The organism is Vibrio sp. 1727 (assembly GCF_033344415.1).
Taxonomy (GTDB): Bacteria; Pseudomonadota; Gammaproteobacteria; order Enterobacterales; family Vibrionaceae; genus Vibrio; species Vibrio alginolyticus.
In genome coordinates, this window is sequence record NZ_JAWPOT010000001.1 from 57,672 (window position 1) to 288,357 (window position 230,686).

The window sequence follows — 230,686 nt, forward strand, 5'->3', positions numbered from 1 at the left end:
GGCGGAAAATGGGAGGAAAACGAACAGCACTTGATTCGTGAACTAACCAAAAAATATCGCTTGAGTATTCATCAAACCACCACAAACCTCAGCGCCGAGCAGCTAACACAACAGGCAAAAGAAAATGGAGCTAAGCAAATCATCGTAGCTGGTGGCGATGGCACAGTAACAGAGGTGGCGAGCCAATTGGTGGATACCGACCTAAAACTCGGTATTGTTCCGCTCGGAACTGCCAATGCGTTATGTCATGTGCTCTATGGCGTTGGCGCAAAATTCTCACCGGTCGAAAAAGCGTGTGAAGCGTTGCTTGGCGGACACTGCCAACGTATTGATACTGCGGAATGTAATCAGCGGCTTATTTTATTGGTCTTAGGCATTGGGCTAGAACAGAAAATGATCGAGCACGCTCAGCGAGAAGAGAAAAATGTTTTTGGACAACTAGCTTACCTCACCGGCTTTTTTAATGCTGTAGTGGCGGAAGAAACGCAAGCTTTAACCGTTTCGTTAGACGATCCAACTGAAGATGGAAACCACGACAATAATACACAAACGCTTGAAGTCCATAGTTTTGTCGTTGCGAATATCGCTCCATTTAGTACGTTGCTTGCCCAAGGTGGTGATGCGCCGCAGCCTGATGATGGCAAGCTGCATATCACATATTTAGATAACACCGAGTCTTTAGGCGGACGTCTTATCGCATTGTCGGATCTGACATTAACGAGCGTAGGCGCACAGGAAGAATCGACACATTTTCAATACGCGACGGCTCAGAGCGTCACTATTTCTGCGAATAAACCGATTGAGTATGTGATTGATGGTGAACTGTATTCTGATGAGCAACTGGCAATCAAGCTGCGTCCAAAGTCATTGAACGTATTTGTTCCAAGCCAGAGACGTAAATCAGCTTCGCTTTAACACAGATAATCCGCGGATAACGCGCCATTTGCTTCGTATTCTACATGGCGCTTTTTCTGTGTTGTTTGATGATTTGGTGTGCGTCGTAAAAAGGCTATCAAGGTCGCTGCGTAGTAGATGCAGCGGCTTTTTTCTATCTGCACCTTTTACTAGGTTGATTGGGGATGAGGGTTAAACAAAGTGAAAGAAAGAAGGGCGAGTATAATTACTCACCCTGAGGTAAGTGCTTTTCAATTTCATCGTTTTCAACTTGTAAAGCAGCTAACCAATAAGAAACAAGTGCGGTTAAGTTGGTGTCGTCAATGGCTCTAAGCAGGGCTTTTAAATCATCTAACAGTAATTTATTCATAAAATGCATTTCTTTGTAATTGCCTAACTCGGCAACACCGTATTCGGTGGCATTTTCTGCAATGAATTGTTCACCATCTTGATCGAAGAACAGCTTCGCCATCTTTTTGATCATCACTTTTTCTATTTTCACGAATCGATATGCCGCTCTTGCGAGTGTCATATGTGATTGCGGGTTAACGAGAGGCAAACACGTTTGGCGATGGTGTGTCATTTTTACGAGTAGCTCCCTTACTCGATTGTTATCCAATGTCATAGTGACCTCTTTATTTATGACTATTGTCGTGGGACATTTCTCGTGATGGTTATGTTAATGCGCCTGTGGGCTTGTCAGAAATGGCCAAAGCAAGTTGGCCATTTCTTTGATCAATACCGAGCTTTATTGCAAAGGCGACCACCAAGTTTTAGCTAATAAGGCTGATGCTGCTGAGTTTTTCTTTGCAGCTTTTTATATCGCTACGAACTTTCAGCAGAACCGAGTTATCCGCCTGCTCTGGGTGGGAAGTAATCAAATTCTCAATCTCTTTGAGTACCTTGCTTTCGACACCTTCAAGCTGTTCTAAATACATAGACTCTTTGTCAGAGGACACTTCCTTCATCACGTCGCTGTAGACCTCACGCGCCTTGATGGTGTAGGAAACCGGAGTGTCGTCGGCAGATTCTTCATTGTTACTTGCTAGAGAGTAGGGAGTGAGCTCAATGACTGCACGCTCACGTACTCTGAGCAGTTCTACCAACACATTATTCAAAGAAGTGTTGTCGATGTTCTCGATGGCCTTGTTGTAAATTTCATTTCCGCTTTCGATAAGCTCAATGATTGAGGCGATGTTTTCATTTTTCATATGCCACTCCTTATTTACTGGTGATAGGGGTGTTTGAGCGTATGGAATACAAACACGATGTTCATCTTCAATTGCAGGTTGTATGCCAATGAGTTTTAAGTCTTATTAATCAGTGACTTAATGTCTTGTTTTGCAATAAATTGCTAACAGTCGGTAAGGCGCTAAGAAAAAATTACAAGAATGGCGGGGAAAGCCTGGAAAGAATTACACGTACAGATACGGCTTTTTATCGAAATAAAAATAAAATCAATAAAAAACAACAGCTTAAAATTCTGGCATGGATATGGCTTTGTAGGGAGTAAGTGAGGTCAAACATTGTTTCACTTGATTCACTATTCAACTCATTAATGGAGGCTAGTTATGGCTACTACAAAAGAAAGCACAGTAAAACCTCAAGAGCAGTTAGAAGAAGCATATCACTTAGCGGAACAAGCCACGACGGAAGCCGTTGGCGCGATGAAAGATCAAGCCAAAGAGAAGCTGGATGTCGGTGCACAGCAAGTTCAGCAGGCGACTAAGTCGGCAGAAAATGTAATCAAGGAGCGCCCATTGCTGAGCATAGGCTGTGCCTTCCTTGCTGGTTGGGCGGTTTCGAAGCTGATCAAATAATAGTGGTCACCAAGGATTAAGCCACACAACAGAAAGGCGAGGCTTCACATGAATAACTCAGGGCGAGTTACCAATCAGCAATCAGGCTCGGCGGCTTCAGACAGCGGCCGAGCCCCTGATGGGGCAGAAGAACAGGATATCCAACAAACCATTAATGGTTTGAGCAGCATTCTTGCGCAATTGGACCAACTGACGAAATCGCTAAAAGCATGGTCAGGTTCAACGTTGGATTTGTTCCTCTTGGAGATGAAAGTTAACGTGTCCGCAGTGCGTCAGATTTTGCTGTGTACCGTTGTTTTTACCCTATTGTCGGTATTGTTCGTATTCAGTTTGTGCCTTGCCTCTGGGGTGGTGGCTTATCAGTTAACTGCCAACGTATATGTTGCCGTGGGTGTATTTATCACATCATTAGGCTTGGCATTATTTGCTTTAGCCTGGTGGCAGAAGCGTTTAGTTGGATTTCTTGGATTCAAAAATACGACAGAACAATTACAGGAGGGGTGGGATGCGCTCGCTACAAAAGCTCAATCGAGCCATGCGGATCAAGCGGATGGAAGGTAAAGCATCTCTAGAGCAATGTTGTTTGTCGATGGAAATGTTCACGTTTACCACCAAGAAGTTTGTGAGAGAAAACCCTTGGACGACATTAGGCATTAGTGCTGTCGTTGCCGTTACCGCAGCAAAAGCAGGTCGATTGTCTCGACTGACTTCTTCTATTTCGTCAATGGGGCTATTGGTTAGCAGCGTGTCTGATATTACCGATTCGCTCACAAAGCCGGTCGCGGCAGCTTCTCTGGATGAGTCAGATGCGGAGCAAAATGGAAATGCAGCAACACAAGTAAGCAACGCTGCGACGACAGAGGGCGAACCACTCTAATAGCGGATTTCACCGCAAAATTTTCTTACCGATTCTGAGCTTATTATGACAGCGAAATTGAACATTCCTGCCAACACTGCGATTGGTGCAACGCTTCTCGTCCTGTTACTCGTCCCAGGGCTGTATTTTGCCAAGCCAATATTGTTACCTATTGTGCTTAGCACCTTTATTTCTCTGCTGTGCAGCCCTTTCATTAATTATCTTGAAGACAAAGGTTTACCACGTGCTATTACCGTCGTGTTGACGCTGTCATTCCTCGTTGGCGCCTCAATTATTGGTCTTGCCGCCATGTCGGAGCCCGCCAAGCAATGGTGGTCTGAGCTGCCCAGTATCGTGAAAAATGTGTCGCAAGAAGTAAGCGAAGTTACTAAAGCTTCGGCTGATCACCTTAATACTCCATTGAATATCGCCAACGATATGAGTATGGATGAGGTCGGGAACAACACCGTATTTTCTTTGGTAAAAACGCTCGCGACCACTACGCCGACGATTTTGACACAAGCGATGATCGTGCTGTTTATGGTTTACTTTATGCTCAATCATGGACGAAGCTTATTTCGAAAGTCAGTGTCTTACTTACATGGGTTCGCCAAACAGCGCCAAGCGATTGAGTTGGTCAAAGCGCTACAGAAAGACCTATCTCGATACATTGGCACCATCACTTTAGTGAATGCTGGGCTGGGGTTGAGTGTCGGGGCCGTGTTTTTTGTTCTAGGCCTTGAAGATCCATTTCTATGGGGCGCATTTGCAGGCGTGATGAATTTTGCGCCGTACCTCGGCCCTGTCATATCCATGGTGAGCTTTGGCTTTGTTGCTTATCTTCAGTTGGAGTCGGTCAGTTTTATGCTGACGGTGGTGTCTATCTATTTACTGCTCAATTTGATTGAAAGTCAGTTTGTTACACCAACACTATTGGGGAAAAGGTTTAACTTAAACCCGTTAGTGATTTTTGTTTGGCTTGTTTTTTGGGGCTGGCTTTGGGGCGGAATGGGACTATTGATCGGTGTGCCGTTACTGGTTTGTATCAATATTTTGGTTGATCGCCTAGAGCTATGCCAATCAACCCAAAATCAAGCAAAGCAAATCACCTCCGCGGACGTGGCACCGCGAGAGTGACTTGAGGGTCAAGCTGGTTCAACGAAACAGTTTTTCAGCGCTCACTGGCTGACTAAATAAATATCCCTGACCATAAATACAGCCTTTTTCGAATAAATAATCGGCTTGTTCCCGAGTTTCTATCCCTTCCGCGACGACTTTCAACGACAGCGTTTTTCCCATGGCAATAATGGCATTCACAATCGCGTTGCTGTCGCTATTACTTGGCACATCACTGACAAATGAGCGGTCAATTTTCAGTTTGTTGATTGGCAAACCTTTCAAGTAAGACAAAGACGAATAGCCAGTTCCAAAGTCATCCAGAGAAATCTCAATACCCAGTTCTCGTAATTGATTTAACGATGCAATGGCTTGTTGAGGGTCGATCAGTAAAAAGCTCTCTGTGATCTCCAAATCTAACCGTTGGGCAGGGTATCCGGTGTTATCGAGGATGGTACTTAATCGCTGAATGAAATTTGACTGCTGAAGCTGCAACGCAGAAACATTGACGGCGATTTTGCCAAACTCGATGCCCTGGTCCAGCCAAGCATTACCTTGCAAACAAGCTTGTTGTAACACCCACTCACCAATGCTTTGAATCAGCCCTGTTTTTTCTGCAATTGGAATAAAGTCTGCTGGTGGTACAAGGCCAAATTCTGGATGCTGCCAGCGTAATAAAGCTTCCACGCCGACAATCGTATTTCGTTCCAAGTTGTATTGCGGTTGGAATTCTAACCGGAGTTGTTGTTTTTCTATTGCTTGATGCAAAGCGGATTGAATGCGTACATGGGATACGGATTTATCGGTCAAATCCGGTGAGTAAAACGCGTAGCCGTTGCGTCCATTTTTCTTCGCTAAGTACATCGCGGTGTCTGCGTTTTTCAGTAAGGTTTCACTGTCTTGACCGTCTCTTGGGTACAAGGCAATACCAATACTGGTCGAGACACGAAGTGAGTCGTGATTTGCCAAGTCGAATGGTTGCTGGAATACGCTTAGAATATCGCCGACGGTTTCCAATAAGGCAACATCACTATGGATGTCTGGCAAAATAATCACAAATTCATCGCCGCCAATGCGAGCCACATGCGCATTGAGGTGAAGAACATCTTGCAGACGAATCGCTAACTTAGACAGCAATTGGTCACCACAGAAGTGGCCCATGCTATCGTTGATGTGTTTGAAATGGTCGATATCTAAGAATAGGGTGGCAAACGTCTGCTGGTTTTTGTGTCCGGTTTCGATGTGTTGCTCAAGTAAGCTGAGTAAATGGGTTCGATTAGGTAGATTGGTTAATGGATCGTAAAAAGCCATGCGCTGCAGCTTTTCTTCGTGTGCCTTACGCACAGAGATATCTTCAAACACACAAATGTAGTTAATAAGGTGGTTTTTATCGTCCATTACGGCGCTAATGGTCGCTAATTGCGGATAAATGCTGCCATCTTTCTTTCTGTTGATGAATTCGCCTTTCCATTGGCCTTTGTTTTCGAGTTGATGCCACAACTGTTGATAGAAACCTTGATCATGATGGCCTGAGCGCAGAATTCGTGGGTTTTTTCCTATCACCTCTTCAGAGCGGTAACCTGTAATTTGGGTAAAAGCCGTGTTTACATCAATGATGTTGGCATTGCGGTCTGTAATGACCATGCCTTCTTGCGAATTGTTGAAAATTTGGGACGCTAAGGAGAGCTGCGTTTCTACCATTTTTCGGCGGGTGATGTTACGTGTCATCCCCAGAATGCCGATTAAGTTTCCCGCATGATCACGGACAGGAGACTTAATGGTTTCTAGCCAAGTGGGGTTATTGTTTTCATCAATTTGACGGCATTCTTCAACAATATTTTGCGTGCCAGTGGCTACCACCAATTTATCGGCATCAATGAATTTTTCCGCACGTTCATGGCTAAACAGGGCAAAATCGTCTTTTCCAATGATTTCACTGTTGGTTTTTTGCCACGCGTTTTCTACGCTTCGGTTGGTCATCGAATAAAGGCCATCCATGCCTTTTATCCATACGTGGTCTTCAAGGCAGTCGATAAACTCTTGTAGTGTTGGTGTTGGCTTTATTTCGGCGCTTTGATGTCGCGTTTGTTCTTGCTGACAGTGCAAGTTGATATCAAAGCTGATCCGCCCCGCGATTGCGCTTAGCCATGCCGAAACAACCGTTGATTGATCATTAGTGTGAGTCAGTGTCAGTACGGCAATCAATTCGCCATTAGGTAGCCAAATCGGTCCAATGCTCAAGGTTTGCTCTTCAAAGGGGGTATGGCTAACTGTAAAATCTGTCGGCGTAAAGTGATCGACAACTTGCGTTATCACATCGACGATAGCACGATGATTTTGGGTTGAGGTGGACACCTCAGTCGATAGCCACTGCTGAGTATCGCTCAGAGTATAAAGCTGTCCCTGAGCTTGAGTTACATTACAGCATTGTCGCAGAACGTGTTGCCAGTCTGCCATCAAAGGCGAAGGAATAGCGAAGCGAAACATAATTAATAACGAGTCCTAAATCGCCCAAAGGTAATTATATTAGAATCTAGCGTAAGCTATTGGGCTTTGTGAGTATCGTATCCAACGCGTAGCTAAATCCTAGCAGCGTAAAGTGCTTTCTATCATTAAAATGTTATCTATATCTCTTTTTTATCCAACTTATTGCATCGTTTTTTAGGGCTTTTGATAGGTGATTAAGAAGCGTTTACCGCTTTGGTTTTCTTGCCCCATGAGACTTGCTGAATGACTAAGCCACTGATGATCAATACCAGGCCAATCAAGGTTGAAGGATGAATTTCTTCGCCGATGATGGTAGCTAACAACATGAGTGAGATAAATGGAGAAGCAAAGATCAGATTACTGATACGCGCGGTGTTTTGCGTTGATTTGAGTGCGCTCAGCCACAAAACGAAAGTGATCCCCATTTCAAACAGTCCGACATACGTCACCGCTGCCCAGCCTTTAACTGAGATCATCTGCCAGCCAGCACCTTCATAAAGACTTAAACCAATGGCGAATGGAATAGCGACCAAAAAGCCGAGCAGAACGCCAACCACAGGGTCGGCCTTATTTTTGGTATTTAAAATCCAGTAACCGGCCCACAGCAGCGTTGATAGCAGCGCAAGACCAACACCCAACGGGCTCTCAAATTCCATGCCTAAAAGATTGCCTTGTGTGGCAATCACTATCACGCCGACATAACTAAAACCGCAAGCCAGCCAGTCCTTACCACGGATCTTTTGTCCTAAGAAAACAGCGGCCATTAGCGTTAAGGTGATGGCCCAGCTGTAGTTGATCGCTTGAGCCTGAGATGCGGGCAGCAAGTCATATGCTTTGAACAGAATAACGTAATACGCCAAAGGGTTAATCAACCCAAGCAGTAGGTAATACCAAGGGTTTGAGAAAAATGTAGCGCTTAACTGGCCCAGTTTACCTTGCACACCACAGATTACTGTTAACGCAATCGCAGAGACGATGCTGGCAATGCATAGCATTTGAATCGGCGTAAATTCTGCCAACGTGAGTTTAAATGCGGTTGCAACGGTAGACCAAAGTAATACTGCTGAGAGCCCAAATCCTAGGGCGCGACGCTCGTTCATGATGCCTCTGCGTGATGATGTGCCGCTCGGTTTGGATAATTTGAGCGGAAGAAAGAATATTATAGGAAGGCCTAGTGTATGCGAGGATTTTTCATCCAACAAACTGGACATTTATCCAGTGTCTAAATACCATTGTTATAGATACAAAACACAGGCTAACTCGCTATTATGCAATGGATTCTTGAGTACCAATCTCTCATTCTCTCTTCTCTTTGTGCTGCCACGCTTAGTGGTGTCGCTGCCGGTTGGTGGGTGAAACAGCGTTTTATCACCCAAACTCAGCTTCTCGAGCAACAACTTTTTTCAGAAAAACAGCTTCATCAACAGCAACTTGAACAGGTCAAGCAAAGCCTTGCCGATGCCCAGCAAGAGTTGGATGAATTAGATGATGAGCGCGATAAAGCCGCGTTTGAAGTACGCCAAACACATGGAAAGCTGATGGCAGCAATGGAAAAACTGCGTTACTTCGAGGCTGTAAAGCAAGAGCGCCAGCAATACTTTGATGAGCTTGGTCAAATGCGTGAACACAAATCACGTCTAGAAACGCAGCTGCGTGAACAGCAAGCTCGCCATGAGCAAATTAACCAAGCTAATGCCGAAAAACTGCAAATTTTAGAACAAGCGGAAGCACGCTTGAAACAACAATTTGAGCACTTGGCCAACCAATTGTTTGAAGAAAAAACCGCGAAGGTCGATTTGCAAAACCGTCAGAGTTTAGAAGGCTTGTTGTCACCGCTTAGAGAACAGTTAGAAGGGTTCAAAAAGCACGTTAATGACAGCTTTAGCCAAGAAGCTAAAGAGCGCCATACCCTAGTGCATGAGCTGAAAAACCTGCAACGTTTGAACGAGCAAATGACGCGTGAAGCGGTTAATTTGACCCAAGCGTTGAAAGGGGACAACAAACAGCAAGGTAACTGGGGCGAAGTGGTGCTCGCTAGGGTACTTGCCGAATCTGGCTTGCGTGAAGGGCACGAATATCAGACTCAGGTGAACTTACAAAATGAAGCAGGCAAGCGTTACCAACCTGATGTCATTGTGCATCTCCCACAAAACAAACAAGTGGTTGTGGATTCTAAAATGGCGCTGGTTGCCTATGAGCGCTACTTCAACGCCGAAACTGATGCTGAGCGCGATCAGGCTTTGAATGCGCACTTAGCTGCTCTACGTGCACATATCAAAGGGTTAAGCATGAAGGACTACCACAAACTCAAAGGTATTCAGAGTTTGGACTATGTTCTGATGTTTATCCCGGTTGAGTCGGCGTTCCAAGTCGCGATTCAAGCCGATCCAAGTTTGATCAAAGACGCGATGGAGCAAAACATCATTTTGGTGAGCCCAACAACGTTGCTGGTGGCATTGCGCACCATTGATAATCTATGGCGCAATGAACGCCAAAATGAAAACGCCAAAATGATTGCGCAGCGTGCGACAAAACTCTACGACAAATTACGATTGTTTGTAGACGACATGGAGGGGCTCGGTGGTGCGCTGGATAAGGCGAATCAAAGCTATCAAGGTGCGATGAACAAGCTTGCCACAGGGCGCGGAAATGTGATTCGCCAAGCCGAAAGCTTTAAACACTTGGGAGTTGAAATTAAACGACCGATTTCTTCCGACCTCGCGCAGTTAGCGCAGAGTGATGCATTTTCAGAAAATGACCCGTTAGTAGAAAGACATCCGGCTGAGGATAAAGTAAACTAATCGCCCGCAGTGCAGTGGGCGATTTTATTTGTCAACAAACGCCCCGTAGAGGAAAGCGCTGCCTAAGAGGAATTAGAATGACGGACACAAGTTTGCAATCCAATACAGCGTTAGAGAATGAAACCACTCACTTTGGTTTCTCTACAGTGGCAAAAGACGAAAAAGTGACTAAGGTTGCCGAAGTATTCCACTCCGTGGCAACAAAATACGACATCATGAATGACCTGATGTCAGGTGGTATTCACCGCCTTTGGAAGCGCTTCACTATCGATTGTAGTGGCGCTCGCCCTGGCCAGCGTATTCTTGACCTAGGTGGTGGTACGGGGGATTTGACGGCGAAATTCTCGCGTATTGTTGGCGATGAAGGCCATGTCATCCTTGCCGATATCAATAACTCAATGCTTAACGTTGGTCGCGATAAACTGCGTGACAACGGTATTGTGGGTAACGTGCATTACGTTCAAGCCAACGCAGAAGAACTGCCGTTCCCAGATGATTATTTTGATGCCATCACCATCAGTTTTTGTTTGCGTAATGTGACTGACAAAGACAAAGCGCTTCGTTCAATGTTCCGCGTACTGAAGCCAGGCGGCCGTCTATTGGTGTTGGAATTTTCAAAACCAGTGCTAGAGCCGTTATCGAAAGTATACGACGCATATTCATTCCACTTGTTGCCGAGAATCGGTGAGCTAGTTGCGAATGACTCAGAGAGTTACCGCTACCTAGCGGAGTCAATCCGTATGCATCCAGACCAAGAAACGCTGGAAGGCATGATGCAAGAAGCAGGTTTTGAAAACACCAAATACTACAACTTAACTGGTGGTATTGTGGCTTTGCATCGCGGTTATAAATTCTAAGGGTTAACGGCATGCCATTTGAACCACTTATCACCGCTGTGATTGAAACGTCACTGAATACACTGATCAAAGACGACCCTGCATTGGGCCGTCGTTTAGCGCGTCTAAAAGGTCAAGTTATTCAAGTTCACCTGAAAGAGATCAATAAAACACTGACATTCGTTTTTAGTCAGCAAATTGATGTGCTCGGTCATTACGAAGGGCAGCCTAACTGCTATCTATCGCTCAACTTGAGTGTGTTACCAGAGCTGCGCGATCAGGCCAACATCACTCGTCTTATTAAACAAGATAAACTTGAACTCGAAGGCGATATTCAATTGGCGCAGAAATTCTCTCAGTTGATGGTGGATTGCAAACCAGATGTTGAAGAGTGGTTGTCTCGCGTGACTGGCGATGTCGCCGCACATACCTTTGTGCAAGGTTCAAAAAACATCGGCAACTTTCTTGCGTCTCAAGCAGAAAAACACCAGCGTCATCTTGCGCAAGTAGTGACTGAAGAATGGAAACTGGCTCCCGCTCCGTTAGAAGTGGCCTATTTCTGCGACCAAGTTGATGAGGTTCGCAGCCAGGCTTCTCGCATTGAAGCTCGTTTAACGGCTTTGCTGAATAAGCTGGATGCAGATAAGCCTGCATTGGAGAAACCATGACGCCAGCAGAACTAAAGCGCTTATACCACATCGCCAAAGTACAACTGGAATACGGCTTAGATGAGTTGCTTCCCGATCACCAACTGACCAAAGCGCCGCTTTTACTGCGCAAAAGCTTGTTTTGGATTAAGAACAAGCACCCAGAAAAACCACTCGGTGAACGTCTGCGTTTAGCACTGCAAGAGCTGGGGCCGGTTTGGATTAAGTTCGGTCAGATGATGTCGACGCGCCGTGACTTATTTCCTCCGCATATCGCTGATCCCCTAGCTTTACTTCAAGACCAAGTCGCTCCTTTTGATGGCGAGTTGGCAAAAAAGCAGATGGAGCAAGCATTAGGTGGTCCGTTAGAAAAATGGTTTACCGAGTTTGATATCAAACCACTGGCGTCTGCGTCGATTGCTCAGGTACATACTGCGCGCATAAAAGACACTAACCAAGAAGTGGTATTAAAGGTTATCCGCCCAGATATTCGCCCAGTCATTGATTCAGATCTAAAACTGATGCACCGAATGGCGCGTATAGTCGCCGGAGCGATGCCTGAAGCACGTCGTTTAAAACCAGTTGAAGTCGTGCGTGAGTACGAGAAAACCCTGCTTGATGAACTCGACTTGCGACGTGAGGCGGCGAATGCCATTCAGTTGCGCCGCAACTTTGAAGGCAGCGAAGAATTATATGTTCCTGAAGTTTTTCCCGACTTCAGTAATGAAACTGTCATGGTTTCTGAGCGAATATATGGCATTCAAGTCTCTGATATTGAAGGCTTGAAAGCAAATGGCACCAATATGAAATTGCTCGCGGAACGCGGTGTGAGTGTGTTCTTCACTCAGGTGTTCCGAGACAGCTTTTTCCATGCCGATATGCATCCGGGTAATGTGTTCGTCAAACCCGAACATCCAGAGAACCCAATGTGGATAGGGCTAGATTGCGGAATCGTTGGTACACTTAATAGCGAAGACAAGCGTTATCTGGCGGAAAACTTCCTGGCGTTTTTCAATCGTGACTACCGCCGAGTGGCGGAGTTACATGTGGATTCAGGATGGGTGCCTGCGGATACCAATGTCGATGAGTTTGAGTTCGCGATTCGCATTGTGTGTGAGCCTATTTTTGCTAAGCCATTGTGCGAAATCTCCTTTGGTCATGTGTTGTTGAATTTGTTCAATACGGCACGTCGATTCAATATGGAGGTTCAGCCACAGCTTGTACTGTTGCAAAAAACGCTGTTGTACGTGGAAGGGCTTGGTAGGCAGCTATATCCTCAACTTGATTTGTGGGAGACCGCAAAACCATTCCTGGAAGAATGGATGATGAATCAAGTTGGGCCGCAAGCTCTAGTGAATGCGATTAAAGACCGCGCACCATTTTGGGCAGAGAAATTACCTGAACTGCCAGAGCTGCTTTACGATAGCCTGAAACAAGGTAAAGCGATGAATCAACGTATGGATCAGCTTTATCAAGGGTATCGCCAGAGCAAGCGCCAGCAGGCGACAGGAAAGTTTTTGTTTGGCGTTGGCGCGACTTTAGTCGTATGCTCGGCAATATTGGTGAACGATGCTTTTGAGCAGCTTTCGTTGGCCTGCGGTATCGCAGGTGTCACATTTTGGCTGCTTAGTTGGCGAGCTTATCGTCAATAGACGTTAAACTCTTGAAATATTTTTGTTTGTTTAAAGACCCGAGGTAAAGAGAATGGGTGGTATCAGTGTTTGGCAACTTCTAATCATTGCTGTAATTGTTGTATTGCTATTCGGAACAAAGAAACTACGCGGTATCGGTGGCGATCTGGGTGGTGCCGTTAAGGGCTTCAAAAAAGCGATGAGCGAAGATGAACCTGCGAAAAATGACAAAGACGCAGACTTCGAACCAAAAAGTCTAGAAGAGCAGCAGAAAAAAGAAGCTGCTCCTGAAACGAAAAAAGACAAAGAGCAGGCGTAAAACGTGTTTGATATCGGTTTTTGGGAACTGGTATTAATATCTGTTGTTGGTCTGGTCGTTCTTGGGCCGGAGCGTTTGCCTCATGCTATTCGCAGCGTGTCTCGCTTTATCGGTGCCGCTAAGAGTATGGCAAATAGCGTCAAAGACGAATTGTCACACGAGCTGAAAGTCCAAGAGCTGCAAGAAAACTTGCGCAAAGCAGAACAAATGGGGATGGATGATTTGTCCCCTGAGTTGAAATCTTCAGTTGAAGAGTTGAAGAAGGCAGCGCAATCTGTAAATCGTCCTTACGCAAAGAACACCGATTCAGAGGCTGAGCCTGTAAAAACAGAGCTAGCAGCAGAAAAGGTAGAGAAAGCGCAAGAGAGCAAGGTTACAGCGGCAGATAAGAAAGCCGAATAGTCTCATTAGGAGGAGCTACTAGTGATTGGTAGCTCCTTTTTGATCTGGTTTTTAATAAGAGGTTTGCCATGTCTACCGTCGAGCAGACACAACCTTTAATTAGTCATTTGTTGGAGCTTCGCAACCGACTACTGCGCTCAATCCTCGCAGTGTTGGTCGTGTTTGTCGGACTAATTTATTTCTCTAACCACATTTACGAGTTTGTTTCCGCACCTTTAGTAGAACGTCTACCTGAAGGCGCGACCATGATTGCTACGGATGTAGCGTCACCTTTTTTTACGCCACTTAAGCTGACGTTAATTGCTTCGGTATTTATTGCGGTGCCGTTTATTTTGTATCAAGTTTGGGCCTTTGTAGCGCCAGGTTTGTACAAGCATGAACGTCGATTGATCATGCCACTGCTGTTCTCTAGTTCGCTATTGTTCTACTGTGGAGTGGCATTTGCCTACTTCGTGGTATTTCCATTGGTGTTTGGCTTCTTTACCGCCATCTCTCTTGGTGGAGTAGAGTTTGCAACTGATATCTCGAGTTATCTCGACTTTGTGCTGGCGCTATTTATGGCGTTTGGTATCGCATTTGAGGTGCCTGTTGCGATTATTTTGTTGTGTTGGACTGGGGCCACTACACCAGAAGATTTAAGACAGAAACGTCCTTATATTATAGTGGCTGCGTTTGTCGTAGGTATGGTGTTAACGCCACCAGACATGATCTCGCAAACCTTACTCGCTATTCCGATGTGTTTACTGTTTGAAGTCGGTTTGTTCTTCGCGCGTTTTTATACTCGTCGAAGCGAAGAAGTAGAAGCGGAAACCGAAGAATAAGGCTAATCTAGATGTGAAAAGCGGCTCAATTGAGCCGCTTTTTTTGCGGTTGGTTTTTTCTTGGGCTAATTACTTAACTTTCATGACGTAACCACATTTTGTGCATACGTATACTTCCTTGATGCCCAGCAGCTTTTGAAAAAAACTGCGCGGTACGCGTTGTAAGTAAGCACCATGTGTACACACTTCAACTTCCATATTCATGCTGTTTTACATTTGTGCTAATTAATGGGCGTAAATCAGTATAGAAAAATAATGTGTCGAGTTGTCGACAGTTTTGCAAAGCGGACGAAGTAAAGTGACGATATGAGAAGTAAGTAGAGTTGCTAGTTAATTATTATGTTTATCAATAATTTTGTATGGATTGTTCTACTATTTCAACGGGTTGAATCGTTCATTCAATAGTTTAGGTGATAAAAAAGCGACGTTGATTTCGTCGCTTTTTCAATTCTCGTGAATTAAATATTAAACAGCTTTTTGGCATTCTCAGTCGTTATGGCATCGATGGTTGCGATGTCGACATCACGCAAGTCGGCAACACGTTGTGCAACGAGAGAAGTGTAGGCTGGTTCATTACGTTTACCACGGTGTGGCACCGGCGCTAAATATGGACAGTCGGTTTCTAAAATGACCCACTGCATATCCAAATGTGGAATGACTTTATCCATCCCGCCATTCTTAAAGGTTGATACGCCACCCAAGCCTAAGTGGAAGCCTAGCTCATTGATTGCTTGTGCTTCTTCTAAGCTGCCTCCAAAACAGTGGAATACACCACGCAGACGACCATCTTGCTCTTGTCGTAGCAAAGTGAGTGTTTCTTCAATCGAATCACGAGTGTGGATAACGACCGGTAAATCCATCTCTTTTGCCCAGTTAAGTTGAGCTACGAACGCCATTTCTTGCTCAGCACGATAGGTTTTGTCCCAATACAGGTCGATACCGATTTCGCCCACCGCAATAAACTTGTGTTTCTCAAACCAGCCGCGGATGATCTCCAACGTTTGCTCAACGTTGTTATCCACATAGCAAGGGTGCAGCCCCATCATTGAGTGGCATACGTCAGGATATGCCGCTTCGGTTTTTAGCATGGGCTCAATTGAGTCCAGATCGATGTTTGGCAACAGGATTTTATTAATGCCTTGCGTTAAGGCGCGTTGTACTACTTCATCGCGGTCGTTATCAAATTCGCTAGCATAGATGTGCGCGTGGGTATCGATCATCGTTACTCTCTGTGCTTCATGGTTGGTTTCGTATTCGAAGTATACTTGAGTGTGAGTGCTGGGTCATTTTCAGTTTTTTTCATTACCTTTTTCCAGATTGTCACTCGCAACATGCATCAAGAGTGATATGATTTTGTTCACCAGATGATTTGATCATCATAACCGTCCAGACAAGGAGAAAATGGTGTCTGTATCAATTCAAGGTCCATTCCCTGCACGCCGTATGCGTCGTTTACGTAAGCACGATTTTAGTCGTCGTTTGATGGCTGAGAACCAACTTTTTGTTAATGATCTGATTTACCCAATGTTCATTCTTATGGGTAAAGATCGTCGTGAGAGCGTGGAGTCCATGCCGGGTGTAGAGCGTTTGTCGATTGATTTAATGCTAGAAGAAGCACAATACCTTGCAAATCTAGGCGTTCCAGCAATCGCGCTTTTCCCTGTCGTAAACCAAGACGCTAAAAGCTTATGTGCTACTGAAGCCTACAACCCAGAAGGTTTGGTTCAGCGAGCAGTACGAGCGCTTAAAGAACACATTCCTCAAATTGGTGTAATCACAGACGTGGCACTCGACCCATTCACGACACATGGCCAAGACGGCATCATCGATGAAGATGGCTACGTAATGAATGATGAAACCACAGAAGTATTGGTTAAGCAGGCTTTGTCTCATGCAGAAGCGGGTTCTGACGTAGTCGCGCCTTCAGACATGATGGATGGCCGAATTGGTAAGATCCGCGAAGCATTAGAAAACGCGGGCTACATTCATACTCAAATCATGGCTTACTCGGCTAAGTACGCATCGAACTACTACGGACCATTCCGTGATGCGGTTGGCTCTTCTTCAAATCTAAAAGGCGGCAACAAGAAAAACTACCAAATGGACCCAGCAAACATTGATGAAGCGATTCACGAAGTGGCGCTAGACATCAATGAAGGTGCGGACATGGTGATGGTTAAACCTGGTATGCCATACTTAGATGTAGTTCGCCGAGTAAAAACTGAACTTCAAGTACCGACATTTGCTTATCAAGTCTCTGGCGAGTACGCGATGCATAAAGCGGCGATCATGAATGGCTGGCTCAAAGAGCGTGAAATTGTGATGGAATCACTATTGTGCTTCAAACGTGCAGGTGCAGATGGCATCTTAACGTACTTTGCGAAAGACGTTGCTGAGTGGTTGGCAGAAGAGAATGCACAAACTGCTCAACACCTAAATCGTACTCCGGAAGCGACAGAAGAGTAATTATCGCTCAGTGAGAAATACCAGACCAACAAGAGTTGTTCGTCTGTATATACCCAAGTAACCTCAGGCGGATTACAACAGTAACAATCCAAGGTGCTTGGGTATTTTTATTTTGGAGAAGAGAACAATGACAATGCTGATTCGTGAAGGCACATTGGAAGAAGCACTTCAAGTTGTGGCGCGTGTTACCGAGTTTTCGAAAGGAGAAACGGTAGACTCCATGACTCAACGTTTAGAAGAGAAAAACAGTTTAATCCTCGTTGCAGAAAAAAATGGCACGATTGTCGGCTTCAAAATAGGTTACGAATTAGAGGATGGTGTTTTCTATAGCTGGTTAGGTGGTGTTGTCCCTGAAGCTCGAAATGAAGGCGTGGCACAGCTGCTTTTGGAAGCTCAAGAGGATTGGGTGGCAGAACAAGGCTACAACACATTAAAAGTGAAATCTCGAAACCAGTTTCCGGCTATGCTTCGCTTGTTATTGAGAAATGGCTATATCATTGAAAAATTTGAAGAAAAAGTAAATCTTCGAGAGTCTCGAGTGCATTTCATTAAAGCAATGTGAAAATAAATGAGATTTTTTCTCATTTAACTGTTGACTACGAAATGAGAATCATTATTATTAAACCTGTCTTAGGGAATGAGGAAAGTTCACAAGGACGTTGAGTGACTTATTAACAGAAGTTAATTAACTGAAAGTTGAGAAGTGATGAAACATTTTTCCGAGAACTTGCACGAATTCTTTTTGACACGACATTGCTCACATTGCTTCCAGTGTAATTTATAGCTTCTTGGTTAAGCTGCTCTATTTACAGAATTTGCTTTACCACTTCTGCTAGGCGACCCCATTCGGGTCGCTTTTTTCTTTTCTACGATTTCTATTTGACGTCACTATTAATATCTTTTCCACATGCGATGATCATTTTAGGATCGTTGATCTTCTCGCCGTTATGCGGATTTATTTTTATAAATCAATGGCTTGAGTTGGTGTTTTCTTGTGTTTTTTGTTATTGGATAACCAGTGGATAATTTCTATAAACAGAGTTATCCACAGGAGGTGGTGTTTTCGTGAATAAAGTCGGAAAAATTTACGCGACCTAGATCGAGCGAACAAGATAGATTCAGATCAGCAGTCATGGCATCCTAGGCAGATCTCTCAAGTACTGAATTGGATACAGACAATTATGGCAAGTATTCCTGAAAATCCGTTGATCCTTATCGACGGCTCTTCTTACCTATATCGCGCTTTTCACGCCTACCCGGGCACCATGAGCAATGGTGAAATTCCAACTAATGCCGTTTACGGCGTCGTGAACATGTTACGCAGCATGATGCGTCAGTTTGCGTCTGAGCGCATCGCGGTGGTTTTCGATGCAAAGGGAAAAACCTTTCGTGATGATATGTATGCAGAATACAAAGCGAATCGTCCGCCAATGCCGGATGACCTGCGTTGTCAAATTGAACCATTACACAATGTTATTCGTGCAATGGGTTTGCCGCTGATCTGTGTTCCTGGCGTCGAGGCGGATGACGTCATCGGTACGTTAGCATACCAAGCATCACAAAAGGGCATGCCTGTATTGATCAGTACTGGTGATAAAGACATGGCGCAGCTAGTGGATGATAACATTACCTTGATCAACACCATGACGAACGTCGTAATGGATCGTGAAGGTGTGGTTGAAAAGTTTGGCATTCCACCTGAGTTGATCATCGACTACTTAGCACTGATGGGCGATAAAGTAGATAACATTCCTGGTGTACCGGGTGTCGGTGATAAAACAGCGACCGCACTACTGCAAGGTATTGGTGGTCTGACGAAGTTGTATGAAAACCTCGATGATATTGCAGGGCTTGGTTTCCGTGGTTCTAAAACCATGGCGAAAAAGCTCATCGACAACAAAGAAAATGCCATGCTTTCGTATGAGCTCGCGACCATCAAATTGGATGTTGAGCTTGAGGAAACGCCAGAATCATTGCTGAAAGCGGAACCAAATAAAGACGAATTAGTGAAGCTGTATGGCCAACTGACGTTTAAATCTTGGTTGAATGAACTACTTGAAGGCGGTTCTGGATCTGTGGAGGCCGCAGAGCTTGCAGGATCTTCACAAGCTTCTTCTTCTCAAGCCGAGATGGAAACTTCTGCGGTAACAATCGATCGCAGCCAATATGAAACAATTCTGGATAAAGAAACCTTCAATGCTTGGCTAGATAAACTTCAAACGGCTGAGCTGTTTGCATTTGATACGGAGACCGATAACCTAGATTACATGCTAGCGAATCTAGTTGGTTTGTCATTCGCTGTCGATGAAGGTATTGCGGCTTATGTGCCAGTTGCACATGACTATTTAGATGCGCCTGAACAGCTTGATCGTGATTGGGTACTAGAACAGCTGAAGCCAATTCTTGAAGATGCAGCGAAAGCAAAAGTCGGTCAAAACTTAAAGTATGATGCGTCTGTACTCGCTCGTTACGACATTGAGCTAAAAGGTATTAAGCACGACACGATGTTGGAATCGTATATCTACAACAGTGTCGGCGGTAAACACGATATGGACAGCTTGGCGCTTCGCTTCCTACAGCACAGCTGCATTTCTTTTGAGCAAATTGCAGGTAAAGGCAAAAATCAGCTTACGTTTAACCAAATCGAACTGGAACAAGCATCGCCATACGCGGCAGAAGATGCGGATGTGACCCTTCGTCTGCACAATCGCTTGTTTGCTAATATCGAGCAGGATGAAAGCCTGAAGACAGTTTACGAAGAGATTGAAATGCCGTTAGTGCCAGTTCTTTCACACATTGAACGCACTGGGGTCTTTATTGATGAAATGAAGCTAAGTGCGCAGTCGGTCGAGATTACCGCTCGCCTTGATGAGCTTGAAAAGAAAGCGTACGAAATTGCTGAGCAAGAGTTTAATATGAACTCGCCAAAGCAATTACAAGCCATCCTATTTGAAAAAATGGGTTTACCGGTTGTGAAGAAAACGCCATCAGGCACACCATCGACGAATGAAGAAGTTCTGCAAGAACTCGCGCTAGACTACCCACTACCAAAGCTGATTTTGGAATACCGTGGTCTGGCGAAGTTAAAATCAACTTACACCGACAAACTGCCGAAGATGATCAACCCATCAACGGGACGCGTGCATACTTCTTACCACCAAGCAGTGACTGCAACGGGTCGTCTATCTTCTACTGATCCGAACTTACAGAACATTCCAATTCGTAACGAAGCTGGCCGTCGTATTCGTCAAGCGTTTGTCGCGCCATCAGGGCATAAAATCTTAGCGGTCGACTACTCGCAAATCGAACTGCGCATCATGGCGCACCTTTCTGGCGACCAAGCTTTATTGAATGCATTCCGTGATGGCAAAGATATCCACGCGGCAACCGCAGCAGAAATCATGGGTGTTTCTATTGAGGATGTTTCAAGTGAGCAACGTCGTCGTGCGAAAGCGGTTAATTTCGGTCTTATTTACGGCATGAGTGCGTTTGGTTTGGCGAAGCAATTAGGCATTCCTCGTGGTGAGGCTCAAGCGTACATGGATACATACTTTGAACGTTACCCAGGCGTGATGCAGTACATGGAAGACACACGCAGCACAGCAGCAGATAAAGGGTATGTTGAAACGATTTTTGGTCGACGTTTGCATTTGCCAGAAATCAAATCGCGCAACGGGATGCGTCGTAAAGCTGCTGAACGTGCGGCAATCAACGCACCAATGCAAGGTACGGCAGCGGACATCATTAAGAAAGCGATGCTGTTGGTTGATCAGTGGATTCAGGAAGAAGGCAATGGTCGTGTGAAGTTATTAATGCAAGTACACGATGAATTGGTCTTTGAAGTTGAAGAGTCATCATTGTCCGAAATTGAAAGTAAAGTACAGAAATTGATGGAATCTGCAGCAGAGCTAAAAGTACCGTTGGTTGCAGAAGCAGGTCACGGTGATAACTGGGATCAAGCTCATTAGTCACTTTTAGACCAAAATAACCAATTAATTATGAGCCAGCGCACAAACGCTGGCTTTTTTTTGAGATTAAAAAAGCTAGCGCAAAGTTAACTTTGATGTTGCTTAATAAAAATTTCATGAAAAAAAACTACAAAAATTCTTTGCAATTCTGACCAATTGTTGTACATTAATACTCGTAGGGTACAGAGGTAAGATGTTCTATCTTTCAGACCTTTTGTTTCACGTTATTGGATTAGGCTGATTCAGCCGCCCCAGTCAGTTTTTGACTGGGGCGTTTTTTATTGGGCGAAAGAAAATTATTCTTTTGGATCAGCAGCTTAAAGTTAGCCTTCAAAAACCTTCTTTTTTGACCTTTCTAAGTTACTGCAAAATCTCGATTTTTCCTTCAAATTTATTGCGTTATTCATCCTGTAAATTTACGCCAGTCACACTATTATTTTTTCTTGAAAGAAACTAAGTTACATCTTTTTGAAGATTTGCTTGGCTTAACTGTCTGAATTGTAACGCTATTGGGTGTTTTTGGAGTGAATGTTTGGTGATACACAGGAAACAAGAGCGCTTTTTAACCTATTGAAATCGAATCTCAGTTCAGCAATGCTTCGTCACATAACAATAATTACCAATTTTTCTCTCCCGTTATCCCTGCCAGGAAGGCGGGGATTTTTATTGCCTGTTATTTAGTTCAGATAAACAAAAGCCCCACCAAATGGCAGGGCCGTGTCGAAGAAATTTAACAAATATTGTTAATTATTCTTCATCGCTCGCTGGTATCTCTTGTTCGTCTTCTTCTATCAGGTGTGCTAGTGCTGGTGCAAACCAGGTATCCAGTTTTGCACGTAGCTGATCGACACCTAATCCTTTAAGTGAGGAGAACACATCAACAGAAACGTCACCACCGAAAGTTTCTACTTGCTTACGAACTTTCAGTAGAGTTTGTTTGCGTGCACCACTTTTTAGTTTATCTGCTTTGGTTAGCAAAACTTGCACAGGAATGTGGCTATCGATGGCCCAGAAAATCATTTGTTGGTCGAGATCTTTCATTGGATGACGAATGTCCATTAGAACCACTAAGCCTTTTAGGCACTCGCGTTTCTGTAGGTATTCACCCAAAGATTTCTGCCATTTGTTTTTCATTTCTACCGGTACTTGAGCAAAACCGTATCCAGGTAGATCGACAATGTGACAACCTTCTTCTACTTTGAAAAGGTTGATTAATTGCGTACGACCAGGTGTCTTTGATGTCTTGGCTAAGCTTTTTTGATTAGTTAGACGGTTAAGTGCACTCGATTTACCAGCGTTTGAGCGTCCTGCAAACGCAATTTCGACACCTTCGTCTTCCGGCAGGTGACGAATATCGGGTGCGCTGGTGATGAAATGCGTATTTTGGTAATGAATTTTTACGCTCACTGTTAACTCCATCTCGACTTTGTGTAGTCGATTGATTACTTTTTTGTGAAAATGTGTAAAATAACCGTGCTCGGCATAAGGTCGCCTATTGTACCATGAGTGTACGCGGTATGTTCACATTCCGTGGTACTGGAAGCTTGATAATTATAATGGAATGTCATGAAGAAATTAGCGCTAATTTTGAGTCTTTTAGCCAGTTGCTCAGTATGGGCCCAAGGTAATATTGAGGCTGGTAAAGCAAAATCACAAACCTGTGTCGCCTGTCACGGAGCAGATGGCAACAGTGCAATAACAACGTACCCGAAACTCGCAGGCCAACACGCTAAGTATCTTGAGAAGCAGTTAAAAGAACTTAAGCTAGGCATGACAAGTGGTGGTAAACAAGGTCGTTACGATCCTGTAATGAGTGGTATGGCAATGCCACTGAGCGATGAAGATATCGCAGACCTATCTGCTTACTACGCTTCGCTACCAGTTTCAGAAAACTCAACACCTGAAGATGTAGTAGCAAAAGGCAAAACGCTTTATACCGCTGGTGATGCCGAGCGTGGCCTAACCGCATGTATTGCATGTCATGGTCCTCGTGGCAATGGTACTGAGCTTTCAGGTTTCCCGAAAATTTCTGGTCAGCATGCTGACTACATCAAAGCTCAGCTAGAAAAATTCCGTGATGGCGACCGTGGCAATGATATGAATGCCATGATGCGCGACATCGCGAAGAAAATGACAGACGAAGATATCGAAGTGCTGTCTAAATACGTTGGCGGTCTGCACTAATATACCTAAATCGCTCAAGATCCTGCATCTTGAGCTGGTTGGGTAGATGTCCCTACATCGTTCGAGCAACTTGTACAAAAATGCCCTAGTGAATCCACTAGGGCATTTTTGTTCGTGACAGATATCACAGTCGAGTTTGGATACGAAAGCGATAGTTGGCTCGGCAGTTTGTGAGACATTTGCCATACTTGATGTTGGCTTTTTCTTGTTAGTGTTTTTAAGTTTTTGATTAAATGATAATTTTGATTTTTTAGAAAAATAGGCGGATTTTTTTTCAACCCATTACTTGTGAGCATAACGGGATGGCGTAAAGTAGAAGTCGTTCACAGGGGGGTGAATGTAAGGATTGAAGACCACGGTTTAGGTCTCCAAGGATGTAGCTCGGATGCTTGGTGATTTAGAAAGGGATTTAGATAGGTAGGGAGCCTATCAGATAAGGATGGTCATCTCGTCTGACGGTTAAGACAGTGAAACGGATCAGGCACAGGAAGTTGCTCAGTAGACAGGAAGTAAACGGATAGCCAAAACTCATCAGGAAGATGAAAAACAACTCTTTTTGGCAGGGAAAGCTCTAAAAACAAAGGGATCATTGGTGCACCAAATGTGTGCAACACAGTTTCGCCAATTGATGGCACTTAGAAAGCGACAGTCTGACTGTCGCTTTTTTTATATCCGTTGACTTGCTCAGTCGTAACTTGAATTGAGATTACAGCACTTACTTTAGCTTTATAGGTTGTAAACAAAGTTTTTTAACAAAAATTGCTGAAAAAATACTCAACAACACTCCAATCCGAGTTCACTTTCTGGTATGTTTCGCATCCCTGTTTGAGGAAGTCAGCATGCATACCTGTCCTTTATGCCAAAATCAGCGCACTCACCATTATTTTGAAGATAAGCGTCGTGAATATCTTCAATGTGAGCAGTGCAGCTTGGTATTCGTAAATCCAGACCAACGTTTGGATGCGGAAAGCGAAAAAGCTCACTATGATTTGCATGAGAACAACCCCGATGATTTGGGTTACCGACGCTTTTTGTCGCGTATTGCTGACCCGATCACAGAGCGAATTTCTCCACAATCAAATGGTATCGACTTTGGTTGTGGTCCTGGCCCAACGCTCTCCTTGATGCTGGAAGAGGCGGGGCACAACATGGCGTTGTACGATCTCTACTACCACCCTGATACGTCGGTTTTAGAAAAAACGTACGACTTCATGACAGCAACAGAGGTGATAGAGCACCTCTACCACCCAGATTTGGTGTGGAAGCAATGGTTGAATTTAGTTAAGCCAGGGGGCTGGATAGGCCTGATGACGAAAATGGTCATCGACGTGGAGGCTTTCAAATCATGGCATTATAAGAACGATCTCACTCACGTAGTGTTCTTTAGTCGTGACACGTTCCAGTTCCTAGCAGAGCGGGATAAGCTCGAACTCGAATTTATTGGTAATGATGTAATTTTACTGAGGAAACCCCAGTAATGAGCCGTAGTAAAAAATCTAGAAAACCAGGTGCCGCTGGTGCACCTGAGTTTGTTGTAACTCGTAACCGTACAGAATCTGATGTGGAAGGCCGCTTACGCAAGCGTGCTAAAAAGCGTAAAGGTCTGAAAACGGGTAACCGTAACTCAGAAGTTAACGAGCAGAAAAAGCAAGCTGCTGCACAAAATCGCGACCCGCGCTTAGGCAGCAAAAAGAAAATACCTCTGATTGTTGAACCTGCGAAGAAAATGACGAAGCAAGAGCGTCGTTTGTCGGCAGAGCAAGAACTAGAGATGCTAGAAAATGACGCGCAATTGAACGTGTTGCTAGACCGTATTGAAGCGGGTGAAAACCTGGGCACAGGTCTACAGAAATTCGTCGATGAGAAACTCGATCGCATTGAGAAGCTAATGGACCAACTAGGTTTGTTGGAACCTGAAGAAGAGGAAGACTTCACTGCACCTGCTGAGAAAAGCACGCGCAACGATGATGACTTGCTGGCAGATTTCGACGACATTAATTTCGACGACTATAAAGGATAATTAAGCTATGAATGTAACCTTATTAGCTATTGCTGGTGTTGTGATTATCATCGCACTCGCTTCTTATGCAGGTTACCTTCTGCTTCAATTGAAAAAGCAAAAGGAATTGCAGCTGAAGCATCAAAAATTGGCGATAGACAAACGTAACGCCAACATTTTTGAGAATGTGCATACCTTGTGTCAGGCGGGCATTCAAGGGCAGTGCGATTTATCTGAAATCAGTATCCGTGTGTATAACATCATGGATTATGTACAAGGTGAAGACCGCGTTGATTTCGATAAAACGTACCCTGCGATTTCTGAGCTTTACCACATAGTGAAAGATATGGCGCGTGGCGAAGAACGCCAACAACTTGCCAAGAAAGAGCGTATGCAACAGAACTTGACGCGTCATAAAGCGGAAAGCCGCCTCACTGATGCGATTATTGAGGAGCTCAAAGTGTTGCAGAAAAACGTCCAGCCACTGAATAATCAAATCAATATTCAGATGATTTAAGCGCGACCCCCAATAGTCTCCTTATGACTAATGGGGGTATCGTGATCACGCTAGCACTTCTTTAGTTTTATACTTAAAAAGCCAGTCGGCGTTGCCACGCTTGTCATCGTCGTATGGCAAAATAGCGGCTCTGAATATCGGGTGACGGCTTTCGTTGCCCTAGCATTTAACGGAAAGTACCACCATGTCGAATCAACACACTGAATCGAAACAGCAAATCGTCTGGGATCAAGCGGTATTGGATAAGTACAACTATTCCGGGCCTCGTTATACGTCGTACCCAACGGCGCTGGAGTTTCATGAAGCGTTCACCATTTCTGATTATGATATGGCATGCACTCAATACCCAGAACGCCCATTATCGCTGTACGTACACATTCCGTTCTGTCACAAGCTTTGTTACTACTGTGGATGTAATAAAGTCATTACGCGCCACTCGCACAAAGCGGATGAATACCTCGACGTGCTTGAACACGAAATTCGTCAACGTGCTGCATTACTTGTTGGTCGCACCGTGACGCAATTGCATTTTGGTGGTGGTACACCGACGTTTCTCTCTGAAAAGCAAATCACGCGTGTAATGAGCCTGCTACGCCAAGAGTTTACTTTTAGTAGCGATGCTGAAATCAGTATCGAGGTTGACCCGCGTGAAATCGAGCTGACCATGCTGGATCATCTGCGTAGTGAAGGCTTCAATCGCTTGAGCATCGGTGTGCAGGACTTCAACAAAGAAGTGCAAAAACTGGTGAATCGTGAGCAAGATGAAGAGTTCATCGTTGCGATGGTTGCGCGCGCAAAAGAGTTAGGCTTTCGTTCGACGAACCTAGATTTGATTTACGGTTTACCGAAGCAGACCAAAGAATCTTTTGCCAAGACTCTAGAACAAGTGCTAGAGATGCAGCCGGGCCGTCTATCCGTGTTTAACTACGCGCACATGCCACAGCTATTTGCAGCGCAGCGTAAGATTAAAGACGAAGACCTGCCAAAAGCAGAGGAGAAGATGGCGATTCTGCAAGACACCATCGCGACACTGACTGGTGCTGGCTACCAATTTATCGGTATGGACCACTTTGCTTTGCCGGACGATGAACTTGCTGTTGCCCAGCGCGAAGGTATTTTGCATCGCAATTTCCAAGGCTACACCACACAAGGTGAATGTGACTTGGTTGGCTTTGGTGTTTCTGCAATCTCGATGATCGGCGATGCGTACGCGCAAAACCAGAAAGAGCTGAAGAAATACTACGCTCAAGTCAACGAACTTCGTCACGCTCTATGGAAAGGGGTCTCGCTGGACTCTGATGATTTGCTCCGTCGTGAAGTGATTAAGCAGCTGATTTGTAACTTCAAGTTAGACAAGAAAGCCATTGAGTCTGAGTTTAAAGTGAAGTTTGATCAGTACTTTAAAGAAGACTTACAGCTACTTCAGACCTTCATCAACGATGAGCTGGTGGAAGTGGATGACAATGAAATTCGTGTGACGCTGCGAGGTCGTTTGCTGATCCGTAATATTTGTATGAGCTTCGATAAGTACCTGCGAGCGAAGGCGCGTCAGCAACAATTCTCTCGTGTTATTTAATCCGAGATACAGATTCAAGATATAAAAAATGCCAGCAGATGCTGGCATTTTTTTATGTTTTCGCTGGATTTAAGCGCGATCTTTTACTTTTTCTTTCAGTTCCGCTTTTTCTGCTTCTGAAAGGAACGCAATCTCAAGGCCATTGATTTGCGCTTGGCGAATCTGGTCTTGGCTCAGACCAGCGGCTGGTGCCGCTACTTCGTATTCGTATGGCAGTTCGATACCTTCAACCGCTGGATCGTCAGTGTTAAGACACGCAAGAACGCCATGCTCTAGGAACTGCTTGAGAGGGTGGTTTTCTAGCGTTTCTACCGTACTTGTTTGGTAGTTTGACGTCAGGCAAGATTCAATACCAATGCGGTTTTCTGCTAGGTAATCCATCAGTTTTGGATCGTGAATCGCTTTTACGCCGTGACCGATACGAGTTGCGCCTAGCTCATTGATTGCTTGCCACATGCTCTCTGCACCTGCTGCTTCACCAGCATGGACCGTTACCCCAAGGCCAGCATCGCGTACTTGCTTGAAGTGAGACACAAAGCGATCACCCGGTTGGCCTAGCTCGTCACCCGCAAGGTCGACGGCAACGATGTGATCTTTCTGGCTCAGAATGCCGTCCAGTTCTTGTTGACATGCGTCAGTACCAAATGTACGACTCATGATACCGATCAGGTTGGCTTTCACGCCAAAATCGCGCATACCCGCTTGCACACCGTCCACGACGGCTTCAACAACCCCCGCTACTGGTAGTTTGTGTTTCATCGCCATGTAGTAAGGAGAGAAACGCAGCTCTGCGTAATCGATTTGTGCGTTTAGCGCGTCTTCTACGTTTTCGTACGCGACACGACGACACGCATCTAGATCGCCCAGTACAGCAACACCCCAGTCGAGCTTAGAAAGGAAAGCAACAAGAGAGGGTTCCGCTTCGACAATTTGAACGTGAGGAGTGAGAGACTCAATATCGTACGCTGGTAGGGCAATGCCAAACTTTTGGCCTAGCTCAAGAATCGTTTTAGTACGAATGTTACCGTCGAGGTGACGGTGCAAATCAGTAAGAGGAAGGTTCTTCGTTATCATTTTGTCGATCCGGATAGTTATGAACTGGAACAGGGCCCAAACATCATCTGTGACAATACATGGGTAAGATTTGCAGTTAAGTATAAATAACAGTTGGGTAGATTGTCAGTAGAGGATGACTAGGAAATCAACGATTCTCGCTCTTTTCTACTTCATGTTCACCAAATGTGTTGGCCATTCTTCTAGTGGCATAGGGCGGCTGTAGTAGAAGCCTTGCACCTGATTACAGCCTAAAGAGCGCAGTAATTGTGCTTGATTGCTATCCTCGACACCTTCCGCGACGACATTAGTTTTGAGACCTGCTGTGATATTGATGACGGCAGCGACGACTGAACTGTTTAAGTTTTCTTGTGTGAGTTGATTGATGAAGGTGCGATCAATCTTCAAGCAGGTAAACGGCAGAGAGTGGAGGTAACCCAGTGATGAGTAGCCGGTGCCAAAGTCATCTATCGCGATACCAATACCCATTTCACGCAGTTTAGTCATATTTTCTAGTGTGGTCGGTGCGCTATCAATGATACGTGATTCTGTGATCTCTAGTGTGAGGTTACTTGCTGGTAATTTCGTGATATCCAATACGCTTGTCACCGTATCAACAAAACTTGGGCAAGATAGTTGATTAACGGAGATATTCACATGCAGTTGGAAGTCCGACGGCCACTGTTTGCTTTCGATCGCTTGGTAAGTGTCGCGACAAGCTTGTAACAGAATCTGTTGGCCGATGGCTTTGATCATGCCGCTTTCTTCCGCGATTGGGATAAAATCTAATGGTGACACCATACCTGAGTCGCTATGCCAACGCGCAAGTGCTTCGGCGCCACACACTGTGCCACTGACGAGATCCACAATCGGTTGGTAATGAGGAATAAACTCTCGGTTTTCAATGCCAGTTTGGATCTTGGTCAGCATTTGTGTACGAAACTTTGAAGCGCTCGCTAGTTCTGGGCTGTAGTGACAAACACCAGTCAGTGAGTCTTGTTTGGCGTAACTTAATGCGATGCTGGCGTTGCGTAACCATAAAGGCATGGTTTCGTTTGGCTGGGTTTGTACAATACCAAGTGAAATCTTCATCACTACATTCTCGCCTTCCACCATAAATGGGGTGGAAAAGAGTTGCTGTAATCGACGCTCGGTTTGTTTAATTTTGGTTTCCGTGTCGACATTTGAGAGAAACACCGCGAATTCGTCACCACCAATCCGAGCCAATAATGCGTTGTCACGAAACTGCTGTTTTAACCTTTTAGCGATGCTGACCAACAACTGGTCGCCGTTGTGATGACCCACACTGTCGTTGATATCTCTAAATTTGTTGATGCCAAGTAAAAATAAACTGCCGTGACAAAGATGAGACTGATTTTCACAGATTTCGACCAAACCCTGACGACTATATAAGCGTGTCAGAGAGTCATAAACCAACTGTTCACGCAATGCTTTGAATGAAGCTCTTAGATTGTTCGCCATTTCATTAAAAGCATGGACCAGTACGGTTGTCTCATACACATAACCAGGCTTTGGCATGCCGCTATCCCAATCCCCATTTGCCAGGTGCTGAGCGGCGGCGGCCGTCGCGTTAATTGGTCTGGTAACTCGGTTGAAAATGATCCAACTGATGGCGATACCAAATAGGCTTACAATAATGCCAACGAGCCAGCTCTCTTGCTGGCTTTTTGGTAACAGGCCGAGAAGCTCAGACTCCGAAATGGAGGTGCCGATAAACCATGTTAAGCCGTCTTGGTCTCGATACGGGGTTAGCCGACTGAAAATACGTTGGCCATCATGTTCAAATGAAAAAGTATAAGGTTGCTTGGTGTTGTTGAGATCGAAAGACCGGACTCGGCTCGCACTGATTTTGATGATCGGGTCTGCGTTTTCAGCGGCAAGCAAACGCTGCCCTTTATCCGAAAATTTTGTGCCCCATGAGATGACGCTTCCCGGGCCTGAGTGAGCGATTAAACGATGATCTGGGTCCATGATGTAGACCGACGCTTTAGTGTTGTATTTTAACTCGCGCAGGAATTCGTTGAATGTATTGATACGAATGTCTGTCACCAAAACACCAGCAAATTGGTCGTGTTTGTACACCGGCGTCATGGCTGATAGCGTAATATCCTGGCGTTCATCAGCATTGGTATAAATTTCAGACCAAGTGGCGTTTTGGCTCTCTGCAACGGGCTTATACCATGGGCGAGTGCGAGGATCGTATTGGGAGATAACCGTTCGAATGTTGTTACTCACATGGTTGGTTCCATAAATAACCAGATCACCATCGGTGTGGCGATCTTGCACCATTAAGGTGTAATCGTCGGAAAGTTCGCGGCGAAAGCCTGCAAAGTCGCCGTTTTCTGAACCAAATGCGATTACATCCAACTGCGGTATCGATTGGTAAAGATTTTTGAATGCACTTAGCAGGTAGTTTTGAATGTCTGAGGTATCGTGAGGGCGATAAAGGTTGTGATAGCTGACGTTGTGCGCGAGAGCCATAACCGCAGTAAAAGGCTTACGTAGATAGCTATTGAGGTGGTCGTGGACACTTTCGGTTAACACGGAAAGTTGCTTGTCACTGATATCCGTGACCACTTCTTCGTAACTTTGTTTTTGGACGTAGACAATGACACCGATCGCCAGTAAGAAGATCATGACAAATGGAATCAGAACAGCAGTACGCAGTGTAATTTGAGTCGTAGCAGTAGACATCGCCTAATCACATAGATGGTGGTGCGCCACAATTGTACTGATGTTTTTATTAATATCGAGTGACAAACGACGCTCGTTGTTAACGCACCACGTAAGTGATTGTCAGTACAATTCTTTTAATTTTCTGGTGAGTGTATTTCGCCCCCAGCCTAATACTTTAGCGGCATCTTGCTTATGACCTTTAGTGTGCTCTAAGGCTGCTTCTAATAAAATGCGTTCAAATTCTGGTAAAGCGTAAGAAAGTAGTTCTTTATCTCCTGCTGCGAGTGAATGCCGTGCCCAATCCGCCAATTGTTCTTGCCAACTACCATGTGCAGAGTCTGAAATGGATTTTTTCTCTTCTAGTAGTTCGCTTGGCAAGTCATTTGGTAACACCTCGCTACCACTGGCCATAACGGTTAACCAACGGCAAATATTCTCTAATTGACGCACGTTGCCAGGCCAATCAAGGCGGTTAAGAATCTCTACAGTCGACGGGTGGAGAGTTTTTGTTTCCACACCAAGCTCATCAGCCGCACGGATAAGAAAATGCTGTGTAAGCTTTTCAATGTCTTGCTTACGCTCACGCAGTGCCGGGATCTGAACGCGAATCACGTTTAAGCGATGAAATAGGTCCTCACGAAAGTCACCTTCGTGCACCAGCTTTTCTAAGTTCTGGTGTGTTGCCGCGACAATTCGTACATCGACACTGATCGGAGAGTGACCGCCCACTCGATAAAACTGCCCGTCAGCTAGAACGCGTAGTAAACGAGTTTGAATGTCCAATGGCATGTCGCCGATTTCGTCTAAAAATAGAGTGCCGCCATTGGCTTGTTCGAATCGTCCTTGACGAACATTGTTTGCCCCCGTAAACGCGCCTTTTTCGTGGCCAAACAGTTCTGATTCAATCAAGTCTTTGGGAATCGCCGCCATATTGAGCGCAATGAAAGGTTTGTTAGCACGTGGACTGTGACGGTGCAGTGCATGAGCAACGAGTTCTTTACCCGTGCCCGATTCACCGTTAATCAAGACTGAAATAGAGGAGCGAGAAAGACGACCAATGGCGCGAAACACCTCTTGCATCGCTGGTGCTTCACCGATAATTTCAGGCGTTTCTGCTGGAATGTCTTCTGGAGAGAGCTGCTCGCGTTTGTTTTCGTGGCTGTGTGCAATGGCTCGTTCAACCAGAGTTAAAGTTTCATCAATATCAAAAGGTTTTGGTAAATATTCAAAAGCACCTTTTTGGTACGCATTCACTGCCGCATCTAAATCTGAATGCGCGGTCATGATAATCACGGGAAGGTCTGGGTAATCGCGCTGTACTTGCTTTAGTAGCTCCAACCCATCAATACCTGGCATGCGAATGTCTGATACTAGAACATCCGGCACTTCGCGTTCGAGCGCCATTAACACGCTTTCTCCATCGGCATAGGTTTCACATTTGATGTTGGCAGAGGAGAGCGTTTTCTCCATTACCCAGCGAATTGAACTGTCGTCATCAACGACCCAAACATATCCTTTACTCATGTAGTAATCCTTGCAGCAAACCGAAAAACTGACGCGACTTGAAGTCCATTAGCGCACTCAGATCGGCAGATAAATAGTAAATGTTGTGTGACCAGGCCAGCTTTCTACGTCTATTTTTCCATTGTGCTGGTCGATCAAATTTTGCGAAATAGATAGCCCTAATCCAGTTCCTCCCTCGCGGCCACTGACCATGGGATAGAACAGCGTGTCTTGTAGTTCCGGTGGAATACCTGGGCCGTTGTCTGTGATTTCGACACGAGCAGCGAGTTTACAGCGTTTGCCGTGAATATTGGCTTGATGCACCGTTCTGGTGCGAATGGTTATTTTCCCGTGCTCTTGATGGCTAAGAATTTGTGCGGCGTTGCTGACGATATTAAGCATTGCCTGCTCGATTTGGTCTGTATCCATCAAAATCTCTGGCAAGCTTGGGTCATAATCTCGTTCAATGATGATTGAGCGTTGTGACTCTAATTCAACCAGTTGGCGAACCTTTTCAAGAATTTGGTGCAGATTCTCTTGTGTCTTCTTACCTGGCTTTTGCGGTCCTAGTAATCGATCCACGAGCGCCCTTAAACGGTCTGCTTGCTCAATGATGATGTGTGTATATTCGGTGAGAGAGGGCTCTGGCAGCATTTTTTCTAGCAATTGCGCCGCACCGCGTAAGCCGCCAAGCGGATTTTTAATCTCATGTGCAAGCCCTCGGACTAACAGCTTCGCTGCTTGTTGTTGGGCGTGTTGGTTCAGTTCTTGAGAGAGTCGGCGCTGCTGATCAATTTTGCGCATCTCGACCAGAAGCATCAACTGCTTTTGCCAAGTGATAGGGCTAACCGTCACCTCTAGCATTAAAGGGCGGCCATCAACAACGAAAGTGACGTCACTGTCGGTGATGCTTTGGCCACTTTGCAACGGTTGAGTGAGCAGCGCGAGATCCAGCGACGCATGCTGAATCAATTGAGAAAGTGATTGTTCAATAATTCGTTTGGCGCTTTGAGAAAACAGCAATTCGGCAGCCGGATTGGCATAACGGATGGCCAATCCATCATCAAGAATCAGCGTTGCTGTCACCATATTGTTGAGAATGGCACTAGGAAGACTGGTATCCACATTACGTCCTTGTTTTGCTTTAAGATTGTGCGATGCACAATAATGGTGCAATTGAACGTTAAGTATGGCGAATAAATCTTAGAAGAAAAAGTGAAAAGCATCGCTGTGATGTGATTTTTTTTCACCAGATATTCTATTTTGCCCCTTTTACGGTCGGCTTAACACTTGCTCTATGTAAATGCACCGTTATAGGGCTAGTAGATGCAATAAGCTTGCCGCTTCTTTTCGCGTGCACAGCAAGTGTGTGAGTGCCTCGGTCAATATTGTTTAACTGCCACACTATATGGTTTTGTGGTGCACCATAAGGTTTTCCATCGAGTAACAATTGCAATTGCTCACCGATACCGAGCTTGCGATTGGTTTCTAATTGAATATTGATGATGCCTCGATTGCTGCGGATGGTCTCGTTGTGCTTGGGGGTCTGCATTGAAAGTTCTAATGGAAGAGGCTTCTCGGTTGTTTTCTCTGGCTTGTTTTGTGATGCAGTAGATGGCGTAGTCTGAGGTGCGAGCGATTCAGTACTTTCTACCTCAGGAGCTGGTGCGCTGGCTTCAAGGTTTGGCAGTGCGATCGCTTTTGCTCCTTTGTTTGGCGTATCACTAAAGTGAACCACGCCATTTTCATCTACCCACGTATACGCGACCTGCGCGAAGGCGATAGAGGCGATTAACAATCCGCTGAGTGCACACAGTGATGGAATAAGCTGAACTTTCATTGCTCACCTTCTCTTGTTCGATGATTTCACGTTTCAATGGCTTAGCTCTTTGACCTGTAAGGAAAAATTCTAAGCGTATTTTTATTATCCCCTCATGTTAAACGTCGAAGCTTGAGTGGCGAATACAAAAAAGGCCCGCCTGCGAGGCGAGCCTAATATTTTATTGCTGTGTTTACATTTTACACAGTGTCGACCTTACACAGAGTAGTAAAGTTCGAACTCAACAGGGTGAGTTGTCATGTTTACACGCTCTACGTCCTGAGACTTAAGGTCGATGTATGAATCGATGAAGTCGTCAGAGAATACGCCGCCCGCTGTTAAGAACTCACGATCAGCATCTAGCTCTGCTAGCGCGTCTTTTAGTGAGTATGCAACAGTTGGGATTTCTGCTGCTTCTTCAGCTGGAAGATCGTAAAGGTCTTTATCCATCGCTTCGCCTGGGTGGATCTTATTCTTGATACCGTCAAGACCAGCCATAAGCATTGCTGCGAAACATAGGTATGGGTTCGCCGCTGGGTCACCGAAACGAACTTCGATACGACGTGCTTTCGGGCTTGGTACCACTGGGATACGGATTGAAGCAGAGCGGTTACGCGCTGAGTAAGCTAGCATTACTGGTGCTTCGAAGCCTGGTACAAGACGTTTGTACGAGTTTGTTGATGGGTTAGCGAATGCGTTGATTGCACGAGCGTGTTTGATGATACCACCGATGTAGTAAAGCGCCATTTCAGATAGACCGCCGTACTTGTCACCAGCAAATAGGTTTACGCCATCTTTTGCTAGAGACTGGTGAACGTGCATACCGCTGCCGTTGTCGCCAACAAGTGGTTTAGGCATAAACGTCGCTGTTTTACCAAACGCGTGAGCAACGTTGTGTACAACGTACTTGTAGATTTGGATTTCGTCAGCTTTGGTTGTTAGCGTGTTGAAACGAGTTGCGATTTCGTTTTGACCCGCCGTTGCCACTTCGTGGTGGTGCGCTTCAACAACAAGACCCATTTCTTCCATTACTAGACACATAGCAGAACGGATGTCTTGAGATGAATCTACTGGAGCTACTGGGAAGTAACCACCTTTAACGCCTGGACGGTGACCTTTGTTACCTTCTTCGTAGTCAGAACCTGTGTTCCATGCCGCTTCTACGTCGTCGATCTTGAAGAAAGAGCCTGACATGTCCGTCGAGAACTTCACGTCATCAAATAGGAAAAATTCTGGCTCAGGACCGATAAGTACAGTATCTGCAACACCTGTAGAACGCATGAAGTCTTCAGCGCGTTTTGCGATAGAGCGTGGGTCACGGTCATAGCCTTGCATTGTTGCAGGCTCTAAGATGTCACAACGGATATTTAGTGTTGCGTCTTCCGTGAATGGGTCAAGCACAGCAGAAGATGCGTCAGGCATCATTACCATGTCTGATTCGTTGATACCTTTCCAGCCAGCAACTGATGAACCATCGAACATTTTACCTTCTTCGAAGAAGTCTGCGTCGATTTGGTGAGCAGGGATCGAAATGTGCTGCTCTTTACCTTTTGTATCAGTGAAGCGTAGGTCAACAAACTTAACTTCGTTTTCTTGGATCAGCGATAGAACGTTTTCTACTGACATCTTGGATAACCTCCAGTGTTAATAAGCGGTAAAAGCTCGATTTATGAATTATTCATGAAACCTGGCATTGATTAATCAATTTGACTTTTCATTAATCGATGCTGTTTTAACTAAAGCCAAAACCGTGCCAAAAAAAATATTCCATTAATTTCAAGCAATTGTGTTTTTGAATGCTAGTTTGGTGCACTTGCTTGCACCAAAATGATCTTTGCTTGCACTATTATGGTGCCAAAAATCATTGTTGCACCATAATGTGACAGGTACATTGCGTATTCAGCCCAGTTTTTGAGCAAGAGTCAATTTGAATTATGCATCGATTAGAATAAAGTTGCGTTTAATCAATTCGTTCTGAGGAAGAAAATGGGCATTAAGCGTAAAAATCGCAGAAATGCTCGGGAGTAGATCACATATTTCTAGGCTTTTTGCTAAAATCTGGTACATTATGGCCGTTTTTTTAATCAGCAAATGTCGCCAGAGAGCACCCGTTCTCAGCGTGGGGGCATTTCATCTATCTAAGTGAATCAATATCCATGGCTACTCCACAGATTGATAAATTAAGAAATATCGCGATCATCGCGCACGTTGACCACGGTAAAACCACGTTGGTTGACAAGCTGCTACAACAATCAGGCACGCTTGAGTCTCGCGGTGAAGCTGAAGAGCGAGTCATGGACTCGAACGACATCGAGAAAGAGCGCGGTATTACCATTCTTGCTAAAAACACAGCAATCGACTGGAACGATTACCGTATCAACATCGTAGATACTCCGGGACACGCGGACTTCGGTGGTGAAGTTGAGCGTATCATGTCGATGGTAGACTCTGTACTACTTATCGTTGACGCAGTCGATGGTCCAATGCCTCAAACGCGTTTCGTAACACAAAAAGCGTTTGCTCACGGTCTAAAACCAATCGTTGTAATCAACAAGATTGACCGCCCTGGTGCACGTCCTGATTGGGTTATGGACCAAGTGTTCGACCTGTTCGACAACCTAGGTGCAACTGATGACCAGCTAGACTTTAAAGTAGTTTACGCATCAGCACTTAACGGCTGGGCTTCTCTAGAAGAAGGCGAAACTGGCGAGAACATGGAACCACTATTCCAAACTATCGTTGATGTTGTTGACGCGCCAAATGTTGACCTTGATGGTCCACTACAGATGCAAGTTTCTCAGCTAGACTACAGCTCTTACGTTGGTGTTATCGGCGTGGCTCGCGTAACTCGTGGTAGCGTTAAACCAAACCAGCAGGTAACCATTATTGGTGCTGACGGTAAAACTCGCAACGGTAAAGTGGGTACAGTAATGGGCTACCTTGGCCTAGAGCGTCACGAAGTGGAACAAGCTAACGCGGGTGATATCATCGCAATCACTGGTCTTGGCGAGCTGAAAATTTCTGACACTATCTGTGCACAAAACGCAGTAGAAGCATTACCACCATTGTCTGTTGATGAACCAACAGTAACAATGACGTTCCAAGTAAACACGTCTCCATTCGCGGGTAAAGAAGGTAAGTTCGTAACGTCACGTAACATCCTTGAGCGTCTTGAGAAGGAATTGGTACACAACGTTGCGCTACGCGTTGAGCAAACAGACGATCCAGATAAATTCCGCGTATCAGGTCGTGGTGAACTTCACCTTTCTATCCTGATCGAAAACATGCGTCGTGAAGGCTTTGAGCTAGCAGTATCTCGTCCAGAAGTAATCATCAAAGAAGAAGATGGTCAGTTGATGGAACCGTTCGAGACTGTAACGATCGACGTAATGGAAGAGCACCAAGGCGGCATCATGGAGAACATCGGCCTACGTAAAGGTGAGCTGAAAGACATGTCTCCAGACGGTAAAGGTCGTGTGCGTATGGACTTCGTTATGCCATCACGTGGTCTGATCGGTTTCCAAACGGAATTCATGACACTGACTTCAGGTTCAGGTCTTCTTTACCATACGTTTGATCACTACGGCCCTCACAAAGGCGGTAACATCGGTCAACGTGTAAACGGTGTACTAATCGCGAACGCGATGGGTAAAGCGCTAACTAACGCACTGTTCAACCTTCAAGAGCGTGGTCGTCTATTTATCGGTCACGGTGTTGAAGTTTACGAAGGTATGGTTATCGGTATTCACAGCCGTGACAACGACCTAACGGTAAACGCACTGAAAGGTAAGCAGCTAACCAACGTTCGTGCATCTGGTACCGATGACGCACAGGTTCTTACTCCGCCTATCAAGATGACTCTTGAGCAAGCACTAGAATTCATCGATGACGACGAGCTAGTAGAAGTAACGCCTGAAAGCATCCGTATCCGTAAGAAGTTCCTAACGGAAAGCGACCGTAAGCGTGCTTCTCGTGGCGCGAAATAATTTTCGTTAAGCGATTCAATTAAGAAGAAGCCTCGAGTTATGCTCGGGGCTTTTTGTTTTCTGGAGTTGAATATGAACCCGATTATTATCACCGGTGGGCCAGGTGCGGGAAAAACAACACTGCTGAATGCGCTAGACGCGTGTGGTTACGCCACGTTTCCTGAAGGTTCTCGCGACTTGATTGAGCAGCAAAGCCAGTTAGAAAATGGTGTTTTGCCGTGGACGAATTTACCTGAGTTTGCCAAGTTATGCCTTGGGTTGATGGACAAACAAAAGAGTGATGCGCGTTGTCATGATGTTGCGTTTGTTGATCGCGCCATCCCCGACATCATTGCATACCTACAAGTGGGCGGCTGTAAGGTTGACCAAGCTTTCTTAACCGAAAGCGCTGGGTACCATAGTCAGGTGTTTACTTGTCGACCTGAAGCATCCATTTACGTACAAGATGAAGTGCGTCCGCACAGCTTTGAAGAAGCATTGGAGATTCATCAGTCGTTAGTGAGTGTCTATACTGAGTTGGGTTATGAAGTGGTAGAAGTGCCATGGGGAACTGTACCAGAGAGGGTAGGCTTTGTTCGAAGAGTCATCGGTTTACTCGGTGAGGTCGCCGACTAAAACCTCCTCACTAGGAGGAGGTCTAAATCATTTACTTTTGATTGAGCTTTTGTAGGAATTTATCGGACTCTGCAATCGCTTCGTTCATTTGTTTGATCGCAAACTGAATGTCTTTCTCTAAGCTAGAGAACTCACCTTGCAAAGAACCAATCGCACTGGCGTTAAGGTTGTGTTTTAAGTACAACGTGTTGTCACGTAGCGTATCCAGTACCGGTGTCATCTTTTTCTCTGCACGCTTCATAGCGCTAAGCATGGTTTTGTACGAGGCTTTGGTTTCACGTAGTTTTTGCTCGCTTGAACGACGCAGTTTCGCACTCGAGTACAGCTCTAGCTCATCTTGCCACTCATCAAACAGTGCGCCGGATACGTCTTCAATCGCAGCAATACGGTCACGTACGTCTTGAGCCGCTTTTTCGCTATCTTCGTATTTGTCATTGATGTTGTTGTAGACATTTTCTAGCTCACCACCATCAAAGTTGGTGATCGCAGACAAGGCTTCAAGTGCACTGGTGAATTCTTCTTGTGCATCTTGTTGAGATTCTTTGGCATCTTCGACGCGGTCGACCATAATATCTCGTTTATGATACCCAACCTGCTCCATTGCTGAGTAATAAGCAGATTGACACCCTGTTAAAGTGAAAATTGATAGTACAATTGCTAATAAATAAGGCATTCTTATGTCCTCGGCGCTAATTATGGGATGAACTATGAACCAGTTATCAGAGAGTTACAAGGCGAGATTAATCAATCTACTGCCAAGTTGCGTCGCGTTTTTTAAGTATCTTCTTAAGCGATTAACGCATGACCGTGTGAATGTGAACGCGGGCTATCTTGCCTACATTACCTTGTTATCCATCGTGCCAATGCTGACGGTATTGTTATCAATATTGTCGAAATTTCCCGTTTTTGCGAACGTTGGTGAGGTGCTGCAAGGCTACATTATTGAGAATTTTGTGCCAGCTTCTGGAGAAGCTGTACATACGGCATTACAGGAATTTGTGGCGAATACGGGCAAAATGAGCGCGGTTGGCGGTGGGTTTTTATTCATCGCAGCGGTCATGCTGATTTCCAACATTGATAAGAACTTAAACTACATTTGGCGAGTTAAAGACAAGCGCCGTTTAGTCTTTTCATTCTCTATGTATTGGATGGTACTCACGTTAGGGCCGATCATGGTCGGTGCGAGTATTGCGGCGACGTCGTACGTGACTTCGCTGCAAATTTTAGAGAACGAGACATTATCTGGTGCGTTTAATTTATTTCTGCGTTGGCTACCGTTGTTGCTGTCCTTTTTTGCTTTTCTTGGCTTGTATATTCTAGTGCCGAATAAAAAAGTACACCTCGCTCATGGTGCCATGGGGGCAGCAGTCGCCGCGATACTGTTCGAGTTGAGTAAAAAAGGCTTTGCGCTTTACATCACTCAGTTTCCGTCTTATCAGCTCATCTACGGCGCGTTAGCGGCGATTCCTATCTTATTTGTTTGGGTGTATTTATGCTGGATGATCGTGTTATTGGGGGCGGAAGTTACGGCTGCGCTTGGTGAGCGAGAGCACTGGAGTGAAGATTTAGACATGATACACTCGACCGCTGAATCTCAGTTAACAGATGAAGGAAGCGAGAGTAGTGATAGCGCTAATTCAACGAGTCAGTGAAGCAGCCGTCCGCGTGGATGGTGAAGTCGTAGGAGAAATTGATCGTGGTCTGCTGGTCTTATTGGGCGTAGAGAAGGACGACGGTGAAGCTAAAGCAAAGCGTTTAATGGAGCGTGTTACAACCTACCGTGTGTTCGAAGATGACGAAGGCAAGATGAACCTGAACGTTAAACAGGTGGAAGGTAAAGTGCTGGTGGTTTCTCAATTTACGCTGCCTGCGGATACAAAAAAAGGCACGCGAGCTGGCTTTTCTCGCGGTGCGCATCCTGTTGATGCAGAGCGCTTGTATGATTACTTTTCTGACTTGTGTGAAGAAGTCTTACCCACACAGCGTGGCCGCTTCGCTGCCGATATGAAAGTGTCCTTGGTGAATGACGGTCCTGTGACGTTTTGGTTGCAGGTCTAATCTGGTAACACAGGCGCCATAGTCTAAGCTTTAACTCCAAGCTCATGGAATTGGCTTGGAGTAATTTTTCCGACACTGATTAGTGTTGTGCTTTCAAAGGATTGATATGTTCAAACTCATTACTCCCAAAACCGATAATCAGATAAACAAGTATTATCAGTTTCGCTGGCAACTGCTTCGTGAGCCATGGCGTATGCCGATCGGCTCAGAGCGCGATGAATACGACGAAATGAGTCATCACCGCATGATTGTTGATGGTCGAGGTCGTCCTATGGCGATTGGCCGTTTATACATTACGCCGGACAATGATGGCCAGATCCGCTATATGGCGGTTAAAAATAATCGCCGTAGCAAAGGGATGGGTTCGCTGGTTTTGGTTGCACTAGAGTCGTTAGCACGCCAAGAAGGAGCGAAACGCTTGGTGTGTAATGCCCGTGAAGATGCCATCGCCTTTTATGAAAAAAATGGCTTTGAGCGTCGAGGTGAGCTGACCGATGAGCGTGGCCCTGTGCGCCATCAGCAAATGGTGAAGCAACTGGATCCGATGGCCAATGTGTTACGTCGCCCTGAATGGTGTACTGAGCTTCAACAGCGCTGGGAGCAACAAATCCCAATTAGCGACAAAATGGGGATCAAAATTAACCAGTACACGGGTTACCAGTTTGAATGCTGTGCGCAGCTTAATCCTAACCTTAATCCGCATAACACCATGTTCGCCGGGTCAGCTTTTACCTTAGCAACCCTGACAGGGTGGGGGATGACGTGGCTGCTGCTTAAAGAGCGTGGGTTGCACGGTGATATTGTGTTGGCCGACAGCTCTATTCGTTATCGTCAACCAGTCGAACAAAACCCCGTGGCGAGTACTTCGTTGGATGGGATCAGTGGTGACCTAGACCGATTGGAGTCGGGACGCAAAGCACGCATCGTTATTCATGTAGTGATTTATAGTGGTGACACGCCAGCTGTGGATTTTGTCGGTACCTATATGTTGATACCGAATTACTCGCAGTTACTCAGTTGCTGATGGGTTAAGCGCCGACTGACCTGCTGGGCGCTTATCTGTTTCACCTTCTTGCTCTGTCGGTGAGAGGATTTGTTCTTCTGCTGCGGAATGCGTGTTGGGTACTTCATCTTCTTCGATAACTTCTTCGTAAAGCTCTTCCTCTTGAATCTCCAAGTTGATGTTATCAATCACGATAGGTTGCTCGATGGAAGGTTCATTTTTCTGTGGAGTCTCAATATCAGTAGGCTCGGCCAGTTTTGATGCGTTCACGCACTCATTACGGTGGGTTTCACCACTTAGTAGATCGCCTTCAATGTTTCCGCACGACTCTTCCAATTGATAAGTAATGCCACTTAGCGGGTTGTTGGCCATATCAAATGTTCCCCAAACCTTACCACTTATGGCTTTTCCTGAGATTGTGACCGGCTTTATGGCAACTTCCCCTCGTTGCGAGCTTAAACGCAGTGGACTTAAGGTAATGGCTTTGAACGAATGATCCGCTTGGGACTTCAAGCGGGTATCTCGGAGGTTGGCTTCCACTTCACCCGACAAGCTGTAGGCCAGCATGTTGCGATCACCTGACAACCCTTGTAGATCGAGGCTGAGATCGGAAAAACCATCAATAGCCAGTGTGTCGGGTAAAAAATAATCGTGGAAGAGCGATAAGGGAATACCATCAGCATTGACGTTGAGCGCCCAAGGTTGGCTCGGGGTACTCAAATCTATCTGTCCGATGCCTTCTACGTAGCCTTGCTCGAGTGGCGCAAAAAGGCGAGTCAATTGCCAAAAGCCATCTTTGCTTTGCATGGCAAGTGCTGCGTGAGACGTGAGTATTTGGTCATAGCTAGCGTTGACAACGCTGACTTCCAATTCGCCTTGCCAAAGGCCCCAACGTTGAGCCGACTGTTTAATATCAAGCTGTTGCCCTTCGATATTTAAACCGGAAAGTTGCCAATAAGGTTCGTGAGATAGCTGGATAATTTGGCTGCGCTCAATGTCGAGTCGTTCGATTGCAACATGCTCTAACTCGCTGGTGGCGGCGTGCCACCAATTTAGGTTGTCTTCTGGCTGTGTTGCCCACTTGAGGCCTCGAATAGAGGCTTCTTTGAGCTTCCATTGTGTTGGCGTGAACAATCCAGAAACTTGCACTCGACCTTGCTGCCAATCTAAGCTGAGCTCGTTGAGCTGGATTACTCCTGGCTCGATAGCGGCACTCAAACGTGGCTCTATTGCGGTTTGCTGCTGGAATCGAACGCTATCCGCCTGCAATGACACTTGAGCTTTTGTCTTCCAGAGAGACAGTGGCAGTGTGGCGTTTTCCACAGAAAGATCCAAGTTCTGCCAGTGCCAGTCGCCCCATTCAATATCGGCGTTAAGCAAATCTAAGCTATTAATATGATTAATGTTAAATGGTAGATCGTGCCAAGGTTTTGCAAGCAGTGATTGGCGCTGCGTATTACTCAGTTTCAGCTTGTTGATGGTCACATTTACTAAAGACCAACCTTGAGGATACTGCTCCCCTTGCCCAGATATTTGACTGTTACGCCAGTTAAAAGAGGTGCCATAAAGCGTACTGTCTTGCGGTTTGTAGTCTATATCGACTAAGACTTGATTAAAGGCTTCGCCATTCCAATAGAGTTGGTCGGCCGCAAGTTGAACTTCGCCATATGGTATTAATTGATCACTCCATTGTGGTGATTGAATTTGAAGATCAATGCCATTGGCAGAGAAATGCTCGTCGGCGTAATCAATATTTTTGAGCGCGATTTGATGGAATAAAACGTTGTCTAAAGGCGGGAGCTTTGGTACGCCATACTGCAAGCTCATACCATCAATCAATAAACTATCAACGATCCATTTACCATCGCGATAAACATCGGGATTCATCCATAAATCGACTTGCTCGATGTAAGACGCATCGTCTCCGCTGGTGTTCACGCGTTGTAAAGTTAGGTGATAGGGAAAGTCATAACGCACGCTTCCGGCCCGGAAGGGAAGAGAAAAGGTGTTTGACAGCAAGCGCCAGGTTGCGTCCGCGTAAGATGTTGTTAGCAGCGCAATCGTAGCGGCCGGAATGGCAACTAAGATAACCAGTAACAGAAGTAGAACTCGACGCGCTGTTTTCATCTTTGCTAGAACCTACGTGTGTTATTAAATAAAACTAGATAGGCTTTAGCTTGTATCAATATTCTGTGGTATTCAATAAAAAGCCCCTCAAAAGAGGGGCTTGAAGCAATTTTTGTAACTTGGCCTACGTAAAGGTGGTAAGTTAATGCCAACTTTTCACTGAGCTTACGCGACGTCGCTGTTACTCGATTTAATCAATCTGAGGACCAGCCGCAACCAGAGATTTACCTTCAGCGTTGTCTGTGTACTTATCAAAGTTATTGATAAAGCGCGCTGCTAAATCTTTCGCTTTGCTTTCCCACTGAAGTGGGTCAACGTACGTGTCGCGAGGGTCTAGAATGCTAGGATCCACACCTGGTAGTGACGTTGGTACTTCAAGGTTGAAGATTGGAATGTGCTTAGTTGGTGCTTCTTCAATCGAACCATCAAGAATGGCATCAATAATTCCGCGTGTATCTTGAATAGAGATACGTTTGCCAGTGCCGTTCCAACCAGTATTCACTAGGTAAGCCTCAGCGCCCGCTGCTTCCATGCGTTTTACCAGTACTTCCGCGTATTTTGTTGGGTGGAGCGTTAGGAACGCCGCGCCGAAACAAGCAGAGAAAGTTGGTGTTGGCTCAGTAATACCGCGCTCTGTTCCCGCTAGTTTGGCGGTAAAGCCAGACAGGAAGTGGTACTTAGTTTGCTCAGGTGTCAATTTAGATACTGGAGGCAGTACGCCAAATGCATCGGCTGATAGGAAGATCACTTTATTCGCGTGACCGCCTTTTGATACTGGCTTAACGATATTATCGATATGGTAGATAGGGTAAGAAACACGTGTGTTTTCTGTTTTCGAACCATCATCAAAATCGATAGAGCCATCGCCACGTACTGTTACGTTTTCTAGCAGTGCATCACGACGAATTGCGTTGTAGATGTCCGGCTCCGCTTCTTTCGAAAGTTTGATGGTTTTTGCGTAACAACCACCTTCGAAGTTGAAGACACCGTCATCATCCCAGCCGTGCTCATCATCACCAATTAGCGCACGTTTAGGATCAGTCGACAGGGTCGTTTTACCCGTACCAGATAGACCGAAGAATACCGCTACATCGCCATCTTTGCCCATGTTAGCGCTACAGTGCATTGATGCGATGTCTTTTAGTGGAAGGAAGTAGTTCATCATGGCGAACATACCTTTCTTCATTTCACCGCCGTACCAAGTACCACCGATAAGTTGCATGCGCTCGGTTAGGTTAAATACGGTGAAGTTTTCTGAGTTCAGGCCTTGCTCTTCCCATTTTGGATTAGTGCATTTTGCGCCATTCATTACTACGAAGTCTGGTTCAAATATCGCTAACTCTTCTTCCGTCGGGCGAATAAACATGTTTTTAACGAAGTGCGCTTGCCATGCGACTTCTGTGATAACACGAATGCTCAAACGTGTATCTGGGTTTGCACCACAGTAACCGTCAACAACAAACAAGCGTTTGTTAGAAAGCTGGTTTGTGACCAGTTCTTTTAGCTCGTCCCACACTTCAGGAGTGATTGGTTTGTTATCATTTTTCACTTGATCAGACGTCCACCACATATGTTCTTCTGTCGTAGCGTCTTTGACGATATATTTATCTTTTGGTGAGCGACCAGTAAAGATGCCAGTGTCAACGGCAACCGCACCTAGTTCAGTAACCACGCCGCGCTCATAACCGGTTAGGTCTTCACGCGTTTCTTCCTCAAACAACATTTCGTAGCTTGGGTTGCGAATAACCTCTTTTACGTTATGCAGTCCGTGCTTGGTTAGATCAAGTGTTGCAGCCTTAGTATGTTCCATAACGGTCATAGGTGCTCCTTATAAGGATTTTGTAGGGATTTTGTAAGAATGTTTTAATTTTAATCTGCTCACCATGCTAGCAACGGGGCGGGGAGAAAACAGGGAGATAGCTCAAAATTTACCCATGATTTCAATAAGGTTTTAGGTAACCCGTCACATATTGGTGGGAATAGTCTATCGTGCACGCAATCCTTTGCGCTAGGGCAAAATCATTATTAATTGTTTAAAATTAAGCAGTTGTTTTATTACGCTTGAGGCTAGTTATTACGAGGGGTTGATCACAAAAAGGCCAGCATTAAGCTGGCCTTTTGTAGGGTAAATTACGTGCTTGATAAGCTATGTAAATTAATGCAGGGTTTTCTTGTCTGTAGAAGCTTGTGCATACAGTTCAGTGACTTCAGATTCGTCGAACGTATAAGTTGTGCCACAGTAATCACAATGTAAAGAAACTGATCCAACTTCTGCCAAAATGTCATAAATTTCAGCTTTCTCAACGGTGATGATTGCTGCACCGCTACGCTCACGAGAACAGCCACAATGGAACTCGACAGGTTGCGGCTCGTACAGACGTACTTTGTCTTGGTTATATAGTCGATACAATAACTCGTTCGCTTCTAAACCAAACAATTCTTCATCTTTTACTGTATCAGTGAGCTGCTCTAGATGTTCGAAATCATCTGGAGAGCCAGTGCCGTCAGGGATCACTTGAATCAACATACCTGCTGCGTGTGCTTTGCCTTCATGCTCACCAGTGCGGATCCATAGGCGCGTTTTTAACTGCTCTGAGTTTGCAAAGTAGCCTTCTAGCACTTCTGCTAAAGTGTCACCTTCTAATCCAACGACGCCTTGGTAACGCTCGCCGTTTTTCGGTTCGATGGTGATCACAAGGTAGCCCTTACCCATTAGATCGTGAATGTTTGCGTCATCGGCAACATCGCCTTCCCAGCGAGCTACGCCACGAACACGTTGGTTATGGTCACCGTTGATAACGGCAAGAGACACAGGACCGTCGCCTTGTAGCTGGATGGTGATCGAACCTTCGAACTTAAGAGTGGCAGTTAAAAGAGTAGTTGAAACGAGTAGCTCACCCAGCAGTTTCTCTATTGCTGCCGGATATTCCTTGCTGGAGATAACACGTTGGTACGCTTCATCCAATTGTACCAACTCGCCACGTACTGAAAGATCTTCGAATAGGTAGCGGTTTAAAACATTATTTGCCATGGAGTGCTTTCCTCGTTGGTAATTCCGGCTTTTATTGGTGTTTGAACTTAATGATGTCTCTGCGCTGCTTTTTATCTGGGCGGCGTTCCGGACTTGGGTTGTGGGCATTAAGCTTACGTTGAGTCGCGTGTTCCTCACGTTTCGCGATACTCTCATTGGTTTCGCGATATAAGGTTTGTGCGATGGGAGCGCCTCGGCGTTGATCTGAGATTTGTTCGATGATCACGATTTTTTCTTCGTTGCCTTGACGAAGTCTGACTTCAGCGCCCACTTCAACGATTTTACTCGGCTTGCTTCGTTGGCCATTATAGTGGACTTTACCGCCATCGACCATGTTACGCGCGATGGAGCGGGTTTTGTAAAATCTTGCGGCCCATAGCCATTTATCTAGCCTAACGGCTTCATTTAGGGAACTCATAGAACACTACGCTATCTAATCACTGCCCGAATACGGCAATGAGTGATGGATTATCCACCTACAGATGGAGTCAAGGCGTATTTTTTTCAAGGGAGTTGGCAAAAACTGCATAAGAAAAAGGTATGAAAGACAACTTGTGATATAGTTCACTGCTCTTTGTTGAGTAATAATTTTATTGCAAATTTAGCAATTTAAAGTCGATAGCTATCGTTATAGCTTAAATGACGGACGTTAGAATAAAGGAATCCATTCAGTGAAACGTTTAGAGCTAAGTGCAGGATTATCAAGCAGACCGCTACTGGCTCAGATCAAGTCCAATCATTATACCATTCAAGCCAAACTTAGCTTGTTGCTTACCTGTCTGTTTATTGCGATAACCGGATGGATACTTGGCAAAATTGTGTGGTTAGCCATACCTCAATCGTCGGAAGTGCCGCAATGGCGTCCATCGGCGAGTAGCGTTGCTGCGAGCAATAAAGGCGACGCGATAGATTTTAATGCCCTTCAGAATGCCAACCTATTCGGTAAATACACTGAGCAAAAAGCGGCGGTTGTAGAACAGCCTATTGTTAAAGACGCCCCTAAGACGCGCCTTAACCTTACGCTGGTCGGTGCGGTTGCAAGTAGTGATGCCAACACCAGCCTTGCTGTTATTGCTAACCGAGGTAAGCAAGCTACGTACGGTTTGGGTGAAGAAATCGAAGGGACACGTGCGACACTAAAAGCGGTATTGGTGGATCGCGTCATCATTGATAACCAAGGTCGAGACGAGACCTTAATGATGGAAGGTATAGAATATAAGAAGCTATCTGAATCGCCGCAGGTAGCTAGGGCGCAAGCTCAGCGAGCAGAAGCAGCGACGTCTGACGTTGGAGAGAAATTAGAGCAAATCCGCGAGGAAATTGCGAAAGATCCACAAAGCGTTTTTAAATACATCACCATTTCACCCGTCAAAAAAGACGGAGACATTGTTGGTTATCGAGTATCACCTGGTCGTGATGCCGCATTATTTAATGATGTAGGACTACAACCTGGCGATATTGCGGTTCAACTGAACGGGATCGATTTAAGTGACCCGTCTTCTTCAGTACAACTGATGCAAGTGATGAGCGATCCGCAAGAATTAAATTTAACTGTTGAGCGAGACGGCCAACAGTACGATATCTATATCCAATTGTAAGACTTAGGCAACCGGCGTAAGTTCAGGGAGACATACGTGAAACATTGGTTCAGCAAAAGTGCTTGGCTACTAGCAGGAAGTTTACTCTGCGTACCAGGTGCAATGGCAAACGAATTTAGTGCGAGCTTTAAAGGCACTGATATTCAAGAATTCATCAACATAGTGGGTCGTAACCTCGAAAAGACCATCATTGTTGATCCTTCAGTACGCGGTAAAATCGATGTCCGCAGCTATGACGTTCTTAACGAAGAGCAATACTACAGCTTTTTCCTTAATGTCCTTGAAGTATACGGTTACGCAGTCGTAGAGATGGACAATGGGGTACTTAAGGTTATCAAAGCAAAAGACTCAAAAACCTCAGCAATCCCTGTGTTAGGTGATGGCAGCGCGCAAGGCGATAGTGTTATCACTCGAGTTGTCGCGGTGCGTAATGTGTCGGTTCGAGAGTTGTCTCCTCTACTTCGTCAGCTGATTGATAACGCCGGTGCCGGTAACGTGGTTCATTATGATCCAGCGAATATTATCTTGATCACAGGTCGTGCGGCAGTAGTGAATCGCTTAGCAGAGATCATCAAGCGTGTTGACCAAGCCGGTGATAAAGAAATTGAATTGGTAGAGCTGCGTAATGCATCTGCTGCTGAAATGGTACGCATTGTTGAAGCACTGAATAAAAGTGCGAATCAGAAAAGCACGCCAGAGTTCCTTGAACCTAAAATTGTGGCCGATGAACGTACTAACGCGATTTTAATTTCTGGTGATCCAAAAGTAAGAGCCCGCTTGAAACGTTTGATTCGTCAACTTGATGTTGAAATGGCGACAAAAGGTAACAACCGAGTTGTGTACCTGAAAAATGCGAAAGCTGAAGATTTGGTGGATGTATTGAAAGGTGTTTCCGATAACCTGCAAGCTGAAAAACAAGCCGGTCAGAAAACATCAGGTGCATCGCGTGGTGAGGTCGTCATTGCTGCTCACGCTGCAACTAACTCGTTAGTTTTAACAGCGCCACCAGATATTATGATGGCATTACAAGACGTCATTTCTCAACTCGATATTCGTCGTGCTCAGGTTCTTATTGAAGCGTTAATTGTCGAAATGTCTGAAGGTGATGGTATTAACCTAGGTGTTCAGTGGGGTTCATTAGAAACGGGTGCTGTAATTCAGTACGGTAACTCAGGAGCCCCGATTGGTCAGGTGATGGTTGGGCTAGAAGAAGCAAAAGATCAAACCCGAACTGAATACTATACCAACTCTAATGGCGAACGAACGCCATATGATGTTACTGAATCAGGTGACTACTCTACGCTAGCGTCAGCACTTAGCGGAGTAAATGGTGCGGCAATGAGTATTGTCATGGGTGACTGGACAGCGCTAATTAGTGCTGTTGCTTCTGACTCCAACTCAAACATTCTATCTTCTCCAAGTATCACTGTAATGGATAATGGTGAAGCATCATTTATTGTGGGTGAAGAGGTTCCGGTTATTACGGGCTCTACGGCTGGCTCAAACAACGACAACCCATTCCAAACGGTTGACCGTAAAGAAGTCGGTATCAAACTCAAAGTAGTGCCACAAATTAACGAAGGTGACTCTGTACAGTTAAACATTGAACAAGAAGTTTCCAACGTATTAGGCGCAAACGGTGCGGTTGACGTTCGCTTTGCTAAACGACAGTTAAACACCTCTGTCATGATCCAAGATGGTCAGATGTTGGTTCTTGGTGGTTTGGTCGATGAACGCGCACTTGAAAGTGAGTCTAAAGTGCCGCTATTGGGTGACATTCCGGTACTTGGCCATCTGTTCAAGTCAACTAGCACGCAAACAGAAAAACGTAACTTGATGGTGTTCATCAAGCCGACGATTATTCGCGATGGTGTGACGGCCGACGGTATTACGCAGCGTAAATACAACTTTATTCGCGCAGAACAGCTTTACAAAGCGGATCAAGGTTTGAAGTTGATGGCTGACGAGAAGATCCCGGTTATGCCAGCCTTTGGCCAGGAGCGTCAGCACCCAACAGAGATCCAAGCGTTTATTGATCAAATGGAAAACAACTAATGGTTGATATGTTAGACACAGCGCCAAGTATGCGTCGTCTGCCATTCAGTTTTGCCAACCGCTTTAAACTGGTGCTGGAGACAGAGCATCCTGAGCGTCCACCTATTCTTTACTATGTCGAGCCGCTTAACCCTGCGGCTCTGGTTGAAGTCCGTCGTGTATTAAAGAAAAGCTTCGTACCGCAACCTATCGATAAAGAAGCCTTTGATAAAAAGCTGACTGAAGCATATCAACGCGACTCGTCTGAAGCGCGTCAGTTGATGGAAGATATTGGTGCTGATAGCGATGATTTCTTCTCTTTGGCTGAAGAACTGCCGCATGATGAAGACTTATTAGAATCGGAAGACGATGCGCCAATCATCAAATTGATCAACGCCATGTTTGGTGAAGCGATCAAAGAAGGTGCGTCGGATATTCATATTGAGACGTTCGAGAAAACCCTTTCGATTCGTTTCCGTGTCGATGGCGTATTACGTGAAGTTCTGACCCCAAGTCGTAAGCTAGCGCCTTTGCTAGTTTCTCGTGTGAAGGTTATGGCTAAACTAGATATCGCAGAAAAGCGTGTGCCTCAAGATGGCCGTATTTCGTTGCGTATCGGTGGTCGTGCGGTGGACGTGCGTGTATCGACGATGCCGTCCTCTCATGGGGAGCGCGTGGTAATGCGTCTGTTGGATAAAAACGCGACTCGTCTTGATTTACATAGTTTGGGCATGACCCCTTCAGTGCATGACAACTTCCGTCACTTGATTGGCCGCCCTCACGGTATCATCTTGGTGACGGGCCCGACAGGTTCTGGTAAATCCACCACCTTGTACGCTGGCTTGCAAGAGATCAATAGCAACGAACGCAACATTCTAACGGTTGAAGACCCGATCGAATTTGATATTGATGGCATCGGTCAAACTCAGGTGAACCCAAAGGTCGACATGACGTTTGCGCGCGGCTTGCGTGCCATTCTGCGTCAGGACCCGGATGTGGTGATGGTCGGTGAGATCCGTGACTTAGAAACCGCACAAATTGCAGTGCAAGCGTCCTTAACGGGTCACTTGGTAATGTCGACTCTCCACACCAACACCGCAGTGGGTGCGATTACGCGTCTACGTGATATGGGTATTGAGCCATTCCTTATTTCTTCTTCGTTATTAGGGGTGCTAGCGCAGCGCTTAGTTCGAACGCTTTGTCCAAGCTGTAAAGAGCCGTATGAAGCCGATGCGGAACAGAAAAAACTGTTTGGTATGGAAGCGCATGAACCGTTAGAACTGCACCGAGCAAAAGGCTGTGAAGCGTGTAACCAAAAAGGCTACCGAGGTCGAACAGGTATCCACGAGCTCATTATGGTTGATGAGCAAGTACAAGAGTTGATTCACCGAGAGTCTGGTGAGCAAGAAATTGAGAGAGCCGTTCGCGCCCATACGCCAAGTATTCGCAGCGATGGTTTAAGCAAAGTGCGTCGTGGCATTACGTCACTTGAAGAAGTGATGCGAGTGACGAAGGAAACCTAATGGCGGCATTTGAGTACAAAGCGCTAGATGCAAAAGGCAAGCATAAAAAAGGCACGATAGAAGGGGACAACGCCCGACAAGTGCGCCAGCGACTCAAAGAGCAAGGGATGATCCCGATTGAAGTGGTTGAGACGAAAGCTAAATCGGCTAAGTCTTCAGGTTCAGTCAGCTTTAAGCGCGGCATCTCGACATCTGAGCTGGCACTCATCACACGGCAATTGTCTACGCTAGTCCAATCAGGAATGCCTTTGGAAGAGTGTTTGCGTGCGGTCTCTGAGCAGGCTGAAAAGCCGAGGATTCGTTCTATGTTGGCTGCGGTTCGCTCGAAAGTAACCGAGGGTTATCCGCTCGCCGACAGTTTTGCCGATTACCCACACGTGTTTGATGAACTGTACCGCTCTATGGTTGCGGCGGGCGAAAAATCAGGTCACCTCGATACCGTATTAGAGCGTTTGGCAGACTATGTCGAAAACCGCCAAAAGATGCGATCTAAATTGCTTCAAGCCATGATTTATCCTGTAGTTTTGGTGGTATTCGCGGTTGTCATCGTTTCGTTCTTATTGGCGACAGTGGTTCCTAAAATCATTGAACCCATCATTCAGATGGGCCAAGAGTTACCTCAATCGACGCAATTTTTACTGGCAGCCAGTGAGTTTGTGCAAGATTGGGGGCTGATTATTTTCGTTGTGCTGGTGGCGCTTTTCTATGGCCTCAAACTGGCGTTGCAAAAGCCAGACTTTCGCTTAGCTTGGGACAGAAAAATCTTGAGCTTACCGCTAATAGGTAAGATCTCTCGAGGTTTGAATACCGCACGATTCGCACGAACACTTTCGATCTGTACTTCCAGTGCGATTCCAATTCTCGAGGGTATGCGCGTTGCGGTAGATGTTATGTCTAACCGTTATGTGAAGCAGCAAGTCTTGCTTGCAGCGGATAACGTCCGAGAGGGCGCTAGTTTGCGTAAGGCGTTGGACCAAACTCGCTTGTTTCCACCAATGATGCTACACATGATCGCCAGTGGTGAGCAAAGTGGTGAATTAGAGAGCATGTTGACGCGGGCAGCCGATAACCAAGATCAAAACTTTGAATCAACAGTCAATATTGCTCTGGGTGTGTTTACTCCTGCGCTGATTGCATTAATGGCTGGATTAGTGTTGTTCATTGTGATGGCGACCTTGATGCCAATGCTAGAAATGAATAACTTGATGAGCGGATAATTTCGAATTAAGACGTGTCTACTAACGGCATGGCTTTAATCTAACTTTCGGAGAAAAAAATGAAGTTTAAGCGTAGTAAACAACAGGGTTTTACACTTTTAGAAGTGATGGTTGTTGTGGTTATCCTGGGTATTTTGGCAAGTTTTGTTGTTCCAAACCTATTGGGTAACAAAGAGAAGGCTGACCAACAAAAAGCGATTACGGATATCGTAGCGCTGGAAAATGCCCTAGATATGTACAAGTTGGATAACAGCGTTTACCCAACAACGGACCAAGGTCTAGAAGCATTGGTTAGCAAGCCATCTAACCCAGAGCCACGCAACTACCGTAATGGTGGTTACATCAAACGTCTTCCTAATGACCCTTGGGGCAACCAGTACCAATACTTAAGCCCAGGTGATAACGGTACAATCGATATCTTCACTCTAGGCGCAGATGGCCAAGAGGGTGGAGAAGGTCCAGCTGCAGATATTGGCAACTGGAACATGCAAGACTTCCAATAATTGAGCCTAAGCCAGCACTAATGAAACAAATGCGAAAACATAACGGTTTTACATTGATAGAAATTCTATTGGTGCTGGTTTTGCTATCTCTTACGGCTGTGGCCGTGATCTCGACGTTACCGACTAGCCAAAAAGATCTTTCCAAACAGTATGCTCAAAGCTTTTTTCAGCGTTTACAGCTGCTCAATGAAGAAGCGGTGCTGAGCGGTAAAGATTTTGGCGTTCGAGTGGATGATACCAAATCGACCTACGCTCTACTGAGTTTAACCTCAGAAGGTTGGCAGCCTCTGAAATTAAAGCAGATTCCGAGCAAAACCAAGCTAGAAGAAGATATTACGCTACAACTCGAGCTCGGAGGTGGTGCTTGGGATAATGATGAGCGCTTATTCAAACCAGGTTCTCTTTTTGATGAAGACATGTTCGCAGAAGAAGAGGACGAAAAGAAAATTCAGCCACCGCAAGTGTTTATCTTTTCCAGCGCCGAAGTCACGCCATTTACCCTGTCTTTTTTTCCGCAAAATGGTGATGCCTTTAATGACGGTTGGCGAGTCATTGGCAAAGAAAGTGGACAAATTTTGTTATTAGCTCCGGGCGAAGAAGTGAAAGAGGATGAGAATGCGCAATTTTAAGCAAGCTCGCCCAAATTTGAGTCATCGCCGGACGAGAGGCATGACCTTACTGGAAGTATTGGTCGCACTGGCAATTTTCGCTACCGCTGCCATCAGTGTCATTCGCTCTGTGAGCCAGCATATTAATACAATCAGTTATCTAGAAGAAAAAATGTTTGCAGCCATGGTTGTGGATAATCAGATGGCAAATGTGATGTTGAATACCGGAGAACTCAAAGCGAAAAACGGCACAGAAGAGCTGGCAGGACGCACTTGGTTCTGGAAAGTCACGCCAGTCGCCACGACGCAGCCATTGCTGAAAGCATTTGATGTGAGCGTCTCGGTAGAGAAAAGCGCGAGCCCTGTATTAACGGTACGAAGCTATGTGGCGCAATAATCATCCCCGCGCAAACACGCGCCAAAGGGTAAAAGGTTTTACACTTATTGAAGTGTTGGTATCGATTGCCATCTTTGCCAGTTTAAGTGTCGCAGCGTACCAAGTGGTATCGCAAGTACAGCGTAGCAATGCGCTATCACAAGAACGAACCCAACGCTTAAACGAAATTCAGCGTGCCATGGTTATGATGGATAACGATTTTCGTCAAATGGCGATGCGTCAAACGCGTACTAATGGTGAAGAGCCTTCTAGCCGGCTAATTTTTTGGTCCGATTACCTGTTGGACTCCGATACCAAAGGACTGATGTTTGCCCGTTTAGGTTGGCACAACCCTCAGCAGCAGTTCCCTCGTGGAGAAGTAACCAAGGTTGGCTATCGCTTAAAAGAAGAAACACTGCAGCGAGTATGGTGGCACTATCCTGATACGCCGGTTGGGCAACAAGGCACTGTTACTCCATTGCTAACCCAGGTCGAGTCATTTGATATGCGTTTTTATGATGGTAAGCAATGGAAAAAAGAGTGGGCTGAAGAAAAAGCGCTGCCGAAAGCGGTTTCTGTTGTTCTCACTCTCAAAGACTATGGAGAAATTGCCCGCACTTATCTCACTCCTGATGGCACATTGAGTCAGAAAGAGGAAAGTTCAGGAGACAGCAATAATGGTTAACCGTCAGCGCGGTGTTGCTTTGATTATAGTGTTGATGTTGCTGGCGATTATGGCGACGGTTGCCGCCAGCATGTCGGAACGTTTGTTCTTGCAGTTTCAGCGAGGCGCTAATCAAATCAATTACCAGCAAGCGTACTGGTACAGCCTTGGCGTCGAGGCGCTAGCAAAAGTGGGTATCGAACAAAGTTATAAAGACACCGACACGATTAATATGAGTCAACCGTGGGCGATAAAAGAGCAAGTCTATCCGTTAGATTATGGTCAAGCGGCGGGACGAATTAGAGACAAGCAAGCGTGCTTTAATCTAAATGTATTGAGTCGTGTGCAACCAACGGGTCAGCAAATTACAAGACCATATTTAGTGAATGTATTGCAGCGCCTATTAGAAGAGTTGGATGTCGAGCCATATCAAGCAGAAATCATTGCAGACTCTACTTGGGAATACATTGATGCTGATGACTCTGTCCGTTCGACTACTGGGGTTGAAGACAGCACATATGAAGCGATGAAGCCTTCCTATTTGGCATCAAATGGTTGGATGGCAGATGCTTCCGAGTTACGGGCTGTCTATCAGGTGAGTGGTGAAATTTTCCAAAAATTGGAGCCGTTGGTCTGTGCATTACCAAGTGATGACTGGCGTTTAAACGTGAATACGATTGATGTTGAGCAAGCTCCGATTTTGGTGGCAATGTTCTCACCAAACTTAAGCAGTAGTGATGCGATTCAGCTAATTGAAAAACGCCCATTTGATGGGTGGGATAGCATTGATGAATTTTTAGCAGAGTCAGAAATGGCTGGCTTAAGTGAAGATGTAAAGAAAAACGCCAAAGGCTATTTGGGTGTGGATAGCGCCTTTTTTGAATTGGATGCACAAGTGTTGGTGGATGAATCACGTGTACGTATCCGAAGCCTTTTGCAAAGTACAAATAGAGAAACGGTGACCGTAGTTCGCCGTCGTTTTGGAGGGATCAGTGAGCGAGTTTCTGACCGTTCGGCTGAGTAGCGAACAACAAAGTACCATTCCTTGGGTGGTGTGGTCGACAGATCAACAGGAAGTGATTGCTAGCGGTGAAATCGCCGGGTGGGAACACTTAGATGAGTTGGTCTCATATGCTGGTCAGCGCCAAGTTGTGGCGCTGTTGGCGAGTAATGATGTGGTCCTGACGCAAGTGGATATACCACCTGGTGCAACACGCCAATTCGAGGCGATGTTACCGTACTTAGTGGAAGACGAAGTTGCTCAGGACGTTGATGGCCTGCACTTTAGCGTGTTGGGTAAACAAGCGGATAAAGCGCAGATTTGCGCAGTTGAACGTGCTTGGATTCAGACTGTACTGCAACGTTTCTCAAGCCAAGGTATCGCTATTAAACGCATTTTACCCGATGTGCTTGCGTTACCGGTTCGTGGAGAGCACAGCTGTGCTGCAATGATTGGCGAGCAATGGCTAATTCGTCACTCTGCGACAGAGGGCGCGGTTGTCGACGCTTCTTGGTTAGACCTTTACCTCTCTTCTTATCTACAAAATCATGAAGGTTGGAAGCTCGATTGCTATAGCTCGGTCCCGGAATCTGCGTTACCTGAAATATGGGAGCCGCAACCAGAAGAAATGACGATGGCTTTACTGGCGAAGGGGGTGACAGAAAGCAAAGTCAATTTGCTGACTGGGATCTTCAAGCCGAAATCTTCTTGGGGTAAATACTGGAAGCTCTGGCAAAAAGCCACCATTGCTGCGGGGGTGCTTATCGTCGTCATGGTTGCGCAGCAGTTGCTCGTGGTCCACAAGTACGAAGCACAAGCTCAAGCGTATCGTGAGGAGAGTGAGCGTATTTTCCGCCAGGTGTTCCCAAATAAACGACGCATTCCTACCGTTAGTTACCTCAAACGACAAATGGATGATGAAGAGCGCCGCTTATCTGGTGGAAGTGGTCAGCAGGCAATGTTGTCATGGTTGGCGGCATTACCCGCGACGCTTGGTCAGGTCAGCGACTTGGAGATCACTAGCTTTAAATACGACGGACAACGTGGCGAAGTACGTATTCAGGCTCGTAGTTCAGACTTCCAACCTTTTGAGCAGGCTCGTGTGAAATTGGCAGAGAAGTTTAATGTTGAGCAAGGTCAGTTGAACCGTAGCGATAACGTTGTGGTTGGCAGCTTTGTTTTGAAGCGTTTGTGAGGTGATGATGAAAAACTTAATTTCTCAAGCTCAGGTTTGGTGGAGTAGCATCTCGCAGCGTGAGCAGCGTTTGGTCATGGGATGTGGCGCTATTGCCGTTATCGGTATTATTTATTGGGGTTTATTACAGCCAATGAGCCAACGTGCGGAGCTAGCTCAGTCACGTATTCAAAGCGAAAAACAGTTGCTAGCTTGGGTACAAGATAAAGCGGATGGCATCACTGCACTGCGAAAAAGCAGCGGTGTGAGCTACTCTAGTCAACCGTTGAATCAGTTGGTTTCTTCTTCAGCTCGTCGTTATAAAGTTGAGTTGATTCGCGTACAACCTCGTAATGAGAGCGTTCAAGTGTGGATCAAACCACTCGCGTTTAATCAACTAGTGGATTGGTTACGTTACTTGAAAGAGCAACAGGGTATTGAAGTCGAATTTTTAGATATCGACCGAACAGAGCAAGCGGGCATGATCGATGTAAACCGCCTTCAGTTTAAGCGAGGTTAAGGTGAAGCGAGCAGTACTTTACGTTGTTATCTTTATCGTCTTTTTTTCAGTCAGTCTTTTAATGGGATTACCAGTCTCTTGGGTGTTACAACAAGCACCAACAGTGAGAGGCCTGGACATTCAAGGAGCCAACGGTTCGGTATGGCAAGGTCAAGCTGCTAGTATTCGTTGGCAGCGCCAGAACCTTGGAGAAGTTAATTGGGATTTCCAATGGTCGAGTCTACTGACAGGTAAAGCTGAGTTTGCTGTGCGCTTTGGTCGTGGTAGTGAAATGGACGTTCGTGGGCGCGGTTTTGTCGGCTATAGCTTAAGTGATGGCCCTTATGCCAAAAACTTAGTTGCCTCAATTCCGGCGGTAAAAGTTGTTGAGCAAGCGCGCCTCCCTGTGCCTGTTGGTGTTGATGGGCAGCTTGAGCTGAATATTCGTCATGCGACTTATGCTGCGCCTTGGTGTAAGAACGGTGAAGGCACTTTAGTATGGAATGCCAGTGGTATTCAAAGCCCCGTTGGCAGCTTAGATCTCGGTCCTGTGATTGCCGATATAAACTGTCAGGATAGTGTATTGACGGCAACTGGTGAGCAGAGCAGCAAACAAGTCTCTGCGGCGTTTTCCGCTGAACTGATGCCTAATCAACGGTACTCAACCAAAGCGTGGTTCAAACCTGGTGCAGAGTTCCCATCCAGCATGGGGGAGCAACTAAAATGGTTGGGTAAGCCGAATGCTCAAGGTCAATATGAGTTTAACTACCAAGGGCGCTTCTAACCTATCGTGACAAAATCCAATATCTTAAAAGAGCTGCTATTGTGCAGCTCTTTTTGCTTTTGGATCATTGTAAGCTAAAACCTCTATTCGCTGTACATTGGGAATGAATGGAAATTTAAAACCATGATTTTTAATTGATTTGTTTTCTTTCGTTCAGCTTTACAGGCAATTGGAACATAGTAGGCCAAATACTCCAAGTGCTGTACAGAAGGTCAAAAAGAAAAGGCCACGAAGATATTCGTGGCCTTTCTATTGCTAGAATTTTGTGCTCTAAATTTTACCGATAGGGCGCTTAATCTTTGCGTTGTAAAATCTCATTCCAAGGTAAATCCGCATCACCAAGAACAATAAAATTCGGGTTTTCTAGTGTTTCCCGCTCGTTATATGACAGCGGTTCTAATTGCGTGCTGAGAATACGTCCGCCAGCTTCTTCAACAATGCATTGTGTCGCAGCGGTGTCCCACTCACCTGTTGGACCTAGTCGGAGATAGCAATCTACCGCCCCTTCCGCGACGAGGCATGCTTTCAATGCCGCAGAACCGAGCGGTATTAAGTCGTAATTCCAGGCGCTGCTCATACGGTTAGTAATACGATTGATGTCTTGGCGACGACTAATAGCAATTGCGATGCTTTGCTCTGGCTGTTCGTGTTTGTGTGTATGGATTTTGACGCTGTCCGACATGTCGGGAATTTTCCAGGCGCCTTTGCCATTATAAGCGTAGTAAGTCACGCCAGATACAGGACCGTAAACGACGCCCATGGTTGGTCGATTGTTGTCGACCAACGCGATAATAGTGGCAAAGTCACCACTGCGAGCGATGAATTCTTGAGTACCATCAAGAGGGTCGACTAACCAATAACGTTCCCACTGAGCGCGTTGCTCTAAGCTTATGTCTGCGTCTTCTTCTGACAACACGGGAATGTCAGGCGTCAGATCACTCAAGCGTTCAGTGATGAACTTGTGAGCTGCAATATCTGCACTTGTTACGGGAGTTTCGTCACTTTTGGTGTAGGCCTCGTATTGCTTCTTTTCATATATTTCGAGGATCATTTGCCCAGCACTGCGGGCAATCTCGATGACTTGAGGAAGTAGGTGAGATAGATCTTTTGTCATTGGCATAAGTGATAGTCCTTACTCACAGTGTTATTCGGTTCTAATGACCGTTATTGGTTATGCTTGTGAGTGGTGTTTGGTAAGTGTTTCAGTGCCAACATTAGCGCTGTGATGCTTCGTGCTTCACAGAAATCCATGTGAGTTAATAACTCTTCGGCTTGCGCAAGTGGCCAACGCACAATTTCCAGTGGTTCAGGCTCATCGCCTTCTTGCTTCTCTGGATAAAGCGCCTGTCCTAAAAATAGAGTCATTTTGCTCGAAAAGTAAGATGGCGCGAGGATAACTTGTTTCAACGGGGTTAACTGATTACAGCCAAAGCCGATTTCTTCTTTTAACTCACGATCCGCAGCTTGGTGTGGTGTTTCTCCTGGGTCAATCAGCCCTTTTGGGAAACCTAGCTCGTAACGTTCAGTTCCAGCGGCGTATTCACGCACCAGTAATAAATCGCCTTGTTCTGTTACAGGAACCACCATTACAGCATCTCGTCCACTTGGCTTCATACGCTCATAAGTACGATGCTCACCATTGGAAAAACGAAGGTCGAGCGCTTCCACAGCAAACAGTTTGGATTTTGCAACCGTCTGGCATGAGAGTATCTCTGGTGGGGTTCGTTTCGGCATGACGCTGGCTCCTTGGTGTCGTTGGCGTTTACGAGATGCGTAAGATTCTTAATATATGAGAACTCCGCCTGAGTTTCTAGCAGATTTTACGAGTCGAGCTAAGCATCTCAGCATCACCTCAGTATCGATACAAAAATGGGAGACCGAAGCCTCCCATTTTCTGACAGTGTTTACTCTTAGTAGTAAGAGTGATCACCACGGTCATGTTCTGTAGCATCACGAACTGCGGTTAGTTCACCAATGAACTGGTTTAGCAGCTCTTTCTCGATGCCTTCTTTTAGTGTTACGTCAACCATAGAACAGCCATTACAACCGCCACCAAATGCAACAATTGCAACACCGTCTTCAGTGATCTCAACCAAGTTTACGTGACCACCGTGGCCAGCAAGCTGTGGGTTGACTTGGGTTTGGATAACGTACTCAACGCGCTCAACCAGTGGTGCGTCGTCCGCAACTTTACGCATTTTAGCGTTAGGTGCTTTTAGCGTTAGCTGAGAGCCCATTTTATCGGTAACAAAATCGATTTCAGCGTCTTCAAGGAATGGCAGGCTCAGCTCATCCACGTAAGCTGAAAAACCGCTGTAAGAGAGTTCAGTGTCGGTCGATTCTACTGCTTCTGGTGGGCAGTAAGACACGCCACACTCAGCGTTTTGTGTACCTGGGTTCACAACGAAAATACGAATGTTAGTGCCTTCAGGTTGTTGACCTAAAAGGTTAGCGAAATGCGTTTGCGCAGTTTCTGTAATAGTAATATTTGACACGACGAATACCCGAGTAAATTTGTAGGTTACTGCTGCTATTCTACTCTTGTTGACGTATGGGTCTAGTCTTTTTGATGCTAAGGCATGGCGAAGCGATCTAGAGAGAACGAGGAGCAGGTGTTCTGCAGATGCAGTAAATATCGATGCTTTCTACGCCAACTTCAAGTAGTAAATGACATAATTGTCGGACGGTACTGCCTGTGGTGACTACATCATCGACGATGGCAACATGGGAAGAGTGAGGGCGCTTATTGAGAATAAACGCGCCTTTTAAGTTTTGTTCACGGCTTGTTTTGGTATTACCACGCTGTGATTGGGCGAGCCTTACTCGACGAAAGACCTTCGCATCAAAATTAGTCTGCAATTGCTTGGCGAGGTGTCGGGCTAAAACATCACTTTGATTAAAACCCCGGCGCAGGTAACGCTGCCAGTGCAATGGCACACTGGTAATGATTGGAGCTGGCGTGGTGATGCGCTGTGCCAGTTGCTCGGTTAATGCTTTTACATGCCAAGACTCTCCGTGATCTTTAAAGCGTTGTACTTCCCGTGAAAGGGGAAAGTCGTAATCGCCTAACGTGTATAGCCTTTGCCATGGCGGTGGCTTTGAAAGACATTCACCACAAATACTATCCGTACTCATTTCTTCTTTCTGTAATGATAAACCGCAGCGTTGACATCGTTTTACCGGAGTTAGGTATTTTAAACAGTGCTCGCACCAGCGCAGAGTATTTGTGTGGCTTGGTGTTTGAATAGGGAACCGACACAGGCCGCATTGACTGCTCAATACGCGATGCATGATGTTTTGCCAGTGATGAGATAACATAGCGTTTATTCATGGTGATATTTTACTCAGCCTAACGCTTGGCTGAAGCCGTAGGGAATAAAATAAGTGGGAGAGATTGAGAGCATGAGCACGAAATTACACTGGCAGTCATTTGGTCAGGGACCAGATTTGGTGTTACTGCATGGTTGGGGCATGAATGGTGCGGTATGGCAGCAGACAGTCGAGTCTCTTCAACCTTATTTCCGAGTTCATGTGGTTGACCTTCCGGGGTACGGACATAGCGCCGAATCTCATGCTGAAGATTTAGACCATATTGCTAACTTGGTGGTGCAAGGTGCGCCAGAGAAAGCGATTTGGCTTGGTTGGTCCCTCGGAGGTTTAGTGGCGACGCATGTGGCATTAAATATGCCCGAGCGCGTGGCTAAGTTGATTACGGTTGCCAGCTCACCTAAATTTGCCGCAGAAAAACCTTGGCGTGGCATTCAACCGAATGTACTGAGTGCGTTCACCTCTCAGTTGCTAGAAGATTTCTCACTGACCATTGAGCACTTTATGGCGTTGCAAGCGATGGGCAGCCCATCAGCGCGTAAAGACGTTAAACAGCTCAAGCAAGCGGTACTATCGCGCCCTCAGCCAAACCCTGAATCGCTGTTGGTTGGGCTAAACATCCTTGCTGATGTGGATCTGCGCGATGCGTTGACGTCTCTTTCTGTTCCAATGTTGCGTCTTTATGGCCGTTTAGATGGGTTGGTGCCAATTAAAGTAGCTAACGATTTAAGTGAACAGTTGCCTCATACCCAGCAGTTTGTTTTTAATCAGTCCTCTCACGCGCCTTTTATCACCGAACATGACGAATTTTGTGTTCAAATCCGAGAGTTTGCTCACGATTGAGCAAGTACGAGCGGAAATACCTCAAGTTGTTTAAAAAGTGGTCGATATAAAGGCTGGTGAGGTTTTATTAGCCAATAAAGCTAAGCCATATTGACGAGTTGGGCGACTCTGAGGAGGGTTCGCAATGATTGTGTCACCGACCAACGTAAGTGTGCCACTGATCGCCCCATCCGTGAATGTGCAGACGGAACAAGCAGCTCGCGACAATAAAGTCCGAGAGCCTGTAACGCCAACGGTCGCATTGGCCAAAACCAATGCAGAGCGAAAAGTAAAAGGTGATGACAAGCGCCGACGTCAGTCTTCTTGGGATCCTTCAGAGCATCCTGATTATGATATGGAAACGGAAGTCGACACGCGTTATCAAGAAGAGCCGGAAGATACACTAGAACGGCTTTTTAGTTTGCTTGCGCTCAAATCGTATAGTGAAGACCAGGGGAAAGGCTACGCGATCCGCTTTCGCTTACCAAAGCGCATTTTGGATGCTGCGATCAATGAAGGATTAATGGAAAAGCGCAGGAAGGTGATCAAGTTTCATTATGGTCATGCAGTCGCTCCCCATACCCCGTCAGAAGTGATAGCAGTATTATGACGACTCAATATCCTACTCAAACAAAAACGCTCCAAGCAGGTTGACTGATTGGAGCGTTTTCTTTTTAGTTATGAAAGCTCGTTAGCGGTGAAGCCTAGGTAAGATTACTTTTTCGCTTTAGCAAACGCTGCAGCAAATGCACCGCCCATCGCGCTGTTCGATGACGAATCATCACGGCGAGGCTGACGACGCTGCGGTTGGTCATTACGACGCGGCGCTGCTGATGAGCGTTGGCTACGGTTGTCTTGACCCGGTTCGTCGTTCATACGCATCGATAGACCAATACGTTTACGCTGCACGTCAACTTCCATCACTTTCACTTTGACGATGTCGCCCGCTTTCACCACTTCACGTGGGTCAGACACATAACGATCTGTCAGTGCAGAAATATGCACAAGACCATCTTGGTGAACGCCGATATCAACGAAGGCACCGAAGTTGGCTACGTTAGACACCACGCCTTCTAGAATCATGCCCGGTTCCAAGTCAGATACCGAGTTTACACCTTCTGCAAAGGTCGCCGTTTTGAATTCTGGACGTGGGTCACGACCCGGCTTGTCTAACTCTTTGATGATGTCTGTAATGGTTGGAACGCCGAAGTTATCGTCGGTGTAATCGACCGCATGCAGACCTTTAAGGAAGCTTGAATCACCAATCAGTGCTTTGATATCTTTGTTGTTCTTCTCAGAAATCGCTTTGACCACTGGGTACGCTTCTGGGTGAACCGCAGACGCATCAAGTGGGTTCTTACCATCCATAATACGCAGGAAGCCCGCACACTGCTCGAACGCCTTAGGACCTAAACGAGGTACTTTCTTCAAGGTTGTACGTGCTTCGAAGCGGCCGTTCTCATCGCGGAAGTCGACAATGTTCTGCGCGATGGTGCTTGATAAGCCTGCTACGCGCGTCAGTAGCGCCGCAGAAGCAGTGTTCACATCAACACCAACCGCGTTTACACAGTCTTCCACAATCGCATCTAGGCGTTTTGCCAACATAGATTGGCTTACATCGTGCTGGTATTGACCCACACCAATAGATTTAGGATCAATTTTCACGAGTTCAGCCAATGGATCTTGCAAACGACGTGCAATCGACACTGCACCACGCAGTGATACGTCCATATTCGGGAACTCTTTTGCTGCAAGCTCAGACGCTGAGTAAACCGATGCACCCGCTTCACTTACGATGATCTTCTGAACTTTCAGGTTGCCACGTTTGATGACGTCTGCGACAAAGCTGTCGGTTTCACGTGAAGCCGTACCGTTACCAATCGCAATCAAATCCACGTTGTACTTACGCACCAACTGCTCAACGATTTGTGCTGACTTGTCGTATTGTTTTTGTGGTGGGTGAGGGTAGATGGTTTCGGTTGCAAGCACTTTACCTGTTGAGTCGACAACCGCGATTTTTGAACCTGTACGCAGACCCGGATCGAGACCAAGTGTTGCACGAGGGCCAGCCGGTGCTGCCATCAACAAGTCTTTTAGGTTAGTGGCGAATACTTCAATCGCTTCGATTTCAGCGCGCTCTTTCATTGCGCCCATTAGCTCGGTTTCCATGTGCATCGATACTTTGATGCGCCATGCCCAGCTGATCACTTGCTTACGCCAGGTATCCGCCGGTGCGCTGCTTAGCGTCACGCCATAATGGTCGGCGATAATCGTTTCGCAGTAAGACTGACGAGCGCCTTCTTCCTGTTCTGGATCAGCATTCATTGCCAATGTCAGGAAGCCTTCGTTACGGCCGCGTAGCATCGCCAGTGCGCGGTGCGATGGCACTTTGCTTAGGGGCTCGTTGTGGTTGAAGTAATCTTTAAACTTCTCGCCTTCTTGCTCTTTGCCTTCAACGACTCGTGAAACCAGTTCCGCATTGCGATTTAAGTGGTTGCGAATTTTTTCCAGTAAGTTTGCGTCTTCTGCGATGCGCTCCATGATGATCGCGCGAGCGCCATCCAATGCAGCTTTGGTGTCTGCGATGCCTTTGTCTGCATCAAGGTATTTGCTTGCTTCGCTTTCTGGCTCGGTTTGTGGATGATTCCAAAGCTGATCTGCGAGTGGTTCAAGACCAGCTTCAATCGCGATCTGACCTTTCGTACGACGCTTGGGTTTGTAAGGTAGGTATAAGTCTTCAAGACGAGTTTTGCTGTCTGCCTGCGCGATCTCTTGTTCTAGCTCTGGCGTCAGTTTGCCTTGCTCTTGGATTGATTTGAGGATGGTTTGGCGGCGATCATCCATTTCACGAAGGTAAGACAGACGGCTGTCCAAAGTACGAAGCTGGGTATCATCAAGGCCCCCCGTCACCTCTTTGCGGTAACGTGCAATAAAAGGGACAGTGTTGCCATCATCAATTAGGGTGACAGCGGCGTTGACTTGCTCTGGGCGAACATTCAGTTCTTGAGCAATCATGCGACAGATAGCTTGGCTCATCCGTGTTTTCTCTTTTAATTCAGTTTTGGTTGTATAGAACATTGGGGTCGTTCGAAGAATTTGCAATGTTTTAAATTAACGAGGCAAAAATTTACCGGGCGCTGGTGGACATCAGTCATATTTATGTCAAAACTGTAATTAAATTGAGAACTTATATCCGCAGTTATCGACTAACCTAATTCCACGGTTGTTGATATCACTAAATGTACCTCGGCTTATACGGATAATCATGATGAAAAAAATGTCTTTGGCGTTAGCGCTTACGAGTGCCTTACTTGCCGCCCCGCTTAGTTGGGCGCAGTCTATCTCAGGAACCACACAAGCTCCCGTTTATCAGCTCGATAACAAATTGGTACTAGGGCGTGTGGAGAGCGTCTACTACAGTGACATTCCGGAACTAAAAGCGGTGCCATTTATTGGCAAGATTGATACTGGTGCAGATACGACATCGATGCATGCGGAGAATATCCATGTCAGTAGCTCACACCCAGATTACCAAGATTTGAAAGATAACGAGTTACTTTGGGCGATTGTCGATGACTTAGGTGGTACGAAGGCAAAGTGGGACGCCGACAGCTTTAAGCCATATCAAGTAAAGGTTAGCTTTACGGTTCCTCACCCTTATACAGGGAAGGAAATACAGATTACCGATGATCTGGAAAGAGTGAGCGCGATTCGCAGTCGAACAAGCAAAAAGCCCATCCTACGCCCGACAATAAAAATGCCGATGACAATCGCTGGTCACACCGTTGATACGGAAGTGAACCTGACCAAGCGTACGCAATTCTCTTCTCCTATCTTGATTGGTAAAACCTATCTCGATGATAACGCATGGGTCTTCGCTGGTTACGATTACCTTCAAGAACAGCCACGCGCAAAAATGATTGGCAAAAAAGAGACGGTTGAAGTCGAAGGTGTGCCATATAAGATCAGCATCTCAACTTCTAGCCGTTATACCAACGTCCATGCACTGGACATCAAGGTAGACAAAAAGCATAACGAAGTCTCTTTTATGTTAGAGGGCGAGAATGGCAAGCGTCATCCAATGACATTACCCTTGGTACGAATGCTGAAAACGACCAAAAGCGAGCGCCCTTTAGTCTATTTACCCGTCAAAGTCGGCGAAAATGAAACTCAACGTTGGTTGGTGTATCTGCGTGATCGCAGTAAGTTCAGTTCGCAAATTCGCTTAGGTCGGGACGTCGCGAGTCAGCACTTTGTTATTGATACGGACAGAGAAAATCTACTGGGTGGCGTAGAAAAAACGTTCAAAAGCGCACTCAAATCAAAACCTCTAGTCGTTTCACCAGAAGAACAGGTCACCATTGATGGTTATACCGTCCCTGCTTACCCCACTTTTACTGTGAAAACGCCATTACTGCGTGTAAATGGGTTTGAAGTAACAGAAAAAGGTAAGGATGAATCCGTCACGTTTTATTTAATGAACGATGAGGGGAAAGAAGAAAAAATCACCAAACCAGTGTTGAAAAAGCTCAAGGTTGGCAGCGCGGTTCGCCCTGTTGTCGAAGGAGACTTTCTTCTCGGTAGAAAAGACACATCAATGAAGTTTGCGCTCGATGTGCTTGATGAGGGTGACACTCAACCCTTTTTCGTCTTTGGTCATGACATAGCCAAGGGTGGTGTGTTGCTGAACACTCGCGCAGACCATCTACTAGATGCAAGGCCACTTTTCAAAGCTGGCCATATCGAAGTGGCTGAAGTTGAGGGGATGTCTTTCCCTGTGAAGTTAGACACGGGTGCAGATGTAAGCTCAATCAATGCTAAGAACATCAAGCAGTTTAAGAAAGACGGCAAAGACATGGTGAGCTTTACCTATGAGAACGATCTTGGCATGAAACAGGCGTTTACCAAGCCTGTTGTTGATGTCATGCGTATTAAAGCGAAGAAAGGCGAGAAAGCGAACGTACGCCCTGTGGTTGAAATGCATGTTAAGCTTGGCGAATTAGAGAAGAAGATCCGAGTCAACTTACAGGACCGAGGTCGCTTCCATTACAGCATGATTTTAGGTAAAAACTTCCTAAAACATGGCGCGGTTGTTTCGAGTGATACGAATTACATCGTGACGCAAAAACCGGATTACGAAAAGTAACACTCTGGCCGCCTTATCACCTTGATACCCAAAGCCTGAACAACATTGGATCTTTGGGTATATCATCTCCTTAATGCTGCCAAAGAGCAGCATTTTTTAGTTGAGATAGGAGTTAATTTGAAAACTAAGCTGATTACACGAGAAGGTTACAACAAACTCAAACAAGAGCATGATTACCTTTGGAATGAAAAGCGCCCGGAAATCACCAAGATCGTCACTTGGGCGGCGAGCCTGGGCGATCGCTCAGAAAATGCGGATTACACCTTCAATAAACGTTTACTCCGTCAGATCGACCGTCGTGTCCGCTTCCTTCGTAAATTCCTGCCAGAAGTCACGATCGTTGACTATTCTCCGCAACAAGAAGGCAAAGTCTTTTTTGGTGCATGGGTGGAAATAGAAAATGAGGCAGGAGAAGTGAAAAAGTTTCGTATTGTCGGGCCTGAAGAGATTTATGGCGATGCGAAAGACTACATCTCTATCGATTCACCTATGGCGCGAGCGATGTTGAAAAAACAAGTGGATGAAGAGTTCACGGTACGCACCCCAGAAGGTGAAAAAGAGTGGTTCATCAACTCAATTGAATATACTCAACCGGCCTCGGAAGACTGAGGCTTTATCACCGATTCAAGTCTCATGAAGTTCACTAGGAGTGACTTGGGTCTCAATGTCAGAATATTTGGTATAAAGGCATGGTGCCTTTCTCGGAGAAGTAAAATGAACAAAGCAGTCATGTGTAGTGCTGCACTAACAATAGGTTTCTCACTTTCAGTTTTTGCTCAAGATGAAGTGAAAGGCTGTGACGCTAAAGAGTTAGCGGTAGAGCAGCAGCTTGAGTATGCAAAAGCGCAAGGTAATGAGCATCGCATTAAAGGCTTGGAGCAAGCACTTTCCGCTATCCAGAATGAATGCTCGGAAGGTGAGCTGCGCCAAGAGCTGCAAACAGAAGTGGAAGAAAAGACTAAAGAAGTTGAGGAGCGAGAGGAAGAATTAGTCGAAGCTCAGCATTCAGGGAAAGCAGACAAAATTGAGAAAAAACGTCACAAGCTGGCTGAGGCACAGCAAGAGCTGCTTGAGGCCAAACGTGAACTGGAATGGAATTATGGTCAATAGTAGGTGCTGAAAATACCTGCTAGAGAGAGAATAAAGCGCTTAAGATAAAAAGAGTAACAATTTGCTTGAGCACGTTAGGAAAAACAGTGATACATTTTCGACAATAGACGCTTCTGAAAGGATGTTTCAATGCAAGAAAATCATAAAATTTTAGTGGTTGATGACGATGCTCGTTTACGTGCTCTATTGGAGCGTTACCTTTCTGAGCAAGGTTTTCAGGTACGAAGTGTCGCCAATGGCGAACAGATGGATCGCCTACTAACGCGCGAAAACTTTCACTTAATGGTGCTGGACCTAATGTTGCCAGGTGAAGACGGTTTGTCAATTTGTCGTCGTCTACGCCACGCGAACAATATGTTGCCAATCTTAATGCTCACCGCGAAAGGTGATGAAGTGGACCGCATCGTAGGTCTTGAGGTAGGGGCGGATGATTATTTGCCAAAACCGTTTAACCCACGCGAATTGTTGGCTCGCATCAAGGCAGTATTACGCCGCCAAACCGTAGAGTTGCCGGGTGCACCAAGCACGGAAGAAAAAGTGGTGGAGTTCGGGGAATTCCGACTCAATCTAGGCACTCGCGAGATGTTCCGCGGTGATGAGGCAATGCCACTCACCTCTGGAGAGTTTGCTGTTCTAAAGGCGCTCGTGATGAATGCACGTGAGCCAATGTCACGAGATAAATTGATGAACATGGCGCGTGGCCGTGAATATTCTGCAATGGAACGCTCTATTGACGTACAAATCTCACGCTTACGTCGCATGTTAGAAGACGATCCGAGCAAGCCGCGCTACATTCAAACCGTGTGGGGCCTAGGTTATGTTTTCGTCCCAGACGGCAAAGAGGTGTAATCTCTTCACTCCATAGCCAGCACTTGGCTATAGCAACTTCAGCCTTCATTACCTTCCCTTTGAAGGCTGAAATTTCGCGATTAGGACCACTAGGAACGTTCCATGCGCATCCGAAGTTCATTGACACAATCTATTCTGCTGTTCATCTCTTTGCTTCTCGCGAGCCAAGTTTTCTCTTACTACGCCGTTTTTAACTACGCGTTGATGCCGAGTTTGCAGCAGTTCAATAAAATTCTCGCCCATGAGCTCAATTTGGTGCTTGATGATGAAGGACCTTTAAAGTCTGATGCACCGTTAAGGCGTCAATTATTAGAAAGACTAGGGGTGACGGTTCACAGCCTTGACAGCGATAAGGCGATTGAATTTCATCACGCAATGTCGATTGATTTGATGTCTGAAGAAATGAGCCAAGAGCTGGGTTCGCCCACAGAAGTGCGCTTATTGCTTGGCGATGAAAGTTACATTTTGTGGATGCACATCGAAAAGTTGCCGAACTCCATCATTCGTATTCCGTTATCTGAGCTGCAAGAAGAAGATTTTGCCCCGCTGTTTCGTAACAGCTTGATTATGGCGCTGCTGATCATTGCAGGTGGTTGGTTGTTTATTCGTTTGCAAAACCGTCCACTTTTGGCTTTAGAGAGAGCCGCGAAAGACGTCGGTCGAGGTGAGATCCCGCCCCCCTTAGCAGAGAAAGGCGCATCGGAGATTCGCTCTGTAACTCGAGCCTTTAATCAAATGTCGAAAGGTATTCAAGAGCTAGAAGAAGACCGAGCCTTATTAATGGCGGGGATTAGCCATGACTTACGAACGCCTCTGACGCGTATTCGCCTAGCGACAGAAATGATGTCTCCTGAGGACAGCTATCTTGCGGAGGGGATCATTAGCGATACGGAAGAATGTAATGAGATCATCAGTCAATTTATGGATTACCTCAAACCGGTGAACCAAGAATCGTTTGAAGCGGTTGATATCAGTACGATTGCCAGTGACGTCGCCAGTTCTGAAGGTGGCTATGAGGTTGAAATTGAAACAGATCTTAATCTTAACTTGCCGCCAGCCAAAGGAAGCGCGATTGCGATTAAGCGGGCGATCAGTAACTTAGTTGTGAATGCGCTACGTTATGGCAATGGCTGGGTCAAAATCAGCACTGGTGTGACAGCAGATAAGCAGCTAGTGTGGATTTCAGTAGAGGACAACGGACCGGGTATCGAGCATTCTCAAATCGCGAGGTTATTTGAACCCTTTACGCGTGGTGACACCGCTCGCGGTAGTGAAGGCACTGGGCTAGGGTTGGCGATTGTGAAGCGCATAATCAGCCAGCATTCAGGCTCTGTGGTGATGCGTAATCGCAGTGAAGGCGGTTTAATCGCTCAAATCAGCTTTCCTACCAAGTAAGTCGATGGCCTGCACCCTTTAAACAAAAAGCCCAACCTAAATAGGTTGGGCTTTTCTTATTCTCAATAATCTTAAGACTCTTTCACTTCCTGAGGAAGTTCATCTTCGTCTTCCAGTTTCTCTGGCAGAAGTAGATTTAAAATGATCGCTGTGATGCCACCTGCTGCAACACCAGTTGAGAAAATACTCTTAATAAATTCTGGCATAAATTGCAGGATCTCTGGTTTTTGTGCGATACCAAGTCCCATTGAGAAGGATAAGGCCATGATCAGAATTGCGCGGCGATCGAGCTCAACACGAGAGATAATACGCACACCAGCGGCAGCAATCGTACCAAACATAACAATCGTTGCGCCGCCAAGTACTGGCTCAGGAATCAGCTGAACAAAGCTAGCGACGCCAGGAAACAAGCCAAGAATCACTAACATGCCAGAAATAAAGTAACCCACGTAGCGGCTCGCGACTCCTGTTAGCATGATGATGCCGTTATTCTGGCTAAACGTTGAGTTCGGGAAGCTGTTGAAAACGGCTGCGATTGCAGAGTTTAAGCCGTCTGCTAACACACCGCCCTTAATACGTTTCATGTACACTGGGCCTTTTACTGGCTCACCAGACACTTCAGATGTTGCGGTAATATCACCGATGGCCTCTAGTGCGGTAATAAAGAAAATCAGTACCAGCGGAATGAACAGAGACCAGTCAAACGATAAGCCATATTGCATTGGTACGGGCAGTGCTACGATCTCGGTTGCGCCTAGCTGAGAAGTATCTACCATCCCCATAAAATACGCCATGATGTAACCCACTAGCATCGCAATCACGATTGAAGCCACACGGATGTATGGGTTTTTCGAGCGGTTTAAAATCACAATTAATCCAAGTACCGTCCCAGCCAGAGCAAGTTTGTCTAAGCTGCCGAAGGTTCCTTCATTTAATGCTGCGTAGCCACCGCCCATTGATACTAAGCCGACTTGAATCAGTGTGAGACCGATAAGAGTGACGACGATGCCTGAAACGAGCGGAGTGATGATTCGGCGGGCATGCTCCAATACGCGAGATAGGAAAATTTCTGCAAATGATGCGACTAAAATCGTACCAAAAATGGCAGCCATCATGGTGCTGATGTCTGCTCCACCGGCTTTCAGCGATAGGCCTGCACCAATAATAGGACCTAAAAAGTTAAAGCTGGTGCCTTGAACAGAGAGCAAACCAGAGCCAATTGGGCCAACGGTGCGAATTTGAATAAACGAAGACACGCCTGACGCAAACAAAGACATGCTGATGATGGTATTCGTTTGGTCTGCTGGTACACCCAAAGACTGACAGATGATCAGTGACGGAGTGATAACCGCGACGAACATCGCCAATAAGTGCTGAAGTGCGGCAAAAATGGTTTGAGGCAAAGGTGGTCGATCGTTGAGTTGATAGACCAGTTCCGAAGATCGGTTTGAAGTTGTCATTGTTTGTCTCGCTAGTCGCAATATTTCCCTAGTTCTCGCTGAATGGGAGAGCAGGGTGGAGTTGACGTCGTTACCTGTGATTGCTGTTAATCAGAGTCAACTCAGGTTGGTGGAGTGTGATCTAACACACTTAAAAATTTGTGCGCGATTATAGAGAGATTTTCTCAAAAAGCAAACGTTTGCTTTTGGCGTATTAAAAAACGAGCCATTTGGCTCGCTTTCAATCATTACGCTTTGGAGTAAATATCCCGCTCACCCAACCAGCGATCGATAATCGCTGTTGCGTTAGTCGGGTAATTGTCATGAATATGACGCGCAATACGCTGAACTTCGGGAATCAGGCGTTGATCTCGAACTAAGTCTGCGATTTTGAAATCAGCAAGACCTGTCTGCTTTGTACCCAATAGTTCTCCAGGGCCGCGAATTTCTAGGTCTTTCTGCGCAATGACGAAGCCATCGTTACTTTCACGTAGTACTCCGAGACGTTTTTGCGCGGTTTTTGACAGCGGAGAGTGGTACAGCAGCACACAATGGCTAGCAACGGAACCTCGGCCCACGCGACCTCTTAACTGGTGTAATTGTGCCAAACCAAGACGTTCAGGGTTTTCTATGATCATCAAGCTAGAGTTTGGCACATCCACACCAACTTCAATCACTGTCGTTGCGACCAGCAAATGCAGTTTATTGTCTTTGAAATCTTGCATCACCGCTTGTTTCTCTGCCGGCTTCATTCGTCCGTGTACTAGACCAATTTTTACGTCCGGTAGCTTACGTTGAAGCTCTTCTGCGGTATCTGCCGCGGCTTGCGCTTCTAATACTTCCGACTCATCAATCAGGGTACACACCCAATATGCCTGCTTGCCTTCGTTTAAGCAGGCATTTCGGACACGTTCGACGATATCATTGCGTTTGGTATCTGGAATCGCGACAGTCTGGATTGGTGTTCGACCTGGCGGTAACTCATCAATCACCGACGTTTCTAAGTCAGCATAAGCAGTCATGGCTAACGTTCGCGGAATCGGCGTTGCTGTCATGATGAGCTGATGTGGATAGGCGCCTTGTTTTGCGCCTTTTTCACGCAATTCTAATCGCTGATGGACACCGAAGCGGTGCTGTTCATCAATGATGACCAAAGCAAGGTGATGAAATTCAACGTGCTCTTGGAATAGCGCGTGAGTACCCACTACCATTTGCGCTTCACCACTGGCAATACGAGCCAGCTCGGCTTCCTTTGCCTTACCTTTGAGTTTGCCCGCTAACCAACCGACTTGAATGCCCATTGTTTCAAACCAGTTTGCGAAGTTGATAGCGTGTTGCTCGGCCAATAGTTCGGTTGGCGCCATGAGTGCCACCTGATGGCCATGCTCAATGGCTCTAACAGCGGCCAAAGCGGCAACCAATGTTTTCCCCGAACCAACATCGCCTTGCACTAATCGCATCATTGGGTGCGGTTTTTCTAGATCGGCTTCAATCTCTTGTACTACTCGGGTTTGAGCGTTTGTAGGAGAGAAAGGCAGTTGGGCTAAAAGCTGCGTTTTTAGTTTATGACAAGGACCGAGAGGTAGCGCTGAATCCTTCTGACCTTTGCTACGCACCGCCAGCATCGATAAGTTTTGTGCGAGCAATTCTTCCATGATCAAGCGGATTTGGGCAGGATGTTTGCCTTCGTCAAACTCATCTAAATTAATGGTTGGTGGTGGGCGATGAATGGTGTGCAGCGCTTGCGACATCGTGATTTGATGGTCATACAACCCCGCTGGAAGTAATTCCTGCACTGCGGTTTTATCAAGCAGGGCTAAAGCTTGTTCGGTAAGGTTGCGTAATGTGATTTGGCGTAAACCATCGGTGGTGGGATAAACAGGGGTTAAGCTCTGTTCTACATCGGGCTTTTGCTCGCTGACGTAAAACTTGTAGTCAGGATGAACAATTTCCCAACCCATGCCACCGCGCTTAATTTCACCGTAAGCATGTACTAACTTACCTTGCGTGAAATTGTTCTTCATGGCTGCGGTAAAGTTGAAAAAGCGCAGCGTGATAGTGCCATTACCGTCGCTGATTTTTACCGTTAGCATTTTGCGCTTACCGAAGATGGTGTCGACTGCCATGACCTTACCTTGCACTGCCGCCCAAAGGCCAGCATGCAGTTTGGCAATAGGGTAAATACGAGTACGATCTTCGTAGCGTAACGGAAGGTGAAACAGCAAATCTTGAACGCTATGTAAGCCAACTTTGGCGAGTTTTTCTGCGACTTTCGCGCCAACTCCAGAAAGGGAGGTTAATGGGACGGCAGATAACATTTGGGCGGACATAGAGGGCTCAAGAAAATGGTTAACATAGCAGTATGTTAACCATGGAGCTGTGTTTTTGTACAGGAAAAAATAGTCATGCTTTAGTTAGTGTCATGATTTGACTGATAACCTATCATTCCGAGGAGCTTTAGCGACATCAGGATTCTATTTTCAACAAGTATGTCGCTGAAGTTAACACTATCAGCATCTGTATATTTGAGAATTAGATCCTGAACCACGCTCCTTTGCCGCCGTTCAGGATGACGAAAGTCTGTTACTTGCTTTGCATCTCTTGCCACCACGCGTCATCGGCGATGATTTGACCTTCTTCATCGAGTGGTGGGTAAACGAGCCCTTTTCGTTTCGCGACCTTTGCCAGCACTGGGTGACCACGTTCAAAGAGAATACGGTTGATTGTCTCTTTAGGCAGAGCGCTTTCTTCTCGGTCGTACATGCCTGCGGCTTCACGTTGACGTTGCGCTTCATACAAAATTACGGCACTGGCAACCGATACGTTTAGTGACTGCACCATGCCCACCATCGGGATAATAATGTCTTGATCTGCAAGCTGTTTGGCTTGCTCCGAAGCGCCAACTTTTTCACTGCCTAAAATGATTGCGGTTGGTCTGGTGTAGTCGATCTCGCGAAAATCGACGGCGGTGTCCGAAAGATTGGTCACCAAAACCTGCATACCTTGCGCTTTGAGTTCGGTAATCGCAGTTTCAATCGAATCGTGAGTATCCACTTCAACCCAGTTACGCGCGCCAGCTGAGGTATGGCTCAGCGTACGCATTTTGTCTGGCCAAATTGCGTGAACTTTGTGTAAGCCTGTCGCGTCAGCGGTGCGGATCACAGCAGAGACGTTGTTTGGCTTATGTACTTCTTCGAGACAAAGTGTCAGATCAGTTTGGCGAGTTTTTAGGACTTGGTGAATACGGTTGTAACGTTCTAGGTTCATATTTATTGAGGTATAAAAAATCGCCACCTAACAGAGTAGGTGGCGATAGAGGTTAGTTCTTTCTGCGTCTGACTCGGGTTGCTTGAGGCATTGCCTTAATCTTACGCATGATACCAGCAAGGTGGACACGATCTTTCGTCGTCAACAGCACAGTCACAGTGTATAGACGACCATCACGTTCTTCCGTTGAAAGGCCATGAATGTTTGATCCTGTTTTCGAGATCACGTTGGTCAGTTCTGCAAGAGCACCTTGGTTGTTAAGCATGTCGACTTTAAGTTCAGCAATGAACTCTTTATCGTAGTCTTCAGACCAAGCGACAGCCATATAACGGTCTGGCTCTTTCTGATAACCACGAACGTTCGGACATGTTTCTCGGTGAACAACCAAACCACGACCAGGCGATACGTGAGCAATAATGTGATCATCTGGGATAGGATGACAACAATTTGCAAACGTCAGCAATAAGCCTTCTGCGCCACGAATCGGAAGCTTCTTCTTCGAGTCCGTTGGGATTGAACTTGTTGTCGTGAGCTCTTCGGTGTCACCAAGGAGACGACGTGCAATCACAATGCTCATCAACTCACCCAATCCAATAGCAGCCAATAAATCATCGATGCTTTCTAGGCGAAGATCATTCAAGACTTCTTGGATATTTTCTGGATAAATTGAATCAATCGAGTGACGGCCAAGTGCGTGATTAAGTAGGCGACGACCTAAAGTAATCGACTCTTCACGACGCATCGTTTTCAGTACTTGTCGAATCTTAGTGCGGGCACGAGAAGTCACGACATAGTTTAGCCATGCCGCATTCGGACGCGCACCAGGGGCACTGATAATTTCCACCGTCTGACCGTTTTTCAATGCCTTACTCAATGGGTAAGGGTTACGGTCAACACGAGCACCAACACAAGAGTTGCCTACATCGGTATGTACGGCATAGGCAAAGTCGACAGCCGTTGCGCCTAAAGGTAGTTCAACGATACGACCTTTTGGTGTGAAGACGTAAATCTCATCTGGGAAAAGATCGGATTTTACGTTTTCAATGAATTCGAATGAGTTACCCGCGCTTTGTTGTAGCTCTAACAGGCTTTGCATCCAACGCTGAGCTTTCACTTGCGCAGTGGTACCAGACTTGTCGCCTTTGTCTTTGTAAGACCAGTGTGCCGCGACACCTTTGTCCGCCATTTGATCCATATCTTCAGTACGGATCTGAACTTCAACAGGTACGCCGTGTGGGCCAACCATGGAAGTGTGTAGCGATTGATAGCCGTTCGCCTTTGGTACCGCGATGTAATCTTTCATGCGACCAGGACGTGGCTTATACAAGCTGTGTACTTGGCCTAAAACGCGATAACAAGTATCAGCGGTATCAACAACGACTCGGAACGCATAGATATCCATGATGGTGTGAAAGCGCTGTTCTTTGGTTTTCATCTTGTTGTAGATAGAGAACAGGTTTTTCTCACGACCAACGACGCGAGCATTCAAGCCAAAATCTTGCAGACGGCCTTCTATTTCGCTGTGAATGCGTTGGATCATCTCTTTACGATTACCACGTGCGGCTTTAACCACTTCTTTCAGTACGCGGTAGCGGTTGGGATATAGCGCCTCAAAGCCCAACTCTTCGAGTTCGGTTTTGATATTGTGAATACCAAGACGATGAGCGAGGGGCGCGTAAATTTCTAACGTTTCACGAGCAATACGACGCTTTTTATCTGGTCGAAGCGCGCCAAGCGTACGCATGTTATGCGTGCGGTCAGCCAGTTTGATCAGAATGACGCGGATATCTTGCACCATGGCCAGAACCATCTTACGAAAGTTCTCAGCCTGAGCCTCTTTCCTATCGCGGAATTTGAGTTTGTCCAGTTTAGATACACCATCAACCAATTCTGCGACAGTGTTGCCGAATTTCTCTTCGAGATCTTCTTTAGTTACATCACAGTCTTCAATGACGTCATGCAGCAAAGCAGCTTGGAGGGTTTCGATATCAAGGCGCATTTCGGCCAAGATACGAGCCACAGCGACAGGGTGGATGATGTATGGTTCACCGCTAGAGCGGGTTTGCCCTTCATGGGCATCTCTCGCTACCACATAAGATTGACGCAGAGCCTCAATCTGAGGCTCTGTTAGGTATTCTTGGGCAACGTCTTTGAGGCTATCGAATAGATACAAATTATAGGCCCGGGAGGTTGTTGAATTCTAAAGTCAGAATTAACGGTTGTGAGCGATGCTGCTTACTGCCGCTAGCTCTGCCGCTTCTTGCTCTTGCTGTTCTTGACGTTCACGAGCGTCTAGAACTTCTTTAGTAATTAAACCTTCTTCGATTTCGCGTAGAGCGATAACCGTTGGCTTATCGTTCTCTTCTGGCACTAGTGCATCTTTACCGCCAGTTTGCATTTGACGAGCGCGGCGAGCCGCAATCAGTACTAGGTCGAAACGGTTGCCAACTTTTTCAACAGCGTCTTGAACAGTTACGCGTGCCATGAGGACTCCAAATAGTTAACTAAAATTTTAGAATGACGAGAAAGTATACAACCTAACTACTTTATTTACTAGCAATTAGACAAGCCACCGTTTGTGGACTTTCTCAGGTAGTTTATTGTGTTTTTCGCACTGGGCAAAAAACGGGAAATTCTTTATGTTTTACAGCGTGACTTTTTTGAAGTTACTCTGCTAACAACGCGTCAAGCATACCTTTATATTTAGCAGCTTGCTTTTCTTCCTTCAATCTTTCAGCACGCAAGATAGCTTTAAAATCCATCAAAGCGGTATCAAAATCGTCGTTTACGATCACGTAGTCGTACTCGTTGTAATGAGAGATTTCCGACTTGGCTTCAGCCATACGCTTTGCGATCACTTCATCGCTATCTTGACCACGAGTGTTCAAGCGACGCTCTAACTCACCGTTTGATGGTGGCAGGATGAAGATGCTTTTGGCTTCTGGCATTTGTTCACGGATTTGGCGTGCGCCTTGCCAGTCGATATCTAGAAAAACGTCGATACCTTTATTTAGTGTTTCTTCAATCCATACACGAGATGTGCCGTAATAATTACCAAACACTTCTGCGTATTCTAGGAAGTCACCTTTAGCGATCAGGGCTTCAAACTCATCTTTCGCTACAAAATGGTAGTGGACACCATTTTCTTCACCAGGTCGCATGTTGCGCGTGGTGTGAGACACAGACACTTTCATTGCGTAGGTTGGGTTGCGTTCCAACATCGCTGAGATCAAGCTAGATTTACCTGCGCCGCTAGGTGCAGATACGATATAGAGAGTACCTTTGCCCATTGTACTGTTCCACTTTTGATTGGATTGATTGAGTGCCGAAGGAAAGTTCGACATTCTTATAACGATAGCACTGGCATTGAGAAATCAACCACCAAAGGGGTGGATATTGGTGATAATCCCGCCAGAAAAATGGAGGCGAAGAGTATCATGATCTCTATTTTGTTACCAGTTGATCTTTCTGTCTGTGATCGTCCCAGATGAAATAGTTACTTACGCCAGAGTGTTCCTAAACAGCGAAGAAGGAGCGTGATACCAGGACTTACCATCCGCGCACTCTGTTATTAAAACCATTTCTACAACCGTTTAGTGTGCTGATTTTAGGTTTAGAGTCCCGATTTGGCTTGCGTGAGTGACTCTGGTTAAAAATAGGGGTTAATAAAGATAAAACGGAAAAAAGGGGAAGCTTTCACTTCCCCAGGCGTGCGACTGACTCACACTTAATCTTCGAATTATCCTTGAGACTCTAGGAAATTTATCCAAGGGCTAACGGTTGACCTGAATTTTGGCGATTGAGCAGCGCCTTTCATCGCCTGCAAGGCCTTTTGTGGCTGCTTAAGCTCGAAATAGGCCATCCCGCGAATGTATTCAAGTTCTGCCTTTTGCTCTTTAGAGGCACTGGATGCCGCGCTTTCTACAAAACGAGTTGCTTCAGAATACTGCTTGTCTTGTATCATTAAGCGAGCAATCTGAATTTGCGTTTTAGCAGAAGGAGCGAGGTTATATGACTTTTTATAAGCGAGAATTGATTTATCTAGCTCTTTAGCTTGCTGCCAGAAGCTGGCTAGGCGGTCATAGTTTTCCTTCGTCTTTTCAATGTTTCCAGCTGCCATTTCCTTTTCAAGAGTTTTGGCTGCTTTATATGGAATACCTTGATAAGCCAAGAAGTTTACAAAGCGTAAATATTCCTTCTCTCCTTCTAGTTTCCCCATTTTGTAAACCATTTCTAGGGTGGCTAGAGAGTTGCGCTCTTGACCTAGCTCCATGTAGACACCAGAAAGTTGCATCCAGTAACGCTTTTTCTGAGGGTACTTTGAAGTCAGAGTTTTGAGTACACTGGCAACGCTTTTCAGCTGGCCTAACTCGTAGTGAGATGCAACGAGAATTAAGTACCAAGACTCACTTGGGCTCTTGCTCATCGCGATGGCTTTTTTGGTTGGCGGGATTGCATTTCTGTAATCTTCCAACTGAACATAAGCGCTCGCTAACGTGATATAAGCATGAGCTTGAGGCTTCTCTTTGGTTGTTTCTGCAACCTTGAACCATTCCTTCATCGTTTTTACAGACAACGTATACTTTTCTTCAGCTAGGTAAAGCTGAGCCAAGCTGTAGCGAACTTGTTGAGCAACAGGAACGGGAAGTGCGTCGAGCTGTAATGCTTCGGCAAAGTATTTTGCTGCTTGCACATAATTGTCTTGTAGCGAATACAAAAAGCCAGTCTGCTGAAGTAAAACTGCTCGGTCGTATTTTTTCGAACTTGTGCTTTCTAAAGCGCTTGCTAGTTTTTCTTTCGCTGCTGAATATTTTTCAGTTGCGATCAACTCTTGCACTTTGTTAACGGTTCGAAATGTCCGATCTGATAACTGAGGAGCTTCTTTTGCCATCGTAGGAGCGGCCATTGCCACTCCTACGAAGAGAATTAAAGAAGCCACTTTGCTTTTCCATAAACTTTTCATCGTGACTCCTTAATTGGTTGAGAACTCTATTTCTTGCGATAGGCGCGAGCTAACAGGTTTCCCGTCAACCAATTTTGGTTTAAATGTCCATTTAGAGACTGTTTTTCTTGCCGCTCGACCGAGGCCTAAGCGTCGTGGTTGCTCTTTAAGAACTTTGATGTCCTCTACGGCACCACGTGCGTTGACAGTAAACTCTAATAAGACGACCCCTTTTTCTATTCCTGCTTTCGCAGCTTTCCTAGGCATTTGAGGTTGGAATGTCGCTAGAGGTGTTGGACCTCCGCTACCCGCGAGTTGCGCACCTCCACCCTGGCTATAATGTCCAAGCACCGAACCACCTGTAACATTTACGGGTAGGTCAAGCTTTGGCATATCCATTGGGGTCTGCTCCATCACCGGTTTTACTGTCGCTGTCACTTTCATTTCTGGCGGCGGCGGCGGACGCTTAGGCGGTGGTGGCTTTGGAAGTTCGCGTTTTTTCTCCTGTATTTTTTCGTCTGGTTTAATGCGAATAAACTCGACCATACGCAGGTCATCATTCGACACTAACTCGTGGCGCTCTTTGTTTACTAGCTTGTCCATCCCCCAGAACAACCCGAGGGAGACAATGAGCGCCAGTGCAATTGAGGCCAGATACCGCATAAGCTTAATCCTTATTGGTTGCGGCAATGGAGATGCTTTCTACACCTGCCATTTTGATCTGGTCCATAACCTTCACGACTACGCCAGCATTTGCTTCTGTGTCGGCTTGGATAACAACTGCGCCATCAGGGCTTTCTGCACGAAGACGTTCAATATTCGCGCGAACCGCGTCCACTTCGATGCGGCGTTTATCAACCCAAACATCACCCGCCGCACCAACTGCGACCATGATGTTACCTTTTTTCACGGTTTGCGCAGAGCTTGCCGTCGGGCGGTTTACTTCTAGACCAGCTTCTTTTACGAACGATGTTGTTACGATAAAGAAGATCAACATGATGAATACGATGTCGAGCATCGGTGTCATATCGATAGCGGTTTCATCACTGCTATCACTGCTATAGCGTCTTTTCATGACCTATACCTCTAATTCCATTTACTCAGGCAATATGCTTTAGCTTATCTTCCAGCTTTTGCGTTGTGACTTTGGCTAAATGATCAAGACGTGAACTAAAGAACAGTCCTGATAGAGAAGCCACCATCCCGGCTAACGTTGGGATTGTTGCCTTTGAGATCCCCGAGGCCATTGCTCGAGGGCTTCCTGTTCCTGTTACCGCTAAGATGTCGAATACTTGGATCATGCCAACAACGGTGCCGAGCAAACCCAGTAAGGGACAAAGCGCAATCAACACTTTCACGATTGGCAGGCCCTTTTTATTCTCAATGTCCTGACGAGAAACAATTTCTTGTCGGATCATCTTAGCGTTCCAGCTCTGGTGCTCTGATCGCCCCTGCCATGAGCCAACGGCTTTTTTCATGGCTTTTGGAGCGACGGCAGCAAAATAGAACCAACGTTCTAACAATACTGCCCAAAGCATAAAGCTGAGGATGAAGATGGCGACGAGTACATCGCCACCCATTCCCAAGAAGCGCCTAATTGATTCAAGTTCTCCAACTAACCACCACATAACGCCTCCTTAGCTTTCGGCTTTATGTAGTTTTTCCTGATAGCGAGCGATGAAGCCTGCACTCTGTTCTTCAAGAGTTTGAACCAAACGACGACCTTTACTGTGTACGATGGTGTACAGGAACAGTAGAGGAATTGCGACAACCAGACCAAGCATCGTAGTAACAAGTGCTTCAGAGATACCGCCAGCCATTAGCTTAGGATCACCTGTACCAAATAGTGTGATTGCTTGGAACGTACCGATCATACCCATTACCGTACCCAGTAGACCTAGAAGTGGTGCTACAGAAGCGAACAGTTTGATTGAGCTAATAAAGCGTTCAATGCTCGGTGCGTTACGTAGGATGATTTCGTCCAGTTTCGCTTCAAGATCTTCAAGGTTGTCACCTTTGTGTTCTTGGTAAGCTTGGATAACTTCACCCAGAGGGTTACCAGGAATCACGGTTTCTGATTTCGCTTGCTTACGCATTTTACCGCCAATCACTTGAAGGCGTAGGAAGCAAACTAGAGCAATGATAGCGCCAACTGCACCCATACCAAGGATGACGTAACCTACAATGCCACCTTGATCAATACGTTCTTGAACGGTAGGGCTTTGTACAAGTAGAGACAGAATTACACCACGGGATGGGTCAATAAACAGTGGCTCATAGCTGTTTGACGCTGACTCAAAGCCCGCAACATGACGTGTAATATTGGTGCGAGGTTGTCGAGAGAGTTCTTCGAACTTACCTGTTTGAGGTACATAAGTAACGTACTTACCATCGGCAATCGCGTTAAATTCACCGACAAGAGTAACATCGCGAACCGCTTCTTTACCTTCGCCATAAACAACCGTTGCTTGGGTTGTTGCTGTCTCGCCTGAGGCAACCACTTGTTGAAGAATGGTATGCCAGAATGCTTCTAGCTCTTGTGTTGATGGCAGTTCTTTGCTTTCAGCCAGTTTCGTTAGTAGCGCGTCACGCTCTGGGAACTGAACAGCGTTTTGAGAGGCTGCAAATAAGCCCTTAAACTCTCCCGCATACTGGCGGACCACACCAAACATTTCGCCCAAAGTACCAGAGCGAACACGTAGGGTTTCTGTTAGTTCAGTTAGCTGCTTATCGTTTTCATCAAATGTTGCTTTAAGTTGATCGCCCAGTGCTTGCTGCGCAGCTAACTCTTCGCGAGCTTGTTGCAATAATACCGCTTGCTTATCGCGATTGTTCTTGAACTCAGCTTCACGGGCTTTGTTCTCTTTCGACTCAACGATGCTTTCTGATTTTACGTTTTTAAGTAGTTCAGATAAGTTTTTAGGCGCTTCTGCTTGTACGCCAGAAACCATAAATAAGCTCGCTAGTAGGCCAGCGGCTAGAGTTTTGAATCCTTTCATCTCTTATTCCTCCCCAGCATATACAGGCAATTTGATTAGCGCTGGTGGCGCTTGCTTCTTCGCGATACGAAGGCCTTGCTGTACCGCTATGCGGTAGCTTTCCGGTAATGTTTCCCATTGACGTGTTTGTTGGTTCCACATACCTGTCTCACCACCGTCTGGAGATTGGAATAAAAGCGCCGTGCGACCAATACGTAGGAAGTCGTAAGTCACGGTTTCCCCATTTCTATCTAGGCTAGCTTTGTAAGATTCAATTGAGCGAGAGAAGCCTTCTTCAATTTGGTAGGCTTCCATCACTTTACGGAATTTCTCAGAAGTCGTTACGTCGGCGCGATCCATGAGACGACGCAGTTCTTGGACACGTTTATTACGTTCTTTTTTCTGGAAAGGCAGATCGAGAGTCACAAACTCATCGAGTGCATCGATCATTTTAAGTGTTAGTGGCACTACTTCTGTTGCCGTTTGATCGATCTGAGCAATTTGGTTATTTAATGAGTCCAATTCACCTTGCTGTGATTGAACCATACGGTTAATTTGCTCGTTGTAGACTTTCATGCTGTCGATTTGACGTAGTAAGCCTTTGTATTCTGCCAACATGCCTTCAGTACTTTCGGCATAATTGTCGATTTTTTGTTGCGAAGCTTCTGAAGATTGATTTGCTTTTGCTTGTGTGGAAACGACAGCACCAGAGCTGGCCGCTATAGAGCTACTACTGATAGTAAGCAATGCTGCAGCTATGGCACTGAGACCAAATTCCTTGAATTTCATGGTTGCATCCTTGTCAGTGTTTTAGTCAGTCGAAAAGGGCGCGGAAAACCCGCGCCAAATATTTTTTAGAAGTCGTATGATGCCTCGACGTATAGCTGACGTCCGATTGGATCGTCATACCCAGTTGCATAGAATGGAGAGGTATCGCTTAGAGGATCTGCAGGCGGTACTTTGTCAAACATGTTGATAGCACCAAGAGTTACACGACCACTCTCGTTGAATTGGTAAGAAGCCGTTAGGTTCCACGTTGTCATACTAGCGATTTCTGCTTTGTAACCCGCTTTTTTAGCAGAATCACAGTCATCAAAGTAGTAACGGTTTGCGTAGCTTGAACACATACGGTCGCGGTATTTACCAAATAGGTTGATAGCGACATCTTCATATGCCCAGCCAAGATTTAACGTTGCGGTGTATTCAGGCATGAAATCTCTTTCATCCGTTACAGGCTCGCTGTCGTTTTCTTGATATTCAGCAATCAAGATCTTCGTTACAGCAACACGCGTGTTAAATGAACCGAACTCATTAGTGTCGTATGCGTATTTGATCGCTAGGTCAATACCAGAACGCTCTTCATACGACTGGTTCACTGGACCATAGGATACCGACTTGATGGTGCCATCTGGGTTACGAACGACTTCAGTACCTGGGTATTTACCTGGATCGTTAATTACGTCTTGGTAAGTTGGTGCTGTTACGACGTCTTCCATCTTGATGTGGTACCAGTCAACAGTTACACCAAGATCATCCACAGGCTCCCACGCTAGGCCCAAGTTAATGTTTGTACTTGTTTCTTCTTTCAGCTCAGAGTTAGGGCCATTAAGCGTATCGAAGTACTGAGTATCACACTCTGGGTACTTATCTTTATCTTGTGGGCCGCTACCACCAGCGTTGGCACAAAGCACAGGGTCAAAACCAGAACCAAAGCCTCGAGTTTGATCACCAAATAGTCGCTTCAAGTCTGGAGCTCGGAAGCCTAGACCGTAGCTACCACGTAGCAATAGGGTGTCAGTAGGACGGTATGCTAGGGCTACTTTAGGAGTGAATGCGCCGCCAGTTGCCGAGTCGTCGAAGTAGTGGTCGTAACGACCAGCGACAGTCATTTCTAAATCTTCAATGATAGGAATAAGAGCTTCAACACCAAGACCAATCTGATCGCGGTCACCGCCGCCTGATGTTCCACCTAGACCAGAGAAACCACCAGCTGCTGTTGTAGCATCAATCGTCTCATTGTAGTCAGTACGGTTCCATTCACCATAAACAGCAAAGCCAGACATACCTGCAGGAAGTTCAACCAAATCACCAGCCAGTGAGCCGTTAACAGAGTAAAGCTTTGAGTAAGCTTCTTTGCTTGAAGTGCCGCTGTATTTGTCTACAACGTCTTGTGAGATAGGCCCTAGAAGATCGACATCACCATTTTGTACAGCTTGGTCGAGAGTTAGAAAGATTGCTGGGTTGCTTGTTTCAACGCTTTGCTCAGAGTAACCAGCGGATAGGTCCCAATCATACGTATCAGCAAGCAGGCCGTTCAAGCCTAAGGTTAAGCCAAAAGAATCGGCTTCAGTGTTACTTTCGCGTGGTCCAAATTCGACCATACGGCGAGTGTATTCGCCTTCGCCGCGGAAGTGAGTGGCATCAACTTCAACGCTGTAAGGGTTAGGTTCGAATTCAGATTCTGTAGACTTGTAGCCAAAACGGGCTTCTGCCATGGCAGTGACATTGTCGTTAATGTCCATTTCACCACGTAAAAGTAGGTCTACTTGTTTGTTTTCTGGTTTTAATGTTCGGTATGCAGAGCGGTTAACACCACACTTTCCATCCGCTCGTTCAATCGCGGCATCACCAACGACTTCTTTACATGAAGAACCAGCATCAGCTGGTGTTAGAAGTGTTCCGTTGGCGCCTTCAAAGTTTGCACCGTAGCTAGAGTAGCCACTTAGCTGAGAACGGCTAGAACCGTCATCGCCAGCCCAATCATCTCGGTCAGATTGCTTTAGCATTTCGTTGCCCGCAAATTGGCCAACGAAGAGAATACGTTTGTCGTCAAAGTTTTTGCCAGCTACAACGTCTAAACGACCATTTTGGTAACCACCATCCGTCGCGTCACCCGCGCGTACTTTTACAGAAACGCCATCAAAGTCTTTCTTTAAAATGAAGTTTACGACACCACCGATTGCGTCGGAGCCGTAGATAGCAGAACCTGAGTCGGTCATTACTTCAACACGCTCAATAGCGGCGACAGGGATTTGGCCGATATCTTGGAAGTTAGATGTACCATCTTGTGCTAGCGGGTATTGAGGAAGACGACGGCCATCAATAAGAATCAATGTGCGTGACGCGCCAAGGCCACGTAAGTTGACTGACTGCGCTGCTGGTGTAAACGAGAAAGAGTCTGTTTGAGCCATTACACCACCTGTGTTTTGGGTCAAACTGTTCAATACGTCTTGCGCGCTGTTAAAGCCTTTAGACTCAATGTCTTTACTATTAATAACAGTAACTGGTGAAGGACCTTCCATATCCGTCGTGGAGATACGCGAACCAGTAACTTTCATCTTTTGAAGTTTTTCAACTTGCTGCTCTTCTGCCAGTGCTGTTGCTGGGGCTGCAACTGCTGCTGTCCCCAAAGCAAGGCTTATCGCAACAGATAAAGCGGTTGTGTTTTTATACATCCTTGTTGCTCCGATTATTATTATTTCCTATGTCTGGCCGCATAGCGGCCAAATGTGACGTTAATATTTCGTTAACGTTCGGCCAATGTATAACCGAGATGAAAAAAGGAAGTCAAACCAGTGGTAAACGGGGATGCTTAAATGTAAAAAAGATGTAAATAACCAGACTTTATTTAAAAGGCGGAATAAAAAACCGAATAAGGTTTATGAATCGAGATTAAATTTCAATAAAACACCGTATTTTGTGTTTCTTATAAACTTTAATGACTTATCTTGCCTATGGTTTTTTAGTGGGTAATTGAATCTGGAAAAAGATATTTTTCCAGTGAATTGTTCTGAGATGAGTTTTATATCGAATCCATACTTTGTTAGCTCGAACTTATTAGGTGGTATCAAAATATGATACCCATTGCTGTTAAAGGGCTCACTCGTATTTTTAGGTCAAATATAACCTTGGATTATGTGTCTATTTATGTGTGTAGGGTGCATTTTTATGTAGGGTTTTGGCTCTAAACAGCCTAGATTGATATTCTGTATGAATTATTTTTGTGGTTTTTTATAATTTTTTACAAAAACATTTCTGTTTTTCGACATCGAAGGAAGTTTGTCATGTTTTGGTTTCAAACACTTGAAGCTGATGTGGATTCAAGATAAATATGACGCTGAAATTATTGCAGTAGTAGAAAAGTCTAGCTCTTGAGGCGCAGGGAGTGTGCTTCAACAGTTTTAGTTACTACGAGATAAATATGCACCATTTTGGGCGGAAAATATCCTCTTTCACTCCGTTTGAACTGGACAGTAGACAAGGAGCAAGTTGTATATGCTGTCGTACTTTTTACGCCGTTTGGCGTTGGTTATCCCAACGTTTCTCGGGATAACTATTCTCATCTTTGCTATCACTCGTTTCGTGCCTGGCGGACCTGTTGAACGCATGTTGTCACAAATGCAGTCCCAGGGGGACGGCGCCGCATCAATGACGTCTGCGGGTGGTAATACGGCCCTTTCTGACGATCAAATCGCGGAGCTGAATGCGTTTTATGGCCTGGATAAACCAGTAACGGAAGCGTACGTCGAATGGTTAAGTCGTTTGGTAATGCTAGATCTTGGCGAGTCGACGCGTTACTACGAGCCTGTCTCTGACATGATCGCAGAGCGTTTGCCAGTGTCGTTGTTTTATGGCGGCATGACCTTCTTTATTAGTTATTTTATCTCGATTCCTCTTGGTTACTATAAGGCGCTCAAGCACGGTTCTGTGTTTGATTCCGCCTCTTCAGTACTCATTTTCGTAGGCTACGCGCTACCAGGTTATGTGGTGGGTGTATTGCTGATCACGTTATTTAGTTATCACTTGGAATGGTTTCCGATGGGAGGCTTTGTCGGCGATGACTTCGACGATTACGAAACCTTCTTTGAACGCGCTAAAGACATTATGTGGCATGCGGTGTTGCCTTTGATCTGTTACCTCATTGGTGATTTTGCCACGCTGACGATGACAATGAAAAATAACCTGATGGAAAACCTTTCCTCAGATTACATCCGCACCGCAATTGCGAAAGGATTACCTTTCAAAAAAGCAGTTCGTAAGCACGCGTTGCGTAACAGCTTAATTCCGATCGCGAGTCACTTTGGTAACTCTTTGTTGTTCTTCATGACCGGTGCCTTCCTGATTGAAGTTATCTTCAATATTGATGGCATTGGCTTATTGGGTTACGAATCAATCATGGAGCGTGATTACCCTGTTGTTATGGGTATTGTCGCCATTAATGCGTTGTTACTGCTCATTGGTAACATCATTTCAGATATTTGTGTTGCTTTAGTCGACCCACGTGTGAAGTTTGGAGCGTAACATGATTAAAGTTAGTTCATTAACTCAAAAGAAAATTCGTCACTTTAAAGAGATCAAACGAGGCTATTGGTCGTTTGTTGCTCTTTCTATCATGTTGATCCTTTCTCTATTCGCCGAACTTTTGATCAACAGTAAAGCGCTAGTCGTCAAGTACGATGGTAGCTACTATTTTCCTGTTGTCAGTGACGTACGTTTAGGTAGCGAATTCGGCCAAGAGTCATCCAGTGAAGCCGATTATCGTGTACTGCAAAAAGCGTTTGAGGCTGAAGGGGGCGACAACTTTGTTATTTTGCCGCTTGTGCCGTGGAACCCATACGAACAAGATTTTAGTGGTGATTTCCCGCCAACAGCGCCTAGTGCCGAAAATAAGCATTATTTAGGTACAGATGTGATAGGTCGCGATATTTTGGCGCGACTCGTCTACGGATTCAGAACGGCGATGGGATTTGCGTTGCTTACGATGGCCATTTCCTACGCGATCGGTACTGCAGTCGGTTGTGCTATGGGTTTTTGGGGCGGTAAATTTGACTTGTTTGTACAGCGACTTATCGAAATCTGGTCAATGGTCCCGTTTTTGTACGTCATTATGATTCTTGTCTCAATCGTTCAGCCGACGTTCGCTCTCTTTGTCGCTATTAACGTGCTTTTCACTTGGATGGGGATGACATGGTACATGCGGACCATGACCTATAAAGAAGCGGCACGAGAATATGTAATGGCGGCTCGTGCTTTAGGGGCATCGACCGGACGTATCTTGTTTAATCACATCTTGCCAAATACGATGGTGATGATTGTAACCCTAGCGCCTTTCACTATTGCAGCTAACATCACAGCACTGACTGCTCTCGATTACCTAGGATTAGGCTTGATGCCACCAACGCCAAGTTGGGGTGAACTACTGCAACAAGGTAAGTCAAACTTAGATTCGCCATGGATTGTTGCGTCAGTAGTGACTTCTATTGTTCTGGTTCTGGTAATGGTGACCTTTATTGGTGAAGCCATTCGAGCGGCTTTCGACCCGAAAAAATTCACACGCTATGTTTAAGCGAGCATTGTGAGCAAAACATAAAAAGGGAAGTTTTATGAAGAAATTATTTTTAGCGTCCACGCTGAGCGCCCTGAGTTTTGGTGCAATGTCAGCAACGCTTCCGACTGACTTAAACTGGCAAACAAACTGGGATGAGCCTCAATATGGTTCGCCAGAAGCGAAACGTGGAGGGACTTATCGCACCTTTATGTCAAGTTTCCCGCAGACGTTACGTAGTGTTGGCCCAGACGCTAATGCAGGGCTACGTTCTTTTATCTTAGATGAAACACCAGGCTTGGTGGTCCGCCACCCAGATACTTTAGAGTTTATCCCTGAGCTTGCTAACGAGTGGGCGTTAGCAGGTGACAACAAAACGGTCTATTTCAAACTCAACCCTGAAGCCAAATGGTCGGACGGCAAACCTGTGACTGCCGACGATTTCGTGTTCATGCTGAAGTTTTATCGTTCCAAGGACATCTTGGAACCTTGGTACAACGATTACTACAACAAAACGATTGCGGATGTTATCAAGTACGACACTCATACGTTTGCTGTTAAGGCTGCGAAAGAGTTCAATCCGGAAGAGTTGCTGTTACGAATGGGGGCTCTGCGCCCACGCCCCGCACATTTTTATGCTAACCCTTCAAAAGATGAAAATGGTGACGGTATACATGACAACTTTGTCCGCTACTACAATTTTAAAAGTGAACCAACGACCAGTGCATACTACCTAGATGACATTAAAAAAGGTAAAAGTGTTACCTTCAAACATGTCGGTGAAGACTGGTGGGGTTACAGCAATAAGTATTATCAACATCGTTATAATGTCGACAAAATCCGCATCACAGTGATTCGCGACAGTGATATCGCGATGAAGCACTTTGAGAAAGGGAAGCTGGACGCATTTGGTCTTGTTTTACCAAGCTTATGGCATGATAAATCGAATACGGAACCTTACCAAAAGGGATACATTCAAAAGTTCTGGGGTTACAACCAATTCCCAGTTGGGGCTGGTGGTGTATGGATGAACACCGCGATGCCTTTGCTGGATGATTTAAACATTCGCAAGGGCATTACTTACGCGATTGACTTTGATGGCATGATAGAGAATGTCATGCGTGGCGACTACTCCCGTAAACCGAACCCGACCGGTTATGGTCATGGTAAATACACCCTACCAGATGCTAAGGCACCGAAGTTTGATCCCGCAAAAGCGGCCGAGGCATTCGAAGCCGCAGGCTTTAACAAAATTGGTTCTGATGGTATTCGTGTCAATGATAAAGGTGAGCGCTTAAGCTTCGAGCTGACCTACGGAACACCTGTTCATACTCCTCGTATTGCCTTTTTGCGTGAGCAAGCCAAGCTAGCTGGGCTGGATATTGAGCTCAAGTTAGTTGATGGCTCATCCATGTTCAAATACGTACGTGAGAAAAAGCACGATTTGGCTTTCTTAGATATGGGTACGTCTGAGATCCCAACGTATTGGGAGTATTTCCATTCAGTCAATGCGAACAAGCCGCAAACTAACTCTTTCACAAACTACAGCACGCCTGAACTGGATGAAAAGATCATCGAGTATCGTTTTGGCATGGATATGGATAAAAAGATCCAGCTAGGTCATGAGATTCAGCGTGACATCATTGATGCTCACGTTATCGTCCCAGGCTACATGGTTCCTTATGTCCGCTATGGTCACTGGCGCTGGTTAAAGTTTCCAGATAAGCCAATGAATCGCATGACAGAGGCGCTGTTCAGTGGTGCAATCATAGGCGATGGCACTTACTGGATTGATAGTGATATCAAAAAAGAAACGAAACAAGCGATGAAGTCAGGCAAAGCTTTTGAACCTGTTGTTGTCGTAGATGACACTTATAAGCTGTAAGGATTGGTTATGGAAAACGATGTAATCCTAAGTGTTAAAGATCTCGAAGTTGAATTTACCACCGATGATGGGCCAGTGAAGGTTCTGCATGGTGTGAACTTTGATGTGAGAGCTGGGCGTACACTCGGTCTGGTGGGAGAGTCAGGTAGTGGTAAGAGCGTAACCTCAATGTCGATCATGGGGCTATTACCTAAGCCATATGGCAACATCATTAAAGGTGAAGTGAATTATCGCGGCACCAACCTAGTTGATTTGCCTGCGGAAGAGATGTACGCCATGCGTGGCGATCGCATTTCGATCATCTTCCAAGACCCAATGACGGCGCTTAACCCAGTGCATACCATTGGTCGTCAAATATGTGAAGTGCTTGAGCTCCATCGACCTGAGCTCGACAAAAAGGAGCGGGAGGCGTACTCGATTGAAATGCTGGCAAAAGTAAAAATTCCAATGCCAGAGAAGCGATTGAATGAGTATCCCCATAACCTATCTGGTGGTATGCGCCAGCGTGTCATGATCGCGATGGCATTGGCCTGTAAGCCGGATATTCTGATTTGTGATGAACCGACTACAGCGTTGGATGTTACGGTTCAGGCGTCTATCCTTGAACTGATGAACGAGCTTCAGGAAGAAACGGGCATGGCGATGATCTTCATCACTCACGATCTCGGGGTTGTGGCAGAAGTGTGTGATGATGTTGCCGTGATGTATGGCGGACGTATTGTCGAAAAAGCAGAAATTTTTGAGTTGTTTGATAACCCGCAGCACCCATACACAGAGCGTTTAATGGGATTGATGCCGAGCTTAGATAATGAGCCGAAGCAGATGATCGATATCAAGCCTATTGATGCCAGTATGTTTGCCAGTTAACTGGGCAAAGTGAACCAGTCATAAAAGAGGATGTTATGGCAAAAGAAGTATTAAGAATTGAAAATCTTAAGCAGCACTTTGTTTCTGGTAAAGGGCTGTTCAAGAAAGGCTACACCATCAAAGCGGTAGACGGGGTTTCACTGTCTGTTTCTGAAGGTGAAACACTGGGGCTAGTTGGTGAGTCAGGTTGTGGTAAAAGCACCCTTGGTCGCACGATCTTAAAGTTATACGAGCCAACAGAAGGTAAGATTTTCTTTGAAGGTAAAGACATCACTAAATTGTCTGTGAAAGAGATGCGATCGCTGCGTAAAGACATGCAAATCGTCTTTCAAGACCCAATGGAGTCACTCAATCAGCGTCATACCATCGGTATGATTCTGGAAGAACCGTTTGTTATTCATAAAATTGGCACGCCAACAGAGCGTAAACAATGGGTAAAAGAGCTTTTAATCAAAGTGGGATTACCAGAAACGGCAGTAAACCGTTATCCACATGAATTTTCAGGCGGGCAACGGCAGCGTATCGGTATCGCTCGCGCGATTGCATTGAAGCCTAAACTGCTGATTTGTGATGAATCGGTATCTGCGTTAGATGTGTCGGTACAGGCGCAAATCTTGAACCTATTGCTACAACTGCAACAAGAAATGAACTTGGCGATCATATTTATCTCTCACGATCTCTCGGTGGTGAAACATGTTTCTGACAAAGTTGCCGTGATGTATTTTGGCAAAGTGGTAGAAGCAGGCAGTGCTAAAGAAATTTATGCAAACCCGCAAAACGAATACACCAAAAAACTCCTATCTGCGATTCCGATCACTCACCCTAAATATCGGAAGAAAAAGCGCGTAGCTGAAAAAAAGCAGCAAGTGGCGTAAGTGATGCCACAGGTCCTATAACACAAAAGCGCTCCGCCAAATAAGCGGAGCGTTTTTATAAGCAAATGCCAGGACTTGGAGTCGATTTACACTGATGTTTATTCTGATTGATTGAAGATCGTTGCATGCTAAACTCAAGGCCTATTTTCTTTGTTTGGATAATGGACCATGCCGTCGAATTTACCGAAATCCTTTAGTCGACCTTTCCTGAGAATCTTCCATATTTTGGAGGCGGTATTATTAGTCTCTATTACCTTGGCGACGTTGTACGCCATGATGCAAGAGTTTGTGCACGTATTTGTAGAGAAGCGTGTCTTACTCACAGATATTCTGTTGATGTTTATCTATCTGGAAGTGCTCGCCATGGTGCAGCAGTTCGTGATGAACGGTAAAATTCCGGTACGCTATCCTATCTACATCGCGATGATGGCGATCGCCCGCTATATCACTCTCGGAATGAAAGAGCTGGATGCGGTTTTGGTTGTGTGGTTATCTCTGGCTGCGTTTATTTTGGCTGCGGCTACTTTGCTGATCAGAATTGGACACCATTATTGGCCCTACGTTGATAACAGAACCTTGGAAAAAGATGAGTAAAAGAAAGCCCCGCACTAGCGGGGCTTTTTTGTTTCAATACTCGATGACTTTTAGATCATTCAATGTTTTGGATCTGCTCATTGAGTAGCGGCCTAGAACCTAACAAACTCAACGAGTTATCGAAAAGAAACCGTTCAAGAATGCCTGTTTGCCCACCAAACTGCCCACCACTTGCCTATGGCTTTTACTAAATCTTAGTGGTTAGCAATGGAAAAACAGTGCCGTTTTTATGCTGCTGTTAGAGCTAAAACATAGCAGTTTTGAAGGGCTTTATCGAGCACGATTTCCGTCAACATAGCTTTGCCATTTTTTCACTGGTTCTACGCGATAGTAATGAGTCAGCAGAAAGCTCACTTAGCCTGAAATGGACATTATGATGTCCATTTTAATAGAAATAAGCTCAATATGGATACTATGGTATCCAAGAGAGATAAGACTGAGTGTCGAATGGTAAGCATCAGGTCTACAAATTGTTATCCCTAAGGTAACTTTGTGTAGACCTTCGGGGCTAGGCAACGCGCTTTTACCACCTCTTTGGTAAATACTGCGTGAAATACAAAGGCATCACGATATTGGTTTGTTCTAACGCTGAAGAGCCTTGTGTACCCGTTAACTTAAAGGTTTTATTTGGAGTACATTTTTCAACGTAGGATGCCAACGATTTTGCTCTTGTACGTTTACCACTTTTGACTTCCACAGGGATGATATCGCCTTCATCGGTCGCCAAAATAAATTCGATTTCGGCGCGGGCGTCATTCCATGAATAGCTTGGGTCAACGCCAATAGCTGTGAGCTCTTGTTGCACAAAGTTTTCAGCCACATAGCCTTTGTATTCATAGTTTTGTTGCTTAATCTCTTTATAACTGCTGCCCAGCATATGATTGAGCAGGCCCACATCAAACAGAAATAGTTTAACCATATTGTCTTTTTTATAGGCCGCCAACGGAGATTTAGGTAATCCTTCAATAGGGTAGTTTGGCAAAGCTAAGCGGCAGCAGTTAAGCCAATGGATCGCGGTTTCAAAATCGCTATAACGAGATTTACGCTCATGCACATGCTTAAATTTAAAGCGTTTAACTGACTCATCGCTGACAAGTGATAGCTGGGCTGGAATGCTATTAAACACCGATTCAATCAGTGTGGCATCGACCTTGCCCGCGTACTTACCGAAATCGCGGCGATAACCTTCAACTAAATCGGCATGAATTTTTGTGACTTTTTCAACACGCTCTAGAATGCTTGAATCCTTAAACTGATACCAAGCAGAAACGGCTTCCGGCATACCACCGGTAAAAAAATAGTCGGTTAGTTTATCCATCAATTTAGTGTGCACCGCCGGTGTGCTTGCTTGACTATCAAATGCTTTGATCAGTGCTTGCTCGTTGGATGCGTAAATAAATTCTTGGAAGGTCAGTGGTCGTAAATTGTATTGCTCTACCTTGCCCACAGGGAAGGTGTTGAGCAAACCAATATTTGAACCGCTGGCTGCGACAAAATAGGACGGTGCTTTTTCGGCAAAATACTTCAGCGAAGTTACGGCTCGTTCACATTCGCCAATTTCATCTAATATCAGCAAGTCGGTGTCTGGATTGAACGCTTGGTTGGTTAACAACTCAATGTTCATTACTAGCTCGTCAGGTGACAACGAGCCATCGAACGCTTCTTTGTAAGCTGGGTTTTCAAGGAAGTCGATACGAAGGATGTTGGCAAAGGTATTCCCAAACAACTCTTGCAGTAGATAGGTTTTACCTGTTTGTCTTGCGCCATCGATCAATAATGGCTTGCGCACAGGTTGACTTTTCCATGCTATTAGGGCGTTGAGTAAGTTGCGCTGCATTGTCATTTCCCGCCAATTTAGACTGTTAACTGCCTGTAGTATAACTCAGTCTACACTTTTACGCGCAGAAAAGTGTGATATTTTACATTTTTATGCGCGTAAAAGTGTTGTGGCGTTCTAATTGAGCAAGACTCTCCCTTTTTGAAAAAGCTTTTGGCACTCATCCCTTGGGCTTTTGGGGCAGTCTGGGCAAAGCCTTAGTTCACGCCACTTAGGCACACACTAACCCTGCCCACAGGGTATTTATGACTTGGGGCATTATGTAAATTCTGGGGCAAGTAGCTACTTGTACCCTCAGAAAGCTGCACGATCCGGGCATTTATCTGCCTACTGCGTCCGTTTAGTACTGGCAAACTCCTAACTGAACTTAACAGATCAGTGAGGAAGCAAACGATGAACCCAACCACACAGTTACCCACAAACTCAGTGCACCTAGCGCGTCAGCAGCGGATTTTGCGCTTGCCCGAGGTAAAGGCCAAAACAGGCTTTGGCCGCAGCACCATTTATGCCCTGATGGCCAATGGTGAATTTCCGCGATCCATCCGGATTGGCGCGCGTGCCGTGGGCTGGTTAGAAAGCGATATCGACCAGTGGATTGAAACCCGCCGTATCGGTGCTGCTTATGGCCGTAGATAAACCATCAGCATCAACCGCGTTACCTGCCAATGAGTTGAATAACAACATGCCAACATTACCGGCTGGTTTTGCCTATAACGCGCAAAACTGGCTGGTGATGCAACCGGCTGGGCAAGATAGCCCAGTTAAAATCTGTTCTTGGTTGCAAGTGGCCGCCCGCACCCGCGATCCGCAAGGGGACAACTACGGCTATTTATTGCACTGGTTAGACGATGACAATCGCCATCGCTATTGGGCCATGCCAGCAGAACTATTGGCCGGAGACGGCAGCGAGTACCGCCGAATCCTACTCAGCCGAGGCATGCGGCTAAGCAACAGTGTCAAAGCGCGGCAGTTGCTCTCCCTGTTTATTCAACAAATGGGCGAACTGGCCACGCAAAAGGCCATCAGCGTGAACTGCATTGGCTGGCATCACCACGCTTATGTGCATCCGCGCCTCACCTTTTACCCAAGCGAACACAGTAACAACCTGCGCATGGTGCTGCAAACCATGCACCCGATAGAAGGCTTTATTCAACAAGGTAGTAGCGATAGTTGGCGGCAGCACGTTGGCCGTTATTGTCTGGATAACCCGCTATTAATTGTTGGTGTTTGTGCTGCTCTGGCTGCGCCTTTGTTGCATTTGTGCGGGGTGGATGGTTTTGGTTTACACCTCTACGGTGCCAGCAGTACTGGTAAAACCGCAGCGCTGTATCCAGCATTATCGGTGTGGGGCGAGCCTAATCAACTGCGCCACAGTTGGCGTGCCACGGCCAACGGTTTAGAAGGCACAGCATTAGCGCATAACGATGCCTTGCTGGCGCTCGATGAAATGGGCGAAGTTGATCCAAAAGAGGCGGGAGATGTCGCTTATATGCTTGCCAATGGCCAAGGTAAAACCCGTGCAGGCAAATACGGTGAAATGCGCTTACCCGCCCGTTGGCGTTTAGTGTTTTTATCTACTGGTGAAGTGACGCTCGAAAGCCATCTTGCCAGTATCGGCAAGCGCGTAAAAGCCGGCCAGCAAGTGCGCGTGATTGATCTCAGTGCCGATGCTGGAGCGCAAATGGGCGTGTTTAACCATAGCCATGACATGAACGCCGCTGATTTAGCCGATCACCTAAAACAGCAAAGTCGCCAACATTACGGCTGCTTGGCTTTGGACTGGTTACGGTATTTAACGCAGCACAGCGCGCAGGTGCGCCCCGTTTTCCAAAATGTACGCCAACGTTTTTTAGCCAGCTTACCACCCGAGGCGGACGGCCAAGTGCGTCGAGTTGCCGAAAAGTTTGCCTTACTGGCCAGCGCTGGGTTGTTAGCCATTCAAGCCAAAGTACTCGATTGGCCAACCCAAAGTGTCGAAGCCGCCTGTTTAAGCCAGCTTAACCAATGGATACTCGCCCGCGGTGGTGTGGCTGCCAATGAAGACCAACAAGCCATTCGCCAGGTGCGCAGCTTTATTGAGCAGCATGGCGAAAGCCGCTTTACGCCCAAACAAACCGGTTACAGCAGCCAAGTACGCCAACGCGCCGGTTGGCTTGACTCTACAGGCCCACAAACCCTCTACTTGTTTTACCCAACCGGCTGGCGTGAAGCCACCGAAGGCCTAAGCCCAGATCGCGCCGCCAAAGCACTGATGGCCGCAGGCTACCTAGTCCCTGATGGCAACCGACCGCAGCGAAAAGTCAGCCTGCCCGACAATACCCGCCCACGCATGTACTGCGTGAAAGGCAGCATATTGGATGACTAAAAAGGTGATGAGCCCTGTGAGGGCTTGTCGCCTTTTAGTGTACCGCCAGTCAACCTAAGGGCTGGGCGAGGATTAAAGGCTAAGGCAGACAATACCGCCAGTGTACTGGTTGTGTACTTGCTGAACACTGGGTTTGTAGTCGCCCTAAACGGAAAATATCCTTGCTCTATTATCAGTGGTTGATAAGATGTTCTGGTTATGTATAAGCGTACAGTCTTTTTATTGGCCAAGCGCTTTTTTATCTACTTGCTGGGAACCTAGTGAGCAAACGATTCGAGTAAGCTATGCGAGTAATGAAAAACGCAAAACAATCGCGCTGCGTGATTGGCATTAAAGGGCAAACGCCCGACCCCGATTTCCCCGTTGATATCTGGTTCGACTCACTGAAATCGGTGGCCAATCTGCTGTCGAAAGAAAACCAGCAGATGTTAAAAGTAATCGCCGAACAACAGCCGCAATCGGTCACTGAGCTGGCCATGCTCACAGGTCGAGCGGTCAGTAATGTGTCGAGAACACTGAAAACATTGGGCAAGTACAACTTGGTTGAAATGACAAAATCACAAAATGGACTGGCGGTAAAACTGCGATATCAATCGATGTTGTTATTGATCCAGCCATTAGAATAAAAGGAATATCATGCAACAAGTCGGAATTTATGAGCAGCTTATAACGCAGCTTATCGAGAGTCGTATTGACCGAGAGCGATTCTATGTCGGCGAACGTGAGCTCAATAGCAGTGAAGCATCAACATGGTTATCTCGCTTCCTCTCACACATTCTTGAGTATGCGATTGATGCGGTGCCAGCGGGTGATGATCGGCTGCAACAGCAAATTACTTTGTCCAACCAATTGTTATTGTGGTTAAAAACACAAATTCAGGATGATGATTTTATCGAAGACAACTTGCTTGCCAGTCAAGGTAAAATTCTAACTGCGCTCTATGAGCTCGAAAATCCTGTCTCAGCCGATTTAAAAAATTACATAAACGACATTTTCCCTTTAACAGGTCTAAGCCAAAGCGAGCTGTTTTGTGGCAGTAATGCAGGGTTGTCGCTCGAATCTGAATTAAAGCGGGAGATCTTGTCTGCGGATAAAATCTACTGGTTAGTGTCATTTATTAAGTGGGCAGGGATCCGAATTTTTCGCAAAGAGTTAGAAGAGTTTACTGCTAGCGGCCGCGAGCTAAAAATTATTACTACCTCATATATGGGGGCGACTGACGCGAAAGCGGTTGAGTATTTGGCGAACTTACCCAATACCGAGGTGAAGCTGAGTTATAACACTGAGCGTGAACGGTTACATGCAAAGAGCTATCTATTTTTACGCAACACGGGTTATCACACTGGTTATATCGGCTCTTCCAATCTTTCCCATTCAGCGCTAACCAATGGCTTAGAATGGAATTTAAAAATTACTTCGCAAGAAATCCCACACATTATCAATAAATCATTGAGCACTTTTGAAACCTATTGGGCTTCTCATGATTTTGAACACTTTAGTGGCGATGTAACAAGTAGCGAAAAGCTCAAAAAAGCCTTGAACCAGCAGCGCGGAGATTTTGAGGCTAGTCCTACGCATTTCTTTGATATTTCGCCGTTTCCGCATCAGAGTGACATATTGGAGCAATTGGCCGTTGAACGCAGTGTGCATCAGCGCTTTCGTAATTTAGTGGTGGCGGCAACGGGTACCGGAAAAACCCTTATTTCAGCTTTTGACTTTGCCCGTTTTATCAAAGAAAAACCGCAAGCTAAGTTCCTGTTTGTCGCGCACCGAGAAGAAATATTAAAACAAGCCAGAGCGGCATATCGTGGCGTATTGCGTAATAGTGCTTTTGGTGAGTTGTGGGTTGGCGGGCATACCCCAGAGCATTATCGGCAGCTGTTTGTTTCTATCCAAACCCTGAACAATCAGCTGGAACAGCTTAACCTAACGGCTGACTATTATGACTACATTGTGATTGATGAGGTGCATCATATTGCTGCGACTAGTTATCGCGCAGTGCTGGAGCATTTTTCCCCTGCTATATTACTCGGCCTTACAGCTACACCAGAGCGCCATGATGGTGGCGATATTCTAGCGGATTTTGGCGGTGTGATTGCGGCAGAGATCCGTTTGCCGGAAGCTATTAATCGTCGTCACCTTTGCCCATTTCAGTATTTTGGTATTGATGATGATACTGACCTTCGAACTATCCCGTGGAGTCGTGGGCGATACGATATCGCTCAGCTGACCCATCTTTACACCCACAACCAGGTTCGTTTTAATAAGATTTTGCTGAGTATGCAGGAGATCATCACCGATATTAGCAAAATGAAAGCTTTGGCCTTTTGTGTGAGCAAAGAACATGCACTGTACATGACAGAGCAACTCTTATTAAAAGGCGTTAAAGCGGATTTGTTGACTAGTGATAACAGCCAAGAGCGGCAACAAAAGCAGCAAGCGATTCGTTCTGGCAGCATTAACGTGCTTTGCGTGGTCGATATTTTTAACGAAGGTGTCGATATTCCCGAAGTTGATACCTTATTGTTTTTAAGGCCAACAGAAAGTTTGACTATTTTCTTGCAACAGCTTGGCCGAGGTTTGCGCTTAGCCGAAGGCAAAGAATGTTGTACCGTGATGGATTTTGTTGGTAATTCACGTCCTGAATACGACTTTGCCAATAAATTTAGAGCTTTAGTCGGTAAAAGTCATCGCGCGATCAGTGATGAAATCAAGCAAGGCTTCCCTCATGCGCCACTCGGTTGTCGCATTGAGTTAAGCAAGCGCACGCAAGAAATGGTACTGAGCAATATTCGTCAAGCTTCATTAACGTTGAAGCGCCTAGTCGCGATGATCCGCCAATATCCTCAGCATTCCACACTGCCGTTAACATTGTCGAATTTCTTAACTTTAAATCCTCACATCGACTTGAATGAGCTTTATAAGCGAGGGAGTTGGTCGCAGCTAGTTCAGCAAGCTAAAGATGAAATCAACGAAAAATCAGTTGAAGAAGAACTGTTGAAAATGCTCAGAAAGGCCATTCATAACCGAATTTTGACCTGTGATGATCATGCCTATTTGAGTTTCTTAAAACAGCTTTGTCAAAGTAACTTTGTTATTGAAGATGCTGACCATCGTTACGCCTTGATGTGTCATTACGATTTTTGGCAAAAAACAGGGCCAGAGTGCGGTTTTGATTCCATTGAACAGAGTTTAGCGAAACTGAATGCTTGCGAGTTAAAAGCAGAGTTACTGGATGTTGTGAATTGGCAACTCGCACAAACCAAGCATGAGCAACCAACAATGCAGGCTTTGCCAGAGGTCGCATTGAGGCTGCATGCACGTTATGCGCGTGAGCAAATATTGGTGGCATTTGGAGCGACCACTTTTGAGCGCAAACCTCCAGCACGCGAAGGGGTATTTGTGTTGAAAGATCAGAATATTGAACTGATGTTTGTCACCTTAGACAAAAATGAAAAGCAATTTTCGCCAACCACTATGTATCACGATTACGCGATCAACGAACATCTCTTTCACTGGCAGTCACAGAACAGTGCAAGGCCCGACAAAGGGCGCGGTTTGGAGTACATCCAGCATCAAAGAATGGGTAAGCGACTGTTTTTATTTGTTCGTGAACAAAGCAAAGATGAATACGGCCGCACTATGGGTTTTGTTAATTATGGTGAAGTGGAGTATGTATCGCATACGGGGTCACAGCCGATGAGTATTACTTGGCAGTTAAAAGAGCCTATGCCCCACTTTATGTGGCAACAAGCCGCGAAGTTGGCAGTGGGCTAGTCTAGATGACAGTGGCATTGGGTGGGCAACGCGGCCGTGATAATGGCTACTTTGAACAATTTGAGCAAGGTACAGCGCAGTGGTATCACCTGCCGCAAAGCACGTTTTTGCAGAAATTTAAGCAGCATATTGCCGAGGAAATTCGCTATTTAGCGTTGGCGTCTACCTCAGACACTCAAAGTTCATCCAAGCAAATTGACAAACTGTGGCCGGTTAAACGAGTCACCGTGTTACCACGCTACGCCATTACCGAAGATCAAGCGGGTAAGAAGTCAGGTTCTGCTGATTTGTATTATTTATTTGAGCTTGGCAAACCGCTATCACTGCAAACGCCAGTGACCAATGTGCCACATCGCCCAATGAAAAACTCGATGAAACTCACAACCTTAACTCGCCTAGAGAGCGTCACTAAGTTTACCGAGGTTGAAAAAGTGTACGAAGCGGCAATGGTGTGAGGCTAAATGTTCAACTTTAACTGGATTAAATTACCATTATGGTAAATAATGCGATAAATGTAAGCGCCTATATTGATGAGCAGCCACCTAATGAAGCTGGCAGTGACAGAATCTATATCGCAGACGGGCCTCTTTATTCATCAGAGTTGGTTAAGGCATTGCTCCCAACCGCTGGTGACAACACTAAGCTATTGACTGAACGTTGTAGAAAAGATGTTCAGACAATGGGATTCGATATTGATGATGTTAAACAGCTAGTTTGTGCCGCTCTGAGTTCAGGAAGTTACCTAAAATCAGAATGGTGCATAGTTGGTCAAACTGATAAGGCTATTTCTTGGGCTGCATGTGATAGTTATCGGCTGTTTAGAAATGAATGGGTGGAGTATGCGCATAAAGAAATGCGCTACGAATACTATGTGAAATTTGCGATAGGCAAGACAGGTAAATTGTTATTACTGGTTTCTTGTCATTTGTCGCGCTGAGGATATGTGATGAATAGTCAAACTTGTCCAATTTGTGAGATGGGCCAATTAACTCTCCATACCGAGAGGGTTACAGTTGAGCATTTAGGTCAGCAAGGCCAAATTGACAGCCAGTATGCAGTGTGTGATTGCTGCGGCAGTGAACAGGCTGGTACTGCTGAAGCTCGCTTTAACAAGCGTGCAATGATTGCTTTTAAAAAGCAGGTGCAAGGCTTGTTAACGGGTAATGAACTCCAGGTCTTGCGTAAACGCTGGGGCTTAAAACAGGCTGATGCTGCAAAAGTGTTTGGTGGTGGCCCTGTTGCGTTTTCCAAGTACGAATCAGACGATGTGATGCAATCAGACGCAATGGATAAACTGCTCCGTTTAGCGGCGGAAGTGCCAGCTGCTTTAGATAAGTTAATGTTGGATGCGGGTGTTGAGCGTAATATCCAGACCAGCTGGAAAAATGTAGCTGTAGTGGATTTTTCATCTACTGCTCGAAAGACGAGAATTGTTGCATCGCACGAACTCGAACTAGAGGCGTGTTATGGTTAAAAAAGTATCAAAATCGTTACAACAGGCTATTGATGCTTTAGTGATACAGGATGTATACGTTAAATCGTGCCAAGCTAAGTGTGTTGAAGACTTTGACCCAAAATCCACGGAACTTGAAGCGTTGTTAGTGCAACAAATGCATGTTGTTCTTCGAAGTGAATTGATCGATATTGATGGCGATGGCCATCTGGTACGCATTTATATCCGTTTGGGGACTCGTTGGGTGAATCCTAAGGAAAATGGCGATCCTGATATTAAAGCCTTTGTTGAAGCAGACTTTATTGCAGAATACCAAGTCGCAGCAGAACTAGAGCAGGAATCGATTGATGAATTTGCACTGAAAAATGCTAGCTACCATGTTTGGCCTTATTGGCGCGAGTTCTTAAGTACTCAATGTGAACGACTGCGTTTGCCAAGGGTTGTTTTACCAACTGTGCAATTTAGCAAACAGTAACTAAAAAGCGACATCAAATAATATCGAGCTATTTGGCGCTTTTGATATTAAAATCGCATCAACAACACCCCTCCCGCTACCCGTCAGAACAGCGCCCTGTGAGGGGTTACTCGTTTTTCAGGCTTCTAATTTTTGGTACCGTAATGAGTTATGGCACCAAAATTCGCTTTCAACCACACATCATTCTCCGGCCCACAAAGGTGGTGCAGTAGAGCTAGGTTTATCTGGTGGCTGATCACGTTGCCGTTTCGTTTTTGGCTCTCCTTTCTAAAACCTCTCAGTAATAACCCCGTACATGATTTGCCCATTTGCTCTGGCGAACTGGGCAGGCAAAAGGCGCGGTTTTGCTGTTTGGGGTGCAAGGTAGCGCGCTTTCCTGTTTTAGACAAAGGCGTGATGCACCAAAAAATACAGGCGTTGGCCGGTGTGTTTGCTTGTAATGTTCTGGTTTGGCTCGTGTAATCCAAATATACCGGTAACAAATGTGCCGGTAACAAAACCAAGCCGCCTTGCGGGTGGCCATCAACCTCAGGTAAAGGTAGCCAATAGAGGTTTGGCCATTGCTCGGGGCTTTGCCATTTTTCTACGATCACTTGTGCGCCAATGCTATTTAGCCATTGGTGAATCGGGCAGCCTAGGTGCGCTTGTTTAACGCGCGGTAACTGATAGGTCAGCCAGCGGGTTAGGCGTTCGGCTGCATTATCGCACTGGCTTAATGCTGGGTAGAGGGTAAATGCGCCATGCCCAACCAGTAAAGTGACCACCTGCTGTATCCATTCTCTATCCAAATCGTTAGCACTTGCCCATAACACGTCACTTATCACCTTGTTGGTTCGTCATGCCGTCTATTTTCAGTCGTCGGGTGAAGACTCAGTGGTGAATTAGATGAAAGAAATGGCCATCAAACTAACCAGTCAAATCGGTTTTTTATGATGACCCGTGCGCGGCTAACTGTTTGATATACATAGTCCAATACAGCGCTGTTTGGCTGCGTTCGCCAAGTGCAAAAAAATCGAGACGCCAAACGATCGTTTGCATTCTGGGTTAGAAAAAACAAACAGTTTGTACTTTGGATTCGAGGTTGGTTTAGGGTGCAAAAAGTGCCAAACCTTGCTTTGTGCCAGTACCGGCAAGGCTTAGCAGCGTTGGATTTTAATTGAGACGCCAAACAGTAAATGGGCTGATTTCCCTGTTTGGCGTTTCGATCCAAAAGCCAAACGGATAGTGGTTTTGGCGTATGGGGGGAAAGGCATGGGGAAGTGTTTAATGAAGTGCTGCTGTTTATTTTGGCTTGGTATTTGATGAAGGGACGTTTTCTAACTTCAGTGAAGGTTGCTTGTCACTGTTACCATCAATGTACTCAAGGGCGTACCCCATTGCCTTGTAGCTTTTCTCGCGTTTTTTAAACATGCGTTGCAGCATAGGGAGGGCGCAGTCTACATAGTCGTGAATGGTGACTTGTGTTTTTCCTTCCGATTCACGATGAATACGACCGGCATATTGGGCCAATGTACCTTTCCATGCGATTGGCATGGCCAAAAACAACGTATCCAGTCTTGGTAGGTCAAACCCTTCACCCACATATTTTCCTGTTGCGACGACAACTTGAGCCGATTGCAGATGATTGTCAGCATTCTTGCGTTCGGCAGCTTTCATGGCGCCTTTGAGTACGACAGTGCTTATACCCATCTCGGTAAGTCGTGAGTGTACGTACTCTGCGTGCTCTCTGCGCTCTGTAAGGACTAGCGGGTGTCCGCCATTTTGAACACATTGAGAGGCGTCTGAGACAATTTTTGAAGTGCGCTGTTGGTTATCGACGAGCCAGCGGTAGGCATCGCTTATTTTTGGGCGCACATCTGTTTTTATTAGCTCAGTTGGCGGTATATCGTAGAGCTGATGAATCATCACGGTTTGAGTAAATTGCTCATCAGGACTTTGTTTCACTTTATAGCGAATGGGCCCTGCCGCCATAAAAATGATCTTCTGATGGCCATCTTGTCGCTCTGGCGTTGCTGTTAGGCCCAATACATATTTTGCTCTTACCTCGTTGAGTACCATTTCAAACCTTGGCGCAGACAGATGGTGGCATTCATCAACAATAATGTGGCCGTAGTCTTGGATGAGAGGCGTGATGGAGTTGTCTTTTTTATTAACCAAGCTTTGGTAGGTGGCAATGTCGATAATGCCACTTGGCTTTCTTTTACCCCCGCCTATACTGCCAATGTTTACGTCGGGTAGGAACGTGCGTAATCGCTCTTGCCACTGTTCAAGCAGTTGTCGGCTATGAACCAGTATTAGGGTATTTACTTTGCGTTTTACGATCATGCCGATGGCAGTAACCGTTTTTCCAAATGCGGTCGGCGCATGCAAAATACCGAAGTCATGTTTAGATATTGCGGCCACTGCGTCACGCTGGTTCTTTCGCAAAGTGAACTCAGGGGTAAGTTTTAATAATGGTTTGCCGGTTTCACGCTTATCGTCAAACAGTGGCGAAATACTGTGCTCTTGTAGCAAAGCAATCGCGTCATCGAGACAGCCACGCGGTAGTGCAAGATAACCGTTTTCAATACGAGCACAGGAAATAAACCTTGGAATGCCATGGGTTGAAAAGCGTAACGCTTGTGTTTTAAAAAACACAGGATTAGAAAAACTCGCTAATCGCTTGAGTCCTGCCAGTAGTGGCCCAGGTAACTCGCTCATCAAAAAGTAGATATGGTTGGCCAAGGTAATGGTCACGGTTTTCGGCAAAGACTCTAATTTTATTGGTGCGGCTTTGGCTGTGATTTCCCAAGGAGGGCGGTTGTCTATTAGACCTTGTTCGGACAGTAATAGGGTATTGGGTGAAATGGTTGTTATGAGTTGAACAATACTCGATTGCGTGAGCGTTTTAAGCTCAGCAAGGTACTGCCATTGATCGTCAATCGAATTCAGGTCATTGTCAACAAAGCAGCTACGGCCTGAAAGGCGAGCCTCCTTTTGAAGTGGTAGCGCAATGAGATTGCTAAACCCTCCTTCAGGAAGGACATCTTGGTTAGGAAATAGCCTGTCATAGGAGTCAAACGATAGATTTGGAAATATTTCCATGGCCTTATCAAGCAAAGCGAAACCAAGTGCCCGAGCTTGGTTAGCTGGGATGTTGGTGTCAAAAAAGATCCATAAGTGCGCTCCGTTGCCAGAACGCGAGATTTCTATCGCGTGTGGAATATCAAACGCTTGGCACGCTTTAGACATTGCTTTGACTTCTTCTTGCCAACAGCCTTTGTCAAAATCGGCTGCCAACAAATAGCACGTATTATCTTTCAGTAAGGGATACAGCCCCACCACTTGATGACCGGCAAGGTGCCTGTAAATAATGCGCTCGTTTAGTTCGCTAAACTTTCGGTGTGAACAGTCTTGGCATTTAATGCGGGGCTTGTTACAAACCCCGTTTACCCATTCATTATCACAGGCTACGGAATAGCCACTGCGCCCCTGTTGATTTTGCCAACGATTGGCAAAGATATCCTCTCTTCCACGAAATCGTTGTCTGAATAGGGCGACTTTTTGTTCTGGCGTGAATGTCTGTACTGAACGCTCGTTTTGAGCGCTACGCAAAGCCTCTCTTAATGCGAGAAGCTGCTGCTTTTCGTTTTCAAGCTCAGCTAGCCTGTTATCAATAGCTGAAATATTTGGGTAGCGAGCGTCATTCATGACAACATAATTTTTATGCGCAGCGCTATGAAGCGCGAACTTGCGGCGGTTTGATGAGCGACTCTGCTGGAATACCTAGCCCTTCATGAAGTTTCCAAATCATTTTTAGCGTGAGTGATCGCTTATGGTTTAGGATTTCATAAACACGATTGCTTTTACCTATCATGGGTTCAAGATCTTTAACCGTTAAGCCTTTGCGCTCCATCTCAAACTTTATTGCCTCAACAGGGTCTGGCAAATCCATTGGAAAATGCTTTGCTTCGTAGGCTTCAACTAACGTAACCAAAATGTCCAGCTTTTCACCTTCGACGGCATCAGGCTCCGCCATCATTAGGTTTTCGATATCGTTTAATGCCGCGCGGTAGTCGGCATCTGTTTTAATAGGTCTGATGTCCATTATATTTACCTCTTGTTACTACCTTTTGGCTTCAAATCGTTTGCACATCAATTTTTTATTCGGCTCGTCCATGAGCCTCACCCTTCGGGCTCGCGTTGCTCATGAAAATTCGTTCCCGACGAATTTTTCGTATTGCGCATGGCTGCCGATAAACCGTATGTAAACCACTTTGTAGGCATAATTGATCCAAACAACTAACCGGTATTTATTACCGGCAATGTTAAACACGACACGCCCATCTCTGAGGATGCTGGCATTTCTAAAATCCTGTTTCACATCCGCCGGTGATCCCCAATTAGCGTTTAATACATGCCTATACCACGCTAAAGTAGGCTCTTTAGCGTCAATGTATTCTGGGCTGTCTTCCCAAAATGTTTTTAAGGTTGATAGTGCGATAATTCTCATAAACAGATGCTAGTCCCATATTGGGACTTTTGCAAATTTGTAGTTTGATTGACTGAAAGGAGTTGTTGGCACGACCCTCAATTGCCCCATTCCTTGGGGCAGTGTAATTTCCTCTTATTCACCCTCTAAAGCTCGGCATATCAAGTGTTGCCCCATTGTCCCAACTGCCCACGGTAAGTGAGCAAATGGGGGCTTGTTAGTTTCGCCTGATAGGCCTTTTCGGCATGCGGCTGCGTTTGCCATCGAAGAAGGCCAAGACTCTGAACCAATAGAGTGATTCTTCATACCCCAAGCTGTGCGTTGGACGTGGAGGCGGGATGAGCCCCAGTTTGCGTCCTAAACTGACAATCACGTAGAACATGAGTTTTAGCATTAGCCAAGGAGCGAGTACCACGAATACCATCAGGCAATGCCGAGTAAGTGCGTAGCCTATACCATGAGACTGTTCGAGTAGGGCAATGCCAATACACCAGCCAAGCCCTGCCAGCACGGCTATTGGAAAGGTAATGGGGCGAGTCGCATCATAAATTGCATGTTAATGCCCTCCTGCGTGCTGTTGCGAATGTGGCTCAAAGTTCACTAGCGGTTCAACCACATCAGCCACGGTTTGATGGGCAATACGGCGCTCTTCAAAGTAATCGTGGCGGTCGTAGATACCCTCAACGCCTTTTAGCTTATGGTTAAGACAGCGTTCGGCCACATTGCCTGCAATGCCCAAAGAGGCGGCAAGGCTGCGAAAGGTGCGGCGCAGATCGTGTACGGTGAAGTGTTCAAGTTTGCCCATTTTATTGGGAGGCTGTTTTTTGCGCCCTGGCTCGCGACCAAAGAGTTTAGAAATGGCGCGGTTCAGCGTATCTGGCCCCATATGTGGACGATGGCTTGCTCGTCTGGCTGGGAAAACATAAGGCGAGCCACAAGCGCGGATTTGCAGCTCGTTAAACCAGGCAATGGCTTGGCGCGGTAAGGGAATGCTTATCGGCACGCCAGTTTTGCTGCGTTCCTTGGGTAGGTCCCATACGCCCGTGGTTAAATCCATTTCACGCCACATGGCTTCGCACAGTTCGCTTTTACGCACGCCCAACACCAAAAACAGGCAGCAAGCGAGGTAGTTATCGCGGCCAAAGCTATTGATATGGGTATGAAACACGCTAAAGGCGTAGTGAATTTCCTCTTTGCTGAGCATCCTGTCTTTACTGGACTCCACGCCACCGGCATCGTCCACGGTAAACGCTGCGGCGGGGTTATTCAGCGTTAAATCGAGTTTAATCGCATGTCGAAACAACTGCTTCATGTACATCAAGGTGTCGTTGGCAATGGTAGGGCGGTTACTTTCTCGAATGCGTTCTAATACTTCGCGCACGTCTCGTGCGGTCACCTCAGCAATACACTTAATGCCAATGACAGGGCTTATGTCTTTGGTGTAAACCCGATACGGAATCTTGGGATGCTTTAGTCGTCTACTCAGATCGGTTCGATACCAGTCATGGAACAGTTGATCCACGGTTTCAATGTCAGGTAACTCGATTTTCTGTTTTTCTAGAAGAGGATCTATGCCGTCACGTACTTCCTTTCGAAAGTATGCGGCGGCAATTCTGGCGTCTGCCAACGACATTAAAGGAAATTGCCCCAAGGTTGCTTCTCGTCTTGCTTTGGCTGTGGTGTAGCGAATCATCCAATAAGGCGAGCCTTGTTTGCGGACGCAAAAGTATAGACCTTCACCATCTGAATATTTTTTTGGGTCGGCTTTGCTGTATGCAATAACCTGTTTTGCTGTGAGTTTTCCCATGTTTACTCCATAGTTGCTGAAATAATGGAGGGGGCAATAATGGCTGCCCACCACCGATTTGCTTATTGAATCAGCAGCTAACCTGTTGTGGTGGCGAGTTAAATGCGAAAATTGGGTAACTTACTGCCCACCAATTTGCTCACCGCAAAATGCTTATTGAGCAAAAATGAGGGGACTGCCCACCATTCTGCCCACCACTAAACAGGCAGTTGGTAACGGACGTCTGCAAACCGATTTGGGCGGGGGAAATAAAAAAGCCCTGTATTTACAAGCAAATAACAGGGCTTTTAAGACATTCTTGGACGGGTGAAAAAACTATTCGATATTTTGGATCTGCTCACGCATCTGTTCAATTAGAACTTTCAGTTCAACGCCCGATGCGGTGATGTCGGTGCTGATGGATTTCGACGCTAGCGTGTTTGATTCACGGTTGAACTCTTGCATCATAAAATCTAGACGGCGACCCACTGCGCCACCTTTTTTCAGAATGTTTGTGGTTTCTTTTACGTGAGAGTCCAAGCGATCGAGCTCTTCAGCAACATCCGATTTTTGCGCTAGCAAAATCAACTCTTGCTCGATACGAGATGGATCCAGTTCCACTTTAGCGTCTTCGAACTTCGAGAATAGTCGCTCACGTTGCCATTCTAAAATTTCTGGCATGCGGGCACGCACTTTTACGACTTCTGCAGAGATGGCGTCTAAACGCTGTTCAATCAGCGCTTTCATGTTCTCGCCTTCACGAGCGCGCGCTTCAATAAATTCATCCATTGCGCCATCAAACGCTTCTAGTAGCACTTTATTTACTGCATCCATGTCTTGCTCTGGCGTTTCCATTACCCCCGGCCATTGCATGACTTGAAATGGATTGATTCGGCTCAGTTCACCAGTCATGTGCATGACTTGTTCAGCGGCTTTAATTACCTGGCTAGCAAGCGCTTCATTGATGCTAAGCTCACCTTTTGCGGCAGGGTTTGCTTCAAAACGCAGATTACATTCTACTTTGCCTCGCGCTAAGCGCTTACGAAAGCGCTCACGTAAAACGGGCTCTAACCCGCGAAATTGCTCTGGCATGCGGAAGTATGTTTCTAAATAACGCTGGTTCACGCTGCGGATTTCCCATACCGCAGAGCCCCAATCGCCTTTTACTTCTTTGCGTGCATACGCTGTCATACTGTAAATCATCGAATTTTCCTGTCTTCATTTTTTGAAAATTACTTCAAGAGTGTATCATGCTGCGTCGATAGGTGCGCGGGATGTATGGATTGTTTATGTTGTGCCAGCGGCGTAACCTATGAATCCGGAATCGATTCCGTTATAATCTTCGCCCAACCAAATCGTCTTCTCCTCATATTTAAGGTAGATGCCCATGCGTCCAAACGATCGCAAGGCGGATCAAGTTCGCCCTATCAAAATTACTCGTAACTACACAGCTTACGCTGAAGGGTCAGTGCTAGTTGAGTTCGGTAACACCAAAGTGTTGTGTAATGCGACCGTCGAAGAATCTGTGCCACGTTGGCTAAAAGGTCAAGGTAAAGGCTGGGTTACAGCTGAATACGGCATGCTACCTCGAGCAACACATTCTCGTACTCGTCGTGAGGCGGCAAGTGGCAAACAAGGCGGCCGTACGATGGAAATTCAGCGTCTTATCGCGCGAAGCCTACGTGCTGTTGTCGATCTAAAAGCCATGGGTGAGTTCATGATCACCGTTGACTGTGACGTTATCCAAGCAGACGGCGGCACTCGCACTGCATCTATCAGCGGCGCAAGTGTTGCAATGGCCGATGCGTTCCAACACCTAGTAGATAGCGGCAAGCTAAAAGCAAACCCAATGAAAGGCCACGTAGCGGCAGTTTCTGTCGGCTTACTAGGCGACGAAGTATTGTGTGATCTTGAATACGTTGAAGATTCAGCGGCAGACACAGACATGAACGTAGTAATGACCGAAGAAGGCAAGATGATTGAAATTCAGGGCACCGCAGAAGGTGAACCGTTCAGTCACGAACAGCTGATGGCATTGCTCGAGTCGGCGAAAGTCGGCATTACGGAAATTGTCGCAGCGCAGAAGGCGGCGTTAGCCAATTGATTTAGATAGCTCCCATTATGGGGGCTATTTTTTTATCTCGACAATAGAGAAATGAATGATTGTCGAGAAGAGACACAAGAAACCAAGGACATAGAGAGAAAATAATGAAAGCATACCAGCGTGAATTTATTGAGTTTGCACTTGAGAAAGAAGTTCTTAAGTTTGGTGAGTTTACTTTGAAATCTGGCCGTAAAAGCCCGTACTTCTTTAACGCTGGTCTTTTCAATACTGGTCGTGACCTAGCGCGTCTTGGTCGTTTTTACGCAGCCGCGCTCGCTGATTCAGGCATTGAGTTTGATGTGCTGTTTGGCCCGGCGTACAAAGGTATCCCAATCGCGACGACAACAGCAGTCGCGCTGGCGGATCATCATGACGTCGACACGCCTTACTGCTTCAACCGTAAAGAAGCGAAAGATCACGGCGAAGGCGGTAACCTTGTAGGCTCTGCGCTTAAAGGCCGTATCATGCTAGTAGATGACGTAATCACAGCAGGTACTGCGATTCGTGAATCGATGGAAATCATTCAAGCAAATGGCGCAGACCTTGCTGGTGTGTTGGTTGCGATTGACCGCCAAGAAAAAGGCAAAGGTGAGTTGTCTGCGATCCAAGAAGTGGAGCGTGACTTTGGTTGTGCAATCATCTCAATCGTTAGCCTGACTGACCTTGTGACTTTCCTTGAAGAGAAAGGCACAGACAAAGAGCATCTAGAAGCAGTCAAAGCATACCGCGCAGAATACGGCATTTAATTGGTTACTTTTTCTGAAAAAGTAAAAAGGGCAGATGGATATTCATCTGCCCTTTTTTGTTTTTGGATTTATCGCCGTGACCACTTACTTATAGCGAATGCCTTTCTCGACATGCTCATCTTGCATGGTTTTATAGCGTTTATGGAGCCACATCCATTGCTCTGGAGCGCGTAGAATGACTTCTTCCACATACTTGTTCATATAAGCGGCAGCGGCGACTTCGTCTTTTTGTGGATAATCGGCTTCAATGCACTTATCGGCGATGATGTCGTATTTTCCTTCGTCATTGCGAAACCCTGAGCCTGGGATGATCGCACATTTTGAGGTATACGCCAGAATGCTCGTGCCTGTTGTCGTACACGCATCGTCTACGGCAAAGAAGGGCACAAATACTGATTTTTTGCGACCGTAATCGTGATCCGGTAAATAGAACAGACGCTCACCGCTGCGTAAAACACGAATCATCTTTTTTACATCTTTACGATCAATCAGTTTATTGCCGTTATGTGTCCGTCCCCAATACTGGATAAAGTTATAAGCAGGATTATTATGCGGACGAAACGCGCCGTACCCGGCCACGCCTAACACGGCGAAAGCACGCGCAGTGATCTCTAGATTAAGAGCATGGACACAACAAAGTAGGACGCCTTTACCTTCTTTGGCTTTTTCACGCAGTGCGCCGAGATCTTTCTCGACGATCAGGTTTTTAAAGCGCCAAGTCGGCCAGAACCAAGTGATTCCGGTTTCTATCAGTGCCATACCGGTATTTTTGAAGTTCTCTTCAACAATATGTTGAATCTCTTCAGGTGTTTTGTCTGGAAAGGCCAATTCTAAGTTACGCTGAGCAACGTGGACACGCTTTTTACCGTAGCGCATGCCAAGTTTGCCGAGTGAACGACCTAATGAAAGCAGCAGCCGATAAGGAAGAATATTGACGAGGATGGCCAACAGACCAAAACCAAGCCATACGCCCCAGTTACGAGGGTGAAGAAGTGAAAGAGAAAACTCGGGCTGCGTGTATTTGTCTTTACTCATAGTCTTTTACTTTATTTGTGCACTCAAAAGCGCCCAGTACTCGTCAAAGTTTGCAGTCGGCTGGTATTTAAAGTCGCTACGCACAAAGCGGTTTAGGCTCCCCTCAACTTGTCCCAGAATTTGCGCGGCTAGGATGCGCTCTTCGACAGGGAAAGACTTCCCTTCACGAATCTTACGTTCACGCAGGATTTGGCGCAATTGTGTTTCTATACGCTCAAAGAGTTGATTGATGCGTTCACGTAGACGTTCATTTTCAAACATTAGAGCATGACCCGACAAAATGCGTGTCAGACCTGGGTTACGTTCAGAGAACGCCAAAATAAGGTGCATCACCATACGAATACGCTCTAGTGTATCTTTTTCGTCGTCTAGAATACGGTTGATACGTGTCATCAAGGCTTCTTCAATGAACTCAATCAACCCTTCGAACATGCGCGCTTTACTTGGGAAATGACGATACAGCGCGGCTTCTGAAACGCCGACTTGCTTGGCCAGTTTTGCCGTAGTAATGCGTGAAGCGCCATCTGTTGATTCAAGCATTTCTGCCAATGCTTGTAAGATTTCTTCACGACGGTTGGATTTTTTACTGCCGGCCATTAGTTACTTCCTTTCAAAATACAAAGTTGAGCGGAGGGGATTATAAGACGCTATTTCGCCTCAAACTAGACCACTAAGGGTGGAATGGGAGATTTAACACCCTTAGTTGTCATTTTTGTACCAAATTTATGCCAGCTTTTGTAAAAAATTGGCAGGGTTTTCAAACGTTAGTTACATCAATTGATGCATTTTTTCGAGAATTTTAAAGCTCAATGCTTCTTTTGATTCCAAAGCGAGCGCAAGTTCACCTTCAGGCCAGTAAAGGGTAATTGCGTTGTCGTTGCTGTTAAATCCTTGCCCTGCAACCGAAACGTCGTTTGCACAGATCATATCGAGGTTTTTCTTTGTTAACTTGCCTCGAGCATAGGTCTCTACATCATTGGTTTCAGCCGCAAAACCGACGGTAAACGGACGCTTCTCCGTCATTGCTGCCACAGATGCAACAATATCAGGATTTTTAACCATATTAATGACCATTTCGTCGTTGTCTTCTGTCTTTTTCAACTTTTGAGACGCGATCGTTTGTGGGCGGTAGTCGGCAACGGCAGCGCAGCTAATAAAGGCATCATGCTGGTTTGCATGTGTCATAACGGCTTCGTGCATCTCTTGTGCACTGGAAACATTTATGCGCTCAACACCTACGGGCGTATTTAAACTGACAGGACCGCTCACGAGGGTGACTTTTGCTCCCATCTGCGCTGCGGCGCTCGCCAATGCATAGCCCATTTTCCCGGAGCTATGGTTAGTAATGTAACGCACTGGATCAATCGCTTCGCGAGTTGGTCCGGCGGTAATGAGTATCGACCTACCTTCTAGCAATTTTGGTTGAAAGAACTGTTCACATAGCTGTACTAGCTGCATTGGTTCCAGCATTCGACCTGGTCCTACATCACCACAGGCTTGCTCTCCTGCCGCAGGGCCCCAGATGTGCATACCACGACGCGCTAACGTAGCGATGTTCTCTTGGGTTGCGATATTGCGATACATCTGTTGATTCATCGCAGGAGAAACAGCAACAGGGGAATCCGTCGCGAGCACGAGCGTAGTAAGTAAATCGTTCCCCATGCCTGCGGACATGCGCGCGATTAAGTCCGCGGTCGCGGGCGCTAATAGCACTAAATCTGCCCATTTGGCCAATTCAATATGGCCCATAGAGGCTTCCGCTGCTGGGTCTAGTAAACTGTCCGAGACAGGACGGCCCGAAACGGCTTGCATGGTTAAAGGGGTAATGAACTCTTTTGCGGCTTTCGTCATTACAACTTGAACTTGCGCTCCTCTCTCTATGAGGCGACGGGTTAGCTCCGCACATTTATACGCGGCAATACCGCCACTGATGCCGAGTAGAATTTTCTTTCCTGCTAGTGTTTGCATGTGAGATCTCCAATTTGATGACCGGATTTTAACACAATTCAAAGTCTGACCGCCCGAGCATATATAACGAGAAGATAATTCACATCAAACTCCAGAGTATTAATCTGACCGAGGAAGGGAAAATTCTCGCCTACCTCACAGACAAGTTGCGCGGAGTTTGCAAGTCTGAAAAGAAAAAGAGGTAGTGGAAACCATGGTGTTGAAAAGTCGAAACAAATTGCTGCTGATAACCCTAATTCCGCTGTTGTTGATCACTACGTTGATCTCAGTGGTGTATTACATCAACAGCAGTAAAAGTTTGGAAGCGGAGCTAGCAAGAGACAGGCAAGAGCTCATCGAAACGAAAAAGAAAGAGTTACAAGCCTACATGATGATGGGCGTGACGGCGATAAAACCGTTATACGACGCGGATGTAAATGGAAGTAATAAAGAGGCAGCAAAAGAAATTCTGAAAGCCATGCGCTTTGAAAGCGATGGTTACTTTTTTGCCTACGACTCTCAAGGTGTGAATACGTTGCACGCCATCAAACCTGCATTAGAGGGTAAAAACCTTTACGACTTAAAAGATGAAAATGGGGTCGCAGTTATTGCGGGCTTGATTGACGCTTCTCAAAAAGGGGATGGGTTCCTCTATTTCTCGTGGCACAAACCGACCATTGACGCACAAGCGCCTAAGTTGGGCTATGCAGAATATCTATCGAAATGGGACTGGGTTTTAGGTACTGGCGTTTATATTGATGACATCGACCAGCAAGTTGCGATGCACAGAGAGTTAAAGACTCAAGAGCTAAAAGAGCATACATTATCTGCCGTGTTAATTTCCGCTATTGGATTGATCATTACCAGTGTTCTCACCAGTATCGTGGTGTCTAAAGGCATTCAGCCATTACAACATGTCGCGGCTTCATTAAAAGATGTTGCCGCAGGCGGCGGTGACTTAACGGCTCGTTTAAAAGTCGAAAGTCAGGATGAAGTTGGTGAAGTGGCGGCCGCGTTTAATGAGTTTATGGATAAGCTGCACCCACTGATGCAGGACATTCATCGCTCTGCGACGACAGTACAGACCGTTTCTCAAAGCCTGAACACTCAGACCAGCCAAGCGAGCGGTCAAATGCAGGATCACTGTTTAGAGACGGACAAAGTTGTGACGGCAGTGACGCAAATGAGCATGACTGCCAAAGAAGTAGCCAGCAATACCAATGCGACCGCGCAGGCAATTGACGATGCCAACAGTCAAGTCACCGCCGCTCAGCATGAGGTAGAGCAAGCAATAGAAGGCATTACCGAACTCGTGACGGAGATAGACAGCACGTCAGATGCAATTTCTGATTTGAGTTTACAGACCGAAAAAATAACCAAAGTGCTGGATGTGATTGGCGAGATAGCCGAGCAAACGAATTTGTTGGCCCTAAATGCGGCGATTGAAGCGGCTAGAGCCGGTGAGCAAGGTCGAGGGTTTGCCGTCGTTGCGGATGAAGTGCGCTCGTTAGCCAGTCGTACGCAAAATAGTACTCATGAAATTGGCGACATGCTCAAGCAGCTACAAAATGGTGTATCAAGAGCGGTCAGTACGATGTTGGTGAGCCAAAAACGAGGTGTCAAAACGGCGGAAGAATCTGCGCTCATTCAGCAATCTCTTTCTGGTGTTCATCATTCTATCGGAACAATTCGAGATATGGGTATTCAAACCGCGTCTGCCGCAGAAGAACAAAGTGCGGTTGCAGAAGACATCAACCAAAACTTAGTAGCTATTCAACAGATCGTGAACAACATTAATGAGACGTTGCAGCATGCCGAGTCAATCAGCACGCAGCTATCACAGTTTGGAACGGAAATTCACGGCTTGGTTGGCAACTTTAAACTCTGATGAACTGTTAAGTTGCATGGAAAGCACTGATGGTACGAAGAAAGCGAAAGTCATACTCGACTTTCGCTTTTTGTTTTGTGGAATAGGGACACTTTCCATATAAAGAGACATCAGATGATACTGAAAGCTTTGCCAAATGAGTCCATGCCCAGAGAGAAGCTACTGCAACGAGGGCCGCAAGCTTTGACCGATGCCGAACTGCTGGCCATCTTCTTGCGCACAGGCACCCGCGGAATGAACGTGATTGAGCTTGCAGACTTCCTTATTCAAGACTTTGGTTCGCTCAGACAACTATTTTCAGCATCAGAAGAAGAGTTTTGTCGTCACAAAGGATTAGGGCAAGCCAAGTATGTTCAGTTGCAAGCGGTACTAGAAATGACACAACGTTACTTGGCGGAGACGCTAAAGCGTGGTGATGCCTTAACCAGCCCCGACCAAACTAAGTTATATCTGTCTTCTATTTTAAGGGATCGGCAAAGAGAGGCTTTTTATATTCTTTTTCTCGATAACCAGCACCGAGTGATAAAAGATGAAATTTTATTTGAAGGAACGTTGGATGCAGCGTCGGTGTATCCGAGAGAAGTTGTTAAGCGTGCTCTGCATCATAACGCGGCGGCTTTGATTTTGGCGCACAATCATCCTTCAGGCGTTGCTGAGCCGAGCCAAGCTGACAGAAGGATTACAAGGCGTCTCATTGACGCATTAGCATTGGTGGATATTCGTATTTTGGACCATTTCGTCATCGGAGATGGGGAAAGTGTCTCTTTTGCTGAAAGAGGCTGGATATAACTGTGCGTTTTTTAGGTTGTTAGTTGCTAAAAATCTGCTATCATCCACGCCACTAAATTTTTAACTGAATTCAGCTTGGACTGCTAAAAAAATCTGCTGTCTAAAAAAAGATCACGAAAACCTGTAAAAAGGATCTGTTCGGGTCTTGAGCAATGCATATCAAGTTAGTATAATGCGCGACCTTTGATAGCCTTGTATGGATTTTCCATAGCGGTTCTTAACCTCTAACTTCTTTTCGAGAGATAGAGAGGTTCGGCCACCAAGGTTGATATCGAGCTGAAACGATTTTGGAGAAGACATTCATGTCACGAGTATGCCAAGTAACTGGTAAGCGTCCAGTAACGGGTAACAACCGTTCACACGCACGAAATGCTACTAAGCGTCGTTTTCTGCCGAACCTACAAACTCATCGTTTCTGGGTAGAGAGCGAAAAACGTTTTGTTAAACTACGTCTATCTGCTAAAGGTATGCGCATCATCGACAAGAAAGGTATTGATACTGTTCTTGCAGACATGCGTGCACGTGGCGAAAACGTTTAAGAGGAAATAAGCAATGGCAAAGAAAGGCGTTCGTGAGAAAATCCGTCTAGTATCTTCTGCAGGTACAGGCCACTTCTACACAACTGATAAGAACAAGCGTAACATGCCAGGCAAATTTGAGATCAAAAAGTTTGATCCAGTAGTTCGCCAGCACGTTATGTACAAAGAAGCAAAAATCAAATAATTGGTTTCAGTCTCTTTGATGAATTGAAAAACCCAACTTTCGAGTTGGGTTTTTTATTACCTGAATAAAAGTGCTGAAGATAAAGTGTTCAGTACGTCATCGGATTGTAAAGTACTGCTGAAGCTATTTTACTGGTCCGACTCTATACTCGAATTTTTGATTGATCGCTCTCTGCCGCTTAGTTACAACTTCCCTACACACTTGCACACCGTTGTTCTAGTCAAGCTCAATACTCTTTGGTAATTTACTCATAACGATAAGAGAGTAGAGATGGTTATGCGTGTGAGTCCGGCTCGTCGCCGCCGATGGAACAATATTCTTATTCTGGGCATTATCGCATTTATAGTGATCTTAAATGCGCCGATGTGGATCAAAACTTACCTATTAACAGATCAAGCAGACCCTTACCCAAATGTACTTCGCTCCGACTATACGGTGGAGTCTTTGTACTATAGTGGCTGGGAGTTCGAGCTGCATGATGGACGGTGGCAATCCAACGTCAAAGTTGATGCACCGATCAGTGAACTTGTATCACGCTGGCAATCATTGGAAGGGACCGAGCTCACCTCAGAACAGTACGATCATTTAGAACCTAACCTGGCGGTACCTGAAACGGTAGAAGTTTGGTATCAGGATCTCGAAGAGCCGCAGCGGGTGACTTTCTTTCGTTTACCTGATTTTTGGCTATTTAAAACCTGGCAAGACAAATGGGTCGCTATCTCCGTCGATGAAAACTACCTTATGCCAGAGTAGAGCCTTTTTTCGCCTATACCCCTAATAAGCTTCCCTATTTATCGTTTTTCTTTTCGATTATGCTAGCAGCGAGAACTATTAGCCGGTGAATTGGAGAATCTAATGCCTGAGTTGCCAGAAGTTGAAGTCAGCCGTATGGGGATTAGCCCCCACATGGTTGGACAAACGATCCAGTCGTTTACTTTTCGAACGCCTAAATTGCGCTGGGATATTCCTACAGAGCTTAAAAAATTGGAAGGGCAGGTGATCCGTGCGATTAGCCGTCGTGCGAAATACTTACTGATCGAGACAAACACAGGTACAGCCATTGTTCACTTGGGCATGTCTGGGTCTTTACGTGTCCTAGATGCTGACTTTCCGCCAGCAAAGCACGATCATGTGGATCTCAAACTAAGCAGTGGAAAAATACTGCGTTATAACGATCCGCGTCGTTTTGGGGCATGGCTGTGGTGTGCTCCTGGCGAGTCACATGCTGTGCTAGCAAACATGGGGCCTGAGCCTTTAACTGAAGAGTTCAATGCGGAATATGTAGCGGAGAAAGCTAAAAATAAGCGTGTCGCCGTCAAGCAGTTCATCATGGACAACAAAGTCGTGGTTGGTGTTGGGAACATCTACGCGAATGAGTCGTTGTTTAAGTCTCGAATTCACCCTTCAAGGCCCGCAGGTAAGTTGACTTCTCAAGAGTGGGGGTTACTTGTTGAAAATATCAAAATGACACTTGAGATTGCCATTACGCAAGGTGGGACTACGCTGAAAGACTTTGCGCAAGCCGATGGAAAGCCGGGTTACTTTGCACAAGAGTTACTAGTTTACGGAAAAGCCGGAGAGCCATGCCCAGAGTGCGGCGAACGACTTCAAGAGCTAAAGATTGGCCAGCGTAATACCTTCTTTTGTAGTGAGTGTCAGAAGTAAGTCGAGCTATTATCGAGCTTAAGTTGTTGTAATCTTGCGCTCGAGCCTCAATAATTCAATCAGTTTCGAATAACTTAGTAAATTATATGAAAGTCATTTATCCGGGCACTTTTGATCCAGTGACTAATGGTCACCTCAATCTAATAGAACGTACTCACGAAATGTTTGATGAGGTTGTGATTGGCGTAGCCGCAAGCCCATCGAAGAACACTATGTTTTCATTGGAAGAGCGCGTTGCACTGATGCAGGACGTTGTAGCGCATTTACCTGGTGTGACGGTAAAGGGGTTCTCCGGGTTATTAGTGGATTTCGCGAGAAATGAGAAAGCTAAGGTTCTTATTCGTGGTTTACGAACAACGGTAGACTTTGAATACGAGTTTGGACTGACCAACATGTACCGAAAGCTATTACCAGGAATCGAGAGCGTATTTTTAACTCCTGAAGAAGAGTTTGCGTTTTTATCGTCGACTATCGTGAGAGAAGTAGCGATTCATGGCGGAAGTATCGAACAATTCGTTCCCAAGCCAGTAGCCATCGCGATTGGGGAAAAACTCAATGAAAGACAGTAAGTTCCCTTATTATTTCTCAAACGCTCTCTCGATACTTATCCCTCGCTTTGTATATCGAGCACAAGCCAAGCGTTTACTTTCGAATCTGACCGAAGCAGAGCAGCAACGCTGTATTGAGCGGGTGAACTATTACAATAAGTGTGAAACGCCGTTTTCAGTTGATAGCCGAGAACAAAGTTACTCGACCATCGATACATTCAAAAAAACGAAAGGCTGGACGTATTTTTTCGATCTTCGCCAAGTTGTACGCTATTTCCCTTCCAGTTTTGCGTTTAACTACATCAACGGCGATGTTACACACATCCCCAATGTACCGAGCTTTATAAAAAGCCGCCCTATTTTTGGTAACAACCAAAATTCAGTGGTGTTGAAACTTAATCAAGTTCGTCATTTTAAATTTATTGATGATCCTGTTCGCTATCAAGATAAAAAGGACATGGTAGCGTGGCGCGGCGTGGGTTTTCAGCCGCATCGTAAAAAGGTGATTCATGCGTTTTACAACCATCCGCAATGCAATATTGGCCAGACCCGCCCGGTAGAAGGGAAACCATGGGAAAAGGGCTTTATGAGTATTGAAGAGCAACTGCAGTATAAGTTTTTGCTCTGTATAGAAGGCAATGATGTGGCCACCAACCTTAAGTGGGCTATGTCGTCTAACTCCTTGGTTATTATGTCAAAGCCAAAATATGAGACTTGGTTTATGGAAGGTAAGTTAGAGGCAGGCGTCCACTATGTTGAAGTGAAGGATGACTATTCGGATTTACCCGAAAAGATGGATTATTACCTAGCGAATGAGCAAGAAGCATTAGCGATCATTGAAAATGCGCACCAGTGGGTTGAGCAGTTCAAAGATAAACGTAAAGAGCGTTTGATCTCATTGATGGTTGCCGATAAGTACTTCGCTTTATCTCAGCAACAATAAAAAAGGGGCGAAACGCCCCTTTTTTATAATCTTAAGCTTCTAGAAATTGATCAACACCATTCTCACAGCGTTTAAGCTTGTTTTTAATGGTGTTCTCTAAAATCTCATCATTTTGTCCGAGTGACGCACGAGAGTTTTCTACGTGGTACAAGTGGTAGCCTACACCTGCGAATTTTAGGTAAAGACGTGACTTACCCGCATTCAACATGCGATGAACAAACTCGCTGTCTTCGCGTCCCCATCCAACAAAATCTTGGTTGAAGCCATTCACCTCGATGACATCTTGTCGCCAAAATGCCATGTTGCAACCGCGAGTGGCTTTATCGTTATTCCGCTCGTAAGAGAACCATTTCGATAGCAAGGCGTTGGTGATGCAGTTTTTACGATTGCGAATGCCTTTGCTGAAAATGGAAGGCACTAAGCCGTTTTCCATGATGGCCTTGCTGCAGCTTTCATCCGTTAACACACGTCCACCCTGCACAAACCAATTTGGTTTTGCGACTTGCTTATGTGATTCAATAAACGTTTGGGACAGCACCATGTCGCCATCAATCATGATGAGGTAGTCACCTGATGCTTTGGCGATCGCACGGTTGCGGCTCATTGAAAGCTGAAAGCCATTATCCTCGTGCCAACTATGAATCAGTGGAACCGGAAAACCTTCACGCATTTGGTCAACCATTGCTTTGGTATCGTCTCGAGAGCCATCATCTGCAACAATTACTTCGTCAGGCAAAACGGTTTGACGTTTCACGCTTTCTAACACCGCTTTTAATGCTTCTTTCCAGTTGTAAGTGGTGATAATTAAAGTCGTTTTCATGATTTTTTTGCCTGTTCACGTAAGTAGAGATCGATATATTTTACAAAAGTAGAGTGCATGCTTAGCCAAGCTAGAATGAAGCCATGCTTGCCATCAAGGAAGCCTCGTTTGAGAACATACATCTTCAAAAAGCTAGCAAGAGCGTGAACGATAGCGGTCGTTAAACCCGCTTTCTTTTTACCTTCACGTTCATCCGTCCAGGCCTTGAGGTAGCCAGTGGTTTTATTGATGTAATGATGAAGGTGCTCGTAAGTGTAGTGATGCAGTCGACCATCCAGTTTTTCAGTTTGATAGTTTTTCTCATCAACTTTTTCATGAACGAGCGAATCATTATATTGTGTATATTCGGTGCGATATAAGCGCACAATCCAGTCTGGAGACCAACCAGAATGGTAGATGAACTTACCAAACGCTGAGCTTAGTCGATTAAGTTTGTATAAAACGTTCGGCTTATTGGCTGATACCGCGTGTAAGATACTTTCTTTTAGCTCTGGAGTGACTTGTTCGTCCGCATCAAGCCACAAAACGTAGTCTGCCGTAACGTATTGCTGCGCCAGTTGGCGCTGTTTACCGAATCCTGGCCAATCTAGGTTGGTGTAAAACTTATCTGTGTATTGTCGGGCGATTTCTTCAGTGCGATCAGTGCTGCCCGAGTCTAGAAGGACAATCTCATCGACCCAATCTTTTACTGTGTTTAGACAAGCTTGTAAGTGCTTCTCTTCATTTTTTACAATTAAGGCAACGGCTAAGGTTGGTTTGGACAAGGTCATTTCCTTCTTAACAAATCAAGACAGTAAGTTTACTGGTATTGAGGATACAAATCTTCTAAGACTTGATCGAACATGCTCATTACTTGAGTGCTGGTAATGCGGCTCATTGCCGTTTCATCTTTAGCGCGAGTTCGCCAGCTTAACTCGTGACTGTTTTTACCTGTTTCCGCAAAGATCGTTTCTTCATACACTGAGACAACGTATTTTAGATAACGGTAAGGTCCCACTCGCAGCGGATTATGGTGTGCATAGAGCCCGATGATTGGCGTTTTCATGGCATTCGCCATGTGTGCTGGTCCGGTATCGGGGGCGATGACCATTTCAACCTTATCTATTAACGCAAGCATTTGCAGAATTGAACTTTGTCCAACTAAATTTAGACACGGTTCTTCCAAGCGAGATTGAATGGCTTCTGCCAGATCCAATTCTACCTGAGCAGAGCTGCCTGCCAGAATCACGTTCCAGCCTTTTGCTCTGGCGTGATGAATCACATCCACATAACCTTCCGCGTTCCAGTTTTTATAAGCTTTGCTCGCACCAGGCACAATCAGCAGGTTAGGTTTACTACGAGAAATATGAGACTCTGCCCAAGCTTGGTCGTGGTCTGAATAAGAAAGTACCCAGTCTAGTCCTGCCTTTGGTACCCCAATTTGATGGGCAAAGGCCATTAAGCCATCTGCGACATGCAGAGATTGCGGGGAAGGCACTTTGACATTGGTAAATAGTGTTTGAAAGTCCTGGCTTCTATCAGAAGAGAAACCAAGTTTGTATTTTGCTTTAATGCCCAACGTTGCGACACTCGCTCGAATCGCGTACTGCATATGCAATAGCGCATCAAACTCTCTGCCTTTCAGCTGTCGCCAAAGTGATTTGTAGCCATCAAGTCCCGCTTTTTTATCAAAAACAATCACTTCTACACCATCGATGGCGGCTAATAACTGGGCTTCAAGTTTACCCGTTATCCAAGTAATCTGGGTCGAAGGCCAGTGTTTCTGAATAGCTTGAATGCTGGCGATAGTATTGCAAACGTCTCCGATAGCGGACAAACGCAAGACGCATAGTGACGATGGGGCAGAAGTGAACATAATTATTGTCTGATTCGATGAATAGAGGCAAGTAAATTATGCAGACATCCCCAATAAATGTAAAATACACGGCTCGAATATAGCTAAGTACTGATAAGTGTTCTGCAATGTCAAAGACAACACCACATCAATCGCAAGAATCTGGCAAGCCGGGTAATACCGGACTAAAGCGCATCGTTAAAGCGACGGGTTATTCGATCCAAGGATTAAAAGCGGCTTTTAAGCATGAAGCTGCCATTCGACAAGAGTTGGCTCTGTTGAGTATCGCCGTGATTTTGGCTTGGCTAGTGGATGTCGGCATGGTTGAGCGTATCTTAATGATCGGGGTCGTGGTATTAGTCTTGATTGTAGAGCTTGTAAACTCAGCGATTGAGGCGGTAGTGGATCGTATCGGTATTGAACGGCATGAACTCAGTGGTCGAGCTAAAGATATAGGCTCTGCTGCCGTTATGGTTGCTTTGGCGTTTGCTGCATTTACTTGGTTGTATATATTAGCCAGCCGGTATTTAGGCTAGAGGGTGAGCGTATGACTCAACAGTATAAAAACAACAACCAAGTGATCTGGTTTGATGACGAGATCATTACAGACCCTAGCCAACCGATATTTGATGCGGAATACTGGCAGTCCTCCGACAAGGTGGTTGGCAGTGCGACGGGGCGAGGCACGACATGGTTTATCCAACTAGAGAGCATGCAAGCGGCACTACGTCATTACCGTCGTGGCGGTTTGTTTGGGAAGTTAGTTAACGATCATTATTGGTTCTCTGGCTGGGATAACACCCGTTGTGCGCAAGAGTTTCAGCTTTTGTTGGCGCTAATTGAGGCTGGGGTGCACGTTCCTCGTCCTATTGCAGCAAGAGCCGTAAAGTCAGGACTCTTCTATCAAGCTGATTTATTAAGTGAGCGAATCCCAAACGCCAGAGATCTGGTTAGTATCTTGCAAGAACAGTCTTTATCGGTAGAAATGTATCAGAAAATAGGGCAAGAAATTGCCAAGATGCATCAGGTTGGCGTTAACCATACCGATTTGAATATCCACAATATCTTGATCGACGACAAAGATAAGGTATGGATTATCGATTTTGATAAGTGTCGTTTTGAAACTTCTGGTGACTGGAAGCATCAAAATCTAAATAGACTTCTGCGTTCATTTAATAAAGAGCGTTTAAAGCGACAGATTATTTGGCAAGAATCCGATTTTGAACATTTTCAGGACGGTTATGCTTCTCAATCTTAATTGAGTTTTTTATCATTTTATATTGATTGCTCTAAGTAAGCCTTCTTGAGTCTAACGATGCTCGAGTGAGTCTATAAACTACAATAATCATAAAGTATTCATGTGTATCTGATGGCACAAAAATTAACGTAGGTAACATTTGTAATGAAAATATTAGTAACCGGTGGAGCAGGCTTCATTGGGTCAGCTGTTGTCCGACATATCATTCGTGACACCCAAGATACCGTTATCAATTTAGATAAACTGACCTACGCAGGGAATCTAGAATCACTGGTTGATGTCTCAGAGAGTGAACGTTACTATTTTGAGCAAGTAGATATCTGTGACCGAGCTGAACTAGATCGCGTGTTTTCAGAGCATCAACCCGATAGGGTGATGCATTTGGCCGCCGAGTCTCATGTCGATCGCTCTATTGATGGTCCTGCTGCTTTTATTGAGACCAACGTGATGGGCACTTACCATCTGCTCGAAGCGGCCCGTCAATATTGGTCGGGCTTAGATGAAGCGCGCCAATCGGCATTCCGTTTTCATCATATTTCTACGGATGAAGTGTATGGCGATCTAGAGGGAACGGATGATTTGTTCACCGAAACCACCTCATACGCGCCGAGCAGCCCATATTCTGCATCTAAAGCTTCGAGCGATCACCTGGTTCGCGCTTGGCAACGTACTTATGGCTTACCAACACTTATCACTAATTGCTCCAACAACTATGGCCCGTACCACTTCCCAGAGAAGTTGATCCCTCTGATGATTTTAAATGCCCTCGATGGCAAGCCGTTGCCTGTGTATGGTGATGGTATGCAGATCCGAGATTGGCTGTTTGTGGAAGACCATGCTCGCGCGCTTTACAAAGTAGTCAACGAAGGTGAAGTCGGTGAAACCTACAACATTGGTGGCCATAACGAAAAAGCAAACATCGAAGTAGTGAAAACCATTTGTGCTTTGCTTGAAGAGCTGCGACCAGACAAGCCGGCAGGTGTTGAGTCTTATGAATCTTTGATCACTTATGTCAAAGATCGCCCCGGTCATGATGTGCGTTACGCAATTGATGCGACCAAGATTGCTCAAGAGCTTAACTGGACGCCAGAAGAAACCTTTGAAAGCGGTATTCGTAAAACTGTGGAATGGTACCTAAACAACCAGCAATGGTGGCAACGCGTGCTTGATGGTTCATACAGTTTAGAGCGATTAGGAGCGGGCGAATAATGAAAGGCATTATTTTAGCAGGTGGCTCGGGCACTCGCCTTTACCCTATTACACGCGGTGTCTCTAAGCAGTTACTGCCGGTTTATGACAAACCAATGATTTACTACCCGTTGTCGGTACTCATGCTTGCTGGCATTCGTGAAATCTTGATCATCACCACGCCAGAAGACCAGGAAGGATTTCAGCGCCTATTGGGTGATGGCTCAGAGTTTGGCATTGAGTTGCAATACGCGATTCAACCAAGCCCAGATGGCTTAGCTCAAGCCTTCATCATTGGTGAAGAATTCATTGGCGATGACTCAGTATGTTTGGTGCTGGGTGACAACATCTTTTATGGGCAAGGGTTTACTCCGAAGTTGCAGCAAGCCGCTGCTTTAACGGAAGGTGCGACGGTCTTTGGTTATAAAGTGAAAGATCCTGAGCGCTTTGGTGTGGTGGAATTTGATGAAGAGATGCGAGCGCTATCGATTGAAGAGAAGCCATTCAAGCCAAAATCCAATTACGCCGTGACCGGACTGTATTTCTACGATAACCGCGTCGTGGACATTGCCAAAACTATTCAACCGTCTCATCGTGGCGAGTTAGAAATTACAAGTATTAACCAAGCTTACTTAGAGCAAGGGAGGTTGACGGTTGACGTACTAGGGCGCGGCTTTGCGTGGTTAGACACGGGAACACACGGCAGCTTGCTTGAAGCTGCGCATTTTGTTGAAACGATCGAGAAACGACAAGGTTACAAAGTGGCTTGCTTAGAAGAGATTGCGTATCGTCGAGGGTGGTTAACGCGAGAGCACATTCAAGCTGCAGGAAAAGCCTTATCTAAAAACGATTATGGCCGCTATCTTCTAGAGTTATTGGAAGAATAAATGTCGAATATACCGCTAATATCTTTTCAGAAAATGGGTGATGAGCGAGGCTCATTAATCTCGTTAGAGCAACATAAAAACATTCCGTTTGATATCAAACGTATTTACTACATCTTTGATACACAAAGCGGTTTAGCGAGGGGCTTTCATGCACATTACGACTTAGAGCAAGTCGCTATTTGTCTGAAAGGTAGCGTGACTTTCGTCATTGATGATGGCACCACGAAAGAGAAAGTGACGCTTTCATCTCCCGATGTAGGACTGCATATCAAAGGGCTAAAATGGCGTGAAATGCACGACTTTTCTGAAGATTGTGTACTGATGGTTGTCGCTAGTGAATTGTATGATGAAGCCGATTATATCCGTGACTATGACACATTTCTTAAAGAGGTAGCCCATGCGAATTCATGCACTCAGTGATGTTGCTTCATCGACGATTGGCGAGGGGACATCTATTTGGCAATTTGCCGTGGTCCTTGCTGGGGCTAAAATCGGTCGTGACTGTAATATCTGTGCGCATACCTTCATCGAGAATGATGTGGTCCTAGGAGATAGAGTCACCGTAAAGTGCGGCGTTTACCTCTGGGATGGCATTGAAATTGAAGATGATGTGTTCATTGGCCCGGCAGCTGCTTTTACGAACGACAAGTTCCCGCGTTCAAAAATGTGGCCAGAAGCTTTCCCGAAAACAAAAATCCTGTCAGGCGCCTCCATCGGCGCCAATGCCACGATTTTGCCTGGCATAACCATCGGAAAAAATGCGATGGTTGGTGCAGGCAGTGTGGTCACCCGTTCAGTGCCAGACTATGCGGTTGTGGTTGGAAGCCCAGCCAAGATAGTACGTTATGTAGAGAAAAATAATGGTTAATTTTTTAGAGCTAAAGCGCTTAAATTCCGAGTACGAATACGAATTGAAACAAGCCTGTGCACGCGTGATTGAATCTGGCTGGTATATTCTTGGCAAGGAAACTGAAAAGTTTGAACAAGCATTTGCTGACTACTGTGGTGTTAAACACTGTATAGGTGTTGCGAACGGTCTAGATGCTTTAACACTGACGTTTAAGGCTTGGCGAGAGCTAGGCAAAATCAACAAAGGTGATGAAGTTATCGTGCCGGGTAATACCTATATCGCATCGGTATTGGCGGTCACCGAAGCGGACTTGGTACCGGTGTTTGTGGAGCCAGATGAACAGACTCACAATATCAGTCCTGAAGCGATTGAAGCGGCGATTACAGAAAAGACTAAAGTGATTTTGCCGGTGCATTTGTATGGTCAGTTAGCCGATATGCCAGCGATTATGGCGTTGGCGACAAAACACAATCTTCTCGTGCTGGAAGACAGCGCTCAGTCTCATGGTGCGACACTTGCTGGTAAGAACTCTGGAGCATGGGGGGATGCCTCAGGTTTTAGCTTCTATCCGGGTAAAAACCTAGGTGCGTTAGGTGATGGTGGTGCTATTACGACTAGCGATGATGAGCTGGCAGAAACTTTGCGTGCCCTTCGTAACTACGGCTCTCATGTTAAATACCAGAATCTTTATCAAGGATTGAACAGTCGTTTGGATGAAATTCAGTCGGCGATGTTGTCAGTGAAACTGAACTACCTTCCAGCGCAGACGAAAGCGCGTCAGGAGTTGGCGGAATTTTACTTACGTGAAATCAGCAACCCGAATATTATCTTACCGGAAGTAGCTGAGCCTGAGGCACATGTATGGCATTTGTTTGTGGTGCGAACTTCACACCGAGATGCATTGGTTAAGCATTTATCAGAGCATGGTATTCAGACACAAGTACATTACCCGATAGCGCCGCATAAACAGCAGGCTTATGAAGAGTTCAGTCATCTGTCATTGCCGCTGACGGAGCAGTTGCAAAATGAAGTGCTGTCATTGCCGATGTCGCCCTACTTGAGTGAAGACGAGAGTCAAAAAGTAGTCGATGCAATCAACTCTTTTAAGGTTGAGCAATGACACAAGAGCATGTGCAAGTATTAGAAGATGTGGTTTATGTCTTCTTTTGCTACAAACAATCAAGTTATCTCGATAAAACGCTTCCGGCGGCATTACATCAAACAGCATGGCCGAGCCAGTTGTTAGTATTGGACGATTGCTCTCCAGATGATAGCCATGAAAAGATTCTATCGCTTTTAGAGTTTGCGCCTAAAGGATTAAATATTGAATATCGCCACAATACGCAAAATGTTGGTTTAGTTAGCCAAATCAACTCCTTGCGGGGGCAATACCAAAATAAGCTTATTATTGTACAAGCTGGCGATGATATAGCGATGCCGAACCGAGTTGAGGAAACTTATGAAGCCTGGTTGAAAAATGGTAAACCAAGCTTAATTATTGGTAGTTACGACAAAATTTCCGAGCAAGGCGATATCATTGAGCCATTTGAATCGATCAAGCAGAATAAAAAGCCTTATACACTCGAAAATATTATTAATAGAAAATGTGCAGTAGATGGCTGCTGCGCCGCTTTTACGTCTGATGTACTGAACGAGTTTGCTCCTTACAACAAAGATATCATCAATGAAGATCGCATCAATGTCCTTCGAGCCTTTTTGTTAAATGGTATTCATCATGAAAACAAAAAATGGATCCAATATCGATTAGGTGGCATATCAACGTTCGCAAAAGAAACACGTGAAGAAAGGTATAACAACACAGTAATTAATGCTCAGCGTGAACTGCAAGATCTTAAAATGAACTTGCGAGATGCAGAGAGTAAAAACGCCACTAAAGTTGCGAGTGCGATTAAAAAGCGTATGTGTACCGCTGAGTTTATGGCATCTATCCCCTCAAGTAAGTTAGCATTTTATAGTTATGTATTACGTTATTTTTTTAATAGTGGTGATTTTGAAAATGCCTTAAAAGTAATAAGAAGGCTGAAATGATTTAGATAGCTAGAGAATCTTTATAAAATATAGGGCTAACATGGTAGCCCTATATTGGTTAGCTATTTTTTAACTCTTCTTTTAAGTGATTCATTATACGCATTGTTGGCGTTAATTCTCTAAAGTGTATTGCTAATTCATTATCAAAGAATGTTCGATCTACTGGTGCTTTGTGATGGATTAAATCTATAAGAAAGTTCTCAATGTCCGAATACGATTTTCCTTTAGTGCAACTATCGTATGCTTTATTACCAAATGGATTTTGGTAATTTCGTACATCATCACTTAATGCTAGATACATTACAGGTTTGTTTAAATACAAATATTCCGCAAGAAAGGAGCCACTATCATGAATCATAGCATCTGAAGTTTTAAATAGATCATAGTAATCTTCTTCTTCTAGTTGACTAAAGCTAGATTGCTCCCAAAACCTATAATATGTGTCCGTTTTTTCTTTTCCCCAATCTTTGTGTTTGTATAGCTTTTCTTTTAGCATCGGATGAGGTTTAAACGCCCACTGAATGTTTTTTTTGTACTTTTCTGAAAGTGATTGTATTTGTTGAGAAAAGCTTAAGAAGGTGCTGTAAGGAAGCTCTGGTGTATCTATTGTATGATGAGGAGCAAAAATAACTCGTAGCTTATTAGAGTCCTGTTTCTTCCATGGTGAATTCGCAACAAGCTCATTATTGATTAGTGGCTCTGTTGCAGGATAGCCGGTCACTAAGATGTTTCTACCTTTTAAGTCGGAATTTTTTTAAAAATATCCACCTCATCAAAATGTGGGGCGAATATTTTCCACATCATATTATGAAATTGTTGGTTATATTGTTCTTTATAATTGTTGTATTTTGATATTTGATGAGAATATGGGATATAAATAGATAAATACTTACTATAAGCTTTAGAGTAATAATCTTTCTTTGTTATTTTATGTGGGTTTGTGAAAAAAATGATATCAATATCAAGAGTGTCAATGTCAATCCACGTAGATTTATTTTTATTATAAGAGCTGACAGTTGGGTAGCCTTTATTTTGGAAGAAATTAACATTTTTTTGTACATCTTGTATACAAGATACATCATCCTTTCCTGTGTAAGGACAGACAAAAATAAAGGGTTCGAAAAAGTCATCTTCCATCATTGCTCTGAAGACTGCGTCACATTTCCATACACTATGATGAAGAACAAAGAAGGCTACTCTTATTTTATTTTTCTTTTTTAGTTTTTTTAAACGTCGCTCATCGGCGAGTATGTTTAGTTGATACTTTACAGTTTGTCTCAATGTCTTGATCGACTTCTTTAATGGCATGGCCATAAACCTTTTACATACGACTTCAGTTTTGACTCCCCTATAACCAAACATTGTTCTAGTGTAAACTGCTAGGTTGATTATTGGGCTTAAACTAAGATGACAGCTCTTAGGCGATATGATGACATCTTGGTACAGTCAAAGCTACCTCAATTTGAAGTAAGGCAGAGTATGTGCGGTATTTTTATTTCTAATGATCCACGAGTGATCCAAGAGCACAGCAAAATCATTGAAGAATGCTTGCGATTTAGAGGGCCAGATTGTTCTTCTGGGTTAGTCGAGTATGGAGGGTGGAAAGCCTATCACTCTCGGCTTTCTATTATCGAACTAGGCTCGGGTAGTAATCAACCTGTTATTGATGCTCGAGGAGGTATACTAGTATTTAATGGTGAGATCCTTAACTACAAGGAGCTCGGTCAAAAGTACTTTGAAAAAGAGTACACGAGCGATACTACACTCTTAAGCGACCTTATTATCTCTGGGCATCTTATTGAGAACGAGTTGGACGGATTTTTCGCATTCGTTTACGTAAGTGCAGACGGAAAGCTGCAGCATGCGTGTCGGGATAAGTTTGGTGTTAAGCCTCTATTTTATCATCAATCTCCACACGGTATTTCATTTTCTTCTGAGCCTAATGTATTGAAGGCGCTTTTTGACTTACCTGTGAACCCTCTAGCTATTGAAGAGTATCATGCAGCTCGTGCGCCCATTTTTAGTGGCTCATATTTCAAAGAAGTATCAACTGTTGAGCCTGGTTCATGCTTTGTCAATGGGTGCTATTTTGAAAGCTTAAACTTCTTTCAACAATATGAAGATGTATCGCAAGAGCAATTAGAAAAAGCAGTTAGAGATGGCATCAATAGTCGATTAGTTTCAGATGCTAAGGTTGGCCTTCTAATGAGTAGAGGCATTGACAGTAATTTGATTCATCAACTAACTGATATTGAGAAACTATACACTATTGGTTTTAAAGGTGATGATGATATCACTTTTCTTCAAGAGCAAAATATTCCTAACCTAACCGTTCATGAATGTGGAGCAAATGAGTACAAACGCTGTTTTGACGAGTTAATTGCTCTAAGAGGTGAACCAATGTCTGTGCCTAATGAGGTTCTTCTGTATCGTATCTCCCAAATTGCTGCTCAGGATGGAGTTAAGGTGCTTCTTTCGGGCGAAGGTGCGGATGAATTCTTTGGTGGGTATGACCGTATATTTAATTGGGCTGCGGAATGTGAGAGTTTTTCACTCGATACATTTTTAGAGTTTTACTGCTATAAGGTCCCAAGACAAGACACTACGACTTATCGAGAGTTCTCTGAATTATTTGCCAGATTGGAGCATTTAACTCCTTTTGAAAAAGTACGATACTTTTTTATTAAGTATCATATGCCAGTTTTGTTTAGGCGGTTAGATTTTGCTTTAATGGCTGCTGGAATTGAAGGGCGAGATCCTATTGCCAATTATCATGTATTCGAAGCCGCAATCAAATTCAGTGCTGGTAGACTAATGAATGGTTCACTGGGGAAGCTACCTCTACGTGAGTTAATTGCTCCACTTAAAGGAAAAAGCTTTGCGTATGAGAGAAAAGTTGGCTTTCCTGTTGATCTTACAAAGGTTTTTGACAACCCGAACTTATTATCTTCTTATGAATTGTGGTTTGAAGAAAATTTAAAGGTATTGATGAAATGATTATCGGTTATACAAGTGGCGTATATGATCTATTTCATGTTGGCCACGTGAATTTATTACGTAACGCAAAAGCCATGTGCGACAAGTTAGTGGTAGGAGTTACGATTGATGAGTTGGTCGCATATAAAGGTAAGCAACCAGTAATACCATACCATGATCGGATAGAGGTTGTACGTTCTTGCAAGTATGTTGATGTAGCTATACCTCAAAAAGATATGGATAAAGCCTCTGCAGCGAGAAAGAATCATGCGAGTTATCTATTCGTAGGAGATGATTGGTATGAAACTTCTAAATGGCAGGAACACGAGAAAGATTTAGCTGCTGTAGGTTGTAAGGTTATTTATTTCCCTTACACTGAAGGAACCTCTAGCACCCTAATCAATGAGACCCTAACTTCGCTTCGTAGTGAACGAAAGTAGTAGTTATTTCTAATTTTTAAAAGCCAAAAATTCAATTTTGGCTTTTAAAGTTCGGATTCATAGTTTATCGGTAGTTCTTTTTAAAGCACCTTGGTTTCTTTTTGCATAGTGACAGGCCTTTATCTCATAGAGTTCACTTAAGGATGGTTGTGAAAGAAGGGATGTTAGATGCTTAGCCAAGTCGGTTGTATCACTGGCTAGTAATATCCCATCTATATCCAATAAGTCAGATACAATCTCCTTAAAGTTGAAATAGCTAGGGCCAGTGATTATGACTTTTTCTAACATGGCAGGCTCTAGCACATTGTGCCCACCAACCTTATCTCCAATTAGGCTTCCACCCATAAAGCAGATGTCCGCTGCGCCCATCAACGTTAGCATCTCACCCATAGTATCGCCGAGATATACTTGAGTATTCGTCTCTACTGCATGCGTTGAAGTGCGACGCACAGTGTTAAAGCCTTGCTGTTGGCAAAGCGTGAATACATCATCAAATCGTTCTGGATGGCGAGGAACCAAAACGAGTAAAGCATTTGGATGAGATTTTAAAACTTGTCTATGTGCATCTAATACCTGTTCGTCCTCGCCTTTGTGGGTGCTAGCTGCAATCCAAATCGGACGATCGTTTCCAAGTTGGGCTCGAAGCTGCTGTCCTTGCTGTTTCACTTGCTCTGATATTTGAATATCGAACTTAATCGAGCCAGTAACGGATAGTTTCTTTTTCTCAACGCCTAAGCGTTCGAAGCGCTCTGCATCTGAATCCGTTTGGCAGAGTACTTGAGTTAGGCATGGATGAAGCTGGTTAAAAAGCCGCTGTATTTTGGCGTAGTTCTGACACGATTTTTCAGATAGGCGCGCATTCACGACAGTTATAGGGATACCCGCTTTGTGAACATTGTGAAGCGTGTTTGGCCACAACTCAGTCTCAATGATCAACATCTGTTTTGGTTGCACTGCTTTAAGAAAACCTTTGATAGCGAACCCAAAGTCAATTGGCATATAGCGGTGTTCAATTAAATCACCCAACTTAGCAATCTGTTCAGCTCCGGTACTTGTTGTTGTTGTAACTAGAATAGATTGTTCGGGGTTTTGTTCCTTAAGGGCTTTGATTAAAGGTGTTGCTGCTATACTTTCACCAACAGATACGGCATGTATCCAAATAGGTTTGTCGTTGCTTTTTAGCTTGGGGGTTATGCCAAAGTGCTCTTTCCAACGAGAGCCGAACTTAGGCTTATTTGGTTTGCTCTTGTACAAACCAAATAAAAGCAGCGGTGACGCTAGGGCGAGTAGTAAGGTATAAACAATACGAACTAACATGAGCTTATCGTAATGGCGTCAAGTTTTTGGATACTATCTAGCACTTGCTTAGGCGAAAGTTCTGTCAAACACTTAAGGTGTTTGTATTGACATTCACGCTGGAAACAAGGGCGACAATCAATATCGGTATGAACAATCTCCACTTTTTCTGCGAGTGGGGGGGTGTACTTCGGTGAAGTTGAGCCATACACGGCAACAACATTACAACCAACCGCAGCTGCCACATGCATTAAGCCTGAGTCATTCGCGACAACAGTCTTACATGCAGCAAGTAAGTCGACTGCTTCAATTAAGCTGGTTTGGCCTGCCAGAACATGAATGTGCTCATGGAATTGCGTCGGAACAAGTGCGCGAATATTGTTACAAGTCTCTAAGTCTTTTTGAGAACCAAACAACCAGATTTGATGCCCAGATCGAGCCATTTGTGTCGCAACTTCAGCGTAGTGTGTTTCGGGCCATTTTTTTGCGGGACCAAACTCTGCTCCTGGGCACAGTCCGATAATTGGTTGGTCTTGGGCTAAGTTGAACTTTTTGATCGTGGCTTGTTGCTCTGCCGCGTTGATTGCAAGGCGAGGGCGAGGTAAGGTTTCAAGCCCGCCAAGAGAGTTAGAATCCACCATTTCTGCTTTTGGATAAGCTAACGCTACATAACGCTCTACCATATACTGAAAAGACTTCATGTTAGGGCGTAAGTCATTCAATAAACCATAGCGCATTTCTCCCTTCCAGCCAGTACGAAGAGGAATGTTGGCAAACCATGGGATCAGTGCTGATTTCGCTGATTTAGGCAAGATATAGGCGTGGTCATATTGCTTTTCACGTAATGATTTGCCAATTTCCCTGCGGCCTAATAAGTTAAACTCACCATGACCGATAGGCATTTCAATCGCTTGATGGATTTCTGGCATACGCTCAAGAATCGGTTTACACCATCCTGGAGCGATAACGTCAATTTGGCTATCTGGATGGCGTTGCTTTAATACGATATATAACGATTGCGACATTACCATATCGCCGACCCATGCAGGGCCAATGACTAAAATCTTCATGCTTTGTTTTTCCAGTATAGGAATTTCAAAATTGACTCATAAGTTCTAAAAAGTTCAGCGTATATTTTATTCGCAAGAGTCATTTTGGATTTATCTTTTCTTTTACCACCAATCGTCGAAGCAATCTCTGCTCTAGTAAAGAGATCTGGAGACACGCTGTAAACTTGAACACCATGTCTCCATGGTTTTTCCATGTAGTCATCGACTGGTTCAATAAACTCTTGAGCATGCATAACAAACTTTGAGGCTGCTTTAGGTGTGACGATATAAGCGGTGGTACCACAAGTGCCTGCTGAGTATCCCCCTAGCATATGATTATCATCAATAGGTACGATTGGGGTGAATACACGCTTCTGAGTGGCAGACAACTTGATGTAGTCATAATTAGAAGTCAATGGAAGGGTATGTTCGAGTACTTGCTTCAGCCCTTCGACGGGGTCGACGTTGTCTTCTAAGATGACGATCGGTTCATCAAGCTCAACACAGCGAACCCACAACTCGTAATGGCTTGCAAAACAGGCGACTTCACTGGTTTTTAATTGATACCCTTTGCGGCGTAGAGTAATGGTAGGACGACTTTTTTCTGAATGAAGAAAACGGTCAACAGAGCCATCTATTGCATCAAAAAATTCAAACGTAATGCCTTGTTGTTTTAACTTTTCTTCAATACGTTCTCGGCGATCTAGCGATCGAGCCAAGCTTACGACAAATACTTTCACTGCACTTTCCAGTCGCTGTGATATCTTGGTTTAAACAAATTGTAATAGTTATTGCCGTCTTCTTGAGAGTGCAGCAACTGTAGTACCCACATATATTGTTCGGGTTTATCACCGACAAAATATTCAATGGCTTCATTACAGGTACGAGCGTCTTGCTCTTCGCCTTTATCCAGCTCAAACGCTGGTAAAATCTCAATATCAAACGTACCATCTTCAGTGTTCATCGACGCAAATAGAGGCAGTACTTTTGAGCGTGATAGTTTCGCAATTTTGCCTAAACCAGGTAGCGTTGCTTTACGTGTTGCAAAAAAATCCACAAACACACTATGCTCTGGGCCGTGATCTTGATCGGGTAGGTAATACCCTACATAGCCATCTCGAATGGATTTCAGGAAAGGCTTAATGCCACCTGAGCGTTCATAAACACGGCCACCGTATTGGACTCTTTGCTTGTGCATTAGCCAGTCAGCAACATCATTCTTTTGTTTCTTCGCCATTGCAGAAACTGGCATTCCCATTGACGCGAGCAAGATAGCAGGCACATCAATTGCCCAAGAGTGGGGAACCATTAAAATCACATTTTCGTTGTTATCAATGTGCTGTCGTAAAATGTCTAGGCCGCGAATTTGGCAACGGTTCTGAAGCCATTTTGGTGAGCGTAAACTTAGTAACCCGAAGCGAAAAAAGAACATGGCTGCTGTGTAGAGTGTTTTTTCTATCAAAGCTTCACGTTCTTGGAACGACTTTTCCGGAAAACACAGCTCAAAGTTAACCCTCGCTCGGTGAGCTGGCCCCTTGTGGGATTTCGACAGTTTTTTGGCTATGGTTTTCGCCAACCACTTTTGTAAACCCAGTGGCATTAATGATAAAGGTAAAAATAAGATAACACCTAACCACGTGCCCCAGTACTTAGGCGACAGAAAGTGGCGCTTAAACTCAGGGTTATATGCTTTAGGGTCGAAGTCATCACGTTTTATGGTCATGGCGTGTCTAGTTACCTATTCGTGTACGGGCGAAGTGGTTTAAATGAGAAAAAAGATAGTTAGGAATGATACAGGCTATTGCATTTGAGTAAAGGTGGCAGGTTATGGTTCTACCACCTTGTGGTGCTTAACTGTTTTGGATAGTCAAGTATTCGGCAACGCCTTCTGCAACTGTCTTGAATTCAACATCACAGCCTGCGGTGCGCAGTTTGGTCAGATCCGCTTGTGTGAATTCTTGGTAAGCGCCTTTTAGGTGCTCAGGGAATGGGATGGTTTCAATTTGGCCTTTGCCATGATGCTTGATAACTGCTTTTGCTACCTCTTCAAAAGATTCAGCACGGCCAGTACCACAGTTAAAAATGCCTGATACGCCGTTTTCTAAGAACCACAGGTTTACTTTACAGACATCACCAACGTAAACAAAGTCGCGTTTGAATGATTCGCTGCCCGCGAACAATTTAGGATTTTCACCTGCGTTAAGTTGGTTGTTTAGGTGGAACGCAACTGATGCCATGCTACCTTTGTGGTCTTCACGTGGGCCATATACGTTGAAGTAGCGGAAGCCGGTGATTTGAGAAAGGGTATCACCATGTTCTTCAGCGTCTTGCCATAGGCGACGAACGTAGTTATCAAACTGCTGTTTCGAGTAACCGTATACATTCAGTGCGCCTTCGTATTCGCGTTCTTCAACGAAAGTATCTGTATCGCCGTAAGTGGCTGCTGAAGAAGCGTATAGGAATGGAATCTCGCGATCTAAACAGTAATGAAGCAGCTCTTTAGAGTACTCGTAGTTGTTTAGCATCATGTACTTACCATCCCACTCAGTCGTTGCAGAGCAAGCACCTTCGTGGAAAATTGCCTCAATCGGACCAAAATCATCGCCCGCCATAATTTGGGTCAGAAAGTCGTCACGATCCATGTAATCTGTGATGTCCAGATCAACTAAGTTCTTAAATTTTTTTCCATTTTTTAGGTTGTCGACAACCAGGATATCGTTAATACCAGCTTCGTTTAGTGCTTTAACAATGTTGCTGCCGATCATGCCAGCGCCACCAGTTACGATGATCATAGAACTTCCACCATAGATTAAAATTTTCTCTGGAATTCTAGCAAGAAACGAAAAGTAGCGCTATTGGAAGCAGGAAGATAGGTTTTAGTCTTCTATGACTCAGTATCTAGATATGAAAAAGGGAGCCGCAGCTCCCTTGATTACTTTATTATTCCACATCCGAACGGTTAGGCCTTTGATACCAAGGATTTCGCTCGTCGGTCAACTCAATCAAGCTGTATTTACGTCCGAGTTTCTGTCCTCCGTCACGAGTAAGAGGCTGCCAACTAAAGTTCGCACGATTGTTGCTTGGCTTAACGGTCATGATGTCAAATGGGATCGACAAGTAGAAACCTTTGGTAAAGCTACCTTCACCAAATTCATCCGCAGACAAGTCTGTAAATGACGCAAAGGCACCAGCAATTACGCCACTCTTGAACTGCTTAGAAACATTGATTTGTGTACCAACATCACCAGCTAGGAACTGACCAACATCGACTTGGATCATCAAATCTTGTAGGAATTCCCATTGAGGGTAGTAGTAACCAGATACAAAACCAGTGAAGCCTTTATCAATAACTTGGAACGGACGTCCATATTCTGGCACGTTTTGCCATTTCTCATCGTAAACACCGAAGTAACTTTGTGGATCACGTTGAGAAATTACGTTGACGTCAGCGCCAATCGCCCAGTTAGCTCCTTGTGGACGGTAAAGAAACTCGGTACCGACTCCAGCAAACATACTCTCCAGATAGCCCGCGTAGAATTGCTGATCCATCGTATCGGAATACTCTTGGAACCAAGTCAATTGTAAGTTTGACATGGTTACAGCATGTTCATTTTGGTAAGCGCGGAACATGGTGCGAACACGAGGAACAGTAGTGCCATCAGGTGGAGTGACATAAATAAACTTATCGTAGTTGTTATACCAATCCCAGTATAACGAACCGCCAATTTCAAGGTTGTCCGTCAGCCAATATGAGGCATTACCGCTTAGCCCTACACTAAAGAGATAGAAATCTTCAGCGTTTCCGAGAGTTTGAACTAGTTTAGGTGCAAAGCCCCAATCAAAACGTTCAAAACCATCGTAGACAGATTCTCCCATTGGCTTAGTAGTAGCCCTTGAGGTTGCATCTTCTATTTTCGGATTGATGTAATTAACTTGGGCAAAGTCGCGATATTTCTCTTTGGAAATAATCGTTTGTTCGCCGACTAAGCCTCGGCTACGTTCATTGATCGCATAGGTATCAATATCGTCAGGCATTTCATTATGAAGTACAGCCGCCGCTTTTTCGTGTGCCTCGTTACGATCACGATATTTCTTCTGCTCACCAACGACAGTTACTGTTTTATCATCAACATAAATACGCGTGTTTTGGTAACCAGCAATTTTATCTAAATCTTCTGTTACACGTTTCCAATCAATATCAGACAATTCTTCAGGTTGGTTATCTTCGATTTCTGGTGTTGGCGTGTCTCGCCAGAATGATGGCATGTCATTGAAATTAGTGTTTAGCGTTAAGCCCGCGACCAACGTGTCGCCGCGTTCATAACTTAAACGAAAATCGGCCATTCCTAAACGGTAAAGCACACCAAAGTTCCATGGCGTGTGGGGAGACATATCTACACCAGCCTGAATTACAGGGTAGTCTGTGCTGTAATCGTTACCGTCGTATTCAAGCTTGAAGCGAAGAGGTTTATGAAGAGTTTGATATTCAATACCACCAAAAAGGGCAGCAGGGCCTTTAAAGGCTCTATCGAAGTTAGTTGTTCCGCCTGTAGATAGAAATTCTGAAGGTCTATCGCAGAATTTGTCTGATGCTTTACAAAAAGGGTTTGTGACCGTATCTCTAGTGCCTAGGTAGCCCCAGCCCATACCTAAAGTAAAATCAAAAGTACCTAATTTCGAATTAGAATATCGTTTTGTCGCCGCCAGAAACTCAGCATCAAAAAGACCAGTACCAGCAAAGTCTCGGACACCGAGAGAGAGCTCAGGAATATACTGAGACTCTTTTAGCAATCGAACTTTGAAGTCTATACCTTTATCGGTGTACTCATTATCAACATTAGGAAAAGTTGGGTCGTAGGGTATTGAGGCTACTCTCGTATAACGAATAGTCGTCTCCAACCAAGGCATAACTTGTAATGTTGCATTATAAAAAAGGTATTCATCACTTCCAGTGACAGAAAAGTTGAATTCCCCTTCAGGGGCCATACGTCCGGTTGGCATCTGCATTAAGCCAACACCACCAAAGTCAGACTGAGAAGGCTGTAAAGTGGGAGCCTCAAAGGGTATTTCTTGAGCCCAAACCAATGCTGGACCCATTAAAGAAAGGGTTAAGCTTTTTCTAATTGGCATCATTGCGGTCTCTTTGTGGAATTTGGTATCAGTTGAGTGAGTAGGCGGACAATGTCTTGGTCCATTTCGGAGTATTCAAGTCCACCAAACGGAATATATACCAATGTCAGAGGTGGTAAGTAATATTGTGTTGTTAACCAAGCTCCGTGATGCGGCTTAACTACGTGACCATCTGGGTAGATCAACACTGGCGGTGTTGATAACGTACCAATGTTACTTTTCAAATTCTCTAACTGTCTCTGCAAAGGGATGCCTGCTTGCTCCTTAATGGAATACACGCTATTTAGGTTTCCCAGGTAATACACTTTTTCTTCGCGTAGAGGGCTTGCGAGCAGGTAATTGCCGCGCAAAAGCGGATTGTCGAATTTATTTAGTCGAATTTTATCAACATCGATCGCAGACAGTAAGCGTGGTGCAAAGCTTTGCTTCTGAATGAACTTGTAGAATGGATGTGCGACCAAATTGTGTTGAATCATTTGATTGAGCACCGAGCTCTTTAAAGCGGTAGAGGTTTTCTCGGCGTGTTCCGATTTATCAAACAAAGTGGTACCAAGAGAATATTGCAGAGAGACGCTTTGCTCCCTAGCAAGTGCTAACACATTTTCTAAACGAGCCGGCCCTTGAAATTGTAGCCGTTTGCCTGCTTCTAGCAATTCAACATTTAATGGTTGCATAGCAGAGGTTTCTGTTTGAGCGAAGCTAGGCATGCTCAAAAGCGGCATGACCAAAACGAATAATGTGAGTAGTTGCTTGCTCATGATTTGCTATATCCCTTCAAAATGGTTAACTCAACCGGAATCATATTTGGCCCTAGGTGTTGTAAGGTTTTAACGACCTGACCCTGTTCATTGACCCAATAGTAGTTTTCGACCGATTGAGAAAGGCTGCTAAACTCAACAACTTCTTTATATACGTTGGTCATAGTGCTAGAAATAGGTGTTGTTAACGTTTCTTGGCCTGAGTAAGAACGCGTTATATTTGCAGGAAAGCCATAACGGTATTGTGTTGCCCAATCGTATGAAAGTGTGTAGTTGACAGAGGTTGAGTCTAAAGAAAAATCTGGAACGTCACCGTAAACACCTGCTAAGTCCCCACTCTGTAGACCAATCGTTTTGACGATGTGCCCATTCTCTGTAACGATCATCGCTTTATCGGCGCTTACCCATTTCAGTTGTTTTTTGCCGCTGAGTTGGTTTTGTTCCGCAAAAGCTAAAACAACAAACACCTGTTTTTGATTTCCAAGTTTCAAATAGGCACTGGCATATGGAATAGCATTGATTTCTTCTGGTGTCATCTCGATATCAATGTAGTTACCGTAGGCTTCTTGGACGGTTGCTGAAACATCATTGAATTTCTGTGTGCAGCCAAAGAGTAAACCTAGTAGCGGAAGAGTGAGGAGTGGTTGTGTCCATTTGGACGTTCTGAAGATGTTCATTGATCCCTCTTGAAAATAAAATCGCCCTGAATCATTCAGGGCGATTATCTTCTATCTACAAAACGAAATTAGTTAGTCGAAGTAGAAGTAGAAGTAGAAGTAGAAGTAGATGTTGAATCGCTATCTGACGCTGCAACTGCTACTACAGTTACTGCTGCTGCTGCACCTACTGCTACAGCTGTTGTGCCTGTTGCAGATGCAGAAGCTGCTCCTGCTGAACCTGCTTCTTCTGCTGCAAATGCAGTTGACGCGCTTAGAGCCATAAGAATAGCTAGAGCTGTATTCTTCATTATTAATCCTTGTATATCCGGTATAAAAACATCGATGTTTGGTAGCATAAAAAATGCTCCAAAGTACATTTTAGATAAAAAAACCTTAGCATGTAAATAGTTTCTTATTTTGCTATGGCTTTCGATCTCATTTCTAACACCAACGTGACATAGCGCGGTTATCTTATTCCCTTACTTGCTGATAAAACATCAAGCGTGCATAATTTGGCGGCCTGCTTATCTCAGTATAACTAAAGTGTTTGGAGGGAGCTGGGCGTTTTAATGTAGAGAAAGCGATACAGTGGCTAACGCTCAACGCCGCCGGGCGGTAGCGTGCCAAAAAATCAATAATTAATGAGTCTTCGAGGTGTATGTTGAAGTCCGTAGCACTCATTATTACCAGTACTAGGAACTTTTACGTGATAAGAAAACAGCATTGTTTAGGAATACTTAGTGTACTGGGCTTAAGCCTGAGTTCTTTTTCAGCATCTGCAGATTTTTACGCAGGTGCTTTAGTAAGTTACTCAAATGCCGAATTGAAAAGCTCACTTTCTGAGTCCGTGAAAGAGGGAAGCCCTTTTCTTCTAAGTGCACAAGCGGGGTACTTCTTTAACGATTATATTGGTTTAGAAGGACGCTATGGAACATCAGTTCAACGTGATAGTGGACTTGCCGTTGATAGTGCGATGAGTGGTTTCTTGAAGCTAAACATGCCTGTTTCAGAGCGAGTTGCACTTTACGGTTTAGCAGGGTACTCGAGCGTTCAACTTGACCTGAAAAATGTAGGCTCTTACAAAGAACAAGGATTCAGTTTTGGGTTAGGTATGCATTACGCTTTGAACAAGCAAAGCGCAGTTGTGTTTGAGTTCGTTGATAACGTTTCAGAAGACCAAGTTCGCCTTAACTCGATTACACTGGGTTTCCAACATAGATTCTAATTTAAATACCTAGAACTCAAATTTGAGCGCTAGGGCCTTTTATTCAATTATTATAGTGGCATATCATGTTTAAAGGATATCTCTCCATTGCCGTTTGTGTCTTGGCAAGCATGTTTGCGTCTTATTCGACTGCGCAAACACCTACTCCAGAACAAATAAAGATGTTTCAGAACTTACCGGCAGACCAGCAGCAAGCACTGGCGAGTAAGTATGGCTTTAGTATTCCTTCAGGTTCATCCTCTCAGTCTACGTCATACTCAAATCCGCAAGTCATACAACCTCGGCTTCAACTAAGTGGGGCTAGTTCTACTGAACTAGAAAAAATATGGGATGCCAAGAAAGAGGATGATGAATTACGACGCTTTGGCCTTGAACTCTTTGCCGGATCTCCAAGTACCTTTGCTCCGATCAGTGATGTTCCAGTTCCAGCGAATTACACTGTGGGTGCTGGTGATGAAATCATTGTGCAGTTGTTTGGTAAGGAGAACGAAACACATCGCTTACGTGTAAATCGCGCAGGAACAATCAACTTTCCTTCTCTTGGTCCGATAAATGTTGCAGGTATGCACTTTTCCGATGTTAGAGACTCTCTAACGCAACGTGTAAAAGAGCAAATGATAGGTGTTCGTAGTGATATCTCATTAGGTGAACTACGTACTATGCAAGTATTTGTCATGGGTGACGCATATAAGCCAGGAGCGTACACGGTTAGCGCATTAACAACAATATCACAGGCTATCTACTATAGCGGTGGCTTTGGTGAAAGTGGGGCACTACGAGATATTCAACTTAAGCGTGACGGAGAAATTATTCGTAAGTTGGACATGTATGATCTGTTACTAAAAGGTGATGCGAGTGATGATGTGCGCTTACTTCCAGATGATGTTGTTTTAATCGGCTCTGTTAAAGAGACTGTGTCTATAGAAGGCGAGATTAACCGTCCTGCAATCTACGAGGTTAAGCCGGGTGAAACTTACCAACAACTTATTCAAATAGCAGGTGGTTTTACTGCCAATGCGTATAAAGAACAGTTAGAAATCAAACGTTATGCAACGCATGGGACTCGTGAAGCGGTCACTCTCGATTTTAGTAAGAGTCAAGATAAGCAAAGCAAAGTAAAAAATGGCGATGCTATTAAAGTCTTGAAAAAAAGCGAAGAGCTTACTCGATATGTTCAAATTGAAGGGGATGTCAGACACCCTGGGTATGTAGAGTGGCATCAAAATCTACGTATCGCTGATTTGTTTAAATCTGTTGACTCCGCATTCAATGCGACTGCTGATGTTAACTACGCCGTTGTTGTTCGAGAAGTAAATACTCAACGTGATATCGAAGTATTTCAGATCAATCTCGCGAATGCGATTTTATCTCCTAACAGCAAAGACAATATGTCTCTGCGTTCTCGTGACCGAGTTCTAGTCTTCAACCGTTTCAATAACGAAGATTTAGATACACTCGCTAACGATGAAGAAATTACAAAAGCGAAAACACTCGAGCAAGCCCAAAAACAAGCGGAGATGGAGCAACAGAAAGAACAGCAACAGATGAGCTCGTCGGTTGCAATGGTTAATAACCCAGCAGGTTCGGTAATCGCAGGCAACAATGCGATGACTAGCAATAATCAGCAACAAACTAATTTTAATAACCAACAGAATCATGTTGGCTGGAACCAGCAAGAAAAAGAAGAAAGAAAAATCATTTTCCGCGGTAAAGAGATTACAGAGGAAGACTTTGAAAAGCTGAAGCAGAATACTCGTCGCACTTTACTTGCACCCGTATTGCTGCAGCTCCAACAACAGTCTCGTTTAGGTTTAGCCCCTCAAATTGCTGAAGTATTTGGTGAAGTGAAGCACCCAGGTCGGTACCCAATTACACCAAGAATGACGGTATCAACGCTGATTGAAGCTGCTGGTGGTTTGACTTACAACGCATTCACAATCAATGCAGAACTAGCACGAACCGCGATTAACAGTGCAGATGAACGTGCATACATTGATGTTGAACGTATTGATTTGCGTAAAGCAATCCAAGGCAATGCTTCAGACGATGCAATTATCGTAGGTCGAGATCGTTTGAACATCCTCGAAAAGCCAAATGTGAAGCTACAAAGCACAGTCACTTTACAAGGTGAAGTTCGCTTCCCAGGAACTTACACGACCCGTCAGGGGGAGACATTGAGTGAGCTTTTGGAGCGTGCAGGAGGATTGACCGAATTTGCACACCCTCAAGGTGCAATATTTACTCGTGAAGCTTTACGTCTACAAGAGCAAAAGCTACTGAACCAATATGCGGCAGATATGCGTGCAGAAACTGCGAAGAAAACATTCAGGGCTGACAGCAATATTGGCTCAGTAATTACCGACCCTCAGAAAACCCTAACTTTTGTTGAAGAAGCAAGCAAAAGTAAGGCTCTGGGTCGTATGGTCGTACAGCTCAACCGTATTCTTGATGGCGAACGTTCAGCAGACTTTATGCTCGAGGATGGAGACTTCCTCTTTGTTCCTACCTTCCGAAATACGGTATCAATCATGGGCGAAGTTCAGGTTCCAATTACTTACTTGTTAGACAACAAACTCGATGTGGACGATTACCTAAACAAAGCGGGTGGTGCTAAAAAGCAAGCAGACGAAGATCGTATTTTTGTTGTGCGTGCAGACGGGTCTGTTTACAAGCCTTCTTCTGGTTATTGGTTTGGGAATAATCAAGAGGGATTAAAAGCTGGCGATACTATCGTTGTGCCAATTGATACCGATTATCGTGATGCATTAAGCACATGGACTGCAGCAACGCAAATCTTGTATCAAACTGGTGTTGCGATTAATGCGTTGAAATAACACGACAAGTTAATAGAGATAGCTTGACGAGAATTGTAAATTCAATAATAGCAGAGCTTATGTGACAGTTGAGTTCACTCAAGCTCTGCTATATGAACGCTCACAATCTCCCACGGTAAAGACTATTTGGTGCAATCTTTTGGTTTTACATTGATGTAACTAGTCGTAGTGAATCAAAGCAAGATTGAGAATCTAGTCACCACGGGACTTAATTTTGAAAAGAAAAATCGCTCTATCAAATTTCACCAATCTCTGGATTCAATAAATCGAACTCCAGGGCTTAGGATCAAAGAACAATGGAACCACACAAAGAACATCCACAACATTACTTACCTTACCCACCACATCCCCAGCAACTAATAGGTGACGAAATCGACCTACGCGAATTTTTAAAAGCCTTATGGAAAGGCAAGTGGATCATAATCGTAACAACATTTTTATTTGCTGTTGGTTCGGTTCTTTACGCATTGAATCTTCCAAATATCTATAAAGCAGATGCACTATTAGCACCAGCTGAAAGCTCGAATGGTGGTGGTTTGTCAAAGATGGCTGGCCAACTTGGTGGTTTGGCTGCATTAGCGGGGGTAAACCTTGGTGGAAGTGATACTTCTCAAACTGATTTAGCAGTGCAAGTAATGAAATCTCGTCAGTTTATTGAAACATTTATCAGTAAGCACGATTTGCTCATCCCTGTGATGGCAGCAAAAGATTGGGATTTGGTGAACAATAAACTCATTCTTGATGATGACCTTTATGACTCAAGTACTGGTAAGTGGTTACGAAAGCCTGATGGGTTAAGGGGCGCAAAACCAACTTCACAAGAGGCATTTGAGGTATTTAGAAAAGAAATTCTAAATGTTAACCAAGATAAGGACAGCGGCTTATATACAATATCAGTAAAACATTATTCGCCTTATGTTGCACAGCAATGGGTCAATTGGCTGGTTAAAGATATAAATAAGGTAATGCGTGAGCGTACGATTGCTGAAACTTCTCAAAACCTAACTTACTTAAACAATCAGCTACAAAAAACAGCTGTAGCTGACATGCAAAGTACGTTCTACAAATTAATAGAAGAGCAGACCAAAAGTTTAATGTTAGCTGAGGTACAAGACGAGTTTGTTTTTAAGGTTGTTGACCCTGCAGTGGTGCCAGAGGTAAAGGATAGTCCCAAACGAGCACTAATTTGTATTGTATTCAGCTTTGTTGGACTTTTACTGGGAGTATTGTTTGTCCTGTTCTCTTTCTTGTCTATAAAGGGAAAGAATAAAAGCGATATTTAGTGTTGAAGTGTTTGTTTCAACTTTATCAATATATTTATAAGTGTTGAGTTTAATTTTATGTGTGGTTTTTTTATTACTAACAATATTTCTGTTGGGAAAGCTGACGAAAGTCATATTGAAAATAAATTAAGGTTTAGAGGTCCTGACTGTTCTTCTGGATTACTAGAACACGGCGGGTGGAAAGCATACCACGCTCGTTTGTCTATAATTGACCCTGAAACAGGCACTAACCAGCCTATGTATGATCGGTTAGGTGGTATGCTAGTCTTTAATGGAGAAATTCTTAATTTTAAAGAGCTTGGAATTAAACACTTCAAAAAGAAATTCACTAGTGATACCAAGTTATTAAGAGAGTTGATTGTAAGTAATAAGCTTGAACTTAATGAACTTGACGGTTTTTTTGCCTTTGTATATATAGATAAATTTGGTGAACTCAAACATGCAGTAAGAGACCCATTTGGAGTAAAGCCTTTATTTTTCTATCGTGATAATGATAGCATTTCGTTTTGTTCTGAGCCCGCTTTGCTGAAAGATTTATTTGGCTCCGATGTCAATGAGGACTCTATTGAAGAGTACTATGCTACGAGAGCACCAATATTTTCAGGGTCTTATTTTAATGACATTTATTCGGTTGAACCTGGTAGTTGCTATATAAATGGAAAGTATTTTGATTGTCTAGATTATATTGAAAAAGAATACGAGCATATTTCTATTGAAGAAATTAAATCTTCTTTACTAAAGGGACTAGAAACTAGATTAATTTCTGATGTTCCCGTTGCGCTTCTTTTAAGCAGAGGTGTCGATAGCAACATACTTAGAAAATTAGGAGAAACAAAATTTCAAAACTTTTATAGTATTGGTTTTGAGGGTGATGAAGATATAGAATATATTAAAAAAGAAAAAACAAAAAAAATTAAAACTATAACTTGCACACCAGATGAATACAAGGCGGCTTTTGATTACCTCATTGAATTGAGAGGTGAACCAATGTCGGTTCCCAATGAGGTATTGTTATACCTTATATCAAAGAAAGCTGCGAATGATGGAATTAAGGTTCTACTATCGGGAGAGGGTGCCGACGAGTTTTTTGCAGGTTATGACCGCATATTTAAATGGGCGCAAAATCAAGAGAAGTTTGATTTAGATGAGTTTTTAAATAAATATTGTTATATCCCTCCACAAAAAAATAGCAAACTATACAACAAGTTTGAGGCTTTATTTGAAGAACTTGAGCTGAATAGTGTTTTTGAAATGGTTCGCTGGTTCTTTATCCGTTACCACATGCCAGTTCTTTTTAGAAGATTAGACTTTTCTCTAATGGCTGCCGGGGTTGAAGGAAGAGAGCCGATTGCCAATATGCATACGTTTGTAAAAGCTGTAAAAATTTCTCCTGAAAATCTTATGGGGAATGAGTTAGGTAAAGTACCACTCAGGGAAGTTTTAAGTTCTTACATGGGAAGAGAGTTTGCTTACGAAAAGAAAGTAGGTTTTCCAGTTGATTTAACAAAGATATTTGAAAATGAAAACAATTTAAGTTCTTATGAACTTTGGTTTAAAGAAAATTTAAAGGTACTGCAGTAAATGATTATTGGCTATACGAGTGGTGTATATGACTTATTTCATGTGGGTCATGTTAATATTTTGAGAAATGCGAAATCAATGTGTGACAAGTTAATTGTTGGTGTAACAGTCGATGAATTGGTTGCGTATAAAGGTAAGCAGCCTGTAATTCCATTTCATGAACGAATCGAAGTTGTTCGAGCGTGTAAGTATGTTGATGTGGCAATTCCGCAGAATAATATGGATAAGGCTGCGGCTGCGAAAAAAAATCATGCTAGTTACCTATTTGTTGGTGATGATTGGTATGAAACAGAAAAATGGAAAGAACATGAAGAAGAGTTAGATAGAGTAGGATGTAAAGTAATTTATTTTCCTTACACCAAGGGAACATCTAGCACTTTAATAAATAATACATTGATTAATTTGAGAAGCTAATTTGCGTTGATTGATGAATTATGAAGTTTCTACATATCATTACAAAGTCTGAAGTCGGGGGGGCTCAAACTTGGGTAAAGAACTTAGCGGAGCTTTACCCGGAGCATTCTCACCTTTTGTTGACGTCTGAAAATGGTTGGTTGTGTGAACAAAGCTGCTTTGATGACCGATTTTTAATAAAAGAAATCAATTCATACAGTATGATTTCCTCAATATTGAAAATAAGAAAGGTTATAAGAGAAACATCCCCAGATATTATTATTACTAGTTCTGCAAATGCTGGTCTTTATGGGCGCTTAGCTGCTTATTTATCAAGGAAAAAGGTTGTCTATATATCTCATGGATGGTCGTGTTTATACAATGGAGGTGCATTTAAAGTATTATTCACATTGATAGAAAGGCTAATGTCAAAATTGACCGGAAATATCATTTGTGTTTCAAATAATGACTATCAGCTTGCTTTGAATAAAATTGGAATAAGTAGTAATACTATGGTTTGTATTCCTAATAAAGTACCAAAACCAATAGTTAAGAATACTATCAATAAATATGGTATTGACAAAAATAAAGTCAACCTTCTTTTCTTAGCAAGGCTAGCTTATCCTAAAAGAGTGGATCTACTTATTGATTGTATTAAGAAAAATAATGTAGACAATGTCATGTATCACATTGTTGGTGATGGTCCGCAGTATGACTCCCTGAAAAAATGCGCTTGTAAGAACATTATCTTTCATGGGGCAATTAGTGGTTTTTCTGATTTTGAACTTTTTGATGGTCTAATACTATTATCTGATAGTGAAGGTTTGCCTATGAGCGTCTTAGAGGCTGGAGCTGCAGGTATTCCACTGCTTCTTAGCAATGTTGGTGGATGTCCAGAGCTAATAACATCTAATGGTATATTAACTGAAAATAATATAACTGATGGCTCTAAAAACTTAGCATTGTTTATTGATAATTTAAGGGAATACAGTGAAAGTGCAAAAAAGTTAAGTGGGTTTTATCAAATTGAGTCCAGTAGAGAAAAATACAACGAGTTTTTGCTAAATGAAGTCTAGGGTCTATTCAAATACGATTGCGTTAGTATTCGTTCAGTTGGCAAACTATTTATCGCCTTTGTTAGTTCTTCCTTTTCTTACAAGGACATTTGGGCCTGAAGGTTTTGGCGAGTTAGCTTTAATCTTTTCGATAATGGCAATATTTCTAATCTTTACTGATTATGGTTTTAATATTGTATCCCCTTATAAAATTGCGAAGCGACAGTCAGATAAAAATTATATATCCATGTACGTGTCAAATGTTATTTTGGCAAAGCTTTTTATATACTTACTATGTGGGTTTGCTTTAGCAGTTCTATGTTTATTTACTAATGTTATTGAAGTCGATCTAGATGTATACTTATATGTACTTCTGGGCGTTTTTTTTCAATCAATTCAATTAAATTGGTTCTATCAGGGAATTGAGAAGTTAAAAATACTAACTTTAGCTACAGTTTTTGGCAAGGTTTTTTATTTAATTTCTGTGATGTTGCTTGTTGATGATAGTAGTAAAAGCTTAGTTGTGTTTTTATATTCTATTAGCTTTGGTGTAAGTTCTACAGTCTTATGGTTTTGGTATTTTAAAAATGGTTATCATTTTCATATTAAAGGCTGGAAAGAGAATGTATTAAAAGAAGCTTCTGAATTTTTTATTTCTAGAGCATTTGTTGCTCTATACACTAGCTTCAACACATTTATTATTGGTAGTCAGGCGGGATATCTACAGGCTGGATATTACTCATCTTCTGAAAAAATATATCAGGCTGGGCAGAGTTGTTCGATGCCGATCACTCAAGCGATATTCCCACATTTATCTAAAACGAAAGACAGAAAACTATTCTTAAAAATGTTTTTTTCAGTACTTTCATTAGTTATTTTTGTTGGTTTATTAGCTCTTTATTATTCTAACTACATAATTTTATTTTTATTTGGGCACGAGTTTTTAGCTGCCAACTCAATATTAAGAATCTTCATAATTGCAGGAATGGTTAATTTTGTTGGTTCATTTTGGGGTTACCCTGCTTTTTCATTAATTGATAGATTAGATGTTGCAAATAAATCTGTAATGGTTGGAGGGGGAATCCATGTTGTAGTGTTAATATACTTGTTCTTAACCGGTAACCTTAATGCTTTAAACGTAGTTTGCTCTGTACTTTCTGTGGAATTTATTGTCATGTTAATTCGTATTTTCTCATTTTACAAATTAAGGGAAAGATAAGTTGAAGAATTTTTTTCATATACTTTTATCTATGATTTCACATCTTGCACCCAAGAGAAATATAATATTATTTAACAGCGGGAAACTTCCATCTGATAACCCTTACGCCCTTTATCAATATATATTATCTGATGTAAGATATAGCAATTATGTATTTGTCTGGTATGTAGAAAAAGGGGCTGAAAAAAGCAAGATACCATTAGATATTAAAAATGAAAAAAGATGTAAGATAATTTCAAGCAAATTAAAGTTAGAATATTATAATGTTATATGTAAGGCAGTTATTCACTCACATGGTTGGGCATCAAGAAAACTTTATCCTAAGAAGCTCCCAATTAGTGTCAACCTTTGGCATGGACTACCAATAAAAAAAATTGGGCTTGATGTTAGCTCGGAACAGAAAATATATAAAGATGATTATTTTATGATCTCTAGTGAATATTTTGACAGGTTCTTTTCGAGTTCAATGAACGTTGAAAGAGATAACATCGTTCGTTTAGGTCAGCCGAGAAATGATTGGCTTTTTTATAACGTTGAAAATAAAACGGAACGTTATGTAGTGTGGATGCCTACTTTTAAGAAAAGCATGTACGACAACAGAGTTAATGATGGTATTAATGAGTTAAATAAGGTTTCCTTTCTTGATTTCAAGAAAGCTGATAGGTTAAATAGGGAACTTAGCAGATTTGATATAAAACTATATATTAAGCTTCACCCTTTCGATACGCTTAATTTAGCTGATTTTCCAGTTCTTTCTAATATTGAGGTTTTAAAGTCAACAGATGTTCGAATATCTGGTGACAAATTGTATAAGTTTTTAAGCTCATCTTCTGCTCTAATTAGTGACTACTCTTCGATAGTTTTCGATTATGCTTTGTTAAATAGACCTATTTGTATCGATAAGTTTTCATGCGATACGTATAGTAGAGAACTATATTTTAAATTCGATGATGTTATATCTAATTATTACACAGTGACAAATGTTGAGGAGTTAGAGAAATTTATTACTAATATAGGGAAGCATGAAAATACTAAACTTACCTCTCATGTTTCTATTGTAGATAAACATGGAGAAAATTCAAATTCGATAGCTGAATTTATATTAGGTAAATTAGAATGAAAAAAAAGATTTGTTTTTTTGTAGGCGGAGTTAGTGCTGCTGGAGGTACTGAGAGAGTTGCATCTTTAATTGCTAATTCTTTGATAGATATTGGCCTAGATGTAAAGGTTATAAGCCTAGATGGAACTAATGAACCATATTTTTCTTTAAATGCGCCTATACTTCCGTTAGCGATAGATAAAGGTATTAATAGACATTTTTCTATTATTCAGTCTGTACGGAGAATCGTTAAATCTGAAGGGTTTGATGTTTTTATCGATGTTGATACGATGTTATCGTTTTACAGCGTTCCTTCTTTAGTTGGATTGAATGTTAAACATATATCTTGGGAGCATTTTAATTTTTATGTCAACTTTAACCTTTTTACAAGGCGAATCTCTCGTTATATCGCTGCGTTGTTCTGCGATCATATTGTAACGCTTACAAAAAAAGACGAAGGCTATTGGAAGAAAAATACTTTTGGGAAGGCAAAAATTTGTACAATTCCTAATCCATTGCAACAAATTCCTCTAGGTGACACTTATAATAAAACCCCCTCTCTAGAGCATAAGACAATATTGGCCGTTGGTCGATTAACTTACCAAAAAGGCTTCGATTTACTTCTCAAGGCATGGGGCTTGGTTGATAAACAAGATTGGTCTTTAAAAATCGTTGGAGATGGAGAAGACCGCGCAAGCTTAGTTAAGTTGTCTGATGAGTTAAACCTTAACTCATCGGTACACTTTTTGCCGGCAACTAAAAATATTGATGTCGAGTATCGTTCTGCTTCATTTTTTTGCTTATCTTCTCGATTTGAAGGGTTTGGGATGGTTATTCTTGAAGCGCTTAGCCATGGGCTGCCTGTGGCGAGCTTTGATTGCGATGCCGGTCCTTCGGACATGATTATCGAAGATAGAAACGGAAAGTTAGTTCCTTGTGAGTCCATTGAAGATTTGGCTTCTGTTCTGACCACGTTTTTAAACATGTCAAATGATGAATATGATTATTTCTCTAAAAATGCTCAAGAAAAAAGTCGTGATTTTTATATAGATAAAATTCGAGAAAGCTGGCTTTCTATCTTATGATTATTGTATTTTTTTATATCCTTTTTTCTGTAACAGCTTTAAATTCCCCAGTGACGGTTTATGGCACCCAAATAATCGGCTTTTTATCAATATTTCTTCTCTCTATTTTATTGAGAATGAGAATTAATATTAGATTGAATTTTTTGTTTGTCGGTATATTTTTGGTGATACTCTTTACGACAAAACTAAATTCTATTTATGGTGAATATACAGGAATATTGTGGTTGAATGCTATGCGAAGTTCTTTTTGGGTTTTTATAGCATTTAACCTATATGCTTATATAAAACATCAACCTAAAGATTCTTTAGAACGTTCGTTAAAGATTATTATTTTAATATCAGTATTTTTTGTATACACCCAATTTGTTTCCTTTTATGTTTTCCACTTTAACTTTGATTTGAGCACTCTTTTAGGGGGGGTACCTGCCAGATCGGGTAGTGGGCATATATATAGACCTGTAGGTTTAACAACTGAGCCTGCTATCCATTCAGGATTTATGCTTGGTATGTTGACTCTGTACTACATTTGTAGGAACAAGGTGGATTCGGTTGCCATGTTGGGCTTATCTAGCTTGTTTCTGAGTATGTCAGTTTTTGGCATCATTGCTGCTTTGATTTTCATCGTTGTTACATGTTTCAACTTTAGGTCATATGTGTCGATTATAATTGGATTGCTCTTGCTAATAACGTCTTTTTACTTTGTTTTTGATATATTGCAAAGTCGACTAGATTTATTTTTAAGCGGAGGTGATGGTAGTAATAACGTCAAAGTTACAATTCTAAAGGATATAATCTACAGCAATGTTATTAGTTTGATTGGTTTTGGTTTTGTTGGCAAAACGGGTGACGCTCCACTTTATTATGAAGCCCTTTATGATATGACATTACCAATTAATCTTATTGTACTATTTGGTATGCCAATTGGGCTTATCGCACTTTCTGTTACTTTTGTATTGTTTGTTAAGCTTCAATTTAATTTGAGAAGTAAGGTGCTTATCGCTTTAACACTACTCAAAGTTTCTTCCTTAACATCAATCTTCTTTCCTTGTTTTGTTTGTATTTTATATTGTTTAAATAATCATAAATTAAAGAGTTCTTTAAAATGAAAATAGTTTTTGTTCTCACCGGTTTGGGGATGGGAGGAGCCGAGGTTCAGGTATGTAACTTGGCAAACTCTTTAAGTAAACTTGGTCATAAGGTAACAATAATAACTTTAATTGATGAGGCTAAGGTTTTACCTGACACTAAAGTTCGAGTTATTTCTTTAGGGATGAAAAAAAATATATTTTCTGTTTTAACTTCTTCTCTAAAACTAAGAAAGTTGATTGGCGAAATTTCTCCAGATATTGTTCATGCTCATATGTATCATGCTAATATCTTAACTCGCCTAGTTCGCATTATTTCTCCTATTAAAAAACTCGTTTGTACAGCTCACAATACTTATGAAGGAGGAAAGTTGACGGAGTTCTTGTATCGTCTCACAGATCGTCTTTCAGATATCACCACAAATGTGAGTCAGGAAGCTTTAGAGCTTTACATATCTAAGAAAATGATAAGTAAAGAAAGAGCTCAACTAGTATATAATGGGATTGATATTAATCGATTTGAATCTAGTGACTCAGATAGGGAGGAAACTCGTAAAGAGTTAGGGCTTTCTGCAAATCAGACCGTGTATATAAATGTCGCTCGGCTAACAGAGGCGAAGGATCAGGTCAATTTACTTCAGGCTTTCAATCTAGTTTCTGACAAAAACTCTGCTCTTATTGTTGTTGGTAGTGGGGAGTTAGAGAAGAAGCTACGTGACTTAACCAGCGAGCTTGGATTATCCAGCCGAGTGCTCTTTTTAGGGATGAGAAATGACGTTCCTGCGTTGTTATCATCTGCTGATATTTTCGTTTTGTCTTCTGAGTGGGAAGGTTTTGGATTAGTTGTAGCGGAAGCTATGGTGAACGAAAAACTAGTTGTAGCAACAGATTGTGGAGGAGTAAAGGAGGTAGTAGCTGGGCATGGGGTGTTAGTTCAACCTAAAGATTCAGAAATGTTAGCTAAATCGATGAACGAGTTAGCTCGTTTGCCTTCAGATGTACGAAGCAAGAAGTTGCTTGCAGCAAAACAACATATTGTTAACACATTTTCTATTGATAATGTAACTCAAAATTGGTTAAAACTTTATTCGTCATAGGTTTACTACTTCAGACCTTAACTGAGACTGCCCACTTGTTGGCTCGGTGCTTGTCAGATTACATCTGGGCTAGATCTTGTTTAGTCCAGACTGATTACCCAATCTCTAATGCTTCTACAGGTGTTCTACGGCAGTACCTTTTTTACGATTACTCTTGTATTGCTCCATCCATTCATCTAAATCTTTTTGTAATTCTTCCATTGAACAATACAGTTTATTTCTGAGTGTCACTTGGTAGAACTCATTGGATATGGTCTTGTAGAAGCGTGCAGATAGCATTTATCTACGACGATATCGCTTTAGCTTTCGCGTGGTTGAAATTTGAGACCACACAGGGTATCCACAAAAACTCTCCCCATCAATAGGCATGGACATCATTATCGATTGCTTCCCTGATACTCGTTTTTAATCGCACTCAGTCTGACATCGATGTTCATGGTATCCCTTGTTGCTTAGAATAAGTCTTTGATATTAAGTATTTTAAAGTGTTGTCGGTCCCAATTTATTGGACTACATTGGCGCTCTTAAGGGACAATATTACGTTAGCCTGCGAAAATCCAATCACCGTTCAAAGAACAGCTCGACACAACGCTTTCTGTTAGCGCGATTGGTGAAGCACAAACAAAAGTCGCTTCAATGCAGACGCTATGGCATCAAGTAATAAAGCGAGCGCTTTTGATTCATGCTGATAAAATCTCTCATCACCTAGGTGATAAGGAAAGCCTTAGTTAGTGTTGGTCAGTGGTCAGTGGTCAGTGGTCAGTGGTCAGTGGTCAGTGATAATTTTTTCTTTGAACTAATTCTTTATTCGTTCTCGACCTCAACAGCGAAAGAGATGGTAGATGAAAGCTATACAGGTATTGTTGTCATACTGCCCATATATGAGCCGGGTGCACAAGCAACAAAATTGTTCGACCACTGGTTATGTAAAAGAAGTATGTGTGATGGTCAAATGATGCCGGGAAGATTCAAACTGCTGCTCAAACATAGAGAGATTATGGGGTTTCCCAAAGGAAACGTCAAACCCCTTAACCAATAATGAAGCTGAGAGAAATTTGAGAGACTTTGTGACTTAAAGGAAAATCAGCTTTGGAGAGATTGCCGCAGCAGGTGATAAATTTCTTAGTAGGAGCCATTCGCTCATTGAAACATGCAAAGAGCATGCTTTATCAGAAATGTCGGTTGCTTGGCAGATGCACGATGTAAGCTCATCGAGGCTAAGAAGCTTCAAGGGAAAGGGAATGCGGATAAAGCTCAGTCTACAACCCAGAAGCTCCGTAGGGTAAAGTGACTCTCCAAAGATGCATCTTCCGAAAAACGAAAGAAGAACGTCAACATAATATTAAGCCGATACTGGATGAGGTTCCGACAAGTTGTAAGATCTAATCCATTAAGTAATAAGATAAGGTAAACGCGAGAGGAATAGCCGAAGTGCATTTGCTACATTGATGATGTTCACTTATCTATTCTATCGACAACAATCGCTATGAACGTGCAATTAAACCGCTGGTCATTGGCAAAAAAAACGGCTGTTTTAGAACGCCGTAAAGCGACCGCGATGCTTTACAGTATCATAGATACTGCGAAAGTAAACGGTCTGGTCCTATATTACTAGATGCTCTGTTGTATTAGGGTGACTAAATCCGAGACTGTTATCTATACACTCCGAGCTCGGAACTCCACTAGCATTATCGCCCATGTTTTATGGGACGTTTACGAGATGAATATATCGAATTTGCATAGCTCGCGCTCGTTTGAACTTGCTGGTGAACTGGAAAGTCAATGACGTACTTAAGAACGGGCTGTTTAGCTTCACTTATGACACTATCCTTCAGGTTTGGTGTCCTTTGGCTTTGGTGAATTAGAACATCGATACCACCGGTTGCGACGAGCTCTTACTAACCGTAGAAAGTGTATCTGGACACACCCATTACTTTAAGGTTTTTGATACGTTGCGGAGGTCTTCTTCAAGATGGGGAAGGCCAGTTTCGTGTTCGAATATTGTATTGTTAGTAAGAAGTATGAGAGCTACCTTTAATCTTATTGCCTTTGGTTTCAGATTAAGCATCTTTAATCAAAGTGGATAACTCTCTTTTTTTCAAACTGAAAGGGCAGCTCCGATCTGAGCTAAGACATACTGGGTTTACCTTATTAAAGAAGCACTGTCATGAAATACAAAATACCCTCTTTATAAACCCGTTGACGGCTTTTACCTACCCATCCCAAATAACACCGTTTTGACTGTAAGGAAAAGAATCTTCACTTCCATCATCCAGTTTTGGTGTTTGATATAGTAGACATCGTATTTATGCTTCCAAATAGCGTCTTCTACCGATGCGCCGTAAGGATATTTTACTTGAGCTAGGCCAGTGACCCCAGGTTTAACGGCGTGACGAAAGCGATAGTAAGGAATGGCTTTTTCCAACTCAGAGATGAACACTTCACGTTCTGGGCGAGGGCCAACCATCGACATCTCTCCCTTTAGTACGTTGATTAACTGAGGGAGCTCATCAATGCGAGTTTTACGAATAAAACAGCCGACTTTCGTTACGCGCGCGTCATTTTTTGTTGCCCATTGGGCTCCGTTCTTTTCTGCATCGTTCCGCATCGAGCGAAACTTAATCACTTCAAACTCTTCATTATACTGGCCGGTACGACGCTGTTTAAAGAATACCGGACCTGGCGATTCAAGCTTAATGAGTAGTGCCGTAATAAGCCCTACTGGAATAGCAACCCATGACAGCATGAAAACAAACAACAGATCGATGAAGCGTTTTTGCCAGCTGTTCTTGCGATTAGAAAGGATAGAAAAAGCTTTTTGGTGTAAGAAGTAGCCGCTGTGCAAAAGCTCCGTTTCAGTATATCCGAGTGAACGGTCAAAATAGCTCACTAATGGCTCAACCCAAGCACCTAGCTCTGTCGCCGCGACAAGAAACGCTTGCTGTTCAGGATCTAGATGCGAGCTTTTGAAGTGGCAAAGCGTTTTGCTCTTGAAGTCTCTAAGAGAATAGTTATTAACCTGAGCATTAATCTCAGGATGCCTCTTAAGTACTTGAGCAATTTTTGCTTCGTCTTCTTTTGGACAGTAGATATAAAGGCAAGCATTTGATTCACTTGCGGATAACTCGTCCAATGCTGATGTTATGCTGATAGAATTATGCTTAGTTAATTCAGAAGCTTCTCGTTCTTGAAGCGTGTCGCTCATACTGTCTGTCATAGGAATGGAATAAGTTGTTATCGACTAGCCAATTGCTTACAAATCGGCGATTATAATTTATTTCGTATAGAAATTATATCCCTGAATCCAGAACATGCTCATAACTTTGTTAATTTTCTTGAACCTGAGTCCTTGTTCATGACTTGTTTTTGAATCTTGACGTAACTATATCAATGAATTCGACAAACTATGTTTGCGATATATTATATTGCCTCGAAATTAAATGATTGTTCATTTCACTATATAACGCAGTTATATCCGAGGGTTATCAGTTGTTGATAAAGCGATCTTTTCGACTCTTGTTCACCATGAATAAGGTGAACTTCTTTCGGAGGAGTAGGAATACCAGAAACAAACTGTATTAAATCGTCCCTATCCGCATGTGCAGAGTAACCTGACATGGTATGTACTTGAGCCTCCACTCTAACGCGCCTTCCTTCAATCAGTATGTTCTCTTCTCCATCCTGAATTCGCCGACCTAACGTCCCTTCTGCTTGATAGCCTGCAAATAAAACATCATTTCTTTTATCTGGCAGCAATGCTTCTAAATAATTGACGACACGTCCACCTTCACACATACCAGAGGCCGCAACCACGATAGCAGCTTCTGCCGTGCTCGCGAGTCGATTGACGAGCTTTAAATGGTCAGTGTGGCTTTCGATGGTAATACATTGATCAAACGCAAGAGGGTGTCGGTGATGCTCGAGCCGCTCTTTCGCTTCAGCTCCCCAAAGCTTTTTAAATTGCCTATAGGTAGTAGTTACCTTTTTAGCCAAAGGAGAATCGAGAATAATAGGCAGAGAATCTTGCAAGGCGTGCTCATGAATAAGCTGTTCTATATCAAACAGTAACTCTTGAGTTCTCCCGACGCTAAAAGCAGGTATAACAATTACGCCACCATCCTGAAGTGCATGCTCAACAATAGAAAGCAATCGCCTACTACGAGACTCAACATCTTCGTGAACTTTATTGCCGTATGTTGACTCGATAAACAAATAGTCTGCTTTTTCAGGCGATACCGGGTCAGGTAGGAGAGGCGTGTTACGAGGTCCCAAATCCCCTGAGAACACAACAACTTCATTGTTTGATAAATGAAACTCAACATATGCAGACCCTAAAATGTGTCCTGCTGGTTGAAAGCGAAGATAGGTATGTTCTTCTATCTCTATCCATTGGGAGTAAGAGCAAGGGCGAATAAGCGTTCGAATAAAATCGAGCAAGCTGTCCCTTTGATGGCGCCTCATGCCTAACTGGAGCTTTAATCCATCTTCTAACATAAGCGGTACGAGCTCAGCGGTGGCTTCCGTACAGTAGATAGGCCCCTTATAACCTGCAGCCAATAGCCAAGGTAGCCGACCAACATGATCGATATGAGAATGGGTTAGAACAACCGCTTTGAGATCAGAGATAGAAAAGTCGATATTCAAACTCTCCTGCTGAGCATTATCTTGACCTTGTAGCAAACCATAGTCGATCAGCACACTTCCATTTTGTAATACGAGCTCGTGACAAGAGCCAGTAACCGTATTTTTCCCACCGTGGTGCAGTACTTTCATAACGAAACGACGCCTTTCCTTTGTTAACCCACGCTTACGAGTATTTGCTTTTATATAGCGACACCTCGCGACGTAAAGACGGCTCAGTCAATCGCGCAATGAACAAGGTAAGCAGAAAGTGATGAATAAGTGAGCGTATTGTAGGCAAGGATAATGAGAGTTAGAAAACAGCAAAACCGAAAGTTTAGAGAGACTTAGATATTCGTCATAAATTTGACTACGTTTCATTGCAACCGCTTGTGATGCAATTCATATTATTGCAACTATTTTCATTTAAGCTTTTGGAATCAGCGTCACTGGCTGTTTAGTGCTCGCTGCGTAAATGAGTGTCTGATAATTATAATCTTATAAAACACGCCACATTTATGACGGAATAAGTGTCAGAAAAAAGACATTTTTTTGTAAGCTTTTTACACGTTCTACTTTTAGTTGCAACGTGTTTACTATACAATTCGTCTCCTGTTTGGAAATGCAACCGTTCACATTACGTGCAAAAACTTGCTTCTAGGAGCCAGACCTAGGGGCGGTAGCGTGCCCAAATCATCGGTGAAGCCTCCTTCCTAATAAAAGAAAGAGGTCAAACTAAAGAATGTTCAATAATAATAAGCACCTAAGTGCATTTCTGGCAAGATTGATTTATAAAAAACGAGAACTATTACAAATTTATGTAATTCCCTTTTGTCAGAGGGACGCTCAAAGCTAACAAAGTGGCGAGCAAATGTTGGTTAGGCATAGGTTACAATTTAAATCTCCATTTCTCATACCTATCAAAACCAAGCACTAAGCGTGTAGAAGTAGTTAACTGTCGGCCCAAACCGTTAGTTAGCATATACAAGCTTTGTATTTGGCCTGCCTATAAAAAGCTATGAACCCGTGACCGTCATGAGCGAGTATCGGAGTGATTCAGTTACTTACATATCAATATTAAAAATTAGCGTTTGCTGTGCGTTACAACCCATGTTGTCTAATGTGGTTTTGTCACGCCAAAAAATCACCTGCTTGTTCTTGGGTTCGGCTTATTCGGATATGAGCGAAAAAGAATCAGCAGTATCGGACCTGTGATGCAATGGAATCCGTAAAGGGAATCAGTCGGATGCGTTATAGATTTACTTCAAACTTATTTAATAACACAGTTGGCTATCATGAATAATGCATATTTATTTGTATTTATTTTGTCGTTCGTTCTACTTTTTGTTATGCGCAAGGTCGCTAAGCACGTAGGTCTAGTAGATAAACCCAATGCAAGAAAGCTTCACCAAGGTGTGGTGCCACTTGTAGGAGGGATCTCCATTTTCTCTACTATATTGGTGGGGTTCCTTCTGTTCTTACCAATGAATGACAACCTATCACTCTACTTATCTTGTTCGGCTGTACTCATCGTGCTCGGCGCATTAGATGACTATTATGATGTAAGTTTCAAAATTCGCCTTATTATCCAAGCAGGAATATCCCTTGCGATGATTTACATCGGAGGCCACAGCTTACACGATTTAGGCTACTTAATGGGAAGCGAAACCATTGCCCTGAATGAAGTTACTGGCGCGGTGATCACCGTGATTGCGGTAATAGGCGCCATTAACGCATTTAATATGGTTGATGGTATAGACGGCTTGCTGGGCGGGTTAGCCTCTGTCACCTTTACAGCATTAGGTGTTGTATTTGTCTACAACGGAAACGAATACTTAGCCACGATCTGTTTATTGATCGTGACTGCGATGCTCCCTTATATCTTCCTGAACTTAGGTTTCCCACTTGGTCGCCGCTTTAAGATCTTCATGGGTGATGCAGGCAGTATGTTTATCGGCTTTACCGTGGTCTGGATGCTGATTCGCGGCACGCAAGAACCAGGAGCTGTAGCCTTCAAGCCAGTCACAGCACTATGGTTGATAGCTTTACCGTTGATGGACATGGCAACCATTATGATCCGTCGTATTCGTAAAGGTCAGTCACCATTCCAACCAGACAGAGAGCACCTACATCATATTTGTCAGCGTATCGGGCTTTCTCCAGGTGCTACGTTAATTTTCATCTGTTCGTTGGCATCAACTTGTGCCGCTATCGGTTTGTGGGCTGATTTTGTTGGCATTAGTGAATCAATAATGTTTATTGCTTTCTTGATTTTGTTTACGTGCTATTTTTCGGTAATTAGCCATATTTGGCGCATTTCTTCTTGGTTCAATAAGCTATTTCATACTTTAGGACTGCAGTTTACGTCTAAGTAGAAGTTAAAAAGCCTATTGGGGCGGGTAAGAGAAAAACACTCAAAACAAGGTATTACAATGAGATAGGTGAAATGGACTGTCTCAAAATGAATGATGAGTGTCTCAGTGCATGGGGAATATCTGAGATATTTGTTTTTCAATTACGATAATCCCCCTTTTAAACTTTATGGTCAATTCTCCTTTCATGATAAGTATCTGAAGTATTGGTGAGAGCATTTCTATCTTCACTACGCATTCTTTTTGACAGTTTGTCGCACCTCTCTACATGGTTAATGAAGCGTAGTAAAGTGTAAAAAAAGAGCAGGATATTATCTATCAACATAGCAAGCACCTAGCCATTGGTTATTTACATGTAATATAACCTTGGTTTTGTTACAAAACTAAACTGATTGTATGAAGGTTATGTTTAAGTAGGGCAGGGGAAAATTACGAACATGCTCAGGCAGGACAAGATCATGAGAAACCCTTGTGGTAAAAGGCTTGACGGCGCATAAGGGGTCTAATGATATTTACCTTGTAGTAAGATGAATTGCAATAGTTTTTAGATCGATTTGACGATCAATTTTGGCTGTGATCATATACTGTTTTTGCAACAGCGATGACAGCACAATGAACGGATTAAGCCTTTTGGACCATATTTCAGATATCAAAGACCCTCGTCAAGCATGGAAGATAGAACATAAGCTGACTGATATCGTTTTTCTAACCGTAGCGGCGGTGATTGCCGGCTCTGAAGGCTGGGAGGGCATTCAAGACTTCGGTGAGATAACCTTGATTGGCTTAAGCAATATGGTGGTTTGAAAACGGTATTCCGGTTCATGACACGATAGCACGAGTCATCAACATGATATCTCCCAAACGTTTGCAAGCATGCTTTTCAGCATGGATGAAAGATTGCCATGAGGTCACCAAAGGCGATGTAATCGCGATTGATGGTAAAACGCTGCGAGGCACTTACGATAAGGATAAACGTAAAGCGGCGATTCATATGGTGAGTGCGTTTACTGCAGCGAACCAACTTGTGTTGGGCCAAGTAAAACAGCGGAAAAGTCCAATGAAATTAAAGCGATCCCAGAGCTATTGAAGTTACTCGACCTACGTGGTTGACTGGTCACGATAGATGCGATGGGATGCCAAAAAGAGATTGCAAAACAAATCGTCAATAAAGATGCCGATCACCTTCTCGCAGTGAAAGGGAATCAGGAAAAGCTCGAGCAGACAATAAGTAAGACGTGCAACTCGAGTATGATTAATGGCTATGATGGCGATAAGATTGTATTCAGGAGCGAGGTCATGGACGTACAGAAACACGCTTAGCCCTCGTGTGCCATGACACGTCTGTGTTGGACGATATTGCTTATGATTGGGCAGAGTTAAAGACAATCGGCATGGTAGCCTCGATTAGACAAGAAGGGGACAAGGCAGCAGAGCCTATGAGCATTCGGTATTACATCAGCTCTGCTGACTTAGGAGCTCAAGAGCTTTTAGAAGCTTCTCGTGCGCATTGGAGTATAGAAGTCCAAATGTACTGGCGTTTGGACGTGGGCATGAATGAGGATGAATGCCGTATTCAGCGAGAATTCGCTGGTGAAAACTTAGCGGTGATCCGCCATATGGCGTTCAACATGTTAACTAATGAAAAAACCTTTAAAGCAGGTTTAGAAAGAAAACAGCGAAAGGCAAATAGGAATACCCGTTACCTTTCGGTAGTCCTTGCGGGTTAAGGGGCTTCGGAATCTTGCCCTGAATAACAATACGCTATAGCAATAAAAGAATAAAAAATGAACAAGTTTTTTACAAATATACTATTTTTACTTTCTGGCACAGCTGGGGCACAATTAATTGGTTTTCTTTCTATGCCAATTATAACTCGGCAATATGGACCGGAAGCTTTCGGTATATTAGGCTTTGTTATGGCGATAACAAATGTTATTAATCCGATTTCATCACTAACGCTCCCTTCATCAATTGTAATAGCAGATGAAAAAGAAATTAAAAATATAGATGCATTATCTAGAGTCATTTCAATTTTAATGACAATTTTGACTTTATTGCTCTGTTCAATTTATGTACATTTCTACAGGCAGGAAGATTATTATTTATATTTTATATTCGTGAGTGTTTACTTTTCAACAATATATCAAATTGAGCAAAATAAAATAATTCGTCATGGAGATTTTAAAAAAATATCCAAGTCATTTATTGCGTCATCATTTATAATTAATGCTTCAAAAATATTGTTTGCATTTATATATCCAGAAGCATTTGTTTTAGTATTAATATCTATTTTAACCCCAATGATACAGTCTTTTTTTATAGTAGATGGGTACAAGAAAGTGATTTTTCACTTTAATGGTTTTCAAAAAAATACGCCTCTTAAAGTTTTAAAAAAATACAAAAATTTTCCATTATATAAATCTCCACAAGTCCTACTAAATGCAATGACACAGAGCTTGCCTGTTATCATTCTTGCTTCAAAATTTGGTGTCGTTTTTAGCGGTTATTATTCTTTGGCTAGAATGGTGATAGGTGTTCCAATTAATTTGATCAATAAATCTGTAGGAGATGTATTTTATTCTAAGCTCAGTGAACTTAAAAGATGTAATAAGAAAATATTCCCTGAAATAAAAAGAGTTACAGTACTTCTTTTTCTTATAATGTCAATTCCATTCTTTGTATTCTCCCAAATTGCTCCAGATATTTTCATTATTGTTTTTGGTGAAAAGTGGGAAATTTCAGGTACTTATTCGGCTTGGATGTCCCTTTGGTTATTATTTGCATTAATCAATCGTCCATCTGTTATGGCTATCCAAGTACTAGGTCTTCAAAAGCAATATCTATTTTATGAAACAATTACAATGTTCATTAGAGTTGCAATCTTTTATTATATATCTGTTGTATTTGAAGATCCTCTATTCGCGGTGCAATCATTTTCAGTAATCAGTTGTGTGATTAATATACTATTAATATGTTGGGTTTTCTCTAAGGCTATAAATCATGACAAGTATTAAGTTTGAACGAAGGGTTAAAGATCTATTAAAGCATAAAATATTGAAAGGATATTATTTTAGAAAAATCCATGGATATGAATTGGATCTTCAGCATCCGAAAACATTCTCAGAGAAGATATTTTACAAAAAGAAATTTGGTAATATAGATGCTATGGCACTGATTGCTGATAAGGTGGCAGTTAGAGATTACGTCAAAGAAAAAGTGGGTGAACAGTATTTAATTGATATTGTTGGTGTGTATGAGCATATCGACGTTGAATGTTTTGAATCTTTTCCAAATTCATTTGTAATAAAAACTAATCATGGAAGTGGCTCTTCTCACATAGAAATTGTTCAAGACAAAATGAATTGTGATGTTGAGGATATTATAAGTAAGTTTGAGCTAGCAAAGAGTTTGAATAAAGGTAGTTTTGATGAAGTGTTTTACACAAAGATCAATAGAAAAATATTGGTGGAAAAATACATAGGAAGGAAAGATACAACACCAAATGATTACAAGTTTCATTGTTTTAATTCAGGAAAGGTATTTGTTCAAATAGATACCAATAGATATCAAGGTCATTCAAGAGCATTTTATGATGAGAATTGGAAAAAGTTGAACATAAAAATAAAGCCCTCAATTCCTGATGCAGGAGATATAATGAAGCCTAATAACTTTAGTGAAATGCTGGATATAGCGAAGACATTATCGGCTGACTTTGACTATATAAGGGTTGATTTATACAACGTTGAAGGAAAAATTTACTTTGGCGAGCTAACACAAACTCATGGCGGAGGATTAGAAAAATTTTCCTCGCAAGATGATGATCTGTTATGGGGGAGTTATTGGGAACTAGATCTAAAAAATAATTGGTTATATAAGGTAAATAATGCATCTAAATATTAATCGGATGAATGAAGTATTATTTCAGATAGTTTTATTTATTACGCTACCATTATTTATTGTTGTTCGTCTTCTTTATTATCAAGGTCTCTTTAGTGTCCCTATTATATTTTCTGTTATTTATCTAATAAAGTTTATATTTTCAACTTGTGCCTCATTTTATATACTCATATATCATAAATACTTTGACAAGAAATGGTTGGTCCTATTTGGTGTGATATTTATAACGTTCGCGTTTAAAATAATATATAATTTAGATCTATATGGGCACACTCGAGGAGACTATAAATCAGCGCTCGAATATAACCTGCCATATTTAGTAGATTATGTATTCTACTTTTTTTTAGGATGCTATCTATCTATATATAGTCCAGCTTCTGAGAAGTTTAAGTATATAATTTTATTGTTGTTATTTTCTTTGATAATAATTAATATTGATTTCTCTATGTTAAGGATTAATATTAACTCTTTTGTATCTTCAGACTTCCACTCTTCATATATCTGGTTCTCAGATATGATAGTACTAACAACAATTGTTTATATGGCTGAAGAGAAAGAAAAATTAAAAAACTTCGTATTATTGTTCTCTATTTGGATTCTGTCTTTCTTTTTGATATCTAGAACAGTTTTCATTCTGTTAGGGTTGATGGTATTTTTCTATATTTTATTACATAGTTTCCATTCAAAAAATGGAGGGTCAAAAATTGTATTGTATACATCGCTTCTATTATTGTTATGTATTATGTATTATGTATTTGATCCTGTTAATGTCGAAAGCTTAAATTTTTCAAACAATAGGATTTACAGTCTTATAGTAAATGGTTTATCTGGTGATAATTCATTAAATGAAAGGCAGCTTATGTTCCTTGCTGGTATTAATGATATTCTTAGTAATCCATTTTTCGGCCATTTTGGTGGCCAATTACTTATTGATACTGATTATTGGCATGAACCAAGGTGGGGAGCCTTTATACATAATATATTTTCATATTATAGGCAATTTGGACTGATCCCATTTTTAGCAATTAACATACTTGTTATAATAGGATTGATTTTTGCTTACAATAAAAATAATCTTGGCTCTATATTCTGGGGTTTTGTTTTTTTTTCAATAGAAATATATATATTTAGGTCTTTCACTTCACCATATATATATTTATTTATTGGTTATGTTTCAAATAAAGGCATTAGATTTAATGGATAAAGAAGACTACATCATATCTGTTATTATTCCACATTATAATTCGTTTGATTGCTTACTCAAGTTAATAAATACAATCCCAGAGAATGACAAAATACAAGTTATTGTTGTTGATGATAATAGTGAGTATTTTTATCCCGAGTTTATCACTCGAAGCAATGTAAGAATACTATACAACAAAAGTAAAGGGGCGGGCTCAGCTAGGAACACGGCACTTTACAAGGTTAATTCTAAATGGGTCGTTTTCGCTGATGCTGATGACTATTTTACGCCCCAAGCTTTTGATACTCTATTAAATGATGTAAACCAACACGCTGAATGTGATGTGATTTATTATCATCCATCAAGCGTTAATAATTTGACTAATGATCAAGGTATACGGCATCGTTATTACGTGAGGTTAATTAATAATTATTTGACCAAAGGTGATTACGATAGCGAAATGAACTTAAGAACAAAATTTAACGTTCCATGGTCAAAACTGATAAGTAGAAAGTTAATTGATCAGCATAATATACAATTTGATGATGTAATGTATTCAAACGATGTTATGTTTTCCGTTAAAACAGGGATATTGTCTGATAGAATACATGCATCTACTAAATCAATCTATACTGTAACCGAATCACTTGATTCTTTAACTAATAATAGGAGTTTCGAGTCCTTAATATGTCGATATAATGTTGCTACTAGAGTTAACGAATTTTTAATTGCTAATAATCATATAAAATATCAAATGCCATTAATTTCCTTTTTCATTAAATGCTGTAGAACAAATATTTTAAAATCACCACTATTATTGTTTAATATATTGACTAGAAATCAGAAAGTCATGCCAAATCGATGGCTTAGAAAGCTTTTAGGTGGAAAATGAAAATATAAGCTGTTAGGTAAGAACTGTTGAATTAAAGAAGATGTTGTTAATATTATTTATAGTATCGATTGTTTGTGTTAAGCACTAACAATAGCTATTACAGTATAGATGAAAAGTTAAGTGTCTTTCTCATCTTATGCATAAGTATCGTATGTTTAGTTGTGTTTCACTCTCCGCTTGCACTTATCCCACTAAACGCTGGATATTATTGTATACTAACTTAAATTTTTAGTGACACTTGATTATTATTCTTTTATTTCTCACTCTACCAACGCTTTCATCAAGATAAGGTATGGTTAGGTACTATTACTTATTATTTTATGAAATTTATTTAAATTATGAAGGGTTCTATGGTTTCTGTAATTATAACTACTAAGAATAGAAAAAATTTTTTATATAGGGCTGTAGAGAGTGTTGTAGCGAACACATTAAAACCAATTGATATTATTATTGTTAATGATGGTGGCGACAGAGTTGAAGCTGAACAATTTGAAAACTCGCAAGGGATAAAAATTGATGTAATAAACAACTTATGTAGTAAAGGTGGTAATGTCGCGAGAAATCAAGGTGCGAATTGTGCGAGAGGAGAACTTCTTTTCTTTCTAGATGATGATGATGCTTTCACTCCTACAAGTATCGCGTCAAGAGCTAAGTGCTTTGAGAATATGTCAGTTGGGTTGGCTTATACAGGTAAGAAACTCGTTAAATCAGAGTCACTAGATGAAGTTTACTATGTATCTAAACCAAAATATGAAGGGGATGTGATTAAGCCACTATTTAGTCTCGGAAATGTAATTGGGACCACTTCCTGTGTCGCAGTTCGAAAATCAGTATTTGAAAGTGTCGGTGGGTTTGACGAAGAGTTACAGGCTTTACAAGATTACGACTTATGGTTAAGAATATCAGCAGTTTGTCGTGTAAAGCATGATCATAAAGCAAATCTGATTTATACAATTCATAGTACTAATAACCAAGTTAGTAGTAATTATCATAGATATCTTGATGCAGGTAATTATCTGTATAACAAATATAAGCTAGAACTAAATGAATTAGGTCTTGAACGAAAATTTCTTTCTTTGCGCTATTTAAGGGTAGCGATGATAGCATCGAAACACTCTTCTCTGGAGCGGTTGAAGTATGCCATTATTTCTTTGAAGTATAATTTTTCAATTAAAGGTTTTTTTATGTTGATCCCAGTGTCAATTTCAAAAAAAATAAGAAGTTTCCATTAATGTACAAGGTTAAATGATGGGTAGAATAATTACATATGGTACGTTTGATTTATTCCATGTAGGTCACGTTAGGTTATTAAAACGCTTAAAAGAGCTAGGAAAAGAACTTTATGTTGGTATATCTTCAGATGAGTTCAACGAAATTAAAGGTAAGACCTCATTTTTCTCTTTTGAGGAAAGAGCTGAGATTGTTAGTTCCTGTAAATATGTTGACTTCGTATTCAAGGAAGATAATTGGGAACAGAAAGTTGATGATGTAGTCAAATATAACGCAGATATATTTGCGATAGGTGATGACTGGAAGGGAGAATTCGACTTTTTAGAAGATAAATGCCGTGTTGTTTACCTCCCAAGAACTAAAGATATATCTACAACTAAAATTAAAGGAACATTGTCTTCAATATCAAAAGGTGACCTAGATAGAATAGAGTCATCACTTCATGATATTATAGGTCTTGTTAAAACCATTTCTGCTAGTTAAGTGAAATATGAAATTATTAGATTTTTCAAGAGAATACCCAAAATTTAAATCTGACGTCTCATTGTGGACTGTTAGAAATATACACCAAAACATAGCCTTACCTTTAACATATGCCTGTTATAAGCTAAATATAAAACCAAATGGTGTAACGCTACTGTCATTTTTGACCTTCTTAGTTGGCTCTTATTTTTTTTATAACTCACAGTACTATTCATCCGCTTTATTATGGCTATTAAGTTATGCTTTAGATTGCACTGATGGTGCATTGGCTCGATTTACTAAAACTGGTTCAAGATTCGGAGCTTTTTTTGATGTAGTAATCGATAGAATAGTTAGTACGATCTTTTTAGCATTGATTTGTGTTAAAAGTATAGAAATAGGTATTTTGCCTTATATTTCTATTGCTGGCTCTGTAGCAATAGTTGCTTATGCTATGGTTTCATCAATAAGACCTTTGTATTTCCCAGAATTGAAAGGTTTTGCTAAAAATAATAATAGTATAATTTTTCAGTTAGCAAAGATTCCATACGAAACTTTAGATACGGGAAATATGCTAGTTATTATTTCTCTTTCTTTTGCATTTGATTTTCAAAATTATGTTATGATTTTTTATTGTTTACTATGTTTCTCATTATTAGTTTACAATTTAATTATTACTTACAAAAAGTTTAGCTATAATTAATCGCGTCCTTATTCTTGAGTTATTTATGTCAGAAAAAGTTGCAGTTATCATGAGTGTCTATGGAAAGGACTCGCCGGAAGAAGTTAAAGCTTCAATTAACAGTATATTAAACCAAACTTACGATAGTGATCTGTTTATTTATTGTGATGGTCCACTACCTAAAAAATTAGAAGGAGTTGTAGCTAAGTTTTCAGATAAAGAAAATATTTACGTCTCAAAAAGTTCGTTAAATAAAGGCTTGAGCCATGCACTAAATAGTTTGATAGACATTGTTAGTGGCTCAGATTATACCTATGTCGCTCGTATGGATAGTGATGATATATCTCTTCGTGATCGAATAGAAAAACAAGTTACCTTTATGAAAAATAATCCTGAGGTTGATGTTTTAGGGGGAGCTTGTCGTGAGTTTGGCGCTAAATTTTCAATAGATTATAAACGCCTCCCACTAAAGCATGACGAACTGAAAAGCTTTAGTGTTGCTCGTTGCCCATTTATTCATCCAACAGTAATGTTTCGCTCCTCAGTTTTCAAAGAAGGTTATAGGTATCCTATTCATACCTCCTTTACAGAAGATATGGCATTATGGTTCATTCTACTAGAGGCGGGTAAAAAGTTTGCTAATTTGCCCGATATATTGATTCATTACAAAATGAACGAGAATACTGTAAGTCGTAGACGAGGTCTATCAAAGTCTCTTAGTGAGGTAAAGCTTCGTTTTAAACATATGAAATCAATGAATGCTGTTAATATTAAGAATATTACTTCTCTGTTCTATCGTTTTATTTTTCACTTGCTCCCCTTACCGATAATGAGATTATTATATAAATCTCTACGATGAGTTAATGGTACTAGATTACTTGAATCTTGTAGTGCATAGTGAATTTGGCCTCCTGATTCGGGATGTTTTGTGGGTGTTATCTCGAATGGCGTGATGCAAAGGAGTCTATATTTAAGTCACTTTCGTTTGTACTTTGTTGGTAGTGTCAACCGAGAATATTACCCAGTTGTCATAACTATTGGGGATCCTTGTGATTGTATTTAGTCTCAAATAATCAGCTAGTTACTTCTCATCGTTTCTTAGCGTAAGATAATGTTTAGAAACGTTTCTTAGGTAGTTGTTTTCTCCCCCCCAATAGGTCATTACAGCAGCGATCGATTTCTGGCTATACAGGAAGCCGGTCATTATCTATTGTAAATCTAAGTGGCCCGTTGTAATCACGATGCCCAAAACGTTATCCTGTTGTTTTAACGGGAGCCCAATATGTCTCATAAGAAAAAACATATAAAAAGTTAAACAGGTTTGGACTAGGAAAAATGATAATAGCGATTGCCGGTACAGGCTACGTAGGCTTATCAAACGCGATGTTACTCGCGCAGCATCATGAAGTCGTTGCTTTAGATGTTATTCAAGAAAAAGTACAGCTATTAAACGACAAGATATCTCCGATTGTGGATGCTGAGATTGAAGACTTTTTGGCGAATAAGCCGCTCAACTTTTACGCTACTTTGGATAAAGAGCTTGCGTATAAGAATGCGGATTTTGTCGTGATTGCAACGCCGACCGATTATGACGTTAAAACCAATTACTTCAATACCTCGTCAGTAGAGTCAGTGATTAAAGATGTGATGGAAATTAATCCTGATGCGGTTATGGTGATTAAGTCGACGGTTCCGGTCGGTTACACGGCTCGTATTAAAGAGGAGCTTGGTTGTGAAAACCTGATGTTCTCCCCGGAGTTTTTACGTGAAGGCCGAGCATTATATGACAACCTTCACCCTTCTCGTATTATCGTAGGTGAAAGAAGTGAACGCGCTGAGGTCTTTGCGAGCCTGTTAGTGGAAGGAGCGGTGAAAGAGAACATCAAAGTTCTTTTTACGGATTCTACTGAAGCAGAAGCGGTTAAGCTTTTTTCTAATACTTACCTGGCACTGCGTGTCGCTTATTTCAACGAGCTCGATAGTTACGCAGAAACACATGACCTGAATTCACGTCAGATTATTGAAGGGGTTAGTTTAGACCCTCGTATTGGTAATCATTATAACAACCCGTCGTTTGGCTACGGTGGTTACTGCCTACCGAAAGATACCAAACAGCTTCGCGCGAATTATGCGGAGGTGCCGAACAATATTATTGGCGCGATTGTCGATGCGAATACCACCCGTAAGGATTTCATTGCGGATTCTATTTTGAAACATAACCCTAAACGTGTCGGTATTTATCGTCTTGTAATGAAAGCGGGGTCTGATAATTTCCGTGCATCTTCGATTCAAGGGGTGATGAAGCGTCTGAAAGCGAAAGGTATTGAAGTGGTGGTTTATGAACCAGTACTGAAAGAGACAACGTTTTTCAACTCGCTGGTTCTTACCGATCTGGAGCAATTTAAGTCGGCTAGTGATGTGATTGTATCTAACCGTATGGTGGATGAAATTAGCGATGTCGCAGAGAAGGTTTATACTCGCGACTTATTTGGCAACGACTAATACAAAAAACAAACAATTGGCTAGAAAAAATTATGATTAAAAAATGTCTATTCCCAGCTGCAGGATACGGAACCCGCTTTCTTCCTGCGACGAAATCCATGCCAAAGGAAATGATGCCAGTGGTGAACAAGCCGCTGATTGAATACGGTGTGGAAGAAGCGATTCAAGCGGGTATGACCGATATGTGCGTGGTTACCGGTCGCGGTAAGCATGCGTTGATGGATCACTTCGATAAAAACTATGAACTCGAGCATCAAATTAGCGGTACCAGCAAAGAATCCCTGCTAACGGATATTCGTTCACTGATTGATACGGCAAGCTTTACTTACATTCGTCAAAGTGAAATGAAAGGGTTAGGGCACGCGATTTTAACGGGGCGTCCATTAGTCGGTGACAATCCATTTGCCGTAGTCTTGGCGGATGATCTCTGTGTTAATCCAGACCGAGGTGTTTTGGCTCAAATGAAGGCGTTGTACAATCAGTTTCGCTGCTCAATCGTGGCTGTACAAGAAGTACCAGAATCTGAAACCCATAAGTACGGTGTGATTTCTGGTGAAATGATCAAAGACGACCTATTCCGTGTGGATGACATGGTCGAAAAACCGGAAGCTGGGACGGCGCCGAGTAATTTGGCGATCATCGGTCGCTATATTTTAACGCCAGATATTTTTGATCTGATCGAACAAACCGAACCTGGCAAGGGTGGTGAAATCCAAATTACGGATGCGCTGCTGAAACAGGCGAAGTCTGGCTGTGTGTTGGCGTATAAATTTAAAGGTCAACGCTTCGATTGCGGTAGTGTGGAAGGCTATATTGAAGCCACCAATTATTGCTATGAGAACATTTACAAGCAGCCTTCAGAAGCGACGCCTCAGAAAACGGAGCAAAAGGTGCTTGAGGCTGAAGTCGCCTAATTTTATTCAGAGCGCCGACTTAACGGTTGGTGCTCTCTCTTCTTATCTCCTTCCTCTTTCCTTCTCTTTTTGTGGGCCATCGGATCTCGCTGCGCTTTTTTACCGCACTGTTACCTCTGTTTTTTGAGGAATACCAGCCATGCCAAAATTGAAACCCCAATCGTCAAAACCCTTGGGGGTGATCGTTGGTGATCCTTTTTTGCCTTCGATTAACAGAGTGTTAGCGTAGCCTCCGTCTCAGTGGTGAGACAGAAGTGAGACACTTTTTTGTTGCTTTTAGGCCCCAATAGGTTGGGAATACGAACCTATTGGGGCCTAAAGTATACCGCTCAAGGAGCTCCCTTCCTCAGTAACGAACGTCCTGCCATTTAAACTTTATTTCGCAACGTAATGTATGATTTGAAATAGTTTAAAGTATTGATTATTAAGTTATTTATCTATTGATGTGAGCCTGGGTGCCGATCGCCAGTTTTGATCGATTGTAAGGTAAGCAGTTAATTTTTCCCCACATCCAAGCACCATACCTATCTTTATCACTTCGTCTGAACAATACCTGTCGTGACAGTAAACTCTCTTACTTCTTTTGGCTGTAAATGAATCAATGTTCCATTTTCTTTAGCAGACAGGTAACCTTCTGGCCGACAGGTTGCAGGCAGGACGTAAGCCCCTACTTTTTGGTCTCCATTGTACAAAATCCAGCGTGTTGCGTAGTTGAGTTCCGCAGTATTGAATCGGGTTATTAATCTTTTTCCATTCGCTATATCCACTTCAAACTTCGCCTCCTTTGTGTACTGAGACAAATTGTCCATAAAGTAGACGATTTCAGGATCGTACATTTCTGGTGTAGTAAGCTGCTCAATAGGTGACGCCTGCATTTTTAACGCTTCATTGAAGTCGAGCCATTGTGGTGTTGGTTTTACATGGCTTGGGATAGATTCACGTAACTTGACAGCACTGGCGGGTATGTTTTGCACCATCTTGGCTTGTGGGAAGTATGCCGTATTCATGTGGCACATATACTGAAGTGGCATAGGAACCGATGCTAAGTTCTGGACCTTCATCTTAATCTCAAATATAGAGGCATCTTTCTTGATTGAAACTGAGGGGGTGGCCAGATAGTGGTTGCCAAAGCCCATTACATATTCATATTCACCAGTTATGGTGATTTGATGCTCATCGATTTCTAACCATGCTTTATCCATATTCGCACACGGCATTTCACCATGCAGTGGGTGGTCGTCTTCTGGGCTAGGACAGCCGTTACGAATTAAGCCTGAATGAAAAGCAAAGCATCCGTACGTAGCCACTATTTCATTACTTGGTTTTGGCTCTGAGAACATATTCTTCATACACAGATCTTCACCTAAGAATTGTGCGTCCCAAATCATTTGGCCCATATAGGGAAGAATAGTCAGATATCCTTGCGTATTTTCAATCTTTAGAGCTTCAATCCCTGATTGATATTTAAACCCTGAGACTTTGAAGTGTTCAGATTGAATTAAGATCTCTTCTTGTTGTTTAAACTGTGCTTTGCTTAATGGAATGGTATACATGATCTTATCTCCAGAGAGGAAGGCCACTGCGAAGCGGCCTTTACGATATTAATTGGCTTGTTCGGTTAATGTAGATTGCAGCTCATTTTGTTTTTTGTGTTTCATTTCACCTAAGAAGTAGTAGCCAACGTAACCAAAGCAGATGAAATTCACCAAGAACGATAACTGCATACCAACCACATCAGCCGCAAGGCCTTGTATCGCCGGTACGACTGCTGCACCAACAATAGCCATCACAATTACCGCGCCCGCTGTTTCTGTGTACTCGTTATCTACCGTATCTAGTGTTCCTGCGTAGATAGTTGCCCAGCAAGGACCAAACAGAATACTCACACCAACGGCTACGTATACGGCACTGAAATCATGAACTAACGACACATAAGCTAAAAACGCCATGCCAATCACGGAATAGGCAATAAGTACCTTCTCAGCTGAGAATTTAGTCATCAAAATATTGGCGATGAATTTACCAATGAAGAAACAGACAAAGGAGTAAACCATATAGTTGGAGGCGGCACGTTCGTTGATGTCAGCCATCTCTAGCGCTAAGCGTATTGTGAACGACCAGACCGCAACCTGCATCCCCACATATAGGAATTGAGCGATGATGCCTTTTTTGAAGCGGTTATTGGTTGATAAGTACTTCAAGGTTTTACCAATTGAAGGCGCTTTTTTGCCGTTTTGTTGGACAACTTTACATTTAGGATATTGAGTGAACATGAATAGTGCTAGGACACCGATCAGAATGAAGATGATATATTTATATGGCTTCAGTGTATGTTCGAGCATCTCTAGACGGAAAGCATGAATTTGCTCCGAGGACATGGCTGCCATTTGAGACTCTAAACTCGCTCCTTCTTGGAAAATGAGGTACTTACCAAGTAAGATGCCCGCAATAGCGCCGACAGGATAAAATGTTTGGCTAATATTCAAACGCAGTGTGGCATGTGATTTTGGTCCTAGCATTGAAGAGTATGTATTCGCAGCTGTCTCAAGGAAAGAAAGACCAACAGCGATAGCGAAGATCGCTGCAAGGAACATGGTATAGGTTGCCATATGAGAAGCTGGGAAAAATGCCGCGCAACCAAAAATATAAAGTGATAAGCCAATCATAATGGCAACTTTATACGACGATTTCTTGATGACGAGGGAAGCGGGAATGGCAATTAAAAAATAACCACCATAAAAAGCACTTTGTACCAATGCACTTGCAAAATTGGATAACTCAAAAACAGACTTAAATTGAGTTATGAGAATATCATTTAATGCTGCCGCACATCCCCATAAAGGAAATAAGCAGGATAATAGTATAAATTGAAATATGGGTGTTTTATCCAAGTAGCCATCAGAGCCTTGAGTGGTATTATTTTTTATCATGGTAGGGTTCCTTTCGGTATTAGTTATCTGTGGCCCATTAAAGATAATGAGCCATTTTTAATTATTAATTCAGACCGTTAGACTATTTTGAGTGCTTCTCTTCGAACTCTTTGAATTGTTCGATACTTGGATAAGAGAACTGCGTCCCTTTTTCTGTCACACTGAATGCCGCAAATAATGATGCTTTTTCGAGCGACTTTTCTATATCACCAGTTTGCATAAAGTAGTGAGAGAAGCTGCCAATAAATGCATCACCGGCACCACTGGTATCCACTGCATTTACTTTGGTTGGTTCAATAAACACATCTTGGCCGTCTTTGCTTAACCAAAGCGCACCTTTTGAGCCCATTGTGACGATGATGTTGTTCAAGCCTTTATTAAGAAGGATCGTTGCTGCTTCTTTTATCTGCTTTACAGTTTCAACTGGTTTGTTCACTAAAATTTCTAGTTCCGTTTCGTTAGGAACAAAGAAGTCACAACGGCATGCATATTCAATATCAAGTTCGGGGACTGCAGGGGCAGGGTTTAGTAAGACAGGAATATTATGCTTGTTGCCAAATTCTATAGCGGCGTATACGGTTTCAAGCGGCACTTCTAGCTGAAGTACAATCAAGCTACATTCAACCAATGTGCTTTCTGCTTTGTCTATATCAGCGGGCTTTAGAAAATCGTTCGCCCCCTTGATGATCAAGATAGAGTTTTGAGACGTTGAGTTAACAAATATCGGTGCCACACCGCTTGAAGTCTGAGGGACTTTACTGACATATTGAGTATTAATGCCATAAGATTGAAAGTTTCTGATGGTATTGTCAGCAAACATGTCGTCACCTACTTTGGTTACCATCACAACATCAGCGCCCATTTTTGCAGCCGCAACCGCTTGATTTGCACCTTTACCACCACAGCCCATTTTGAATGACGGGGCTTCTAATGTTTCCCCCTCTTTTGGCATACGATCAGTATATGAAATGAGATCGACCATATTAGAGCCGATAACTGCAATTGTTTTCATTTTCAATGTTTCCTATCGTTGTTATAAAATTAACATTAATCGATATCCATGAGTGATTGCTGAGATCTTAATCACTTAAATGATGCTTTTAGTGGTTTCAAAGTGTGGAATCATATGTTTCGTCACACTTTTAGGTTATTATTTGAACATTTGTTCCTTTTTGTGTTATTTAAGTAACATTGTTTGTTCTCAATATTAAAAGACGAGGTAACCTTATGAATCACTACATCGATCACACACTGTTATTAGCGAACGCAACAACGGACCAAATCAATACTCTATGTGATGAAGCTCATGACCATCAGTTTTTCTCTGTTTGTGTGAATCCGCGCTTTGTTGAACACTGTGCGCAGCGTCTAAAAGCATCAAATGTGAAAATTTGCACAGTTATCGGTTTCCCATTAGGAGCCAATACGACAGCTGTTAAAGTATTTGAAACTCAGAATGCCATCTCTCTAGGTGCTGACGAAATCGATATGGTCGTTAATGTCAGCGATGTACTGGATGCCAAATGGGGAGAGGTTGAGCGGGAAATTTCGGCAATTAAGGATGCGTGTGGACAAACGCTGCTCAAAGTGATCTTTGAAACTTGTTTACTCACTAACGAGCAAATTGTTGAGTTGTGTCACATCTGCAAGCGTGCAGGGGCAGATTATGTGAAAACCTCAACAGGTTTTTCTACTGGGGGGGCAACTGTTGAGCATATTACGTTAATGCGTGATACTGTTGGCAACGAAATCGGGGTAAAAGCATCTGGCGGCGTTCGCACACGAGAAACGGCACAAGCTATGATTGACGCAGGTGCTTCTCGAGTTGGTGCGAGTGCCAGTGTGAGTATTGTCTCGGGTGAAAACCCAATAACGAATGGTTACTAAGAGCAAGAAGCCTTTGGCTGTAACAGGCCGAAAATGGAGAAATATGGTTACAAAGCAGTTAGAAAGACTTCGACGAATTGAAGCATGCCTAAAACACTGCGATAAAATTCATTTGAAAGAAATCGCCCGTCTTTTAGAAGTATCAGAAATGACCGTTCGTCGAGATTTAAGCTCCAATGCTGCTCATTCTTTTCCCCTTGAATACTACGGCGGATATATCCGCCGTGGTAATCCAATTGTGTATGATGAAGCTTCAGAAGGTATTGAAGTAAAACCTTCGGAAGCACTTTCGCCTGAGACTGTATCTCAGAGATCTAGCTCTGTTACTGCTTTTTCGCCAGTAAAAGTCAATAACTATATTTCGGCCGTTGTCTCTGATTTTATCGAAATGAATGATGTAGTGTATTTTGATAACGGAGTTCTAAACGCTGATATCATTGGCTCTATACCCGATCATATGAAATTTACCGGGGTTACAGCATCTTTAAACGTTTTTTTAGCGCTAAAGAATAAGCCCAATTGCAAAGCAATTTTGCAAGGAGGCAATTATAACGCGGTGCATGATATTTTTATTTCAGCTTCTAATGACATTCTCACGCCAATGGTCTTTCAGAAAGTCTTTATTTCATCTGTCGGTGTTCATGACACGTTTGGTGTGACGACTTCTGATATGTTGGTATCAAATATCGCCAGTTTAGTAATGGAGAGAAGTCTTAAAAAATACTTAGTAGCAGAAAAGAAAACCATCAATCAAGTCACTACTTATAAAATCGGTGACTTAATGGATTTTCATTATCTAATTTCTGATGATGTCTTACCACAAAAGCTTGAAACCGCGTGTGCTGAAGCTAGGCTGCAGGTCCTAACACCTACATCATGATGTTCAATCAATAAACCGGTTCTGAGTGACACTCACTCCCGAAGAGTTTGGTAAGTTTTGTCGCCGCCATGGTAAATAAGAAAGTATGCGTGGTTGTAAGGGTTAGCAAAATCGGCGTAAACCATCGCCCGATGAGGGCGGTGATATAAGTCGAAATTGCGATAGCAATTTAAATTGTCTATGTTCGAATTTCTGTAACGAAAACCAAGTGTAGAAAGTAAAACCGATTTTTAACTAACTGACCAAGAAGACCCCGCATAGCCTAGTTGCAGAGTGTGGCAAGGTAACCGTTATGGAGCAGCAGTTCGAAACACCAACGCGGCTGGACGGTCGTATCTGCTTGCGGAGTCTTGTGTAAGACTCGGTATATCGAGCAATAGCCTACGAAACAAGAAACATCGCCTAGTAAGGCGGTGAGAAGTCACATATAGAAAAGAATGAGGGCGAAGCCCTCATTCGTTATGAGCGGTATCTGATCAATTAATATACATCGATACGCCTGGACCAACATCGAGACCAAGACCGGTCCACAATAGTAAGAAAGCTGTCCAGAATACAAGGAAACCAATCGCGAGCGGCAACATTGTTGCCATCAAGGTTCCGATGCGTAATTCAGGCTTGTAGCTTTGCATATAGACCAATGCGACACTGAAGTACGGTGACATTGGAGAGATGATGTTCGTTGCACTGTCCCCAATACGGAACATCGCAAGCGTGAATGCCGGTTCAATATTCAATTGCATAAGCATTGGAATGAAAATTGGAGCAAACAGCGCAAACTGCGCACTTCCACTGGTCATGAAGACGTTACAGATACAAGTGATCAAAATAAAACTGATGATCAGCGCATACCCATCAAATCCTACTGACTGTAAAAAGTGAGCTCCTTCGAAGGCGACTAAATTCCCAATTCCCGTCCATTTAAAATACGCAATAAATTGAGCGATAGCCAAAAATAACACCAGTGTGGTCGCAAGAGCTTTCACTGATTCCGCCATCAGTGCCGGGATATCTTCTATTTGCGCTATTTTCCCAACGGTTTTTCCATAAATAACCCCAATGCCTAGAAAGTAAAAAAACATGAAAGGCACTAGGCTTTTGAGAAACGGTGATGGAATTAAGCCACCATCGGCATTTCTTAGTGCAGAGGATTCAGGTAAAACCAATGCCATCACAAACGCGAGATAACCGAGCGTAAACCAGGCGACACGCTTTAAGCCTAACTTTTCCTCTGAGGTCATATTGACGTCAGCCGTTGGCTGCTCTTTCTGCATACTGGACAATGGGTGTATTTTGTTCAGACGTGGCTCTACCACTTTATCAATGATGAGCGTTCCGACAGTCGCTAAGATAAATACTGAAGAAGCGACAAAATAGTAGTTGTCTACCGCACTGACGTACGCGTCAGGGTCAACGATGCGAGCGGCATCCGTTGCAATCCCCGCAAACAGGGCATCACCGACGGTGATAAACAAGCTTGCATCAAAGCCGGCGCCAGCTGCCGCATACGCTGCGGCAGCCCCGGCTAATGGGTTACGACCAACGCTATGAAAGACCATTGCGACTAATGGGATCAATATGAGGTAATTGGCGTCAGAAGCGATAGAGCCACAGATACCGGCAAGAAATACACAAAACGTCAATAAGTGGCGCGGCGCTTTGGCGACGGTCTGTGTTAGAAGAGTAGACAGAAGACCAACTCGCTCGGCCAGGCCAATACCCAGCATCACCGTAATAATGGTGCCCAGCGGCGGGAAATTGACAAAGTTTTTCACGAAATTCGTGAACATGTAAGCGATCCCATCTCCAGACAGCAGAGACTTGATCGGATAAGTTTCGGCAGTCTTAGGGTTATAGGTGTTGATACCGAAATAGTTTAAGACGGCTGAGATCACCATAACAAAGACAGCGAGATAGACGAACAGTAAAAACGGGTGCGGCAATTTATTCCCCGTCGCCTCAACCCAGGCTAGAAAACGGTTGTCTTTAATGGTTTCGGGTCTTGGTGATAGTTTATCTACGTTTTCCACTATTTATCTCTCCCTAGATAAAATTGTGCTAAATCCATATACACTTGTCTCGCTACCGCGATGTTGTTGTCGTTGAAATCGTAATGAGGATTATGCAAATACGCGGAATCTTCGCCATTACCGATAAAGAAATAACAACCGGGTCTTTCCAGCAGATAAAAGCTAAAATCTTCAGCCCCCATCGTTGGCATGTAATCTATTTCGAGTAAATTATCGCTATCAAAGCTGTCCTGACATGCATCAATCACATCACTGGTTTCTTGACGATGGTTAACGAGGGCAGGAATCGAAAGTAGGGTGGTGAGTTCGTATGTACAATTGAATTGTTCACAGACACATTTCAGTGTTTTTTCTATTTCACGGACCAATAGTTCATCGGTGTCTTTATGATCGGAACGTACACTTAAGCTCAGTTGAGCGTCTGAACCAATCACATTGTGCCCCTGCCCCGCATGGAATTCTGAGACAGTGACAGCGGCGGAGTTCAGAGGGGATAACTTTCTAGAGACGACGGTTTGGACTTGAGTCACAAAGCTTGCGCCAGCAACAACGGGATCATGTGACAAGTGAGGCATGGCTGCGTGCCCTCCTTTGCCAGTAATGTTGATGGCCAGGCTAGTGTTCCCACCCATCGCAGAGCCCGACTTAACAAAGACCAGCCCTTGTTTAAAGCCCGGTCTATTATGGTAGCCAAAGATCTTATCGACTCGAGGATTTTCAAGAACGCCGTCATCAATCATGGCTTTGGCTCCAGCACCGCCTTCTTCTGCTGGCTGCATAATGATCACGATGTTCCCACAATACGCATCCTTGTTAGCCATGAGAGATTCAGCCGCGCAAAGCAAGCTCGCGGTATGCCCATCATGACCGCAAGCGTGCATCTTTCCTTCATTCTGAGACTTATGCTCAAAGTCATTGAGCTCTGAAATCGGTAGCGCGTCTAAATCGGCGCGAAAGGCTATGGTTGGGCCAGGCTTATTGGTATAGAGCACCGCTTTCACACCTGTTTTTCCTATCCCCGTCGTCACTTCGTAGCCTAGATTGGTTAGGTGATCAGCCACCAACTGACTTGTGTCGAATTCCTCATACTTCAGCTCTGGATTTCGATGAAGGGTTTTTCTTATCTCGATGTACTTATTGATATCTGCATTCATATTTATTTCTGCATGTTGATTTACTGTTAATTTTGTTGCTCATGAACAGTAATTCATATGGGTGCAGTTAACAATGTTTCATATGTCACAGTTTTGGAAAACTATCTCTGCAGTCCAGCGATTTACTTAAGTGTTGTTTTTGGAATTAAGTAATGAGCTATACTGCTTAAACCTGTAATACCCTGCTACTTGTTGATTTTTTGGTAAGTGGATGGTTATACTGCCTATAGCTGTAATAACTATAGACTTAAAATGATGAGGCAAGAATTAGCGATTAACAGACTTAACGATCTAGATTCAAAGGGTCGGTATGTCTTTTTACACCGAGATTTAGCCAAAATTTTTCACGAAGATTCCACTCGGTCATTGAACGATAGCCTAGCTCGCCTAGTAAAAACAGGATTACTAGAGCGACCAGCGAGAGGGGTCTACGTATACGGCTTATCAAAAAACAAAAACACCTCGAAGACAATTGAGCTTATTGCTATCGCTCTTAGAAGAGGCGAGTACAACTACGTAAGCCTTGAGTCGGCATTGTCTTCTTACGGGGTTATTTCTCAAATCCCAGTAGACAGACTCACCTTGATGACAACAGGGGCTAAGGGAACATACAAGACAAATTACGGAGTAATCGAATTCACTCATACAAAACGATCAGTTTCAGATATTTTAAGTCAGGTGATCACCATCGATAGGCCGCTTAGGGTTGCATCAAAGGCTGCCGCATTAAGAGATTTGAAGCGCGTGGGTCGTAATACGCATTTGATTGATATGGAGGCGATGGTAGATGACTAAGGCGAAAGAAGATTTTGATTTGTTAGTGGAGATGGCGCTCGCTCAGGGTGGCACAAAGGATATGCGCCCCGTTATTGAGAAGGAGCTCCTTCATTACGATATCTTGTTTGCATTAGATGAAGCGAAGTTGCTAGATCGACTCGTTTTTCAAGGCGGTACTTCTTTACGCCTATGTAGAGGCTCCAACCGATATAGTGAAGACTTGGATTTCGCTGGCGGGAAAGATTTCAGTAGTAAAATGTTAATTGAAATGAAGGAGGTAATCGAAAAATACATCGGTGAACGTTACGGGCTTGAGGTGACAGTCAAGGAACCAAGCTCGCTTAAGAAAGATCCGAAGTATGCTGAGCTGAATATTGATAAATGGCAAATTGCGGTAGTGACTTCGCCGGAGCAAAAACACTTAGCTAAACAGAGAATTAAACTTGAGATAGCAAATATCCCTGCCTACACTAAGGAGCCATTACCTCTGGTTCAGAACTATGACTTTCTTCCGGATGGTTACTCATCAACGTTAATTTACACGGAGACTCTTGATGAAGTGATGGCTGATAAAATTATCTCTCTTCCTGCTACACAGAAATACATCAGGCATCGAGATGTTTGGGATCTGGTGTTTTTGAAGCGAAATGGTGCTGCGCTGAATATTGATTTGGTGCTCCAGAAAATCGAAGACTACAAGATCGAAGGCTTTAAGGATATGCTAGATGCTCGCATCTCTTCACTTAAAGAGATTGTGTACGGTGAAGAGTTTTCAAAAGAGATGGAGCGATTCTTGGCTAGAGTGACCTTTGATGGCACGTTGGCTACTGATAAATTCAAATCCTACATGTTGGCAACTCTGACGAAAATCCTTACCGACACAAGAAAGGCGTTGGAAGGAGCAGACTCAGAAGAGCCAGATTTTCCCATGTAACCGAAATTACGTGGATAGTAAATACAGTTATACGCCATATATGTTGGCGTGGCGGTGCTTATAGCAGCTCTTAAATACATCTTCTTAGATGGCTGCCTGGCCTATGATTGAGCAGTCTTACGTCAAATAAAAACCACTTATCTGTTACCGTCGATTTCAAATTGCTCCACTTGGGGCAACAATATCCTGAGCCTGATTTTATAAAAGCGGTCCTTCTGAAGGTAGTTGACACTGTCGTGCTCCCGTTTTATTTAGAGCACCGATTGGTTAGTCGGTGCTCCCTCTTACTTCTTTCCTTTCTATTGTTGGTCACCGGAGTGGGTTGCGTTTTTTATTGCTTGCTGACCTCAGTGTGGTGAGGGATAGCAACAATGCCAAAACTGAAATCCCAATGCCTTAAACGGCAGAAAGGGTTGGTCACTGCAAACCACCACCCACTGAGTTTCCACATCCATGATCATCACCCATTGTTCGCCATACCCGACGAGTCGTTCCGGATCATAAGACCGTTGCTCCATTGCAAGGCTCATGGCCTGGGTTAAGCGGAGGTGTTGCAGCCACAAATCTCCCTGATTCACCGGATACTCTCGGCAGCAACACGATGCTGACGCGAGCCAAAACTTAATCAATGGCAGATCGGGATAGTGTTGGTGTAACTCAAGATCAAAATAACAATGGCGCTGACAGCCAAAACACGCGGTTACGTGCTCATTGAGGGCATGAAACAAAGTGCTATCGTGTCGGTATTGCTGCCAGCAACGCTGGGCATACAGCGACAGGCTGTCTTGCAAAAGTGCCGAAGGTTGCAAATCAAAGGGCGCTTCGGACTGCCACCAAAGCCGTTGTACATCTTGAGATAACCCGCCTAATGCGATGATGGTCAGCGTATTGTCATGCGCGTGTTGAAAATCAAGCAAGGCATGAAGCTTATCCCATTGCGCTTCAAATGAGAGAGTATCATTCATCATAGTCCCTCCTGTTTCATCAGCTCATTAAACGCACTGCCATCGCTTCTTGATGCATTGGCCACATACGGGGCATAGACTTTGAACAATAAGCTCGTATCACTGTGCCCAAGCATGTGCGAGATATAAAGCGGGTTTTCGTGTGCGGCGATATGAAGGACGGCGGCGGTATGTCTGGTTTCATAGGGGCGTCGGCGTTTAAGGCCCGCTTTTTCAAGCGTTGGATACCACAGTTTTTTGCTGACAAAGTGGGTGTCGAGTGGCTTTCCTTGGTGGGTAAACACAAAAGGCGAGTCATCTGTTTTTTGTTCTTTTAGACGGGTAAACACCGCTAGCAGGGTGTCACACATTTTGAGCTCTCGGCGTGATTTGGGGGTTTTCACGTCCCCCAGTTCGCCATTAACCATATTCTGACGAACACAAATGAGGCGGTGCTCAAAGTCGATGTGCTCCCAATGTAGGCCATGAATTTCACAACTGCGGATCCCGGTCCAGAATCGGACGATAAAATAGTCACGCCATTGGGCAGGTACTGTCTCCAGAAAATGCTGAACCTCCTGTATGGTCATCGGATGAGAGTCGGCTTTTTCTTCTTTGAGCGTTTTATAGCGGCGAAGCGGATAGGTAAACTGGTGCTCATCTGCGGCGAGGCCTAAAATGGAGACCAGCGGCCAAAAGATGCCGTTGATACGTTTGTTGGAGAGCTTACGATGGCCCTTGTCGTCCCGTTGGTTGATGAGTGTTTCTCGAAAGAATTCCACATTGGCGAGCGTCACTTCATTAATGAGCGTGTTGCCAAAGTTGGGGATCAGATAACGGTCTAAGGTGTTACGCACTGTTTGTTGATAGCTGCTTTTCCATTTGCCTTTTTGGCGGTCAAACCACTCGTTGGCGAAATCATCAAAAAATGGATAAAGACGGTCGGGGTGCTTTGCTCGTTGCAGCGCCTCAAAAATCCGGACCTTTTTGCTTTCGGGAAAATAGTCGCGATATTGGAAGGTGTTCAACGCGATCTCAGCGTTCATTTGCTTGAGAAGGGTTTTGGCTTGACTGAGGTTTTTCGGGGTCGCCATTTGCTTTGTGCCTTCACGAAAGCGGCGGCCGTACAAATGTAGATCGAATTGAATACGCCCGTTTGGGCGAATACGAATGTGCGCCATGCTGGCCTCCATCAGTGTAGTATCTATAAATAGATCTGTCCCTGACCGATGGAATTCGTTAGAATCGTGCCATCGGCTGGGTCGGGTTAAACGTCGAGCAGCCGGTACGGGGTAGGGAGGTGGCCGCCTTCCTATCCCAACTGCTTATCTGATTTTCAAAGAGTGCGTTTTTAGCCACTATTGGTGAAAATCTCATCAATTACCATATCAGATGCTGGATGTTTGTCCAGTGCTTTTGCGACAAATGTTAAATGTCGTCATAGCCAACCATGTCAATCTGAGCCGTTTCATCATCCACTTTGCCTTCGAGCTGCGCCTCGAGTTTGTTTTTGGCGTCTAGGGCCAGTGAGAGCTTGTCGGGCGCGGGGGCGACATCATCGACGTACGCGTAAGGGTGCTCGCCTTTCACATCATTATAAAAGCCAAGCTTATACACGCCTTCGCTCGCATTTTTGAGTAGCGCAAGTTTGATCTGCTTAGCCGACGTGATGTCCGTTATCCGCACTTTCGCCAGCTCACTTAAATTGATGCGATGCACCATGTCGTGTTTGTGTTTGATGTCTTTGACATTGAGAAAGGCATTTTCGCCGGTCTCCAGCGTCAGGCCGGCGAGCATCACACGATCTCGACTCACCAGAAGCAGCGCTTCATTGGCTTGTTTCACTAAAGCCATGGCGCGGTAGCTATCGATTTCTTCTTTAAACCGGTGGATGTCGACTACGAGACGAAACTCGGTTTGATACGCGACCTCTTGCTTTTTTTGATACTCGCGTAGCGACTTGAGTGAACTGCTGAAGCAGCGCTGACCATCGGAGAAGAGGGCACACTCGTCATCGGTATAGATCTGGATCTCGTCAGAGTCCGTGGTTTCGCACAGGTGTCTTAGCGTATCCACGCTTTCTTTGTTGAGCAGTAAGTTACAATTTGGCACAAATTCCTCGGGCAGCGCATACGAGTGGATGTTGCCACCACGCTCAATACGAATGCTGGATTTCCCCTTTTCTAGCTCATACGCATCAAATGGTCGATAAGTGTCAGCGACATCGAGCGTGTTTAATATCTCACGGGTGGGCTCACGATGACCGCTGGACTCTTGAATTGGCTTAAAAAAGGTATCGTGATGACGCGCAAAAAAGGTAAGGTGCGCATCTAACGCGTCAATCGACTGAATATACAGCCGCGATTTTCGTTCGGTCAGGGTGTCTATTTGCGGCAGGGTGCGATATTGATCGTAGTTTAACTGTATCGTAATGGTCTGCTTTTGCGCTCGTAGCGGACTTTGCAATGCCCAGTATTCTTTAAAGCTGCTGGCATTGAGGCTCCATTGGCCAGGTTTGAGTTTCCAGTCGCGCTCTATCGGCAGGGTGATGTATTGAAGCGCATCGAGAAGGCCACCGATCACATAGGCATGAGTTTTATCAATAATAAACGTGAGCAGAGCCGTAGAGTCGCTTTTGGCTATGGGAGCAAGGAGATGCTGGAGATTATCATGGTGCTTTGGGTCGATAGATAAACTAGGCATAGACGGCATCCTTTTGTTTGTTATGCGTGAGGTGATCGAAATAGGTTTGCAGTGAGTCTTGTAAGTCCTGCGCTGGTACACGTGTGTGAACCGTAATAACCAGACGAGTATCGCCGGCCGGCACGATGAGACGTTTGACGCGATCGTGTGGACGCGCAAACTCAGCGTTGAGCTTGTCCAGCTTCGGGCTGCGTGCTTTTTGTTTGCGATTTTGATACAGCGTGAGCTCGGCGTTGCAGTGCTGAAGTGGGCCGTGATGGAACAAGGCCTGGTAGGCTTTGCGCGTTTTGTCATTGCAGCGACAGTCAAAGGACAGCGTCAAATACGCTTGACCATCTTGCGCTTTTGTCGCGCCTACCGTGGCGCGGCCCAGAGCACGAAGCTGCGTTCTGGCTTTGCGGTCAAATCGAAACACGTCACCTCGCGCCATCGCGAGCCATTGCTCACTGAGCGTGAGGAACGCGACCGGTTGTCCTGGACGTAACGAGAGCGAACGCTTGGTGAAGGGTGAAAACGGGGTAAGGGCGTGGGATTGCGCATCAAGTGTGCTGAGCCACGCTTTGATCAGCGTATTCTCATCCCAGCTCGGCGGATTAGGTAACGCCGCGCTGCGATAAGTGGTGATGTCCTGGCTAAGGGCTTTGGCCTGGCGCGTCGTCGAGTCACAAACCAGCGTAATGAGCTGCGCGTCACGCAGCGAGAGCGAACACCGCTTTTTTTGCTCATTGCTCATCAGCGCGTAATTGGGCTCGAGCGTATTCAATACGCGCGAGATATCGTTAGAACTCGGTGACATGCCGAGCAGATAGCGAAGTTCATCACGGTGATACACTCGACTGTGGGGAGAGATGAGCAGCCCCACCTTGACCATGTCATGCAGGTAGTGCTTTCGAGTCGTGCTGTAGTAACTATGACCGATTTCATCGCCAATAACGTCCAGTAAAATGCCATCATTGACGTCATCAAAGGCGCGTCCCTCCAGCCAAAAATCGAAGCGGGCCTGGCATGCCTGTGGGGTGAGCAGGCTCAGCGTGGTGGATTCAAGAATGCCTTGAAGGTGCTCGCTGCTTCGTTGGTAGGCAAGATGCAGCCCTTGCAGGTAGAGAAGCTCGGCGCCGCTGTGCCTTAAATGATGAAAACGGATCTGTGGGCCAAAGTGCGCTTTAAGCCTCTGGCTGACAGGGTAAAGGTAATAGTGATCTCGCTGCGCGAAGCTTTCCCCCACATAACCGAGCAGCGGCGTGTCGGGAGGGCACTGCGCTTTGAGCTTAATGACGGCGCGTATCAGTTTGGCACAGACCTCAGGTAGGTAGGCATGCGTGATGCGCGTTTTATTGCCTTTGGGTGCCCCTTCCTTGGTGCGAGTTATGATGAGCTCAAAGCGCTGTTTGTCATGCTCATGATAGCTGATGTCACCAAGGCGAAGTCTCAGCATTTCTCCCCGTCGCAGCATCGCATAGTAACCCAGTAAAACGGCAGTGGCGGAAAACAGGCCATCAAGAGCGCCGCTTTGATCGTCACGGAGCAGCGCCATAGCCACGTCGTGCACCTCTTGGGCACTGAGGCGAAAAGGGTCGACTTGGCTTGGCAGTGTCGGGCGCTCAAACTGCGATAGATCAAGGTGATCGGTGAGCTCAATGTGTGTCATGAAACGCAAAAAATTGAAGAGATGCCAAGGGGTCGTCTTGTCCGTTATCCGTTCAAACTGATCACGAGCCCAGCGAGGCAGTGCTTCAGGATCGCTGGCGTCTTTGAGTGACAAAGGCGAAAGCTGCGAGTAAAAATTGGTATAACGGTCGATGGTGACAGCCCCAAGCGTCTTTTTGATGACGCCGCCTTCACGATGCAGTGAGTCCGCAAAATGATAAAAAAACCATGGCAGGACATTGTCACTGCCCAGTGTGGGCGGTAATCGGTTTTTCTTGCTTTGCGGCTTTAAGCCACGAATAAGCGTTTTGTGTGGCCATGAACGGGAAGCGGAAGCGGGGGAGCTGGCTTTGCCCTCTGAAGGTGTTGATAGGAGGGGAACCCGCGCGCTCGGGGACGGCGTAGAGGCCTTTGTGGACGCACGTGCCTGCCTTTGATGCGCACACTCAAGTGTCGCGACGTGACGCTCAGGATCGCTAAAATCACGCAAAAGAGGCACGGGAAGGGCGTGATGGTGATACCAGATGGCCTGAAAGAGCTTATGCCAGTCTTGGTCTGATCTTGGCGGCATGCAATAGGGCACGCCTTCGCACCAGGCATTGAGCGCACGCGTGAGTCTTGTCGTCGTAAGGTGTTTACAGGGAGGGTGAAGATAAAAGGATTGTAAGACTTTGTAGGCAAAGAGGCTCAGTGGATAGCGCGTAAAGCTCGGTTGCTCTTTGCTGGTAAAGTTGGCCAGTGCTTGCGTGTGTTCCACGGTGAGTGTCATGCGACCTTCAAACCATTCAATGGACTCGGGAGAGGTTAAGATGCGCTGCCAATATCGTAGGGGCAGTGGCGCCACCTCAATGTTAAGCACCAGCAAAAGCCAGCCCATTTCCTCCCAGCGCTCACGCACAAAAGAGGCTCGCTGCGCGTGATAGGCGTGCAGGAGCGAACTGGCGGCCGCGCTTTGTTTGAGAATGGAGAGCAGCCATTGCTGCTGGGTATCCTTAAAGACGGGCGTTTGTACGGCCGGTAGCTCCCACTCACAACGCTCTTTGAGATAATGCAGGGTTTGATCGAGCGCTGCCTTGAGGTGGCGCTGACGACCGGTGACAAATTGACGGATACGAGTATTGAGAGCGTTAAGCTGCGGCACGCTGAGCGCACGCGTGGGTAATTCAAACGCTTCAATCTGTTCACATACCCAGCAAAGATCCGCTTTTGCGGCGCATGGCAGCCCCAAATTATCATGAAACTCGGCAATCGCGTCAGCGCGCAGCGTGGTGTGTGACATCGTACTCCTCCATCGGCTCAGATAGGTGCAAAAAATCGGGTAGCTTATCGAGAAAGCGATGCAGCTTGCGCTGCTTGGCGGGAAACAGCACATCGCTGCCGAGCTGCTCGCCGAAATTTGCATGCCCCATGAGCCTATCGATGTCTCCGGCGGTTAACACAGGATCAAGCGAGTTCAGTGCATGCTGGGCAAAAAAATGGCGAAGCTGATAAGGATCGACACGCTCGCTCGGGTTCACGCTCTGCCACGTTGAACTCATAAACTGGCGAAGTGATTGAGCATTGAGGTGCGCAATACTCATCGCCTCGGTCACGGTAAACCAAAGGTAGGGACTCTCTAACGCAACCCCTGTCATGTCGGCCAGCTGGCGCTGCAGGCTGAGATAGCGACGGAGGGTACGTTCAAAGGCGGGGCATAAATACAAGGTTCGATAAATGCCTTTATCGAACACCAGCGCTGAACGCCGATCAAAACACAGCGCTTTCTCAAGCGAAATCGCGTGGGTGGGCCGAGTCCCCGTGAGCGCGATCAGTAGCAGCGCCAGTTCATAAGCGCGGAAGTTGTGAAGCTCACGCAGTGAGGCGGTGGTGTGTCTTTTTTTCTCCAGTGCTCGGCCTTTGTTGGCAAGTCGGGCGAAAAATTGGCGAACGTCATTAACCAAAAGCTGTCGAGTCGATCCAATCGGCTGAGCCGGTATCGGAAGATACTCGCGCGTCGAATCAGTGATCGCGTAGCGAAAGGCAACAATCTCTCCGGGCGTGGCCAAATAGGCCGGAACCGATGACTGGGCTTTGAACAGCGGCGCATCGTTGCCGGTGACGGGCTCGGGCGCGCAAAACAGCGCCAGTAAGTCACTCGGCATGGCTTGGTGCAGCCGAGAAAGATAGCGACCTTGGGCATGAAAAAGCTCATACCGAACGGCGTTGGTATTACTGCTCTGATAAGCGGGCGCGCTATTATGATGCGGCGACTTGTCCTGAAGTGTGCTGTATTTGGTGCACACAGACACGTGCGGATCGCGATGCAGCATTGAGTCAATATAGTGATAAAAATGATCGCGCCGCATCATGTCGTACCCCTTTAAGGCAACGGGCGTGCGCCATTTTGTCTGAAGAAATCTCAAGAACGCGCGTTTTTCATCCTCACTCATGTGCCACGCCTGGCTGTTCGCCTTGGTGTGGGCGAGGGCACCCACGAACCAGTGATTGAGACCGTTTGGGATGGGCTGCCAGCGCCATTCGGTGCCTTGCGGTGTGCGATGGGGCATCGCGTATTCTACCCAGCTGGGCGCGGTTTTTCGTATCTTTCGCAGGCGATACGCGTCGCAATCGTCACGGCCACTGACTAAGCGAAGATCGGGGATATCTTCAATCGAGTGGCAATGAGGCAAGCGATTGATCAGCCACAGGTAGAGAAAGAGCAGCAGCGCTCTGTCCAGCGGAGAGATTTTCTCGGTATTGGTCAGGTTGGCATCAAGGTGGGGGGCAATCTGAACGGAGAATCGCTGTTTGAGACGTATAATGGCGGCCAGCAGCTTTAAGGCGTGACGTTTCGCATTCGGGGCGACCCCTCCTGCGTTTCGTTTTCGCTCCGCTTTTCTTCGTTGCTCTGAGTCTCTCATCGATCGATTGCCTCTGGTTGTCCAATACCAAGCCTGTTGCCTCCAGAGTCCAAAAGGAGAAGAAAGCGTCTCACATCGTCACGCGGTGCTTTTGGCCACTGGTATGTTTAGAGGACTGTTTAATTCTATATATGGTGTGTCATTTGTGTTTCGCGCCCAATATATTGGGTTTTATTATAGGCGTATTGGTGGGTTTTTCGTCAAGGGAGGAACGGGGAATAATAGCACGGACAATGTGCGATTGATCTCATATCTGAGCAAAAGTGGCTTCAATATTGAGAGGTTGTGGCAAAAAAGGTGGGCCTGGCGCTTTTCTTTGGTGGGGACTTTAGAATCATCGAGAGATCACCAGGAGGCCACCATTTGGGAGCTGAGATCGGTCGCCGTTGCACGTGATGAGAGTCAGCGAGGAGGGGAAGTGGTATGAGTAATAGTGGAAATAGGGGCCTGCCTACGTTGAATGGTGTGAACGACATCTTGTGAGCATTGCCTATATGGGTGTGGGCATCGTAACCGTTGTGACTCTTGTCTTTATGGTTTATTTCAACAAGGAAGAAAATATTTTTTTGCTAAGTCGATGCCGATGATTTTATGCATGAGTCATGGTCTTCTCCTTTTGCTGCAGGACCTGAACACTCCAAGCATGGCTTATGACCATGTGAAGTGGTAGGGGGAGACCATCTCATCACTTAACGCGTCTATGTGTCAGGAAGAAATGGAGGTCAATATGCCGTTAGATCTTAATGACTTGGAAATGGCAATGGAGTTTGTTTCTGGGGATTTGAGTTTTGGTGCTGAGGCGTATTTGAATACGCAGTCTGGGCAAATTCAATACATTGGTGATGGCGTAGATGAGGTTGTACCTGACGATATCGAGGACTCAGATCATTACCTTTGTATTCCGAGTAAGTGTGATTTAGGTTTAGGTCGAAGAACCGTTCTAGAATTTGTTTCCCGAGAGTTGCCAAGTGAATACGATTTGATATCTGATTACTTCAGCCGAAAAGGTGCTTTTGCTAAATTTAAGCATCGTTTAGAACAAATTGGCGCAACAGAGCAGTGGTATCAGTTTCAAAGTTTAGCCACAAAACAAGCTCTGAAAGATTGGTGTGAAGAAAATTCAGTTACATATGTCGCTTAACACATCAAATGCTTTAAGACGGATTCGCAACGCTCGGCGGTTTTGGCTTGATTTGGCTTTTGTGTTTACGGTGCAAAAATTAGGGTTTGTGGTAGCGTCGCTCACCACTTAAGCGGGCTATGACACAGTTTCACTGACGTCCGGAATTACGGATAATTTTCAGTTGTTGAAACCTGCATCTTCAAGTTGAACGGGTATAGAAGTAATCCAAATATCGTATCGCTGTGTATGCTTTAAGCAAGAAAAGGTTAACGGAAATCGGTCACAACAGACGAAGTCGATAGGTTTTAAGATGAACTACTTTGCAAAGGATCCCTTCTAGGTAACGTAAACCTGGAGGGTAAATGAAAAAACTAAAGCAACAGTACCGAAGCCGAGACAAGGAGTATGGGCATTATTTGTGGGATGTGTATCCTCGTGTACGTAGTGGGACTCATAAGCACTTTTCAACCAAGCAGGAAAAGAGTTACTTTTTCCTCCATGAAATCGAGTGTCGAGGGTACCCAATAAAACTGAGAGCAGCTAGAGGAAAAGCACTAGCCGACCCTTGGGATGATTATCCAGCATGCGTATATGACGTTGCGAAGTGCTGGAAGCATAATTCAAAAAGGCGTCACCAGTACTACAGATAAACATCATCGAGCCTCGCTAATGCGGGGCTTTTTTCTGTCCGTCGGCGTGTTCATTAGAGTCTGCTAGCTCGGATTTGCCTCAAAAGTTGTTAGACTAATATTTATGCAGTACACACTTCTCTTGCCATAATTGGCCATTTTTTCTAATGATTGGATATGGTTATTATTTAATAAGGGTGTAGTTCTATATTTGTCGTGTGAGTCGGTGGCGATTCAAGCAGTAGAACATCGGGTTCAAAGCTAGCGGAATCAACATTCCAGATTGACAGCTAGTAAAATCAACAATCCTTAATGCCTGAAGACCGCTTCATGGCTTTTTATTTACTGTAAAAAAAATTACTGTAACTTTTTTTACAGTAGCCCAATTTACACTAAATACCTCATGCTCTATTCTATTGCTAATACGTGAAAGCAAAAGTAGAAAGCAATGAAAAAATTTTATAACCGTCAGAAGGAATTAAAAGCTCTACAAACTGTTTCTGAGCAGATAGTAGAAACAAAGGGGCAACTTAGCGTAATGGTTGGGAGAAGACGCGTAGGTAAAACCCGTCTTTTAAACGAAGCTTTTCACCAAGAAAATACCAAATTCCTTTACCTTTTCATAAGTCGAAAGAGTGAACGCTCCTTAGTGGCTGAATTCGCAGAAATCATCAATAGTGAGCTCGGTGTTAAGTTTTTCCAGCCCCAATCACTGCGAGATATCATTGAGTTCTTGTTGGATTATACAAAGCAAAAACCTCTGACAATCATCATTGACGAGTTTCAAGATATCGACATCGTCAACCCTGCTCTATTCTCCGATATTCAAAATTTATGGGATGCAAACAAGAGAGACTCGATGATGCACCTAGTGTGCTGTGGCTCCCTCTACAGCATGATGACGAAGATTTTCAAAGGCAAAGACGAGCCTCTATTCAATCGTGATGATAGATTCTTTAAAATTCAACCTTTGCAGCCCTCTTATCTTGCCGAGGTAATGAAAGATCACGATCAATTTGATGCTGAAAACATGCTTCGATGGTGGTGCCTATCTGGCGGGATACCAAAATACCTTGAGTGGTTAACCCGATTCTCTGCTGAGAACGATGACCTATTTGAGGGGGTAATCTCCGAATTTTCACCACTAATAAAAGAAGGAACTCATCGACTCGTTGAAGATTTTGGCTCAGAACATCGAGTGTACTTCGATATTCTTGGTGCGATATCAAAAGGCAATACAAGCCGTGCTCGAATTGAAAACTTCTTAGATATGAGTGTCGGTGTTCATCTGGAAAAGCTTGATGAAGTTTTTGATGTTATTACCAAAAAGCGCCCGATTAGCTCTAAAGAGAACTCACGAGATATTCGTTACTCCATTTCCGATCCGTTTCTAAACTTCTGGTTTCGATTCATCCATGCCAACAAAAGTGCTGTTGAGATGGAGAACTACGAATACATCCGAAGATATATTGAACGAGATTTCACCGTTTACTCTGGTCTGGAATTAGAGAGCCTGTTCGTCGCGATATTGGTTGAATCAAAGCAATTCGGAAAGATTGGTGGATACTGGGATGCAAAAGGTCACAATGAGATCGATATAGTGGCTATTAATGACTTAGATAAGAAAATACTCATTGCCGAAGTAAAGAGACAGCAAAAACGTTACAGTGAGGTCAAATTAATAGAGAAGTCCCACTGCCTTTTGAAAAAGTTAAATCTAAAAGGTTATGACGTTGAATATCGTGGATTTTCATTGGATAACTTAGTTGAAACAATGAAAGAGTATCAAGCGTAATCAACACCTATGTGCTTGCGAACTTTTTCGCTGTACTCTCGCGATGAACATAAGATCACAAAGGCATTACGATTGACGATTTCACCGACATTGTGATGTTATGAATCCCCAAAAGTGTAACTCTGCTCTTAGTAGGCTGATAAGTTACGGGGGATCTGATTCAGCCGGTTCCCCTTTTTTACTGCCAATAAAATCAATGCCTTAAGCCTAACTCATTACAAAAAACGTAGGGAGATGTAGATTTTATTATTAAAAACAGTGAGTTAAAAGATTAATTTATAAGGCGGCATTTCAACTTAACTTAAGGTTACATTCCTAGCGCGTATACATGAAGGATGTCAGCCTTGCTTTTTTAATCTGCTATTATGATGGCAAATTATACCATAAAACTCGTTAATTTGTCATTATAGTAATAATAACATCACCGTCACGGTGATGGTTTTTTACGTCATTCGTTTTAATGAAGCAATGATTATTATTACTTTATATTTGCCACAATAATAGCAATAAAACCATAATTGGTGCTATAATCGATATCATGGTGGCAACTTACGAGGCATGTATGTTATCTCTTTATACCGCTTATGATTTGCAAATGGATCTCAAAGAGTTTATCAAGTCCGCTCGGAAAAAAGATAAACTCAGTGTTCAGAAGATGGCCGATCTCTCTGGCGTGCCTTACGCAACGATCCGAAAGTTTGAGTCATCTGGCAACATCTCATTGCGTCAGTTCCTCATGCTGTATGAGACAGTCGGTGACTTGAAAAAAGTGAAAGAGCTGACAAAGTCGTCTGAGCCTGAATTTAAATCAATAGAGGATGTGCTTCGACGTGCTTAAATCAGCCCTAACCGTAAAACGAACGCTTAGCACAGGTGAAAAGGTACTTGTCGGCAAGCTCGTTGAAAATAGTAAGCAAAGCTTCTTTCAATTTGATGAGGCTTATTTAGGCGCTCACTCAACCTCTCTGGCTCCGTTCAATTTAAAGGCTGATACAAGCCTGCAAGTTGCGCCTAGAGAACCGCATTACGGCATTCATGGGGTTTTTGGAGATAGTCTCCCTGATGGTTGGGGTCTTTATCTCATGGATCGTGTATTTAGACAGAACGATCATAACCCAAAGGAAGTTACCGCCCTAGAGCGTTTGGCTTACCTAGGTGACAGATGTATGGGGGCGTTGAGTTATGAGCCTGAATTAGATTTACTTGATGAGCCTAAGGAGTCAATTGATATCATTACCCTTGGCCGAGCTGCGATTGAAGAGTTTGAAGGCACCGAGTCTGCTTTGCTCGAGCACTTGATGAATACTGGAGGATCGGGTGGTGCTAGGCCCAAGATGAACGTTACACGTTTATCGAATGGGCAATATTCAACATTAGATGACGCACTAGGAACAAAGCTTATCGTAAAGCTGACATCTGAAAAGTTTGACTTGAAGCACTCTGAATCATTAGTCGAATATTGCTACATGCAGATGGCCCGTAATGTCGGCATTGAGGTTCCTGACTTTGATTTAATTGATGCGGGTAATGGACGATTTTGGCTAGAGCAGGAACGATTTGATTGCACCGAGCAAGGCGGTCGAATCCATATGATTTCTGCGTGTGGGTTGTTAGATGCACCGTTTCGAGAGCCTTCTTTGGACTATGTGGATTTAGTTAAAGCTACGCGCATCTTGTGTAGTGTCACTGAGTCTCAGAAGCTCATTAAGCGCTGCATATTTAATTACCTAACGGTTAATCAAGATGATCACAGTAAGAACTTCAGTTTCCTTGCCAGTGACGCCGATAACTGGACGCTATCGCCTTTCTACGACATTGTTTACAGCCCTAACCCTTACAAAGAGCATATGACGGCATTTGGTGGTAATGGCCGAACGCCAAAGAGCGCACTAGACCAGTTAGCTGCTCAGTCGGGGTTGTCTTCAAAGAAAGCGATTATGGTTATGGCTGAGGAAATATTTGAAACAACACGCTCGTTTAGTCATGAGGCCAAACATCTGGGCTTGTCACCTAATCTAATCAAGGAGATTGATAAGGATATGGTAGAAAAATTTAAGGCGCTGTAAGTGTAGGATAAATCAAATTCGCCATGGCTTTGTAGACGATAAGTGGATGTAAATGTCGCAGAAGCGATTGATGTGTCTGATGACGTCACTTACAACATTTTATTACACAATGCGGTTGTCTTCACTAATCCACAAGTGACGGCGACTGACAATGGTATTGTGGATGGATATACGGGGATCATTGAACCTGTAGCGCCATAACGTTTGAAGGCGATTATGAAATGGGGGGAGTGACAGACACGTCATACTGCCCGGCTTGTATCATTCAACTGTACGTAGCGTGGTACGATCCAGCCGCAGAAAATGGTGCGACTCCGGTCAATTTAGGCTTGTGGTCTGGTCAGACGCGGACAGTGGGTAGCCCAATTTCTACAAGGCAAGGCGCTCCTTCTGGGCATTTCACTTTTGAGTCTTTTGCACCGACAGAGGCGGGCATTTATTATGTGAGTGCGGGGCGCTCTCTACAACATGACTTTATTCCTACCGCTACGGGGTGGCTTGGAAAGACACAGAAACAGGCGAACTGGACTTTGCGTCCTTTATGATCACCGTGACGAACGATTTTGATTCAGATGGTATTCTGAATGATCAAGACCAATGTCCCAATACGCCACTCGCCACGGCCGTGAATGGTGATGGATGTGCGATTGAGTAATTGCTGCAATGTGATGATAAATGGAAAAATCGTGGCCAATACGTGTCAACCGTGGCTCAGACCGCGAATAGTTTTGCCGCGGATGGTTTTATAACGGAACCAGAAAAGGGTGCCATTGTCGCCACAGCAGCTCAGTCAAGGTGTGGTAAAAAAGAGTAGGGTCATTCCCGTCACCGTCAAAACCCCAGCCGCCATGCTGGGGTTTTCTTGTGTTAGCGTGAGGAATGGAGGAAAGGGAAGACGGACCGAGGTAGCAGGGGTTGGCTCGCCATGATCCCGCCGTGCTGTCCTACTGGCGTAAGCCAACGCGTCAAACCAGCCAGGCGATCCCGGCAGACGGGGCGGATGAGACAAGTGAATGCATTGGGTGGCGACAAGGTAATACTGTCTCAATGTGCGCGGCGAAGGCCTGTGAGTGTCTCATGGCGGGTGGCCGCTCTGGCCTGAGCGCAGCGCGAAGTGGCGGCCCAGTGATGACGGGGCTTCTGGCACAATAGGCGGCACTCTTTTTATTTTAATTTAAGTTCCTGTTTCTATAGATTTTAATTTGATCGAAAACGTCTCATTTTCGTGATCCTTTCGATCAACTGTCTCAGGTGATTTTTTATACCATGCTATCTTGGCGATGGTTAAGTAGGGTTAAAAAGCCTTAGGGCATCGAAGGAAAAACGGTAGTATAATGAAGAGATAGAAGTCGTATGGAGAGAAGGTTTCATGAGCAAAGACTTGTCAGCCTATGGAGTGCCACAGGTAAAAAGACCGAAAGTAAAAGCGACCAAGCAGTTAGACTTGAGTGGGATGCAGGGGCGTCAAATTGTGCGTTCTGAAGCCAAGTTAGCGCTAAGAACGCATCGTAAGACATTCACGAAATTAGCGGATATGTGATGGATATCATCTGTTTTCCATTCGAGCGAGTGATTGAAATAAATTCGTTTATTTTAGCGACTGAGCCAGGTATGCAGGGAGAGGTGGATATACCAAAGCTGCAAGGTGCATTGGGTCGAATTGACAATGCGATCGCGTATGATGGTCTGGAAGATGTCTTTGATATTGCATCAAAGTATGCGGCAAGTATTGCCATCGCTCACGCCCTACCTGATGCAAATAAACGCACGGGGCTGATGGTCGCGCTTGAATACTTATCACTTAATGAGTTTGAAATTGTCATCGACAACGCCTTACTTGCTGATGCCGTCAGAGATCTTTTGCTTGGTGTATTAACCGAAGCGGATTTCGCGGATATTTTGTATGCACAATACGCGGCGGGGCTTGAGTGTTGAGTCAGAATTGATCCTGAGGAGATCGTTGATATTGAACTTCATCGCAGGAGCAAGGCAGATATTTTTTAGTTCACTCCCAATAACGGCACAATCGGTGCCCATCGCCTCTGAGCCCAGGCCATCCCTGATCTTAGCCTGAGCACGTGCCGACCTCATCGCATCGGTGGCAAGGTGAACCCAAAATAGGGGCTGACTTTGCGTTTTGGCAAACCGAACCCAAAATAAGGCCTGACTCTGCGGTCTGACAAACTGAACCCAAAAATAGGGCGGACTTTCACTCTCTAGAGGTATTCGTCTCTACCAAATTTCACTCTTTATTGGGGTTAACGTATACATTGTTGATATTTTGCTCGTATTTTTTGCTGGCGATCTGTGGCGAAACGTCGTGTGAGAACTCTATCCTCGGAAAAGGGGGCGATACGGGAACCGAACTTTGGCGCCAATATCCCTTGAAACATCAGCGTATGGGAACTGCACATTGCGCTCACTATCGATCGACGGTACAGGAAATGCGGGCTAATTAAGTTTGTCGTGACGAAGACTGTAGCAACAAGTTGTCAAGATCCCCCTCTGTTTACCCAGGATGGTAATGAATATCGTCAGGGGGACAGTAAAGCGAACAGTGGCGATAACCTAAGGCTTTGATGTGATGGACGCACCTCCCTTCTAGCACCGTTGTACCAAACTAATGGTGCAACCAGTAAGAGCAGGAGTAATCATCATGTCTATTAAAGTTGTCGGTATCGATATAGCCAAAAACCTCTTTCAAGTATGCGTGTTGAGTTTTGATGGACAAATCTTGTCAAACCGAAAGGTAAAGCGTGACAAGCTTCTTGATACAGTCCGTCAATTACCAGAGAAAACGGCTATTGCGATGGAATCATGCGCAACTTCGCATCATTGGGGCAGAATATTTCAAGAGCTTGGACATAGCGTAGCTCTTATCCCAGCTCAGCATGTAAAGCCATTTGTTGGGCGGCAAAAGAACGATGCTAATGATGCGAGAGCAATTTGCGAAGCATTTTCTAGGCCTGATATTCATTTTGTTCCTGTTAAGTCTGTTGAGCAACAAGACCTCAAGGCTATACGCAGTGTCCGTAAACGCTTGGTGGAGAACAGAACTGCCTTGTCGAACCAGATCGGAACGCTCCGCAATCGGGATGAAAATATCGGGTGACATTGCTTGATTAGGTTCTGATGGTGTCAACCGAGGAGAGCCTCACATGCGAGCTATCGCTCGGTTTTAACGTCGAACTCGGGGGAAACCAGCTTAAACTCATCACGACGCAAAGAGTAGCGAAGTTGTGATGAAAGTGTCCGTTGTTGCAGTGCTTGGTTGAGGGACGAGGTATAGAACTCATAACGGTTCCGTTTCGCTTTCTTCGCTTGCTACATCGCGGATCGGCATTTTTAATAGAGCCTCTTTGTTGCCGCCGTAGTGCGGATAGATACTGATGCCAACGCTGGCCGTGAGAAATACATCTTCATCGCAGAGGGCAAGGCTTTGGCGAAACGTTCGAACTACTTTATTTGCAACGATGTGAACGTCGTCCGTGCATTAGAACCCGTGCTGCTCCCAACAAATTGAACCTTCAAGTCTTAAGCGGTGTTACGAAAAATGAGGTATTCACATACTTATTTAGCATCCTCAATGGAGATGGAGTGAGAAGAAAGTTCGTAATTTGTGATGAGGCGCCGAATTGAAATTCTAACTGATCTAGTAAAGATAGGTTAGCATGACATCGATATCACTTGAGTTTGCTCCATATCATCTGATCTAACGCACTCAGTTCACTGTGAGCGAACATCAAAGCCGCTCTCAGCATAAAATAATGTAGCAATATGTGTATTGGAAGAGCTATGTTTACTAGGCAAATATGTCTCTTTCGAGGCTATTTGTGTGGAAGTTTTTATATCAAGCTTGGTTGCTAGCTTTGGTTAGACAGCGCATTAATTAAAATGAAACTTGATGCAAATGTAAAGTTAATGAAAAATAAGTATTTTAAACTTCAGTAGTGGCATGACCAATGATAAAAATGATAACTGTGAGGGCTGTGGCATGTTCATTGCCTTTTTATGTGGGGATAGCAAAGGCAACTGAACAATTAGAGCGCTTCCCCTCCAATCAGAGCTTTACCGGCTTGACTTTTACACCTAATGCTCAAGTGAAAGAGTATGGCAACTTTGGTGTATCTTTTGCCCAAGGGCGCCCTTGGCTTGACGAGGTGCAAGGTTTAGATTCTATCAAAGTATCTTTCGGCCTCATTGAAGGGTTAGAGGCTCACGGTAGTATCGTTACTTATGATTATAACTCGAACTGTTTTAAAACAGGCTGTGGCGGTATTCGAGATTTATCACTATCACTGAAGTATCAGGTTCCCAATTTTTGGGGGAATGAGAACTTAGATTTTGCTTTAGGTATGCAAGATGTCGGTGGTGCTGCAACTAAGCTCATGACTAATTTTGCCGTCGCTGATTATACGTTTAATGCACTTCCCTTAAGGGTTTCTGCTGGTTTCGGTCAGTCAGAAGAGCGTTTGATGGGTGTTCTAGATGGCCCTTTTGGTGGCTTTGAATACCAACCTTTTGACTTTGTTCAACTAGTAGGAGAGTACGATTCAGTAGAATTCAACTCTTCTATAAAAGTGTTTACTCCCGATAATTTACTGCCTAATGATATAACTGCCTCATTAAGCTACCAGATTTATTCTGGTCATGAATCGGATGGTTCAAGCGTTTGGAGTGCTGCACTCTCGATGCCATTGATAACGGAATACTCTCGCTCTCGCGACTACGCGAAGAATAATATGACGTTAATGGATCGTTTAGTCGTTGAGCAAAACAAAGCGCAACAAGCGTCAATTTCCTCTTTGGTTAGTGCGTTAAAAAATGAAGGCTTCGTTAATGTTCAAGTGGGCGTATCAAATGACAAAGTTGTAGTCGCTTTAGAAAACCGTCGCTACAACCATAATCAAGTTGACGGACTAGGTGTCGCTCTGGGTATTGTTTCGAGCCATTTAGGTCAAAATGCGGCGCAAGATATAGGTGCTGCATCGGATCAATTTGAACTTGTGATGCTTGCCAACCAAAAACCAGTGGTCAGCGTTTTGTCTGACGCTAACTGTTACCAAAGTTTTGTCAATGGTAGCGCAGCTTGTGATGACATTCAGTTTATCACGCGCGATTTACCGGAAAGATTAGACATGGTTGATTGGAAAACGGAGCGAGTTAATTCAGGCACTTTAGATTCGCAGATCGTGCTTTCTCCTATGGTAAGGCATGGTTTTGCAACCGAGTACGGTGTGTATGATTACTCTTTTGCTATGTCTAGCAACTTATACACCTACCTATGGTCTGGCGCGGCAATTGATGTTCGTCATATTTTACCTTTAGCAGAAAGTGACGATTTTGAAGAAGGTGGGTATTTCGAAGACAGCGCGTACGAGAACGAGATTGAGCGTGCAATGGTGCATCAGTTCTTCCGTTTACCATATGTCGATATTGCTAACCAGGTCTCTCTAGGCTTGGTTAAGTCGGATTATATCGGTGCGCGCAGCGAATCAGCTTGGTTCTCTCAATCGGGCAACCATGAGTTGGGGCTAGAGATGAGCTACTTCCAACATCAAGACGAAAAAGACAAAAATGGTTATGCGAATCCAGACCGACAAACCTTTTTAACTCGTTATACATTCTCTATGCCGGAGTGGGATTGGCAGTTTAATGCAACTGCTGGCGAGTTTTGGAAGGGGGATGTCGGCGCAAAATTCACGACCTCACATTGGTTTGAAGATATAGAAGTATCAGCAAGTTATCAGGTGACAAAGTTTAATGATACAGACGAAGAGCAGTTTGTCACTGTGTCAGTAAAACTGCCATTAACGCCATGGCGCGATATGTCGCCGGGAGTGATACAAGTTCGTGGTAACGAGGCTTATGATTTCAACGTTACGACACGGGTTGGTAATGATGCTAACCATTTAGCGGCAGGCCAGGGTGATGAACTCGTAATGGATAATAGTATGCTTCGTCGCTACTTTAACCGAGGCCGTTATGGTCAAGAGTACTTTGAGCAGAACAAGCTGCGTATCCGCAACGCTTATTTGCGTTACTTGGGTACTCAATTGAATTAAGTTGTGTTGCTAGTTAGGCTTTGAGTTAATCACTGTACTCTACCGAGAGTGCAGGTGTTTTGATATGCTAGCGTCAGTTAAATAATAGGAAATAAAAATGAAAATTGCTGTAGCAGGCACGGGCTACGTCGGTTTGTCCAATGCCATGTTATTGTCACAAAACCATGAGGTTGTGGCGGTTGATATTATCCAAGAAAAAGTGGACTTGTTGAACGACAAGAAGTCTCCAATTGTTGATGCGGAAATCGAACATTTTCTTGCAAACAAAGAGCTCAACTTTGTCGCGACGCTAGATAAAGAGCTGGCTTACAAAGGCGCAGAGTTTGTTGTTATTGCCACACCAACGGATTATGACCCTCAAACGAACTACTTTAACACCTCTTCAGTTGAAGCAGTGATTAAAGATGTGATGGCAATTAATCCCGATGCGGTTATGGTCATTAAGTCGACTGTACCCGTGGGTTATACTGCGCGTATTAAAGAGGAGCTCGGTTGTCAGAATGTCATGTTCTCTCCGGAGTTTCTTCGCGAAGGCAAAGCTCTTTACGATAACCTCCACCCGTCTCGCATTATCGTTGGTGAGCGCAGCGAACGTGCAGAGAAGTTCGCTAACCTTTTAGTTGAAGGCGCAGTAAAAGAAGACATCTCGGTTCTGTTTACTGACTCTACAGAAGCAGAAGCGGTTAAGTTGTTTTCAAACACGTACCTTGCGATGCGCGTGGCTTACTTCAATGAACTGGATTCTTATGCTGAAGCACATAACCTTGATGCGCGCCAAATTATTGAAGGTGTAGGCCTAGACCCTCGTATTGGTAACCATTACAACAACCCTTCATTCGGTTACGGCGGGTACTGCTTACCGAAAGATACAAAGCAGCTGTTAGCAAACTACCAGGATGTTCCAAATAACATTATCGGAGCGATTGTTGATGCAAACCGCACTCGTAAAGATTTTGTCGCAGAATCTATTCTCAAGCGAGAACCAAAAGTCGTGGGTATTTACCGCTTAATTATGAAAGCTGGTTCAGATAACTTCCGCGCTTCGTCTATTCAAGGCATTATGAAGCGCATTAAGGCAAAAGGCATCGAAGTCGTGGTGTATGAGCCAGTACTTAAGGAAGATGAGTTCTTCCACTCTGCTGTTATCCGCGATATTGAAGAGTTCAAACAGATGTCTGATGTTATTGTTTCTAACCGCATGGTTGAGGAACTTGCTGATGTTGCTGATAAAGTCTACACCCGTGATCTGTTTGGTAGCGATTAATTCGTATTTATATTCAAAATAATATAACAGGCTCCCTCAGAGGAGCCTTTTTTTAGTTGGTAATGGTTATGATTAAAAAATGTTTATTCCCTGCGGCGGGTTACGGTACACGTTTCCTTCCTGCGACTAAGTCGATGCCGAAAGAAATGATGCCAGTGGTAAACAAGCCATTGATTGAATACGGTGTTGAAGAGGCGATTGAAGCCGGTATGGACGGTATGTGCATCGTCACTGGTCGTGGTAAGCACTCGTTAATGGATCACTTTGATAAAAACTACGAGCTAGAGCATCAAATTAGCGGTACAAGTAAAGAAGCGCTGCTTGATGATATTCGTTCTTTGATTGATTCTGCGAGTTACACTTACATCCGTCAGCGTGAAATGAAAGGCTTAGGTCACGCTATTCTTACGGGACGTGAATTGGTCGGTGATGAACCGTTTGCTGTAGTGCTTGCGGATGACCTTTGTGTGAATGAGGACAAAGGCGTTCTAGCGCAAATGGTTGAGCTGTACAAACAGTTCCGCTGTTCAATCGTTGCGGTACAAGAAGTGCCGGAATCAGAAACGCATAAATACGGTGTGATTGCTGGCGAGATGATTAAAGATGATATCTTCCGCATTGATAACATGGTTGAAAAGCCAGAGCCAGGTACTGCACCTAGCAATCTAGCGATTATTGGTCGCTACATTCTGACCCCTGATATCTTTGAGCTGATTGAAAATACAGAGCCGGGCAAAGGTGGCGAGATTCAAATCACCGATGCGCTGATGCAACAAGCTCAATCTGGTTGTGTTTTGGCATACAAATTTAAAGGTCAGCGCTTTGATTGCGGTAGTGTAGAAGGCTACATTGAAGCAACAAATTACTGCTACGAGAACCTTTATAAGAAGGATTCCAGTGCGGAGCTCGCGAAAAAACCAACCGTGAAAATTGCTGAGCCAGCATAATTCAGAACTTCCTATCGGTGTACTCCGAGTGGATAACACGCAAACAAAAAGGGATGCATGATGCATCCCTTTGTTATTCTACTCTCAGGAAAAACGAGATTAAGCTTTTGCTTTAGCCGCTGCTTTAGCGATTGCTGCGAAGCTCTTAGCGTCTAGAGAAGCGCCGCCAACTAGAGCACCGTCGATGTCTGGTTGTGAGAAGTAAGCTTCAGCGTTTTCTGGTTTAACAGAACCACCGTATTGGATGATTACTTGTGCTGCAACTGCTTCGTCTTTCGCTGCGATTAGTGCGCGGATAGAAGCGTGGATGCGTTGTGCATCTTCAGCTGTTGCTGCTTTACCAGTACCGATAGCCCAGATTGGTTCGTAAGCGATGATTGCGCCGTTTAGAGCTTCAACACCGTAAGTGTCGATAACTGCGTTGATTTGACGTGCACATACAGCTTCAGTTTCGCCAGCTTCGTTTTGCGCTTCAGATTCACCGATACAGAAAACAGGTGTTAGGCCGTTTTCTTTTAGGAAGTTGAATTTCTTAGCGATAAACTCGTCAGATTCGTTGTGGTATTCACGACGCTCTGAGTGACCGATGATGATGTGAGTAGCACCGAAATCTTTCAGCATTTCTGGAGACATATCGCCAGTGAACGCACCGCTGTTGTTTAGATCAGTGTTTTGAGCACCTAGGATGATCTTGTTACCGCCTTCAGCGATTACGCGCTCTGCTAGGTCGATGTAAAGTGCTGGTGGAGCGACTGCTACGTCAACACCTTCAACGCCTTCAAGCTCAGCGTTAAGACCAGTTAGCAGCTCAGTTACCATTGCTTTGCTGCCGTTTAGTTTCCAGTTACCCATCACTACAGGACGACGCATAGGAATATCTCCCTTATCTTTAATGTAAATAGTCAATTAATGTAAAAAATCTACGTAGGAATATAACAGAATAATGTGAACAGATCATGATTGGCGTCATGTCTTGTCCGGCTTTCTTTACTGATTCGACCAAGCAGCGATCCTGTTCTTTTTGTCAAAAGCAATCGATTGGTGATCACGTAGACAGAATGATAGTTCATTCCTCGGAAATTGCTGCTGAGATTGGTATTACTACGCGCTGGAATTAATTGTTGTAGAAAGGAATCAAAATGCCAAATCTCGTTTTAGAGTATTCAAACTCGGTGGAAGAACGCGTCAATGTTCAGGGATTGCTGGAGGATTTACATAAAACGGCGTTAGAGAGTGGTCTTTTTGAACTCGCGTCAGTGAAATCTAGAACGCTCCGGTGCCACAATTGGTTAATTGGGGAAGAGGGCGATAGCCTCGACTTTATCCATATCAACTTTGATTTGTTATCTGGCCGTTCCCAAGAGCAGAAGCGAGAACTGTCACGAGCCTTGATGGCGACTCTTCAAGAGCAAGCCAGTCACGTGCACAGCTTAACGGTCAACATCCGAGACATGGATGTAGACAGTTTCCAGAAGGTAGTGAATTAGGTTGAACAGAGTTTCTTGAGAATAACGAGTAGGGTTACGCATCGTGAGGTACAAGGAAACTGAAAGCTAATAGGCCTTATCGAGTGTTTGTCGTTGCTTCAGCTTAGCCTCGCTCTGCTTGTTGTAACGCCGCTGTTGGCGCTTACACTGCAGGTGTACTTTCCAAACCATATCGACTCGGCTAATCTATAACCTTTCTATTTTGGGGTAAAATTTGATGTCGACTAAAGAGTTACTGTTTTCTTTTCAAGGACGTATAAACCGTAAAACCTACTGGATTTGGAACGTCATTTACTATGTCTCTATTCTAGGTTTTGGTGCTGGAATCAGTAAGCTATTTCCTACTTTCTCCTATTTACTTCTCCCTATTTTCTTGGTGATTTTGTTAATCCCTGATTTGGCGATCACCACCAAGCGTTGGCATGACCGCAACAAATCAATCTATTGGCTAGCACTGAATATTCCGCTGATTATCGGACGAATCGCTACGCCAATGACTAGCCCTGTTGCACAAGAGCCGTCGACACCGCAAATGTTCGTTGCATCCATTTCTCTGATTTGTGGTTTATGGATTCTAGTTGAATGTGGCTTATTAAAAGGAACATCAGGACCAAACCAATATGGCCCTGAGCCGGAGTAATCGCTTTAAGTAACGTGCTCGCTGAAAGTAGATTCTGAGTCTCGCTAAGGCTCGCTAGAATGACTAACTCCTTTGCTCTAGAGCTTGTTATAGTGACGGTCATTCTGAACAACGAGGTACGAGTGTGATTCAGAATCTACGCACAGAGCGGTCCGAGTTTGGACTGAGCGAGTGAATTACAATGGAAAAGTAACAGCGAATCATGAAGGAGAATGAATCATCGATAGGACACCTTGCGTTTATATCGTGACTTCTCACCGCCTTATCAGGCGATGCTTCTTATTTCGTTAGCCGTTGCTCGATAGTATCGAGACTTACGCAGCTTCCATAAGCAGAAACGACCGTCCAGCCGCCTTTAATTCTAGAATGCCTTTATCACGAATATTGAGGGCGGCATTTAAGTCGCGATCAATATCCGTTGTACCGCAAGATGGGCAATCCCATTTGCGAACCGATAAGGGCATGTCTTCCATTTTATGACCGCAACAGTGGCATGTCTTAGAACTGGCGTACCACTGGTCTAGCTTTACTAGGTGCTTACCTTGCTCTTTCAGTTTGTATTCCAGTTTCGCAACAAAGCTATGCCATGAGGCATCAGCGATATGTTTCGCTAGTTTGCGGCTTTTCATCATATTTGCTGATTTCAATGTCTCAACTATCACCGCTTGGTTTTCGTCAACGAGAGTTCGAGAGAGTTTGTGTTGAAAATCAGCGCGAGCATTCGCTACCTTTTCATGGCATTTAGCTACAAGTATTCGAGCTTTTGCGCGATTAGCACTGCCTTTTGCTTTTCTGGATAGCTGACGCTGCTTACGTCTGAGATTCTTCTCTGCGCGTTTTACAAATCTTGGGTTAGCTGTCTTTCTGCCGTTTGACTCAATCGCAAAATGAGACAATCCCAGATCGACACCTGTCACTGTTCTTACCGTGTGGAGTGGTGTTAAGGCTTCTACTCCATCATCCGCAAGGATTGATGCGTAGAACTTGCCTGTCTTGCTCAGGCTCACTGTGATGCTTTTAACCACACCTTCAATCTCACGGTGAACATTCGCCTCGATAGGTTTCATTTTGGGAAGCTTAATTGATCCATCAAGTACCTTTACACCCACACAGTGATAGCTCGACTGCTTGCCATGTCTACGTTTGAATTGTGGATACTTGGCTTTCAACTTCGGATTAAAGAAGTTATCGAAGGCTTGGTGAAGATTGATCACTGATTGCTGTAAGGCGATTGAATCATATTCCTTCAACCATTGATATTTGCGGGATTTCTTGGCAACGGCAAGCAGTGGTTTTATATCCTTTTTTGGATTCAGTGTGACACCATGCTTGCGGTACATGTGCGATTTTAAATGCAGAGCTTTGTTATACGCAAAACGCACGGCGCCAAACTGAGCGATTAAAAACTCAGCTTGTTCTTGCGTTGGGTAAATGCGTATTTTTGTTGCTCTTAACATTTCAGTGCTCACATGTATAATTTATTTATATTATTGTCTTATGCGGATATTGTAAAGTGAGTGCGCACAACAAAGAGTTACTTCAAGACTACCTCAGAAAAAGGCACAGCGTGAGCAAATTGGTTGTTCATCTGGTATTTACAACGAAGTACAGACGCAAGTTGTTTACTGGAGTTATGATTGAACAGTTAAGGGAAGCTTTTGAGTCAGCGTGTGTAAAACTCGAATGTGAATTGATAGAAATGGATGGTGAACAGGATCATGTTCATTTACTGATCTCATACCCTCCAAAACTTTCAATCAGCGTAATGGTTAACAACTTAAAAGCAGTTTCATCTCGTATGCTACGACTACAAAACACACACCTTACAAGGCAGAGTAAAACCTCCGCCCTATGGTCTCGTTCATACTTTGCTTGTACTGCTGGCGGTGCGACTATTGAAACATTAAAAGCTTATGTGGAAAGTCAGTCCACCCCAGATTAAGACGCTATCGCGTCTTACGCCTTATATCCCCGCCCTCATCGGGCGAGGGTTTACGGCGAAATTGCTAAGAAATACAACGTTCATAAGCTCGTTTACTTTGAGTTATTCGAAGATATGGCAACTGCCATAACCCGAGAAAAGCAGCTCAAGCAGTGGAAGCGTGAGTGGAAGTTAGACCTGGTAAGAGAAACGAACCCTAACTTTCTCGATCTATCTACAGAGTATCAGTAAAAATCATCCCTACCTTTAAATGCCTCTAAGCTAACCACATCCGCTTTTTGAGTCGGTGCCGTTTCCCCTTGTAGCGCCGCTCTGAACTTCACGACCTGTTTTTGTAATTCGTTCATCAATACCACATTGGTGTGGTGAGGGTTTTTACACGCACTGATGACCCTATCGATGTGGCTTTGCTGAGCCCACAGTCTTTCTTGCATGTTTTCTGATGCACTTTCGATCATCTCTTTTGCCATTTCATGACGAAATTGCTCAAAAGCTTCTGGGTCTCGCTCAGCCATTCGAACCATTTCATCGAATGGCGGAAGCGTTTGAGAAGGGGAGTGACGTAGAGTAGACATCGATGCTCTCCAAATCCTTATGGAAATTGCCTTTAGTTACTAAAAGCCTATACCACTAGAAAGAGGTGAGAGGATGAATTCTTCAGCCGTCTCACTTATAAGAGAAGCTTTCAGGCGTTAGATTGAATAAGTGCGGCATGTCGATGTTTGGTTGTGGTGGTTACTGCAGTTGTTGGATGCGGTAAACGCAGCGTCTTTGGCCACTAATGATGTGTTCGGTACGCTCTACTTTGGTGTCACGTCCAAGTAAAGACTGAAAGACACTTAATTCTGATTGGCACAAGCTTGGGCAGCGAGTTGCGGCTTTACAAATCGGACAGTGATTTTCGATCAAGATCCATCCGTTCTCATCTTGCTCAAGCTCGGTCATATAGCCTTCTTGTTCTCTGAGTGTCACAAGAGTTTCTAGTTTGCTTTGCAGAGAGTTGCATTGCTCAAGGTGCTGACGATAACTTTGTAACGTGAGTTTTTCTCTTTCCGATGTGACTTTGTCCAGTCCATCTTTGCCAAAAATGTGTTCGACAGCTTCTATAAATTGAATGGTCAACTCACCGTGACGGTCAGCAAATTGCTCATGACCTTTTTGAGTGAGAGACCAATGACGAGCAGGGCGACCTACTTTGACTTTGACGTCATGAATAGACAGGATGCCATCATCTTCTAAACTCTGCAGGTGCTGACGCGCCCCCATGGTTGTCATACCTAGCTCAGAAGAGAGTTGTTTTGCAGTGACGGAACCATCACGCTTAACGATTTGCAATATCCTATCTACGGTCTTCATATACCCACCATTTATACGTCAGTACATATTATGCGCGACAGGGTTAGTAAAGAAAAGTGTTGACTTAGTTTGAGTGGGGATCTGTTGGGTCTATGTTCATGCGAACCAATATATATCGCCACTCTGAACAGCGAGAAACGAGTGTGCTTCAGAATCTATCGTTCGGTTGTGCAATGGTTATGGTTATGGTGAGAGGGAGAGAATAGGAGTTTGCTGTTATTAGATTCTTAGTCTCGCTGGAGCTCGCTAGAATGACGAGTTCTTTTGATTTAGAGCTTATTAAAGTCACCGTCATTCTAAACAACGAGGAACGAGTGTGATTCAGAATCTATCGTCCGGCTGTGTAGGAGTTATGGTGAGAGGGAGAGAATAGGAGTTTGCTTGTTACTGGATTTTTTAGTCTCGCTGGAGCTCGCGAGAGTGACGAACTCTTTTGATTTAGCGCTTGCTGTGGTAACCGTCATTCTGAACAGCGAGGAACGAGTGTGAGAAAGAAAGGCTCCAACTCAGATTGGCTAGAGCCTCGAGAAATGCTTAAAGAATAATATCACGCACTTCTGGATCTTTACGATCTAGGTAGTGAGTCGACTTAATGCGACGAATAGTACGGCATCGACCACGCACGAGCAGCGTTTCTGTGGTTGCGATATTGCCTTGGCGAGAGATGCCTTCCAGCAAGTCACCTTTAGTGATGCCTGTAGCTGAAAATACCACATTGTCGCTACGAGCCATGTCTTCCATTTTGAGGACAACATTCGCTTTTACGCCCATTTCATCGCAGCGTTTTAGTTCGTCTGCGCCGTAAATGCGGTTTTCTTCAGTATCGCCTTTTACTTCGTGACGCGGAAGTAGACGACCGTGCATGTCACCGTCTAGCGCTCGAATCACCGCGGCTGATACGACCCCTTCTGGCGCGCCGCCAATACAGTACATCATGTCCACTTCACTGTCTGGCATACAAGTCAGAATAGAGGCAGCCACGTCACCATCAGGCACCGCAAAGACACGTACGCCCATTGCTTGCATTTCTGCAATAACGTCATCGTGGCGAGGTTTCGCAAGGGTAATAACGACTAAGGTATCAAGTGGTTTGTTCAGGGCTTTTGCTACGTTCTCTAGGTTCTCTTTTAACGGCTTTTCTAAATCAATTGCGCCTTTTGCACCAGGGCCAACAACCAGTTTTTCCATGTACATATCTGGCGCTTTAAGAAAGCTGCCTTTCTCACCTGCGGCAAGTACGGCTAGTGCGTTGGATTGCCCCATTGCGGTCATGCGAGTCCCTTCAATCGGGTCGACTGCAATATCCACTTCATCACCACCAATACCCACTTGCTCACCAATGTATAGCATTGGCGCATCATCGATTTCACCCTCACCAATGACAATTTCACCACTGATATCTGTTTTGTTCAGTAGGATGCGCATAACTTCAACAGCTGCGCCATCGGCTGCATTTTTATCGCCACGGCCAAGCCATTTGTAACCAGCCAAAGCTGCACCTTCAGTCACACGGGAAAATGCCATTGCTAAATCGCGTTTCATGATGTCTCCAAGTAAGCAAGAGGGAAGAAGAATTTGCGCGGCGATTCTATCACAACGTAGGGTAAACGTTTGCCTTTTTGCGGAGCTTTTACTTTATCTAACTTGAATTTGATCAATACTTAGGGCGATTTTCAGCGTGGCGGGAGGCAAAATTCTTGCTCAAAAATGCTTCGGCGATAAGAAAAGTCAGCGTTTAGTGAGATTGCGCCGATTTTTTGACCGAATGATGCGAAATATCGAATATAGTGAGTGTTTCTCATCGCGACGCTGAGTAGAATGAACCTTATATAGGTTAGGTGTGCATCAATCTCGCACATCGTCCCAACGGAATAACATAGGTAGGCCAAGATGTCTTTTGAAGTACTAGAACAACTAGAATCTAAAATTCAAACTGCAGTTGACACAATCACTCTTCTTCAGATGGAAGTCGAAGAGCTGAAAGAAGATAAAGCAAAACTTGCGGAAGAAGCGAACGAGCTTCGCTCTCAACGTGAAGAGCTAGAGCAAAAAGCACAGCAAGCACAACAAGAGCACGCGCAATGGCAAGAGCGCATTCGTGCACTACTTGGCAAAATGGACGAAGTGGAATAATTCGGCTTCTTCATTCCAAATTAAAAACACCCGCGTTAAGCGGGTGTTTGTGTTTTGGGCAAGTTGAAAATCGTTAGGACAAGCTCGATTCTGATAGCCAAGAGAAGGTCCTATAACTTAGGTACCTAAGACTCGTTATTCTTCTTCATCCAACTCTAAATCAATATTCAATGGCTCAGGCGACAGGATGATCCCAGTGCTATCAGCATAAATATAATCTTCAGGTAAGAAGCTGACGCCGCCAAAGTTGACTGGTACATCTAATTCGCCGATACCCTGGCTGGTCGCTCCAACAGGAATAGAAGCGAGGGCTTGAATGCCTAAGTTCATATCTTCAAGTTCATCTACTTCACGAACACAGCCGTAAACGACAATGCCTTCCCACTCGTTTTCTTCCGCAATAGTTGCGATTTCTGCATCGATAAGGGCTTTACGTAGGGAACCGCCACCGTCAATTAACAAAACGCGACCAAGTCCATCTTGCTCTAATGTCTCGCGGATCAACGAATTATCTTCAAAACACTTGATGGTGGTAATTTGCCCGGCAAATGAAGCGCGACCGCCAAAATTACTGAACATTGGTTCAACCACATCTACCTGATCGAGGTAGATATCACAGAGTGCTGAGGTATTGTATTCCATAGCGTACCTTTCTAAACAGAAATTGGTTGTCTTTGAGTATATCTAGGCATTAAGTCAATGCAATGACAATCCTTTTTTAACTTACTAGAGTTTGAGCTACCACAATTGTTGCAAACAAAACGTTGGTGACTAAAGAGCATCTCACGATGACTGGCATCATTGGTGCTATCTGAGCGGGCTTTTGTGTATGCCAAACCGCTTTACCATGATCGGCCACGAAATAAATACTAAGTAAAAATGGCAAGCTAATCCAAACGGGTTTGTCTTGAATTAACAAGTAAGCCGCAAAGGCAAGAATAGCACCGCCAAGTAAAACAAAGTGGTACTGCTTGGCTTTGCGTTGACCCAAACGCACTGCGACCGTGCGTTTACCACACTCTCGGTCGTTCTCGATATCACGCATATTGTTGATGTTGAGTACTGCAACGGCGAGTAAACCGCAGCCTAGAGCAGGTAAGAATAGCGTGGTATCTACGTGACCAGTATGCAAGAAATAGGTACCGGAGACGCCGAGTAAACCAAAAAACAAGAAAACTGAAATATCGCCAAGCCCCACGTAACCGTATGGTTTGCTACCCATGGTGTAAGCAATCGCCGCGAGGATGGCTAAAATTCCCAGCCCGATAAACGTCACAATGCTTTCTAGTGAGCTTAGTGAATAGAAAACTAACACTAAGCCAGAAATGGCGGTCAGAACGATGTTAAAGATAATCGCCTGTTTCATCTGTTTCGCACTTACCGCGCCAGACTGCATCGCTCGTAATGGGCCAAGGCGTTTGTCGTTATCTGTACCTTGAACGGCATCGCCATAGTCGTTTGCCAGGTTGGACAGAATTTGCAGCAATGTCGCGGTTACGAAAGCCATGATGGCAATCGTCAGTGAGAAATGACCCGCCGAGTAGGCGAGTACGCTACCTGTTAAGATAGAGACCAATGCCAGAGGTAATGTTTTTGGACGAGCGGCTTCAAGCCAGATCTGTAAAGATTGTTTCATGGAAATTTCGTGCTAGTAACCAATGTGCCCAGTATAAGCACAAAGAGGCAGATACGCTATTGACCTAAAACAACTCAACTAAAAAGTCAAAGGGTGAAGTAGAAGGAAAGCAGTTTCGATATTTGAGGCGATAAAATAGCCCTCTTTTTGGAAAGTGGAGGGTACGGAGAACACTGCTATTAGATTCTTAGTCTCGCTTGAGCTCGCTAGAATGACCAGATCTTTTGATTTAGGTGTTGTCACAGTAATCGTCATTCTAAACAAAAAGCCCAGAAACAAGGTTCTGGGCTTTGGTAAAATAGATTGCGATTAAAGAATAAAGCGGCTTAGATCTTCATCTTCAATCGTGTCGCCTAGGCGCTCTTTCACATAAGCGGAATCAATAACGAATTTAGCGCCAGATTGCTCCGCTGCGTCGTAAGAGATTTCATCCATCAAGCGTTCCATTACGGTGTGTAAGCGACGAGCACCGATGTTTTCTGTGCTTTCGTTGACCGTCCATGCCGCTTCCGCGATTTGCGTGATGCCATCTTCTGTGAACTCGATGTCCACATCTTCCGTTTTCATCAACGCAACGTACTGCTCTGTTAGAGAGGCTTTTGGCTCTGTCAGAATACGTTTGAAGTCGTTGCTGCTTAGTGCCTCTAGCTCAACACGAATTGGTAGACGACCTTGCAATTCTGGGATCAAGTCAGATGGTTTTGCCACTTGGAATGCACCAGATGCAACAAACAGAATGTGGTCTGTTTTTACCATGCCGTGCTTGGTTGATACCGTGCTGCCTTCAATCAATGGAAGTAGATCGCGCTGAACACCTTCGCGTGAAACGTCTGGGCCTGAGCTCTCACCGCGTTTACAGATCTTGTCGATCTCATCGATAAATACGATGCCGTTGTTTTCAACGTTGAAAATCGCAGCTTCTTTTAGCTCTTCTTGGTTTACCAGTTTCGCCGCTTCTTCTTCCGCTAACGCTTTCATTGCGTCTTTGATTTTCAGCTTACGCTTTTTCTTAGTGTCGCCTGCCAGGTTTTGGAACATGCCTTGCAGCTGGTTAGTCATCTCTTCCATACCTGGGGGCGCCATGATCTCTACGCCCATTTGTGGTGCGGCTACGTCGATTTCAATTTCTTTATCGTCTAGTTGGCCTTCACGCAGTTTCTTACGGAAGATCTGGCGAGTGTGAGAAGACTCTTCCGTTTGCTCTGCTTGACCCCAGCTATCACGTGCTGGTGGCAGTAGCGCATCAAGAATTCGTTCTTCCGCTTGCTCTTCAGCGCGGAATTTTACTTTTTCCATCGCTTGTTGATGCGTCATTTTTACCGCGACATCAGTCAGGTCACGGATGATGGTTTCAACTTCTTTACCAACGTAACCCACTTCTGTGAATTTTGTCGCTTCAACTTTGATGAATGGTGCATTTGCCAGTTTTGCTAGGCGGCGTGCTATTTCAGTCTTACCAACACCAGTAGGACCAATCATCAAAATGTTTTTTGGCGTCACTTCGGCACGCAAGCTTTCTTCAAGCTGCATACGGCGCCAGCGGTTACGAAGTGCAATCGCAACCGAACGCTTGGCTTTTTCTTGACCGATAATGTGGCGGTTCAATTCATGAACGATTTCGCGAGGCGTCATTTCAGACATATTCTTTCCTTACTTCGTTACGATTACGCGGTTGGTTTTTCAGGCTCTACCGTTGAGTCTAGCTCTTCTACTGTGTGGTGGTGGTTGGTGAAGACACAAATATCACCCGCGATGTTGAGGGCTTTTTCCGCGATCTCACGAGCATCTAGATCTGTGTTTTCTAGTAGGGCGGTTGCGGCAGCTTGTGCGTAAGCACCACCAGAGCCAATCGCAATCAGGTCGTGTTCTGGCTGTACGACATCACCATTACCGGTAATGATTAACGATGCGGTTTCGTCGGCAACGGCAAGCAAGGCTTCGAGCTTGCGCAGAGCACGATCGCTGCGCCAGTCTTTGGCTAGCTCAACCGCAGCCTTAGTAAGGTGGCCTTGGTGCATTTGCAGTTTGCTTTCGAAGCGCTCAAAAAGGGTGAAGGCATCTGCGGTGCCGCCAGCAAAGCCTGCTAGTACTTGGTTGTTATATAAGCGGCGAACTTTGCGCGCATTACCTTTCATTACGGTATTGCCTAGAGATACTTGGCCATCACCCGCGATGACGACTTTATTATTTCGACGTACAGATACAATGGTAGTCACAGTCGACCTCTTGATTATTTCTCTTTGGATTTAATTCAGTATATGGGGGAGGGGAAATAGGGATTCAAGGGGGCAAAAAGAAAGGCCCTAGGATCTTAGCTCCTAGGGCCTGAGTTTAAAGATTTTCTTTCCAAATCGCACATGGCTCGATTTTCGCGCGTTGCAGTTTATGACGGTCACGTTCTGCATCACGTTTGAACTTATACGGACCTAGCACCACGCGATACCATGAACTACCTTCTTTCTTACGAATCTTGCTCGACATCCCTTGGAACGCGATTGCAAGTTTACGCTCTTCTGCTTGCGCCTGGGTTTTGTAAGCGCCACATTGCATGATGTAAGGAATTTTAGAAACTTCAATTTCTTTGGCCACAACTTCAACTTCACGTTTCGGTAGTGACTCGACATATTCCCATTTTTCTTCTGGTGGTGGCGGCAAATCTTTTTTCGGCTTTGGTTTGCTCGCAGTGGTTGTTGGCTGTTTCACGACAGGTGGTTTTGGTTCTGGGTCGCTACTCAAAAGGTAAAGACCATAGCCAAAACCGCCCACAAGCAAGATAGCGAGCAGGCCACTACGCCAAGGTTTTTTTCTTCTCGGCGGTTGTTTTTTTGTCGACTTTTTTGGGGCACCTCGCCCCCGTCTTACATAATCTCTATTTGCCACGGTTATTTCTGGTCATCAAGGATTCTTGCAAATATGTTAATCCAGAACGAGTTGAGAAAACACCCTATTGATAGAATCTTGATAGCTAAAGCGCGACAACGCCCGAGTGTAGGAGTGTGTTTCCGTTCTCGCTTATATTTATTCAGGGATACACAAAAAGCAGGAGGGGTAAATAAAAAGCGGCGCCTTAGCACCGCTTTGGGTATGGATACTTAATTTTTAGGTTAAGGGCGCTGTGGTGGCGCTGCGCTTCCGCGAATGACGAGGTTAGTTTCAAGTAGGCGCGAGCCTGAATGCACGTCGTGTCCTTTTAACATCTCAAGCATCATTAGCATCGCTTGTCGACCAATCTCATAGCGAGGCTGAGAGATAGTGGTCAACGGTGGATCGCAGTACTGAGCGAAGTTAATGTCATCAAAGCCCACAACGGAGAGATCTTGCGGTACTCGTAAGCCAAGATTTTTCGCTTCTTGAATTGCGCCGATGGCCATTGTGTCACAGTGACAGAAAATAGCCGTTGGTGGCTCAGGCAATTCGAGCAGTTTACGAACGGCTTTTGCTCCGCCATCAAAAGAGAACTCAGTAATGACACTATATTGAGGATCTTTATTGATGCCTGCGCGGCGCAAGGCTTGTTGATAACCTTGCTGGCGGAACTGACACAATATTGCCGTATCTGGCCCCGAGATTTGCGCGATGCGTTTATGACCTAGTTGGGTTAGGTAATTCACCGCTTCAAATGCTGAGGTCAGGTTGTCAATATGTACTGTCGGAAGTTCTAACTCTGGCGCAAATTCACACGCCATTACCATCGGAGGTAAGTTCTTTTGTTCTGGCTTACTGACATCGAACGGTAGATCTGTGCCAAGCAGTAGCATTCCATCCGCCTGCTTAGTAAATACGAGGTTAACGAAAGAACTTTCGCGTTTCTTCTGTTGTCCGCTATCGCCCAGCAGGACTAGATAGCCATGTTCCATGGCAGCATCTTCAATGCCGCGAATAATTTCAGAAAAATAAGGATCACAGATGTCGGGAACGATAGTGACAATGGTTTTTGATTCGTTTCTACGTAAGTTACGCGCTAATGAGTTTGGAGAATAACCCGCTTCAAGTACGGCATCTTCTACTCTTTTTCTCGTTGAAGAAGAGACCTTCTCTGGGTTCATTAATGCTCGAGATACCGTAGCCGTAGACACTCCCGCAAGCTGGGCAACATCCTTCATTGTCGCCATAGTTTTTAACCTCTCGTTTATTTTTTGCCAAGATGACGTTATTCCGGTTTGAAATCATAGTAATCACGCTGAGTTAGAGCAGCGTTTGCTCTTCGCTCAGTTCGTGTTAACAAGTGGAAAAATGGATTCTTCACTGCGACATCAATTTGTGGGAATAGTCATTGTTTTAATCTAAGCCTGTGCGAACAAGTCACTTTAGACTTTTCTAATTTGGATAGTCTATTCATTTCTAAAGTGAAAGTTACGGTCTGTTTAACAAAAATTGCAATCCTGTCGTGATGCTCGTCACATTAAATGGTAATTCATTACATAGTTAAACGTTTGCTAGCTGAGATCTTGTGGCTCTATGTCTAAATTCCAGCGAACTTTCTTGGCATTTGGCAACAACTCAATAGCAGGTTTGGCACTGGTTAATAACTTTTGCATCAATGAACGATGCTGGGTTTGAAGTAACAGCTGCCAGCGGTATTTACCAGCCCGCTTGGCCAAAGGTGAAGGAGTGGGGCCTAACACCATGCAGGAATCATCGAACAGAGGGTGTGATTCTAACGTAAAGCGAACCTGACGCAGGAAGTCTTCAACTACCTCACTTTGGTTTGCTTCTGCTTTAAACAGAGTCAAGAAACTATAAGGCGGAAGCTGAGCCAGTTTGCGTTCTTCCAGAGCTGTCATAGCAAAGTGACGATAGTCTTTTTGAAGTAGGGCTTGCAGCAAGCTGTGCTCAGGATGGTGAGTTTGCAGGATCACTTCGCCAGGTTTACTTGCTCGGCCAGCACGACCTGCGACCTGAATAAACAGCTGAGCTAATCGCTCCGAAGCGCGAAAATCACTACTATACAAAGAGCCATCAACATCCAAAAGAGCTACGAGCGTTACATTTGGAAAGTGGTGCCCCTTAGCCAGCATTTGAGTGCCTATCAGTATTTGGTATTCACCTTTACGAATCGACTCAAGGGCATCTCCCAAGCTACCTTTGCGACGTGTGCTATCTCTGTCGATGCGAATGGCTTTGTATTCTGGAAACAACTGAGCCAATTGTTGTTCGAGCTGTTCCGTTCCTACGCCGACGGTAACCAGTTGAGTTGAACCACATCCCTGACACTGATGAATGACAGGTTGTTGTGAGCCGCAGTGATGGCAGCGTATTTCGTTGCTGTAATGGTGGAACGTATAGTACGCATCACAGCGTTTACATTCTGCAATCCAACCACATTCATGGCACATCAAAGCGGGCGAGAAACCTCGGCGGTTAAGAAACAACATAACCTGATTGCCTACTTTTAAGTGTTTGCGAATTTCGGCAATCAGTTGGGCGGATAAGCCACTTTCTAAATACTGACCTTTTACATCTAACACTTTATTGGTGGTTGGCACGGCAGAGCCAGCTCGTTGGGTGAGTGTTAAATGGTGATATTTACCAGACAGTGCATTATGTAGGGTTTCTAACGCTGGCGTCGCTGAGCCAAGGACAATCGGCACTTGCTCTTTATGGGCGCGCATGACAGCAACATCACGAGCGTGGTAACGCAAGCTGTCTTGTTGCTTATAAGAGGAGTCATGCTCTTCATCAACGATAATAATCCCCAAATCAGCAAAAGGTGTCAGTAGGGCTGAGCGCGTACCAATGATGATCCCCGCGGCTTTATCGCGAGCCGATAACCAGGCGTTCAAACGCTCTGTTTCATTCAAACCGGAATGAATCACATCTACTGGGACATTAAATCGATGTTTAAAGCGGCTGATGGTTTGGGGCGTTAGACCGATCTCAGGTACTAAAACTAATGCTTGTTTCCCTTGCTCTAGAACGGGCTTGATAAGGTTTAAGTAAACTTCGGTTTTACCGGATCCCGTGACCCCTTCTAATAAATAGCAAGCAAAGCCCGTTTGGCTATTTACGCTGGCAATCGCGAGTGCTTGTTCATGGTTAAGCTTTGGTTTCTCTACCGCACACTCTACATTTTGACTCCATTTCGTAATGGTCGGCTTTTTCTCGATGCGCTCGACCCAACCTTTTTCTTCGAGATTTTTTAAGATGGTTGAGTTTACTTCTTGATCCAAGAGCTCTTGATGCGAGATTGGGCCGTTGATCATCATTTGGAGTGCACGCTGTTGTTTTATCGCACGTCCAAGCCCTTGCATGAGCTTATTTCTTCCTGCTTCTGTCAGTTGCCATTCTTGTAGCGTTGCAAAGTCGGCCGGTTTGCCTTTCCTCAGCGCGGCAGGCATTGCATTGTGTAGAGTGTCACCTAGAGGGTACTGATAGAACTGGCTGCACCAATTTAGCAGAGAATAAAGCGTCTCTGGCCATATCGGTTGGGAGTCTAATACCGCTTTGATTGGCTTAAGTTGATCTTTAGGAAAGTCGGAGTCGTTCACCATTGCGGTGACGATGCCGACTAAGGTTTGGCGTCCAAAAGGTACGGAAACGCGTCCACCAATGATCGGAAACAGGTGCCCCGGAATGGCGTAATCAAATTGTTTGTCGAGCGGAACGGGTAATGCCACTCTAGCAATGGTTGGACGCATAAATTCTTAGCTATTAAAAAGAGGGAAAGGAAATGAGAGTCTATTAAAATCGGTATGGAAATTCGAGTAAAGCTATGTGATTCAGCGTGAATCGTGCCTCTATGATTAGTCTGGCTAAAAAAGTGGCGAAAAAGTTGCCAAATGTGTTGATCCGAGCAATGTGATTCTTTACTATATCGCGCCTTGAGATATGGCTTCGGCAATTAGTTGATGCGGTATCCCATTTTATTATTAATTGCGTGTGGTGTGCGGCTTAGATTCGTATAGCGACACGGCCTACTATTGAGGTTATCCCATGAAAGCTGGTATCCACCCAGAATACAAAGCAGTAAAAGCGACTTGTTCTTGCGGCAACTCTTTTGAGTTCAACTCTACTCTAGGTAAAGAATCTATCCACCTAGACGTATGTGACAAGTGTCACCCATTCTACACTGGTAAGCAACGTATCGTTGATACAGGCGGCCGTGTTGATCGCTTCAACAAGCGTTTCGGTGCACTATCAAGCGGTAAGAAATAATAGCAGCCGCTATTACGATTACAGTTTAGAAAAGGACGCTGAAGCGTCCTTTTTGTTTAATGGCTACCAAGCGAAGAGGGATGTATAGGGTTTGGAATATTCCCGATTATTTTTCACTCAGCGCTTGCAACCTAAAGTGTGATCTGTATAATGCAGCGCACTGGTTAAGCCAGTTGTGAACCAATGAGCAGTGAGGAGCGAGCAAATCTAAGGATTTGTGAGGTAATGTATACTCAGCTTATGTTCGCGGTTAATACAATTAGCTATCTTTTCTTCGGAAAAACTATCCTCAAAGGTGACTTTGGCATATAGGGATAGTTAATCGAAAATTAACTGACAATGCGTCCTAATCTTGGATGCTACGGTTTCACATAAATCAATCGGCATTCTCTCGTCTTGACGAGTTTGAGTGGCGATATTGTTTGTGTAATTTATTAAATTTGGAGCTCTGTCTCATGCAGAACCAACGTATCCGTATCCGCCTAAAAGCTTTCGATTACAAACTAATCGATGCTTCTACAGCGGAAATCGTTGAAACAGCTAAGCGCACTGGCGCACAGGTTCGTGGTCCAATCCCACTGCCAACTCGTAAAGAGCGTTTCACAGTTCTTATCTCTCCACACGTTAACAAGAAAGCACGTGACCAGTACGAAATCCGTACTCACAAGCGTCTAATCGACATCGTTGAGCCAACAGACAAGACTGTTGATGCTCTAATGCGTCTAGACCTTGCTGCGGGCGTTGACGTTCAAATTAGCCTAGGTTAAGGGAGATTAGAAGTATGATTGGTCTAATCGGTCGTAAAGTGGGCATGACCCGCGTATTTACTGAAGAAGGCGTTTCTATCCCAGTAACTGTTGTTGAGGTTGAAGCTAACCGTGTTTCTCAAGTGAAAACTCTTGAAACTGACGGCTACGCAGCAATCCAGGTTACAGCTGGTTCTAAGAAAGCTAACCGCGTAAACAAAGCTGAAGCAGGTCACTTTGCTAAAGCTGGCGTTGAAGCTGGTCGTGGTCTTTGGGAATTCCGTTTAGAAAACGGCGAAGAGTTCGAAGTTGGTTCAGAACTAACTGTTGAACTATTCAACGAAACTAAGAAAGTAGACGTTACTGGTACATCTAAGGGTAAAGGTTTCCAAGGCGCTGTTAAGCGTTGGAACTTCCGTACTCAAGATATGACTCACGGTAACTCATTGTCTCACCGTGCTCCTGGTTCTATCGGTCAATGTCAGACTCCAGGTCGCGTATTTAAAGGCAAGAAAATGGCAGGTCACATGGGTGCTGAGCGTGTAACGACTCAAAACCTAGAGATCGTACGTGTTGACGCTGAGCGCAACCTGCTTCTTATTAAAGGTGCAGTCCCAGGCGCAACTGGCGGCAACGTGATCGTTAAACCAGCTGTTAAAGCATAACGTCTCAGGAGTAAGTAATGGAACTAATGGTTAAAGGTGCCGATGCACTAACTGTTTCCGAAACTACTTTCGGACGTGAGTTTAACGAAGCTCTTGTACACCAAGTAGTTGTTGCGTACGCAGCAGGTGCTCGTCAAGGTACTCGTGCTCAAAAAACACGTTCAGAAGTTTCTGGCGGTGGCGCTAAGCCATGGCGTCAAAAAGGTACTGGCCGTGCGCGTGCTGGTACAATCCGTAGCCCAATCTGGCGTACAGGTGGTGTTACTTTTGCTGCGAAACCACAAGATCACAGCCAAAAAGTAAACAAAAAAATGTACCGTGGTGCTATGAAGAGCATTCTTTCTGAGCTTGTTCGTCAAGAGCGTCTAATCGTTGTTGATAACTTCTCAGTTGAAGCACCAAAGACTAAAGAGCTAGTTGCTAAGCTTAAAGAGCTTGAGCTAACTGACGCTCTAATCGTGACTAGCGAAGTAGATGAGAATCTATTCCTAGCTGCTCGTAACCTATACAAAGTTGACGCACGTGATGTTGCTGGTATCGATCCAGTATCTCTAATCGCGTTTGACAAAGTTGTAATGACTGCAGAAGCAGTTAAGCAAGTAGAGGAAATGCTAGCATGATCACTGAAGAGCGTATCCTAAAAGTTCTACGTGCACCGCACATCTCTGAAAAAGCAACTATGGCAGCTGAGAAAGCGAACACTATCGTTTTCAAAGTAGCTAAAGATGCGACTAAAAAAGAGATCAAAGCAGCTGTAGAAAAGCTATTTGAAGTTGAAGTTAAGTCTGTAAATACTCTTATCACTAAGGGTAAGACCAAACGTCAAGGTCTACGCCAAGGTCGCCGCAGCGACGTTAAGAAAGCGTACGTTACTTTGAAAGAAGGTCAAGATCTTGACTTCGTTGGCGGCGCGGAATAACAGGAGTAGTTAAAAATGGCTATTGTTAAATGTAAGCCGACTTCCCCTGGTCGTCGTCACGTTGTTAAAGTTGTTAACGCTGACCTACACAAGGGCAAGCCATACGCACCTCTTCTAGAGAAAAACTCTAAGAATGGTGGTCGTAACAACAAGGGTCGTATCACAGTACGTCACATCGGCGGTGGTCACAAGCACCACTACCGTGTAGTTGACTTCAAACGTACTAAAGATGGTATTCCAGCGACAGTTGAGCGTCTTGAATACGATCCAAACCGTAGCGCAAACATTGCTCTAGTTCTTTACAAAGACGGTGAGCGTCGCTACATCCTAGCACCTAAAGGTGTTGTAGCTGGTGATGTTATTCAGTCTGGTGTTGATGCACCAATCAAAGCTGGTAACACTCTACCAATGCGTAATATCCCAGTAGGTTCAACAGTACATAACGTTGAACTTAAGCCTGGTAAAGGTGGTCAGCTAGCTCGTTCGGCTGGTGCTTACGCTCAAATCGTTGCTCGCGACGGTGCGTACGTAACTATCCGTCTACGTTCTGGCGAGATGCGCAAAGTTCTTTCTGAAGGCCGTGCAACAATCGGTGAAGTTGGTAACTCTGAGCACATGCTACGTGAACTTGGTAAAGCAGGTGCATCACGTCATCGCGGTATCCGTCCAACGGTTCGTGGTGTTGTAATGAACCCGATTGACCACCCACACGGTGGTGGTGAAGGCCGTACTTCTGGTGGTCGTCACCCAGTATCTCCTTGGGGTATGCCTACTAAAGGCTTCAAGACTCGTAAGAACAAACGCACTGACAAGTACATCGTACGTCGTCGTAACAAGTAATCTATATAAAGAGGAATCGCCATGCCACGTTCTCTCAAGAAAGGTCCTTTTATTGACCTACACTTGCTGAAGAAGGTAGAGAAAGCGGTGGAAAGCGGAGACAAAAAGCCTATTAAGACTTGGTCCCGTCGTTCAATGATCATCCCTACGATGATCGGTTTGACCATCGCTGTCCATAATGGTCGTCAGCACGTACCAGTATTTGTAACTGATGAAATGATCGGTCACAAACTGGGTGAATTCGCACCAACACGTACTTACCGCGGTCACGCTGCGGATAAGAAAGCTAAGAAGCGCTAAGGAGTAAATAATGGAAGCAATTGCTAAACATAACTTTGCTCGCATTTCGCCTCAGAAAGCTCGCTTAGTTGCGGATCTAATCCGTGGTAAATCTGTTGACCAAGCTCTAGAAATCCTAACGTTCAGCAACAAAAAAGCTGCTGCACTAGTTAAGAAAGTTCTAGAGTCTGCTATCGCTAACGCGGAGCACAACGAAGGTGCAGATATTGACGATCTGAATGTCGCAAAAATCTTTGTAGATGAAGGCCCAACCATGAAGCGTATTATGCCTCGTGCTAAAGGTCGTGCGGATCGTATCTTGAAGCGTTCAAGCCACATCACTGTTGTTGTAGCAGATCGCTAGAGACTAGGAGAGTAAGCAATGGGTCAAAAAGTACATCCAAATGGTATTCGTCTAGGCATCGTTAAGCCTTGGAATGCTACATGGTTTGCTAACACCAAAGATTTCGCTGACAACCTAGACGGCGACTTCAAGGTACGTCAGTTCCTTACAAGTGAACTGAAAAAAGCGTCTCTATCACGTATCGTTATCGAGCGTCCTGCTAAGAGCATCCGTGTGACTATTCACACTGCTCGTCCAGGCGTTGTTATCGGTAAGAAAGGTGAAGACGTTGAGAAGCTACGCGCAGCTGTAGCTAAAATTGCAGGTGTACCAGCGCAAATTAACATCGCTGAAGTACGTAAGCCTGAACTAGATGCGCAA

General features: G+C 44.2%; 214 protein-coding genes and 6 pseudogenes (2 of these 220 only partly in view). 135 read left to right on the forward strand and 85 right to left on the reverse strand.

The features are described 5' to 3' along the window. A protein-coding gene (locus tag R8O10_RS00265; protein WP_042522591.1) for a diacylglycerol kinase family protein crosses the window boundary here: on the forward strand, positions 1-915 show its 3' portion. 750 nt of this gene lie to the left of the window's left edge; the window shows 915 of its 1,665 coding nt (coding positions 751-1,665); its start codon lies off the left edge, out of view; the stop codon is at positions 913-915. A gap of 205 nt (positions 916-1,120) precedes the next feature. Here R8O10_RS00265 and R8O10_RS00270 read toward each other — a convergent pair whose 3' ends face one another. Both R8O10_RS00270 and R8O10_RS00275 read right to left on the reverse strand, forming a co-directional pair. Further along, entirely contained in the window at positions 1,121-1,519 is a 399-nt protein-coding gene (locus R8O10_RS00270) for a hypothetical protein (protein WP_005379193.1), read from the reverse strand. A 148-nt stretch (positions 1,520-1,667) separates the two neighbouring features. Then, the gene (locus R8O10_RS00275) at positions 1,668-2,105 is read right to left on the reverse strand and encodes a DUF2383 domain-containing protein (protein WP_005379194.1); all 438 of its coding nucleotides are present in this window, start codon (positions 2,103-2,105) and stop codon (positions 1,668-1,670) included. Positions 2,106-2,465: 360 nt separating this feature from the next. Between R8O10_RS00275 and R8O10_RS00280 the strand changes: the two genes are divergently transcribed. The 4 genes from R8O10_RS00280 to R8O10_RS00295 are packed head-to-tail and all read left to right on the forward strand — an operon-like array spanning position 2,466 to position 4,707. Then, the gene (locus tag R8O10_RS00280) at positions 2,466-2,714 is read left to right on the forward strand and encodes a hypothetical protein (protein ID WP_005379196.1); all 249 of its coding nucleotides are present in this window, start codon (positions 2,466-2,468) and stop codon (positions 2,712-2,714) included. Positions 2,715-2,762: 48 nt separating this feature from the next. Beyond that, the gene (locus tag R8O10_RS00285) at positions 2,763-3,275 is read left to right on the forward strand and encodes a phage holin family protein (RefSeq protein WP_318146090.1); all 513 of its coding nucleotides are present in this window, start codon (positions 2,763-2,765) and stop codon (positions 3,273-3,275) included. Further along, positions 3,265-3,591 (forward strand): hypothetical protein, encoded by a 327-nt coding sequence (locus tag R8O10_RS00290; RefSeq protein ID WP_005379200.1) that lies wholly within the window; start codon positions 3,265-3,267, stop codon positions 3,589-3,591. The genes R8O10_RS00285 and R8O10_RS00290 overlap by 11 nt, the downstream gene beginning before the upstream one ends. Positions 3,592-3,636: 45 nt before the next feature. Next, on the forward strand, positions 3,637-4,707 hold the full coding sequence (locus tag R8O10_RS00295) for an AI-2E family transporter (protein WP_005379202.1): 1,071 nt from the start codon (positions 3,637-3,639) through the stop codon (positions 4,705-4,707). An 18-nt stretch (positions 4,708-4,725) separates the two neighbouring features. Here the strand turns inward: R8O10_RS00295 and R8O10_RS00300 are convergent, their stop codons facing one another. Together R8O10_RS00300 and R8O10_RS00305 are read right to left on the reverse strand one after the other, a co-directional pair. Further along, a complete protein-coding gene (locus R8O10_RS00300) occupies positions 4,726-7,173 on the reverse strand; it encodes an EAL domain-containing protein (RefSeq protein WP_318146089.1) in 2,448 nt (815 codons plus the stop codon). Between the two features lie 194 nt (positions 7,174-7,367). Next, entirely contained in the window at positions 7,368-8,273 is a 906-nt protein-coding gene (locus tag R8O10_RS00305; RefSeq protein WP_318191052.1) for a DMT family transporter, read from the reverse strand. A 168-nt stretch (positions 8,274-8,441) separates the two neighbouring features. Here R8O10_RS00305 and rmuC point away from each other — a divergent pair, with 168 nt between their 5' ends. The 7 genes from rmuC (at position 8,442) to tatC (ending at position 14,630) form a co-directional block, all read left to right on the forward strand. Beyond that, positions 8,442-9,974: a DNA recombination protein RmuC gene (gene rmuC, locus R8O10_RS00310; protein WP_318146087.1), complete on the forward strand. Its 1,533-nt coding sequence runs from the start codon at positions 8,442-8,444 to the stop codon at positions 9,972-9,974. Between the two features lie 77 nt (positions 9,975-10,051). Next, positions 10,052-10,831 carry a bifunctional demethylmenaquinone methyltransferase/2-methoxy-6-polyprenyl-1,4-benzoquinol methylase UbiE gene (gene ubiE, locus R8O10_RS00315; protein ID WP_225468029.1) on the forward strand — a complete coding sequence of 260 codons (780 nt, stop codon included), beginning with the start codon at positions 10,052-10,054 and terminating at the stop codon, positions 10,829-10,831. A gap of 11 nt (positions 10,832-10,842) precedes the next feature. Further along, entirely contained in the window at positions 10,843-11,478 is a 636-nt protein-coding gene (locus tag R8O10_RS00320; RefSeq protein WP_005379213.1) for an SCP2 domain-containing protein, read from the forward strand. Beyond that, positions 11,475-13,109, forward strand: a complete 1,635-nt coding sequence (gene ubiB / locus R8O10_RS00325; protein ID WP_005379226.1) for a ubiquinone biosynthesis regulatory protein kinase UbiB — start codon at positions 11,475-11,477, stop codon at positions 13,107-13,109. The genes R8O10_RS00320 and ubiB overlap by 4 nt, the downstream gene beginning before the upstream one ends. A 52-nt stretch (positions 13,110-13,161) precedes the next feature. Further along, on the forward strand, positions 13,162-13,407 hold the full coding sequence (gene tatA, locus R8O10_RS00330; protein WP_005382958.1) for a Sec-independent protein translocase subunit TatA: 246 nt from the start codon (positions 13,162-13,164) through the stop codon (positions 13,405-13,407). A gap of 3 nt (positions 13,408-13,410) precedes the next feature. Beyond that, entirely contained in the window at positions 13,411-13,809 is a 399-nt protein-coding gene (gene tatB / locus R8O10_RS00335; RefSeq protein ID WP_225468030.1) for a Sec-independent protein translocase protein TatB, read from the forward strand. 68 nt (positions 13,810-13,877) lie between these two features. Beyond that, on the forward strand, positions 13,878-14,630 hold the full coding sequence (gene tatC, locus R8O10_RS00340) for a twin-arginine translocase subunit TatC (protein ID WP_005379234.1): 753 nt from the start codon (positions 13,878-13,880) through the stop codon (positions 14,628-14,630). A 458-nt stretch (positions 14,631-15,088) separates the two neighbouring features. Here the strand turns inward: tatC and R8O10_RS00345 are convergent, their stop codons facing one another. After that, positions 15,089-15,850: a TatD family hydrolase gene (locus R8O10_RS00345; RefSeq protein WP_005379240.1), complete on the reverse strand. Its 762-nt coding sequence runs from the start codon at positions 15,848-15,850 to the stop codon at positions 15,089-15,091. Between the two features lie 184 nt (positions 15,851-16,034). On the opposite strand from R8O10_RS00345, the gene hemB reads away from it, so the two are divergent. The 3 genes from hemB (at position 16,035) to polA (ending at position 21,064) form a co-directional block, all read left to right on the forward strand. Further along, on the forward strand, positions 16,035-17,096 hold the full coding sequence (gene hemB, locus R8O10_RS00350; RefSeq protein ID WP_318146086.1) for a porphobilinogen synthase: 1,062 nt from the start codon (positions 16,035-16,037) through the stop codon (positions 17,094-17,096). Positions 17,097-17,223: 127 nt separating this feature from the next. Continuing rightward, positions 17,224-17,658: a GNAT family N-acetyltransferase gene (locus R8O10_RS00355; RefSeq protein WP_005379245.1), complete on the forward strand. Its 435-nt coding sequence runs from the start codon at positions 17,224-17,226 to the stop codon at positions 17,656-17,658. Positions 17,659-18,277: 619 nt separating this feature from the next. Next, positions 18,278-21,064 carry a DNA polymerase I gene (gene polA / locus R8O10_RS00360; protein WP_318146085.1) on the forward strand — a complete coding sequence of 929 codons (2,787 nt, stop codon included), beginning with the start codon at positions 18,278-18,280 and terminating at the stop codon, positions 21,062-21,064. Between the two features lie 747 nt (positions 21,065-21,811). On the opposite strand, the gene yihA is transcribed toward polA, so the two are convergent. Next, positions 21,812-22,471, reverse strand: coding sequence for a ribosome biogenesis GTP-binding protein YihA/YsxC (yihA, locus tag R8O10_RS00365; protein ID WP_017635019.1), 660 nt, complete (start codon positions 22,469-22,471; stop codon positions 21,812-21,814). A gap of 159 nt (positions 22,472-22,630) precedes the next feature. Between yihA and R8O10_RS00370 the strand changes: the two genes are divergently transcribed. The 5 genes from R8O10_RS00370 (at position 22,631) to hemN (ending at position 27,340) form a co-directional block, all read left to right on the forward strand. Next, entirely contained in the window at positions 22,631-23,248 is a 618-nt protein-coding gene (locus R8O10_RS00370) for a c-type cytochrome (RefSeq protein ID WP_005379248.1), read from the forward strand. An 839-nt stretch (positions 23,249-24,087) separates the two neighbouring features. After that, positions 24,088-24,726 (forward strand): class I SAM-dependent methyltransferase, encoded by a 639-nt coding sequence (locus R8O10_RS00375; RefSeq protein WP_005379250.1) that lies wholly within the window; start codon positions 24,088-24,090, stop codon positions 24,724-24,726. Beyond that, entirely contained in the window at positions 24,726-25,268 is a 543-nt protein-coding gene (yihI, locus tag R8O10_RS00380) for a Der GTPase-activating protein YihI (RefSeq protein WP_005379252.1), read from the forward strand. The genes R8O10_RS00375 and yihI overlap by 1 nt, the downstream gene beginning before the upstream one ends. A 7-nt stretch (positions 25,269-25,275) precedes the next feature. Next, the gene (locus R8O10_RS00385) at positions 25,276-25,764 is read left to right on the forward strand and encodes a DUF2489 domain-containing protein (RefSeq protein ID WP_005379254.1); all 489 of its coding nucleotides are present in this window, start codon (positions 25,276-25,278) and stop codon (positions 25,762-25,764) included. A gap of 184 nt (positions 25,765-25,948) precedes the next feature. Continuing rightward, positions 25,949-27,340, forward strand: coding sequence for an oxygen-independent coproporphyrinogen III oxidase (gene hemN / locus R8O10_RS00390; RefSeq protein ID WP_017635016.1), 1,392 nt, complete (start codon positions 25,949-25,951; stop codon positions 27,338-27,340). 69 nt (positions 27,341-27,409) lie between these two features. On the opposite strand, the gene add is transcribed toward hemN, so the two are convergent. The 6 genes from add to glnA form a co-directional block, all read right to left on the reverse strand. Next, positions 27,410-28,414 carry an adenosine deaminase gene (gene add / locus R8O10_RS00395; protein WP_042522594.1) on the reverse strand — a complete coding sequence of 335 codons (1,005 nt, stop codon included), beginning with the start codon at positions 28,412-28,414 and terminating at the stop codon, positions 27,410-27,412. 147 nt (positions 28,415-28,561) lie between these two features. Further along, positions 28,562-31,108: an EAL domain-containing protein gene (locus R8O10_RS00400; protein WP_053303413.1), complete on the reverse strand. Its 2,547-nt coding sequence runs from the start codon at positions 31,106-31,108 to the stop codon at positions 28,562-28,564. Between the two features lie 102 nt (positions 31,109-31,210). Continuing rightward, a complete protein-coding gene (glnG, locus tag R8O10_RS00405; RefSeq protein WP_005379267.1) occupies positions 31,211-32,614 on the reverse strand; it encodes a nitrogen regulation protein NR(I) in 1,404 nt (467 codons plus the stop codon). A 57-nt stretch (positions 32,615-32,671) separates the two neighbouring features. Next, entirely contained in the window at positions 32,672-33,718 is a 1,047-nt protein-coding gene (glnL, locus tag R8O10_RS00410; protein ID WP_017821940.1) for a nitrogen regulation protein NR(II), read from the reverse strand. Between the two features lie 133 nt (positions 33,719-33,851). Next, positions 33,852-34,433 carry a DUF4124 domain-containing protein gene (locus tag R8O10_RS00415; RefSeq protein ID WP_136976535.1) on the reverse strand — a complete coding sequence of 194 codons (582 nt, stop codon included), beginning with the start codon at positions 34,431-34,433 and terminating at the stop codon, positions 33,852-33,854. Positions 34,434-34,628: 195 nt separating this feature from the next. Then, positions 34,629-36,038 (reverse strand): glutamate--ammonia ligase, encoded by a 1,410-nt coding sequence (glnA, locus tag R8O10_RS00420; protein ID WP_005379275.1) that lies wholly within the window; start codon positions 36,036-36,038, stop codon positions 34,629-34,631. A gap of 530 nt (positions 36,039-36,568) precedes the next feature. Between glnA and typA the strand changes: the two genes are divergently transcribed. Next, the gene (typA, locus tag R8O10_RS00425; RefSeq protein WP_005379276.1) at positions 36,569-38,398 is read left to right on the forward strand and encodes a translational GTPase TypA; all 1,830 of its coding nucleotides are present in this window, start codon (positions 36,569-36,571) and stop codon (positions 38,396-38,398) included. 72 nt (positions 38,399-38,470) lie between these two features. Then, positions 38,471-39,013, forward strand: a complete 543-nt coding sequence (locus tag R8O10_RS00430; RefSeq protein ID WP_053349756.1) for an AAA family ATPase — start codon at positions 38,471-38,473, stop codon at positions 39,011-39,013. A 31-nt stretch (positions 39,014-39,044) separates the two neighbouring features. On the opposite strand, the gene R8O10_RS00435 is transcribed toward R8O10_RS00430, so the two are convergent. After that, positions 39,045-39,686 carry a DUF2959 domain-containing protein gene (locus tag R8O10_RS00435; protein ID WP_005382972.1) on the reverse strand — a complete coding sequence of 214 codons (642 nt, stop codon included), beginning with the start codon at positions 39,684-39,686 and terminating at the stop codon, positions 39,045-39,047. A 34-nt stretch (positions 39,687-39,720) separates the two neighbouring features. Here R8O10_RS00435 and R8O10_RS00440 point away from each other — a divergent pair, with 34 nt between their 5' ends. The 3 genes from R8O10_RS00440 (at position 39,721) to R8O10_RS00450 (ending at position 42,095) form a co-directional block, all read left to right on the forward strand. After that, on the forward strand, positions 39,721-40,665 hold the full coding sequence (locus tag R8O10_RS00440) for a virulence factor BrkB family protein (protein ID WP_005379281.1): 945 nt from the start codon (positions 39,721-39,723) through the stop codon (positions 40,663-40,665). Continuing rightward, the gene (gene dtd / locus R8O10_RS00445) at positions 40,637-41,071 is read left to right on the forward strand and encodes a D-aminoacyl-tRNA deacylase (protein ID WP_258474396.1); all 435 of its coding nucleotides are present in this window, start codon (positions 40,637-40,639) and stop codon (positions 41,069-41,071) included. Before R8O10_RS00440 ends, dtd begins: the two co-directional genes overlap by 29 nt. Before the next feature lie 106 nt (positions 41,072-41,177). Continuing rightward, positions 41,178-42,095 carry a bifunctional GNAT family N-acetyltransferase/hotdog fold thioesterase gene (locus R8O10_RS00450; protein ID WP_005379283.1) on the forward strand — a complete coding sequence of 306 codons (918 nt, stop codon included), beginning with the start codon at positions 41,178-41,180 and terminating at the stop codon, positions 42,093-42,095. On the opposite strand, the gene R8O10_RS00455 is transcribed toward R8O10_RS00450, so the two are convergent. From R8O10_RS00455 to hslR, 4 genes are all read right to left on the reverse strand, one after another. Beyond that, positions 42,081-44,201 (reverse strand): AsmA family protein, encoded by a 2,121-nt coding sequence (locus R8O10_RS00455; protein WP_318146084.1) that lies wholly within the window; start codon positions 44,199-44,201, stop codon positions 42,081-42,083. The two genes, R8O10_RS00450 and R8O10_RS00455, sit on opposite strands and share 15 nt — an antisense overlap. Before the next feature lie 190 nt (positions 44,202-44,391). Then, entirely contained in the window at positions 44,392-46,020 is a 1,629-nt protein-coding gene (gene pckA, locus R8O10_RS00460; RefSeq protein ID WP_053307278.1) for a phosphoenolpyruvate carboxykinase (ATP), read from the reverse strand. Between the two features lie 336 nt (positions 46,021-46,356). Next, positions 46,357-47,232, reverse strand: a complete 876-nt coding sequence (hslO, locus tag R8O10_RS00465) for an Hsp33 family molecular chaperone HslO (protein ID WP_005379290.1) — start codon at positions 47,230-47,232, stop codon at positions 46,357-46,359. A gap of 31 nt (positions 47,233-47,263) precedes the next feature. Beyond that, a complete protein-coding gene (gene hslR, locus R8O10_RS00470; protein ID WP_005379292.1) occupies positions 47,264-47,650 on the reverse strand; it encodes a ribosome-associated heat shock protein Hsp15 in 387 nt (128 codons plus the stop codon). A gap of 253 nt (positions 47,651-47,903) precedes the next feature. Here hslR and gspC point away from each other — a divergent pair, with 253 nt between their 5' ends. From gspC to R8O10_RS00530, 12 genes are read left to right on the forward strand one after another with little or no spacing between them, the layout of a single operon-like run. Continuing rightward, positions 47,904-48,830 carry a type II secretion system protein GspC gene (gene gspC, locus R8O10_RS00475; protein WP_005379294.1) on the forward strand — a complete coding sequence of 309 codons (927 nt, stop codon included), beginning with the start codon at positions 47,904-47,906 and terminating at the stop codon, positions 48,828-48,830. Between the two features lie 36 nt (positions 48,831-48,866). Continuing rightward, positions 48,867-50,885 (forward strand): type II secretion system secretin GspD, encoded by a 2,019-nt coding sequence (gene gspD / locus R8O10_RS00480; RefSeq protein WP_005379295.1) that lies wholly within the window; start codon positions 48,867-48,869, stop codon positions 50,883-50,885. Next, positions 50,885-52,387 carry a type II secretion system ATPase GspE gene (gene gspE / locus R8O10_RS00485; RefSeq protein ID WP_318191053.1) on the forward strand — a complete coding sequence of 501 codons (1,503 nt, stop codon included), beginning with the start codon at positions 50,885-50,887 and terminating at the stop codon, positions 52,385-52,387. The genes gspD and gspE overlap by 1 nt, the downstream gene beginning before the upstream one ends. Further along, the gene (gene gspF / locus R8O10_RS00490) at positions 52,387-53,604 is read left to right on the forward strand and encodes a type II secretion system inner membrane protein GspF (RefSeq protein WP_005382993.1); all 1,218 of its coding nucleotides are present in this window, start codon (positions 52,387-52,389) and stop codon (positions 53,602-53,604) included. Before gspE ends, gspF begins: the two co-directional genes overlap by 1 nt. A gap of 59 nt (positions 53,605-53,663) precedes the next feature. Beyond that, positions 53,664-54,107 carry a type II secretion system major pseudopilin GspG gene (gene gspG, locus R8O10_RS00495; protein ID WP_054579411.1) on the forward strand — a complete coding sequence of 148 codons (444 nt, stop codon included), beginning with the start codon at positions 53,664-53,666 and terminating at the stop codon, positions 54,105-54,107. Positions 54,108-54,136: 29 nt separating this feature from the next. Beyond that, positions 54,137-54,736 carry a prepilin-type N-terminal cleavage/methylation domain-containing protein gene (locus R8O10_RS00500; protein ID WP_031779019.1) on the forward strand — a complete coding sequence of 200 codons (600 nt, stop codon included), beginning with the start codon at positions 54,137-54,139 and terminating at the stop codon, positions 54,734-54,736. Then, complete coding sequence (gene gspI / locus R8O10_RS00505) at positions 54,723-55,112, forward strand: type II secretion system minor pseudopilin GspI (protein WP_005379300.1); 390 nt, start codon at positions 54,723-54,725, stop codon at positions 55,110-55,112. Before R8O10_RS00500 ends, gspI begins: the two co-directional genes overlap by 14 nt. Beyond that, positions 55,099-55,776, forward strand: coding sequence for a type II secretion system minor pseudopilin GspJ (gspJ, locus tag R8O10_RS00510; RefSeq protein WP_005379301.1), 678 nt, complete (start codon positions 55,099-55,101; stop codon positions 55,774-55,776). The genes gspI and gspJ overlap by 14 nt, the downstream gene beginning before the upstream one ends. Continuing rightward, the gene (gene gspK / locus R8O10_RS00515; RefSeq protein ID WP_005379302.1) at positions 55,769-56,779 is read left to right on the forward strand and encodes a type II secretion system minor pseudopilin GspK; all 1,011 of its coding nucleotides are present in this window, start codon (positions 55,769-55,771) and stop codon (positions 56,777-56,779) included. Before gspJ ends, gspK begins: the two co-directional genes overlap by 8 nt. Next, on the forward strand, positions 56,748-57,950 hold the full coding sequence (gene gspL / locus R8O10_RS00520; RefSeq protein ID WP_005379304.1) for a type II secretion system protein GspL: 1,203 nt from the start codon (positions 56,748-56,750) through the stop codon (positions 57,948-57,950). Before gspK ends, gspL begins: the two co-directional genes overlap by 32 nt. A 7-nt stretch (positions 57,951-57,957) precedes the next feature. Next, positions 57,958-58,449 carry a type II secretion system protein M gene (locus R8O10_RS00525; protein WP_005383002.1) on the forward strand — a complete coding sequence of 164 codons (492 nt, stop codon included), beginning with the start codon at positions 57,958-57,960 and terminating at the stop codon, positions 58,447-58,449. A gap of 1 nt (position 58,450) precedes the next feature. Beyond that, positions 58,451-59,212, forward strand: coding sequence for a type II secretion system protein N (locus R8O10_RS00530; RefSeq protein ID WP_017635007.1), 762 nt, complete (start codon positions 58,451-58,453; stop codon positions 59,210-59,212). Positions 59,213-59,504: 292 nt separating this feature from the next. Here the strand turns inward: R8O10_RS00530 and cysQ are convergent, their stop codons facing one another. From cysQ to R8O10_RS00550, 4 genes are all read right to left on the reverse strand, one after another. Then, positions 59,505-60,332 (reverse strand): 3'(2'),5'-bisphosphate nucleotidase CysQ, encoded by an 828-nt coding sequence (cysQ, locus tag R8O10_RS00535; protein WP_005379308.1) that lies wholly within the window; start codon positions 60,330-60,332, stop codon positions 59,505-59,507. A gap of 44 nt (positions 60,333-60,376) precedes the next feature. Beyond that, positions 60,377-60,946, reverse strand: coding sequence for an ADP compounds hydrolase NudE (gene nudE, locus R8O10_RS00540; protein WP_005379309.1), 570 nt, complete (start codon positions 60,944-60,946; stop codon positions 60,377-60,379). Between the two features lie 176 nt (positions 60,947-61,122). Next, entirely contained in the window at positions 61,123-61,707 is a 585-nt protein-coding gene (nfuA, locus tag R8O10_RS00545; protein ID WP_005379313.1) for a Fe-S biogenesis protein NfuA, read from the reverse strand. Positions 61,708-61,804: 97 nt separating this feature from the next. Further along, positions 61,805-62,530: an amidophosphoribosyltransferase gene (locus R8O10_RS00550; RefSeq protein WP_033905914.1), complete on the reverse strand. Its 726-nt coding sequence runs from the start codon at positions 62,528-62,530 to the stop codon at positions 61,805-61,807. A gap of 84 nt (positions 62,531-62,614) precedes the next feature. Here R8O10_RS00550 and bioH point away from each other — a divergent pair, with 84 nt between their 5' ends. Both bioH and R8O10_RS00560 read left to right on the forward strand, forming a co-directional pair. Continuing rightward, positions 62,615-63,382 carry a pimeloyl-ACP methyl ester esterase BioH gene (gene bioH, locus R8O10_RS00555; protein ID WP_318146083.1) on the forward strand — a complete coding sequence of 256 codons (768 nt, stop codon included), beginning with the start codon at positions 62,615-62,617 and terminating at the stop codon, positions 63,380-63,382. A 124-nt stretch (positions 63,383-63,506) separates the two neighbouring features. Then, the gene (locus R8O10_RS00560; RefSeq protein ID WP_005379316.1) at positions 63,507-63,971 is read left to right on the forward strand and encodes a hypothetical protein; all 465 of its coding nucleotides are present in this window, start codon (positions 63,507-63,509) and stop codon (positions 63,969-63,971) included. 104 nt (positions 63,972-64,075) lie between these two features. Here the strand turns inward: R8O10_RS00560 and R8O10_RS00565 are convergent, their stop codons facing one another. Then, positions 64,076-66,397 (reverse strand): Tex family protein, encoded by a 2,322-nt coding sequence (locus R8O10_RS00565; protein ID WP_005379317.1) that lies wholly within the window; start codon positions 66,395-66,397, stop codon positions 64,076-64,078. A 229-nt stretch (positions 66,398-66,626) separates the two neighbouring features. On the opposite strand from R8O10_RS00565, the gene R8O10_RS00570 reads away from it, so the two are divergent. The 5 genes from R8O10_RS00570 to envZ all read left to right on the forward strand — a co-directional run bounded on the left by R8O10_RS00570 (position 66,627) and on the right by envZ (position 71,861). Then, complete coding sequence (locus tag R8O10_RS00570; protein WP_213886565.1) at positions 66,627-68,507, forward strand: ATP-dependent zinc protease; 1,881 nt, start codon at positions 66,627-66,629, stop codon at positions 68,505-68,507. A gap of 117 nt (positions 68,508-68,624) precedes the next feature. Beyond that, entirely contained in the window at positions 68,625-69,116 is a 492-nt protein-coding gene (gene greB / locus R8O10_RS00575; RefSeq protein ID WP_005379321.1) for a transcription elongation factor GreB, read from the forward strand. Positions 69,117-69,221: 105 nt separating this feature from the next. After that, entirely contained in the window at positions 69,222-69,617 is a 396-nt protein-coding gene (locus R8O10_RS00580; protein ID WP_005379332.1) for a DUF1090 domain-containing protein, read from the forward strand. Positions 69,618-69,746: 129 nt separating this feature from the next. Beyond that, on the forward strand, positions 69,747-70,466 hold the full coding sequence (gene ompR / locus R8O10_RS00585) for a two-component system response regulator OmpR (RefSeq protein ID WP_005379333.1): 720 nt from the start codon (positions 69,747-69,749) through the stop codon (positions 70,464-70,466). 102 nt (positions 70,467-70,568) lie between these two features. After that, the gene (gene envZ / locus R8O10_RS00590) at positions 70,569-71,861 is read left to right on the forward strand and encodes a two-component system sensor histidine kinase EnvZ (protein ID WP_017820700.1); all 1,293 of its coding nucleotides are present in this window, start codon (positions 70,569-70,571) and stop codon (positions 71,859-71,861) included. 71 nt (positions 71,862-71,932) lie between these two features. Here the strand turns inward: envZ and R8O10_RS00595 are convergent, their stop codons facing one another. From R8O10_RS00595 to R8O10_RS00655, 13 genes are all read right to left on the reverse strand, one after another. Continuing rightward, positions 71,933-73,321, reverse strand: a complete 1,389-nt coding sequence (locus R8O10_RS00595; protein WP_005379335.1) for a uracil-xanthine permease family protein — start codon at positions 73,319-73,321, stop codon at positions 71,933-71,935. A 227-nt stretch (positions 73,322-73,548) separates the two neighbouring features. Continuing rightward, a complete protein-coding gene (gene recG, locus R8O10_RS00600; protein WP_318146082.1) occupies positions 73,549-75,630 on the reverse strand; it encodes an ATP-dependent DNA helicase RecG in 2,082 nt (693 codons plus the stop codon). Positions 75,631-75,883: 253 nt separating this feature from the next. Continuing rightward, positions 75,884-76,567 (reverse strand): tRNA (guanosine(18)-2'-O)-methyltransferase TrmH, encoded by a 684-nt coding sequence (gene trmH / locus R8O10_RS00605; protein WP_017635001.1) that lies wholly within the window; start codon positions 76,565-76,567, stop codon positions 75,884-75,886. Between the two features lie 52 nt (positions 76,568-76,619). Continuing rightward, entirely contained in the window at positions 76,620-78,740 is a 2,121-nt protein-coding gene (gene spoT / locus R8O10_RS00610; RefSeq protein ID WP_005379340.1) for a bifunctional GTP diphosphokinase/guanosine-3',5'-bis pyrophosphate 3'-pyrophosphohydrolase, read from the reverse strand. A 39-nt stretch (positions 78,741-78,779) separates the two neighbouring features. After that, positions 78,780-79,052, reverse strand: coding sequence for a DNA-directed RNA polymerase subunit omega (rpoZ, locus tag R8O10_RS00615; RefSeq protein ID WP_005379346.1), 273 nt, complete (start codon positions 79,050-79,052; stop codon positions 78,780-78,782). Positions 79,053-79,233: 181 nt separating this feature from the next. Continuing rightward, positions 79,234-79,857: a guanylate kinase gene (gmk, locus tag R8O10_RS00620; RefSeq protein ID WP_005379347.1), complete on the reverse strand. Its 624-nt coding sequence runs from the start codon at positions 79,855-79,857 to the stop codon at positions 79,234-79,236. 449 nt (positions 79,858-80,306) lie between these two features. Next, the gene (locus tag R8O10_RS00625) at positions 80,307-81,530 is read right to left on the reverse strand and encodes a tetratricopeptide repeat protein (protein WP_054579406.1); all 1,224 of its coding nucleotides are present in this window, start codon (positions 81,528-81,530) and stop codon (positions 80,307-80,309) included. A gap of 9 nt (positions 81,531-81,539) precedes the next feature. Further along, the gene (locus R8O10_RS00630; RefSeq protein ID WP_005379353.1) at positions 81,540-82,172 is read right to left on the reverse strand and encodes an energy transducer TonB; all 633 of its coding nucleotides are present in this window, start codon (positions 82,170-82,172) and stop codon (positions 81,540-81,542) included. 4 nt (positions 82,173-82,176) lie between these two features. Further along, positions 82,177-82,584, reverse strand: a complete 408-nt coding sequence (locus R8O10_RS00635) for an ExbD/TolR family protein (protein WP_005379359.1) — start codon at positions 82,582-82,584, stop codon at positions 82,177-82,179. Between the two features lie 25 nt (positions 82,585-82,609). After that, complete coding sequence (locus tag R8O10_RS00640; RefSeq protein ID WP_005379363.1) at positions 82,610-83,137, reverse strand: MotA/TolQ/ExbB proton channel family protein; 528 nt, start codon at positions 83,135-83,137, stop codon at positions 82,610-82,612. A 9-nt stretch (positions 83,138-83,146) separates the two neighbouring features. Further along, complete coding sequence (locus tag R8O10_RS00645; protein ID WP_182038434.1) at positions 83,147-84,508, reverse strand: MotA/TolQ/ExbB proton channel family protein; 1,362 nt, start codon at positions 84,506-84,508, stop codon at positions 83,147-83,149. A 3-nt stretch (positions 84,509-84,511) separates the two neighbouring features. After that, on the reverse strand, positions 84,512-85,276 hold the full coding sequence (locus R8O10_RS00650; protein WP_064353525.1) for a DUF3450 domain-containing protein: 765 nt from the start codon (positions 85,274-85,276) through the stop codon (positions 84,512-84,514). 65 nt (positions 85,277-85,341) lie between these two features. Further along, positions 85,342-87,942 carry a TonB-dependent receptor plug domain-containing protein gene (locus tag R8O10_RS00655; RefSeq protein ID WP_017634998.1) on the reverse strand — a complete coding sequence of 867 codons (2,601 nt, stop codon included), beginning with the start codon at positions 87,940-87,942 and terminating at the stop codon, positions 85,342-85,344. An 820-nt stretch (positions 87,943-88,762) separates the two neighbouring features. Here R8O10_RS00655 and R8O10_RS00660 point away from each other — a divergent pair. The 6 genes from R8O10_RS00660 (at position 88,763) to R8O10_RS00685 (ending at position 95,033) form a co-directional block, all read left to right on the forward strand. After that, positions 88,763-89,788: an ABC transporter permease subunit gene (locus R8O10_RS00660; RefSeq protein WP_005384771.1), complete on the forward strand. Its 1,026-nt coding sequence runs from the start codon at positions 88,763-88,765 to the stop codon at positions 89,786-89,788. Position 89,789: 1 nt separating this feature from the next. Then, positions 89,790-90,833, forward strand: coding sequence for an ABC transporter permease (locus R8O10_RS00665; RefSeq protein WP_318146081.1), 1,044 nt, complete (start codon positions 89,790-89,792; stop codon positions 90,831-90,833). Positions 90,834-90,870: 37 nt separating this feature from the next. Further along, positions 90,871-92,697: an extracellular solute-binding protein gene (locus R8O10_RS00670; RefSeq protein WP_017634997.1), complete on the forward strand. Its 1,827-nt coding sequence runs from the start codon at positions 90,871-90,873 to the stop codon at positions 92,695-92,697. Positions 92,698-92,706: 9 nt separating this feature from the next. Next, entirely contained in the window at positions 92,707-93,564 is an 858-nt protein-coding gene (locus R8O10_RS00675; protein WP_005379371.1) for an ABC transporter ATP-binding protein, read from the forward strand. 35 nt (positions 93,565-93,599) lie between these two features. Next, a complete protein-coding gene (locus R8O10_RS00680; RefSeq protein ID WP_005379372.1) occupies positions 93,600-94,439 on the forward strand; it encodes an ABC transporter ATP-binding protein in 840 nt (279 codons plus the stop codon). Between the two features lie 168 nt (positions 94,440-94,607). Then, entirely contained in the window at positions 94,608-95,033 is a 426-nt protein-coding gene (locus R8O10_RS00685; RefSeq protein WP_017820704.1) for a phosphate-starvation-inducible protein PsiE, read from the forward strand. 523 nt (positions 95,034-95,556) lie between these two features. Here R8O10_RS00685 and R8O10_RS00690 read toward each other — a convergent pair. After that, the gene (locus R8O10_RS00690; protein WP_036188612.1) at positions 95,557-96,870 is read right to left on the reverse strand and encodes an ATP-binding protein; all 1,314 of its coding nucleotides are present in this window, start codon (positions 96,868-96,870) and stop codon (positions 95,557-95,559) included. Between the two features lie 393 nt (positions 96,871-97,263). Between R8O10_RS00690 and R8O10_RS00695 the strand changes: the two genes are divergently transcribed. The 8 genes from R8O10_RS00695 to R8O10_RS00730 all read left to right on the forward strand — a co-directional run bounded on the left by R8O10_RS00695 (position 97,264) and on the right by R8O10_RS00730 (position 104,940). Continuing rightward, positions 97,264-97,506 (forward strand): AlpA family transcriptional regulator, encoded by a 243-nt coding sequence (locus R8O10_RS00695; RefSeq protein WP_318146080.1) that lies wholly within the window; start codon positions 97,264-97,266, stop codon positions 97,504-97,506. Beyond that, the gene (locus tag R8O10_RS00700) at positions 97,493-99,235 is read left to right on the forward strand and encodes a DUF927 domain-containing protein (protein WP_318146079.1); all 1,743 of its coding nucleotides are present in this window, start codon (positions 97,493-97,495) and stop codon (positions 99,233-99,235) included. The genes R8O10_RS00695 and R8O10_RS00700 overlap by 14 nt, the downstream gene beginning before the upstream one ends. Positions 99,236-99,528: 293 nt before the next feature. After that, a complete protein-coding gene (locus R8O10_RS00705) occupies positions 99,529-99,861 on the forward strand; it encodes a MarR family transcriptional regulator (protein ID WP_203344845.1) in 333 nt (110 codons plus the stop codon). A 10-nt stretch (positions 99,862-99,871) separates the two neighbouring features. Beyond that, positions 99,872-103,012 (forward strand): DUF3427 domain-containing protein, encoded by a 3,141-nt coding sequence (locus tag R8O10_RS00710; RefSeq protein WP_318074135.1) that lies wholly within the window; start codon positions 99,872-99,874, stop codon positions 103,010-103,012. A 5-nt stretch (positions 103,013-103,017) separates the two neighbouring features. Then, positions 103,018-103,467, forward strand: coding sequence for a hypothetical protein (locus tag R8O10_RS00715; protein WP_238938848.1), 450 nt, complete (start codon positions 103,018-103,020; stop codon positions 103,465-103,467). Positions 103,468-103,505: 38 nt separating this feature from the next. Beyond that, complete coding sequence (locus tag R8O10_RS00720) at positions 103,506-103,949, forward strand: hypothetical protein (protein WP_318146078.1); 444 nt, start codon at positions 103,506-103,508, stop codon at positions 103,947-103,949. A 9-nt stretch (positions 103,950-103,958) separates the two neighbouring features. After that, positions 103,959-104,486, forward strand: coding sequence for a type II toxin-antitoxin system MqsA family antitoxin (locus R8O10_RS00725; protein ID WP_174170359.1), 528 nt, complete (start codon positions 103,959-103,961; stop codon positions 104,484-104,486). Then, positions 104,479-104,940 (forward strand): hypothetical protein, encoded by a 462-nt coding sequence (locus R8O10_RS00730; RefSeq protein WP_053106186.1) that lies wholly within the window; start codon positions 104,479-104,481, stop codon positions 104,938-104,940. The genes R8O10_RS00725 and R8O10_RS00730 overlap by 8 nt, the downstream gene beginning before the upstream one ends. A gap of 125 nt (positions 104,941-105,065) precedes the next feature. On the opposite strand, the gene R8O10_RS00735 is transcribed toward R8O10_RS00730, so the two are convergent. The 7 genes and pseudogenes from R8O10_RS00735 to R8O10_RS00765 all read right to left on the reverse strand — a co-directional run bounded on the left by R8O10_RS00735 (position 105,066) and on the right by R8O10_RS00765 (position 112,400). Continuing rightward, positions 105,066-105,752, reverse strand: a complete 687-nt coding sequence (locus tag R8O10_RS00735; RefSeq protein ID WP_203344849.1) for a hypothetical protein — start codon at positions 105,750-105,752, stop codon at positions 105,066-105,068. 469 nt (positions 105,753-106,221) lie between these two features. Continuing rightward, the gene (locus R8O10_RS00740; RefSeq protein WP_318146076.1) at positions 106,222-108,630 is read right to left on the reverse strand and encodes a TOTE conflict system archaeo-eukaryotic primase domain-containing protein; all 2,409 of its coding nucleotides are present in this window, start codon (positions 108,628-108,630) and stop codon (positions 106,222-106,224) included. A 25-nt stretch (positions 108,631-108,655) separates the two neighbouring features. Beyond that, positions 108,656-109,027: a transcriptional regulator gene (locus tag R8O10_RS00745; RefSeq protein ID WP_318146075.1), complete on the reverse strand. Its 372-nt coding sequence runs from the start codon at positions 109,025-109,027 to the stop codon at positions 108,656-108,658. Positions 109,028-109,126: 99 nt separating this feature from the next. Continuing rightward, positions 109,127-109,432 (reverse strand): type II toxin-antitoxin system HigB family toxin, encoded by a 306-nt coding sequence (locus R8O10_RS00750; protein ID WP_318146074.1) that lies wholly within the window; start codon positions 109,430-109,432, stop codon positions 109,127-109,129. A 196-nt stretch (positions 109,433-109,628) separates the two neighbouring features. Then, positions 109,629-109,966, reverse strand: a pseudogene (locus R8O10_RS00755) (hypothetical protein). 1 nt (position 109,967) lies between these two features. After that, complete coding sequence (locus R8O10_RS00760) at positions 109,968-111,218, reverse strand: tyrosine-type recombinase/integrase (RefSeq protein WP_203344852.1); 1,251 nt, start codon at positions 111,216-111,218, stop codon at positions 109,968-109,970. A 315-nt stretch (positions 111,219-111,533) separates the two neighbouring features. After that, positions 111,534-112,400 carry a YicC/YloC family endoribonuclease gene (locus R8O10_RS00765; protein WP_005395766.1) on the reverse strand — a complete coding sequence of 289 codons (867 nt, stop codon included), beginning with the start codon at positions 112,398-112,400 and terminating at the stop codon, positions 111,534-111,536. A 184-nt stretch (positions 112,401-112,584) separates the two neighbouring features. Here R8O10_RS00765 and rph point away from each other — a divergent pair, with 184 nt between their 5' ends. Continuing rightward, positions 112,585-113,301, forward strand: coding sequence for a ribonuclease PH (gene rph, locus R8O10_RS00770; RefSeq protein WP_031780917.1), 717 nt, complete (start codon positions 112,585-112,587; stop codon positions 113,299-113,301). Positions 113,302-113,405: 104 nt separating this feature from the next. Continuing rightward, entirely contained in the window at positions 113,406-114,047 is a 642-nt protein-coding gene (gene pyrE / locus R8O10_RS00775; RefSeq protein ID WP_033905947.1) for an orotate phosphoribosyltransferase, read from the forward strand. 84 nt (positions 114,048-114,131) lie between these two features. Here pyrE and R8O10_RS00780 read toward each other — a convergent pair whose 3' ends face one another. From R8O10_RS00780 to coaBC, 3 genes are all read right to left on the reverse strand, one after another. Next, complete coding sequence (locus tag R8O10_RS00780) at positions 114,132-115,082, reverse strand: Kdo(2)-lipid IV(A) acyltransferase (RefSeq protein ID WP_033905948.1); 951 nt, start codon at positions 115,080-115,082, stop codon at positions 114,132-114,134. Positions 115,083-115,088: 6 nt separating this feature from the next. Next, positions 115,089-115,679 carry a nucleoid occlusion factor SlmA gene (gene slmA / locus R8O10_RS00785; protein WP_005379386.1) on the reverse strand — a complete coding sequence of 197 codons (591 nt, stop codon included), beginning with the start codon at positions 115,677-115,679 and terminating at the stop codon, positions 115,089-115,091. 171 nt (positions 115,680-115,850) lie between these two features. Continuing rightward, on the reverse strand, positions 115,851-117,050 hold the full coding sequence (coaBC, locus tag R8O10_RS00790) for a bifunctional phosphopantothenoylcysteine decarboxylase/phosphopantothenate--cysteine ligase CoaBC (RefSeq protein WP_025768318.1): 1,200 nt from the start codon (positions 117,048-117,050) through the stop codon (positions 115,851-115,853). Between the two features lie 193 nt (positions 117,051-117,243). Here coaBC and R8O10_RS00795 point away from each other — a divergent pair, with 193 nt between their 5' ends. The 8 genes from R8O10_RS00795 (at position 117,244) to R8O10_RS00830 (ending at position 123,585) form a co-directional block, all read left to right on the forward strand. Next, the gene (locus tag R8O10_RS00795) at positions 117,244-118,917 is read left to right on the forward strand and encodes a methyl-accepting chemotaxis protein (RefSeq protein WP_318146073.1); all 1,674 of its coding nucleotides are present in this window, start codon (positions 117,244-117,246) and stop codon (positions 118,915-118,917) included. Between the two features lie 114 nt (positions 118,918-119,031). Continuing rightward, entirely contained in the window at positions 119,032-119,706 is a 675-nt protein-coding gene (gene radC / locus R8O10_RS00800) for a RadC family protein (RefSeq protein WP_017820707.1), read from the forward strand. A gap of 302 nt (positions 119,707-120,008) precedes the next feature. Then, positions 120,009-120,245, forward strand: coding sequence for a 50S ribosomal protein L28 (rpmB, locus tag R8O10_RS00805; protein ID WP_005384783.1), 237 nt, complete (start codon positions 120,009-120,011; stop codon positions 120,243-120,245). A 13-nt stretch (positions 120,246-120,258) separates the two neighbouring features. Beyond that, positions 120,259-120,429: a 50S ribosomal protein L33 gene (gene rpmG, locus R8O10_RS00810; protein WP_004410866.1), complete on the forward strand. Its 171-nt coding sequence runs from the start codon at positions 120,259-120,261 to the stop codon at positions 120,427-120,429. A gap of 276 nt (positions 120,430-120,705) precedes the next feature. After that, positions 120,706-121,182: a hypothetical protein gene (locus R8O10_RS00815; RefSeq protein ID WP_318191065.1), complete on the forward strand. Its 477-nt coding sequence runs from the start codon at positions 120,706-120,708 to the stop codon at positions 121,180-121,182. Positions 121,183-121,284: 102 nt separating this feature from the next. Further along, positions 121,285-122,094, forward strand: coding sequence for a bifunctional DNA-formamidopyrimidine glycosylase/DNA-(apurinic or apyrimidinic site) lyase (mutM, locus tag R8O10_RS00820; protein WP_053349744.1), 810 nt, complete (start codon positions 121,285-121,287; stop codon positions 122,092-122,094). Between the two features lie 86 nt (positions 122,095-122,180). Further along, positions 122,181-122,663 (forward strand): pantetheine-phosphate adenylyltransferase, encoded by a 483-nt coding sequence (gene coaD, locus R8O10_RS00825; protein WP_017820709.1) that lies wholly within the window; start codon positions 122,181-122,183, stop codon positions 122,661-122,663. Beyond that, positions 122,650-123,585 carry a glycosyl transferase family 90 gene (locus R8O10_RS00830; protein ID WP_053303391.1) on the forward strand — a complete coding sequence of 312 codons (936 nt, stop codon included), beginning with the start codon at positions 122,650-122,652 and terminating at the stop codon, positions 123,583-123,585. Before coaD ends, R8O10_RS00830 begins: the two co-directional genes overlap by 14 nt. Before the next feature lie 31 nt (positions 123,586-123,616). Here the strand turns inward: R8O10_RS00830 and R8O10_RS00835 are convergent, their stop codons facing one another. Genes R8O10_RS00835 through R8O10_RS00845 form a run of 3 tightly spaced genes read right to left on the reverse strand, consistent with a single transcriptional unit; the run spans position 123,617 to position 126,260 of the window. Beyond that, a complete protein-coding gene (locus tag R8O10_RS00835) occupies positions 123,617-124,405 on the reverse strand; it encodes a glycosyltransferase family 2 protein (protein ID WP_171344436.1) in 789 nt (262 codons plus the stop codon). Next, on the reverse strand, positions 124,402-125,169 hold the full coding sequence (locus R8O10_RS00840; protein ID WP_318146071.1) for a glycosyltransferase family 2 protein: 768 nt from the start codon (positions 125,167-125,169) through the stop codon (positions 124,402-124,404). The genes R8O10_RS00835 and R8O10_RS00840 overlap by 4 nt, the downstream gene beginning before the upstream one ends. 35 nt (positions 125,170-125,204) lie before the next feature. Continuing rightward, positions 125,205-126,260, reverse strand: a complete 1,056-nt coding sequence (locus R8O10_RS00845; RefSeq protein WP_318146070.1) for a glycosyltransferase family 9 protein — start codon at positions 126,258-126,260, stop codon at positions 125,205-125,207. A gap of 107 nt (positions 126,261-126,367) precedes the next feature. Between R8O10_RS00845 and R8O10_RS00850 the strand changes: the two genes are divergently transcribed. The 8 genes from R8O10_RS00850 (at position 126,368) to R8O10_RS00885 (ending at position 132,471) form a co-directional block, all read left to right on the forward strand. Next, on the forward strand, positions 126,368-126,775 hold the full coding sequence (locus R8O10_RS00850; RefSeq protein ID WP_005395798.1) for a diacylglycerol kinase: 408 nt from the start codon (positions 126,368-126,370) through the stop codon (positions 126,773-126,775). An 11-nt stretch (positions 126,776-126,786) separates the two neighbouring features. Further along, entirely contained in the window at positions 126,787-127,497 is a 711-nt protein-coding gene (locus tag R8O10_RS00855; RefSeq protein WP_171345965.1) for a 3-deoxy-D-manno-octulosonic acid kinase, read from the forward strand. Positions 127,498-127,641: 144 nt separating this feature from the next. Continuing rightward, positions 127,642-128,706: a dTDP-glucose 4,6-dehydratase gene (gene rfbB / locus R8O10_RS00860; protein ID WP_213968511.1), complete on the forward strand. Its 1,065-nt coding sequence runs from the start codon at positions 127,642-127,644 to the stop codon at positions 128,704-128,706. Further along, a complete protein-coding gene (gene rfbA, locus R8O10_RS00865) occupies positions 128,706-129,572 on the forward strand; it encodes a glucose-1-phosphate thymidylyltransferase RfbA (protein WP_262597141.1) in 867 nt (288 codons plus the stop codon). Before rfbB ends, rfbA begins: the two co-directional genes overlap by 1 nt. Next, a complete protein-coding gene (locus R8O10_RS00870; RefSeq protein WP_318146069.1) occupies positions 129,573-129,992 on the forward strand; it encodes an FdtA/QdtA family cupin domain-containing protein in 420 nt (139 codons plus the stop codon). Next, on the forward strand, positions 129,970-130,440 hold the full coding sequence (locus R8O10_RS00875) for an acyltransferase (RefSeq protein ID WP_318146068.1): 471 nt from the start codon (positions 129,970-129,972) through the stop codon (positions 130,438-130,440). Before R8O10_RS00870 ends, R8O10_RS00875 begins: the two co-directional genes overlap by 23 nt. Continuing rightward, a complete protein-coding gene (locus R8O10_RS00880; protein ID WP_318146067.1) occupies positions 130,433-131,542 on the forward strand; it encodes a DegT/DnrJ/EryC1/StrS family aminotransferase in 1,110 nt (369 codons plus the stop codon). Before R8O10_RS00875 ends, R8O10_RS00880 begins: the two co-directional genes overlap by 8 nt. Next, positions 131,539-132,471, forward strand: a complete 933-nt coding sequence (locus R8O10_RS00885) for a glycosyltransferase family 2 protein (protein WP_213904778.1) — start codon at positions 131,539-131,541, stop codon at positions 132,469-132,471. Before R8O10_RS00880 ends, R8O10_RS00885 begins: the two co-directional genes overlap by 4 nt. A 58-nt stretch (positions 132,472-132,529) precedes the next feature. Here the strand turns inward: R8O10_RS00885 and R8O10_RS00890 are convergent, their stop codons facing one another. Beyond that, a complete protein-coding gene (locus tag R8O10_RS00890; protein ID WP_318146066.1) occupies positions 132,530-133,192 on the reverse strand; it encodes a CDP-glycerol glycerophosphotransferase family protein in 663 nt (220 codons plus the stop codon). Between the two features lie 17 nt (positions 133,193-133,209). Next, on the reverse strand, positions 133,210-133,779 hold the full coding sequence (locus tag R8O10_RS00895) for a hypothetical protein (RefSeq protein WP_318146065.1): 570 nt from the start codon (positions 133,777-133,779) through the stop codon (positions 133,210-133,212). Positions 133,780-133,950: 171 nt separating this feature from the next. Between R8O10_RS00895 and R8O10_RS00900 the strand changes: the two genes are divergently transcribed. Next, the gene (locus tag R8O10_RS00900; RefSeq protein ID WP_318146064.1) at positions 133,951-135,468 is read left to right on the forward strand and encodes an asparagine synthetase B family protein; all 1,518 of its coding nucleotides are present in this window, start codon (positions 133,951-133,953) and stop codon (positions 135,466-135,468) included. Continuing rightward, entirely contained in the window at positions 135,465-135,887 is a 423-nt protein-coding gene (locus R8O10_RS00905) for an adenylyltransferase/cytidyltransferase family protein (RefSeq protein WP_318146063.1), read from the forward strand. Before R8O10_RS00900 ends, R8O10_RS00905 begins: the two co-directional genes overlap by 4 nt. A 57-nt stretch (positions 135,888-135,944) precedes the next feature. On the opposite strand, the gene waaA is transcribed toward R8O10_RS00905, so the two are convergent. The 9 genes from waaA to R8O10_RS00950 form a co-directional block, all read right to left on the reverse strand. Next, positions 135,945-137,204, reverse strand: coding sequence for a lipid IV(A) 3-deoxy-D-manno-octulosonic acid transferase (waaA, locus tag R8O10_RS00910; RefSeq protein ID WP_318146062.1), 1,260 nt, complete (start codon positions 137,202-137,204; stop codon positions 135,945-135,947). Then, positions 137,198-138,253, reverse strand: coding sequence for a lipopolysaccharide heptosyltransferase II (gene waaF, locus R8O10_RS00915; protein WP_025768326.1), 1,056 nt, complete (start codon positions 138,251-138,253; stop codon positions 137,198-137,200). The genes waaA and waaF overlap by 7 nt, the downstream gene beginning before the upstream one ends. Continuing rightward, a complete protein-coding gene (locus tag R8O10_RS00920) occupies positions 138,250-138,972 on the reverse strand; it encodes a glycosyltransferase family 25 protein (protein WP_053307407.1) in 723 nt (240 codons plus the stop codon). The genes waaF and R8O10_RS00920 overlap by 4 nt, the downstream gene beginning before the upstream one ends. Further along, positions 138,969-139,955 carry a lauroyl-Kdo(2)-lipid IV(A) myristoyltransferase gene (gene lpxM, locus R8O10_RS00925; RefSeq protein ID WP_318146061.1) on the reverse strand — a complete coding sequence of 329 codons (987 nt, stop codon included), beginning with the start codon at positions 139,953-139,955 and terminating at the stop codon, positions 138,969-138,971. Before lpxM ends, R8O10_RS00920 begins: the two co-directional genes overlap by 4 nt. A 127-nt stretch (positions 139,956-140,082) precedes the next feature. Continuing rightward, entirely contained in the window at positions 140,083-141,024 is a 942-nt protein-coding gene (gene rfaD / locus R8O10_RS00930; protein ID WP_318146060.1) for an ADP-glyceromanno-heptose 6-epimerase, read from the reverse strand. Between the two features lie 148 nt (positions 141,025-141,172). Then, a complete protein-coding gene (locus tag R8O10_RS00935) occupies positions 141,173-143,365 on the reverse strand; it encodes a YjbH domain-containing protein (RefSeq protein ID WP_318146059.1) in 2,193 nt (730 codons plus the stop codon). Continuing rightward, entirely contained in the window at positions 143,362-144,120 is a 759-nt protein-coding gene (locus R8O10_RS00940; protein ID WP_318146058.1) for a YjbG polysaccharide synthesis-related protein, read from the reverse strand. The genes R8O10_RS00935 and R8O10_RS00940 overlap by 4 nt, the downstream gene beginning before the upstream one ends. Further along, a complete protein-coding gene (locus R8O10_RS00945) occupies positions 144,117-144,797 on the reverse strand; it encodes a YjbF family lipoprotein (RefSeq protein WP_318146057.1) in 681 nt (226 codons plus the stop codon). The genes R8O10_RS00940 and R8O10_RS00945 overlap by 4 nt, the downstream gene beginning before the upstream one ends. A 68-nt stretch (positions 144,798-144,865) precedes the next feature. Further along, the gene (locus tag R8O10_RS00950; RefSeq protein WP_005535462.1) at positions 144,866-145,087 is read right to left on the reverse strand and encodes a hypothetical protein; all 222 of its coding nucleotides are present in this window, start codon (positions 145,085-145,087) and stop codon (positions 144,866-144,868) included. A 350-nt stretch (positions 145,088-145,437) separates the two neighbouring features. On the opposite strand from R8O10_RS00950, the gene R8O10_RS00955 reads away from it, so the two are divergent. The 11 genes and pseudogenes from R8O10_RS00955 to R8O10_RS01005 all read left to right on the forward strand — a co-directional run bounded on the left by R8O10_RS00955 (position 145,438) and on the right by R8O10_RS01005 (position 158,735). Further along, complete coding sequence (locus R8O10_RS00955; protein ID WP_411913236.1) at positions 145,438-146,004, forward strand: porin family protein; 567 nt, start codon at positions 145,438-145,440, stop codon at positions 146,002-146,004. Between the two features lie 353 nt (positions 146,005-146,357). Beyond that, positions 146,358-148,838 (forward strand): annotated as a pseudogene (locus R8O10_RS00960) (SLBB domain-containing protein); the annotation flags it as partial. A 296-nt stretch (positions 148,839-149,134) separates the two neighbouring features. Then, positions 149,135-150,121, forward strand: a complete 987-nt coding sequence (locus tag R8O10_RS00965) for a Wzz/FepE/Etk N-terminal domain-containing protein (RefSeq protein ID WP_262636035.1) — start codon at positions 149,135-149,137, stop codon at positions 150,119-150,121. Between the two features lie 57 nt (positions 150,122-150,178). Further along, complete coding sequence (locus R8O10_RS00970) at positions 150,179-151,702, forward strand: asparagine synthetase B family protein (RefSeq protein ID WP_318146054.1); 1,524 nt, start codon at positions 150,179-150,181, stop codon at positions 151,700-151,702. Next, positions 151,703-152,116 carry an adenylyltransferase/cytidyltransferase family protein gene (locus R8O10_RS00975; protein ID WP_182019182.1) on the forward strand — a complete coding sequence of 138 codons (414 nt, stop codon included), beginning with the start codon at positions 151,703-151,705 and terminating at the stop codon, positions 152,114-152,116. Positions 152,117-152,136: 20 nt separating this feature from the next. After that, positions 152,137-153,171 carry a glycosyltransferase gene (locus R8O10_RS00980; protein ID WP_262636033.1) on the forward strand — a complete coding sequence of 345 codons (1,035 nt, stop codon included), beginning with the start codon at positions 152,137-152,139 and terminating at the stop codon, positions 153,169-153,171. Then, positions 153,161-154,369, forward strand: a complete 1,209-nt coding sequence (locus R8O10_RS00985; RefSeq protein ID WP_318146053.1) for an oligosaccharide flippase family protein — start codon at positions 153,161-153,163, stop codon at positions 154,367-154,369. Before R8O10_RS00980 ends, R8O10_RS00985 begins: the two co-directional genes overlap by 11 nt. Position 154,370: 1 nt before the next feature. Then, a complete protein-coding gene (locus tag R8O10_RS00990) occupies positions 154,371-155,489 on the forward strand; it encodes a CDP-glycerol glycerophosphotransferase family protein (RefSeq protein ID WP_318146052.1) in 1,119 nt (372 codons plus the stop codon). Further along, the gene (locus R8O10_RS00995; RefSeq protein ID WP_318146051.1) at positions 155,486-156,553 is read left to right on the forward strand and encodes a glycosyltransferase family 4 protein; all 1,068 of its coding nucleotides are present in this window, start codon (positions 155,486-155,488) and stop codon (positions 156,551-156,553) included. The genes R8O10_RS00990 and R8O10_RS00995 overlap by 4 nt, the downstream gene beginning before the upstream one ends. After that, positions 156,550-157,659, forward strand: coding sequence for a hypothetical protein (locus R8O10_RS01000; RefSeq protein ID WP_318146050.1), 1,110 nt, complete (start codon positions 156,550-156,552; stop codon positions 157,657-157,659). The genes R8O10_RS00995 and R8O10_RS01000 overlap by 4 nt, the downstream gene beginning before the upstream one ends. Then, positions 157,656-158,735, forward strand: coding sequence for a glycosyltransferase (locus R8O10_RS01005; protein ID WP_262636028.1), 1,080 nt, complete (start codon positions 157,656-157,658; stop codon positions 158,733-158,735). The genes R8O10_RS01000 and R8O10_RS01005 overlap by 4 nt, the downstream gene beginning before the upstream one ends. A 144-nt stretch (positions 158,736-158,879) precedes the next feature. On the opposite strand, the pseudogene R8O10_RS27900 reads toward R8O10_RS01005, so the two are convergent. Further along, a pseudogene (locus tag R8O10_RS27900) lies at positions 158,880-159,002 on the reverse strand (IS481 family transposase); the annotation flags it as partial. Between the two features lie 1,200 nt (positions 159,003-160,202). Between R8O10_RS27900 and R8O10_RS01015 the strand changes: the two are divergent. Further along, positions 160,203-160,338: pseudogene (locus tag R8O10_RS01015) on the forward strand (IS66 family transposase); the annotation flags it as partial. A 606-nt stretch (positions 160,339-160,944) separates the two neighbouring features. Here the strand turns inward: R8O10_RS01015 and R8O10_RS01020 are convergent. Next, positions 160,945-161,952: a sugar transferase gene (locus R8O10_RS01020; RefSeq protein WP_017820724.1), complete on the reverse strand. Its 1,008-nt coding sequence runs from the start codon at positions 161,950-161,952 to the stop codon at positions 160,945-160,947. Positions 161,953-162,191: 239 nt separating this feature from the next. Further along, positions 162,192-163,508: an MBL fold metallo-hydrolase gene (locus R8O10_RS01025; protein ID WP_318146049.1), complete on the reverse strand. Its 1,317-nt coding sequence runs from the start codon at positions 163,506-163,508 to the stop codon at positions 162,192-162,194. Between the two features lie 1,142 nt (positions 163,509-164,650). Here R8O10_RS01025 and wecA point away from each other — a divergent pair. The 12 genes and pseudogenes from wecA to galU (R8O10_RS01085) all read left to right on the forward strand — a co-directional run bounded on the left by wecA (position 164,651) and on the right by galU (R8O10_RS01085) (position 177,489). Continuing rightward, a complete protein-coding gene (gene wecA, locus R8O10_RS01030) occupies positions 164,651-165,730 on the forward strand; it encodes a UDP-N-acetylglucosamine--undecaprenyl-phosphate N-acetylglucosaminephosphotransferase (protein ID WP_065274082.1) in 1,080 nt (359 codons plus the stop codon). A gap of 609 nt (positions 165,731-166,339) precedes the next feature. Further along, positions 166,340-167,454, forward strand: a pseudogene (locus tag R8O10_RS01035) (ISAs1 family transposase). Positions 167,455-167,511: 57 nt separating this feature from the next. Next, complete coding sequence (locus tag R8O10_RS01040; RefSeq protein WP_318074033.1) at positions 167,512-168,741, forward strand: oligosaccharide flippase family protein; 1,230 nt, start codon at positions 167,512-167,514, stop codon at positions 168,739-168,741. Next, positions 168,728-169,627: an ATP-grasp fold amidoligase family protein gene (locus tag R8O10_RS01045; protein ID WP_318074032.1), complete on the forward strand. Its 900-nt coding sequence runs from the start codon at positions 168,728-168,730 to the stop codon at positions 169,625-169,627. Before R8O10_RS01040 ends, R8O10_RS01045 begins: the two co-directional genes overlap by 14 nt. A gap of 511 nt (positions 169,628-170,138) precedes the next feature. Next, positions 170,139-170,828, forward strand: coding sequence for a hypothetical protein (locus tag R8O10_RS01050; RefSeq protein WP_318074031.1), 690 nt, complete (start codon positions 170,139-170,141; stop codon positions 170,826-170,828). After that, positions 170,821-171,699 (forward strand): glycosyltransferase family 2 protein, encoded by an 879-nt coding sequence (locus R8O10_RS01055; protein WP_318074030.1) that lies wholly within the window; start codon positions 170,821-170,823, stop codon positions 171,697-171,699. Before R8O10_RS01050 ends, R8O10_RS01055 begins: the two co-directional genes overlap by 8 nt. A gap of 350 nt (positions 171,700-172,049) precedes the next feature. Then, positions 172,050-172,931 carry a glycosyltransferase family A protein gene (locus R8O10_RS01060; protein ID WP_318074029.1) on the forward strand — a complete coding sequence of 294 codons (882 nt, stop codon included), beginning with the start codon at positions 172,050-172,052 and terminating at the stop codon, positions 172,929-172,931. A gap of 13 nt (positions 172,932-172,944) precedes the next feature. Next, entirely contained in the window at positions 172,945-173,412 is a 468-nt protein-coding gene (locus R8O10_RS01065) for an adenylyltransferase/cytidyltransferase family protein (protein ID WP_318113814.1), read from the forward strand. Between the two features lie 7 nt (positions 173,413-173,419). Next, entirely contained in the window at positions 173,420-174,094 is a 675-nt protein-coding gene (locus R8O10_RS01070; RefSeq protein WP_318074027.1) for a CDP-alcohol phosphatidyltransferase family protein, read from the forward strand. Between the two features lie 25 nt (positions 174,095-174,119). Next, positions 174,120-174,932, forward strand: a complete 813-nt coding sequence (locus R8O10_RS01075; protein ID WP_318074026.1) for a glycosyltransferase — start codon at positions 174,120-174,122, stop codon at positions 174,930-174,932. Between the two features lie 476 nt (positions 174,933-175,408). Continuing rightward, positions 175,409-176,575, forward strand: a complete 1,167-nt coding sequence (locus tag R8O10_RS01080) for a nucleotide sugar dehydrogenase (RefSeq protein WP_318074025.1) — start codon at positions 175,409-175,411, stop codon at positions 176,573-176,575. Between the two features lie 32 nt (positions 176,576-176,607). Continuing rightward, on the forward strand, positions 176,608-177,489 hold the full coding sequence (gene galU, locus R8O10_RS01085) for a UTP--glucose-1-phosphate uridylyltransferase GalU (protein WP_318074024.1): 882 nt from the start codon (positions 176,608-176,610) through the stop codon (positions 177,487-177,489). A 533-nt stretch (positions 177,490-178,022) separates the two neighbouring features. On the opposite strand, the gene R8O10_RS01090 is transcribed toward galU (R8O10_RS01085), so the two are convergent. From R8O10_RS01090 to rbsK, 3 genes are all read right to left on the reverse strand, one after another. Then, positions 178,023-179,042 carry an aldose 1-epimerase family protein gene (locus R8O10_RS01090; protein WP_258512425.1) on the reverse strand — a complete coding sequence of 340 codons (1,020 nt, stop codon included), beginning with the start codon at positions 179,040-179,042 and terminating at the stop codon, positions 178,023-178,025. Positions 179,043-179,090: 48 nt separating this feature from the next. Then, positions 179,091-180,419, reverse strand: a complete 1,329-nt coding sequence (gene fucP / locus R8O10_RS01095; RefSeq protein WP_258512424.1) for an L-fucose:H+ symporter permease — start codon at positions 180,417-180,419, stop codon at positions 179,091-179,093. An 82-nt stretch (positions 180,420-180,501) separates the two neighbouring features. Then, positions 180,502-181,431, reverse strand: coding sequence for a ribokinase (rbsK, locus tag R8O10_RS01100; protein ID WP_005397555.1), 930 nt, complete (start codon positions 181,429-181,431; stop codon positions 180,502-180,504). A 215-nt stretch (positions 181,432-181,646) separates the two neighbouring features. Here rbsK and deoC point away from each other — a divergent pair, with 215 nt between their 5' ends. Beyond that, positions 181,647-182,306 (forward strand): deoxyribose-phosphate aldolase, encoded by a 660-nt coding sequence (gene deoC, locus R8O10_RS01105; protein WP_258512423.1) that lies wholly within the window; start codon positions 181,647-181,649, stop codon positions 182,304-182,306. Between the two features lie 43 nt (positions 182,307-182,349). Further along, positions 182,350-183,186 carry a DeoR family transcriptional regulator gene (locus R8O10_RS01110; RefSeq protein WP_258512422.1) on the forward strand — a complete coding sequence of 279 codons (837 nt, stop codon included), beginning with the start codon at positions 182,350-182,352 and terminating at the stop codon, positions 183,184-183,186. Between the two features lie 476 nt (positions 183,187-183,662). Here R8O10_RS01110 and R8O10_RS01115 read toward each other — a convergent pair whose 3' ends face one another. Together R8O10_RS01115 and R8O10_RS01120 are read right to left on the reverse strand one after the other, a co-directional pair. Beyond that, positions 183,663-185,216, reverse strand: coding sequence for an AbgT family transporter (locus R8O10_RS01115; protein WP_213916529.1), 1,554 nt, complete (start codon positions 185,214-185,216; stop codon positions 183,663-183,665). Beyond that, positions 185,216-186,370 carry a M20 metallopeptidase family protein gene (locus R8O10_RS01120; RefSeq protein WP_005397570.1) on the reverse strand — a complete coding sequence of 385 codons (1,155 nt, stop codon included), beginning with the start codon at positions 186,368-186,370 and terminating at the stop codon, positions 185,216-185,218. The genes R8O10_RS01115 and R8O10_RS01120 overlap by 1 nt, the downstream gene beginning before the upstream one ends. A gap of 255 nt (positions 186,371-186,625) precedes the next feature. Here R8O10_RS01120 and abiEi point away from each other — a divergent pair, with 255 nt between their 5' ends. Together abiEi and R8O10_RS01130 are read left to right on the forward strand one after the other, a co-directional pair. Then, positions 186,626-187,165 (forward strand): type IV toxin-antitoxin system AbiEi family antitoxin, encoded by a 540-nt coding sequence (gene abiEi / locus R8O10_RS01125; protein WP_213916544.1) that lies wholly within the window; start codon positions 186,626-186,628, stop codon positions 187,163-187,165. Next, positions 187,158-188,081 carry a nucleotidyl transferase AbiEii/AbiGii toxin family protein gene (locus tag R8O10_RS01130; protein WP_213916531.1) on the forward strand — a complete coding sequence of 308 codons (924 nt, stop codon included), beginning with the start codon at positions 187,158-187,160 and terminating at the stop codon, positions 188,079-188,081. The genes abiEi and R8O10_RS01130 overlap by 8 nt, the downstream gene beginning before the upstream one ends. Before the next feature lie 347 nt (positions 188,082-188,428). Here R8O10_RS01130 and R8O10_RS01135 read toward each other — a convergent pair whose 3' ends face one another. From R8O10_RS01135 to R8O10_RS01155, 5 genes are all read right to left on the reverse strand, one after another. Continuing rightward, positions 188,429-189,049: a hypothetical protein gene (locus tag R8O10_RS01135; protein ID WP_213916532.1), complete on the reverse strand. Its 621-nt coding sequence runs from the start codon at positions 189,047-189,049 to the stop codon at positions 188,429-188,431. Then, positions 189,046-190,206, reverse strand: a complete 1,161-nt coding sequence (locus R8O10_RS01140; RefSeq protein ID WP_318113816.1) for a tyrosine-type recombinase/integrase — start codon at positions 190,204-190,206, stop codon at positions 189,046-189,048. Before R8O10_RS01140 ends, R8O10_RS01135 begins: the two co-directional genes overlap by 4 nt. A gap of 247 nt (positions 190,207-190,453) precedes the next feature. Beyond that, positions 190,454-191,728, reverse strand: a complete 1,275-nt coding sequence (locus R8O10_RS01145) for a hypothetical protein (protein ID WP_237309409.1) — start codon at positions 191,726-191,728, stop codon at positions 190,454-190,456. Further along, complete coding sequence (locus R8O10_RS01150; protein ID WP_318113817.1) at positions 191,721-194,654, reverse strand: site-specific integrase; 2,934 nt, start codon at positions 194,652-194,654, stop codon at positions 191,721-191,723. The genes R8O10_RS01145 and R8O10_RS01150 overlap by 8 nt, the downstream gene beginning before the upstream one ends. Further along, positions 194,629-196,275 (reverse strand): site-specific integrase, encoded by a 1,647-nt coding sequence (locus tag R8O10_RS01155; RefSeq protein WP_318113818.1) that lies wholly within the window; start codon positions 196,273-196,275, stop codon positions 194,629-194,631. The genes R8O10_RS01150 and R8O10_RS01155 overlap by 26 nt, the downstream gene beginning before the upstream one ends. A gap of 727 nt (positions 196,276-197,002) precedes the next feature. Here R8O10_RS01155 and R8O10_RS01160 point away from each other — a divergent pair. The 15 genes and pseudogenes from R8O10_RS01160 to galU (R8O10_RS01230) all read left to right on the forward strand — a co-directional run bounded on the left by R8O10_RS01160 (position 197,003) and on the right by galU (R8O10_RS01230) (position 210,164). Beyond that, a complete protein-coding gene (locus tag R8O10_RS01160; RefSeq protein ID WP_318113819.1) occupies positions 197,003-197,416 on the forward strand; it encodes a UPF0158 family protein in 414 nt (137 codons plus the stop codon). A gap of 344 nt (positions 197,417-197,760) precedes the next feature. After that, the gene (locus tag R8O10_RS01165) at positions 197,761-198,048 is read left to right on the forward strand and encodes a hypothetical protein (protein WP_031780640.1); all 288 of its coding nucleotides are present in this window, start codon (positions 197,761-197,763) and stop codon (positions 198,046-198,048) included. 427 nt (positions 198,049-198,475) lie between these two features. After that, positions 198,476-199,822, forward strand: a complete 1,347-nt coding sequence (locus R8O10_RS01170) for an ATP-binding protein (protein WP_005397606.1) — start codon at positions 198,476-198,478, stop codon at positions 199,820-199,822. Positions 199,823-200,384: 562 nt separating this feature from the next. Next, a complete protein-coding gene (locus tag R8O10_RS01175) occupies positions 200,385-200,660 on the forward strand; it encodes a helix-turn-helix domain-containing protein (protein ID WP_065274105.1) in 276 nt (91 codons plus the stop codon). Beyond that, a complete protein-coding gene (locus R8O10_RS01180) occupies positions 200,653-201,888 on the forward strand; it encodes a type II toxin-antitoxin system HipA family toxin (protein ID WP_318113820.1) in 1,236 nt (411 codons plus the stop codon). Before R8O10_RS01175 ends, R8O10_RS01180 begins: the two co-directional genes overlap by 8 nt. Positions 201,889-201,930: 42 nt before the next feature. Further along, a complete protein-coding gene (locus R8O10_RS01185; RefSeq protein WP_318113821.1) occupies positions 201,931-202,089 on the forward strand; it encodes a hypothetical protein in 159 nt (52 codons plus the stop codon). Between the two features lie 20 nt (positions 202,090-202,109). Continuing rightward, the gene (locus R8O10_RS01190) at positions 202,110-202,433 is read left to right on the forward strand and encodes a hypothetical protein (protein ID WP_318113822.1); all 324 of its coding nucleotides are present in this window, start codon (positions 202,110-202,112) and stop codon (positions 202,431-202,433) included. After that, positions 202,430-202,543, forward strand: a complete 114-nt coding sequence (locus R8O10_RS01195; RefSeq protein ID WP_318113823.1) for a thrombospondin type 3 repeat-containing protein — start codon at positions 202,430-202,432, stop codon at positions 202,541-202,543. Before R8O10_RS01190 ends, R8O10_RS01195 begins: the two co-directional genes overlap by 4 nt. A gap of 281 nt (positions 202,544-202,824) precedes the next feature. After that, positions 202,825-203,040, forward strand: a complete 216-nt coding sequence (locus R8O10_RS01200; RefSeq protein ID WP_318113824.1) for a hypothetical protein — start codon at positions 202,825-202,827, stop codon at positions 203,038-203,040. Between the two features lie 217 nt (positions 203,041-203,257). Continuing rightward, entirely contained in the window at positions 203,258-203,428 is a 171-nt protein-coding gene (locus R8O10_RS01205; protein WP_005397970.1) for a hypothetical protein, read from the forward strand. After that, on the forward strand, positions 203,428-203,823 hold the full coding sequence (locus R8O10_RS01210) for a type II toxin-antitoxin system death-on-curing family toxin (RefSeq protein ID WP_213916540.1): 396 nt from the start codon (positions 203,428-203,430) through the stop codon (positions 203,821-203,823). Before R8O10_RS01205 ends, R8O10_RS01210 begins: the two co-directional genes overlap by 1 nt. A gap of 721 nt (positions 203,824-204,544) precedes the next feature. Next, positions 204,545-204,964 (forward strand): annotated as a pseudogene (locus R8O10_RS01215) (IS110 family transposase); the annotation flags it as partial. A gap of 886 nt (positions 204,965-205,850) precedes the next feature. After that, on the forward strand, positions 205,851-207,953 hold the full coding sequence (locus tag R8O10_RS01220; RefSeq protein WP_213896863.1) for a YjbH domain-containing protein: 2,103 nt from the start codon (positions 205,851-205,853) through the stop codon (positions 207,951-207,953). A gap of 97 nt (positions 207,954-208,050) precedes the next feature. After that, positions 208,051-209,217, forward strand: a complete 1,167-nt coding sequence (locus R8O10_RS01225; protein WP_203346703.1) for a nucleotide sugar dehydrogenase — start codon at positions 208,051-208,053, stop codon at positions 209,215-209,217. 68 nt (positions 209,218-209,285) lie between these two features. After that, on the forward strand, positions 209,286-210,164 hold the full coding sequence (galU, locus tag R8O10_RS01230; RefSeq protein ID WP_005397961.1) for a UTP--glucose-1-phosphate uridylyltransferase GalU: 879 nt from the start codon (positions 209,286-209,288) through the stop codon (positions 210,162-210,164). Between the two features lie 99 nt (positions 210,165-210,263). On the opposite strand, the gene tpiA is transcribed toward galU (R8O10_RS01230), so the two are convergent. Further along, positions 210,264-211,034 (reverse strand): triose-phosphate isomerase, encoded by a 771-nt coding sequence (tpiA, locus tag R8O10_RS01235; RefSeq protein WP_005384863.1) that lies wholly within the window; start codon positions 211,032-211,034, stop codon positions 210,264-210,266. 269 nt (positions 211,035-211,303) lie between these two features. On the opposite strand from tpiA, the gene R8O10_RS01240 reads away from it, so the two are divergent. Both R8O10_RS01240 and R8O10_RS01245 read left to right on the forward strand, forming a co-directional pair. Continuing rightward, positions 211,304-211,651: a 5-carboxymethyl-2-hydroxymuconate Delta-isomerase gene (locus R8O10_RS01240; protein ID WP_005397960.1), complete on the forward strand. Its 348-nt coding sequence runs from the start codon at positions 211,304-211,306 to the stop codon at positions 211,649-211,651. Between the two features lie 217 nt (positions 211,652-211,868). After that, positions 211,869-212,291 carry a DUF805 domain-containing protein gene (locus R8O10_RS01245; protein ID WP_005397959.1) on the forward strand — a complete coding sequence of 141 codons (423 nt, stop codon included), beginning with the start codon at positions 211,869-211,871 and terminating at the stop codon, positions 212,289-212,291. A gap of 314 nt (positions 212,292-212,605) precedes the next feature. Here R8O10_RS01245 and R8O10_RS01250 read toward each other — a convergent pair whose 3' ends face one another. Next, positions 212,606-213,748, reverse strand: a complete 1,143-nt coding sequence (locus R8O10_RS01250) for an RNA-guided endonuclease TnpB family protein (protein ID WP_065274108.1) — start codon at positions 213,746-213,748, stop codon at positions 212,606-212,608. A gap of 56 nt (positions 213,749-213,804) precedes the next feature. Here R8O10_RS01250 and tnpA point away from each other — a divergent pair, with 56 nt between their 5' ends. Together tnpA and R8O10_RS27905 are read left to right on the forward strand one after the other, a co-directional pair. Continuing rightward, the gene (tnpA, locus tag R8O10_RS01255) at positions 213,805-214,233 is read left to right on the forward strand and encodes an IS200/IS605 family transposase (RefSeq protein ID WP_065274109.1); all 429 of its coding nucleotides are present in this window, start codon (positions 213,805-213,807) and stop codon (positions 214,231-214,233) included. Between the two features lie 60 nt (positions 214,234-214,293). After that, positions 214,294-214,464, forward strand: a complete 171-nt coding sequence (locus R8O10_RS27905) for a hypothetical protein (RefSeq protein WP_335673593.1) — start codon at positions 214,294-214,296, stop codon at positions 214,462-214,464. On the opposite strand, the gene R8O10_RS01260 is transcribed toward R8O10_RS27905, so the two are convergent. The 3 genes from R8O10_RS01260 to glpX form a co-directional block, all read right to left on the reverse strand. Further along, a complete protein-coding gene (locus R8O10_RS01260; protein WP_065274110.1) occupies positions 214,458-214,808 on the reverse strand; it encodes a DUF3135 domain-containing protein in 351 nt (116 codons plus the stop codon). The genes R8O10_RS27905 and R8O10_RS01260 overlap by 7 nt on opposite strands. Positions 214,809-214,968: 160 nt before the next feature. Further along, the gene (locus R8O10_RS01265; protein WP_318191054.1) at positions 214,969-215,589 is read right to left on the reverse strand and encodes a metalloregulator ArsR/SmtB family transcription factor; all 621 of its coding nucleotides are present in this window, start codon (positions 215,587-215,589) and stop codon (positions 214,969-214,971) included. A 534-nt stretch (positions 215,590-216,123) separates the two neighbouring features. Then, on the reverse strand, positions 216,124-217,131 hold the full coding sequence (glpX, locus tag R8O10_RS01270) for a class II fructose-bisphosphatase (protein ID WP_005397956.1): 1,008 nt from the start codon (positions 217,129-217,131) through the stop codon (positions 216,124-216,126). 348 nt (positions 217,132-217,479) lie between these two features. Here glpX and zapB point away from each other — a divergent pair, with 348 nt between their 5' ends. Continuing rightward, positions 217,480-217,722, forward strand: coding sequence for a cell division protein ZapB (gene zapB / locus R8O10_RS01275; RefSeq protein ID WP_005379536.1), 243 nt, complete (start codon positions 217,480-217,482; stop codon positions 217,720-217,722). 135 nt (positions 217,723-217,857) lie between these two features. Here zapB and rraA read toward each other — a convergent pair whose 3' ends face one another. From rraA to priA, 7 genes are all read right to left on the reverse strand, one after another. Further along, entirely contained in the window at positions 217,858-218,364 is a 507-nt protein-coding gene (gene rraA, locus R8O10_RS01280) for a ribonuclease E activity regulator RraA (RefSeq protein ID WP_005397954.1), read from the reverse strand. 76 nt (positions 218,365-218,440) lie between these two features. Then, positions 218,441-219,358 carry a 1,4-dihydroxy-2-naphthoate polyprenyltransferase gene (locus R8O10_RS01285; RefSeq protein WP_237309403.1) on the reverse strand — a complete coding sequence of 306 codons (918 nt, stop codon included), beginning with the start codon at positions 219,356-219,358 and terminating at the stop codon, positions 218,441-218,443. Positions 219,359-219,667: 309 nt separating this feature from the next. Further along, positions 219,668-220,999: an HslU--HslV peptidase ATPase subunit gene (gene hslU / locus R8O10_RS01290; RefSeq protein ID WP_005397950.1), complete on the reverse strand. Its 1,332-nt coding sequence runs from the start codon at positions 220,997-220,999 to the stop codon at positions 219,668-219,670. A 23-nt stretch (positions 221,000-221,022) separates the two neighbouring features. Next, positions 221,023-221,574 carry an ATP-dependent protease subunit HslV gene (gene hslV / locus R8O10_RS01295; RefSeq protein WP_005383176.1) on the reverse strand — a complete coding sequence of 184 codons (552 nt, stop codon included), beginning with the start codon at positions 221,572-221,574 and terminating at the stop codon, positions 221,023-221,025. A 115-nt stretch (positions 221,575-221,689) separates the two neighbouring features. Beyond that, positions 221,690-222,238, reverse strand: coding sequence for a cell division protein FtsN (ftsN, locus tag R8O10_RS01300; protein ID WP_031780671.1), 549 nt, complete (start codon positions 222,236-222,238; stop codon positions 221,690-221,692). A 224-nt stretch (positions 222,239-222,462) separates the two neighbouring features. After that, positions 222,463-223,491 (reverse strand): DNA-binding transcriptional regulator CytR, encoded by a 1,029-nt coding sequence (gene cytR / locus R8O10_RS01305; RefSeq protein WP_257739454.1) that lies wholly within the window; start codon positions 223,489-223,491, stop codon positions 222,463-222,465. A gap of 303 nt (positions 223,492-223,794) precedes the next feature. After that, positions 223,795-225,996 carry a primosomal protein N' gene (gene priA, locus R8O10_RS01310; RefSeq protein WP_282156504.1) on the reverse strand — a complete coding sequence of 734 codons (2,202 nt, stop codon included), beginning with the start codon at positions 225,994-225,996 and terminating at the stop codon, positions 223,795-223,797. 295 nt (positions 225,997-226,291) lie between these two features. On the opposite strand from priA, the gene rpmE reads away from it, so the two are divergent. The 9 genes from rpmE to rpsC form a co-directional block, all read left to right on the forward strand. Continuing rightward, positions 226,292-226,513 (forward strand): 50S ribosomal protein L31, encoded by a 222-nt coding sequence (gene rpmE / locus R8O10_RS01315; RefSeq protein WP_005379546.1) that lies wholly within the window; start codon positions 226,292-226,294, stop codon positions 226,511-226,513. Between the two features lie 455 nt (positions 226,514-226,968). Further along, on the forward strand, positions 226,969-227,280 hold the full coding sequence (rpsJ, locus tag R8O10_RS01320) for a 30S ribosomal protein S10 (protein WP_004410492.1): 312 nt from the start codon (positions 226,969-226,971) through the stop codon (positions 227,278-227,280). A gap of 14 nt (positions 227,281-227,294) precedes the next feature. Beyond that, a complete protein-coding gene (gene rplC, locus R8O10_RS01325) occupies positions 227,295-227,924 on the forward strand; it encodes a 50S ribosomal protein L3 (RefSeq protein ID WP_005379555.1) in 630 nt (209 codons plus the stop codon). A gap of 17 nt (positions 227,925-227,941) precedes the next feature. After that, on the forward strand, positions 227,942-228,544 hold the full coding sequence (rplD, locus tag R8O10_RS01330) for a 50S ribosomal protein L4 (RefSeq protein ID WP_005379556.1): 603 nt from the start codon (positions 227,942-227,944) through the stop codon (positions 228,542-228,544). After that, a complete protein-coding gene (gene rplW / locus R8O10_RS01335; RefSeq protein ID WP_004398471.1) occupies positions 228,541-228,843 on the forward strand; it encodes a 50S ribosomal protein L23 in 303 nt (100 codons plus the stop codon). The genes rplD and rplW overlap by 4 nt, the downstream gene beginning before the upstream one ends. 15 nt (positions 228,844-228,858) lie before the next feature. Beyond that, the gene (gene rplB, locus R8O10_RS01340) at positions 228,859-229,683 is read left to right on the forward strand and encodes a 50S ribosomal protein L2 (protein ID WP_005383168.1); all 825 of its coding nucleotides are present in this window, start codon (positions 228,859-228,861) and stop codon (positions 229,681-229,683) included. A 21-nt stretch (positions 229,684-229,704) separates the two neighbouring features. Continuing rightward, the gene (gene rpsS, locus R8O10_RS01345; RefSeq protein ID WP_004394525.1) at positions 229,705-229,983 is read left to right on the forward strand and encodes a 30S ribosomal protein S19; all 279 of its coding nucleotides are present in this window, start codon (positions 229,705-229,707) and stop codon (positions 229,981-229,983) included. 10 nt (positions 229,984-229,993) lie between these two features. Continuing rightward, the gene (gene rplV, locus R8O10_RS01350) at positions 229,994-230,326 is read left to right on the forward strand and encodes a 50S ribosomal protein L22 (protein ID WP_005383164.1); all 333 of its coding nucleotides are present in this window, start codon (positions 229,994-229,996) and stop codon (positions 230,324-230,326) included. A gap of 18 nt (positions 230,327-230,344) precedes the next feature. Then, positions 230,345-230,686, forward strand: the 5' end (the start) of a protein-coding gene (gene rpsC, locus R8O10_RS01355; RefSeq protein WP_005383161.1) for a 30S ribosomal protein S3. The gene runs 357 nt beyond the window's last position; only the first 342 of its 699 coding nucleotides appear in the window; its start codon is at positions 230,345-230,347; the stop codon falls past the right edge of the window.

Bases quoted from the DNA above. Each gene is read 5' to 3' on its own strand.
- R8O10_RS00270 (WP_005379193.1), bottom strand. From the start codon at position 1,519: ATGACATTGGATAACAATCGAGTAAGGGAGCTACTCGTAAAAATGACA.
- R8O10_RS00275 (WP_005379194.1), bottom strand. From the start codon at position 2,105: ATGAAAAATGAAAACATCGCCTCAATCATTGAGCTTATCGAAAGCGGA.
- R8O10_RS00280 (WP_005379196.1), top strand. From the start codon at position 2,466: ATGGCTACTACAAAAGAAAGCACAGTAAAACCTCAAGAGCAGTTAGAA.
- R8O10_RS00285 (WP_318146090.1), top strand. From the start codon at position 2,763: ATGAATAACTCAGGGCGAGTTACCAATCAGCAATCAGGCTCGGCGGCT.
- R8O10_RS00290 (WP_005379200.1), top strand. From the start codon at position 3,265: ATGGAAGGTAAAGCATCTCTAGAGCAATGTTGTTTGTCGATGGAAATG.
- R8O10_RS00295 (WP_005379202.1), top strand. From the start codon at position 3,637: ATGACAGCGAAATTGAACATTCCTGCCAACACTGCGATTGGTGCAACG.
- R8O10_RS00300 (WP_318146089.1), bottom strand. From the start codon at position 7,173: ATGTTTCGCTTCGCTATTCCTTCGCCTTTGATGGCAGACTGGCAACAC.
- R8O10_RS00305 (WP_318191052.1), bottom strand. From the start codon at position 8,273: ATGAACGAGCGTCGCGCCCTAGGATTTGGGCTCTCAGCAGTATTACTT.
- rmuC (WP_318146087.1), top strand. From the start codon at position 8,442: ATGCAATGGATTCTTGAGTACCAATCTCTCATTCTCTCTTCTCTTTGT.
- ubiE (WP_225468029.1), top strand. From the start codon at position 10,052: ATGACGGACACAAGTTTGCAATCCAATACAGCGTTAGAGAATGAAACC.
- R8O10_RS00320 (WP_005379213.1), top strand. From the start codon at position 10,843: ATGCCATTTGAACCACTTATCACCGCTGTGATTGAAACGTCACTGAAT.
- ubiB (WP_005379226.1), top strand. From the start codon at position 11,475: ATGACGCCAGCAGAACTAAAGCGCTTATACCACATCGCCAAAGTACAA.
- tatA (WP_005382958.1), top strand. From the start codon at position 13,162: ATGGGTGGTATCAGTGTTTGGCAACTTCTAATCATTGCTGTAATTGTT.
- tatC (WP_005379234.1), top strand. From the start codon at position 13,878: ATGTCTACCGTCGAGCAGACACAACCTTTAATTAGTCATTTGTTGGAG.
- R8O10_RS00345 (WP_005379240.1), bottom strand. From the start codon at position 15,850: ATGATCGATACCCACGCGCACATCTATGCTAGCGAATTTGATAACGAC.
- R8O10_RS00355 (WP_005379245.1), top strand. From the start codon at position 17,224: ATGACAATGCTGATTCGTGAAGGCACATTGGAAGAAGCACTTCAAGTT.
- polA (WP_318146085.1), top strand. From the start codon at position 18,278: ATGGCAAGTATTCCTGAAAATCCGTTGATCCTTATCGACGGCTCTTCT.
- R8O10_RS00370 (WP_005379248.1), top strand. From the start codon at position 22,631: ATGAAGAAATTAGCGCTAATTTTGAGTCTTTTAGCCAGTTGCTCAGTA.
- R8O10_RS00375 (WP_005379250.1), top strand. From the start codon at position 24,088: ATGCATACCTGTCCTTTATGCCAAAATCAGCGCACTCACCATTATTTT.
- yihI (WP_005379252.1), top strand. From the start codon at position 24,726: ATGAGCCGTAGTAAAAAATCTAGAAAACCAGGTGCCGCTGGTGCACCT.
- R8O10_RS00385 (WP_005379254.1), top strand. From the start codon at position 25,276: ATGAATGTAACCTTATTAGCTATTGCTGGTGTTGTGATTATCATCGCA.
- hemN (WP_017635016.1), top strand. From the start codon at position 25,949: ATGTCGAATCAACACACTGAATCGAAACAGCAAATCGTCTGGGATCAA.
- add (WP_042522594.1), bottom strand. From the start codon at position 28,414: ATGATAACGAAGAACCTTCCTCTTACTGATTTGCACCGTCACCTCGAC.
- R8O10_RS00400 (WP_053303413.1), bottom strand. From the start codon at position 31,108: ATGTCTACTGCTACGACTCAAATTACACTGCGTACTGCTGTTCTGATT.
- glnG (WP_005379267.1), bottom strand. From the start codon at position 32,614: ATGAGTAAAGGATATGTTTGGGTCGTTGATGACGACAGTTCAATTCGC.
- R8O10_RS00415 (WP_136976535.1), bottom strand. From the start codon at position 34,433: ATGAAAGTTCAGCTTATTCCATCACTGTGTGCACTCAGCGGATTGTTA.
- glnA (WP_005379275.1), bottom strand. From the start codon at position 36,038: ATGTCAGTAGAAAACGTTCTATCGCTGATCCAAGAAAACGAAGTTAAG.
- typA (WP_005379276.1), top strand. From the start codon at position 36,569: ATGGCTACTCCACAGATTGATAAATTAAGAAATATCGCGATCATCGCG.
- R8O10_RS00430 (WP_053349756.1), top strand. From the start codon at position 38,471: ATGAACCCGATTATTATCACCGGTGGGCCAGGTGCGGGAAAAACAACA.
- R8O10_RS00435 (WP_005382972.1), bottom strand. From the start codon at position 39,686: ATGCCTTATTTATTAGCAATTGTACTATCAATTTTCACTTTAACAGGG.
- R8O10_RS00440 (WP_005379281.1), top strand. From the start codon at position 39,721: ATGAACCAGTTATCAGAGAGTTACAAGGCGAGATTAATCAATCTACTG.
- R8O10_RS00450 (WP_005379283.1), top strand. From the start codon at position 41,178: ATGTTCAAACTCATTACTCCCAAAACCGATAATCAGATAAACAAGTAT.
- R8O10_RS00455 (WP_318146084.1), bottom strand. From the start codon at position 44,201: ATGAAAACAGCGCGTCGAGTTCTACTTCTGTTACTGGTTATCTTAGTT.
- pckA (WP_053307278.1), bottom strand. From the start codon at position 46,020: ATGACCGTTATGGAACATACTAAGGCTGCAACACTTGATCTAACCAAG.
- hslO (WP_005379290.1), bottom strand. From the start codon at position 47,232: ATGGCAAATAATGTTTTAAACCGCTACCTATTCGAAGATCTTTCAGTA.
- hslR (WP_005379292.1), bottom strand. From the start codon at position 47,650: ATGAGTTCCCTAAATGAAGCCGTTAGGCTAGATAAATGGCTATGGGCC.
- gspE (WP_318191053.1), top strand. From the start codon at position 50,885: ATGGTTGATATGTTAGACACAGCGCCAAGTATGCGTCGTCTGCCATTC.
- gspF (WP_005382993.1), top strand. From the start codon at position 52,387: ATGGCGGCATTTGAGTACAAAGCGCTAGATGCAAAAGGCAAGCATAAA.
- gspG (WP_054579411.1), top strand. From the start codon at position 53,664: ATGAAGTTTAAGCGTAGTAAACAACAGGGTTTTACACTTTTAGAAGTG.
- R8O10_RS00500 (WP_031779019.1), top strand. From the start codon at position 54,137: ATGCGAAAACATAACGGTTTTACATTGATAGAAATTCTATTGGTGCTG.
- gspI (WP_005379300.1), top strand. From the start codon at position 54,723: ATGCGCAATTTTAAGCAAGCTCGCCCAAATTTGAGTCATCGCCGGACG.
- gspJ (WP_005379301.1), top strand. From the start codon at position 55,099: ATGTGGCGCAATAATCATCCCCGCGCAAACACGCGCCAAAGGGTAAAA.
- gspK (WP_005379302.1), top strand. From the start codon at position 55,769: ATGGTTAACCGTCAGCGCGGTGTTGCTTTGATTATAGTGTTGATGTTG.
- R8O10_RS00525 (WP_005383002.1), top strand. From the start codon at position 57,958: ATGAAAAACTTAATTTCTCAAGCTCAGGTTTGGTGGAGTAGCATCTCG.
- cysQ (WP_005379308.1), bottom strand. From the start codon at position 60,332: ATGCCAATGACAAAAGATCTATCTCACCTACTTCCTCAAGTCATCGAG.
- nudE (WP_005379309.1), bottom strand. From the start codon at position 60,946: ATGCCGAAACGAACCCCACCAGAGATACTCTCATGCCAGACGGTTGCA.
- R8O10_RS00550 (WP_033905914.1), bottom strand. From the start codon at position 62,530: ATGTTATCTCATCACTGGCAAAACATCATGCATCGCGTATTGAGCAGT.
- bioH (WP_318146083.1), top strand. From the start codon at position 62,615: ATGAGCACGAAATTACACTGGCAGTCATTTGGTCAGGGACCAGATTTG.
- R8O10_RS00560 (WP_005379316.1), top strand. From the start codon at position 63,507: ATGATTGTGTCACCGACCAACGTAAGTGTGCCACTGATCGCCCCATCC.
- R8O10_RS00565 (WP_005379317.1), bottom strand. From the start codon at position 66,397: ATGAGCCAAGCTATCTGTCGCATGATTGCTCAAGAACTGAATGTTCGC.
- R8O10_RS00570 (WP_213886565.1), top strand. From the start codon at position 66,627: ATGATGAAAAAAATGTCTTTGGCGTTAGCGCTTACGAGTGCCTTACTT.
- R8O10_RS00580 (WP_005379332.1), top strand. From the start codon at position 69,222: ATGAACAAAGCAGTCATGTGTAGTGCTGCACTAACAATAGGTTTCTCA.
- ompR (WP_005379333.1), top strand. From the start codon at position 69,747: ATGCAAGAAAATCATAAAATTTTAGTGGTTGATGACGATGCTCGTTTA.
- envZ (WP_017820700.1), top strand. From the start codon at position 70,569: ATGCGCATCCGAAGTTCATTGACACAATCTATTCTGCTGTTCATCTCT.
- R8O10_RS00595 (WP_005379335.1), bottom strand. From the start codon at position 73,321: ATGACAACTTCAAACCGATCTTCGGAACTGGTCTATCAACTCAACGAT.
- recG (WP_318146082.1), bottom strand. From the start codon at position 75,630: ATGTCCGCCCAAATGTTATCTGCCGTCCCATTAACCTCCCTTTCTGGA.
- trmH (WP_017635001.1), bottom strand. From the start codon at position 76,567: ATGAACCTAGAACGTTACAACCGTATTCACCAAGTCCTAAAAACTCGC.
- rpoZ (WP_005379346.1), bottom strand. From the start codon at position 79,052: ATGGCACGCGTAACTGTTCAAGACGCTGTTGAAAAAGTTGGCAACCGT.
- gmk (WP_005379347.1), bottom strand. From the start codon at position 79,857: ATGGGCAAAGGTACTCTCTATATCGTATCTGCACCTAGCGGCGCAGGT.
- R8O10_RS00625 (WP_054579406.1), bottom strand. From the start codon at position 81,530: ATGAAAAGTTTATGGAAAAGCAAAGTGGCTTCTTTAATTCTCTTCGTA.
- R8O10_RS00630 (WP_005379353.1), bottom strand. From the start codon at position 82,172: ATGCGGTATCTGGCCTCAATTGCACTGGCGCTCATTGTCTCCCTCGGG.
- R8O10_RS00635 (WP_005379359.1), bottom strand. From the start codon at position 82,584: ATGAAAAGACGCTATAGCAGTGATAGCAGTGATGAAACCGCTATCGAT.
- R8O10_RS00640 (WP_005379363.1), bottom strand. From the start codon at position 83,137: ATGTGGTGGTTAGTTGGAGAACTTGAATCAATTAGGCGCTTCTTGGGA.
- R8O10_RS00645 (WP_182038434.1), bottom strand. From the start codon at position 84,508: ATGAAAGGATTCAAAACTCTAGCCGCTGGCCTACTAGCGAGCTTATTT.
- R8O10_RS00650 (WP_064353525.1), bottom strand. From the start codon at position 85,276: ATGAAATTCAAGGAATTTGGTCTCAGTGCCATAGCTGCAGCATTGCTT.
- R8O10_RS00655 (WP_017634998.1), bottom strand. From the start codon at position 87,942: ATGTATAAAAACACAACCGCTTTATCTGTTGCGATAAGCCTTGCTTTG.
- R8O10_RS00660 (WP_005384771.1), top strand. From the start codon at position 88,763: ATGCTGTCGTACTTTTTACGCCGTTTGGCGTTGGTTATCCCAACGTTT.
- R8O10_RS00665 (WP_318146081.1), top strand. From the start codon at position 89,790: ATGATTAAAGTTAGTTCATTAACTCAAAAGAAAATTCGTCACTTTAAA.
- R8O10_RS00670 (WP_017634997.1), top strand. From the start codon at position 90,871: ATGAAGAAATTATTTTTAGCGTCCACGCTGAGCGCCCTGAGTTTTGGT.
- R8O10_RS00675 (WP_005379371.1), top strand. From the start codon at position 92,707: ATGGAAAACGATGTAATCCTAAGTGTTAAAGATCTCGAAGTTGAATTT.
- R8O10_RS00680 (WP_005379372.1), top strand. From the start codon at position 93,600: ATGGCAAAAGAAGTATTAAGAATTGAAAATCTTAAGCAGCACTTTGTT.
- R8O10_RS00685 (WP_017820704.1), top strand. From the start codon at position 94,608: ATGCCGTCGAATTTACCGAAATCCTTTAGTCGACCTTTCCTGAGAATC.
- R8O10_RS00690 (WP_036188612.1), bottom strand. From the start codon at position 96,870: ATGCAGCGCAACTTACTCAACGCCCTAATAGCATGGAAAAGTCAACCT.
- R8O10_RS00695 (WP_318146080.1), top strand. From the start codon at position 97,264: ATGAACCCAACCACACAGTTACCCACAAACTCAGTGCACCTAGCGCGT.
- R8O10_RS00700 (WP_318146079.1), top strand. From the start codon at position 97,493: ATGGCCGTAGATAAACCATCAGCATCAACCGCGTTACCTGCCAATGAG.
- R8O10_RS00705 (WP_203344845.1), top strand. From the start codon at position 99,529: ATGAAAAACGCAAAACAATCGCGCTGCGTGATTGGCATTAAAGGGCAA.
- R8O10_RS00710 (WP_318074135.1), top strand. From the start codon at position 99,872: ATGCAACAAGTCGGAATTTATGAGCAGCTTATAACGCAGCTTATCGAG.
- R8O10_RS00715 (WP_238938848.1), top strand. From the start codon at position 103,018: ATGACAGTGGCATTGGGTGGGCAACGCGGCCGTGATAATGGCTACTTT.
- R8O10_RS00720 (WP_318146078.1), top strand. From the start codon at position 103,506: ATGGTAAATAATGCGATAAATGTAAGCGCCTATATTGATGAGCAGCCA.
- R8O10_RS00725 (WP_174170359.1), top strand. From the start codon at position 103,959: ATGAATAGTCAAACTTGTCCAATTTGTGAGATGGGCCAATTAACTCTC.
- R8O10_RS00730 (WP_053106186.1), top strand. From the start codon at position 104,479: ATGGTTAAAAAAGTATCAAAATCGTTACAACAGGCTATTGATGCTTTA.
- R8O10_RS00740 (WP_318146076.1), bottom strand. From the start codon at position 108,630: ATGAATGACGCTCGCTACCCAAATATTTCAGCTATTGATAACAGGCTA.
- R8O10_RS00745 (WP_318146075.1), bottom strand. From the start codon at position 109,027: ATGGACATCAGACCTATTAAAACAGATGCCGACTACCGCGCGGCATTA.
- R8O10_RS00750 (WP_318146074.1), bottom strand. From the start codon at position 109,432: ATGAGAATTATCGCACTATCAACCTTAAAAACATTTTGGGAAGACAGC.
- R8O10_RS00760 (WP_203344852.1), bottom strand. From the start codon at position 111,218: ATGGGAAAACTCACAGCAAAACAGGTTATTGCATACAGCAAAGCCGAC.
- R8O10_RS00765 (WP_005395766.1), bottom strand. From the start codon at position 112,400: ATGATTTACAGTATGACAGCGTATGCACGCAAAGAAGTAAAAGGCGAT.
- rph (WP_031780917.1), top strand. From the start codon at position 112,585: ATGCGTCCAAACGATCGCAAGGCGGATCAAGTTCGCCCTATCAAAATT.
- pyrE (WP_033905947.1), top strand. From the start codon at position 113,406: ATGAAAGCATACCAGCGTGAATTTATTGAGTTTGCACTTGAGAAAGAA.
- R8O10_RS00780 (WP_033905948.1), bottom strand. From the start codon at position 115,082: ATGAGTAAAGACAAATACACGCAGCCCGAGTTTTCTCTTTCACTTCTT.
- slmA (WP_005379386.1), bottom strand. From the start codon at position 115,679: ATGGCCGGCAGTAAAAAATCCAACCGTCGTGAAGAAATCTTACAAGCA.
- coaBC (WP_025768318.1), bottom strand. From the start codon at position 117,050: ATGCAAACACTAGCAGGAAAGAAAATTCTACTCGGCATCAGTGGCGGT.
- R8O10_RS00795 (WP_318146073.1), top strand. From the start codon at position 117,244: ATGGTGTTGAAAAGTCGAAACAAATTGCTGCTGATAACCCTAATTCCG.
- radC (WP_017820707.1), top strand. From the start codon at position 119,032: ATGATACTGAAAGCTTTGCCAAATGAGTCCATGCCCAGAGAGAAGCTA.
- rpmB (WP_005384783.1), top strand. From the start codon at position 120,009: ATGTCACGAGTATGCCAAGTAACTGGTAAGCGTCCAGTAACGGGTAAC.
- rpmG (WP_004410866.1), top strand. From the start codon at position 120,259: ATGGCAAAGAAAGGCGTTCGTGAGAAAATCCGTCTAGTATCTTCTGCA.
- R8O10_RS00815 (WP_318191065.1), top strand. From the start codon at position 120,706: ATGCGTGTGAGTCCGGCTCGTCGCCGCCGATGGAACAATATTCTTATT.
- mutM (WP_053349744.1), top strand. From the start codon at position 121,285: ATGCCTGAGTTGCCAGAAGTTGAAGTCAGCCGTATGGGGATTAGCCCC.
- coaD (WP_017820709.1), top strand. From the start codon at position 122,181: ATGAAAGTCATTTATCCGGGCACTTTTGATCCAGTGACTAATGGTCAC.
- R8O10_RS00830 (WP_053303391.1), top strand. From the start codon at position 122,650: ATGAAAGACAGTAAGTTCCCTTATTATTTCTCAAACGCTCTCTCGATA.
- R8O10_RS00835 (WP_171344436.1), bottom strand. From the start codon at position 124,405: ATGAAAACGACTTTAATTATCACCACTTACAACTGGAAAGAAGCATTA.
- R8O10_RS00845 (WP_318146070.1), bottom strand. From the start codon at position 126,260: ATGTTCACTTCTGCCCCATCGTCACTATGCGTCTTGCGTTTGTCCGCT.
- R8O10_RS00850 (WP_005395798.1), top strand. From the start codon at position 126,368: ATGTCAAAGACAACACCACATCAATCGCAAGAATCTGGCAAGCCGGGT.
- R8O10_RS00855 (WP_171345965.1), top strand. From the start codon at position 126,787: ATGACTCAACAGTATAAAAACAACAACCAAGTGATCTGGTTTGATGAC.
- rfbB (WP_213968511.1), top strand. From the start codon at position 127,642: ATGAAAATATTAGTAACCGGTGGAGCAGGCTTCATTGGGTCAGCTGTT.
- rfbA (WP_262597141.1), top strand. From the start codon at position 128,706: ATGAAAGGCATTATTTTAGCAGGTGGCTCGGGCACTCGCCTTTACCCT.
- R8O10_RS00870 (WP_318146069.1), top strand. From the start codon at position 129,573: ATGTCGAATATACCGCTAATATCTTTTCAGAAAATGGGTGATGAGCGA.
- R8O10_RS00875 (WP_318146068.1), top strand. From the start codon at position 129,970: ATGCGAATTCATGCACTCAGTGATGTTGCTTCATCGACGATTGGCGAG.
- R8O10_RS00880 (WP_318146067.1), top strand. From the start codon at position 130,433: ATGGTTAATTTTTTAGAGCTAAAGCGCTTAAATTCCGAGTACGAATAC.
- R8O10_RS00885 (WP_213904778.1), top strand. From the start codon at position 131,539: ATGACACAAGAGCATGTGCAAGTATTAGAAGATGTGGTTTATGTCTTC.
- R8O10_RS00895 (WP_318146065.1), bottom strand. From the start codon at position 133,779: ATGCCATTAAAGAAGTCGATCAAGACATTGAGACAAACTGTAAAGTAT.
- R8O10_RS00900 (WP_318146064.1), top strand. From the start codon at position 133,951: ATGTGCGGTATTTTTATTTCTAATGATCCACGAGTGATCCAAGAGCAC.
- R8O10_RS00905 (WP_318146063.1), top strand. From the start codon at position 135,465: ATGATTATCGGTTATACAAGTGGCGTATATGATCTATTTCATGTTGGC.
- waaA (WP_318146062.1), bottom strand. From the start codon at position 137,204: ATGTTAGTTCGTATTGTTTATACCTTACTACTCGCCCTAGCGTCACCG.
- waaF (WP_025768326.1), bottom strand. From the start codon at position 138,253: ATGAAGATTTTAGTCATTGGCCCTGCATGGGTCGGCGATATGGTAATG.
- lpxM (WP_318146061.1), bottom strand. From the start codon at position 139,955: ATGACCATAAAACGTGATGACTTCGACCCTAAAGCATATAACCCTGAG.
- rfaD (WP_318146060.1), bottom strand. From the start codon at position 141,024: ATGATCATCGTAACTGGTGGCGCTGGCATGATCGGCAGCAACATTGTT.
- R8O10_RS00935 (WP_318146059.1), bottom strand. From the start codon at position 143,365: ATGATGCCAATTAGAAAAAGCTTAACCCTTTCTTTAATGGGTCCAGCA.
- R8O10_RS00940 (WP_318146058.1), bottom strand. From the start codon at position 144,120: ATGAGCAAGCAACTACTCACATTATTCGTTTTGGTCATGCCGCTTTTG.
- R8O10_RS00945 (WP_318146057.1), bottom strand. From the start codon at position 144,797: ATGAACATCTTCAGAACGTCCAAATGGACACAACCACTCCTCACTCTT.
- R8O10_RS00950 (WP_005535462.1), bottom strand. From the start codon at position 145,087: ATGAAGAATACAGCTCTAGCTATTCTTATGGCTCTAAGCGCGTCAACT.
- R8O10_RS00955 (WP_411913236.1), top strand. From the start codon at position 145,438: ATGTTGAAGTCCGTAGCACTCATTATTACCAGTACTAGGAACTTTTAC.
- R8O10_RS00965 (WP_262636035.1), top strand. From the start codon at position 149,135: ATGGAACCACACAAAGAACATCCACAACATTACTTACCTTACCCACCA.
- R8O10_RS00970 (WP_318146054.1), top strand. From the start codon at position 150,179: ATGTGTGGTTTTTTTATTACTAACAATATTTCTGTTGGGAAAGCTGAC.
- R8O10_RS00975 (WP_182019182.1), top strand. From the start codon at position 151,703: ATGATTATTGGCTATACGAGTGGTGTATATGACTTATTTCATGTGGGT.
- R8O10_RS00980 (WP_262636033.1), top strand. From the start codon at position 152,137: ATGAAGTTTCTACATATCATTACAAAGTCTGAAGTCGGGGGGGCTCAA.
- R8O10_RS00985 (WP_318146053.1), top strand. From the start codon at position 153,161: ATGAAGTCTAGGGTCTATTCAAATACGATTGCGTTAGTATTCGTTCAG.
- R8O10_RS00995 (WP_318146051.1), top strand. From the start codon at position 155,486: ATGAAAAAAAAGATTTGTTTTTTTGTAGGCGGAGTTAGTGCTGCTGGA.
- R8O10_RS01000 (WP_318146050.1), top strand. From the start codon at position 156,550: ATGATTATTGTATTTTTTTATATCCTTTTTTCTGTAACAGCTTTAAAT.
- R8O10_RS01005 (WP_262636028.1), top strand. From the start codon at position 157,656: ATGAAAATAGTTTTTGTTCTCACCGGTTTGGGGATGGGAGGAGCCGAG.
- R8O10_RS01020 (WP_017820724.1), bottom strand. From the start codon at position 161,952: ATGACAGACAGTATGAGCGACACGCTTCAAGAACGAGAAGCTTCTGAA.
- R8O10_RS01025 (WP_318146049.1), bottom strand. From the start codon at position 163,508: ATGAAAGTACTGCACCACGGTGGGAAAAATACGGTTACTGGCTCTTGT.
- wecA (WP_065274082.1), top strand. From the start codon at position 164,651: ATGAATAATGCATATTTATTTGTATTTATTTTGTCGTTCGTTCTACTT.
- R8O10_RS01040 (WP_318074033.1), top strand. From the start codon at position 167,512: ATGAACAAGTTTTTTACAAATATACTATTTTTACTTTCTGGCACAGCT.
- R8O10_RS01045 (WP_318074032.1), top strand. From the start codon at position 168,728: ATGACAAGTATTAAGTTTGAACGAAGGGTTAAAGATCTATTAAAGCAT.
- R8O10_RS01050 (WP_318074031.1), top strand. From the start codon at position 170,139: ATGATAGTACTAACAACAATTGTTTATATGGCTGAAGAGAAAGAAAAA.
- R8O10_RS01055 (WP_318074030.1), top strand. From the start codon at position 170,821: ATGGATAAAGAAGACTACATCATATCTGTTATTATTCCACATTATAAT.
- R8O10_RS01060 (WP_318074029.1), top strand. From the start codon at position 172,050: ATGGTTTCTGTAATTATAACTACTAAGAATAGAAAAAATTTTTTATAT.
- R8O10_RS01065 (WP_318113814.1), top strand. From the start codon at position 172,945: ATGATGGGTAGAATAATTACATATGGTACGTTTGATTTATTCCATGTA.
- R8O10_RS01070 (WP_318074027.1), top strand. From the start codon at position 173,420: ATGAAATTATTAGATTTTTCAAGAGAATACCCAAAATTTAAATCTGAC.
- R8O10_RS01075 (WP_318074026.1), top strand. From the start codon at position 174,120: ATGTCAGAAAAAGTTGCAGTTATCATGAGTGTCTATGGAAAGGACTCG.
- R8O10_RS01080 (WP_318074025.1), top strand. From the start codon at position 175,409: ATGATAATAGCGATTGCCGGTACAGGCTACGTAGGCTTATCAAACGCG.
- galU (WP_318074024.1), top strand. From the start codon at position 176,608: ATGATTAAAAAATGTCTATTCCCAGCTGCAGGATACGGAACCCGCTTT.
- R8O10_RS01090 (WP_258512425.1), bottom strand. From the start codon at position 179,042: ATGTATACCATTCCATTAAGCAAAGCACAGTTTAAACAACAAGAAGAG.
- fucP (WP_258512424.1), bottom strand. From the start codon at position 180,419: ATGATAAAAAATAATACCACTCAAGGCTCTGATGGCTACTTGGATAAA.
- rbsK (WP_005397555.1), bottom strand. From the start codon at position 181,431: ATGAAAACAATTGCAGTTATCGGCTCTAATATGGTCGATCTCATTTCA.
- deoC (WP_258512423.1), top strand. From the start codon at position 181,647: ATGAATCACTACATCGATCACACACTGTTATTAGCGAACGCAACAACG.
- R8O10_RS01110 (WP_258512422.1), top strand. From the start codon at position 182,350: ATGGTTACAAAGCAGTTAGAAAGACTTCGACGAATTGAAGCATGCCTA.
- R8O10_RS01120 (WP_005397570.1), bottom strand. From the start codon at position 186,370: ATGAATGCAGATATCAATAAGTACATCGAGATAAGAAAAACCCTTCAT.
- abiEi (WP_213916544.1), top strand. From the start codon at position 186,626: ATGAGGCAAGAATTAGCGATTAACAGACTTAACGATCTAGATTCAAAG.
- R8O10_RS01130 (WP_213916531.1), top strand. From the start codon at position 187,158: ATGACTAAGGCGAAAGAAGATTTTGATTTGTTAGTGGAGATGGCGCTC.
- R8O10_RS01135 (WP_213916532.1), bottom strand. From the start codon at position 189,049: ATGATGAATGATACTCTCTCATTTGAAGCGCAATGGGATAAGCTTCAT.
- R8O10_RS01140 (WP_318113816.1), bottom strand. From the start codon at position 190,206: ATGGCGCACATTCGTATTCGCCCAAACGGGCGTATTCAATTCGATCTA.
- R8O10_RS01145 (WP_237309409.1), bottom strand. From the start codon at position 191,728: ATGCCTAGTTTATCTATCGACCCAAAGCACCATGATAATCTCCAGCAT.
- R8O10_RS01150 (WP_318113817.1), bottom strand. From the start codon at position 194,654: ATGTCACACACCACGCTGCGCGCTGACGCGATTGCCGAGTTTCATGAT.
- R8O10_RS01155 (WP_318113818.1), bottom strand. From the start codon at position 196,275: ATGAGAGACTCAGAGCAACGAAGAAAAGCGGAGCGAAAACGAAACGCA.
- R8O10_RS01160 (WP_318113819.1), top strand. From the start codon at position 197,003: ATGCCGTTAGATCTTAATGACTTGGAAATGGCAATGGAGTTTGTTTCT.
- R8O10_RS01165 (WP_031780640.1), top strand. From the start codon at position 197,761: ATGAAAAAACTAAAGCAACAGTACCGAAGCCGAGACAAGGAGTATGGG.
- R8O10_RS01170 (WP_005397606.1), top strand. From the start codon at position 198,476: ATGAAAAAATTTTATAACCGTCAGAAGGAATTAAAAGCTCTACAAACT.
- R8O10_RS01175 (WP_065274105.1), top strand. From the start codon at position 200,385: ATGTTATCTCTTTATACCGCTTATGATTTGCAAATGGATCTCAAAGAG.
- R8O10_RS01190 (WP_318113822.1), top strand. From the start codon at position 202,110: ATGGGGGGAGTGACAGACACGTCATACTGCCCGGCTTGTATCATTCAA.
- R8O10_RS01195 (WP_318113823.1), top strand. From the start codon at position 202,430: ATGATCACCGTGACGAACGATTTTGATTCAGATGGTATTCTGAATGAT.
- R8O10_RS01205 (WP_005397970.1), top strand. From the start codon at position 203,258: ATGAGCAAAGACTTGTCAGCCTATGGAGTGCCACAGGTAAAAAGACCG.
- R8O10_RS01210 (WP_213916540.1), top strand. From the start codon at position 203,428: ATGGATATCATCTGTTTTCCATTCGAGCGAGTGATTGAAATAAATTCG.
- R8O10_RS01220 (WP_213896863.1), top strand. From the start codon at position 205,851: ATGATAAAAATGATAACTGTGAGGGCTGTGGCATGTTCATTGCCTTTT.
- R8O10_RS01225 (WP_203346703.1), top strand. From the start codon at position 208,051: ATGAAAATTGCTGTAGCAGGCACGGGCTACGTCGGTTTGTCCAATGCC.
- galU (WP_005397961.1), top strand. From the start codon at position 209,286: ATGATTAAAAAATGTTTATTCCCTGCGGCGGGTTACGGTACACGTTTC.
- tpiA (WP_005384863.1), bottom strand. From the start codon at position 211,034: ATGCGTCGTCCTGTAGTGATGGGTAACTGGAAACTAAACGGCAGCAAA.
- R8O10_RS01240 (WP_005397960.1), top strand. From the start codon at position 211,304: ATGCCAAATCTCGTTTTAGAGTATTCAAACTCGGTGGAAGAACGCGTC.
- R8O10_RS01245 (WP_005397959.1), top strand. From the start codon at position 211,869: ATGTCGACTAAAGAGTTACTGTTTTCTTTTCAAGGACGTATAAACCGT.
- R8O10_RS01250 (WP_065274108.1), bottom strand. From the start codon at position 213,748: ATGTTAAGAGCAACAAAAATACGCATTTACCCAACGCAAGAACAAGCT.
- R8O10_RS01260 (WP_065274110.1), bottom strand. From the start codon at position 214,808: ATGTCTACTCTACGTCACTCCCCTTCTCAAACGCTTCCGCCATTCGAT.
- R8O10_RS01265 (WP_318191054.1), bottom strand. From the start codon at position 215,589: ATGAAGACCGTAGATAGGATATTGCAAATCGTTAAGCGTGATGGTTCC.
- glpX (WP_005397956.1), bottom strand. From the start codon at position 217,131: ATGAAACGCGATTTAGCAATGGCATTTTCCCGTGTGACTGAAGGTGCA.
- zapB (WP_005379536.1), top strand. From the start codon at position 217,480: ATGTCTTTTGAAGTACTAGAACAACTAGAATCTAAAATTCAAACTGCA.
- rraA (WP_005397954.1), bottom strand. From the start codon at position 218,364: ATGGAATACAATACCTCAGCACTCTGTGATATCTACCTCGATCAGGTA.
- R8O10_RS01285 (WP_237309403.1), bottom strand. From the start codon at position 219,358: ATGAAACAATCTTTACAGATCTGGCTTGAAGCCGCTCGTCCAAAAACA.
- hslU (WP_005397950.1), bottom strand. From the start codon at position 220,999: ATGTCTGAAATGACGCCTCGCGAAATCGTTCATGAATTGAACCGCCAC.
- priA (WP_282156504.1), bottom strand. From the start codon at position 225,996: ATGCGTCCAACCATTGCTAGAGTGGCATTACCCGTTCCGCTCGACAAA.
- rpmE (WP_005379546.1), top strand. From the start codon at position 226,292: ATGAAAGCTGGTATCCACCCAGAATACAAAGCAGTAAAAGCGACTTGT.
- rpsJ (WP_004410492.1), top strand. From the start codon at position 226,969: ATGCAGAACCAACGTATCCGTATCCGCCTAAAAGCTTTCGATTACAAA.
- rplC (WP_005379555.1), top strand. From the start codon at position 227,295: ATGATTGGTCTAATCGGTCGTAAAGTGGGCATGACCCGCGTATTTACT.
- rplD (WP_005379556.1), top strand. From the start codon at position 227,942: ATGGAACTAATGGTTAAAGGTGCCGATGCACTAACTGTTTCCGAAACT.
- rplW (WP_004398471.1), top strand. From the start codon at position 228,541: ATGATCACTGAAGAGCGTATCCTAAAAGTTCTACGTGCACCGCACATC.
- rplB (WP_005383168.1), top strand. From the start codon at position 228,859: ATGGCTATTGTTAAATGTAAGCCGACTTCCCCTGGTCGTCGTCACGTT.
- rpsS (WP_004394525.1), top strand. From the start codon at position 229,705: ATGCCACGTTCTCTCAAGAAAGGTCCTTTTATTGACCTACACTTGCTG.
- rplV (WP_005383164.1), top strand. From the start codon at position 229,994: ATGGAAGCAATTGCTAAACATAACTTTGCTCGCATTTCGCCTCAGAAA.